Annotated in this window: 203 protein-coding genes, 2 tRNA genes and 1 other RNA gene (2 of these 206 only partly in view); 114 read left to right on the top strand and 92 right to left on the bottom strand. The window is 60.5% G+C overall.

Annotated features, from left to right (window positions below):
- A protein-coding gene (locus ACIROW_RS09725) for a LysR family transcriptional regulator (protein WP_402274644.1) crosses the window boundary here: on the bottom strand, positions 1-266 show its beginning. Its footprint begins 637 nt before the window's first position; only the first 266 of its 903 coding nucleotides appear in the window; it begins with the start codon at positions 264-266; its stop codon lies off the left edge, out of view.
- Between the two features lie 228 nt (positions 267-494).
- On the opposite strand from ACIROW_RS09725, the gene ACIROW_RS09720 reads away from it, so the two are divergent.
- The 8 genes from ACIROW_RS09720 to ACIROW_RS09685 all read left to right on the top strand — a co-directional run bounded on the left by ACIROW_RS09720 (position 495) and on the right by ACIROW_RS09685 (position 9,854).
- Positions 495-1,880 (top strand): MFS transporter, encoded by a 1,386-nt coding sequence (locus tag ACIROW_RS09720; RefSeq protein ID WP_402274642.1) that lies wholly within the window; start codon positions 495-497, stop codon positions 1,878-1,880.
- A complete protein-coding gene (locus ACIROW_RS09715; RefSeq protein ID WP_402274639.1) occupies positions 1,858-2,370 on the top strand; it encodes an ureidoglycolate lyase in 513 nt (170 codons plus the stop codon). Before ACIROW_RS09720 ends, ACIROW_RS09715 begins: the two co-directional genes overlap by 23 nt.
- Entirely contained in the window at positions 2,363-3,289 is a 927-nt protein-coding gene (locus ACIROW_RS09710; RefSeq protein ID WP_402274637.1) for an allantoinase PuuE, read from the top strand. The genes ACIROW_RS09715 and ACIROW_RS09710 overlap by 8 nt, the downstream gene beginning before the upstream one ends.
- A complete protein-coding gene (locus tag ACIROW_RS09705) occupies positions 3,286-4,587 on the top strand; it encodes an amidase (RefSeq protein ID WP_402274634.1) in 1,302 nt (433 codons plus the stop codon). Before ACIROW_RS09710 ends, ACIROW_RS09705 begins: the two co-directional genes overlap by 4 nt.
- Positions 4,588-4,878: 291 nt before the next feature.
- The gene (gene msbA, locus ACIROW_RS09700) at positions 4,879-6,615 is read left to right on the top strand and encodes a lipid A export permease/ATP-binding protein MsbA (RefSeq protein ID WP_402274632.1); all 1,737 of its coding nucleotides are present in this window, start codon (positions 4,879-4,881) and stop codon (positions 6,613-6,615) included.
- A 29-nt stretch (positions 6,616-6,644) separates the two neighbouring features.
- Positions 6,645-7,757 carry a glycosyltransferase family 9 protein gene (locus tag ACIROW_RS09695; RefSeq protein WP_402274630.1) on the top strand — a complete coding sequence of 371 codons (1,113 nt, stop codon included), beginning with the start codon at positions 6,645-6,647 and terminating at the stop codon, positions 7,755-7,757.
- On the top strand, positions 7,754-8,764 hold the full coding sequence (locus ACIROW_RS09690) for a glycosyltransferase family 8 protein (RefSeq protein ID WP_402274628.1): 1,011 nt from the start codon (positions 7,754-7,756) through the stop codon (positions 8,762-8,764). The genes ACIROW_RS09695 and ACIROW_RS09690 overlap by 4 nt, the downstream gene beginning before the upstream one ends.
- Before the next feature lie 46 nt (positions 8,765-8,810).
- Positions 8,811-9,854 carry a glycosyltransferase family 9 protein gene (locus ACIROW_RS09685; RefSeq protein ID WP_402274625.1) on the top strand — a complete coding sequence of 348 codons (1,044 nt, stop codon included), beginning with the start codon at positions 8,811-8,813 and terminating at the stop codon, positions 9,852-9,854.
- A gap of 33 nt (positions 9,855-9,887) precedes the next feature.
- Here ACIROW_RS09685 and ACIROW_RS09680 read toward each other — a convergent pair whose 3' ends face one another.
- The 3 genes from ACIROW_RS09680 to dnaE all read right to left on the bottom strand — a co-directional run bounded on the left by ACIROW_RS09680 (position 9,888) and on the right by dnaE (position 15,778).
- Complete coding sequence (locus tag ACIROW_RS09680) at positions 9,888-11,150, bottom strand: O-antigen ligase family protein (RefSeq protein ID WP_402274622.1); 1,263 nt, start codon at positions 11,148-11,150, stop codon at positions 9,888-9,890.
- Positions 11,151-11,255: 105 nt separating this feature from the next.
- A complete protein-coding gene (locus ACIROW_RS09675; RefSeq protein ID WP_402274620.1) occupies positions 11,256-12,257 on the bottom strand; it encodes a glycosyltransferase family 8 protein in 1,002 nt (333 codons plus the stop codon).
- 62 nt (positions 12,258-12,319) lie between these two features.
- Positions 12,320-15,778 (bottom strand): DNA polymerase III subunit alpha, encoded by a 3,459-nt coding sequence (gene dnaE / locus ACIROW_RS09670; protein WP_402274617.1) that lies wholly within the window; start codon positions 15,776-15,778, stop codon positions 12,320-12,322.
- A 215-nt stretch (positions 15,779-15,993) separates the two neighbouring features.
- Here dnaE and ACIROW_RS09665 point away from each other — a divergent pair, with 215 nt between their 5' ends.
- Positions 15,994-16,914 carry a sulfurtransferase gene (locus ACIROW_RS09665; protein WP_402274970.1) on the top strand — a complete coding sequence of 307 codons (921 nt, stop codon included), beginning with the start codon at positions 15,994-15,996 and terminating at the stop codon, positions 16,912-16,914.
- 80 nt (positions 16,915-16,994) lie between these two features.
- On the opposite strand, the gene ACIROW_RS09660 is transcribed toward ACIROW_RS09665, so the two are convergent.
- Positions 16,995-17,570, bottom strand: coding sequence for a flavodoxin family protein (locus tag ACIROW_RS09660; RefSeq protein WP_116436894.1), 576 nt, complete (start codon positions 17,568-17,570; stop codon positions 16,995-16,997).
- A 210-nt stretch (positions 17,571-17,780) separates the two neighbouring features.
- Here ACIROW_RS09660 and ACIROW_RS09655 point away from each other — a divergent pair, with 210 nt between their 5' ends.
- On the top strand, positions 17,781-18,713 hold the full coding sequence (locus ACIROW_RS09655; RefSeq protein WP_402274614.1) for a LysR family transcriptional regulator: 933 nt from the start codon (positions 17,781-17,783) through the stop codon (positions 18,711-18,713).
- Positions 18,706-19,599 (top strand): tRNA glutamyl-Q(34) synthetase GluQRS, encoded by an 894-nt coding sequence (gene gluQRS, locus ACIROW_RS09650; RefSeq protein ID WP_402274612.1) that lies wholly within the window; start codon positions 18,706-18,708, stop codon positions 19,597-19,599. Before ACIROW_RS09655 ends, gluQRS begins: the two co-directional genes overlap by 8 nt.
- Here gluQRS and ACIROW_RS09645 read toward each other — a convergent pair whose 3' ends face one another.
- Together ACIROW_RS09645 and ACIROW_RS09640 are read right to left on the bottom strand one after the other, a co-directional pair.
- Positions 19,600-21,150 carry a DEAD/DEAH box helicase gene (locus tag ACIROW_RS09645; RefSeq protein WP_402274610.1) on the bottom strand — a complete coding sequence of 517 codons (1,551 nt, stop codon included), beginning with the start codon at positions 21,148-21,150 and terminating at the stop codon, positions 19,600-19,602. It lies immediately after the preceding gene.
- Between the two features lie 344 nt (positions 21,151-21,494).
- Positions 21,495-22,178 carry a fumarylacetoacetate hydrolase family protein gene (locus ACIROW_RS09640; RefSeq protein ID WP_402274608.1) on the bottom strand — a complete coding sequence of 228 codons (684 nt, stop codon included), beginning with the start codon at positions 22,176-22,178 and terminating at the stop codon, positions 21,495-21,497.
- A gap of 243 nt (positions 22,179-22,421) precedes the next feature.
- Between ACIROW_RS09640 and ACIROW_RS09635 the strand changes: the two genes are divergently transcribed.
- Positions 22,422-24,266, top strand: coding sequence for a tetratricopeptide repeat protein (locus ACIROW_RS09635; RefSeq protein WP_402274606.1), 1,845 nt, complete (start codon positions 22,422-22,424; stop codon positions 24,264-24,266).
- A gap of 76 nt (positions 24,267-24,342) precedes the next feature.
- Here the strand turns inward: ACIROW_RS09635 and ACIROW_RS09630 are convergent, their stop codons facing one another.
- Positions 24,343-25,224: an SMP-30/gluconolactonase/LRE family protein gene (locus ACIROW_RS09630; protein ID WP_402274604.1), complete on the bottom strand. Its 882-nt coding sequence runs from the start codon at positions 25,222-25,224 to the stop codon at positions 24,343-24,345.
- Positions 25,225-25,393: 169 nt separating this feature from the next.
- The gene (locus tag ACIROW_RS09625) at positions 25,394-26,503 is read right to left on the bottom strand and encodes a porin (RefSeq protein WP_402274602.1); all 1,110 of its coding nucleotides are present in this window, start codon (positions 26,501-26,503) and stop codon (positions 25,394-25,396) included.
- A gap of 294 nt (positions 26,504-26,797) precedes the next feature.
- Here ACIROW_RS09625 and ACIROW_RS09620 point away from each other — a divergent pair, with 294 nt between their 5' ends.
- A complete protein-coding gene (locus tag ACIROW_RS09620; RefSeq protein ID WP_402274600.1) occupies positions 26,798-27,739 on the top strand; it encodes a LysR family transcriptional regulator in 942 nt (313 codons plus the stop codon).
- Between the two features lie 173 nt (positions 27,740-27,912).
- Here the strand turns inward: ACIROW_RS09620 and ACIROW_RS09615 are convergent, their stop codons facing one another.
- The 10 genes from ACIROW_RS09615 to ACIROW_RS09570 all read right to left on the bottom strand — a co-directional run bounded on the left by ACIROW_RS09615 (position 27,913) and on the right by ACIROW_RS09570 (position 40,794).
- Complete coding sequence (locus ACIROW_RS09615; RefSeq protein WP_402274597.1) at positions 27,913-28,689, bottom strand: SDR family NAD(P)-dependent oxidoreductase; 777 nt, start codon at positions 28,687-28,689, stop codon at positions 27,913-27,915.
- Between the two features lie 26 nt (positions 28,690-28,715).
- The gene (gene araD1 / locus ACIROW_RS09610; RefSeq protein ID WP_402274595.1) at positions 28,716-29,714 is read right to left on the bottom strand and encodes an AraD1 family protein; all 999 of its coding nucleotides are present in this window, start codon (positions 29,712-29,714) and stop codon (positions 28,716-28,718) included.
- A 12-nt stretch (positions 29,715-29,726) separates the two neighbouring features.
- Positions 29,727-31,475: an IlvD/Edd family dehydratase gene (locus ACIROW_RS09605; RefSeq protein ID WP_402274592.1), complete on the bottom strand. Its 1,749-nt coding sequence runs from the start codon at positions 31,473-31,475 to the stop codon at positions 29,727-29,729.
- A 115-nt stretch (positions 31,476-31,590) separates the two neighbouring features.
- Positions 31,591-32,790: a multiple monosaccharide ABC transporter permease gene (gene mmsB, locus ACIROW_RS09600; RefSeq protein WP_402274589.1), complete on the bottom strand. Its 1,200-nt coding sequence runs from the start codon at positions 32,788-32,790 to the stop codon at positions 31,591-31,593.
- Between the two features lies 1 nt (position 32,791).
- A complete protein-coding gene (gene mmsA, locus ACIROW_RS09595) occupies positions 32,792-34,339 on the bottom strand; it encodes a multiple monosaccharide ABC transporter ATP-binding protein (protein ID WP_402274587.1) in 1,548 nt (515 codons plus the stop codon).
- Positions 34,340-34,541: 202 nt separating this feature from the next.
- On the bottom strand, positions 34,542-35,615 hold the full coding sequence (chvE, locus tag ACIROW_RS09590; RefSeq protein ID WP_402274584.1) for a multiple monosaccharide ABC transporter substrate-binding protein: 1,074 nt from the start codon (positions 35,613-35,615) through the stop codon (positions 34,542-34,544).
- A 214-nt stretch (positions 35,616-35,829) separates the two neighbouring features.
- On the bottom strand, positions 35,830-36,861 hold the full coding sequence (gene yjfF, locus ACIROW_RS09585; protein WP_402274581.1) for a galactofuranose ABC transporter, permease protein YjfF: 1,032 nt from the start codon (positions 36,859-36,861) through the stop codon (positions 35,830-35,832).
- A 16-nt stretch (positions 36,862-36,877) separates the two neighbouring features.
- Positions 36,878-37,972: an ABC transporter permease gene (locus ACIROW_RS09580; RefSeq protein ID WP_402274578.1), complete on the bottom strand. Its 1,095-nt coding sequence runs from the start codon at positions 37,970-37,972 to the stop codon at positions 36,878-36,880.
- Complete coding sequence (locus ACIROW_RS09575) at positions 37,969-39,558, bottom strand: sugar ABC transporter ATP-binding protein (RefSeq protein WP_402274576.1); 1,590 nt, start codon at positions 39,556-39,558, stop codon at positions 37,969-37,971. Before ACIROW_RS09575 ends, ACIROW_RS09580 begins: the two co-directional genes overlap by 4 nt.
- Positions 39,559-39,822: 264 nt before the next feature.
- A complete protein-coding gene (locus ACIROW_RS09570; RefSeq protein WP_402274574.1) occupies positions 39,823-40,794 on the bottom strand; it encodes an ABC transporter substrate-binding protein in 972 nt (323 codons plus the stop codon).
- Between the two features lie 444 nt (positions 40,795-41,238).
- On the opposite strand from ACIROW_RS09570, the gene ACIROW_RS09565 reads away from it, so the two are divergent.
- From ACIROW_RS09565 to ACIROW_RS09525, 9 genes are all read left to right on the top strand, one after another.
- Positions 41,239-42,168: an aldose 1-epimerase gene (locus ACIROW_RS09565; protein WP_402274572.1), complete on the top strand. Its 930-nt coding sequence runs from the start codon at positions 41,239-41,241 to the stop codon at positions 42,166-42,168.
- A gap of 68 nt (positions 42,169-42,236) precedes the next feature.
- Complete coding sequence (locus ACIROW_RS09560) at positions 42,237-43,256, top strand: 2-dehydro-3-deoxygalactonokinase (RefSeq protein ID WP_402274570.1); 1,020 nt, start codon at positions 42,237-42,239, stop codon at positions 43,254-43,256.
- A gap of 4 nt (positions 43,257-43,260) precedes the next feature.
- Complete coding sequence (locus ACIROW_RS09555) at positions 43,261-43,914, top strand: 2-dehydro-3-deoxy-6-phosphogalactonate aldolase (RefSeq protein ID WP_402274568.1); 654 nt, start codon at positions 43,261-43,263, stop codon at positions 43,912-43,914.
- A gap of 104 nt (positions 43,915-44,018) precedes the next feature.
- Positions 44,019-45,167, top strand: coding sequence for a galactonate dehydratase (gene dgoD / locus ACIROW_RS09550; protein WP_016836730.1), 1,149 nt, complete (start codon positions 44,019-44,021; stop codon positions 45,165-45,167).
- A 272-nt stretch (positions 45,168-45,439) separates the two neighbouring features.
- Positions 45,440-46,600, top strand: coding sequence for an MFS transporter (locus ACIROW_RS09545; RefSeq protein WP_402274565.1), 1,161 nt, complete (start codon positions 45,440-45,442; stop codon positions 46,598-46,600).
- 40 nt (positions 46,601-46,640) lie between these two features.
- Positions 46,641-47,009, top strand: coding sequence for a cation efflux protein, CzcI family (gene czcI / locus ACIROW_RS09540; RefSeq protein WP_402274563.1), 369 nt, complete (start codon positions 46,641-46,643; stop codon positions 47,007-47,009).
- Positions 47,010-47,086: 77 nt separating this feature from the next.
- On the top strand, positions 47,087-48,319 hold the full coding sequence (locus ACIROW_RS09535; RefSeq protein ID WP_402274560.1) for a TolC family protein: 1,233 nt from the start codon (positions 47,087-47,089) through the stop codon (positions 48,317-48,319).
- Between the two features lie 12 nt (positions 48,320-48,331).
- Complete coding sequence (locus tag ACIROW_RS09530) at positions 48,332-49,612, top strand: efflux RND transporter periplasmic adaptor subunit (protein ID WP_402274558.1); 1,281 nt, start codon at positions 48,332-48,334, stop codon at positions 49,610-49,612.
- 53 nt (positions 49,613-49,665) lie between these two features.
- Positions 49,666-52,881 carry a CusA/CzcA family heavy metal efflux RND transporter gene (locus ACIROW_RS09525; RefSeq protein WP_402274555.1) on the top strand — a complete coding sequence of 1,072 codons (3,216 nt, stop codon included), beginning with the start codon at positions 49,666-49,668 and terminating at the stop codon, positions 52,879-52,881.
- A gap of 203 nt (positions 52,882-53,084) precedes the next feature.
- Here ACIROW_RS09525 and ACIROW_RS09520 read toward each other — a convergent pair whose 3' ends face one another.
- From ACIROW_RS09520 to ACIROW_RS09495, 6 genes are all read right to left on the bottom strand, one after another.
- Complete coding sequence (locus ACIROW_RS09520; RefSeq protein ID WP_402274553.1) at positions 53,085-53,777, bottom strand: hypothetical protein; 693 nt, start codon at positions 53,775-53,777, stop codon at positions 53,085-53,087.
- 163 nt (positions 53,778-53,940) lie between these two features.
- Entirely contained in the window at positions 53,941-54,510 is a 570-nt protein-coding gene (locus ACIROW_RS09515; protein ID WP_402274551.1) for a hypothetical protein, read from the bottom strand.
- A 159-nt stretch (positions 54,511-54,669) separates the two neighbouring features.
- Entirely contained in the window at positions 54,670-55,812 is a 1,143-nt protein-coding gene (locus ACIROW_RS09510; RefSeq protein ID WP_402274549.1) for an ABC transporter ATP-binding protein, read from the bottom strand.
- A 36-nt stretch (positions 55,813-55,848) separates the two neighbouring features.
- Complete coding sequence (locus tag ACIROW_RS09505) at positions 55,849-56,748, bottom strand: carbohydrate ABC transporter permease (protein WP_402274546.1); 900 nt, start codon at positions 56,746-56,748, stop codon at positions 55,849-55,851.
- A complete protein-coding gene (locus ACIROW_RS09500) occupies positions 56,738-57,700 on the bottom strand; it encodes a carbohydrate ABC transporter permease (RefSeq protein WP_402274543.1) in 963 nt (320 codons plus the stop codon). Before ACIROW_RS09500 ends, ACIROW_RS09505 begins: the two co-directional genes overlap by 11 nt.
- Before the next feature lie 175 nt (positions 57,701-57,875).
- Complete coding sequence (locus ACIROW_RS09495; RefSeq protein WP_402274541.1) at positions 57,876-59,129, bottom strand: ABC transporter substrate-binding protein; 1,254 nt, start codon at positions 59,127-59,129, stop codon at positions 57,876-57,878.
- 253 nt (positions 59,130-59,382) lie between these two features.
- Here ACIROW_RS09495 and zwf point away from each other — a divergent pair, with 253 nt between their 5' ends.
- Both zwf and ACIROW_RS09485 read left to right on the top strand, forming a co-directional pair.
- Entirely contained in the window at positions 59,383-60,858 is a 1,476-nt protein-coding gene (gene zwf / locus ACIROW_RS09490) for a glucose-6-phosphate dehydrogenase (protein ID WP_402274539.1), read from the top strand.
- Positions 60,859-60,980: 122 nt separating this feature from the next.
- Complete coding sequence (locus ACIROW_RS09485; protein ID WP_402274536.1) at positions 60,981-62,942, top strand: glucokinase; 1,962 nt, start codon at positions 60,981-60,983, stop codon at positions 62,940-62,942.
- Between the two features lie 144 nt (positions 62,943-63,086).
- Here the strand turns inward: ACIROW_RS09485 and ACIROW_RS09480 are convergent, their stop codons facing one another.
- The 5 genes from ACIROW_RS09480 to ACIROW_RS09460 all read right to left on the bottom strand — a co-directional run bounded on the left by ACIROW_RS09480 (position 63,087) and on the right by ACIROW_RS09460 (position 69,630).
- Positions 63,087-64,928, bottom strand: coding sequence for a DUF1566 domain-containing protein (locus ACIROW_RS09480; RefSeq protein ID WP_402274534.1), 1,842 nt, complete (start codon positions 64,926-64,928; stop codon positions 63,087-63,089).
- A 330-nt stretch (positions 64,929-65,258) separates the two neighbouring features.
- The gene (locus tag ACIROW_RS09475; protein WP_402274532.1) at positions 65,259-66,386 is read right to left on the bottom strand and encodes a porin; all 1,128 of its coding nucleotides are present in this window, start codon (positions 66,384-66,386) and stop codon (positions 65,259-65,261) included.
- 509 nt (positions 66,387-66,895) lie between these two features.
- The gene (locus ACIROW_RS09470; protein WP_402274529.1) at positions 66,896-67,930 is read right to left on the bottom strand and encodes an NADP-dependent oxidoreductase; all 1,035 of its coding nucleotides are present in this window, start codon (positions 67,928-67,930) and stop codon (positions 66,896-66,898) included.
- Positions 67,931-68,052: 122 nt separating this feature from the next.
- The gene (locus ACIROW_RS09465) at positions 68,053-68,658 is read right to left on the bottom strand and encodes a TetR/AcrR family transcriptional regulator (protein ID WP_402274527.1); all 606 of its coding nucleotides are present in this window, start codon (positions 68,656-68,658) and stop codon (positions 68,053-68,055) included.
- A gap of 93 nt (positions 68,659-68,751) precedes the next feature.
- Positions 68,752-69,630 carry a LysR family transcriptional regulator gene (locus ACIROW_RS09460; protein WP_402274524.1) on the bottom strand — a complete coding sequence of 293 codons (879 nt, stop codon included), beginning with the start codon at positions 69,628-69,630 and terminating at the stop codon, positions 68,752-68,754.
- A gap of 120 nt (positions 69,631-69,750) precedes the next feature.
- On the opposite strand from ACIROW_RS09460, the gene ACIROW_RS09455 reads away from it, so the two are divergent.
- The 3 genes from ACIROW_RS09455 to ACIROW_RS09445 all read left to right on the top strand — a co-directional run bounded on the left by ACIROW_RS09455 (position 69,751) and on the right by ACIROW_RS09445 (position 71,652).
- Positions 69,751-70,428 (top strand): peroxiredoxin-like family protein, encoded by a 678-nt coding sequence (locus ACIROW_RS09455; RefSeq protein ID WP_402274521.1) that lies wholly within the window; start codon positions 69,751-69,753, stop codon positions 70,426-70,428.
- Between the two features lie 110 nt (positions 70,429-70,538).
- Complete coding sequence (locus tag ACIROW_RS09450) at positions 70,539-71,288, top strand: SDR family NAD(P)-dependent oxidoreductase (RefSeq protein WP_402274518.1); 750 nt, start codon at positions 70,539-70,541, stop codon at positions 71,286-71,288.
- Positions 71,289-71,349: 61 nt separating this feature from the next.
- Positions 71,350-71,652, top strand: coding sequence for an ArsR/SmtB family transcription factor (locus ACIROW_RS09445; protein WP_402274515.1), 303 nt, complete (start codon positions 71,350-71,352; stop codon positions 71,650-71,652).
- Positions 71,653-71,798: 146 nt separating this feature from the next.
- On the opposite strand, the gene ACIROW_RS09440 is transcribed toward ACIROW_RS09445, so the two are convergent.
- Both ACIROW_RS09440 and rpoD read right to left on the bottom strand, forming a co-directional pair.
- Positions 71,799-71,877 (bottom strand) — tRNA-Ile (locus ACIROW_RS09440).
- Positions 71,878-71,910: 33 nt separating this feature from the next.
- The gene (gene rpoD / locus ACIROW_RS09435) at positions 71,911-74,136 is read right to left on the bottom strand and encodes an RNA polymerase sigma factor RpoD (RefSeq protein WP_402274512.1); all 2,226 of its coding nucleotides are present in this window, start codon (positions 74,134-74,136) and stop codon (positions 71,911-71,913) included.
- 88 nt (positions 74,137-74,224) lie between these two features.
- On the opposite strand from rpoD, the gene ACIROW_RS09430 reads away from it, so the two are divergent.
- Positions 74,225-74,533, top strand: coding sequence for a hypothetical protein (locus tag ACIROW_RS09430; RefSeq protein ID WP_402274509.1), 309 nt, complete (start codon positions 74,225-74,227; stop codon positions 74,531-74,533).
- 277 nt (positions 74,534-74,810) lie between these two features.
- Here the strand turns inward: ACIROW_RS09430 and dnaG are convergent, their stop codons facing one another.
- From dnaG to ACIROW_RS09390, 8 genes are all read right to left on the bottom strand, one after another.
- A complete protein-coding gene (gene dnaG / locus ACIROW_RS09425) occupies positions 74,811-76,625 on the bottom strand; it encodes a DNA primase (protein WP_402274507.1) in 1,815 nt (604 codons plus the stop codon).
- Positions 76,626-76,649: 24 nt separating this feature from the next.
- Positions 76,650-77,099, bottom strand: coding sequence for a GatB/YqeY domain-containing protein (locus tag ACIROW_RS09420; protein WP_402274504.1), 450 nt, complete (start codon positions 77,097-77,099; stop codon positions 76,650-76,652).
- A 296-nt stretch (positions 77,100-77,395) separates the two neighbouring features.
- Entirely contained in the window at positions 77,396-77,608 is a 213-nt protein-coding gene (rpsU, locus tag ACIROW_RS09415; protein WP_005665410.1) for a 30S ribosomal protein S21, read from the bottom strand.
- 175 nt (positions 77,609-77,783) lie between these two features.
- Positions 77,784-78,983 (bottom strand): NAD(P)/FAD-dependent oxidoreductase, encoded by a 1,200-nt coding sequence (locus ACIROW_RS09410; RefSeq protein WP_402274501.1) that lies wholly within the window; start codon positions 78,981-78,983, stop codon positions 77,784-77,786.
- A 42-nt stretch (positions 78,984-79,025) separates the two neighbouring features.
- On the bottom strand, positions 79,026-80,261 hold the full coding sequence (locus tag ACIROW_RS09405; protein ID WP_402274498.1) for a YbdK family carboxylate-amine ligase: 1,236 nt from the start codon (positions 80,259-80,261) through the stop codon (positions 79,026-79,028).
- Complete coding sequence (locus tag ACIROW_RS09400; RefSeq protein ID WP_402274496.1) at positions 80,258-81,466, bottom strand: cation:proton antiporter; 1,209 nt, start codon at positions 81,464-81,466, stop codon at positions 80,258-80,260. The genes ACIROW_RS09405 and ACIROW_RS09400 overlap by 4 nt, the downstream gene beginning before the upstream one ends.
- A gap of 225 nt (positions 81,467-81,691) precedes the next feature.
- A complete protein-coding gene (locus tag ACIROW_RS09395; protein ID WP_402274494.1) occupies positions 81,692-85,042 on the bottom strand; it encodes a UvrD-helicase domain-containing protein in 3,351 nt (1,116 codons plus the stop codon).
- Positions 85,039-87,771, bottom strand: a complete 2,733-nt coding sequence (locus ACIROW_RS09390; protein WP_402274492.1) for a PD-(D/E)XK nuclease family protein — start codon at positions 87,769-87,771, stop codon at positions 85,039-85,041. The genes ACIROW_RS09395 and ACIROW_RS09390 overlap by 4 nt, the downstream gene beginning before the upstream one ends.
- A 393-nt stretch (positions 87,772-88,164) precedes the next feature.
- Between ACIROW_RS09390 and trxA the strand changes: the two genes are divergently transcribed.
- The 6 genes from trxA (at position 88,165) to ACIROW_RS09360 (ending at position 95,525) form a co-directional block, all read left to right on the top strand.
- Positions 88,165-88,491, top strand: coding sequence for a thioredoxin TrxA (trxA, locus tag ACIROW_RS09385; RefSeq protein WP_116436841.1), 327 nt, complete (start codon positions 88,165-88,167; stop codon positions 88,489-88,491).
- A 148-nt stretch (positions 88,492-88,639) separates the two neighbouring features.
- Positions 88,640-89,908, top strand: a complete 1,269-nt coding sequence (rho, locus tag ACIROW_RS09380) for a transcription termination factor Rho (RefSeq protein ID WP_040503902.1) — start codon at positions 88,640-88,642, stop codon at positions 89,906-89,908.
- Positions 89,909-90,398: 490 nt separating this feature from the next.
- Positions 90,399-91,613, top strand: a complete 1,215-nt coding sequence (locus ACIROW_RS09375) for an ABC transporter substrate-binding protein (RefSeq protein ID WP_402274489.1) — start codon at positions 90,399-90,401, stop codon at positions 91,611-91,613.
- Positions 91,614-91,897: 284 nt separating this feature from the next.
- Positions 91,898-92,167, top strand: a complete 270-nt coding sequence (locus ACIROW_RS09370; RefSeq protein ID WP_053196114.1) for a type B 50S ribosomal protein L31 — start codon at positions 91,898-91,900, stop codon at positions 92,165-92,167.
- 198 nt (positions 92,168-92,365) lie between these two features.
- Positions 92,366-94,084 (top strand): ArnT family glycosyltransferase, encoded by a 1,719-nt coding sequence (locus ACIROW_RS09365; RefSeq protein WP_402274967.1) that lies wholly within the window; start codon positions 92,366-92,368, stop codon positions 94,082-94,084.
- Between the two features lie 52 nt (positions 94,085-94,136).
- Complete coding sequence (locus ACIROW_RS09360; protein WP_402274487.1) at positions 94,137-95,525, top strand: MATE family efflux transporter; 1,389 nt, start codon at positions 94,137-94,139, stop codon at positions 95,523-95,525.
- Here ACIROW_RS09360 and ACIROW_RS09355 read toward each other — a convergent pair.
- Positions 95,504-97,564 (bottom strand): putative bifunctional diguanylate cyclase/phosphodiesterase, encoded by a 2,061-nt coding sequence (locus tag ACIROW_RS09355; protein ID WP_402274484.1) that lies wholly within the window; start codon positions 97,562-97,564, stop codon positions 95,504-95,506. The two genes, ACIROW_RS09360 and ACIROW_RS09355, sit on opposite strands and share 22 nt — an antisense overlap.
- A 90-nt stretch (positions 97,565-97,654) precedes the next feature.
- On the opposite strand from ACIROW_RS09355, the gene ACIROW_RS09350 reads away from it, so the two are divergent.
- On the top strand, positions 97,655-98,074 hold the full coding sequence (locus tag ACIROW_RS09350) for a hypothetical protein (protein ID WP_402274482.1): 420 nt from the start codon (positions 97,655-97,657) through the stop codon (positions 98,072-98,074).
- 110 nt (positions 98,075-98,184) lie between these two features.
- On the top strand, positions 98,185-98,610 hold the full coding sequence (locus tag ACIROW_RS09345; protein ID WP_402274479.1) for an XRE family transcriptional regulator: 426 nt from the start codon (positions 98,185-98,187) through the stop codon (positions 98,608-98,610).
- Positions 98,611-98,664: 54 nt separating this feature from the next.
- Here ACIROW_RS09345 and ybiB read toward each other — a convergent pair whose 3' ends face one another.
- The gene (ybiB, locus tag ACIROW_RS09340) at positions 98,665-99,636 is read right to left on the bottom strand and encodes a DNA-binding protein YbiB (protein WP_402274477.1); all 972 of its coding nucleotides are present in this window, start codon (positions 99,634-99,636) and stop codon (positions 98,665-98,667) included.
- Between the two features lie 197 nt (positions 99,637-99,833).
- Between ybiB and tsaD the strand changes: the two genes are divergently transcribed.
- Positions 99,834-100,865, top strand: a complete 1,032-nt coding sequence (tsaD, locus tag ACIROW_RS09335; RefSeq protein ID WP_402274474.1) for a tRNA (adenosine(37)-N6)-threonylcarbamoyltransferase complex transferase subunit TsaD — start codon at positions 99,834-99,836, stop codon at positions 100,863-100,865.
- Between the two features lie 70 nt (positions 100,866-100,935).
- Here the strand turns inward: tsaD and plsY are convergent, their stop codons facing one another.
- From plsY to ACIROW_RS09315, 4 genes are read right to left on the bottom strand one after another with little or no spacing between them, the layout of a single operon-like run.
- Positions 100,936-101,544, bottom strand: coding sequence for a glycerol-3-phosphate 1-O-acyltransferase PlsY (plsY, locus tag ACIROW_RS09330; RefSeq protein WP_402274471.1), 609 nt, complete (start codon positions 101,542-101,544; stop codon positions 100,936-100,938).
- Positions 101,545-101,583: 39 nt separating this feature from the next.
- Positions 101,584-102,078 (bottom strand): Cys-tRNA(Pro) deacylase, encoded by a 495-nt coding sequence (gene ybaK / locus ACIROW_RS09325; protein WP_402274469.1) that lies wholly within the window; start codon positions 102,076-102,078, stop codon positions 101,584-101,586.
- A gap of 32 nt (positions 102,079-102,110) precedes the next feature.
- Positions 102,111-103,094 carry a site-specific tyrosine recombinase XerD gene (xerD, locus tag ACIROW_RS09320; RefSeq protein ID WP_402274466.1) on the bottom strand — a complete coding sequence of 328 codons (984 nt, stop codon included), beginning with the start codon at positions 103,092-103,094 and terminating at the stop codon, positions 102,111-102,113.
- The gene (locus ACIROW_RS09315; protein WP_402274463.1) at positions 103,084-103,581 is read right to left on the bottom strand and encodes a methylated-DNA--[protein]-cysteine S-methyltransferase; all 498 of its coding nucleotides are present in this window, start codon (positions 103,579-103,581) and stop codon (positions 103,084-103,086) included. The genes xerD and ACIROW_RS09315 overlap by 11 nt, the downstream gene beginning before the upstream one ends.
- A 95-nt stretch (positions 103,582-103,676) precedes the next feature.
- Between ACIROW_RS09315 and ACIROW_RS09310 the strand changes: the two genes are divergently transcribed.
- The gene (locus tag ACIROW_RS09310; RefSeq protein ID WP_402274461.1) at positions 103,677-104,336 is read left to right on the top strand and encodes a VOC family protein; all 660 of its coding nucleotides are present in this window, start codon (positions 103,677-103,679) and stop codon (positions 104,334-104,336) included.
- Between the two features lie 383 nt (positions 104,337-104,719).
- Here the strand turns inward: ACIROW_RS09310 and ACIROW_RS09305 are convergent, their stop codons facing one another.
- From ACIROW_RS09305 to ACIROW_RS09295, 3 genes are all read right to left on the bottom strand, one after another.
- Positions 104,720-106,000: a TRAP transporter large permease gene (locus ACIROW_RS09305; RefSeq protein ID WP_402274459.1), complete on the bottom strand. Its 1,281-nt coding sequence runs from the start codon at positions 105,998-106,000 to the stop codon at positions 104,720-104,722.
- Positions 105,997-106,560: a TRAP transporter small permease gene (locus tag ACIROW_RS09300; protein WP_402274458.1), complete on the bottom strand. Its 564-nt coding sequence runs from the start codon at positions 106,558-106,560 to the stop codon at positions 105,997-105,999. Before ACIROW_RS09300 ends, ACIROW_RS09305 begins: the two co-directional genes overlap by 4 nt.
- A gap of 148 nt (positions 106,561-106,708) precedes the next feature.
- On the bottom strand, positions 106,709-107,713 hold the full coding sequence (locus ACIROW_RS09295) for a TRAP transporter substrate-binding protein (RefSeq protein ID WP_402274456.1): 1,005 nt from the start codon (positions 107,711-107,713) through the stop codon (positions 106,709-106,711).
- A 214-nt stretch (positions 107,714-107,927) separates the two neighbouring features.
- On the opposite strand from ACIROW_RS09295, the gene ACIROW_RS09290 reads away from it, so the two are divergent.
- Genes ACIROW_RS09290 through ACIROW_RS09280 form a run of 3 tightly spaced genes read left to right on the top strand, consistent with a single transcriptional unit; the run spans position 107,928 to position 111,517 of the window.
- On the top strand, positions 107,928-109,952 hold the full coding sequence (locus ACIROW_RS09290; RefSeq protein ID WP_402274453.1) for a PAS domain S-box protein: 2,025 nt from the start codon (positions 107,928-107,930) through the stop codon (positions 109,950-109,952).
- Between the two features lie 54 nt (positions 109,953-110,006).
- Entirely contained in the window at positions 110,007-110,603 is a 597-nt protein-coding gene (locus tag ACIROW_RS09285; RefSeq protein WP_402274965.1) for a response regulator transcription factor, read from the top strand.
- Positions 110,604-110,626: 23 nt separating this feature from the next.
- Positions 110,627-111,517, top strand: coding sequence for an AEC family transporter (locus ACIROW_RS09280; protein ID WP_402274451.1), 891 nt, complete (start codon positions 110,627-110,629; stop codon positions 111,515-111,517).
- A gap of 50 nt (positions 111,518-111,567) precedes the next feature.
- Here the strand turns inward: ACIROW_RS09280 and ACIROW_RS09275 are convergent, their stop codons facing one another.
- Both ACIROW_RS09275 and queG read right to left on the bottom strand, forming a co-directional pair.
- Entirely contained in the window at positions 111,568-113,997 is a 2,430-nt protein-coding gene (locus tag ACIROW_RS09275) for a penicillin acylase family protein (RefSeq protein ID WP_402274449.1), read from the bottom strand.
- Positions 113,998-114,035: 38 nt separating this feature from the next.
- The gene (gene queG / locus ACIROW_RS09270) at positions 114,036-115,112 is read right to left on the bottom strand and encodes a tRNA epoxyqueuosine(34) reductase QueG (RefSeq protein WP_402274447.1); all 1,077 of its coding nucleotides are present in this window, start codon (positions 115,110-115,112) and stop codon (positions 114,036-114,038) included.
- A 47-nt stretch (positions 115,113-115,159) separates the two neighbouring features.
- On the opposite strand from queG, the gene tsaE reads away from it, so the two are divergent.
- The 3 genes from tsaE (at position 115,160) to ACIROW_RS09255 (ending at position 119,010) form a co-directional block, all read left to right on the top strand.
- Positions 115,160-115,648, top strand: coding sequence for a tRNA (adenosine(37)-N6)-threonylcarbamoyltransferase complex ATPase subunit type 1 TsaE (gene tsaE, locus ACIROW_RS09265; protein ID WP_402274444.1), 489 nt, complete (start codon positions 115,160-115,162; stop codon positions 115,646-115,648).
- Entirely contained in the window at positions 115,612-116,958 is a 1,347-nt protein-coding gene (locus ACIROW_RS09260; RefSeq protein WP_402274441.1) for an N-acetylmuramoyl-L-alanine amidase, read from the top strand. The genes tsaE and ACIROW_RS09260 overlap by 37 nt, the downstream gene beginning before the upstream one ends.
- Positions 116,959-117,327: 369 nt before the next feature.
- Positions 117,328-119,010 carry a methyl-accepting chemotaxis protein gene (locus ACIROW_RS09255; RefSeq protein WP_402274438.1) on the top strand — a complete coding sequence of 561 codons (1,683 nt, stop codon included), beginning with the start codon at positions 117,328-117,330 and terminating at the stop codon, positions 119,008-119,010.
- A gap of 45 nt (positions 119,011-119,055) precedes the next feature.
- Here the strand turns inward: ACIROW_RS09255 and ACIROW_RS09250 are convergent, their stop codons facing one another.
- Positions 119,056-119,706, bottom strand: coding sequence for a VTT domain-containing protein (locus ACIROW_RS09250; protein WP_402274436.1), 651 nt, complete (start codon positions 119,704-119,706; stop codon positions 119,056-119,058).
- A gap of 22 nt (positions 119,707-119,728) precedes the next feature.
- Here ACIROW_RS09250 and ACIROW_RS09245 point away from each other — a divergent pair, with 22 nt between their 5' ends.
- The 8 genes from ACIROW_RS09245 to ACIROW_RS09210 all read left to right on the top strand — a co-directional run bounded on the left by ACIROW_RS09245 (position 119,729) and on the right by ACIROW_RS09210 (position 131,143).
- Entirely contained in the window at positions 119,729-120,199 is a 471-nt protein-coding gene (locus tag ACIROW_RS09245) for a hypothetical protein (RefSeq protein ID WP_402274434.1), read from the top strand.
- The gene (locus tag ACIROW_RS09240) at positions 120,200-121,936 is read left to right on the top strand and encodes a methyl-accepting chemotaxis protein (protein ID WP_402274432.1); all 1,737 of its coding nucleotides are present in this window, start codon (positions 120,200-120,202) and stop codon (positions 121,934-121,936) included.
- Positions 121,937-122,104: 168 nt separating this feature from the next.
- Positions 122,105-125,071 (top strand): EAL domain-containing protein, encoded by a 2,967-nt coding sequence (locus ACIROW_RS09235; protein WP_402274962.1) that lies wholly within the window; start codon positions 122,105-122,107, stop codon positions 125,069-125,071.
- Between the two features lie 273 nt (positions 125,072-125,344).
- Positions 125,345-127,498, top strand: coding sequence for a Cache 3/Cache 2 fusion domain-containing protein (locus ACIROW_RS09230; RefSeq protein ID WP_402274430.1), 2,154 nt, complete (start codon positions 125,345-125,347; stop codon positions 127,496-127,498).
- Between the two features lie 71 nt (positions 127,499-127,569).
- Positions 127,570-129,468, top strand: a complete 1,899-nt coding sequence (gene mutL, locus ACIROW_RS09225) for a DNA mismatch repair endonuclease MutL (protein WP_402274428.1) — start codon at positions 127,570-127,572, stop codon at positions 129,466-129,468.
- 1 nt (position 129,469) lies between these two features.
- A complete protein-coding gene (gene miaA, locus ACIROW_RS09220) occupies positions 129,470-130,411 on the top strand; it encodes a tRNA (adenosine(37)-N6)-dimethylallyltransferase MiaA (protein WP_402274425.1) in 942 nt (313 codons plus the stop codon).
- A gap of 100 nt (positions 130,412-130,511) precedes the next feature.
- A tRNA-Met gene (locus ACIROW_RS09215) sits at positions 130,512-130,588 on the top strand.
- A 120-nt stretch (positions 130,589-130,708) separates the two neighbouring features.
- Complete coding sequence (locus ACIROW_RS09210) at positions 130,709-131,143, top strand: CBS domain-containing protein (RefSeq protein WP_402274423.1); 435 nt, start codon at positions 130,709-130,711, stop codon at positions 131,141-131,143.
- A 9-nt stretch (positions 131,144-131,152) separates the two neighbouring features.
- Here the strand turns inward: ACIROW_RS09210 and ACIROW_RS09205 are convergent, their stop codons facing one another.
- A complete protein-coding gene (locus ACIROW_RS09205; RefSeq protein WP_402274421.1) occupies positions 131,153-131,755 on the bottom strand; it encodes a cysteine hydrolase family protein in 603 nt (200 codons plus the stop codon).
- An 87-nt stretch (positions 131,756-131,842) separates the two neighbouring features.
- Here ACIROW_RS09205 and ACIROW_RS09200 point away from each other — a divergent pair, with 87 nt between their 5' ends.
- The 4 genes from ACIROW_RS09200 to ybeY all read left to right on the top strand — a co-directional run bounded on the left by ACIROW_RS09200 (position 131,843) and on the right by ybeY (position 135,967).
- Positions 131,843-132,742, top strand: a complete 900-nt coding sequence (locus tag ACIROW_RS09200; RefSeq protein ID WP_402274419.1) for a LysR family transcriptional regulator — start codon at positions 131,843-131,845, stop codon at positions 132,740-132,742.
- Positions 132,743-133,047: 305 nt separating this feature from the next.
- Positions 133,048-134,388, top strand: coding sequence for a tRNA (N6-isopentenyl adenosine(37)-C2)-methylthiotransferase MiaB (gene miaB / locus ACIROW_RS09195; RefSeq protein WP_402274417.1), 1,341 nt, complete (start codon positions 133,048-133,050; stop codon positions 134,386-134,388).
- Positions 134,389-134,436: 48 nt separating this feature from the next.
- Positions 134,437-135,522 carry a PhoH family protein gene (locus ACIROW_RS09190; protein WP_402274415.1) on the top strand — a complete coding sequence of 362 codons (1,086 nt, stop codon included), beginning with the start codon at positions 134,437-134,439 and terminating at the stop codon, positions 135,520-135,522.
- Complete coding sequence (gene ybeY, locus ACIROW_RS09185) at positions 135,509-135,967, top strand: rRNA maturation RNase YbeY (protein ID WP_402274413.1); 459 nt, start codon at positions 135,509-135,511, stop codon at positions 135,965-135,967. The genes ACIROW_RS09190 and ybeY overlap by 14 nt, the downstream gene beginning before the upstream one ends.
- 428 nt (positions 135,968-136,395) lie before the next feature.
- Here ybeY and ACIROW_RS09180 read toward each other — a convergent pair whose 3' ends face one another.
- Positions 136,396-136,557 carry a hypothetical protein gene (locus ACIROW_RS09180; protein ID WP_402274411.1) on the bottom strand — a complete coding sequence of 54 codons (162 nt, stop codon included), beginning with the start codon at positions 136,555-136,557 and terminating at the stop codon, positions 136,396-136,398.
- Here ACIROW_RS09180 and ACIROW_RS09175 point away from each other — a divergent pair.
- The 10 genes from ACIROW_RS09175 (at position 136,550) to ACIROW_RS09130 (ending at position 146,622) form a co-directional block, all read left to right on the top strand.
- On the top strand, positions 136,550-137,167 hold the full coding sequence (locus ACIROW_RS09175; protein WP_402274409.1) for a cytochrome b/b6 domain-containing protein: 618 nt from the start codon (positions 136,550-136,552) through the stop codon (positions 137,165-137,167). The two genes, ACIROW_RS09180 and ACIROW_RS09175, sit on opposite strands and share 8 nt — an antisense overlap.
- A 25-nt stretch (positions 137,168-137,192) precedes the next feature.
- The gene (locus ACIROW_RS09170; protein WP_402274407.1) at positions 137,193-137,978 is read left to right on the top strand and encodes a molybdopterin-dependent oxidoreductase; all 786 of its coding nucleotides are present in this window, start codon (positions 137,193-137,195) and stop codon (positions 137,976-137,978) included.
- A gap of 65 nt (positions 137,979-138,043) precedes the next feature.
- A complete protein-coding gene (locus ACIROW_RS09165) occupies positions 138,044-138,295 on the top strand; it encodes a pentapeptide MXKDX repeat protein (protein WP_402274403.1) in 252 nt (83 codons plus the stop codon).
- Between the two features lie 214 nt (positions 138,296-138,509).
- Positions 138,510-139,397, top strand: coding sequence for an HlyC/CorC family transporter (locus ACIROW_RS09160; protein WP_402274400.1), 888 nt, complete (start codon positions 138,510-138,512; stop codon positions 139,395-139,397).
- A gap of 9 nt (positions 139,398-139,406) precedes the next feature.
- Positions 139,407-141,002, top strand: coding sequence for an apolipoprotein N-acyltransferase (gene lnt / locus ACIROW_RS09155; RefSeq protein ID WP_402274398.1), 1,596 nt, complete (start codon positions 139,407-139,409; stop codon positions 141,000-141,002).
- A gap of 149 nt (positions 141,003-141,151) precedes the next feature.
- Positions 141,152-142,069: a glycine--tRNA ligase subunit alpha gene (gene glyQ / locus ACIROW_RS09150; RefSeq protein WP_402274395.1), complete on the top strand. Its 918-nt coding sequence runs from the start codon at positions 141,152-141,154 to the stop codon at positions 142,067-142,069.
- A gap of 80 nt (positions 142,070-142,149) precedes the next feature.
- On the top strand, positions 142,150-144,261 hold the full coding sequence (glyS, locus tag ACIROW_RS09145; RefSeq protein WP_402274393.1) for a glycine--tRNA ligase subunit beta: 2,112 nt from the start codon (positions 142,150-142,152) through the stop codon (positions 144,259-144,261).
- A gap of 36 nt (positions 144,262-144,297) precedes the next feature.
- Positions 144,298-144,855 (top strand): D-glycero-beta-D-manno-heptose 1,7-bisphosphate 7-phosphatase, encoded by a 558-nt coding sequence (gmhB, locus tag ACIROW_RS09140; RefSeq protein WP_402274390.1) that lies wholly within the window; start codon positions 144,298-144,300, stop codon positions 144,853-144,855.
- A gap of 74 nt (positions 144,856-144,929) precedes the next feature.
- On the top strand, positions 144,930-145,682 hold the full coding sequence (locus tag ACIROW_RS09135; RefSeq protein WP_402274388.1) for a lysophospholipid acyltransferase family protein: 753 nt from the start codon (positions 144,930-144,932) through the stop codon (positions 145,680-145,682).
- Positions 145,683-145,701: 19 nt separating this feature from the next.
- Positions 145,702-146,622 carry a M48 family metallopeptidase gene (locus tag ACIROW_RS09130; RefSeq protein ID WP_402274385.1) on the top strand — a complete coding sequence of 307 codons (921 nt, stop codon included), beginning with the start codon at positions 145,702-145,704 and terminating at the stop codon, positions 146,620-146,622.
- A gap of 81 nt (positions 146,623-146,703) precedes the next feature.
- Here ACIROW_RS09130 and gloA read toward each other — a convergent pair whose 3' ends face one another.
- Together gloA and ACIROW_RS09120 are read right to left on the bottom strand one after the other, a co-directional pair.
- Positions 146,704-147,090, bottom strand: a complete 387-nt coding sequence (gene gloA, locus ACIROW_RS09125; RefSeq protein WP_016832138.1) for a lactoylglutathione lyase — start codon at positions 147,088-147,090, stop codon at positions 146,704-146,706.
- Positions 147,091-147,252: 162 nt separating this feature from the next.
- On the bottom strand, positions 147,253-148,962 hold the full coding sequence (locus tag ACIROW_RS09120; protein WP_402274382.1) for a methyl-accepting chemotaxis protein: 1,710 nt from the start codon (positions 148,960-148,962) through the stop codon (positions 147,253-147,255).
- 568 nt (positions 148,963-149,530) lie between these two features.
- On the opposite strand from ACIROW_RS09120, the gene ACIROW_RS09115 reads away from it, so the two are divergent.
- On the top strand, positions 149,531-149,884 hold the full coding sequence (locus ACIROW_RS09115; protein ID WP_116433995.1) for a helix-turn-helix domain-containing protein: 354 nt from the start codon (positions 149,531-149,533) through the stop codon (positions 149,882-149,884).
- A 26-nt stretch (positions 149,885-149,910) separates the two neighbouring features.
- Here the strand turns inward: ACIROW_RS09115 and rsmA are convergent, their stop codons facing one another.
- Genes rsmA through ACIROW_RS09095 form a run of 4 tightly spaced genes read right to left on the bottom strand, consistent with a single transcriptional unit; the run spans position 149,911 to position 155,509 of the window.
- Positions 149,911-150,696, bottom strand: coding sequence for a 16S rRNA (adenine(1518)-N(6)/adenine(1519)-N(6))-dimethyltransferase RsmA (gene rsmA, locus ACIROW_RS09110; RefSeq protein ID WP_402274378.1), 786 nt, complete (start codon positions 150,694-150,696; stop codon positions 149,911-149,913).
- Entirely contained in the window at positions 150,693-151,751 is a 1,059-nt protein-coding gene (pdxA, locus tag ACIROW_RS09105) for a 4-hydroxythreonine-4-phosphate dehydrogenase PdxA (RefSeq protein WP_402274376.1), read from the bottom strand. Before pdxA ends, rsmA begins: the two co-directional genes overlap by 4 nt.
- 8 nt (positions 151,752-151,759) lie before the next feature.
- Positions 151,760-153,202: a peptidylprolyl isomerase gene (locus ACIROW_RS09100; protein ID WP_402274373.1), complete on the bottom strand. Its 1,443-nt coding sequence runs from the start codon at positions 153,200-153,202 to the stop codon at positions 151,760-151,762.
- A gap of 12 nt (positions 153,203-153,214) precedes the next feature.
- Positions 153,215-155,509, bottom strand: a complete 2,295-nt coding sequence (locus tag ACIROW_RS09095) for an LPS-assembly protein LptD (RefSeq protein ID WP_402274370.1) — start codon at positions 155,507-155,509, stop codon at positions 153,215-153,217.
- Positions 155,510-155,607: 98 nt separating this feature from the next.
- On the opposite strand from ACIROW_RS09095, the gene ACIROW_RS09090 reads away from it, so the two are divergent.
- From ACIROW_RS09090 to upp, 5 genes are all read left to right on the top strand, one after another.
- Positions 155,608-156,633 (top strand): aminoglycoside phosphotransferase family protein, encoded by a 1,026-nt coding sequence (locus ACIROW_RS09090; RefSeq protein WP_402274368.1) that lies wholly within the window; start codon positions 155,608-155,610, stop codon positions 156,631-156,633.
- A 13-nt stretch (positions 156,634-156,646) separates the two neighbouring features.
- Entirely contained in the window at positions 156,647-157,357 is a 711-nt protein-coding gene (gene murU / locus ACIROW_RS09085; RefSeq protein ID WP_402274365.1) for an N-acetylmuramate alpha-1-phosphate uridylyltransferase MurU, read from the top strand.
- A gap of 28 nt (positions 157,358-157,385) precedes the next feature.
- A complete protein-coding gene (gene pepP / locus ACIROW_RS09080) occupies positions 157,386-158,732 on the top strand; it encodes a Xaa-Pro aminopeptidase (RefSeq protein WP_402274363.1) in 1,347 nt (448 codons plus the stop codon).
- 29 nt (positions 158,733-158,761) lie between these two features.
- The gene (locus ACIROW_RS09075; RefSeq protein ID WP_402274361.1) at positions 158,762-159,937 is read left to right on the top strand and encodes an FAD-dependent monooxygenase; all 1,176 of its coding nucleotides are present in this window, start codon (positions 158,762-158,764) and stop codon (positions 159,935-159,937) included.
- A 99-nt stretch (positions 159,938-160,036) separates the two neighbouring features.
- The gene (gene upp, locus ACIROW_RS09070) at positions 160,037-160,684 is read left to right on the top strand and encodes a uracil phosphoribosyltransferase (RefSeq protein WP_094565282.1); all 648 of its coding nucleotides are present in this window, start codon (positions 160,037-160,039) and stop codon (positions 160,682-160,684) included.
- Between the two features lie 71 nt (positions 160,685-160,755).
- Here upp and ACIROW_RS09065 read toward each other — a convergent pair whose 3' ends face one another.
- The 4 genes from ACIROW_RS09065 to ACIROW_RS09050 all read right to left on the bottom strand — a co-directional run bounded on the left by ACIROW_RS09065 (position 160,756) and on the right by ACIROW_RS09050 (position 164,136).
- Positions 160,756-162,192, bottom strand: coding sequence for an NAD(P)(+) transhydrogenase (Re/Si-specific) subunit beta (locus tag ACIROW_RS09065; RefSeq protein WP_402274357.1), 1,437 nt, complete (start codon positions 162,190-162,192; stop codon positions 160,756-160,758).
- Positions 162,193-162,194: 2 nt separating this feature from the next.
- Positions 162,195-162,512, bottom strand: coding sequence for an NAD(P) transhydrogenase subunit alpha (locus ACIROW_RS09060; RefSeq protein ID WP_050477435.1), 318 nt, complete (start codon positions 162,510-162,512; stop codon positions 162,195-162,197).
- Between the two features lie 63 nt (positions 162,513-162,575).
- Positions 162,576-162,938: an aspartate 1-decarboxylase gene (panD, locus tag ACIROW_RS09055; protein WP_116434006.1), complete on the bottom strand. Its 363-nt coding sequence runs from the start codon at positions 162,936-162,938 to the stop codon at positions 162,576-162,578.
- Positions 162,939-163,020: 82 nt separating this feature from the next.
- Positions 163,021-164,136, bottom strand: a complete 1,116-nt coding sequence (locus ACIROW_RS09050; RefSeq protein ID WP_402274353.1) for a Re/Si-specific NAD(P)(+) transhydrogenase subunit alpha — start codon at positions 164,134-164,136, stop codon at positions 163,021-163,023.
- A 176-nt stretch (positions 164,137-164,312) separates the two neighbouring features.
- Here ACIROW_RS09050 and ACIROW_RS09045 point away from each other — a divergent pair, with 176 nt between their 5' ends.
- The 9 genes from ACIROW_RS09045 to bfr all read left to right on the top strand — a co-directional run bounded on the left by ACIROW_RS09045 (position 164,313) and on the right by bfr (position 169,643).
- Entirely contained in the window at positions 164,313-164,822 is a 510-nt protein-coding gene (locus tag ACIROW_RS09045) for an NUDIX hydrolase (protein WP_402274350.1), read from the top strand.
- Positions 164,815-165,909, top strand: a complete 1,095-nt coding sequence (mnmA, locus tag ACIROW_RS09040; RefSeq protein ID WP_402274347.1) for a tRNA 2-thiouridine(34) synthase MnmA — start codon at positions 164,815-164,817, stop codon at positions 165,907-165,909. Before ACIROW_RS09045 ends, mnmA begins: the two co-directional genes overlap by 8 nt.
- Positions 165,910-166,102: 193 nt before the next feature.
- Complete coding sequence (gene hemP, locus ACIROW_RS09035; protein ID WP_016832155.1) at positions 166,103-166,291, top strand: hemin uptake protein HemP; 189 nt, start codon at positions 166,103-166,105, stop codon at positions 166,289-166,291.
- Positions 166,292-166,406: 115 nt separating this feature from the next.
- On the top strand, positions 166,407-166,727 hold the full coding sequence (locus tag ACIROW_RS09030; protein WP_016832156.1) for a hypothetical protein: 321 nt from the start codon (positions 166,407-166,409) through the stop codon (positions 166,725-166,727).
- Between the two features lie 31 nt (positions 166,728-166,758).
- Positions 166,759-166,986, top strand: coding sequence for a bacterioferritin-associated ferredoxin (locus ACIROW_RS09025; protein WP_083830777.1), 228 nt, complete (start codon positions 166,759-166,761; stop codon positions 166,984-166,986).
- A 35-nt stretch (positions 166,987-167,021) separates the two neighbouring features.
- Positions 167,022-167,705, top strand: a complete 684-nt coding sequence (locus ACIROW_RS09020) for an energy transducer TonB (protein WP_402274343.1) — start codon at positions 167,022-167,024, stop codon at positions 167,703-167,705.
- A 68-nt stretch (positions 167,706-167,773) separates the two neighbouring features.
- Positions 167,774-168,508 (top strand): MotA/TolQ/ExbB proton channel family protein, encoded by a 735-nt coding sequence (locus ACIROW_RS09015; RefSeq protein WP_402274340.1) that lies wholly within the window; start codon positions 167,774-167,776, stop codon positions 168,506-168,508.
- Positions 168,508-168,924: a biopolymer transporter ExbD gene (locus ACIROW_RS09010; RefSeq protein WP_116434011.1), complete on the top strand. Its 417-nt coding sequence runs from the start codon at positions 168,508-168,510 to the stop codon at positions 168,922-168,924. Before ACIROW_RS09015 ends, ACIROW_RS09010 begins: the two co-directional genes overlap by 1 nt.
- A gap of 245 nt (positions 168,925-169,169) precedes the next feature.
- A complete protein-coding gene (gene bfr, locus ACIROW_RS09005) occupies positions 169,170-169,643 on the top strand; it encodes a bacterioferritin (protein WP_116434012.1) in 474 nt (157 codons plus the stop codon).
- Positions 169,644-169,768: 125 nt separating this feature from the next.
- Here bfr and ACIROW_RS09000 read toward each other — a convergent pair whose 3' ends face one another.
- The gene (locus ACIROW_RS09000; protein ID WP_402274337.1) at positions 169,769-170,374 is read right to left on the bottom strand and encodes a glutathione S-transferase N-terminal domain-containing protein; all 606 of its coding nucleotides are present in this window, start codon (positions 170,372-170,374) and stop codon (positions 169,769-169,771) included.
- Between the two features lie 220 nt (positions 170,375-170,594).
- Here ACIROW_RS09000 and purB point away from each other — a divergent pair, with 220 nt between their 5' ends.
- The 6 genes from purB (at position 170,595) to ACIROW_RS08970 (ending at position 176,122) form a co-directional block, all read left to right on the top strand.
- Positions 170,595-171,962: an adenylosuccinate lyase gene (gene purB, locus ACIROW_RS08995; protein WP_402274335.1), complete on the top strand. Its 1,368-nt coding sequence runs from the start codon at positions 170,595-170,597 to the stop codon at positions 171,960-171,962.
- Positions 171,963-172,220: 258 nt separating this feature from the next.
- Entirely contained in the window at positions 172,221-172,745 is a 525-nt protein-coding gene (locus tag ACIROW_RS08990; protein ID WP_402274333.1) for a cytochrome b, read from the top strand.
- A 52-nt stretch (positions 172,746-172,797) separates the two neighbouring features.
- Positions 172,798-173,355, top strand: coding sequence for a YceI family protein (locus ACIROW_RS08985; RefSeq protein ID WP_402274959.1), 558 nt, complete (start codon positions 172,798-172,800; stop codon positions 173,353-173,355).
- Between the two features lie 56 nt (positions 173,356-173,411).
- A complete protein-coding gene (locus tag ACIROW_RS08980) occupies positions 173,412-173,981 on the top strand; it encodes a YceI family protein (protein ID WP_402274331.1) in 570 nt (189 codons plus the stop codon).
- Between the two features lie 222 nt (positions 173,982-174,203).
- On the top strand, positions 174,204-174,839 hold the full coding sequence (gene pdxH / locus ACIROW_RS08975; RefSeq protein WP_402274328.1) for a pyridoxamine 5'-phosphate oxidase: 636 nt from the start codon (positions 174,204-174,206) through the stop codon (positions 174,837-174,839).
- Between the two features lie 71 nt (positions 174,840-174,910).
- Complete coding sequence (locus ACIROW_RS08970) at positions 174,911-176,122, top strand: class I SAM-dependent methyltransferase (protein ID WP_402274325.1); 1,212 nt, start codon at positions 174,911-174,913, stop codon at positions 176,120-176,122.
- An 85-nt stretch (positions 176,123-176,207) separates the two neighbouring features.
- Here the strand turns inward: ACIROW_RS08970 and msrA are convergent, their stop codons facing one another.
- On the bottom strand, positions 176,208-176,747 hold the full coding sequence (gene msrA / locus ACIROW_RS08965; protein WP_402274323.1) for a peptide-methionine (S)-S-oxide reductase MsrA: 540 nt from the start codon (positions 176,745-176,747) through the stop codon (positions 176,208-176,210).
- A 305-nt stretch (positions 176,748-177,052) separates the two neighbouring features.
- Between msrA and ACIROW_RS08960 the strand changes: the two genes are divergently transcribed.
- Positions 177,053-177,559, top strand: coding sequence for a flavin reductase family protein (locus tag ACIROW_RS08960; RefSeq protein WP_402274321.1), 507 nt, complete (start codon positions 177,053-177,055; stop codon positions 177,557-177,559).
- Between the two features lie 70 nt (positions 177,560-177,629).
- Here the strand turns inward: ACIROW_RS08960 and ACIROW_RS08955 are convergent, their stop codons facing one another.
- The 10 genes from ACIROW_RS08955 to ACIROW_RS08910 all read right to left on the bottom strand — a co-directional run bounded on the left by ACIROW_RS08955 (position 177,630) and on the right by ACIROW_RS08910 (position 187,462).
- Positions 177,630-178,373, bottom strand: coding sequence for an OmpW family protein (locus ACIROW_RS08955; protein ID WP_402274319.1), 744 nt, complete (start codon positions 178,371-178,373; stop codon positions 177,630-177,632).
- A gap of 277 nt (positions 178,374-178,650) precedes the next feature.
- Complete coding sequence (locus tag ACIROW_RS08950) at positions 178,651-179,667, bottom strand: L-threonylcarbamoyladenylate synthase (RefSeq protein ID WP_402274317.1); 1,017 nt, start codon at positions 179,665-179,667, stop codon at positions 178,651-178,653.
- A gap of 10 nt (positions 179,668-179,677) precedes the next feature.
- Positions 179,678-180,883, bottom strand: coding sequence for a 5-(carboxyamino)imidazole ribonucleotide synthase (locus tag ACIROW_RS08945; RefSeq protein ID WP_402274315.1), 1,206 nt, complete (start codon positions 180,881-180,883; stop codon positions 179,678-179,680).
- Positions 180,880-181,383, bottom strand: a complete 504-nt coding sequence (gene purE, locus ACIROW_RS08940; protein WP_402274313.1) for a 5-(carboxyamino)imidazole ribonucleotide mutase — start codon at positions 181,381-181,383, stop codon at positions 180,880-180,882. Before purE ends, ACIROW_RS08945 begins: the two co-directional genes overlap by 4 nt.
- Before the next feature lie 2 nt (positions 181,384-181,385).
- Complete coding sequence (locus ACIROW_RS08935; RefSeq protein ID WP_402274311.1) at positions 181,386-182,282, bottom strand: phosphoribosylaminoimidazolesuccinocarboxamide synthase; 897 nt, start codon at positions 182,280-182,282, stop codon at positions 181,386-181,388.
- 154 nt (positions 182,283-182,436) lie between these two features.
- On the bottom strand, positions 182,437-183,501 hold the full coding sequence (gene fba, locus ACIROW_RS08930; protein ID WP_116434025.1) for a class II fructose-bisphosphate aldolase: 1,065 nt from the start codon (positions 183,499-183,501) through the stop codon (positions 182,437-182,439).
- 24 nt (positions 183,502-183,525) lie between these two features.
- Entirely contained in the window at positions 183,526-184,959 is a 1,434-nt protein-coding gene (gene pyk / locus ACIROW_RS08925; protein ID WP_402274308.1) for a pyruvate kinase, read from the bottom strand.
- A gap of 39 nt (positions 184,960-184,998) precedes the next feature.
- Positions 184,999-186,189, bottom strand: coding sequence for a phosphoglycerate kinase (locus ACIROW_RS08920; protein WP_402274306.1), 1,191 nt, complete (start codon positions 186,187-186,189; stop codon positions 184,999-185,001).
- Positions 186,190-186,359: 170 nt separating this feature from the next.
- Positions 186,360-186,683 (bottom strand): AzlD domain-containing protein, encoded by a 324-nt coding sequence (locus tag ACIROW_RS08915; RefSeq protein ID WP_402274304.1) that lies wholly within the window; start codon positions 186,681-186,683, stop codon positions 186,360-186,362.
- Positions 186,680-187,462, bottom strand: coding sequence for an AzlC family ABC transporter permease (locus ACIROW_RS08910; RefSeq protein WP_402274301.1), 783 nt, complete (start codon positions 187,460-187,462; stop codon positions 186,680-186,682). Before ACIROW_RS08910 ends, ACIROW_RS08915 begins: the two co-directional genes overlap by 4 nt.
- 146 nt (positions 187,463-187,608) lie before the next feature.
- On the opposite strand from ACIROW_RS08910, the gene ACIROW_RS08905 reads away from it, so the two are divergent.
- From ACIROW_RS08905 to ACIROW_RS08885, 5 genes are all read left to right on the top strand, one after another.
- A complete protein-coding gene (locus ACIROW_RS08905) occupies positions 187,609-188,529 on the top strand; it encodes a branched-chain amino acid transaminase (RefSeq protein WP_402274298.1) in 921 nt (306 codons plus the stop codon).
- Between the two features lie 33 nt (positions 188,530-188,562).
- Positions 188,563-188,760: a zinc-finger domain-containing protein gene (locus ACIROW_RS08900; RefSeq protein ID WP_016832182.1), complete on the top strand. Its 198-nt coding sequence runs from the start codon at positions 188,563-188,565 to the stop codon at positions 188,758-188,760.
- A gap of 96 nt (positions 188,761-188,856) precedes the next feature.
- Positions 188,857-189,288 carry a YybH family protein gene (locus tag ACIROW_RS08895; RefSeq protein ID WP_402274295.1) on the top strand — a complete coding sequence of 144 codons (432 nt, stop codon included), beginning with the start codon at positions 188,857-188,859 and terminating at the stop codon, positions 189,286-189,288.
- A 64-nt stretch (positions 189,289-189,352) separates the two neighbouring features.
- Entirely contained in the window at positions 189,353-190,303 is a 951-nt protein-coding gene (locus ACIROW_RS08890; protein WP_402274293.1) for a YheT family hydrolase, read from the top strand.
- Positions 190,304-190,306: 3 nt separating this feature from the next.
- Positions 190,307-190,903: a DUF2946 family protein gene (locus tag ACIROW_RS08885; RefSeq protein WP_402274290.1), complete on the top strand. Its 597-nt coding sequence runs from the start codon at positions 190,307-190,309 to the stop codon at positions 190,901-190,903.
- A gap of 21 nt (positions 190,904-190,924) precedes the next feature.
- Here the strand turns inward: ACIROW_RS08885 and ACIROW_RS08880 are convergent, their stop codons facing one another.
- Positions 190,925-192,484, bottom strand: coding sequence for a M48 family metalloprotease (locus ACIROW_RS08880; RefSeq protein ID WP_402274288.1), 1,560 nt, complete (start codon positions 192,482-192,484; stop codon positions 190,925-190,927).
- 98 nt (positions 192,485-192,582) lie between these two features.
- Between ACIROW_RS08880 and moaC the strand changes: the two genes are divergently transcribed.
- Positions 192,583-193,098 carry a cyclic pyranopterin monophosphate synthase MoaC gene (moaC, locus tag ACIROW_RS08875; RefSeq protein WP_402274286.1) on the top strand — a complete coding sequence of 172 codons (516 nt, stop codon included), beginning with the start codon at positions 192,583-192,585 and terminating at the stop codon, positions 193,096-193,098.
- A 63-nt stretch (positions 193,099-193,161) separates the two neighbouring features.
- On the opposite strand, the gene ACIROW_RS08870 is transcribed toward moaC, so the two are convergent.
- The 6 genes from ACIROW_RS08870 to recA form a co-directional block, all read right to left on the bottom strand.
- Positions 193,162-193,674: a pilin gene (locus ACIROW_RS08870; protein WP_402274283.1), complete on the bottom strand. Its 513-nt coding sequence runs from the start codon at positions 193,672-193,674 to the stop codon at positions 193,162-193,164.
- Between the two features lie 198 nt (positions 193,675-193,872).
- On the bottom strand, positions 193,873-194,598 hold the full coding sequence (locus ACIROW_RS08865; protein WP_402274280.1) for a TerC family protein: 726 nt from the start codon (positions 194,596-194,598) through the stop codon (positions 193,873-193,875).
- 166 nt (positions 194,599-194,764) lie between these two features.
- Positions 194,765-195,646: a succinate--CoA ligase subunit alpha gene (gene sucD / locus ACIROW_RS08860; protein WP_053195940.1), complete on the bottom strand. Its 882-nt coding sequence runs from the start codon at positions 195,644-195,646 to the stop codon at positions 194,765-194,767.
- Between the two features lie 17 nt (positions 195,647-195,663).
- Entirely contained in the window at positions 195,664-196,830 is a 1,167-nt protein-coding gene (gene sucC, locus ACIROW_RS08855) for an ADP-forming succinate--CoA ligase subunit beta (RefSeq protein WP_144967216.1), read from the bottom strand.
- Positions 196,831-197,261: 431 nt separating this feature from the next.
- Complete coding sequence (gene recX, locus ACIROW_RS08850) at positions 197,262-197,732, bottom strand: recombination regulator RecX (RefSeq protein ID WP_402274276.1); 471 nt, start codon at positions 197,730-197,732, stop codon at positions 197,262-197,264.
- Between the two features lie 56 nt (positions 197,733-197,788).
- Positions 197,789-198,895, bottom strand: coding sequence for a recombinase RecA (gene recA / locus ACIROW_RS08845; protein WP_402274274.1), 1,107 nt, complete (start codon positions 198,893-198,895; stop codon positions 197,789-197,791).
- 412 nt (positions 198,896-199,307) lie between these two features.
- Here recA and ACIROW_RS08840 point away from each other — a divergent pair, with 412 nt between their 5' ends.
- The 6 genes from ACIROW_RS08840 (at position 199,308) to ACIROW_RS08815 (ending at position 204,861) form a co-directional block, all read left to right on the top strand.
- Entirely contained in the window at positions 199,308-200,939 is a 1,632-nt protein-coding gene (locus ACIROW_RS08840; protein ID WP_402274272.1) for a tetratricopeptide repeat protein, read from the top strand.
- 3 nt (positions 200,940-200,942) lie between these two features.
- Positions 200,943-201,548: a sensor histidine kinase gene (locus tag ACIROW_RS08835; protein ID WP_402274270.1), complete on the top strand. Its 606-nt coding sequence runs from the start codon at positions 200,943-200,945 to the stop codon at positions 201,546-201,548.
- 165 nt (positions 201,549-201,713) lie between these two features.
- A complete protein-coding gene (locus ACIROW_RS08830; protein ID WP_402274267.1) occupies positions 201,714-202,709 on the top strand; it encodes an aliphatic sulfonate ABC transporter substrate-binding protein in 996 nt (331 codons plus the stop codon).
- 4 nt (positions 202,710-202,713) lie between these two features.
- The gene (locus ACIROW_RS08825; protein WP_402274265.1) at positions 202,714-203,577 is read left to right on the top strand and encodes an ABC transporter permease; all 864 of its coding nucleotides are present in this window, start codon (positions 202,714-202,716) and stop codon (positions 203,575-203,577) included.
- A gap of 37 nt (positions 203,578-203,614) precedes the next feature.
- Positions 203,615-204,595 (top strand): aliphatic sulfonate ABC transporter substrate-binding protein, encoded by a 981-nt coding sequence (locus ACIROW_RS08820; RefSeq protein ID WP_402274263.1) that lies wholly within the window; start codon positions 203,615-203,617, stop codon positions 204,593-204,595.
- Positions 204,596-204,630: 35 nt separating this feature from the next.
- Complete coding sequence (locus tag ACIROW_RS08815; RefSeq protein ID WP_402274261.1) at positions 204,631-204,861, top strand: hypothetical protein; 231 nt, start codon at positions 204,631-204,633, stop codon at positions 204,859-204,861.
- A gap of 10 nt (positions 204,862-204,871) precedes the next feature.
- On the opposite strand, the gene ACIROW_RS08810 is transcribed toward ACIROW_RS08815, so the two are convergent.
- From ACIROW_RS08810 to ACIROW_RS08800, 3 genes are all read right to left on the bottom strand, one after another.
- On the bottom strand, positions 204,872-205,294 hold the full coding sequence (locus tag ACIROW_RS08810) for an OsmC family protein (protein ID WP_402274259.1): 423 nt from the start codon (positions 205,292-205,294) through the stop codon (positions 204,872-204,874).
- Between the two features lie 177 nt (positions 205,295-205,471).
- Positions 205,472-206,425 carry a Tim44 domain-containing protein gene (locus tag ACIROW_RS08805; RefSeq protein ID WP_402274257.1) on the bottom strand — a complete coding sequence of 318 codons (954 nt, stop codon included), beginning with the start codon at positions 206,423-206,425 and terminating at the stop codon, positions 205,472-205,474.
- A gap of 200 nt (positions 206,426-206,625) precedes the next feature.
- Complete coding sequence (locus ACIROW_RS08800; RefSeq protein WP_402274256.1) at positions 206,626-207,036, bottom strand: hypothetical protein; 411 nt, start codon at positions 207,034-207,036, stop codon at positions 206,626-206,628.
- Between the two features lie 231 nt (positions 207,037-207,267).
- On the opposite strand from ACIROW_RS08800, the gene ACIROW_RS08795 reads away from it, so the two are divergent.
- Genes ACIROW_RS08795 through ACIROW_RS08780 form a run of 4 tightly spaced genes read left to right on the top strand, consistent with a single transcriptional unit; the run spans position 207,268 to position 211,879 of the window.
- Positions 207,268-207,972: a response regulator gene (locus ACIROW_RS08795; protein WP_402274255.1), complete on the top strand. Its 705-nt coding sequence runs from the start codon at positions 207,268-207,270 to the stop codon at positions 207,970-207,972.
- Between the two features lie 47 nt (positions 207,973-208,019).
- Entirely contained in the window at positions 208,020-209,576 is a 1,557-nt protein-coding gene (locus ACIROW_RS08790) for a sensor histidine kinase N-terminal domain-containing protein (RefSeq protein ID WP_402274253.1), read from the top strand.
- Between the two features lies 1 nt (position 209,577).
- Positions 209,578-209,847 carry a DUF4212 domain-containing protein gene (locus tag ACIROW_RS08785; RefSeq protein WP_402274251.1) on the top strand — a complete coding sequence of 90 codons (270 nt, stop codon included), beginning with the start codon at positions 209,578-209,580 and terminating at the stop codon, positions 209,845-209,847.
- A complete protein-coding gene (locus ACIROW_RS08780) occupies positions 209,837-211,879 on the top strand; it encodes a sodium:solute symporter family protein (RefSeq protein ID WP_402274248.1) in 2,043 nt (680 codons plus the stop codon). Before ACIROW_RS08785 ends, ACIROW_RS08780 begins: the two co-directional genes overlap by 11 nt.
- Before the next feature lie 13 nt (positions 211,880-211,892).
- Here ACIROW_RS08780 and ACIROW_RS08775 read toward each other — a convergent pair whose 3' ends face one another.
- The 5 genes from ACIROW_RS08775 to ACIROW_RS08755 all read right to left on the bottom strand — a co-directional run bounded on the left by ACIROW_RS08775 (position 211,893) and on the right by ACIROW_RS08755 (position 220,458).
- Positions 211,893-212,834: a transglutaminase N-terminal domain-containing protein gene (locus ACIROW_RS08775; protein WP_402274246.1), complete on the bottom strand. Its 942-nt coding sequence runs from the start codon at positions 212,832-212,834 to the stop codon at positions 211,893-211,895.
- Positions 212,831-215,389: a circularly permuted type 2 ATP-grasp protein gene (locus ACIROW_RS08770; RefSeq protein ID WP_402274244.1), complete on the bottom strand. Its 2,559-nt coding sequence runs from the start codon at positions 215,387-215,389 to the stop codon at positions 212,831-212,833. The genes ACIROW_RS08775 and ACIROW_RS08770 overlap by 4 nt, the downstream gene beginning before the upstream one ends.
- Positions 215,390-215,469: 80 nt before the next feature.
- Complete coding sequence (locus ACIROW_RS08765; protein ID WP_402274242.1) at positions 215,470-218,856, bottom strand: DUF2126 domain-containing protein; 3,387 nt, start codon at positions 218,854-218,856, stop codon at positions 215,470-215,472.
- Positions 218,857-218,954: 98 nt separating this feature from the next.
- On the bottom strand, positions 218,955-220,181 hold the full coding sequence (locus tag ACIROW_RS08760) for a polyhydroxyalkanoate depolymerase (protein WP_402274240.1): 1,227 nt from the start codon (positions 220,179-220,181) through the stop codon (positions 218,955-218,957).
- A 203-nt stretch (positions 220,182-220,384) separates the two neighbouring features.
- Positions 220,385-220,458, bottom strand: a non-coding RNA gene (locus ACIROW_RS08755) — sX9 sRNA.
- A gap of 112 nt (positions 220,459-220,570) precedes the next feature.
- Here ACIROW_RS08755 and ACIROW_RS08750 point away from each other — a divergent pair.
- The 5 genes from ACIROW_RS08750 to ACIROW_RS08730 all read left to right on the top strand — a co-directional run bounded on the left by ACIROW_RS08750 (position 220,571) and on the right by ACIROW_RS08730 (position 225,461).
- Entirely contained in the window at positions 220,571-221,224 is a 654-nt protein-coding gene (locus ACIROW_RS08750) for a glutathione S-transferase family protein (RefSeq protein WP_402274237.1), read from the top strand.
- An 85-nt stretch (positions 221,225-221,309) separates the two neighbouring features.
- Positions 221,310-221,750 (top strand): cupin domain-containing protein, encoded by a 441-nt coding sequence (locus ACIROW_RS08745; RefSeq protein ID WP_402274234.1) that lies wholly within the window; start codon positions 221,310-221,312, stop codon positions 221,748-221,750.
- A 261-nt stretch (positions 221,751-222,011) separates the two neighbouring features.
- A complete protein-coding gene (locus tag ACIROW_RS08740; RefSeq protein WP_402274231.1) occupies positions 222,012-223,427 on the top strand; it encodes a circularly permuted type 2 ATP-grasp protein in 1,416 nt (471 codons plus the stop codon).
- A 3-nt stretch (positions 223,428-223,430) separates the two neighbouring features.
- Positions 223,431-224,423, top strand: coding sequence for an alpha-E domain-containing protein (locus ACIROW_RS08735; RefSeq protein ID WP_402274229.1), 993 nt, complete (start codon positions 223,431-223,433; stop codon positions 224,421-224,423).
- Positions 224,424-224,576: 153 nt separating this feature from the next.
- Positions 224,577-225,461, top strand: coding sequence for a peptidase (locus tag ACIROW_RS08730; protein WP_402274226.1), 885 nt, complete (start codon positions 224,577-224,579; stop codon positions 225,459-225,461).
- A 95-nt stretch (positions 225,462-225,556) separates the two neighbouring features.
- Here the strand turns inward: ACIROW_RS08730 and purM are convergent, their stop codons facing one another.
- Positions 225,557-226,600 (bottom strand): phosphoribosylformylglycinamidine cyclo-ligase, encoded by a 1,044-nt coding sequence (gene purM / locus ACIROW_RS08725; protein ID WP_402274224.1) that lies wholly within the window; start codon positions 226,598-226,600, stop codon positions 225,557-225,559.
- A 114-nt stretch (positions 226,601-226,714) separates the two neighbouring features.
- Here purM and ACIROW_RS08720 point away from each other — a divergent pair, with 114 nt between their 5' ends.
- The 5 genes in view from ACIROW_RS08720 to folK are tightly spaced (each overlapping or abutting the next) and all read left to right on the top strand, a layout consistent with a single transcriptional unit that may run on beyond the window.
- Positions 226,715-227,803 (top strand): AI-2E family transporter, encoded by a 1,089-nt coding sequence (locus ACIROW_RS08720; RefSeq protein ID WP_402274222.1) that lies wholly within the window; start codon positions 226,715-226,717, stop codon positions 227,801-227,803.
- Positions 227,800-228,495: a DnaA regulatory inactivator Hda gene (gene hda / locus ACIROW_RS08715; RefSeq protein WP_402274219.1), complete on the top strand. Its 696-nt coding sequence runs from the start codon at positions 227,800-227,802 to the stop codon at positions 228,493-228,495. The genes ACIROW_RS08720 and hda overlap by 4 nt, the downstream gene beginning before the upstream one ends.
- Positions 228,492-229,172 carry an HAD family hydrolase gene (locus ACIROW_RS08710; protein ID WP_402274216.1) on the top strand — a complete coding sequence of 227 codons (681 nt, stop codon included), beginning with the start codon at positions 228,492-228,494 and terminating at the stop codon, positions 229,170-229,172. Before hda ends, ACIROW_RS08710 begins: the two co-directional genes overlap by 4 nt.
- Positions 229,169-230,617: a polynucleotide adenylyltransferase PcnB gene (gene pcnB, locus ACIROW_RS08705; RefSeq protein WP_402274214.1), complete on the top strand. Its 1,449-nt coding sequence runs from the start codon at positions 229,169-229,171 to the stop codon at positions 230,615-230,617. Before ACIROW_RS08710 ends, pcnB begins: the two co-directional genes overlap by 4 nt.
- On the top strand, positions 230,614-230,686 hold the beginning of the coding sequence (folK, locus tag ACIROW_RS08700; RefSeq protein ID WP_402274212.1) for a 2-amino-4-hydroxy-6-hydroxymethyldihydropteridine diphosphokinase. Its footprint extends 431 nt past the window's final position; 73 of the gene's 504 nt are visible here — the first part of the coding sequence; its start codon is at positions 230,614-230,616; its stop codon lies off the right edge, out of view. The genes pcnB and folK overlap by 4 nt, the downstream gene beginning before the upstream one ends.

Here is a 230,686-nt window from a genome sequence, read left to right as displayed (position 1 = left end):
CGATTCTCCTTGAGATCTTCGGCGACGTCGTCAAGCTTGCGCGAAAACAGGAACATCGCATCCGACTCGGTCAGCAGCACCTTGGCCTCTTCGCGCGCGACCAGGCGGTTACCGACGCGGTTGAACAATTCGAAGCCGAGTTCTTCTTCCAGCTGGCGGATGGCGTTGCTGACCGCCGGCTGCGAAATGCCCAGGGTGCGCGCGGCGCCGACGGTGCTCTGGCTGGCCATGACGGCGCGGAAGATGCTCAACAGGCGCAAATTCATAATAACCAAACCTAATAGAAAGTGGATAAATATTAATAGTTGACTATTATATCCATGCCCCTAAAATTGGTCCCGGAACGATCACAAATCAATCCGCAGTGGATCCGTAATCAAGCCGAATACACCGCAGCTGCTCCGCTTTGCCTGCCGGCGATGGCCATCGCCGACATGTCGTCAATGTCATCGATCGTCACTTCGTCATCCATCGCCAATCCAAAGGGGAGCGCCATGCATCCGGCAACCACACACGAAGACAGCCACCACGATGCTGTCCTGATGAAAAAACTGATGTGGAAGATCATTCCCTTCCTCATGCTGCTGTACTTCATCGCCTTTCTCGACCGCGTCAACATTTCCTTCGCCTCGCTGCAGATGAACGCCGACCTCGGCCTGTCCAGCATCGCTTACGGCTTCGGCGCCAGCATGTTCTTCATCGGTTATTTCTTCTTTGAAGTGCCGAGCAATCTGATCCTTGCCAAGGTCGGCGCGCGCGTCTGGATCGCCCGCATCATGATCACCTGGGGCATCGTGTCGCTGTGCATGGCCTTCGTCAGCGGCGAAAAGAGTTTCTACGTGCTGCGCTTCCTGCTGGGCGCCTCGGAAGCCGGCTTCTTCCCCGGCATCATGGTGTACATCGGCCGCTGGTTCCCGACCAGCTACCGGGCCCGCGTCACCGGCATCTTCATGGTGGCGATTCCGCTGTCCGGCCTGATCGGCAGCCCGATCTCGGGCATCATCCTGGACGGCATGAACGGCGTGGCCGGACTGCGCGGCTGGCAATGGATGTTCATCATCGAAGCCGTCCCCGCCCTGCTGCTGGGCCTGGCCTGTCTGCGCATGCTGGCCGATCGCCCGTCCGAAGTGACATGGCTCAGCGCCGACGAAAAGCAACGACTGGAACTGATCATGACGCGTGAACGCCAGGCGCTGGACGCCGGCGGCCATTACAAACTGTCGGCGGCGTTCACCAATCCGGCGGTGCTGCTGCTCGCCGGGACGCTGTTCTGCATCGTGTTCGGCACCACCGGCATCGCCTTCTTCCTGCCGCAGATCATCAAGAGCTTCGGCTACACCGACAGCGTGGTCGGTTACCTGAGCGCCGTGCCTTACCTGTTCGGCGCGCTGGCGATGGTGTTCTGGGGCCGCCATTCGGACGCCAAGCGTGAACGCGTGTGGCATCTGATCGGTTCGTTCGCGCTGGCCGCGATCGGCTTCCTGGTGCTGTCGCGCATGCTGGATGTACACGCCGCTGCGATGTGCGGCCTGATCATTGCGGCCATGGGCGTGTACGCTTCCAACGTGGTGCTGTGGAGCCTGCCAACCTCGCTGCTGACCGGCGCCACCGCAGCGGCGGCGGTGGCCTTCATCAATTCGCTGGCCAACCTGTCCGGCGTGATTGCACCGAGCCTCCTGGGCTGGAGCCGCCAGACCACGGGCAGCTTCGCCGCCACCGGCTATATCTTCTTCGGCTTCATGGCCTGCGGCATCGTGCTGATGCTGATATTCCGCACCACCAAGCTGTACCGTTCGAGCCGTATCTCCGCCGCGGACGCTTCAACCGACAACACCAATACCAATGATGGAAAACTGCATGCACAGACAACTGGCCGCTGAACCGATCAGCGCGGAACGCTTCGCCGCTTTCGGCGAACTTCTGGAGAACAAGAGCGACCTGCGCCGGCAAGATTTCAGCCTGCAATTCGCCGACGACAACCGGCCGCAACTGTGGGTCAATCGACTGCCGCAGGTGACCGATCCGGTGGTGCTGGTGGACATGATGGAAAGCCATCCGCATTCGGCGCAGACCTTCGTGCCGATGCAAGCGGGCCGTTGCCTGGTGGTGGTGGCGCCCGGCGGCGCCGACGGCCGGCCCGACCTGGGCGCCCTGCGCGCCTTCCTGACGCAGGGCGGCCAGGGCGTGAGCTACCGGCCCAACGTGTGGCACTATACTTTTACCTCGGTGGACTGCCCCAACGAAGTGGTCGTGATGATGGGCCACACGGGCCGCGGCGACGACACCGTGATCGCGCATCTGGAACAACCGGTCGAGGTCACCATCGCCGATATTGGCACCGCCACCCCGCAAGGAGATCATCATGTCTGACGCAGGTTCCGATCAGCACTCCCATCTGGCGCGCGACTTCGTCGGCTACGGCGAACATCCGCCGCACGCGCGCTGGCCCGGCAACGCCAGGCTGGCGCTGAACATCGTCATCAATTACGAAGAAGGTTCGGAAATGTCCTTCGACGATGGCGACGGCGTCACCGAAACCGGCCTGATCGAAGGCGGCTCGGGGGGCTTCGAGGGACGCGACCTGGCGGCCGAATCGATGTACGAATACGGCAGCCGCGTCGGCATCTGGCGCGTGCTGCGCCTGCTGCAGGCGCGCGCCATGCCGGCCACGGTGTTCGCCACGGCGCTGGCGCTGGAACGCAATCCGGCGGTGGCGCGCGCGATCCGCACAGCCGGTTACGACGTCTGCAGCCATGGCCGACGCTGGGTGCGCGCCCAGCAATTCACGCCCGCACAGGAAGCCGAAGAAATCCGCGCCGCTTACGACTCCATTACGCGCAGCATCGGCACGCCGCCGCTGGGCTGGTATTGCCGCTATGCGCCGACGCTCGACACGCGCCGGCTGCTGGCCGAACACGGCGGTTTCCTGTACGACGCCGACGCCTACAACGACGAGTTGCCGTACTGGGTGCGCGTGCAGCAGCGCGACCATCTGGTGATCCCCTACAGCCTGGCCAACAACGACGGCAAATTCAGCCGCGGCTCGATGACCACGGCCAACGACTTTTTCGAGTTCCTGCGCGACAGCTTCGACATGCTTTACCAAGAAGGCGCGACTGCGCCGAAGATGATGTCGGTCGGCCTGCACCTGCGCCTGATCGGCCATCCGGGCCGGGCCGTCGGCTTGGCGCGTTTCCTCGACTACGTCGCCGCGCACAAGGATGTCTGGGTCTGCCGTCGCGCCGACATCGCCGCACACTGGAAAGCCGTTCATCCGCCACAACCATGACCCTGCCGCTCTGGAATTGCAGTGCGTCCGAACTGCACGCGCGCGTGCTGGCGGGCGCCTGCAGCGTTGAGCAGATCGTCGCCGCCACGCTTGAACGCATCGCGCAGCGCGAGCCGGATATCCATGCCTGGAGCTGGCTCGACGCCGAGGGCGCGCTCGCGGCAGCACGCAAACAAGACCATGACGGCGCGCGCGGCTCTTTATCGGGCGTGATCGTCGGCCTCAAGGACATCATCGACACCGCCGACATGCCGACCGCCTATGGCGCGGCGCTCTACCGCGATCATCGTCCGGCGCGCGACGCCGCACTGGTGACGCGCCTGCGCCGGGCCGGCGCAATCATTCTCGGCAAGACCGTCACCACCGAATTCGCCTACGCCGCGCCCGGACCGACGCGCAATCCGCATGACACGGCGCATACGCCGGGAGGATCGTCGAGCGGCTCGGCGGCGGCCGTTGCGGCCGGCACGGCCGGCCTTGCCATCAGCTCGCAAACCGGCGGCTCCACCATCCGGCCGGCGGCGTTTTGCGGGGTGGTCGGGTTCAAACCCACGCACGGGCTGATCGACAGCAGCGGCATGAAAGCGCTGGCGCCGTCCAGCGACACCGTGGGATTGCACGCGCGCAGCGTCGCCGATATTGCGCTGGCGTTCGACGTGCTGGCCGACGGCGCAGCGCCTTCGTCGGTCGGTACGCCGATCCGCATCGCCTGGTTTCCCGGCCCGCATGCCGCCGCGGCGTCATCCGCTGCCGTCGCCGCACTGGGACAGGTACGGCATGTGCTGGAGCAGTACGGCATGCTGTTCGGCATGCCCGACATTGCCCCCGCCGATGTGGCCGCGCTGGGTGAATGCAACAGCCTGATCATGGCGGTCGAAGGCGCGCACTCGCTTGAACCTGAATACCGCCTGCACCGCGAACGGCTGGCCACGCCCACGCAACGCCTGATCGAGACCGGTCGCGCCGTGCCGGCGGAGCGCTATCGTGAAGCCCTTGAATTCGTTGAACGGCATCGCATCATTTTTGACGCCGCCATGACAAACGGCGGTTTCGACGCCCTGCTCAGCTTCAGCGCCCCCGGCGTTGCGCCGCCGGCCGCCGACGGCACCGGCAACTCGCTGTTCAACCGCCCCTGGAGCATGCTGGGCACGCCCTGCCTGAGCCTGCCTTGCGGCTTTTCCGCAGGATTGCCGCTGGCCGTGCAACTGGTGGCGCGCCGCGGCGCCGACCTGGCGCTGCTGACGCTGGGCAGCGAGATAGAACGATGGTTGGCGCAGGATCAGTCCATCACGGGTTGAAACGCCACCTCAAGGCAAATAATTGCCTTTAATGCAACACCCCTCCCCTCCCCGCTTTACATGCCCCGCCGGTCAATTCGGCCTGCCGTTGCATTACAATGTGCGGTTTCTCCGGTTTGCGGCCTGAACAGGTCCATACGGGTGAAATCAGGCCAGCCAGAGGCAACAGTCGACCAGGCAACGAGCTCATGACCTCCCTTCTCTTGACGGTCATCCTCTGAGTCCCGTAAACGGCTGGCTGTGGCGTGATCGCCATCGTATTTTCATCTGCAGCAATCAGTAAGGAACAACATGCTTTTGTCGCACAACATGAAGAGGCTCGCCGCCTTGCACTGGCCCTACAAGAGACGCCTCGCCATCGCGTTCCTGGCCATGATCGTCACGGCGGCCACCGAACCGGTGGTGCCATACATCTTCCAGGTGTTGCTGGACAAGGGCTTCGTCGGCAAACCGGCGTTCTCGCTGTGGCTGGTGCCGGTGGCGGTGATCGGCATCTTCTTCATCCGCGGCATCGCGACGTTCACAAGCTCGTACATGATGACGTGGGTGTCGACGCGCATCCTCAATGAACTGCGGCGCCAGATGTTTGCGCGCATGCTGGATCTGCCGATCAACTTCTATGCCACCAACACGGTCGGCAAAGTGATCAACTCGATGATGTTCGAAGTGCAGCAGATCATCGACATGGTAACCAAGGTGTTCACCTCCATCGTGCGCTCCGCGCTGACGGTTCTGGGCCTGCTGGCATGGCTGCTGTACCTGAACTGGGTGCTGACCATCGTCACGCTGGTGCTGCTGCCGTTGGTGACCATCGTCGTGCGCACCACCGGCAAGCGCCTCAAGAAACTCAACCGCGATTCGCTCGCGGTCAACGCCGAACTGACCCAGGTCATCGAAGAAACCACCCGCGCCCAGCAAGTCATCAAGGTGTTCGGCGGCCATGAGTATGAGAAGGGCCGCTTCCACGAGCGCGCCGAAAATCTGCGCCGCTACACCATGCGCATGACCACGGCGTTCTCGGCGACAGTACCGATCACGCAGCTGATGACTGCCTGCGCGGTGGCGATCGTGATCGTGATGGCGCTGATCCAGTCGGGCAACGGCCAGATCACCGTCGGCGGCTTCGTTTCCTTCCTCACCGCGATGCTGATGCTGCTGGCGCCGCTCAAGCAATTGGCTGAAATCAACGGTCCGCTGCAACGCGGCATGGCGGCGGCCGAAGAGGTCTATATCCTGATCGACAAGCCGACCGAGCGCACCGGTGGCGAAACGCTGCACGCGCGCAGCACCGGCAAGCTCGACCTGATCGACGTCGAATTCTCGTATCCCGGCCATACCCAACTGGCGCTGCAAAAGATCAACCTCAACGTGCAGCCAGGCGAGACCATCGCTTTCGTCGGCATGTCCGGCGGCGGCAAGTCGACGCTGGTGAGTCTGATCCCCGGCTTCTATTCCGCCACCGGCGGCCAGATCCTGCTCGACGGCAAGCCGATCGAGTCGATTTCGCTGATCAGCCTGCGCAACCAGATCGCCATGGTCAGCCAGAACACCGTACTGTTTGACGATACCCTTGCCGCCAATATCTCGTACGGCGACGCCCAACCCGATCCGCAACGCGTGCAGGCGGCAGTGGTGGCGGCGCATCTGACCGATGTCGTCGAAGGGATGCCGGAAGGACTGGCAACCCGCATCGGCGACAACGGTTCGCGCCTCTCGGGCGGCCAGCGCCAACGTGTGGCAATCGCGCGCGCGATCTACAAGGACGCGCCGATCCTGATCCTCGACGAAGCCACCTCCGCGCTCGACACCGAGTCCGAACGCGCCGTGCAGGCTGCATTGGACCAGTTGATGGAAGGCCGCACCACCTTTGTCATCGCCCACCGCCTGTCGACCATCGAACGCGCCGACCGCATCGTGGTGCTGTCGCACGGCCAGATCGTCGAAGTCGGCAGCCATCAGCAATTGCTGGCCAATGAGAGCGTCTACGCCAATCTCTACCGCCTGCAATTCTCTCAACAAGCCGATTGACTCCGCCGAGAAAACAACAAACGTCAACCATGCCCCAGACACTGATCCCGCCAGCGCTGCTGAAGAAGTCGGACAAGATCCTGTTCATCGCCCACCTGGCGCTGGGCGACTTCACTTATCTGCAGAATTTCTTCCAGGCGTTCGCACGCGCCAACCCGCACCTGAAAGTCCATCTGTGGGTCGATGAAGTGCGTCGCACCAGCGATCCGGCGCAATGGAAGCATCTGGAAAAATATTCGCTCTACGACTGGGTCGCCGCTTGCCCGTTTTTCGACAAGATCTACACCCGCACGTACAGCCCGGCGCTGTATCAGGAATCGATCGAAGAAGCCCAGCGCGAGCACTATCCCATCGTCGTGTCGCTGGCGACGCTGCGGCCGCACCTGTACGCCGGCCTGGCCCGCAGCATCAGCCCGGACGGGCTGGTGATCGGCATGAAGAAGCGCGTCAAGTTCTACCAGCCGCATCACCAGTTGGCCTACCGCAAGCTCAATGCGTCGATCCCGCCGTACAGCGTCGACCGTGCCAATCCGCAGCACATCAGCGACGTCTACGCGCACTGGTTCAACCAGCTCAGCGGCCTGGAAGTCGGTGCAGCCGAGCGCTTCCCCTTCGTTGACATCCCGCAGCAGTGGCGCGACTACGCGCAAGACAAACTGGCGGCTTGGAGTTTCAAACCGGCGGATGGCAATACCGGCAAGCTGGTGTTCATCAATCCCTACGCCAAGACCAAAAAACGCTGTTGGCCGCTGGAGCATGTCGCAGAACTGATCATCGCGATGAAGAAGCTGGACACCTGGCGCGACAGCAGCTTCATCGTCAACGCCGTGCCGCAGGAACTGGCGCACGCGCGCTCCGTGATCAACAGCTACCAGCTGGAGCGCACCGAACTGTTCAGCGCCGAAGAGAATTTCTTCCAACTGCCGGCCATACTTGAACGCTGCGACCTGATCATTTCGGTGGAAACCGCCGTCATGCACCTGGCCAACGCCGTGCACGTACCGGTGATTGCGCTCATGCGCCAAAAGAATCCTGAATGGGTGCCGATCGATCGCGCCAACAGCACCGTCATCACCGCCCCCAACCGCCGCGACTGGGTCAAGGCCGTCACCGTTGAACAAGTATTGAAAGCCATCCAATGAATCAGCCCGTGAACCAGATCGCGAATCAACCAGAAAACCAGCAAACCGCACCTGTGGGCAGCAACGGCAAGCCGTCCTTCCACATCGCGTTCTGCGTCGACAACAATTATTTTCGTGCGATGGGCGGCACCATTTCGTCCATCATCGACAACAATCCGGGCCAGCATTTCACCTTCCATGTGCTGGCGTTCGAGGTTTCCGCTGACCACCAGCGCCGCCTCAAACAGCTGGAAGCGATGTATCCGGTCAGCACCCAATTACATCTGCTCGACCTGAGTTCATTTACGCAGTTTTCGCATTTCATCGGCCACTCGCATTACTCGCTGTCGATCTTCACGCGACTGGTGATCCCGACAGTACTGAAAGGCCAGACCGACCGCGTGCTGTATCTCGACGCCGACATCCTCTGCGTCAACAAGCTCGACGAAATGGTCGACATGGACATCAGCGGCGACATCGCCGTGGTGGTACCGGACGCGCCCGTCACGCTGCAGCGCCGTGTCGCAGCACTGAAGCTAAAGCACAACGAATACTTCAACGGCGGCGTGATCTTCATCAACATCGAAAAGTGGATCAGCGAGGACATCACCCAGCAAACGCTGGATGCGCTGCTCGACAGCAAGACCGACATGCGCTTCAACGACCAGGATGCGCTCAACATCGTGCTCAACGGCCGCGCCCGCTACATCTCGCCGCGCTGGAATTACCTGTACGACCTGATCCACGACCTCAACGTCAACAAGTTCGCGTTGCGCCCGGTCGGCAAGGCGGTGTTCGTCCATTTCGCCGGGGCCGTCAAACCCTGGACCGACTGGAGCGGCCACGATGCGCGTCACCTGTTCCGCAAATACCTGTCGCTGACGCCATGGGCCGACATGCCGCTCGACCCGGAACCGAAGAACACCAAAGAGATGCGCATGCATTCGCGCTTCATGTACCGCCAGGGACGGCCGCTGGAAAGCCTGAAGTGGTATATCCGGTATCTGCGCAAGCGCGCGGCTAAGTAAATATCACCCTCGTCCATAGAATAACGCTACCTGATCCGCCGATAGAATGCCCATCACCAGCAAACACATACTCATCAGTCGCCAAGACAACATCGGCGACGTCATTCTGACGCTGCCGATGGCCGCGCGCCTGAAGCAGCTCAATCCCGGCGTCAGGATCACCCTGCTGTGCCGCGCCTACGCGGCAGAAGTGGTACGTTATTGCAACGACATTGACGATATCGTCGAAATCGAGAATATCGAAAACGATCTAGTCGGTTATCTGAAACGTTCCGACATCGACACGGTGATCCTCGCACAACCGGATCGCCCTCTCGCCGTTGCCGCGTTTCGGGCCGGGATTAAACATCGCATCGGCAATGCCAGGCAAAAGATATATCAGCTGATTTATTGCAATCGTCGCGTGCGTTTCAGCAAAGGCCTGTCCGAGAACCATGAGGCGCAGATCAATTTTGAATTTCTGCGCCCTTACGGCGACAAGCATATACCCGAGCGCACGGAAATCCCGGACTACTATCACTTCACCATCCCCTACGACACCGCAAGTAACGCATTGCTTGCTCCCCATGCATTCAATCTGATCCTGCATGCAAAATCGAACGGCCACGGCCGGGAATGGCCGATTGAATCGTATCTGGCGCTGGCAAAGGAATTGAGCATGCAGCCGGATGTGCATGTATGGCTTACCGGCAGCAGTAAAGAAGGTGAGTGGTTAAAGGAAAATGCCGCTGAACTGGTCGCGTTACCGAACGTCGGCAACGTCTGCGGCACGCAAACCCTCGCACAATTGACAAGCTTCATCAATCAAGCTGACGGTCTTATCGCGAGTGGCACCGGTCCATTGCATCTGGCCGCAGCAATTGGACAACGCACACTTGGGCTGTTCCCACCCACTCGTCCGATGCACCCCGGTCGCTGGGCTGCCATCGGCAGACGCGCAAGCAATCTTTGCCTGGCTGAATCAGGATGCGTTGGTTGCAGCAGACGGGACAAGATTACCTGCGATTGCATGCGGGCAATCACGCCCGCTGCGGTAATGGAAGTCGTGCAGAGCTGGATAGCCGACAAACCAGCGACAGACCAGCGTTAGTATCGACAGAAAGTCTGGTCGGCACGATAGCGATCAGACCTGAACCTCGCTTGCAGGCACGTACTGTGCCAGCAATTTTTTTCGCTTGACGATATACGTCAGAAAAAAAGCGACGCTGATGACGTAGTACGGATAGCACTCCCACCACAAGAAAACCACGTCGAACAATCCCAGCGTAAAAAAACCCATCGACAACGCGGCGCCCATGGCAGCGACACATCTGATTTCGTTGTCGCGATGGCGAATCTCTCTGGCGAAGTAGTATAGCGGAACAAAATACACTGCAAGAATTGCGAACAATCCGAAAATTCCGAGCCGCACCATCATGAAAAGAATTTCGTTGTGTGAATGCGGGAGGCTCGCGGAAAAAGGACTGATAATTTTGCGTTCGGCCAACTCCGCAAGTGCAGCAGAATAACCTTCAATACCGACACCAAACACCGGATGTTCCTTGAACAGAATCCAGGATCCTCGCCACAATTGAAAGCGTATGCCAAGCGAAGTGTCCACCTGGGTATTGGTGGTGTACAGCTTGATGTCCGCTTCGGCAACGGCCACCCTCTCTTTGATAATGCTTCCATACTGAAAAGCACTGCCGACGCAAAGTGCAAACAACACTGCAAGGAAAATTTTGTGCGACAGTCGAATATTTCTCGCAGCGACACCTGCGATGACGGCAAAAACAGGGATCGTCGCCCATACACCTCGCGATTGCGACAAATAAGCCACGTAAATGCCGATAAGCAATATGACGATCTTCAAGATCGCAAACAACCGTTGACGACTCGTATCCCATGAAATCGAAAAAGCGACAAAAACGCTCATGAGTAAAACCAGTTCGGCAAAGATAATAATGGGAATAAAATCCGTGCCATAGCGTGTTTTCCCATCTCCGGTGAGGACGTAAATTTTCGCCGCTGACAGGATGACGCCCACTATCAGTCCCCATTGCACCTGCTTCATGTACTGGAATGGAATAAACTGCATTGCCCAAAAAATCAATGCAAACACCGCCAGTCGCGACTGAGTATCGTAGCTCCTGCCAGTGAAATTCCCTGTTGATAGCTGATTCGCCACGACGGCGAGCAATGGCGCCGCCATGGCAAGCATGAGGGGCCAATATTCCTTGAGAAGATAAAGGAAAGATTTTTCTTCTGGCTTAGCGCGAAGAACAATACCAACAAGCGCCAACAACAGTAGCAAGGAATAAAACACTCCTGCAGATCGATCCACGACCAAAGCGAGGGTATAAAACAATGTCACCAGAATAACGACTGGCAGCTTCAGATAATTCAATGGAAACTCCTAGAATGGCGATAAGACGTCGTGAGCACACAAACAAGTCGCCTATTCCAATTACAACGCTGCGACGGGTTTGCTGAACAAGAGGACAACTTCCTCTTATTTCTTCCTCAGCATCTTTTGGCTGACCGCAGAACGTTTCCAGAGATACTTCACATGCCAACCGATTCCCTCAAGGGTCCGGCCCTGCTTGATGAGAAACTTTGAGAACAACTTCAATTCTCGCGCGCTTCTGGGTTGATCCAATGGCATGTCATGCCATGCCGACAAATTCTGATAGCCGATGAAAATAGTTTTCGCTTCGTGCAGACACCAGTCATGCCATGGTTTTACAGGGCCAGTGAAATGCATGAACACGACTGGCGCGATCACGTCCAATGTCTTTTGTCCTCGACTCAAGAAATCCACCAGGTGATAGCGGTAATTCCATTTATTGTCGATGAATTTAATGTGTCCATTCAACGTGACATTTAGTGCATCCTGATCGGCAAACACCAATTCCCGGGTAGATAGAACTGTCAATGCTTTGACTTGCGTATCGTGGGCAATCCAATTCGCGACATTGATGTACATGACTCCGGCGTTGAAATACTCTGCCACCGGCAATCCGAGCGCCGCGATCTGCGTTCTGGAGGTAGTCTCAAGCTGATCGTGCACGGCAGCGGCTATGCATCCTTCGAGATCCATGCTTAGCAGTTCATCCATCGGTCCCAGACAAAGCAAATCGGCATCGAGGTAAAGAACGCGTTTTGCCACGCCCTGCAAAAGATCGGGAATCAACAAACGAATGAATGTCCCAAGATGATGCTGCGCGAAACAGGGAAATTCTCTGAATTCGTCAAGCACATCCGGATTCAGAACATGAATATTGATGTTGATGGCATAACGCGTTGCGAGTTGAGCGATGCGGCGACGACTGTCGTCCGAGACAGAAAATGCAAAAACGTGAAATACGCAACGCATCTCTGGGTTGTTCTTGATGACGGAAGCAATGGCAACCCCCATCCCCCGGAAATAGCTACTATCAACACCGAATGCAATATGTAATGCGTCGTCCCCCGACGTCACAGCGATATTTTGTATAGAGTTTTCTTGAGTCATATATTCTTGCCGGTAAAGCCGACTATCCTTTATTCTGGAATCGCTTACTTGTTCCGTATTTATTAATATTCAACCACGACCGCTTCCTGCCCGAACGACTCGCGCAGCGACACCTGCAGGCCATCGCTCGGCACCACACGCCATGCATCCCCAAGCATGACTTCGCAGCCGACTCCCGACTGCACGTATTTCATCACGAATGGTAAGCCCTGCGGCTGACGATAGGATGACAGTGCGTCGCGCAGGTGCGCCGGATCGACGCCCTTGTTGAGCGACACCACCACGCGCTGGCCGTACTGGATGCGGGCGGCGCCGATGTCCATGACTTTCTCCGCCGAGATGCGCAGGCCGCCGTTGAAGCGGTCTTCCGACACCTTGCCCTGCACGATCAACAGTTCGTCTTCCTTGAAGAAGGCCTTGTTCGGTTCGGCAAGTTCGCCGTAGACCGTGACGTCGACCGTGCCGCTGCCGTCGTCCAGCGAGACGATCAGCAGCTTGCCGCGCTGAGTCATTTGCACGCGGATGCCGGTGATGATGCCGGCCATCGAACGCGGATCGCGTGACGGCTCCAGGCTGGAAATCTTGGTGCGCACGAACTGGCGCACTTCCTTTTCGTAGGCGTCGAACAGATGGCCGGACAGATAGAAGCCGAGGGCGGTCTTTTCTTCGGTAAGGCGCTGCTTGTCGCTCCATGCACGCACCTGCACATACTCCAACGGCGTCTCGAGGTCGCTGTCGTCGCCGCCGAACAGGCTGACCTGGTTGGCCGATGCTTCCATCTGCTCGGCATTTTCCCAGGCCAGGCCGACCGAGGCCTGCAACACTGCGCGGTCGACGCCGAAGCAATCGAAGGCGCCGGCGCGGATCAGCGAATCGACCGTGCGGCGGTTGATCTGTTTCTTGTCGACGCGCTTGGCGAAGTCGAACAAGTCCTTGAACGGACCGTCCTGGCGCGCTGCAATGATGGCTTCGATCGCGCTCTGGCCGGAACCCTTGACGGCGCCCAGGCCGTATCGGATGTGCACGGCCTTCTTGCCCGGCTCGCCGACCGGGATGAAGCGGTAGTCGGACAGATTGATGTCGGGCGGCAGCAGGCTCAGGCCGCAGACGTCGAGCGAGTCTTCGACCAGGATCTTGATCTTTTCGGTGTCGTCCATGGCCAGCGACAAGTTGGCGGCCATGAACGCGGCGGGGTGATGCGCCTTGAGATAGGCGGTGTGGTACGACAGCAATGCGTAAGCGGCGGCGTGCGACTTGTTGAAGCCGTAGCCGGCGAACTTTTCCATCAAGTCGAAGATTTCGTCGGCCTTCTCCTGCGACAAACCGTCCTTGGCGGCGCCTTCGCGGAAGATGTTGCGATGCTCGGCCATCTCTTCAGCCTTCTTCTTGCCCATCGCGCGACGCAGCAAGTCGGCGCCGCCGAGCGAGTAGCCGCCCACGACCTGCGCCATCTGCATCACCTGCTCCTGATACACCATGATGCCGTAGGTTTCGGACAGGATGCCTTCGGTGCGGGGATCGGGATAGTCGAATTTTTCGCCGTGCTTGCGTTTGCAGAAGTCCGGGATCAGGTCCATCGGACCCGGACGGTACAGCGCCACCAGCGCAATGATGTCTTCGAAGCGGTCGGGCCGCGCGTCTTTCAGCATGCCTTGCATGCCGCGGCTTTCCAGCTGGAACACGGCGACGGTCTTGGCCTTGGTCAACAGGTCGTAGGAGGCGCGGTCAGTCAGCGGCAAGCGAGCCAGATCGAAATCGGCCATGTCCGGATCGAGCTGCTTGATGTAGCGTACCGCGCGATCGAGGATCGTCAGCGTGGTCAGGCCCAAGAAGTCGAACTTCACCAGGCCGACGGCTTCGACATCGTCCTTGTCGTACTGCGACACCACGCCGGCGTCGCCGCCCTGCGTGTACAGGGGACAGAAATCGGTCAGCTTGCCCGGCGCGATGAGCACGCCGCCGGCGTGCATGCCGATGTTGCGGGCGATGCCTTCAACCTGCTGGGCCAAGCCCATCAGCTGCTTCACTTCTTCTTCGTTTTCCAGCCGCTCCTTGAGCAACGGTTCTTCTTCGATGGCGTCGGCCAGCGTGACCAGCTTGCCCGGCTTGAACGGGATCAGCTTGGAGATGCCGTCGCAGAAGTTGTAGCCGAGGTCGAGCACGCGGCCGACGTCGCGCACCGCGCCCTTGGCCGCCATGGTGCCGAAGGTGGCGATCTGCGAGACCGCCTCCTTGCCGTAGCGATCCTTGACGTACTGGATGACGCGATCGCGCCCTTCCTGGCAAAAGTCGATGTCGAAGTCGGGCATCGATACCCGTTCAGGATTGAGGAAGCGTTCGAACAGCAGGTTGTACTCGAGCGGATCCAGATCGGTAATCGACAGCGCATACGCCACCAGCGAACCGGCGCCTGAACCCCGGCCCGGGCCGACCGGCACGCCGTTGTTCTTGGCCCACTGGATGAAGTCGGCCACGATCAGGAAGTAACCCGGGAATTTCATCTTGATGATGGTGTCGTTTTCGAACTTCAGGCGCGCCTCGTAACGAGGACGCTCCTTTTCGCGACGGGCTTCATCGGGATACAGATGCTTGAGGCGCGCTTCCAGGCCGACCTTGGTTTCGGCCACCAGGAAATCGTCGATGGTCATGCCGTCCGGCGTCGGGAAGTTCGGCAGCTGGGGCTTGCCCAGCGTCAGCATGAGGTTGCAGCGCTTGGCGATTTCAATCGTGTTCAGCACTGCGCCCGGCAGGTCGGCGAACAACTCCGCCATCTCGGCCTGGGTCTTGAAATTTTGCTGTTCGTTGAAGCGGCGCACGCGGCGCGCATTGGCCAGGATCTCGCCTTCGGCGATGCAGGTGCGCGCTTCGTGGGCGACGAATTCGTCCTGCGACAGGAACTGGATCGGATGGGTGGCCACCACCGGCAAGCCGAGGCGCGCCGCCAGGGCGACCGACTGGCGCACCTGGACTTCCATGTTGGGCTGGTTGGCGCGCTGGATTTCGACGTAGAACGCGCCAGGAAAAACCTCGCTCCAACGCTGGGCGGCACGCTCGGCTGCCGCCACGTTGCCGTTCTCGATGGCGATGCCGACCTCGCCAAAATGCGCGCCCGACAACGCGATCAGGCCGTTGCCGCCTTCATCGTGGCGCAATTGTTCCAGCCACTCGGGGCGCAGTTCGGCGCGGCCGCGATGCAGGTTGGTGAGCCAGGCGCGGCTGAGCAGGTCGCACAGTTGCAGGTAGCCGTGATGGTCCTTGACCAGCAGCAGCAGGCGCGAAGGCTTGTCGCGGTCGTCGTCGTTGCTGATCCAGACGTCGCAGCCGGCGATCGGCTTGACGCCCTTGCCGCGCGCGCCCTTGTAGAACTTGACCATGCCGAACAGGTTGGCCAGATCGGTGATCGCCAGCGCGGCCTGGCCATCCTTGGCGGCCGCCTTGACGACGTCGTCGATGCGGACCAGGCCGTCGACGATGGAGTACTCGGAATGGAGTCGAAGATGTACGAATTGCGGTGTAGTCATAGCCCGCTATTTTACCGTGCCATGACAGGGGACTCCCCCGAATTTGCGTTTTGAGGACTTGTCGACGCCCGTCATTTCCCCCTCGATTCCGCCGCCGGCTTGTTTGATCTGCATCATGGCGCGCGCAGATTGCGTCCGGCGGCCATCGCAGAACCGGCCCGGGGCGTTTATAATGCTGTCAATTCAAAGACTTAGGCAATACCATCATGCAAGAAATGCAAGAAATCCGGCAACCGCAACATTCTCAGCAGACGCAAGAACGCGAGAATTCGTACGTCAACATCGCCGCCTACAAGTTCATCACCTTCAGCGACACGGTGGAGCAACGCCCGGTGTTCCTGGCATTTTGTCAAAAACACCACTTACGCGGCACCGTCATCCTGAGCCCGGAAGGCATCAATCTGTTCCTGGCCGGCAAGCGCCCCGACATTGACGCCTTCCTGACCTGGCTGCGCGCCGATGTGCGCTTTGCCGATATTCAGGTCAAGGAAAGCTATTCCGAACACCAGCCGTTCAACCGCATGCTGGTCAAGCTCAAGGCCGAGATCATCACGATGAAGCATCCGCTGATCAAGCCGGAAGAAGGCCGTGCGCCCTTCGTCGACGCGGTGACGCTCAAGCGCTGGCTGGACCAGGGCCACGACGACAACGGCAAACCGGTGGTCATGGTCGACACGCGCAACGCCTTTGAAGTCGACGTCGGCACCTTCGAGAACACCATCGATTACCGCATCAGCAAATTTACCGAGTTTCCGCAAGTCATCGCCGACCACAAGGAAGAGCTCAACGACAAGACCGTGGTGACCTTCTGCACCGGCGGCATCCGCTGCGAAAAGGCTGCGATCCACATGCAGAACATCGGCTACGACAGCGTCTACCAGCTCGAAGGCGGCATCCTCAAGTACTTTGAAGAAGTCGGCGGCGCGCATTACGAGGGCGATTGCTTCGTCTTTGACTACCGCACCGCGCTCAATCCGCAATTGCAGGAAACCCAGACCGCGCAGTGTTTCGCCTGCCGTGCCGTGGTGACCCCGCGCGAGCAGTTGTCGCCGGCTTATGTGCCGGGTAAATCGTGTCCGCATTGCGCGCCGGAGGCCGCTACCGCAGCAGAAGCAGCGACTGCCTCCGCAGACTGATTCAGCCGGCTCCGGCACACAAAAAAGCCCACCTCACGGTGGGCTTTTTTGTGTGCCGGGTGCAACCTGAAACGGACTGCTTACTTCTTGAACTGCGCCGTGGTTTCCGCCACGCGCTTGCCGAACAGTTTGGCGGTTTCCAGATCGCCCGGCAGCGGACCTTCTTCCGGCGACGAGTCCGATGGGCTTTGCGCCATCAGGCCGGAGAAAGAACCGACGAAGTTGATGTCATTGCGCTGGGCCGCCTTGGAATTGGAAGGCATCAGGCCGGTACCGACCCAGATCATGCTCTGCTGCATGCCCAGCGTGAACAGGTAGTGCAGGGTCGACAACTTGTCGCCGTTCATCGTCGCCGAATTGGTGAAGCCGGCGCCGATCTTGTCTTTCCATTTTTGCGTAAACCATGGCTTGGAGGTGGCGTCGGCAAATTTCTTGAATTGCCAGGACACCGAGCCCATGTAGGTCGGCGAGCCGAAGATGATAGCGTCGGCGGCATCCAGCGTAGCCCAGTCGGCGTCGGTGATGTTGCCCTCGGCGTTGATGGCGATCAGGTCGACGGTGGTGCCTGCGGCCGCTGCAGCGCCGGCCTGGACGGCTTCAGCCTGTTTCTTGGTGTGACCGTAGCCGGAGTGGTAAACGATGGCGACTTTGCTCATGTTGATTTCCTTGTTGTGTGAGTAAAAACCGATGGAAAAACCAGCGAACGCTTGCTGCATCGGCGAGCATAACGCCCCGCAGAGCGTTTGTGCAGTACTTGCGTTGATTTCATACAAATTTTTTGGTGCTGATTTACACTATATCCAATGACGTGCCGCAGAATAAGCACCGTATTTTAGATATCTCATTCAAAAAATTTAAACAAGTGCATGAACCTGACGCTGGAATCCCTGCAGATCCTTGACATGATCGACCGCAAAGGCAGCTTTGCCGCCGCCGCGGTGACGCTCGACCGCGTGCCGTCGGCACTGACCTACAGCGTGCGCAAACTGGAAGACGACCTCGACGTACTGCTGTTCGACCGGCGCGGCCATCGCGCCAAGCTGACGCCGGCCGGGCGTGAATTGCTGACCGAAGGCCGCCACCTGCTGGCTGCAGCCGACGATCTCGAACAACGCGTCAAACGCACCGCCACCGGCCGCGAGACCGAGTTGCGCATTGTGCTCAACAGCATCATCCCGTTTGCCAACATGCTGCCGCTGGTTGCCGCGTTCGACCGCGAAGCCGGCGGCACGCGTCTGCGCTTTACGCCCGGCGTGCTGTCCGGCACCTGGGACGACATGCTGGACGGCCGCGCCGACCTGGTCATCGGCGCGACGCTGGACGGCCCTGAAATCGTGCGCACCAGCGGACGCTTCCAGACGCGCCAGCTGGGCACCATCGAATGGGTATTCGCGGTAGCACCGAGCCATCCGCTGGCCCATGCGCCGGAACCGCTGACGCCGGAGCTGGTGCGCCAACATCGCGCCGTCGCCGTCGGCGACAGCAGCCGCAACCATCCCGGCCTGACCATGGGTCTGCTGGCCGGACAGGAAACGCTGACCGTGCCGACGGTCTCGGCCAAACTGCAGGCGCAGCTGGCCGGCCTCGGTTGCGGCCATCTGCCGCGCTACTGGGCCGCACCTTACCTGGCCAGCGGTGCGCTGATCGAAAAGCAAACCCAGATGAGCAAACCGCACGAAAACTTCCTGATCGCCTGGCCCAAGGCCGAGCAGGGGAAATCGCTCAAATGGTTCTTGCAGCACCTGTCGCAACCCGAAGTCCAGCGCGCGCTGCTGAGCGGCTCCCCCCATCATGAATAATATCGAACACTACGTCGGCCGCTTCGCCCCCTCCCCTTCCGGCCCTTTGCATGCCGGCTCGCTGGCCGCCGCCATGGCCAGTTATCTCGACGCACGCGCCCACGATGGACGCTGGCTGCTGCGCATCGAAGACATCGACGAGACGCGCACCGTCGCCGACGCCGCACAGGAAATTGAAACCGCGCTGCATACGCTGGGCATGCGCTGGGATGGTCCGGTGCTGGTCCAAAGCGAACGCAAGCAACGCTATCTGGACGCCTGCACGCGACTCGCCGGGCATGTCTATCCCTGCGGCTGCACACGCAAGGAAATTGCCGATTCCAGCCTCGGCACCGGGACCGACGGCGCCGCCATTTATCCCGGCACCTGCCGCCACGGGCTGGGGCCCGGCAAGCAGGCACGCACGCTGCGTTTGCGCGTGCCTGATACGGATGAAGAAGGCGAAGAGATCAGCTTCACGGATCGCTGGCTGGGCCGGCAGAGCCAGCACCTGGCGACGGAAGCGGGAGATTTCGTGCTGAAACGCGCCGACGGTTTCTGGGCGTATCAGCTGGCGGTGGTGGTGGATGACGCTGAACAGGGCGTGACGCACATCGTGCGCGGCGCCGATCTGCTCGACTCAACCGCGCGCCAGATTTACCTGCAGCGTCTGCTCGGTTATCCGACGCCGGCATATCTGCATGTGCCGCTGGTGCTGCACAGCGACGGGGAGAAATTGTCGAAGCAGAACGGTGCCCAGGCGCTGGATCTGACTCGTCCGCTGGAGGAACTGCAGCGGACCGCCACATTCCTGGGGCTGGACGTGACAACGGCGACCGAAGTCGCCGCATTCTGGGAGCAGGCGCTGCCGGCATGGCAGCGTCGCCTGGCTGATCTGAAATTCTGATCAGCGCTTGGGCATGCCGCCCAATAGTGCCGCCACCTTGTGTTTCGATGGCTTGCTTGCAGGTTTGGCTGCATTGACAGAAGCGTCAACCGGCGCCGGTGCGGCAGTCGGTTCGTAGGGCTTCAGGAACCACGGATCGACCTTTTCGCGACGCGCGCCGCCACCGCCGCTGCGGCCGTAGGATTGCGTATCACGGCGCACGGTGGAACGTTCGCCATCACGTTCGACGCTGCTGCCGCTGCCTGTAGCGGCTGCACTGCTGCTCCGCTCACCACGATCGCCGCGTTCAGTACGCTCGCCGCGGCCGCTGCGCTCAGAGCGCTCGCCACGCTCACCACCGCGATCGCCGCGTTCACTGCGCTGCCGCGGCACGAAGCCGGTCAGTTCGGAACGCACGAACTTGATCTTGATCAGTTTCTCAATATCGACCAGCAGGCGTTCATCCTTGTCCGAGAACAAGGAAATTGCATCGCCCGATGCACCCGCACGACCGGTGCGGCCGATACGGTGGACGTAGTCTTCGGCGTTGTACGGCAAGTCGATATTGATCACGCACGGCAGGTCGGTGATGTCGAGACCGCGCGCGGCGACATCCGTCGCCACCAGCACTTCAACCTGGCCTTGCTTGAAGGCTTCCAGCGCAGCCATGCGCTCGCCCTGGGTTTTGTCGCCGTGAATCGCGGAGGCCTTGACGCCCTCGTTCTCAAGCTGGCGGGCCAGCTTGGAAGCGCCGATCTTGGTGTTCGAAAACACGATCACCTGCTTGAGCTGGCGCTCGCGGATGATGTGCGCAACGGCGTCGCCCTTGGCGTCTTCGTTGACTTTGTAAATGATCTGCGTCACGCGCTCGGCGGTGGCATTGCTACGCGCCACTTCGATGGTGACCGGATTGTTCAGGAAGCTGGACGCCAGCTTCTTGATTTCTTGCGAGAAGGTCGCCGAGAACATCAGGTTCTGGCGTTGCTTCGGGAGCAGGTTGATGATGCGCTGCAAGTCCGGCAGGAAGCCCATGTCGAGCATGCGATCAGCTTCGTCCATGACCAGGATCTGCGTCTGCGACAGGTTCACGGTCTTTTGCTGGACGTGATCGAGCAGGCGGCCCGGCGTGGCGATGACGATTTCAACGCCGGCGCGCAGGGTTGCGGTTTGCGGCGCCATGTCGACGCCACCGAAGACAACGGTGGAGCGCAGTGGTGTGAAACGGGAATAGGCTTTGACGTTGTCGGCGACCTGGTCGGCCAGTTCACGGGTCGGTGTCAGGATCAGCGCGCGCACCGGATGGCGCGCCGGCGACATGCTGGCGCTGGCGTGGGCCAGCAGCAACTGAATGATCGGCAATGAAAAGCCGGCGGTCTTGCCAGTGCCGGTTTGCGCGGCGCCCATGACGTCGCGGCCCTGCAACACGATCGGAATCGCTTGCTCCTGGATCGGCGTCGGATGGATATAGCCCTGCGCCGTCAGCGCCTTCAGGATATCAGGGGAGAGGCCAAAGTCCTCGAAGCGGACGGCAGGCGTTTCTGGTGTTGCGATTTCGGGCAATTGCTCAGGCATGTTTGGAGAGTGTCCTCAGGCGAACCCTGCGTGGAATCATGCAATGCGACACAATATTCTGCACAGAAGATTGCGGCGGATACATTCGCGAAGAGGCTCTGTAGCTTTCAGTAAAAACGGATGTTTGACATATCGCGCGACGCCGCTCATGCAAGATCACGCAGGAAAGACAGGAGGCTCGCGTCAAGAATTGCCGACAGGAAATCGCCCGGCAAACCGCTATTATACGCCGCCCGGCAATTTGGCTTCATGACAGTTTGATGTCGCTTCGTCTCCGCGATATCAAAACGACAATACGCAGCCGGCGCCGCCCCGGCGAACGGGGCGGCGCCCATAGGGGAAAATCAGGCGATCGTGATGTTCAGGTCGACCAGACCGTCGACGTGGCCGTGCAACTTGTCGCCCTTGACCACCGCGCCGACGCCTTCCGGCGTGCCGGTATAGATCAGGTCGCCAGGAAACAGCTCAACCAGTCCCGACAGGTAGGAAATGGTCTCGGCGACGTTCCAGATCAGGTCCGACAAGTCGCCCTGCTGGCGCACTTCGCCGTTGACCTTGAGCCAGATGGCGCCTTGGTCGGGATGGCCGATTTTGGACACCGGCAGCAGCGGCGCGCACGGCGCCGACTGGTCGAAGCCCTTGCCCATGTCCCACGGGCGCGCCAGTTTCTTGGCTTCGCCCTGCAGGTCGCGGCGCGTCATGTCGAGGCCGACGGCATAGCCAAACACCAAGTCCAGCGCCTGGTCGGCCGGCACGTCGCGGCCGCCCTTGCCCAGCGCGACGACCAGCTCGATCTCGTGCTGGTAATCATTGGTCTTGCTCGGATACGGCACGGCGCTGTCGGTCGGCACGATGGCATCGGTCGGCTTCATGAAGAAAAACGGCGCTTCACGGTTGGGATCGTGGCCCATTTCACGCGCATGGGCGGCATAATTGCGGCCGACGCAGTAAATGCGGCGCACCGGGAAAGGATCACCGCCGACCACGGGGACACTGGTGACGGCGGGAACGGGAATGGCGTAAGACATGCTGTAGCTCCGTAAGTATTCTGATGAAACGGGGATGCGGGGGCGCCCTTGAGGCTCTGCGAGTGTAAAAGAAAACGCCCTCCCGCGCTGGAGAACTGCGGCAAATTCCGACATGACAGAGGCTTTTTTGTGTAGCATCGTCAGACTTGACGCCTCGTTTGACGGCTTGCCACGCGAACCAGCAACCCAATTCAGTAACCGACCTCATCTATGCGCCCTAACCAAAATCCCGCAGCCGCCGCAGTGCAAATTCAGCAAGCAGTCGCATTGCATCAGAGCGGCGAGCTCGACAAAGCGGAAGCCCTGTATACCAAGGTGCTCTCCAAATTCCCCAGGCATTTTCAGGCGCTGTATCTGCTCGGCATGCTAGAACTGCATCGAAAGAACTTCAAGGAAGCGCTGGAACTGATCGACGCGGCGCTCAAGATCAACCCGACCCATATCGACGCCCTGTTTGACCGTTCCACCATCCTCGAAGATACGGAACGCCACATCGAAGCGCTGCGCAGTTATGACCTGGTGCTGGCGCTGAAATCCGACTTTACCGAAGCGCTGTACCGGCGCGGCAACGTACTGCGCGCCATGCAGCGCCACATGGAAGCGCTGGATTGCTACAAGCGCGTGTTGGCCGTCAAACCCGACCACGCGCAGGCCTGGCTCAAGCAGGGCAATTCGCTCAATGACCTGGGTCGCCTGCGCGAAGCGCTGACCTGCTACGAAAAAGCGGTCGAAGCCGCGCCCGAATATCCCGAAGCACTGTTCAACCTGGCCAATACGCTCAAGGAATTCGGCCGCCTTGACGAAGCCATGGCGACTTACGACAAAGTGCTGGAAATCGAGCCGGATTTCGCTGAAGCGATCGCCAACCGCGCTGTCCTGCTGAGCGGACAAAACCGGTCTGAAGAAGCGCTGGCCGATTATGACCGCGCGCTGCAACTGTTACCCGACTCCTCTGAGGCCCTGTACAACCGCGCCGCTGCAATGGAAGAACTGCTGCGATACGACGAAGCCATCGCAGCCTATGACCAAGTCCCCCCGGACGATCCGAACTACCAATCGGCGCGCTGGAACACAGCCCTGGCCAATCTGAAACTGGGCAAGCTCGAAGCCGGCTGGCGCCAGTATGAACAGCGCTGGCAAACCGAACAGATGCGCAAGACCCAGCGCCATTTCAGCCAGCCGCTGTGGCTGGGCCAGGAATCCCTGCAGGGAAAAACCATCCTGCTGCATTCCGAACAGGGCTTCGGCGACACGCTGCAGTTTGCGCGTTACGTTCCGCTGCTGGCCGAACGCGGTGCACGCATCATTCTGCAGGTGCAACCGGCGCTCAAGCCCCTGATGGCCAATATCAAAGGCGCCAGCGCCGTGCTGGCTACCGGCGAGCAGTTGCCGCCGTTCGACCTGCAGTGCCCGCTGATGAGCCTGCCGCTTGCCTGCCAGACGTTTTCTCTCGATGACATCCCTGCGGCGAATTACCTGCAACAAGATCCTGGAAAATCTGAAAGCTGGAAAGTACGTCTGGGCGAAAAGCGCAAGCCGCGTATCGGTATCGCCTGGTCCGGCAGCAATCCGCGCGTCAACAGCCCGGCCACCAAGCGACTCGATGCCGCACGTTCGATCCCCTTCACCGTACTGTCGCCGCTGCTGCAAAACGACCAGGTCGAATTCTTTGCCGTGCAACCGCAAAACAGCACCATTTCTCCGTTAGGCGGCATTTCTTCGCTAAGCCTCAGCCTCGGAGGGCAATCATCGGGTCTCAGCCTCGGGGGGCTGTCCTCAGGTCTCAACATCGGGGGCCAGCGCCTTGTCGACTACACGCGCGATCTTCGCGATTTCTCGGATACCGCAGCGCTGATCGATAATCTGGATCTGGTGATTTCAGTCGATACCGCCGTCGCGCATCTGGCAGGCTCGCTGGGCAAGCCGGTGTGGCTGCTCAACCGCTACAACACCGACTGGCGCTGGCTGCTGGGCCGCAACGATTCACCGTGGTATCCGAGCATGCAGATTTTCCGCCAGAGCAAGGCCGGCGACTGGAATGGCGTCATCTCCGAAGTGCAGCAGCAACTTCAACAGGCGCTACGATAAATCCCATCCCTCTGCAGGGACAAAAAAATGCCCGGCCATTGTGTGCCGGGCATTTTTACTTGCAAAACATTTCCCTCTATCCGCCGAAACGTACTTCCTGCAAGCCTCGCACGCCGTCCAGCGTCACCGCGAACAAGCCGCCGGCGGCCGGCTCGCGCGCCCGTGCTGCGTCATCCATGCCTTCATGCGCGGTCGTCACGAACAGCGTATCGAGATTGGCGCCGCCGAACGCCGGGCAGCTTGGCTGCGATACCGGCACCGCGACAATGCGATCAACCAGGCCGTCCGGTGCATAACGCACCACGCGTGCGCCGCCCCACTGGGCATTCCACAGAAAACCGCGGCTGTCGATGGCGGAACCGTCAGGGCTGCCTTTTTCACCCGACAGGTCAACGAACACTCTCTGCGTGCCGATCGCGCCGCTGACGGGGTCGTAGTCGCAAGACATGATCTTGTCCTGCATGGTGTCGCAGAAATACATGCGCGTCCCGTCAGGGCTGAAACAGATGCTGTTGGAAATCGCCACGCCCGGCAAGGGCAAACGCTCCAGGCTGAGATCGGCGTTGAGTCGGTAGAAGCTGCCGATCGGTGCGCGTCCCTTGTCTTCATTGAGCGTGCCGAATACGAAACGTCCCTGACGATCGCAGCGGCCGTCGTTCAGGCGCGTCGTCGGCAGGTCTTGTTCCACCGCCAGGATGTTGGTGATCTCGCCGCTGTCCAGGTTGAAGAATGCCAGCCGCGAAGCCAAACCAATCAGCAGGCGATCGGTCTGCGCAGTCAGCGCGAACACCGACAAACGCTCGGGCATGGGCCAGCTGCGCGTGGTGCCTTCCGCCGGATGGTGGTTCCAGAGTGTCGCCCCCTGGATGTCGGTCCAGAATAGCGATTGCGTCCTGTCGCACCAGATCGCACATTCGCCGAGCTCATTTTTGCCGTCTACGATCAGGCTTGCTTGCATGAGATGTCTGCTCCGTGATGGGAAATCCTGCCACTGATTTCCGGGTGATGAAGAATGATGAAGCGGGAATTCGAAACTTTAAACGAAAAGAGGCAAGCCGTGGCTTGCCTCCTTCCGCTGCTGCGTTTTACTGCGCTCTGCCGCTCGTTACGATCGGATCCTCATACGATCAGAACGAGTGGGCAATGCCGACGTAGCCGCCAGTTTGGCTTTGACCCGCCAATGGTGCACCGGCTTCGTCCGCTTCCAGCGAGAAGGTACCCGCGCCGCTGTTGCGAACCGTGCCTGCGCCGATGTACAGCAAAGTACGCTTGGACAGGTTGTAGTTCAGGCCGGCCATGTACAGGTTGGCGGAACCGCCGTTATTGTTGGCGTTGACGTGGAATACCGAACCGATCAGCGTCAAAGCCGGCGAGAGCTGATAGTTGGCGCCGACCCAGTAATGATTGACCTTGTCCGTCGAGCCAGGTGCAACATCCGGCGCTTTCAGGTTTTCATAACCCAGGTACAGCTTCAGTTTGTCGATGGTGTAAGTACCACCCAGGATCAGCTCCTTGGAGGAGTCATACACGTTGCCCGGCACTGTGGCGCCGCTCGCGTTCGTCGTGACGCTGCCGTACTTGCCGTTGGCGTCGCGCACCAGATCATAGATCGCGCGCAGTTCCAGGCCTTGATTCTGATAGACCAGCGAGACGCCGTCCTTGCGGCCCTTGGTGGTCGAACCGGCTTGTTCGCCGAGGCTGGTCTGGAACGTGGCGTTGAAGCCACCCCATGTCGGCGTCTGATATTCGATGATGTTGTTGGCACCGCCCCAGTTGCGGCCGTGCACCAGATTAGCGGTGCCGATCCATTGCTGACCGGTCGGGTCGAGGAACCAGACGTCATTGTCGATGAACAAATTCTTGCCGATCTTGATCGAACCGGCGCTGCCGTTCAGGCCGACATACGAACGACGATTGAACAGTGCTGTGCCGTTGGTAGCACCCTTGGTCGCGCCGAAACCCGATTCCAGCAGGAAGAAACTGTTCAGGCCGCCACCCAGATCTTCTTTACCTTTGAAGCCGATCATGCTCGTGCCCCACTGGTTGCTGGCTGCGCGCACTTGTGTGCCGGTGTTGCCGTTGGCCTGGTGCACGTTGCTCTGCACGTCGACGCCGGCGACGACGCGTCCGTAGATGGTGACGCTGTCTTCCGCCTGCGCGGATGCCAGGCATGCGCCGAACAGGGAGGCCGTGCCCAGGGCCTTGAGAAGGGTTTTGGTTGAGATGGACTGAGTCATCGTGAAGTCTCCGTAGATCTTTATAGTCAACAGGGTGGAGTCGATTGCTGCACCCTCACTTTTTTTGTATGAAACCCGCGTTGAATCAGCGCGCAAAAGTCCTCCTCGATACCGGCTTTTTCAACCGTTCGATCAGCATTTCGTCAGCTTCATTTCAACGTGGAGTCCAGAGCGTGAAACCGTCTGAACTGGGCTAGATACTAAGGATTAGTGACATATATTTCTAATGAATTATTTGCCTCAGTCGATACTTGATTTGATATCATCGAAAAATATAAAAAATGGCGGAGACAAATGAAGAACAGCGACCCGAACTGGTTCCTGCGTGCGCGTCTGAAAACACGGCAGCTCTTGCTGTTAATCGCACTAGATGATGAACGAAATATTCATCGCGCCGCCAATGAACTCAACATGACGCAGCCTGCGGCATCCAAGCAACTGAAGGATCTTGAGGACATGCTCGGCGTGACCTTGTTCGATCGCCTGCCGCGCGGCATGCGCCCGACCATCTACGGTGAAGCGATGATCCGCCACTCGCGCATGGCGCTCACCAGCTTGTCGAAGGCACATGAAGACATCGTCGCGCTGAAGTCCGGCCTGTCCGGCCAGGTCGACGTCGGCGTGATCCTGTCGCCGGGCATGTCACTGCTGCCGGCAGCGATTGCGCGCGTCAAGGAGCACTCGCCCATGCTGCGTATCGGCGTCGAAGTCGAGAGCAGCAACATCCTGCTGGCACGCCTGCTGCGCGGCGACCTGGACTTCCTGGTGGCGCGCATCCTCGATGAAGAAGTCAGCCACAACCTGCACTACGAAGAACTGTCCGACGAACCGATCTGCGCCGTCGCCCGCGTCGGCCATCCGCTGCACGCGCACAAGAACCTCCAACTCAAGGACATCGTCGACGACCCGTGGATCATGGCGCCCAAGGGCAGCATCTTGCGCAGCCGCGTTGACCTGATGTTCCGCAAGAGCGGCCTGACGCCGCCGGCCAATGTGGTCGACACCACCGCTATCCTCACCATCACCAGCCTGCTGCAACAGACCGACTTCCTGTACGCCATGCCGACCGAAGTGGCGCGCTATTATTCCCAGGCGCGCCTGATGGATCTGCTGCCGATAGAATTGCCGTGCAAGATGGACGGCTTCGGCATCATCACCCGCCGGGAACATTTGCTGTCGCCGGGCGCGGTGATTTTGCAACAGGCGATCAGGGATGTGGCGAAAACGATTTACTGAATTCCTGAATTCCAGCCACAAAAAAAAAGCGAGACATCAAGTCTCGCTTTTTTTATTTTCAGCTGCGCCTGCATAGATTGGCGAGAAAGTGCCGATAGCAAGGCGCGCCGACGCAGACAGTGCGTGAGCACGGCAAGGCGTCGCAACGCCGCTAGCGGTGCTTTATCACCAATCTACGCCCAGCCGGCGTCCACGATGAATTCTTGTGCAGTACACATGACGCTCTCATCCGACGCCAGGAACAACACCATGCGCGCCAGATGCCACGGCAGCAATTCGCCTTGCAGGCATTGGTTGCGCTTGATGTCTTCCTTGCCCTTCTCATCCAGCCACAATTCGATCTGGCGTTCGGTCATGACCCAGCCCGGCGTCACGGTATTGACGCGGATATTGTGCGCGCCGAGATCGCGTGCCAGGCCGCGTGTCAAACCGAGCACCGACGACTTGGCCGTGGTGTAGACCGGGAAGCCGCCGCTCGACGTGTGCCAGCTGATCGAGCTGAAGTTGATGATCGAGCCGCCCTTCTTCTTGATCATGCCCGGCGCCACCGCCTGCACGGCGAAGAACGACGGACGCTGATTGATGGCGATGCGGTTGTCCCAGTATTCCTGCGTCACGTCTTCCAGCTTGTGACGTTCGTCATTGGCGGCGTTGTTGACCAGTACATCGAAGTCGCCCAACTGGGCGGCCAGTTCCTTGATGGTGTTTTGCAGCGATGCGATGTCGCGCAGGTCGCAGTAGCGGAACGACGGCGCGGTGAAACCGGCGTCGGCGATCTGCTTGCACAGGGCTTCGCTGGCGTCTTTCGCAATGTCGACGAAAGCGACGATGGCGCCTTGTTCCGCCAGCGCGCTGACGATGGCCGCGCCGATGCCGGTGCCGCCGCCCGTGATGAAGACGCGCTTGCCCTTGAGGCTGGGGTAGCTCGCCAATTGATATGTTGCAGACATGTGTTCTCCAGAAATTGAGTGGCGCCTTACAGGACGGTGACGTGCGGATGCGGCACGTCGTCCAGGCTGAGGCGATTGCGCAATGCCGGACCGAAAGCAGCGACGTCGATCTCGAACGTCTCGCCCGGCGCGACCGTGATGTTGTCGGAGCAGCTCAGCGTTGCCGTGCCGAAGAAATGGATGTGCACGTCGCCGGGGCGGCGGAACAGCGGATACTTGAAATGGTGGTATTCCAGGTTCGACACCGTGTGCGACATGTTGTCCTCGCCGCTGACGAAAGGCTTCTCCCAGCGCACCTTGCCGTCTTGCGCGCGGATGCGCGACATGCCTTGCACGTGCGCAGGCAATTCGCCCACCAGCAATGCCGGGCCGACCGAACAGACACGCAACTTGGAATGCGCCAGGAACAGATAATTCTGACGCTCGGTCACGTGGTCCGAAAACTCGTTGCCGATGGCGAAACCGAGACGATACGGCTGGCCGTTGTCGCCGATGATATAGAGACCGGCGATCTCCGGCTCTTCACCGCCGTCGAGCGCGAAGTGCGGCATCGCCAGCGGTTCTTCCGCAGCGCGCACGATGGAACCGTCGCCCTTGTAGAACCACTCCGGCTGCACGCCGATCTTGCCGGCCGCAGGCTTGCCGCCTTCCAGACCCATGCGGAACATCTTCATGCTGTCGGTCAGGTTGTCGCCGGCGCCGTCGAGCTTCTTGTGCATGGCGTCGCGACCGTCGGCGCTGCCCAGGTGGGTCAGACCGGTGCCGGTGACGTAGCAATGCGCCGTGTCTTCATGATCCAGCGGGGCCAGCAAGCCGCCTCGCTCCGCAACCGATGCATAATCGACTACGGTCGCGCCGAGCGCGGCAGTGGCGAATTCCTGCAAGGAAGCCTTCTTCGCGATGGCGGCGCGCGCCAAGGCATACGTACTGCGATAACCGTCGACGACACGGATCTTCTTGCCGTCGTCTTCGAGGCTGCCGACCAGGCGCGAGCCGTCGGCTTGTTTGAATTGCACCAGCAACATGCTTGTTACTCCTTAGTGAGAATGCTTGGGAACGGCAGCGCCGCGGCAACCGACCAGGAAATCGAAATCGCAGCCTTCGTCGGCCTGCAATACGCGGTCGATGTACAGCGATTGATAGCCGCCCTGCATCGCCGGCTTGACCTGCGCCAGCTTCTCGGCGCGCGCAGTCTGGCGTTGCGCCATTTCCTCATCGCTGATGTCGAGATGCAAGCGACCGGCGGCACAATCCATTTCGATCCAGTCGCCGTCCTGCACGATGCCCAGCGGACCGCCGGCGGCAGCTTCCGGCGCCACGTGGAGAACCACGGTGCCGTAGGCGGTGCCGCTCATGCGTGCATCGGAAATGCGCACCATGTCCTTGACGCCTTGCGCCAGCAGCTTGGGCGGCAAGCCCATGTTGCCGACTTCGGCCATGCCGGGATAGCCCTTGGGGCCACAGTTTTTCATGACCAGCACCGAGCTGGCGTCGACGTCCAGATCGGGATCGTTGATGCGTTCCTTGTAATGCGCAAAGTCTTCGAACACCACCGCCTTGCCGCGATGCTTCATCAGTTCCGGCGAGGCTGCCGACGGCTTCAACACTGCGCCGCGCGGCGACAGGTTGCCGCGCAGGATGCAGATGCCGCCGTCATCGATCAATGGATTGTCGAGCTTGCGAATCACTTCGTCGTTGTACTGCGGCGCGTCCTGGTTGTTTTCCCACAGCGTCTTGCCGTTGACTGTCATCGCATCTTTATGCGGGATCAGGTCGGCTTCGCCGAGGCGGCGCAGCACTGCCGGCAAGCCACCGGCGTAGTAGAACTCTTCCATCAGGAAGCGGCCCGAGGGCTGCAGGTCGACAATCGTCGGCGTGCCGCGGCCGACGCGCGTCCAGTCTTCCAGTTCGAGGTCGACGCCGATGCGGCCGGCGATCGCCTTCAGATGGATCACGGCGTTGGTCGAGCCGCCGATGGCGGCGTTGACGCGAATGGCGTTCTCAAACGCTTCGCGGGTCAGGATCTTGGACAAGGTCAGGCCTTCCCAGACCATGTCGACGATGCGCATGCCGGACATGTGCGCGAGCACATAACGGCGCGCATCAACGGCGGGAATCGCAGCATTGTGCGGCAATGAAGTGCCCAGTGCTTCGGCCATGCAAGCCATCGTCGAGGCGGTGCCCATGGTGTTGCAGGTGCCGGCCGAGCGCGACATGCCGGCTTCGGCCGCCATGAATTCGTGGATGGAGATCTTGCCCGCCTTGACCTGTTCGCTCAATTGCCAGACCACCGTGCCGGAGCCGATGTCCTTGCCTTCGTGCTTGCCGTTCAACATCGGGCCGCCGGTGACGACGATCGCCGGCACGTCGCAGCTGGCCGCACCCATCAGCAGCGCCGGCGTGGTCTTGTCGCAGCCGACCAGCAGCACCACCGCATCGAGCGGATTGCCGCGGATCGATTCTTCGACGTCCATGCTGGCGAGATTGCGCGTCAGCATCGCGGTCGGGCGAAGATTGGATTCGCCGTTGGAGAACACCGGGAACTCGACCGGGAAACCACCCGCCTCGATGATGCCGCGCTTGACGTGTTCCGCGATCTTGCGGAAGTGCGCATTGCACGGCGTCAGTTCTGACCAGGTGTTGCAGATGCCGATGACCGGCTTGCCTTGGAATTCGTGATCGGGAATACCCTGATTCTTCATCCAGCTGCGATACATGAAACCGTTCTTGTCGGCCGTACCGAACCAGGCTGCGGAACGCAGTGTGCGCTTCTTGTCGATAGTCATTTACTCATCCGTTTGGAATAGTGCGGTCGCCACCTCCCGGTGTGGCGACGCTGATGAAAACGGCTGCAAGAAACTCCTCTTACAGCCACCCCTCTGGCAGAACTTATATTTCTTGTTATTTATTTTTGTTGTAGACATCAAAGAATACGGCAGCCAGCAATACCAGGCCCTTGATCACTTGCTGGTAATCGATGCCGATGCCCATGATGGACATGCCGTTGTTCATCACGCCCATCACGAAGGCGCCGATGACCGCGCCCATGACCTTGCCGACGCCGCCCGAAGCCGATGCGCCACCGATGAAACAGGCTGCGATCACGTCCAGCTCGAAGCCGGTGCCGGCCTTCGGCGTAGCCGTATTCAGGCGCGCCGCGAAGATCAGGCCGGCCAGCGCCGCCAGCATGCCCATGTTGACGAAGGTGTAGAAGCTCACGCGTTCGGTCTTGATGCCGGACAGCTTGGCGGCTTTTTCATTGCCGCCGACGGCGTAGACGCGGCGGCCGATGGTGGTGCGGTTGGTGACGAAGGTGTAGACCACCATCAGCGCAAACATGATGATCAGCACGTTCGGCATGCCCTTGTAGGAGGCCATCAGGTAGCTGAAGGCGATGATGGCTGCCGCAAACAGAATGTTCTTGAGCAGGAAGAACACCGCCGGTTCTTCTTCCATGCCGTGCTTGACCTGCTTGCTGCGGCCGTGGACTTTCACCGCCAGCAGAATCGCGGCGGCGGCCACGCCGACCAGCAGCGAGGTGATGCGAACGCTGCCGGTGTCGGCAAAGAATTCAGGAATGAACCCCGAGCTCAGCAGCTGGAAGCCGCGCGGAAAAGGACCGACCGACTGGCCTTCCAGCAGCGCCAGCGTCAGGCCCTTGAATACCAGCATGCCGGCCAGCGTGACGATGAAGGATGGGATGCGGAAGAACGCCACCCAGTAACCTTGCGCTGCGCCGATGGCGGCGCCGGCGATCAGGCAGATGACGGTGGTCAGGATGAAGTTGACTTCATAGTTGACCATCAGCACTGCCGCCAGCGCACCGATGAAACCGACCACCGAGCCCACCGACAAGTCGATGTGGCCGGCCACGATCACCATCAGCATGCCCAACGCCATGATCACCACATAGCTGTTTTGCAGCACCAGGTTGGTCAGGTTGAGCGGCTGCATCAGCGTGCCGTCGGTCATGACCTGGAAGAAGGCCATGATCGCCACCAGCGACAGCAGCATGCCGTATTCGCGCATGTTGTTCTTGAGGAAGCCGGCGTATTCCCGTTTGGCTTCGGGGACCGCGTCGAGCGTAGGTGTCTTGCTCATTTCATTGTTCTCCATTCTTCACAATCCTTTCGTTCCGTACTATGGAACGCATGATTTTTTCCTGCGATGCTTCCGCCGCCGTGTATTGGCCGACGAACTGTCCTTCGTTCATGACATAGATCCGGTCGCACATGCCGAGCAGTTCCGGCATTTCCGACGAGATCATGATGATGCACTTGCCTTCCGCAGCCAGCTGGTTGATCAGGGTGTAGATCTCGAACTTGGCGCCGACGTCGATGCCGCGCGTCGGCTCGTCGAGGATCAGCACTTCCGGATTCGAGAACAGCCACTTGCTGAGCACCACCTTCTGCTGGTTGCCGCCGGACAGGTTCACCACCTTTTGCAGCACGCTCGAGCAGCGGATCCGCATCTTGGTGCGGAAGTCGGCCGCCACCTTGAACTCGCGCGCCTCGTCGATCACCGACTTGTCAGAGATCGCGCCCAGGTTGGCCAGCGAGATGTTCTTCTTGATGTCTTCGTCCAGCACCAGGCCGTCGCCCTTGCGGTCTTCGGTGACGTAGGCGATGCCGTGGTTGATGGCTTTCTGGATGGTGCCGACGTCGATCTTCTTGCCGTGCAGATGGACCTCGCCGCTGATCTTGGTGCCATAGGCGCGGCCGAAGATGCTCTTGGCCAGTTCGGTGCGGCCGGCTCCCATCAGGCCGGCGATGCCGACGATCTCGCCCTTGCGCACGTTGAAGTCGATGTCCTTGATCACCACGCGATCAGGATGAATCGGATGGTGCACGCGCCACTGCCTGACTTCGAAAATGGTCTCGCCGATCTGCGGCTCGCGCTTGGGATAGCGGTCCGCCATCTCGCGCCCGACCATGTTCTGGATGATGCGGTCTTCGCTGATTTCTTCCTTGCGGCAGTCGAAGGTGTCGACCGTGGCGCCATCGCGCAGCACGGTGATCGAATCGGCGACCTTGGAAATCTCGTTGAGCTTGTGTGAAATCAGGATTGACGAAATGCCCTGCGCCTTGAGTTCCAGCAGCAGTTCGAGCAAGGCATCGCTGTCGCTTTCGTTCAGGCTGGCGGTTGGTTCGTCGAGGATCAGCAGCTTGACCTCTTTCGACAAGGCCTTGGCGATCTCGATCAGTTGTTGCTTGCCGACGCCAAGGTTGGTGATCAGCGTCGACGGCGGATCCTTCAGGCCGACCTTGGCCAGCAGTTCCTTGGCTTTGGCGTAGGACAGTTCCCAGTCGATCACGCCGCCGCTGGCCTGCTCGTTGCCGAGGAAAAGATTTTCGGTAATCGACAGCAGCGGCACCAATGCCAGCTCCTGGTGGATGATGATGATGCCGACGCTTTCGCTGTCGACGATATCCTTGAATTCGCGAGTCTGGCCCTGATAGATGATGTCGCCGGAATAGCTTCCGTGCGGATAGACGCCGCTCAGGACTTTCATCAGGGTGGATTTGCCGGCGCCATTCTCGCCGACCACGGCGTGGATCTCGCCGGTGCGCACTGCCAGGTTGACGTTGTTGAGCGCCTTGACACCCGGGAATGTCTTTTCAATTCCGCGCATTTCCAGAATTGTACTCATGTGTTCTGACCTCTTTTTTTGCTCCGGCCTCCCGTGGTGGTGGGATGCTGCGGGCCGCTATTCTGGCGTCCGATCAGAGTCGTTGCAAGCTGCGGCAACGTCGCCTCCGGAAACACCAACCCCGCGCGCGCGGCGCGGGGCTGCTTTTTTGTCCGGCCGACATTCATCGACCGGACCACACTCACTTAACCGAACCAGCGAATTACTTCACTTGGGCTTCGGTGTAGTAGCCGCTGCCGACCAGCACTTCTTTCCAGTTGCTGGCGTCGACGCTGACCGGCTTCAACAGGTAGGAAGGCACAACCTTGACGCCATTGTTATAGGTCTTGGTGTCGTTGATGGTTGGTGCTTTGCCCGACAACACGGCGTCCACCATGGAGACGGTGACCTTGGCCAGTTCACGTGTGTCCTTGAAGATGGTCGAACGCTGTTCGCCGCGGATGATGGACTTGACCGAAGGCACTTCCGCATCCTGACCGGTCACGACCGGCATTGGCAGCTTCGGCGTACCGTAGCCGACGCCCTTGAGCGAGGAGATGATGCCGATGCTGATGCCGTCATACGGCGACAGCACTGCGTCGACGTGGGCGTTGCCGTAGTAGGCGCTCAGCAGGTTGTCCATGCGGGCTTGCGCAGTCGCGCCGTCCCAACGCAGGGTTGCAACCTTGTCCATGCCCAGCTGCTTGCTGCGCACGACCAGCTTGCCCTTGTCGATGTAAGGCTTCAGGACCGACATGGCGCCGTTGTAGAAGAAGAAGGCGTTGTTGTCGTCAGCCGAACCACCGAACAGTTCGATGTTGAACGGCCCCTTGCCGCCCTTCAGGTCCAGCGCCTTTTCGATGTACGAAGCCTGCAGCACGCCGACCTGGTAGTTGTCGAAAGTCGCGTAGTAGTCGACGTTCTTGGAGTTGCGGATCAGGCGGTCATAAGCGATGACCTTGATGCCCTTGTCGGCGGCTTTTTGCAGCACATCGGACAGGGTGGTGCCGTCGATCGCGGCGATGACCAGAACCTTGACGCCCTTGGTCACCATGTTTTCAATCTGCGCCAGCTGGTTCGGGATGTCGTCTTCCGCGTATTGCAGGTCGGTCTGGTAGCCCTTTTCCTTGAATACCTTGACCATGTTGTTGCCGTCAGCGATCCAGCGCGCCGACGACTTGGTCGGCATGGAGATCCCGATCAGGCCCTTGGTCTGGGCGCTCACTTGTGCGCTCACTGCCATCAGACCCATGCTCAGGCCAAGCGTCAGCCCGGCCAATACCGATTTGAGTTTCATACTTCTCGTCTCCTAAATGTTTGTTGTTTTACTGGCAATGCAAAACATGCCTATCTGCGCGGGGGAACGCGACATATTTTGCAAGGCCTCTACGATAACCATTAGAGCAATACATTTCTAATGATTTTTTTGCTAAAACCCATATTGTTTTCAACATCAGTTTTGCGCAAACGGCAGGACTCGCGTCTGCCGCCTTTTGCCCTTGCCAGATGCCTCAAGCCGCCTGTGCGGACGGTTTGACGGCGACGGCTGCGCCATTCGCATCTGCCGCCTTGGCCGCGCCCAGCGACATGAGCCGCTGCGCCAGACAAAACACGAACAGCAGCACGCCGATCACGATCTTGGTCCACCAGGAGCTCAGCGTGCCGTCGAAGGCGATCAGCGTCTGGATCACGCCCAGGATCAGCACCCCGGTCAGGGTACCGGCCACATAACCGTAACCGCCCGTCAGCAAGGTGCCGCCGATGACCACCGCAGCGATGGCATCGAGCTCGGTGCCCTGCGCATGCAGGCCGTAACCGGACAGCATGTAGAACGAGAACAATACACCCGCCAGCGCCGCGCAGAAACCGCTGAATGCATAAATCGCCACCTTGGTGCGACCCACCGGCAAACCCATCAGCAGCGCCGACTGCTCGTTGCCGCCAACGGCATAGACCGCCCGGCCAAAGCGCGTGTAATGCGCCAGGTAGATCGCCAGCGCCAGCATCAGCACCGCTATGACCACGCTGGGCGAGACGAAGGCGTCGCCTAATCCGAACTCCAGCCGGGTCTGCGACATCGCCACAAACAACGGATCGTCGATGGTGATGGAATTGATGCTGATCAGATAACACAGGCCGCGGGCCAGGAACATCCCAGCCAGCGTGACGATGAACGGCTGCAGCTTGAAGAAATGGATCAGCACGCCCATCGCGGCGCCGAACAGGCCGCCCAGCGCCAGCACGCAGACGATCACCAGCAGCGGATGCCAATGCCACGATTGCAGCAGGTAGGCCGAAATCATGGTGGTCAGCGCCAGCACCGAACCGACCGACAGATCGATGCCGCCGGACAGGATCACGAAGGTCATGCCGATGCCGATCACCAGCAGGAAAGCGTTGTCGATCAGCAGATTCAGCACCACCTGCACCGAAAAGAAACCGTCGTAGGCGACCGAACCCATCGCGAACAGGACCACCAGCAAGGCGACGGTGACCAGCGAGGTGAAGTATGGCGTCGCCAACAGGGAGCGAAAATTCTTCATGATTTTTCCTGAATGCTTAGGCTTGGTTGCCGGATTTGAAAAAACGCAGACGACGAAACTCCGGCGACTGTGACAGGCAAACCAGGAACACCACCACCGACTTGACCACCATGTTGACTTCCGGCGGCACGCCCAATGAATAGATCGTGTACGTCAGCGCCTGGATGATCAGCGCGCCGATCACACTGCCGACCAGGCTGAACTTGCCGCCGGCCAGCGAGGTGCCGCCCAGCGTCACCGCCAGGATGGCGTCCAGCTCCAGCAACAGGCCGGCGTTGTTGGCGTCGGCGCTCTTGATGTTGGCGCTGATCATCAGCCCGGCCAGTCCGGCGCACAGGCTGCAGAAGATATAGACGAAAAAGATCAGCGCCGCCGTGCGGATGCCCGCCAGGCGCGACGCCACCGGATTGATGCCGACCGACTGGATGAACAGGCCCAGCGCGGTCTTGCGCATCAGCAGCGCCAGCACCACGAACATGCCGGCGACGATGAACAGCGAAAACGGCAGGCCCCACAGGTAACCGCTGCCAAGATAGAAGAACGGCTTGTAGTACACCGTGATGATCTGGCCATCGGTCAGCAATTGCGCCAGCCCGCGTCCGGCCACCATCAGGATCAGCGTGGCGATGATCGGTTGCAGCCCCAGCGTCGCCACCAGCAGGCCGTTCCACGCGCCGCACAGCAGCGCCACGCCGAGCGCGGCGGCCAGCGCCCAACCCATCGGGATGTTGCTGACGTATTCCGGTACGCCATTGTTGACGACCATGGTGCCGCCGATCAGCATCGCCGCAATCGTGCCCGAAATCGCCACCACCGCGCCGACCGAAATGTCGATGCCGCGCGTGGCGATCACCAGCGTCATGCCCAGCGCCGCCAGCATCAGCGGCGCCGCCCGGTTGACGATGTCGATCACGCTGCCGTACAGATGGCCGTCCTTCATTTCGATGCGGAAGAAGCCCGGGATCATGAAGAAGTCGATCAGCAGCAGCACCGCCAGCGCGCCCAGCGGCCGGCTCAGCGGATGAAACAAGGCGCGTCGCAGCCGGTTGGCAGCGGCGCCCGAAGAAGTATTGCGATTGGAGATCAGGTTGGAATTCATTGATGCGCTCATGTTGCTGTTCCTGCTGTCTGCCCTTTGGTCTCGCCCGCGATCACCTGCAGCACCGAGGCGTCGTCCAGTTCACCGCGCAGATATTCGCCGCAGCCGTGGCGATCGCGCAGCACCAGCATACGGTCGCTGCAGCGCAGGACTTCGGGGATTTCGGAAGAGATGAAAAGAATCGACATGCCCTTGCGGCACAAGGCCATGACGTAATCCATGATCTCCTGCTTGGCGCGCACGTCGATGCCGCGCGTCGGCTCGTCCAGGATCAGCATGTCGGGGTCGGTCGCCAGCCAGCGCGCCAGCAAGGCCTTCTGCTGGTTGCCGCCGGACAGCAGGCCGATCGGGGTTTCGACGTCGGCGGTCTTGATGCCCAGCCATTTGACGTAATCGGCCGCGATCTGCTGCTGGCGCTTGCGCGGGATCACGTGCAGCAGTCCGTTGCGCGCCTGCAGCGCGAGGATGATGTTTTCGCGCACCGACAGGTCGAGGATGGCGCCCTCCTTCTTGCGGTCTTCGGAGCAGAAGCCGATACCGGCGGCGATGGCGTCGCGCGGCGTGGAGAATTTCACCGGCTTGCCCTTGATGCTGATCTCGCCGCTGTCGGCCTTGTCGGCGCCGAACAGCAGCCGCGCGGTCTCGGTGCGGCCGGAACCGAGCAGGCCGCACAGGCCGAATACTTCACCGGCGCGCAGCTCGAAGTCCTGCGGCGTCAGCGCCCCCTTGCGACCAAGTCCGCGCGCCTGCAGGAAGACTTCGCCGTCGTTGGCGGCCGGCGTGATGTCGGCGTTGTCGGCCAATGCCTCGCCGGCGGCGGTGGCGTCGACCGGCACGCCCACCATCTTGTTGACCAGATCGAGGCGCGACAATTCGCTGGCGGCATATTCGCCTTCGCGCACGCCGTTGCGCAGCACCGTGATGCGGTCGGAAATTTCGTAAGTCTGGTCCAGGAAATGCGTCACGAAGAGAATCGCCATGCCTTCGTCGCGCAGGCTGCGCAAGACCTTGAACAGCAATTGCACTTCCGCCTCGTCAAGGCTGGAAGTCGGCTCGTCGAGGATCAGCACGCTGGCCGATACGCTCACGGCACGCGAGATCGCCACCATCTGCTGGATCGCCAGCGGATACGCAGACAGAGGTTTTTGCACATCGATGTGCAGGTCAAGTCTGGCCAGCAACTTGGTCGCGCGGCGCTGCATGGTGGCCCAGTCGATCGGACCGACGCCGCCCCATTTGCGCGGGTAGCGGCCGATGAAAATATTCTCGGCCACGGTCAGGTTCGGACACAGGTTGACTTCCTGGTAGACCGTGCTGATGCCGAGCTGCTGCGCTTCCAGCGTCGAGCCGGGACGGATGGCGCGGCCGCGCAGCAGGATGTGGCCGTCATCGGGTGTGTAGACGCCGGTGAGCACCTTGATCAGCGTCGACTTGCCGGCGCCGTTCTGGCCCATGAGGGTATGGACTTCGCCCGGGAACAGGCGCAGGCCGACGTCGCTCAATGCCTTGACGCCGGTGAATGACTTATGGATGCCGATGAGTTCCAGCGCCGGTTCGGCGCCGCTGGCGGGAGTGTGTTCTGAAGTTGCGTTCGACATGGCGTTACCGCAAGTGAAAAAACGGCGGGCCGAAGCCCGCCGCACAAAGCCTGTTGAGCAGATGCGCCGCAACACAGAGGGGCATTGCGGCACATCGTTCAAGGCCCAGGGGTTACTCCAGAGCAGAGGAGAAACAACACCGGGAAATTGCTTCCCCGGTCATACGATCGGAACCCGCATGCGCACATGGGTCACATGGCGCACATGCGGGCGGGAGACCGATCAATATCCGATATCAGGCATCAATGACGTATCAATAACGTATCAATACTTGCGGTTAGGGAATTCCTTGGCCGCGACTTCGGCCGGGAACACGCCTTCTTCAGTGGTGATGCGCTTCGGCACTTCCTTGCCGGCCTTGACGTCCTTGGCGATCGACATCAGTTGCGGTCCGAGCAGCGGGCTGCACTCGACGGTGACGTTGAGCTTGCCGGCCATCATGGCTTCGAACGCGCCCTTCACACCATCAATCGAAATCACCAGGATGTCCTTGCCCGGTTTCAGGCCGGCTTCTTCAATGGCCTGGATGGCGCCGATGGCCATGTCGTCGTTATGCGCGTAGAGCACGTTGATCTTCTTGCCGTCGGCCTTGAGGAAGGCTTCCATGACTTCCTTGCCCTTGGCGCGGGTAAAGTCGCCGGTCTGCGAGCGGATGATCTTCAGGTTCGGATTGGTCTTGATGGTTTCTTCGAAACCGGCCTTGCGGTCGATCGCCGGTGCGGAGCCCACAGTACCTTGCAGTTCAACGATGTTGATATCGCCGGCAGGCATGGTCTTGGCGCGGTCCAGCAACCAGCGTGCAGCGCGACGGCCTTCTTCGACGAAGTCGGAACCGATGAAGGTCACGTACAGCGACTTGTCGCTCACGTTGACGGCGCGGTCAGTCAGGATCACCGGGATCTTGGCGGCCTTGGCTTCGCGCAGGACGGTGTCCCAGCCCGATTCAACCACCGGCGAGAAGGCGATCACGTCGACCTTTTGTGCGATGAAGGAGCGGATGGCCTTGACCTGGTTCTCCTGCTTCTGCTGCGCATCGGCGAACTTCAGGTTGACGCCGGCCTTCTTGGCGGCATCCTTGATCGAGGCGGTGTTGGCGGTGCGCCATTCGCTTTCGGCGCCGACTTGCGAGAAGCCGATGGTCAGCGGTTTGTCGGCGGCAACAGCGCCGGACAGGACGCTCCAACCCAGGGTCATGCAAACGGCGGCGCCCAGCAGGGTTCTGCGAGTCATTTTCATTACTTGTCTCCAATGATGTTTATCAACACGAACTGTTTTTATTTGGTGTCCGGCGCTTGTCGTGGGGGGAACGGTAGCGCCGTCATGTGCGTCTTCGCTGTCACCTGGCGTGCAGCGAAATGTGCCGGTCAATAGTAGGAGACGGAGAAATATCTATCCAATGAATTTTTGGCGATATCCGATACCGAAACAGGCATGGCGCTTTAGCAAACTACATGGAGCAAAAAAACGCTGACAAAATACTGACGCGCCTCAACCTGACAGATCATTTTTGATATCAATGTCCATAAATTTTTCATTATTCCGCATCGGTAGCCGATGTTAGGATCGGCGCTGTTTTTGCCTCATCCAGCGACACAGACAGCAGTACAGCAGTACAGCAGGCCCAGGCGGAGCAGACCGCACAGCATCCGCCCAGATAATCGAGACCGCAACCGAGACGCCATGACCACATCCCCAGCAGCGCAGCGCAACGACGCTCCCGCCATTGAGACCGTGACCCTTCAGTCCGGACGTCAACGCCTGAGCGTGCTGCCCGGACTCGGCGCCAGCATCGCGGCCTGGGATCTGGAATGGCGCGGCGCCTGGACGCCGCTGTTTCGTCCCTGGTCCGGCGTTGACGATCTGTACACGACCGCCTGCTTTCCGCTGGTGCCATGGTCGAACCGCATCACCGAAGGCGGCTTCATGCACAAGGGCGCGCACTACCCGGTGCTGCAAAACCGCGCCGGCGAAAACTATCCTATCCACGGCGACGGCTGGCTGCAAAGCTGGCGGGTCGCCGGTCAAACCGACAACCGCATCGTGCTGGCGCTGGACTCGGCGCAATACGACGGCGATCCGTATACCTACAGCGCGACGCAGACGCTGACGCTGAACGACGACGGCCTGACCATCGATCTGCAAGTCACCAATCGCGGCGCCGAAGAACTGCCGTTCGGCCTCGGCCTGCATCCCTACTTCCCGCGCAACGCCGACACGCGCCTGCAATCGCGCGCCGACGGCGTCTGGCTGTGCGGCGCCGATCCGATTCCGACCGGGCATACGCGCGACTTTCCGGCCACCTTCGACTACAACCGGTTTGCGCCGGTGGAGTTCCCCGCCGATGGTCCGCTGATCGACAACTGCTTCACCGGCTGGGACGGCCTCTCGCACATCGACTACCCCGACCGCGGCCTGCGCCTGAGCATGCAAATGGAAAACTGCACCGGCTACAGCCTGATGTACCGCCCGCCCGGCCTCGACTATTTTTGCCTGGAGCCGATCACGCATCCGATCGACGCCTTCCACATGCCCGGCCGCGACGGCCTGGTCAACCTGGCGCCGGACGCGTCCATGCAATTACTCACGCATTTCATCGTGAGCGAGATTTGAATCTGTTTTGAATCTGTTTTGAATCCGCTTTGAATCTGCTCTGAATTTGTTTTAAAACCGAACACACAATGACGCAAGCAACTCCTTCCACCTCCTCCACCGGCCTGATCGCGCTCGACTGGGGCACCACCTCGCTGCGCGCCTACCGGTTCGACGCCGACGGCCGCGTGGCCGACAAGCGTGCGCTGCCGTGGGGGATCATGAACCTGCCGCCGGCGGAAGACGGCGCCGATACATCCGCAGCTTCTTCCCTCGCCGGTTTCCGTCGCGCGCTGCAAGCCGCTTGCGGCGACTGGCTGCGCGACTTCCCGGCCACGCCGCTGATCGCCGCCGGCATGGTCGGCAGCAAACAGGGCTGGCGGGAAGCGCCCTACCTCGACGTGCCGCTGGCCGTCAGCGACGTCGGCAACACCTTGACCGTGGTCGACACCGGCTTCGGCGTGCCGCTGCATATCGTGCCGGGACTGCTGCAACGCTCGGCGCTGCCCAATGTGATGCGCGGTGAGGAAACCCAGGTCGCCGGCATCCTCGACCAACTGCAGGTCGACGACATCCTGATCGGCCTGCCCGGCACGCACTCGAAATGGGTGCACGTGCGCGGCAAGCGCATCGAACATTTCGACACCTTCATGACCGGCGAGATGTACGCCGTACTGAGCAACCACAGCATCCTCGGCCGCACCATGCAACGCGACGGCGCAGCAGATGCAGAAGACGACGCGGCTTTCGTGCGCGGCGCGCTGGTGGCGAAGTCGCCCGACGGCCGCGCCGGCATGCTGTCCAACATCTTCGGCAGCCGCACCCTCGGCCTGACCGGCGAACTGTCGCCGCGCGCCCAGGCGCATTACCTGTCCGGCCTGCTGATCGGCCACGAAATCGCCGCGCTGGTGGCAACCACCGACGGCGTCCGGCAACAGCGTATCGCCCTCATCGGCGACGACGCGCTGTGCGAGCGTTACCGCCAGGCGCTGGCGCTGTACGACCTGACGAAAGTGGAAATCGCCGCTGCCGCCACCGAGCACGGCTTGTGGAAACTGGCCCTGCATGCGGGCCTGGTTTCGTCCTCACCAAGAACACCGAGAAAGTAGAACCATGCTAAAGAATCTTTTCCACCATGCCCTGCAGCACTGCGGCCTGATCGCCATCCTGCGCGGCGTGCGTCCCGACGAAGTCGAAGCCATCGGCAAGGCCTTGTATGACGCCGGCTTCCGCGTCATCGAGGTGCCGCTCAATTCGCCCGAGCCGCTGCAAAGCATCACCACGCTGCGCCGTACACTGCCGGCCGATTGCGTGATCGGCGCGGGCACCGTGCTCAGCCCCGAACAAGTCGCCCAGGTCAAGGCCGCCGGCGGCGAACTGATCGTCATGCCGCACAGCGACGCACGCGTCATCGGCGCCGCCAAGGATGCCGGCCTGTGCAGCGCCCCCGGCGTCGCCACCGTGACCGAAGCATTTGCCGCGCTGGCCGCCGGCGCCGACGTGCTCAAGATGTTCCCGGCCGAGCAGCTCGGCACCCACGTCGTCAAGGCCTGGCGCGCGGTGATCCCGGCCTCGGTCGCCTTGCTGCCGGTGGGCGGCATCATGCCCAGCAGCGTGTCGGTGTTCGTCGAAGCCGGCGCATCCGGCTTCGGCCTCGGTTCGGCGCTGTTCAAGCCGGGCATGTCCGCCGCCACCGTCGCCGAAAACGCCAAGGCCTTCGTCAGCGCCTGGCAAACCCGTCATGGTGCTTCCACACCGACCACTTAAAAAGAAGCCGGTCGCAGGGTCATGAACATGCCCATGACGACCGGCCGCTCCTCAACCAGCCCGCCGCAAGACTGGGCGCTTTTTCTCAGAACGGATCATTTCCGATGAAAATCACAAAACTGACCACCTTTATCGTGCCGCCGCGCTGGTGCTTCCTCAAGATCGAAACCGATGAAGGCATCGTCGGCTGGGGCGAACCCGTGGTCGAAGGCCGCGCGCACAGCGTCGCCGCCGCCGTCGAAGAACTGGCCGATTACCTGATCGGCAAAGACCCGCGCAACATCGAAGACCACTGGACCGTGCTCTACCGCGGCGGCTTCTATCGCGGCGGCGCCATCCACATGAGCGCACTGGCCGGCATCGACCAGGCGCTGTGGGACATCAAGGGCAAGGCGCTTGGCCTGCCGGTCAACCAGCTGCTCGGCGGCCCGGTGCGCGACAGCATCCGCGTGTATTCCTGGATCGGCGGCGATCGTCCGGCCGACACCGCGAAGGCGGCCAAGGATGCGGTGGCGCGCGGCTTCACCGCGGTCAAGATGAACGGCACCGAAGAACTGCAATTCATCGACACCTATGACAAGGTCGAGCTCACGCTGGCCAACGTCGCCGCCGTGCGCGAGGCCGTCGGCCCCAACGTCGGCATCGGCGTCGACTTCCACGGCCGCGTGCACAAGCCCATGGCCAAGGTGCTGGTCAAGGAACTCGAACAGTACAAGCTGATGTTCATCGAAGAACCGGTGCTCAGCGAAAACTACGAAGCCCTCAAGGAAATCGCCCACCTCACCGGCACGCCGATCGCGTTGGGCGAGCGCCTGTATTCGCGCTGGGACTTCAAGCGCATCCTCAGCGAAGGCTACGTCGACATCATCCAGCCCGACGTCTCGCACGCCGGCGGCATCACCGAGACGCGCAAGATCGCCACCATGGCCGAAGCCTACGACGTCGCACTGGCGCTGCACTGCCCGCTCGGACCGATCGCGCTGGCGGCCTGCCTGCAAGTCGACGCCGTGTCGTACAACGCCTTCATCCAGGAACAAAGCCTGGGCATCCACTACAACGAGAGCAACGACCTGCTCGACTACGTCACCGACGCCGACGTGTTCAGCTACAAGGATGGTTACGTCACCATCCCGAACGGCCCGGGCCTCGGGATCGAGATCAATGAGGAATACGTCAGGCAGCGCGCCGAAGTCGGCCATCGCTGGCGCAACCCAATCTGGCGGCACAAAGACGGCAGCTTCGCCGAATGGTAAAACCTGTCCGTGGTCCTACTGCGGAGCCATGATCCACCACCGTACGGTGCTCAGGATCCTCACGTACCTGAAGTACGTTCCGGTCCTTGCGCTCCGGTCGGCGGCGGCTCATGACTCCTCGCTACGGACCGCGAACAGGTTTCGATCTCTTTGAGTTCGCACGATTCTCTTCAATATATTTCACTCATGCGGCCCACATCTGCTCAGCAGGGCGGGCCGCAGCCACGTAAAATAGCGCTTTCCCCCGCAGTTCCCATACCAGGATTTTCATCATGCATTGGCCCCTCTTCGCCCTCGCCGTTGCCGCCTTCGGCATCGGCACTACAGAATTCGTGATCATGGGGCTGTTGCCTGATGTCGCGCGCGACCTCGGCGTCACTGCGCCGGCGGCAGGCATGCTGGTGTCCGGCTACGCCCTGGGCGTGGCGGCCGGTGCGCCGGTGCTGGCGATCGTCACCGCCAAGTGGCAGCGCAAGCGTGCGCTGGTCGGCCTGATGTGCCTGTTCATCCTCGGCAACGTGCTGTGCGCGATTGCGCCGAGCTACAACTTCCTGATGGTGGCGCGCGTGGTCACCGCGTTCTGCCACGCGGCGTTCTTCGGCATCGGTTCCGTGGTCGCCGCCGAACTGGTGCCGCGCGAGAAACGTGCACAGGCCGTGGCGCTGATGTTCACCGGTCTCACCGTCGCCAACATCCTCGGCGTGCCCTTCGGCACCGCACTCGGTCACGCCGCCGGCTGGCGCTCGACCTTCGGCGTCATCACGCTGATCGGCCTGGCCGCCGTCATCATGCTGTGGATCTGCCTGCCGAAAAAAATCGCCATGCAGGGCGGCAGCATCTTCAAGGAATTCCGCGCCATCGTTCATCCGCAAGTCCAGCTCGCGCTGCTGACCAGCACGCTGGCGTCGGTCAGCATGTTCAGCGTGCTGACCTACATCGCCTACATCCTGCTCGACGTCACCGGTTTCACCGCGCATCAGGAAAGCTGGGTGCTGCTGCTGTTCGGCGCCGGCATCACGGTCGGCGGCCTGATCGGCGGCCGCCTCGCGGACTGGCGACTGATGCCGGTGCTGTTCTCGATGTTCGTCTGCATCGCGCTGATCCTGGTGCAGTTCTCGTGGAGCAGCCACTATCCGCTGCCGACGCTGATCACCATGTTCGTCTGGGGCGCGTTCTCGTTTGCCGTTGTTCCCGCTGCGCAGATCCGCGTGCTGGATAAAGCCAAGGACGCGCCGAACCTGGCGTCGACGCTCAACCAGGGCGCGTTCAATGTCGGCAACGCCACCGGCGCGTGGCTGGGTGGACTGGCGATTTCGGCCGGCTGGCCGTTGACCGATCTGCCGCTGCTGGGCGCGGGCGTGTCGGTGCTGGGCTTCCTGACGGTGCTGACGTCGGCCTTGCTGGATCGGCGTGCAGCACGCGCTGCGGCGTGATTCGACTGGTCTTGAAAAAGTGCGGCTATAATGCCCTGCCATGAAACGCTACGTCCTCATTTTCCTGCTGTTGCTGCTGCCCTTCCAGTTTTCCTGGGCCGCGGTGGCGTCGTATTGCCAGCATGAAAGCAATCCTGCTGCACAGCACGTCGGCCATCACGCCTCCGCCGACAGCAAGCAAGAGCAGCAGGATCAGCTAGCGGACCAAAGCGACGACAGCAAGCTCAACACCGCCAGCGACGCCGATTGCAGCTTCTGCCATTTCTCCTGCAGCAAGCCGATGAACTCGTACACGTCATGGACGCCGCCTGCGCCGGAGAAGAACAGCTTCACTCCTTCACTACCCACGCTATATCTCTCCCATATCGGAGAATCCCCCGAAGAGCCCGACTGGAAACTCGCCGCCTAAACCGGCGAGTCGTCTTCCCCTTTCTTCCTTACTGCTGACCGCTCGCCGAATTCCTTCCCTCTTGTCCGGAGAATTCGATGTACACCCGTTTCTATCCGCTGGGACTGGCGCTTCTGCTCGCCTGCCCGGTCTACACGCATGCGCAGGAGGCGGCAACGCCCCTGACGCTGAGCAACGCCGTCGCGCTCGCGCTCGACAACAATCCTGAACTGTCCGCCGCAAGGCATGAACTTGAGGCGGTCGACGCCACCGTTACGCAGGCCGGCGCCCGCCCCAACCCCGAGCTGTCGACGCTGATGGAGGACACGCGCAAAAGCACGCGCACCACCACCATCCAACTCAACCAGCCCATCGAACTCGGCGGCAAGCGCGCCGCCCGCATCGGCGCCGCAGAACGTTCACGCGAAGCCGCCCGCATTGAGCTGGCCATCAGGCGCGATGACATCCGCATCGCCGCCACGTCGGCGTTCTTCACGGTGCTGACAGCGCAGGAACGCCGACGCCTGGCGCAAGAATCCGCCGACCTGGCCCACAGCGCCGCCAACGCCACCGGCCGTCGCGTCACCGCCGGCAAGATCTCGCCGGTGGAAGAAACCCGGGCGCGCGTCGCCGCTGCCTCTGCACGGCTCGAACTGAGCCAGGCCGACGGCGAACTGGATCTCGCGCGCCGCCGCCTCGCCGGCCTGTGGGGCAACGCGCAGCCGCGCTTCACGCTGGCTGAAGGCGCTGCCGGACAATTGCCGCCACTGCCGGCCATCGCCGACATCGCGGAGCGCAGCGCTGATGCGCCGCAACTGCGGCTAGCCCGGATCGAAGTCGAACGCCGCCAGGCATTGAGCAAGATCGAAAGCAGCAAGCGCATTCCCGACGCCACGCTGAGTCTGGGCCGGAAGCGCGATGAAGAAGCCGGCCGCAGCATGTGGGTGGTCGGCGTGTCGATGCCGCTGCCCTTCCTCGACAGCAATCGCGGCAACCTGGAAGAAGCCCTGCGCCGCACCGACAAGGCGCGCGACGAACTGGCCGCCGCGGAAACGCGCGTGCGCACCGACATCGCCCAGGCGTATGAAAAACTGCGCAACGCCCATGCCGAAGTCGCCGTCCTGCACAGCGACATCCTGCCCGGCGCGCAGAGCGCCTATGCCGCCGCCGGCAAGGGCTTCGAACTCGGCAAGTTCAATTTCCTGGAAGTGCTCGACGCCCAGCGCACCTTGTTCCAGGCGCGCTCGCAATACCTGCGCGCGATCTCCGACGCCCATCTTGCCTCGGCCGAACTGGAGCGCCTGCTCGGTTCCGCCGGCCCCAACCAATAACCGGACGCCATCATGACCAAGAAACAGAAACTCACCATCGCCGCGATCGCGGCCATCACCGCGCTGCTGGCTGCGCTGATCCTGCTTAGCGGCGCCAGCAAATCGGCACCGGCCGACGCCCATGCCGAAAGCGGCCATGACCATGCCGCAGAGAAAAGCACCAAGGACGATCACAAGGAAGCCAAAGATGAGCATGACGAGCACAAAGACCACGATGAGAAAGGCCACGACGAGAAAGATCACGATGAAAAGGGCCACGACGAAGACAGCAAGATCGCCTTCAGTGACCAGCAACTCAAAACCGCCGGCATCGTCCTCGACACCGCCGCACCCGGCCGCATCCGCACCAGCCTGCAACTGCCCGGCGAAATCCGCTTCAACCAGGATCGCACCGCACACGTGGTGCCCAAGGTCAACGGCGTGGTCGAATCGGTCAGCGCCAATCTCGGCCAGCACGTGAAGAAGGGACAAGTGCTCGCCGTCGTCAGCAGCAGCACGGTATCCGAGCAACGCAGCGAATTGCTGAACGCACAGCAGCGCCTCACGCTGGCGCAATCGACACATGCCCGTGAAAAGACCTTGTGGCAAGAAAAAATCTCCGCCGAACAGGATTACCTGCAAGCCGGACAGGCATTGAAGGAAGCCGAAATCGCCGTGCGCAATGCACAGCAAAAGCTGGCCGCCATCGGTGCAGGCGCCGGCGCTTCAGGACTGAACCGCTACGAGATCCGCGCCCCCTTCGACGGCATCGTCGTGGAGAAGCATCTCGCGCTCGGTGAAGCCGTGAAGGAAGACGCCAGCATCTTCACCATCTCCGACCTGTCCAGCGTCTGGGCCGAGATGACGGTCGCCGCGCGCGACATGAACGCCGTGCGCGTCGGCGAAAGCGTCACCGTCAACGCCACCGCATTCGCCTCCAGCGCCAGCGGCAAGATCGCCTACGTCGGCGCCTTGCTGGGCGAACAAACGCGCACCGCCAAGGCTCATGTGGTCCTGCCCAATCCCGGCAACGCCTGGCGTCCCGGCCTGTTCGTCAATGTCGACGTGCTGGCGCAGGAAACCGACGTCGCGCTCGCCGTCGCCGCCGACGCGGTGCAGTCGGTCGAGCAGAAACAGGTTGTCTTCGTGCGTGTTGCCGACGGCTTCCGCAAACAGGAAGTCACGCTCGGCCGCACCGACGGCAAACGCGTCGAAATCCTCAAGGGCCTCAGCGCGGGCGATGTCTATGCCGCCGCAGGCAGCTTCGTCATCAAGGCCGAACTGGGCAAGGGGAGCGCCGAACATGCGCATTAAGAATCTGCTGAACAGCGACCGCACCTCCCACTCCGAGCGAGAAGGACACACCCATGTTTGAACGCATCATCCGCTTCGCCATCGAGCACCGATGGCTGGTCATGTTGGCCGTCTTCGGCATGGCGGCCTATGGCGTCTACAGCTACCAGAAGCTGCCCATCGACGCCGTCCCCGACATCACCAACGTCCAGGTGCAGATCAACACCTCCGCGCCAGGCTACTCGCCGCTGGAGACCGAGCAGCGCATCAGCTTCCCGATCGAGACCGTCATGTCCGGCCTGCCCAATCTGGAGCAGACACGCTCGCTGTCGCGCTACGGCCTGTCGCAGGTGACGGTCATCTTCAAGGACGGCACGGATATCTACTTTGCGCGCCAGCTGGTCAATGAACGCATCCAGGAAACACGCAACAAGCTGCCGTCCGGCATCGATCCTGCCATGGGACCGATCTCGACCGGCCTCGGCGAAATCTACCTGTGGACCGTCGAAGCCAAGGAAGGCGCGAAGAACGCCGACGGCGTTCCCTACTCGCCCGCCGACCTGCGCGAAATCCAGGACTGGATCATCAAGCCGCAGCTGCGCAACGTGCCCGGCGTGACCGAGATCAATTCCATCGGCGGCTACGCCAAGGAATACCACGTCGCGCCCTCGCCGGCCAAACTGGCCTCCTACGGCCTGACGCTGCAAAACGTCGCCGCTGCGTTGGAACGCAACAACGCCAATGTCGGCGCCGGCTACATCGAGAAGCGCGGCGAGCAATACCTGATCCGCGCGCCCGGCCAGGTGGCCTTGCTCGACGACATCCGCAACATCATCCTCGGCAACGTGCAAGGCGTGGCGATCCGCATCCGCGACGTCGCCGAGGTCGGCATCGGCCGCGAACTGCGCACCGGCGCCGCCACCGAGAACGGTCGCGAAGTGGTGCTCGGCACCGTCTTCATGTTGATCGGCCAGAACAGCCGCACGGTCTCGCAGGCGGTCGACAAGAAGATGGCCGAGATCAACCGCTCGCTGCCCGAAGGCGTGCAGGCCGTCGCCGTGTACGACCGCACGGTGCTGGTCGACAAGGCCATCAACACCGTCAAGAAAAACCTCATCGAAGGCGCGGTGCTGGTGATCGCGGTGCTGTTCCTGTTCCTCGGCAACATCCGCGCGGCGGTGATTACGGCGATGGTGATTCCGCTGGCGATGCTGTTCACCTTCACCGGCATGGTGTCCAACCACGTCAGCGCCAACCTGCTGAGCCTGGGCGCGCTCGACTTCGGCATCATCATCGACGGCGCCGTCGTGATCGTGGAAAACTGCGTGCGCCGCCTGGCCCACGCGCAACAACATCACGGCCGGCCGCTGACGCGCAGCGAACGCTTCCACGAAGTTTTCGCCGCCTCGCGTGAAGCGCGCCGCCCGCTGCTGTTCGGCCAACTCATCATCATGATTGTCTACCTGCCGATGTTTGCGCTGACCGGCGTCGAAGGCAAGATGTTCCAGCCGATGGCCTTCACCGTGGTCGCAGCCCTGCTGGGCGCGATGATCCTGTCAGTCACCTTCATCCCGGCGGCGATTGCCCTGTTCATCGGCGACAAGGTCGACGAAAAGGAAAATGCCCTGATGCGCGCCGCCAAGCGCGCCTATGCGCCGCTGCTGCAAGCCTCAATGCGCAACAAGCCGGTGGTGCTGTCGCTGGCCGTGGCCGTGATTGTGCTGTGCACGCTGCTCGGGACAAAGCTCGGCAGCGAGTTCGTGCCCAGCCTCAACGAAGGCGACCTGGCGATCCAGGCCTTGCGCATTCCCGGCACCAGCCTGACGCAATCGGTGGAGATGCAGCAGCAGCTCGAACGCACGCTCAAGGACAGCTTCCCCGAGATCGAGCGCGTGTTCGCCCGCACCGGCACCGCCGAAGTGGCGTCCGACCCGATGCCGCCGAACATCTCCGACGGCTACATCATGCTCAAGCCGCAAGACCAGTGGCCCAAGCCGCGCAAGACCCGCGACGAACTGATCGCCGCCATCCAGGAAACCGTCGCCACCCTGCCCGGCAACAGCTACGAGTTCTCGCAGCCGATCCAGTTGCGTTTCAATGAACTGATCTCGGGCGTACGCAGCGACGTCGCGGTCAAGGTCTTCGGCGACGACATGGACGTGCTCAACGACACCGCCGCCAAGATCGCAACCACATTGGGCAAAGTCCCCGGCGCAACCGAAGTCAAGGTCGAGCAATCGACCGGCCTGCCGATGCTGACCGTCAAGATAGACCGCGAGAAGACCGCCCGCTACGGCCTCAACATAGGCGACGTGCAAGACACCGTCGCCATGGCCATCGGCGGCAAGGAAGCCGGCGCCTTGTTCCAGGGCGACCGTCGCTTCGACATCATCGTGCGGCTTCCGGAAAACGAGCGCAACGACCTCGACGCCATCAAGCGCCTGCCGATCCCGCTGCCGCATTCTGACGGCAAGATCAGCTACATCCCACTGGGAGAAGTGGCCGACTTCGACATCGCCCCCGGCCCCAACCAGGTCAGCCGCGAAAACGGCAAACGCCGCGTCGTCGTCAGCGCCAACGTGCGCGGACGCGATCTCGGTTCCTTCGTCGACGACGCAGCCGCCGGCATCGCCGCGCAAGTAAAAATCCCGGCCGGCTACTGGATCGCCTGGGGCGGCCAGTTCGAGAACCTGCAGTCGGCAACACAGCGCCTGCAAATCGTCGTGCCGGTCGCGCTGCTGCTGGTGTTCGTCCTGCTGTTCGCGATGTTCAACAACGTCAAGGACGGCCTGCTGGTCTTCACCGGCATCCCGTTCGCCCTGACCGGCGGCGTGCTGGCGCTGGCGATGCGCGGCATCCCGCTGTCGATCTCCGCCGCCGTCGGCTTCATCGCACTGTCAGGCGTGGCGGTGTTGAACGGGCTGGTGATGATCGCCTTCATCCGTACCCTGCGCGAAGAAGGCCGCTCCCTCGACGACGCCATCTTCGAAGGCGCCATGACGCGCCTGCGACCGGTGTTGATGACCGCGCTGGTAGCGTCGCTGGGATTCGTGCCGATGGCGCTGGCGACCGGCACCGGAGCGGAAGTGCAACGGCCGCTGGCGACCGTGGTCATAGGGGGGATTTTGTCGTCGACGTTGTTGACGTTGCTGGTGTTGCCGTTGTTGTATCGGTTGGTGCATGGGGGTGATGCTGAAGGGGGCGATGCGGTTCGCGCATCGTCGTCTTGGCATAGCCGATTGGGCGACTGGCTGCGTGGCAGAATACGTCGAAGGGCGTCAACAAATTAAATGAAAACGCCCGGCAACAAAGTCGTTGTGGGGCGTTTTTACGATATTTTTCTCGCCTTCTTCTGGCCGATTGTGGACGTCTTAATTCGTTAATTCCAACTATTTCGAAGAGATTTACATCATCCGGATCTTCAAGAAAGATTTTGGGGTGACTACGAAAAGGAACGCGGCCGCGAGAGCGCTCAATGAAAGATAAATATTTACTAATGTACGCCGCCTACAACAAACATTTTGAGAAATGGCCAAAAGACTAATTGATGCATGTATTCGTCTAATTTCATTGTTCTAAATACCCAAGATATTTGCTTTAAGAGGATATCGGTCAAAAGTGAAAAGCCGACGAGGTAGAAGACTGTACAGCACCATCGAAAAAACAGCATAGTGTTTTTCTGTAGTGAATATATACGCCAAAATTCTAACTTGGGCTCTGTGTATGGAGTGCTACGTCTACCTAAATTTGCCGCATTGAGAAGTCGGTTTTGCACATACAACGGCAGTTCATGCAGTGATTCTTCGTATTCTCTTAACTGTGTCATTGTCATCCCAGCGGCTTCGAACTCAGCGAAATTTTTGTTTTCAACAACGATCTTGGGACAGAGCATCGATACAAGTAAATTGCCGATTGAGAATGAAAGAGCAGCGAAGAACAATGTTTGCCAACTGAATGGAAGCGTCATGTGAAGTTTGATTTGCTGACCAGCGACGCTCAACCAAAGAATGTCATCTATCTCATATAGAAGCTTGGATAGAAGAGGAACTACTGCCAGCCAAATCCCCATAGAAGCAATTATTTTATTCTGTCTAATATCACGTAAAAATACCCAATTTGGGCCATTGAATGCCAAGAAGAGCTTGCGAAGAAGAAGATTTTTTTTAGATGGGATAGGCAGGGGCATTTTTTCTATTCTCTGTCTGGCGTATTCTTGTCAAGTTTCGCATGAAGTTAAAAGAGTTGCGATGTCGCTTGTTTAACGTCCCACTTTGGAGTCGGCGGCCATGCCATTCGATGCATTTTTGACGAATTCCCAAGGCGTTTTTCCCAGCGCTATTGCGTGGATGTCAGAAGGTCAAAAACGCTGTGTAGGCCCGGCAAAGCCCCCACGCAAATAGCCCGTAGCCAAAAAATCCGACCAAAATGCAGAGAATATTTACCCCAAATCCGAACTTTTTCGCCTTGGGTCGGGGAGACGCATACAGCCATTGAGACAAATAGGTAAGTCCCGAAAGCATTGCCCCTGACAGCACGCCAAAAGCGAATGGAGCTAGGACCAGCGAAAACAAATAGACCTTTGCTGGCACGTGTTGCGCAAGATGTCCGATAAAGGCCAACATCGCAATGGCAGCACCACCATTTAGTAAAAATCCTGTCTTGATGGCGGCCGGCCCCGATGCAATCACTGACCGGAACATTTCCAGCTGCCCGTCGTACATTCGTTTCGTGACTTCTAACTGCCCTTGCAACTGAGCCTTGAATTGCTCAAGCTGTAGTGGAGTTGCTTCGGAGGCGATGGTACTTTCGATGTTTGCCAAATATGTAATCAGGGCATCGCATTGAATTGTGTCATTGCCCTTGGCTTTGATTCCTTCAATGATTTCCTTTAGCTCTCGTGCAAAATCTTTAGCGCTCATCATTCCTCCCAGAAATATTTTTTTGTATCAATAGCTTAGCAAAAAAAACTCGTGAGGAGCAGATGACTACAGTTAGCCCCTTCTATGTGGATCAGCAATAAAAAAACCCCACAGTGGCGGAGCTGCGGGGTTTTATCATTTATCCATCTACTTGATGCTTCAAGCAATCCGCTGCTCCGAAGCCGGATCAAACAACAATGCCTTGGTCAGATCAAACGCCAATTTCAACGGCTCATTCGGCAAAGCACCTGCGCGCGGATGGGTACGGCAAGTCACCGGTGCATCGTTGAAACGCGCCACTACCAATGTGTCCGGGCCGGTCGGCTCGGTCAGTTCGATAACGCAGTCGACTTCGGTCGGACGGTAGCTGCCGGTGGTGCTGAGCGGATCGCCGTTGCGGGCGCTCATGGCGTCGGTGACGTGTTCCGGACGGATGCCGAGGACGATGTCGCGGCCTACCCATTTTGCTACTGCATCGGTATGGCCGTTCAATGGCAAGGTCAGCAAGGTCTTGCGACCGCCGTGGTCTAGTTCGAATGCTGGTGCCGAGCCGTCGGTGGTCAGTTTGCCGCGCAGGAAGTTCATCGACGGCGAGCCGATGAAGCCGGCCACGAAGAGGTTGCTCGGCGAGTCGTAGATCTCTTGCGGGCTGCCGAACTGCTGGACCACGCCGTCCTTCATGACGGCGATGCGGTCGCCCAGGGTCATCGCTTCGATCTGGTCGTGCGTGACGTAGACGATGGTGCTGCCGAGGCGCTGGTGCATGCGCTTGATTTCGGCGCGCATTTCGACGCGCAGCTTGGCGTCGAGGTTCGACAGTGGCTCGTCGAACAGGAACAGCGACGGATCGCGCGCAATCGCGCGGCCCATTGCGACACGTTGGCGCTGGCCGCCGGACAGCAGTGCCGGCTTGCGGTCCAGCAGATGGGTGATCTGCAGAATGTTGGCGACGCGCTCGACGATTTCCTTTTGTTCGGCCTTGGGGATCTTGCGGATGCCGAGGCCGAAGGAAATGTTTTCGCGCACGGTCATGGTCGGATACAGCGCATACGACTGGAACACCATGGCGATGTCGCGCTCTTTCGGAGCGACGTTGTTGACGACGCGGTCGCCGATCATGATCTCGCCTTCGGACACGCTTTCCAGTCCGGCGATCATGTTGAGCAGCGTCGACTTGCCGCAGCCGGAGCCGCCGACCAGGATCAGGAACTGGCCGTCTTCGATTTCGAGGTCGATGCCCTTGAGGACTTCGTTACCGTTCGGGTAGACCTTGCGTACGTTGCGAATTGATAAGCTTGCCATTCTCTTACTTCTCCATGAATTCTTGTCTTGAACTGCTTAACCCTTGACGGCGCCTGCTGTCAGGCCGCGGACAAAGTATTTACCAGCGAGGATATACACCAGCAGCGTCGGCAGCGCAGCGATGATCGCCGCCGCCATGTTGACGTTGTACTCGGTCACGCCGGTCGAGGTGTTGACCAGGTTGTTGAGCGCCACGGTGACCGGCTTTGCATCCGAGCCGCCGAACACCACGCCGAACAGGAAGTCGTTCCAGATCTGCGTGAACTGCCAGATGAAGCACACCATGAAAATCGGCAGCGACAGCGGGAAGATGATCTTGCGGTAGGTCAGGAAGAATCCTGCGCCGTCGATGCGCGCCGCCTTGACCAGCTCTTCCGGCACGGTCACGTAGTAGTTGCGGAAGAACAGCGTAGTGAACGCAATGCCGTAGACGATGTGGACGAAGATCAGGCCCGGCGTCGTATTGGCCAAGTCGAACATGCCCAGCAGGCGCGCCATCGGCAGGATCACCACCTGGAACGGAATGAAGCAGCCGACCATCAGTGCGGCGAACAACGCCTCCGATCCACGGAAGCGCCAGTGCGCCAGCACGTAGCCGTTGAGCGAGCCGATCAAGGTCGAGATCAGCACGGCCGGAATCGTCATCTTGATCGAGTTCCAGAAGAACGGCGCGAGGCCGCCGCAGTCGACGCCGGTGCAAGCTGTATCCCAGGCTTTGCCCCAGGCTGCAACCGTCGGCGCCATCGGCGGCGCCAGCAGGTTGCTGGTGCGGATTTCGTCAAGCGACTTGAGCGAGGTGGTGATCATCACGTACAGCGGCGCGAGGTAGTACAGCGCCACCAGCACCAGCAGGATGTAGATCAGCACGCGGCCGATGGTGAGCGGCTTGCGCTCCTGGTTCGGGCCCCCTTTGGGAGCGAAGGTATCAACGGCCATTGCGGGTTCCTTTCGTTTCCAGATACATCAAAGGCACCAGCACGGCCAGCACGGTCGCCAACATCATCACGGCGGACGCGGCGCCGAGGCCGAGCTGTCCGCGCGTAAAGGAGAACTGATACATGAAGATCGCCGGCAAGTCCGACGAGGTGCCGGGTCCGCCTGCGGTCAATGCCATGACCAGGTCGAAGCTCTTGATGGCGATGTGGCCGAGCACCAGCAGCACGCTGAAGAACACCGGGCGCAACGCCGGGATGACGATGCGGCGGTAGATGGTCGGCAAGCTGGCGCCGTCGACCATTGCGGCCTTGATGATGGCGTCGTCGATGCCGCGCAGGCCGGCCAGGAACAGCGCCATCACAAACCCGGACGACTGCCACACGCCGGCGATGACGACGGTGTAGATCGCCATGTCGGAGTTGACCAGCCAGTCGAAGGTGAAGTTGGCGAAGCCCCAGTCATGCATCATTTTTTCCAGGCCGAGGCCGGGATTGAGAATCCATTTCCAGGCGGCGCCGGTGACGATGAAGGACAGCGCCATCGGATACAGGTAGACGGCGCGCAATGCGCCTTCGGCACGGATCTTCTGGTCCAGCAGGATCGCCATGAACAGGCCGATGGCCAGGCACAGCAGGATGAACAGGCCGCCGAAGATGCCGAGGTTGCTGGCGGCGGTCCACCAGCGGTCGAGCGCGAACAGTCGGGTGTATTGATCGAAGCCGGCGAATTCGTAATTGGGCATCAGGCGCGAATTGGTCAGCGACAGATAGCCGGTGAGTGCGATGAAGCCGTAGACAAACACCAGCGACAAAACGATGGTCGGTGATAAGACCAGGCGCGGCAGCCAGTTGTCGGCCAGCGCGGCGAATTTTCCACTGCGGCCGTTTCTACGCGCGGGCTTGCCGGCAGCGTTCGAACTGGTCGACGACAGGGAAACTGTTGAATTGGACATGCATGTCTCCTGAACCCGGGGAACTATCGCGAAACCGGTCGAACAATCCTGCCGGCCTTTCACGATGATGGGCGCCCGACCGCTGCGCCCGCCCCGTAAATACCCTGTCCGCAAACACGCCGGAGCGTGCTGCGGAACAGGCCTTATTACACTGCTTCTGGTTACTTCTTATTGCTTACTGAGTTTTAGCTGCTTTGGCCAGCGCTTGCACGGCGGCTTGTGAAGTCATGTTGGAGTTCATGAACTTGGCAATCACGTCGAACATCGCGCCTTGCGCTGCCGAGCTGACGGCCATGCCGTGGGCCATGCTTGGCTCCAGGGTGTTGGCCTTGCTCGATGTCGCGAAGTCGTCCATCGACTTGGTGGCGCAGCTGTCGAACTTGCCGCGTGGGATATCAGGACGGACCGGGATCGAACCCTTGTTCAGGTTGAAGACTTCCTGGAACTCTGGGCTCATGATGGCGGTTGCCAAAGTCAGCTGGGCCTTTTGCGAATCAGGATTCTTGACCTTGAACATGGCGATCGAGTCGATGTTGAAGGTATAGGACTTGTCAGTGCCAGGTGCTGCTACGCACAGATAGTCCTTGCCTGGTTGCTTGCCGGCGGTGGTGAACTCGCCCTTGGCCCAGTCGCCCATGAATTGCATGCCGGCCTTGCCGTTGATGACCATGGCGGTTGCCAGGTTCCAGTCACGGCCTGCGGAATCCTTGTCGATGTAGGTCTTGATCTTGCCCAGTGTGTCGAAAGTCTTGACCATGTTGGCGCTGGTCAGGGCTGTCTGGTCCAGTTTCACCAGCGCCTTCTGATAGAAGTCGGCGCCGCCGACGCCCAGGGCGACGGTTTCAAAGACGGTGGCGTCCTGCCATGGCTGACCGCCATGGGCAACGGCGACGAAGCCGGCCTTCTTGATCTTTTCTGCAGCGTCGAAGAATTCATCCCAGGTCGTTGGAGTCTTGGCGCCGGCTTTCTTCAGCACTTCAGGGTTGATCCACAGCCAGTTCACACGGTGCACGTTGACCGGTGCGGCGACATAGTGGCCTTGATACTTCATCACGCTGGAGACCGACTTCGGCAGCAGGGAATCCCACTTGCCGGCAGTTGCTGCGGCGTCGATGTTGGCCAGTACGCCTTCCTGACCCCATTCTTGAATTGCAGGGCCTTTGATCTGGGCGGCTGTCGGAGGGCTGCCGGCGATGACGCGCGCCTTCAGCGCTGTCGTCGCGTTTTCACCTGCGCCGCCGGCGACCGCGAAGTCTTTCCAGGTCACGCCCTTGGCTTCCATGATTTTTTTGAGTTCGGCAACCGATTTTGCTTCACCGCCGGAAGTCCAGTAATGCAGCACTTCCACTTCCGCGGCATACGCTACGGTGGAAGCTGCGATCAGGGTGGTGGCGATCAGACTTTTTTTAATGGCGTGCTTCAACATCATTTTTTATCTCCTGTGTTTTAAAAATTGCCGTCGGCTTGCACCGCGGCAAGGTCTTGGTTCCCCGGGGAAGAGAACTTGCTGTTGGTACGGCGGGTGCTTTCAAGAGCACTCTTTTCTACTTCACTTTACTAAAACTACAAAAATTGCCTCAATAAACTTAATTATTAGGACGAACTCCCGTCGCTCGCTTGTAATTGTAGTAATGCTACAGTAACATTGCAATATAAGTTTTGTTTAATTACATAGAAATCTCATGCAAGTCATTCAAGAAGAAGCGTGCTTGTTCAATTTCGTCCTGTTTGGAGCGACAGGCGACCTGGCGATGCGGAAAATCCTTCCCGCGCTGTTCTCCGCGCATCTTGACGGCAAATTACATCAAGATGGCCGCATCATCTGCGTCGCCAAGCAGGAGTTGAATCAGGAGTCGTATCTTGACTGGGTTCACACCCAATCCGGCCTGTATGTCAGCGAAGGCATTGCCAATCAGAACGCCGACAAATGGCAAAGTTTTCTGCGCCGCATTACTTATGTCGCGCTGGACGCGACCAGCGCCGCCGACTACGCGTTGCTCGGCGAACAACTGAACGGCCAGGCCGTCACTGTCTATTACCTGGCGACGTCGCCGAAGCTGTTCGAACCGATCTGCAACCACCTGGCCGCCAGCAGCATTGCGCTGGACAACGCCCGCGTGGTGCTGGAGAAGCCCCTCGGCCACGATCTCGAGTCCTCGCGCGCGATCAATGACGCCGTGGCGCGGGTGTTCGCCGAAGACCAGATCTATCGCATTGACCACTATCTGGGCAAGGAGTCGGTACAGAACTTGCTGGCTTTACGTTTTGCCAACAGCCTGTTTGAACCGCTGTGGCGGCGCGAGTCGATCGAGCACGTGCAGCTGACCATCGCCGAACAGCTCGGCGTGGAAGGCCGCGGCGAGTTCTACGACGGCACCGGCGCCTTGCGCGACATGGTGCAAAACCATTTGCTGCAGCTGTTGTGCATGGTGGCGATGGAACCTCCGACTTCGCTTGATGCCAATGCTATACGGGATGAAAAAGTACGCGTGCTGCGCGCCCTTAAACCGTTCAGCCGCGACGACCTGGAAACCCGCGCTGTGCGCGGCCAATATGCCGCCGGTGCGGTGCGCGGCCAGGCCGTCGGCGGCTATCACCAGGAAGCCGGCATTGCGCCGCAGTCGAAGACCGAGAGCTTCATCGCGTTGCATGCCGAGATCAATAACTGGCGCTGGGCCGGCGTGCCGTTTTTCCTGCGCACGGGCAAGCGCCTGGCGGAGCGCACTGCGGAGATCGTGATCACCTTCAAGCCGATCCCGCACGCGATCCTGCCGATGCCGCAAGGCGTGGAGAGCAGTAACCGGCTGGTGATCCGGCTGCAGCCGGAAGAATCGATACAGTTGCACTGCTTCGCCAAGCAACCCGGCGACAGCATGACGATACAGCCGGTGGCGCTGGACCTGGCCTTCGACCAGGCTTTCAAGCAAAAGCGAGCAGATGCTTACGAGCGGCTGCTGCTCGATGTAATTCGCGGCAACCTCGCGCTGTTCGTGCGGCGCGATGAGCAGGAAGCGGCATGGCGCTGGGTGGAACCGTTGTTGAACCATTGGCAGAGCACTGCTGCGCTGCCGAAATCTTATCTTGCTGGAAGTTGGGGACCCAGTGCTTCGTCGGCGATGATGTCGCGCGCCGGCGCGCACTGGCCAGAAGACCGGTGATGGCCACGGATTTGCGCAAAGCGAGCTAATATACGCCCACTTAAAATAAAAGCACCGCAGAGCAAGCCCGCGCACAGCCTCACCGATACGCATAACAGTTTTTTTTCGGAAAGTTTCACTACATGTCTTCAGCATCGCTCATACATGGCAGCTACAACGCGTCGAACACCTTCATGGATGGTCCGCGTTTGTTGGCAGACATCGGCGGCACCAATGCGCGCTTCGCGCTGGAACGTGCTCCCGGACAGATAGATACGATCCAGACCTTGCGTTGCGCCGACTATGCGGAGTTTTCGCAGGCGGCCAAGGCTTACCTGGAAACCAACGAACATCCGGCCATTCACCATGCGGCGATCGCGATCGCCAATCCGGTGCAAGGCGACCAGATCAAGATGACCAATCATCACTGGGCGTTTTCGATTGAAGAGACGCGCAAGCTGCTCGGTCTCGATACGCTGCTGGTGGTCAACGATTTCACCGCGCTGTCGATGGCATTGCCGCATCTGGAGCAGTCGCATTGCATACAGATCGGCGGCGGCCAGGGACTGGAAGGCGGCGTGATCGGCCTGGTCGGCGCCGGCACCGGTCTCGGCGTGGGCGGCTTGATCCCGAGCGAAGGTCGCTGGATCGCGCTGGGCAGCGAAGGCGGCCACGTGTCGTTCTCGCCGGCCGACGAAAAGGAAGCGGCTATCCTGCAATATTGCTGGCGCACTTATAAACACGTCTCGGCCGAACGCCTGATCTCCGGCCCCGGCCTGGAAATGATTTACAAGGCGCTGTGCGAGATCAACAAGATCAAGAACCCGGAAGAATTGGCGGCGCCGCAGATCGTCGACCGCGCGCTGAATCAGAAAGACCCGCTGTGCCTGGAAGTGGTGGACGTCTTCTGCGGCATGCTCGGCACGCTGGCGTCCAACGTCGCGGTGACGCTCGGCACGCTGGGCGGCATCTACATCGGCGGCGGCGTGGTGCCGCATCTGGGCGACTACTTTGCACGCTCAGCCTTCCGCGCGCGCTTTGAAAGCAAGGGGCGTTTTGACGCCTACATGCAAAAGATCCCGACCTTCGTCATCACCGCGCCCTACCCGGCTTTCGTCGGCGTCGCCGCGATCCTGGCCGAACGCCTGGGCGGCGGCAATGCCGTGCCTTTCCTGGAACGAATCCGCAAGGCGCGCTCGCAATTCTCGCCGGCCGAAGAACGCGTCGCCGGCCTGATCCTGGCGCACCCGCGCGCGGTCATGAGCGAACCGATCTCGGAAATCGCGCGCCGCGCCAACGTCAGCCAGCCGACCGTGATCCGCTTCTGCCGCACCATGGGCTGCCAGGGTCTGGCCGATTTCAAACTGAAACTCGCCTCGGGCGTCACCGGCACCGTGCCTGTCGCACACAGCCAGGTCCACGTCGGCGACTCCTCGCTGGACGTTGGCGTCAAGGTGGTGGACAACACCATCGCGGCGATGATGGAAGTGCGCGACAGCCTCAACGCGGACACGCTGAGCAAGGTCATCGAAGTGCTGAGCCATGCCACGCGCGTGGAGTTCTACGGCTTCGGCAGCTGCGGCCTGGTGGCGGAAGACGCGCAACAGAAATTCTTCCGCCTCGGCATTCCGTCGACCGCCTACACCGATCCGCAACTGCAGGAAGTCTCGGCCTCGCTGCTGAAGAATACCGACGTCGCGGTCATCATCTCCAACTCGGGCCGCCTGCGTCACCTGGCGACCACGGTCGAGGTCGCGGTGAACTCCGGCGCCACCATCATCGCGCTGGCGCCGAGCAATTCGCAGCTGGCCAAGCGCGCCGACTTCACGCTGGCGGTCGAGCACGACGAAGGCAGCATGATGCACATCCCGATGGTGTCGCGCATCCTGCTGCTGTTGCTGGTGGACGTGCTGGCAGTGGGCGTGTCGCTGAACCGCTCGAGCCCGTTCGCGGAGCTACAGCGCCAGGCCAAGCGCGGCATCCTGGCCCACATCGCCTCGACGCACGACGTCCTCGGCGACAAGGTCTCGGCAGCCGACGATCATCCGGTGGAAAAGCATGGTGACGAAGGCAACAAGCCCAATCTGATCTCGCACACCAAATAGCACCGGGCAATACCACGTAATACCAGTTAAGCGGCGGAGACAGGAAGGCCGGCAGCAGATGCAGCGCAGGCCCTCCACATAAAAATAAACCGGCAAGGCCTGCAAGGCTTGCCGGCTTTTCTTTGAATAGCACCACCGCCTGCTTCAACGGCGCGGCACTGCCTTGGCGTGAGGAATTGTGCAATGGTCCCGATCGCTACATGCAGTTTTGCATTCCGGCGCAGGATCATTGTCGGTAATGGTGACGCCGCCGGGAAAATGCCCGCTGTTCCAGGTCCGCAAGAGAATGCGATCAAGCACCGTGCGAGCGCACAACTTGCGATTATATTGCGCCACCAAATCGGTGCCGATACGATCTATCCTTTCCTGAACATCCTTGAGCTCGGGATTTCCACGTACGGAGAAACCTGCAACGATGGTTTTCAGCGACGCGAAGTCCACTGACGCCAATCGCATGTTCGACAGTATCTCGAGACTGCCGCAGTCGCCGCTACCAGGTCCGCACGACTGACCGATCGAAGCCAGCGAAGTCATCCGGATCGTCCGCAGTTGCGGATTATCCCCAATGCTCACACTTTTCCCGACCGCTATCGGAGAGGTGATCGAGAGCATCTTGAGTTGCTGGTGAGCTTGAATACTGACGTCCCCCCCGATTGTTTTCAATGAACGAAAATCGAGAGGCTCGACAATGTCGTCGGCCAGGGGGATCTGCTCTTGCTTGCTGCCGAGATTGGCATTCTTGCTCAACGTCAGACTACCGCCAATTCCAGAAAGTCCAGGAAACACGAGACGCTCCAGAGCGGCATTGCCAACGGCGCCGAGCTCCCCGCCGAGCGTAGTCAGGAAAGGTATCGCGACAGTATGAACTTTCACACTTCGGTCGATGCTTATGCTCCCGGTCACCTCTTCCAGATAAGGCAGGATGACAGCCGCAACCGGCCCGTGAATGTACAGGTCTCCGTGGATTTTTCGATAGTGCCCCGTCTCGAACAATTGCAGCTGACGGTTTGCGTCATCGACGTTGGGCGCATCGATGAACACGCTCCCCTCGTAGGTGCGCCCTGTCAACTTGTTGTCGGGCCACTGGGAAACACAGCGCGTGTGCATGCCATCGCCCGTGACGGTCACTCCGCGCCGGAAGTCCACGCCATAAAAATCCGAACCGACGCGATGCAAGTCCGCCGTACTGCTGCTCAGCGACAGCTCGCCCGAAAAGAGCGGATCGAGGTAAGGATGGCTTTGCCCTGCACTCACCAGGCTCAGGAGTTCATGCTGCGCAGGAACGCGCCAGCGCTTGCCACCCAAGCCCGATCCAAGGCAGGCATCCGCCAAGGCACTGGCGTCGTTGGCCTGTACCGTCTGCTTTTGCCATCCCAGTCCGGTGGCATTGTCTTCGACCCAGCTTCCCCGGTCGGTGTAATGACTGTCTGGTTTGGCCTCGTGAAAGTCCGCGACGCACAGAACACCAGCCAGATTGCCCTTTGCGCTTCTGGAAAAACTTCTCCCATCAAGGAAGTCGATGAGCCAATACGAATCCTTGTCGGCGCCGTTGATATCGGATGGTGTCGAGGTCCAATAGGGAATTGAACGGATACCCGGCAGACGGTCATGATCAACGACCGGGTTGGCGTATTTGTAGTTAACGAGCGTCTGTAATTGCTGCCTCGTGGGGATCTGCATCGCTGGCCAGCCCAAGCTTTCACAATAACTTCGGGCGTCTTCGAGAGTTTTGTCGGCCGGTAGCGCGAACGATCTCTTGCTCCACAGCAAACCGGTTGCATCGTCCAACAGGGTGAGTTCATTCTCGGACGACCATTTCGGTGCATCCATCACCGGTTGCCTTACCCCGTTGACGGTACGGGTAGTACGCCACTCTGCACCGGGCAGCGACGGTTTGTCACTTTCCGGACGTGTCGTCGCACACGCCGTCAGCAGAACAGCCGCCAAAAGCAGGAATGCAAATCCGATCTTGTGATAACTTTTCAACACAGCATCTCCCCCGAGTATGTCGCCTTGTCATATGCCGGCTCCGGCTGTTGCCGTGCGCTGAATATACGGCATAGGGTGCAGGAAAGGTAGTGCCGGTAAACTTGCGGAAGAAAATAAAAAAGCCCGCTCAACATCGAACGGGCCAAGAGGGGGAGTTCCTCAGGATGTCACTACACCTACGACTACTCTGCGTTACGTGTGCCGCCCGACTAAAGTACAGCACGTTTGCTGCAGACCTGCGCGGGATGATTCCATCGCGACTATTAACGATGGAATCATGCCCGCGAGGACGGTGCCGGGATCACGCGATCCCGGGCTTGTCTTGCATCAGAACGAGTGGCTGACGCCGAAGTACAGCGCGTTCATGTTCTGACCCACGGCGCCGCCATTGGTGCCGTACTCGACCGAGAAGTCCGAAGTCGAGCTGTTGCGGATTGTGCCGACGGTTGCGTACAACAGTGTGCGCTTGGACAGGCTGTAGTTACCACCGAGGACGAACAGGTTGGCGCTACCCACGCCGCCGTTGACGTTGACGTGGTAAGCCGCGCCAATCAGTGTCAGAGCTGGTGTGATCTGGTAGTTCGCGCCCAGCCAGTAATGGTTGGCGCGGTCAGGCGAACCTGCTGCTGCCGAAGGCGCGCGCAGGTTTTCGTAACCGGCGAACAACTTCAGTTTGTCGATGGTGACGGTGCCGCCCAGTGTGAGCTCTTTGGAAGAAGCAAACAATGTGGAGAACTGACCGTTGGTGTCGCGTTGCACGTCATAGATGGCGCGCAGTTCATAGGTCGGCTGCACGAAAGCCAGCGAGATGCCGTCGCGGCTGCCGTTGTTGATATTGGTTGGGCCGGTTGTCGGGGCTACGCCCTTGGTGAACGAACCTGCAGCTTCGCCGAAGCCGTGCATGACAGTTGCCGTGAAGCCGCCGAAGTTTGGCGTTTCATAGCTGACCATGTTGTTGGTTTGCGGCCAGTTGCGTTCCTTGACCAGTGTCGCGGTGCTCAGCGCTTGTTGGCCGGTCGGATCCAGTGCCCAGATCGGATCGCTTTGGATCGCCAGGTCCTTACCCATTTTCAGAGTACCGGCCGAGCCGCTCAGACCGACGAACGAGCGACGTGTCCACAAACCCGAACCGCCGTTGACCTGGCCGTTGGAAGCGTCAAAACCGCTTTCCAGTGTGAAGATCGCCTTAAGACCGCCGCCCAGATCTTCATTGCCCTTGAAGCCGAACATGCTGGTGCCCCACTCATTGCCGTCAACGCCCCATTTGCCGCCGCGGGAAACGACTGCGCCGGTGGAATCGCGTTGGGTGAAGTTGCTTTGATAATTGATACCGGCGTCGATACGGCCGTAGATGGTGACGTTAGTCTGAGCCTGAGCGCTTGCGCATGCGCCGGCCATGACGGCAGCAATAGCGAGCGGCTTCGCAATGAATGCGACCTTTGATGCTTTTTTCATTTCATCTCCTAAATTTGCTGTGGGGACTTCCACTATTTTTCGAGCATTGCACTCGAATTCTTTTTTTTGGGCATTGTTTCCACGCAGCCATGTGACGGTTGCGCTTCTTTTTGCCTCTCTACATTTTATGTAGTTTTACTAAAAATTTTATTTAATTCTACACATTAAAAATTTATTTTCCACGCTTTTTTTACCGCAACTACATAGATTTTATAGATTTATTGGGAATTACAACAGTTAAGAGCCATAGAAACGAAGAATATGTGTACTAATGTTACAAGTAGCTTTGCTACTTATTGCTAGTTTTAAAACTACATTTTGGTTTAAATATGTTGCTGATACGAACTTAAACTTCAGCGGGGGTGATTTGAGCAAGGAGGATCATGCCTGCCGACAACAGAGAGGCACCACCCGATATTTCTCCGGACAGCGCAAAAAGCAAAGGCCTGGCGCACCGCCAGGCCTTCTATATATAGAGAGAGTGCAAACGAAGCTGCGTCGCCGCGTGATCAATCGGCGACGCGCACCACCACCTTGCCGAAATTGCGACCGTCGAGCAAACCGATCAACGCAGCTGGCGCATGCTCCAGTCCTGCGACGATGTCCTCGCGCAACTTGACCCGCCCGGCGGCGACCCAGGCGCGCATGTCGCGCTGGAATTCAGCATAGCCGTCGGCATAGTGGTCGAGGATGATGAATCCTTGCATGCGGATACGCCGGAACACCAGCGCGCTCAATAGCTGCGGCAAACGATCCGGGCCAGCCGGCAGACCCTTTTCGTTGTAATGCGCAATCGACCCCGATACCGGTATGCGCGCGTGGTCGTTGAGCAGCGGCAGCACCGCGTCGAACACCGGACCGCCGACGCTTTCGTGATAGATGTCGATGCCATCCGGACAGGTCGCAGCAAGCTGGCGAGCGAACTCCGGATCGCGCCGGTCCAGACAGGCGTCAAATCCCAGCTCATCGACGACATAGCGGCATTTGTCCGCGCCGCCGGCGATGCCGACTACGCGCGCGCCCTTGATCTTCGCGATCTGCCCAAGCACCGAACCGACAGCACCACTGGCTGCCGCCACCACCACGGTTTCACCAGCCTTCGGGCGGCCGATCTCGAGCAGCGCGTGATAGGCGGTGAAGCCGGGCATGCCCAGCGCACTCAGCGCGTAAGAAGGATGTGCGGCATCGCCCAGCGGTGTCAGGTCGCTGCCCTCGGACAAGGCGTATTCCTGCCAGCCGTCGAAACCCAGCACCAGATCGCCTTCATTGAATTGCGGATGCCTCGACGCCACGACGCGACTGACTGTGCCGCCCACGATCACATCGCCTAAGGCCAGCGGCGGCGCATAGGACGCAGCATCACTCATGCGGCCGCGCATGTAGGGGTCGAGCGACAGGAACATGGTCTGCAGCAGCAATTGCCCCTCCGCTGGTTCGGGCATGGCGACTTGCTCCAGGCGGAAATCTGCGGGAACCGGTGCGCCGTGAGGACGTTGCGCCAGGACGATGCGACGATTGACGAGGGGATATTGGTGTAGCGGCATGTTTTCTCCTTTTCGATTTACCTGATAGGCTTTGATATTAATAGACCGGTCGTCTAGTAACGAGTGAAATAAAAAGGCCGCCAAAACACATCTGCATCTTGGCGGCCACCGTCAATGAAGAGTCAGGCCGGCGAATCCGCCAGTCCCAGCAATTGGCGCGTGCTCGCCATGGTCGTATCAAGCGGACCGCGATGGCGGCTGATCTTGGCCATCAGGCTGCCGCCCAGCCACAGCTGGTACAGCGTGGCGGCCAACTCGGCCGGCTCCTGCGTCACCTGCAGCGATTGATCGGCCTGCCCCTCCGCCAGGCAGCGCGTCACGCGCTCAATGATGCCGCGCGTACCCCACTCCAGCGTCGCCCGCATGCTTTCGGACAGATCCGAGACTTCAGCACTGAGCTTGACCGCCAGGCAGCGCTGATCGGGATCGCCGCCGGTCTGGGTATCGAGCCAGTACTGCCAGTAACGCATCAGCCGCTGCGCAGCCGGATCGCGCCCGCCCAGCAAGATGTCGAGCTGTGCGTGGTGACCGGTGAAATACCAGGTCAGCAAGGCGTCGCCGAAAGCTTCCTTGGACGCGAAGTAGTGATAGAACGAGCCTTTGGGAATCTTGGCGGCCGCCAGCAACTCGGTCAGCCCGACCGCCGTGAAGCCCTTTTCCAGCATCAGGGACTTGGCGACGTCGAGCATGTGCTGACGCAGATCGGGAGGAGCAATGGCAGTAGTCATGGGCGCATCATGTCACAGATTAGACCGGTCGTCTAGCTAACCTTGAAACAGATATTTCGTCGTGCTGCCTGGCCCGCATGAGCGCGAACGTGCCTAAGCAGCGAAATGCTGCATCAGATGTTCAATAAAACTGCGCGCCGACGGCTTGGCGGCATGTCCGGCGGGGAAGACCGCATGCAGTTCGAGTTGCCCTGCGTCCCAATCCGGCAGCACGCGCGTCAATGCGCCGCCATCGAGTTCGGCGCGGCAGCCCCAGCGACTGGTCTGGACGATGCCGAGACCGGCGACTGCGGCGGCGATCGCCGCTTCATTGAGCGACACCAGCAACCGTCCGTCGACGCGCACGGAAGCGCTGCGCCCGCCCTGACGGAATTCCCAGGTGCGTCCGCCCGTGGGACCCAGGATCATCGCATGCTCGGACAGGTCGGCAGGCGTGCTGGGCGTGCCATGTTTGACCAGATAGGCTGGCGCCGCCACCAGCATGCGCGGAGAGACGGCAACCCTGCGCGCGGTAGCGCTCGAGTCGGGCAGGACGCCGAACCGCAACGCCAGGTCCGCGCCCTCCTGCACCAGATCCTGGCGCTGGTCGCTCATCATCAACTCCACGCGCAGCGCGGGATAGCGCTCCATGAAGAGCGGCAACTGCGGCACGATCTCGCGCACCGCGAGGCTGGACGATACCGCGACGCGCAGCAGGCCGCGCAGCGCTCCCGTGCCTCTCACTGCGTGGTCGGCCTCTTCCAATGCCGCCAGGATCGGCTCAATGCGCGCCAGATAATCCTGGCCGGCCTCCGTCAGCGACACTGCCCGGGTGGTGCGGGTAAATAGCGCGGCGCCGACCTCTTTTTCCAGTTCGGCGGCGATGCGGGACACCGAAGGTTGGGACAGGCCTAGTTCCTGCCCCGTCTTGGAAAAACTGCCGCTGCGCGCGATCCGGACAAACACACGCAACGCAAAAAGGCGATCACTCATGACTATCCATTCATTTGAAATTTGGATATATCTTAGTCGATTTACCCACCTTCTCGCTCATCGACAAATGAAAGATAGTTCTCCTCACGCCACATGGCGCAACCAACTGAGGAAACTGTAATGAAACTACCTGAACAACTCGCCGAATTCCGCCGCAACTTCGAAGCCGGCGGCCCGCCGTTCAACGCCCCTGCCTGGATCCACGAACCCATGCACCGTGCCACGGCAGAGCTGGTGGCGTCTCGCATCGCGGACCGCGCCCTGAAGGCCGGCGACGTCGCTCCCGACTTTGCCTTGCCGGACGTCGACGGAACACCCCTTTCGCTCGCCGAACTGCTGAAATCCGGTCCGCTGGTGCTGAGCTTTTACCGCGGCGTCTGGTGCCCCTACTGCAACCTGGATCTGCAGGCCCTGCAAAAGGCCTTGCCGCAGATAGAAGGCCTCGGCGCGCAACTCATTGCGGTATCGCCGCAAACGGCGGCCAATACACGCCGCTCGGTGCGCGAGAACAACGTCAGCTTTCCGATCCTGTCCGATTCCGGCAATGAAGTTGCAGCGCAATTCGGCCTGCGTTTTACGCTGCCCGAGTATCTGCAGGATCTCTACAAGAACACGTTCAAGAACGATCTTGCCATCAACAACGGCGAACCAAGCTGGTCCCTGCCGATGCCCGCGCGCTACGTCATCGGCCAGGACGGCGTGATCGCCTATGCGGAAGTCAATCCTGACTATACGCAGCGTCCCGATCCTTCAGAGCTGCTGCCGGTGCTGCAACAACTCAAGAACGAAGCCGCCTGATTTCAAACGCCATCGCTGATGCGGGCCCATCCGGGCCTGCATTGTGCAATCCATTGCGCGTCCATGACAGTCGCCGCTGGATGAACGCACTACATTTAAAGGAAATGAACATGTCCAAGTTACAAGGAAAAATCGCCGTCGTCACCGGTGGCAACAGCGGTATCGGCTTGGCCACGGCCAAGCGCTTCGTCGAAGAAGGCGCCTATGTGTTCATCATCGGACGCCGGCAAGCAGAGCTCGACAAGGCCGTGAAGGAAATCGGCCGTAACGTCACCGCTGTCCAGGGCGACGTCACCAACCTGAACGACCTTGATCGTCTGTATGCGACGGTCAAGGAAACCAAAGGCGTCATCGACGTGTTGTTCGCGAACGCCGGTTTCGTCGAGTTGAAGACGATCGATCAGATCAGCCCGGCGCATTTCGACAAGACCTTCGACATCAACACGAAGGGCTTGCTGTTCACTGTACAGAAAGCCCTTCCGCTGATGCGCCAAGGCGGCTCGATCATCCTCGTCTCGTCGATCGCCAACAGCAAGGCGATGCCGTCCTATACGGCTTACAGCGCATCGAAAGCGGCGATCCGCTCATTCGCCCGGACCTGGACGCTGGAACTCAAGGATCGCGGCATCCGCGTCAACACGCTCAGCCCGGGACCGGTGGATACGCCCATCATCGACTTGCAGTTTCCGACCAGGGAAGAAACCGACAAGCTGCGCGAGACCTTCGCGCAGGCGATTCCGCTGGGTCGCCTTGGACGCCCTGAAGAACTGGCGTCCGCAGCCTTGTTCCTGGCGTCGGACGACAGCAGCTTTGTCGCGGGAATCGATTTGCCGGTAGACGGCGGCATGGCGCAGATCTAGGAATGGTTGGCGGCGCGCCCGGTTGTGGGCACGCCGCAGATTGACGATGCCTGGACATTCAATGATGAACGAAGAAGCGACGATGCTCGCCCTGAGTGCAATCGCACACAGATCCCGGCTGGCGATTTTCAAGGCGCTGGCCGCCGCTGGACCGCGGGGACTTTCCGCCGGCGAGATTTCTGCGCAATTGCAGATCGTTCCCTCCAGCCTGTCGTTCCATCTCAAGGAGATGACGAGGGCTGCGCTGCTGTCGGCGCGGCGCGAGGGGACTTATATTTATTATTCAACGGAAGAGAGTGTCGTTGTCGGCGTGATTGATTTTCTGATTGAAACCTGTCTTGTTGAGAAGAAGTGCCTGGAATAAATCCTAACGAAATCATCGGGTACGAAAGTACACGTCGAAAAATCATCCGATGAGCAAGAACGATGAGCTGACTTTTTCTCTGACAAGCCGAAATCCCCCAGCAAAAGAAAAAGGGCTTACGTTTTACCGTAAGCCCTTGATATTGCTGGTGGCCCCCCCGTGAGTCGAACACGGCACCAACGGATTATGAGTCCGCTGCTCTAACCAAGCATGAGCTAGGGGGCCTGAGTCTGGCCGGGACCGAAGTCCCGATCTGACTTAGTTACCTTCCAGGAAGCTCTTCAGCTTGTCGGAGCGCGACGGATGGCGCAGCTTGCGCAGCGCTTTTGCCTCTATTTGACGGATGCGCTCGCGCGTGACGTCGAATTGCTTGCCGACTTCTTCCAGCGTGTGGTCGGTCGACATTTCGATGCCGAAACGCATGCGCAGCACCTTGGCTTCGCGTGGCGTCAGGGAGTCGAGGATGTCCTTGACCACACCGCGCATCGAAGCGTGCAACGCGGCATCGGCCGGGGCCAATGTGTTGTTGTCTTCGATGAAGTCGCCCAGGTGCGAATCGTCGTCGTCGCCGATCGGCGTTTCCATGGAGATCGGTTCTTTGGCGATCTTCATGATCTTGCGGATCTTGTCTTCCGGCATTTCCATCTTGATGGCCAGCGTCGCCGGATCAGGTTCTGCACCGGTTTCCTGCAGGATCTGACGCGAGATGCGGTTCATCTTGTTGATGGTTTCGATCATGTGCACCGGAATACGGATGGTGCGCGCCTGGTCGGCGATCGAACGGGTAATTGCCTGGCGAATCCACCATGTCGCATAGGTCGAGAACTTGTAGCCGCGACGGTATTCGAACTTGTCCACCGCCTTCATCAGGCCGATATTGCCTTCCTGGATCAGATCGAGGAACTGCAGGCCGCGGTTGGTGTACTTCTTGGCGATCGAGATCACGAGACGCAGGTTGGCCTCGGTCATTTCACGCTTGGCCATGCGCGCCTTCTTCTCGCCGGCGCCCATCTTCTTGTTGATGCCGCGCAGGTCTGGAAGCGGCAGCACGACGCGCGCTTGCAGGTCGATCAGCTTCTGTTGCAGTTCCTTGATGGCCGGCACGTTACGCGCCAGCACGACGCTGTAGGCGTGGTTGCCGCTGACTTCGCCGTCAACCCAGTCCAGGTTGCTTTCGTTGCCCGGGAAGACCTTGATGAAATGCGCGCGCGGCATGTTGCATTTGTTGACGGCGACGTCGAGGATCTGACGCTCGATCTGGCGCACTTCGTCGACTTGCGCACGCAACGTGTCGCACAGCTTTTCAACGACCTTGGCGGTGAAGCGGATGCCCAGCAACTCGTTGGAAATGATTTCCTGCGCCTTGACGTACGGCTTCGAGTTGTAGCCTTCTTTTTCGAAGGCCTTGCGCATGTTGTCGAACTGGGTCGAGATGGTGGCGAACTTGCCCAGCGCATCGCGCTTGAGCTGTTCCAGCTGCTCGGCGGAGAAACCTGCGGCGCCGCCGGTGTTGCTGCTTTCGCCTTCTTCTTCCTCTTCCTCGTCGTCCTCTTCGTCGTCCTCTTCGTCTTCTTCATCCGAAGCGGCGGCGACAACGACTTCGCCTTCACTCATGTCAACCAGGCCGTCGACGATTTCGTCGACCTTGATTTCGTCTTTCGAGATCTTGTCGGCGGCGACCAGGATTTCAGCGATCGTGGTCGGGCAAGCCGAGATCGCCTGGATCATGTCCTTGAGGCCGTCTTCGATGCGCTTGGCGATTTCGATTTCGCCTTCGCGGGTCAGCAGTTCGACCGAGCCCATTTCACGCATGTACATGCGGACCGGGTCGGTGGTGCGGCCGAAATCGGAGTCGACGGTCGACAGCGCAGCTTCGGCGGCGGCTTCGGCGTCGTCGTCGCTGGCGACGTTGGCGACGTTGTCGGACAGCAGCAATGTTTCAGCATCCGGCGCGTGTTCGTACACGGAGATGCCCATGTCGTTGAACGTGCCGATGATGCCTTCGATGGCTTCCGGATCGACGATGTTTTCGGGCAGGTGATCGTTGATTTCGGAGAAGGTCAGGTAGCCGCGCTCCTTACCCTGTTTGATCAGGGTCTTGAGCTTTTGGCGGCGACGCTCGAGTTCTTCTTCGGTGGCTTCGGTGTCGGACGAGAACGCGTCTTTCAGCAGCGCCTTTTCCTTGGCCTTGCGGTCCTTGGCCTTGGCCTTGTCGACGGCCTTGAGTTCGGCGCGCTCAACCGCATTCAGTGCGGCGATTTCGTCGTTCTCGGGCTGGAATTCCTTCGGCTTGCGGCCACGGCGGCCCGGCACCTTGACGGACGGCAAAATGTAGCCGGACGTGTCGATGGCTGCCAGTGCGGCGGCGTCGGTGGTCTGGCTGACGCCAGGCGCGATCATGACGCTGACGTCTTTGACTTCGCTCTTGACTGCTGCTTTCGCGGCAGGCTTGGCGGTTTTCGGTTCAGGTTTCTTGATTGTCACAGAAGCTTTCGATTGCACAGAAGCCGGCTTGACGCTGGCTTGAGATAAGTTCTTCTTCGTTGGCGTTGCAGCCGCTTTGGTAGTCGCCTTGGCAATTACCGGCGCTGCAGCGCGAACCGCCGTAGAAGCAGGTTTGGCACTGGTTTTTTTCGCCGAGGCTGTCAATGCAGCTTTCGCCGGCGAGCTTGTTGCCCTTACTGCCGTCGCCGTTGCTTTGCCGGTGGGCTTTGCAGCAGCTGTTTTCTTCGGGACCGATCGTGTTACAGGGGTCGACTTGCTTGCCGGCTTGACGGCCGGCTTGGTGTTTTTAGCGGAAGGTGTCGGAGTTTTTGCGGTTTTCTTCATTGCATCTGCCATAGAATCAAAGCCAAGTGAGTCAAACTCATTGCGCCAATAAAACCATGCTCTTCTTGCATCTCATACCAATTGGATACGATTTGCCCGCGCAACGTTCCTAAATCTTTCGTCCCCTGCATTTCTTGTCCAATGCGATGGCTTATTTGCCTTCATTCGCTCTATGGACCGATGGTTCAATGAATCTTTGCCGCATCACGAATTATGTTTCGCCGCGGAATTAAAGCCCTAGATTATAACATATATAGGGTGTTTTTCCCGGAGATCAAGGCAATCCTGCGTAAGATCCCGCCCCGATCGTCCCTCAACACCTCTCAAAATCATCCGAAATCAGCTCCCGTGAGACGTTTCAGATGCTCCTTCCTTTGCATCAATTCCCGGTACCTGCTTTGGGCAACTTCATCCCTCAGGCCGGTAATCGACAATTGCTTCATTTCGTCCTCGACCTGGCGCATTTTCATCTGGCGCACGGCGCCGGCCATTTCTTGCCGGACGACATCGAATTCGGATTCGACCTCGGTCTCGGCTGCGATTTCAGCGATCAGGCTTTCAAAATCCGCCCCGCCGTCACGCAGCAGCTCGACCAGCGTCGCGAAATTGGCTTGCTCACCCATGCTGCGGCACGCTTCAACCAGTTGCGTCACCATCTGCGCGTGATCCGGTGCGTGATGGCCGACCACCACCAGGGTGTCGTCGTCCAGATCCGCGGACAAGGCCGGATGCGCCACCAGCAGCCGCACGATCTGGCGCTCCAGTCCGATCGGCGCCATGCGCTTGCTGCGCGGCGGCGGTGCCCGGCGCGCGGCAGTCTGCACCACCGGATTGGACAGCTCGAACAAGGCCTCGATTTCAGCCGGCGAGGTCTGCGTGACCTGTGCCAGGCTGCGCACGATCTGCAGGCGCAAGGACGACGGCGGCAGCGCCTGCAACATCGGCTTGGCGTCAAACTGCGCGCGGGCGCGGCCTTCCGGCGTGGTCATGTCGTTCTCGCCGACCACTTCCTTGATCAGAAATTGCGACAGCGGCATCGCTTCTTTAATCTGCTGCTCGAACGCTTCTGCGCCTTTTTCGCGCACGTAACTGTCGGGGTCGTGTTCCTTCGGCAGGAACAGGAACTTGATGATCTTATTGTCCGAAGCGTGGATCAGGCACGCGTCCAGCGCACGCCGTGCGGCGCGTCGTCCGGCCGAGTCGCCGTCGAAGCTGAACACGACTTCGTCGGTCTGACGCAATAATTTCTGCACGTGGATCGGCGTACACGCCGTACCCAGCGTCGCCACCGCCTGCGGGAAACCCAGCTGCGCCAGCGCCACTACATCCATGTAACCTTCGGTCACCAGCACATAGCCCGCTTCGCGGATCGCCTGGCGCGCTTCGAACAAACCGTACAGCTCGCTACCCTTTTGAAATAGCGGCGTTTCCGGGGAGTTCAAGTACTTCGGCTCGCCGCCGTCCATGACGCGGCCGCCGAAGCCGATGACCTGGCCCTTGGTATTGCGGATCGGAAACATGACGCGATGACGGAAGCGGTCGTAACGCTTGCGGCCCATGCGCTGGCCGCCGTCCTCGTCGCTCTTGTCGATCACCAGACCGGCTTCGACCAGCGCCGGCACTTCGTAATCCGGGAACACCTTGCGCAGGCTGTCCCATTCATCAGGCGAATAACCGAGACCGAACTTGGCGGCGATTTCGCCGGTCAGGCCGCGGCCCTTCAAATATTCAACGGCGTTCGGCGCGGCACGCAGCTGCTGGCGATAAAAATCGCAAGCAGCCGACATCGCATCCGACAAGGCCATGCTCTTGGCCTGCTGCTCGGCGCGCTGCGCCGGGGGGATGCGGTCGTCGTTGTCGGGCACCGTCATGCCGACGCCCTGGGCCAGATCCTTGACCGCCTCGACAAAGCCAAGGCCGGAATATTCGATCAGGAAACTGATGGCCGTTCCATGCGCGCCGCAGCCGAAGCAGTGATAGAACTGCTTGGTCGGACTGACCGTGAAGCTTGGCGATTTTTCGTTATGGAACGGGCACAGGCCCATGAAGTTGGCGCCGCCCTTTTTGAGCTGCACATACTTGCCAACCACATCGACTATATCGACGCGGTTGAGCAAATCCTGAATGAACGACTGTGGAATCACAGGGAGTTAGCGTCCTGACAAGATTCAAGCCTTGGTCAAGGCGGCCTTGACCAGAGCGGACACGGCAGTCATGTCGGCGCGACCGGCCAGCTTCGGCTTGAGCACGCCCATGACCTTGCCCATGTCCTGCGGACCGGCGGCGCCGGTGGCGGCCACGGCGGCTTGCACTTCAGCCTTGATCTCGTCATCGGACAGGCCGGCAGGCATGTAAGTGGTCAGAATGGCCAGTTCGGCCTTCTCGATATCGGCCAGGTCCTGGCGACCGCCGGCTTCGAACTGGCTGATGGAATCCTTGCGCTGCTTGACCATCTTGTCGATGATCGCCAGCACCATGGCGTCGTCGAGCTCAACGCGCTCATCGACTTCCTTCTGCTTCATCGCCGCGGTGATCAGGCGAATCGTACCCAGCTTGGCCGCCTCTTTGGCGCGCATCGCCGCCTTCATGTCTTCGGTGATTTGCTCTTTCAGACCCATTGCATTCTCCAGAGATAAGCGATTGATTCAATCTAGCACAAGCCTCAAATCCCGGTCGCTGAAGTGCGTCGCAAAGGACTTATATGAGACCACGTAGGCCGTCGATAAGCGTAGCGAGCAGGACCGACATGTGGATCGAGGAGCGGAATCGTACGAATGTACGATGAGCACCGCAGACCGCATGCCGGTTCGCGCAGCAGCTTAGCGACGGCCTACGAATGCGAAAACCCGCTGTGGTTTGAGCCAGAGCGGGTTTAACGTGGTCGCGCGCACCAAGGCGGCGCGACGGGAAATTCTTAGTACAGCTTCTTAGGCAGTTGCTGGCTGCGGATGCGCTTGTAGTGGCGCTTCACTGCGGCTGCCAGCTTGCGCTTGCGTTCTGCTGTCGGCTTTTCGTAAAACTCGCGCGCGCGCAACTCGGTCAACAGACCGGTTTTTTCAATAGTGCGCTTGAAGCGGCGCATGGCGACTTCGAACGGCTCGTTTTCTTTAAGACGAATAGTGGTCATGTAGATTCAAACCAAAGAGGTTAGGTTGGATACGGAAAGAACGCGATTTTAGCAGACCGAAGCGGCAAATGGAAGCTTTACCGTGGCTTTTTTCCAACCGGACGGCAAAAAATCCAAATAAATCAATGATCTGGGATGCGTGCCGGAAACATACACTCCCGCATTCACGCCAACTCTATTCAATCGCCTGCCCCGCCGCCACGCCCGACGCCCAAGCCCACTGGAAGTTGTAGCCGCCCAGCCAGCCGGTCACGTCGACCGCCTCACCGATAAAATGCAGGCCCGGCACCTTGTTGACCATCATGCTCTGCTGCGACAGCTCGCGCGTGTCGACACCGCCCATGGTGACTTCGGCCTTGCGGTAGCCTTCCGAACCATTCGGCTTGATGGTCCAGCGGTTGAGCGCTTCGCCCACCTGGCGCAGTTGCTTGTCCGGCATGTCGGCAATGCGCGCCGTGCCGTCGAATCCGTTGGCTTTGAGCAAGCCGTCAGCCAGGCGCGCCGGCAGCCATTGCCCCAGCTGGTTGCCGAGATTCTTCTTGAGCGTGGTCTTGCCTTCGATCAAGACCTCGGCGACATCGATCTGCGGCAGCAGGTTCAACGTCAGCGAGGCGCCCTGCTGCCAGAAGCTCGAAATCTGCAGGATAGCCGGACCGGACAAGCCGCGATGGGTAAACAACAAGTCTTCGAGGAAGTAACCGCGCTCCTTCTTGACGCCGGTCTCCACCTCGACTTCCAGCGCGATGCCGGCCAGGTCGACGAAAGGCTGCCAGCCGGCGCCGTCAAAAGTCAGCGGTACCAGGCCCGGGCGCGTCTCGACCATCTTGATGTCGAACTGTTTGGCGATGCGATAGGCGAAATCGGTGGCGCCGATCTTGGGAATCGACAGGCCGCCCGTGGCGATCACCACATGACGCGCCAGGATTTCGCCGGAATCGGTCTCCAGCCGGAACAGCTCGCCGTCCTTGCCGACCGAGGCCACGCCGCACGGCATGCGCCACTCGACATTGCCTGAGTCGCACTCGGCCTTGAGCATGGCGATGATCTCTTCAGACGAGTCGTTGCAGAACAACTGGCCCTTGTGCTTCTCATGGAAGCTGATCTGGTAGCGCTTGACCAGCGCAAGGAAGTCCTGTGGCGTGTAGCGCGACAAGGCGCTTTTGCAGAAATGGGGATTTTGCGAAAGGAAATTCTGCGGCGTCGCGCTGATGTTGGTGAAGTTGCAACGACCGCCGCCGGAGATGCGGATCTTCTCGGCCAGCTTGGATGCGTGATCGATCAGCACCACCGACTTGCCGCGCTGCCCTGCCACGGCCGCGCACATCATGCCGGCGGCGCCGGCGCCGATTACTGCTACATCGAATGGTGTTGTCATGTTTGCTTTCGCCAGCCTGCTTCGCTGGCGAAGGCAGGGGCATCATTGGAAATAAGAAGGCGGCGACCGGTCCATCCACAGTTCGGACGACAGACGCATCATATCGTTGAGCGAACCGCGCTGGGCAAATGCCTGGCGCAGCCAGCCGGCGTCGCTGAGCCGGTTGTGCGCCATGTGGCGCAGGCGTTTCAGGGTCAGTTCCTCGACCTCGTTTTGCACATACGGTTGCAGCAACTGCAATTGCAACAGCAAATGCTCGAAGATCGGCAGTTTACTCGAAGTCGCCGGCGTTTCGCCATGCAACGCCAGCATGCCGTTCAATCCGAAGCGGCTGGCCTCGAACCGGTTGTACTGATACAGCAGGTAAAAATCGTCGCGCATCACGAACGGCCGCTCGGTCAGGATCCAGCGCGCCAGCAGCTGCGCGTAGGCGCCCAGGTGGGCGGCGTGCTCGATGGTCAGCGGGGTGTCGCAGACACGGATTTCAACGGTGCCGTATTCGGGCTTGGGGCGGATGTCCCAGTAGAAATCCTTCATGCTGGCGACGATGCCCATCTGCAGCAGCTCGTCGTAGTAGGTCTCGAACTCGGCCCACTTGGTCTGCACCGGCGCCGTGCCCGACAGCGGGAACGCACGCACCACGTTGCTGCGCGACGAGTCGAATTTGGTGTCGGCGCCCTGATAGAACGGCGACGCCGCCGACAGCGCGATGAAATGCGGCACGAAGCGAGAGAACGCATGCGTCAGATACAGCGCATCGTCGCCGTTGGCCACGCCGATGTGGATGTGCTGGCCGAACACGGTGAAGGTCTTGGCGAGATAGCCGTACTTCTCGTGCAGGTGATAGAAGCGCTCGCTCGGCGTGATGCGCTGCTCGTTCCAGTGCTGGAACGGATGCGCGCCGCCGCCGGAGACATCGATGTTGAGATATTGGGCGCCGTTGTTGAGGGCGCCACGCAAGTCCTTCAACTCTTCGATCAGCTCGTCGACGCGGGTGTGGATGCCCGAGTTGAGTTCGATCATGCCCTGCGTCATTTCCAGCTTGATCTGCTTTTGCAGCTCGCGCGGCTCAATCCAGGTCAGCAGGTCGACGGCGTCGCTGGCGAGATTGTAGTTGCGGCGATTGACCAGCTGCAGCTCAAGCTCGATGCCCATCGTGAACGGCGTGGACGAAGTGAACGGCAGGATGCCGGCGCTGGACGTCGGAAAATGCGTCAGTCCTTCTTCCTGCACCGGCGCAGCGGCAGGGATAGAGGCAGAGGTAGTGGTAGTAGTCATTCGCGTCCGCTTTCACCAGATTTGATCAGGGCGAATTGGGTGGCGACAGGGCCAAACAATTCCAGCACGATCAGACATCCCGCCAGCAAGGGCACGACGTCGGACGTGGTATGCGGGTACAGGTTGGAAATCGTCTGCATCAGCCCGAGTCCCGCCTCGGTCATCGGCAAGGTGCCCAGCGTGAGTAGTCCGGCCTGCTTCCAGTTCATGCGCGCAAAGCGGGCGAACAGGAACACGCCGCAGCCCATCGCCACGAAACGCGCGGCGATCAGAATCAGCACCGACAAGCCGACCATGCTCAGGTCCGCCAGGCGCATCGAGGCGCCCACGGTGACGAACAGCATCACCACGAACAATTCGTTGGCGACGCCGAATTCCAGCTCCATCAGGTCGTACTGGCGATCCAGGTTCTTCGACATGATGGCGAAGATCAGCATCGTCAGCATCACCGGCAAATGCAGCGCGTGCGCCACGCCGATGGCCAGCGCGATGACCGAAATCACCAGCACGAACTGGCGGCTGCCCTGGCGACCAAGCAGGCGCGCCAGCGGCATCATCAGCCAGTAAGTCAGGTAAGCCAGCACGGCCGAACCGATCAGCGAATACGCGGTGTGCTCGACCAGCGTCAGCAGCGGCGTGCCTGACTCATGCGCAATCACCGGCAGCAAGGCGTAGGCGGCCAGGATCGCGACGAAGTTATTGAGCGCGGTCATGGTCGCCAGGCGACGCGTGACCTGGCCTTCAGCCTTGAGGTCGCGCAGCACCACCAGCACCACGGCCGGGGCGGTAGCGATGGCCCAGACGCCGCCCAGCAGGGCCAGTACGTTGGAGGTGCCGAACCACAGCAAGGCCAGGCTGACGAAAGTGAAGCACAGTACAGCCGAGGTGACGACGGTGGCCAGCAGCCACTTCTCGCGGCGCAGCCAGCCGATGTCGACGTAGCGACCAAGTTGGTATACCACCAGCGCGACGGCAATGTCGGCGAAGATATTGGTCACGCTCAGCACATCGCCCGACAGCCAGTTCAGGCCGCCGCCGCCGAGGATGAAACCAACAATCAGATAACCCGTGATGCGCGGCACCCATGGCGACTTCGACACGATATGACCGGCTATCAGCCCGAACAGCAACAAGCTGCCGAACAGCAGCAACGCGTTCCACTGGATCGGTTGTGCAAGGGCGAAAGACGGAAGAGTCCACTGCATAGCTCCTCCTGACGTATTTATTTTGACGGTGCGCGCGCTTCGCCTGTTCCTTGGCGATGCTGTTGGAGACGCACTGATGATTGATATGAAGCGATGCTGCTTGAAAGCTTCCTGAACATTAACCGCGGTAGGGAACCCGAGGTTAAACCATTTTTATATTAAACGAAATTTTTTCCTATGATCTGATCGTCTTTTGTTTGCGGTTAAGTGGCGAATGCGTTGCCATTATTCCCAAAGCCGACCATCGGCAGTAATCAGCGCAGACCTTATTTGCTTGTCAGAAAACACCGACAACAGCGCCGTGCGATAACGCGTCAATTGCGCTTGATAAGCGGCGCGCTCGCTATCGAGCAGATTGCGCTTGTAATCAAGCACCCAGACTTCGTCGTCGAACACCACCACGCGGTCGCATCGCAATACGCCGTCGGTTGTAACGATCTCCATTTCGTCACGCGCGTAGCGATGCAGGGCGGGATTGAAGAAACGCTCCAGCGCCGGTTGCGCCAACATATTGACGGCCTGGGCCCGGATCACCGCCGCCAGCGGACGCGGGCACGGCAACCAGCGTGCGATGGCCGCTTCGTCGGGCAAATTCACCGGCCAGGTGCGCGCATGCAGCGCACGTTCGAGCAGCGCGTGCAAGGCCACGCCTTCGTCGATGGCGTCATTGCTGTAATTCTCCGGCGCATCGACCACCGGCGCCGGCAGCGGCGTCGGAATGAACAGCGGCAGTTCGAATCGTTCTTCGCGCTGTTGCCCGGCGTCGTTGATCTGCGCAGGCGGCGCTACCAATTCCACGCCCTGCTCCTCGCCGGCGCGGTCGAACAACCGGCTGTACCAGCTGCCTTCCTGGATGCCGCCCTCCAATGCTCCCTTGGTGCCGGCCACGCCGCTGACGATCAGCAATTGCTTGGCGCGGGTGAGTGCGACGTAGAGCAGATTCCAGTCCTCCTGCATCTTGAAATGCTCTTCGGCGTCGAACCAGCGGTCGCGCGCCGTGCCGCGCTCGCTCTTGCGGCCGAAGGCGGAGAAATGTGTTGGTGCGTCTTCGTCCTGTGGCCAGTCGCACAGGACGCCGATGTTGTCGTTGGCGGGATCGCTGTGGTTGGTGTCCATCATCACGACCACCGGCGCTTCCAGGCCCTTGGCGCTGTGCACGGTGAGGATGCGCACGGCGTCGGCGGCGGCATCAATGCTGGCCTCGTCGGGCGCATCGCTTTCGGCGTGGCGCTGCAAGACGCGCAGCGCATCGATGAATTTCGGCAGGCTGGGATAACGGCCGGCGTCGAGGTTGAGCGCCAGTTCGACAAAGGCCTCGATGTTGCCGAGCGCCTGGCTGCGCATGGATGGCGCGACGGACTGGGCATAGCGCGCGGCCAACTGGCCTTCGTGCAGGATAAGATCAAGCAGATCGTGCACCGGATAATGCGGCGCGGCGTCCAGCCATTGCGCCAGCAAGTGCGCGGCGCGGGCGATGGCGGCCGATGCCGATCCTGCGCCGGATTGCTGCGTGGCCAGCACGCGATTCCACCAGTCGGATTCGCTGCGTTGCGCCAGCGCGATCAGGTCGGTGTCGGAAGCGCCGATGATCGGGCTCTTCAGCACGTGAGCCAGCGCACGCGTGTCGTTGGGCGTGATCAGGAAAGTCAGCAGCGCGATCAGGTCGGCGATCTCGAGCGAATCGAGCAAGCCGCCGCGCTTGTCGGAGACAAACGGAATGCCGGCCTCGCGCAATGCGCTTTCATATGCGATCAGGTGACGGCGCTTCTTCACCAGCAGCATGACGTCGCCCCATTTAAGCGCGCGGCCGCCGACTTGGATGCGTTGACGCGCCAGCAGGATCGCCTGCGCCACCTGACGGCCTTCGTCGCGCCGGCGCGCATCGTCTTCTTCCTCGCGCGGGGTGATCAGCGGATTGCGCAGCGCTGATGGCGCAGCGTCGGTCTTGTCCTCTTCGGCCGCCTCGGGAGCCTGCACCAGCGGCAAGCGCCACACGGCGCCGCCGTCCATGCCCAGCGTAGTTTGCGGTGCGAACAAGGCATTGCGCCCGCTGAAACTGGTGTTGAGCACGTCGACGATGGCGCTGGCGTTGCGGCGCGTCTGGTTGGCGCGCAAGACCGCCGCACCTTGCTGTTCCAGCAAGGTGCGCGCGGCGGCGAACACACGCGGCTCGGCGCGGCGGAAGCGGTAAATCGATTGCTTGGGATCACCCACCACGAACACGCTCGGCTGCGCCGCATCGCCGCCGTAGGCACGCAGCCAGGCGCGCACGATGCTCCATTGCAGCGGGTTGGTGTCCTGGAATTCGTCCAGCAGGATGTGCTTGTAGCGCGCGTCGAGGCGGCTTTGCAGATAGGCAGCACTCTCTTCGTTGGTGAGCAGGCGGTAGGCGTGCCATTCGAGATCGGCAAAATCGAACACACGCTGCTCAGCCTTCACCTCCTGATAGGCGTCGAGATAGGCGCGACCCGCTGTGAACAGGGCGCGATTAAGCCTGAGCACAATGCCTTCGGCGCTGCGTCGCTGCAACAGCCGGAGTTCGTTGCCGGTCAGCTCGAACACTTCATCGAACAGCGACACGGCGACCTCTTCGTCGACGCCGTAGTGCTTGCTCAACGCCGCCTTCAAGTCCTTGGTCTTGGTGTTGCCGCGCGGTTTGCCGTTGTCGTCATAAAACTGCGTCGCCAAGGCGGCGAACTGCTCCACCGACGCTTCGCCGCTCACCAGCGTTTCGATGGCGACCGCGCGTTTCTGGTTGGTTGCCGTGCCTTTGCCGAGCAGTGAAGAAATTTCATACAGCCGCGCCTTCAAGGCCTCGTCGGTCCAGACCGTCAGTCGCGCGTCGCGAGCGGCGTCGGGTCCGCACAACTCTTCCAGCCATTGCAGCGGCGCGTCCTCCGACGACAACGGCGGCATGGTTGCAGCCCACCATTCGGCACGCTTGTCGAGGAAGGCATCGAGCAGGTTGCGCGCACCGCTGTCGCCGGCCAGCTCGTACAGTTCCAGCAAGGCCAGCTTGATCGCTTGCTGCGCCGGCTTTTGCACCGCCTGCATGAAGCGGCGGTAAGCCTCGTTCATGATCTCGCCGTTTTTCTCGGTCAGCGCATAGCCATGCGGCACGCCCGACGCCAGCGGCGCGATCTGCAGCAGACGCGCAAACCAGCTGTGAAAAGTGTCGATCGACAAACCCTGCTGGCCCGCCAGAATCTGTTCGTACAGCGAACGCGCCAGCGGCATCAAGCGCGGCAGCTCGTCGGCGTCGACGCCGCGCTCCAGCAGCAACTGGCGTGCCTGTTCGGCCGGCGCCAGCGTCAGTTCGTGCAGCAACTCCATCAGGCGCTCGCGCATTTCCTGCGCGGCCTTGCGGGTGAAGGTGATCGCCAGCAGTTCGGCCGGCTGTGCGCCCGCGAGCAGCAATCGCAACATGCGCGCCACCAGCAGCCAGGTCTTGCCGCTGCCGGCGCAGGCTTCCACCACCACCGACTGGCGCGGGTCGCAGGCAGCTGCGGTGAATGCCGCCGCTTCTGCAGGACGGCCGTTGATTTCGTAGGCGGCGATTAAATTTTTGTCGCTCATTGCCAGACTCCCTTGCGGCACAACCCGCGTACATCGCAATACTGGCAAACCGATTCGATGCCGTTGGCCGGCAGCGGCGCATCGTTGCCGATGGCCTGCACGACCGTGATGATCTGCTGCTGCAAGGCCTGCTGCTGCTTCTCGAAATCGGGGGCGGCGACGTCGCCGGTTTTGTCCCGGGACGGCTCCAGGGCGACGTAGTGCGCAGCCGCCATCGTCTGGCCCGACAGCAATCCGTAGAACGGCAGCTGGTGATCTTCGGCATTCTTCAACTTGGCGACCAGCGACGGCAGCGAGCTGGTCTTGTAGTCGAGCACCGCGCGTTCGCCCCCCGCGTTTTCATCAACGCGATCAAGGCGACCGTACAGCTCGATACCGCCGTCCGGCCAGGCCAGTGCGTGCTGCAAGGGCAATTCGCCGAGCACAAAATGCCAGCCCTGCGCTTCGCGCTCGTTGGCCCAGACCAGGTACGCCGGCATCACCTTGCGCCAGCGCGCTTCATAACCGAGCGCGGTGGGATGTTCGCGGATCGCCTTGCTGAAGACGTCATCCGAGACGGTCGCCAGCAAGGCCGCACGCTGCTCGACAGGCGTCTTCGCGTCGCGCTGCGCTTCGTGGTATTTCATCAGAATTTCATGCAGCCAGCCGCCGTAGTCGCGCTTCTCCGGCATGTCGGACAGTTCGTCCATGACGTTCACGCGCAGCATGTGCTGAGCGAAGAATTGATACGGGCAGGCCACCAGCCGGTTGTAGGCGCTGGCCGACAAGCGCGCCGGCGTCAGCTCAGCGGCCGACGGCGCTGGCATGACGGAGGGTGCGGCAAGCAATTCATGCAGCGGCAAATCGTGGCGCAGTTCGCGCAGCGGCGCCATGCCGGCTTTTGCCAGGCACAGTTCGAGACGTTCCAGCCACGGGCTCTTGGGATTCGGTTCGCCGTCCTTGTGGGTCTGCCAGCACAGCACCACTTCGCGATTGGCGCACAGCAGTTCGGTCAGGTCGCGCAATTGCTGGTGCTGGCGCGACAGCCGTGTGGGCAATCCAAGCTCGTGGCGTACGGCGTTCGAGAAGAACAGCGTTTCCTGCGGTTGCGACGGCAGGTGTTCGGCGTCGGCGCCGATCACAAGAACGGCGTCGAAATTGCGCAGGCGCGCGCCGTTGAGCGGCAGCATGACGATGCGACGATCGGTGATCGGCGGCATGAACGTGACGGCGTCGAGCTGCAGGTTCAGCAATGCGCGCCATTCCGAGAAGGAGAACAATTCGCCGCCGTCGGTATCCGATTGCCGGGCGCCGAGGTCGTCCAGCAATTGCAGCACCTGCTGGCCGGCGATGTCCTGCGTGAACGCGGCGCGCATGTCGAGCGCATCGAGCAAGTGTTGCGCGCACGCGCTCCAGTCGATCAGGTTCTTGCGTCCCTCGAACAGCGCGGCCTGCGCAGCCACTGCCTGCAAAACCTCTGCGGCAAGCGACCCGCTCTTGAACGCCGCTTGCACGCTGCGCCATTCGCCGGAAATATTCTCGCGCCGCAATTGCCACTCGATCTGCATTACCGCCGCGCTCTTGTCGGCCATGCCGGCGAAGATGAACGGCGACTTCAGCAGGTCGAGCAGTGCAGTGGTTTCGCCGCGCGAGGTGACGACGTCGCACCACGCCGCCATCGCTGCGGCGGCGCGGGTGGTCGACAGCTTCCAGCCGGTTTCGTCGGCCACCGAAACTTGCGCACGCTCCAGCAGGGCGCGCAGGCGGCGCGCGCTGACACGGTCCTGGGCGACGATGGCGATGTCGTCCTTGCCTTGCCGCAGCCAGTCGAGCACGATCTGCGCGCTCTGCAGCGAAGCGTCTTCCAGACTGGCGGCCGGGCACAACGCCAGCGTCGGCGCGTCCATCTGCGGCGCGAACAGATCATCCGGCGCGGGGGCCAGCGGTGCGTCGCACAATTCCGGCCAGGCGGTCTGGTACAGCAAGGGGATATCCGGGCCGCGCCAGTCGATCTGCACCGGCTGCACTTCGGCGTGTTCGCCGTAGGCCTCGAGGAAGGCCAGTTCCATCGGTTCGGGGGCGACCGGGCTGATCCACATCAGCGGCGCCAGGGGCGCGTGGGCGCTTGGTTTGGCCAGCGCCAGCATGCGCGCGTAGCGCTGCGCGGTCTTGTCGTTGCCGTCGAGCTGACTCTGCCAGATCGACCAGACCAGTTGCGCCTCGTCCGAGAGCATGCTGCGCGCCGACGGCGACAGCTGCGCCAGCGCGGCTTGCCAGCGTTCGTCCGCATCCCCGGGAGTGCGCTCCATGGCCGGCAACAACGCCTGGGTCAGTTCATCCGACAGCGACAGCAGCGTCTGCGCCAGCGGCAGCAGGTCGGTGTTGCGGCGCGCCGTAAACATCTTCTTGAGCCAGGCGTGCTGGCGCAATTGCGCGTACAGCTGCATCAGGCGCTCGCTGTCGTCCTGCTGCGGCTGCGGCGCCTGCATGGCCAGCCAGCCGGCCATGGTGTTGATGCGCGGCGGGATGAAGCCGGCCTGTTGCGGCGACCGGCGCTGCAGCACCTGGGCCAACGCCGCGCGCCAGTGCACCGCATGCGAAAACGCCGGCACCACCACCTGATAACCGGAAAAGTCACGCGACCCCGCTCCAAATGCAGCGCCCAGCATGTGATCGGCCTCCAGCAAGGCGGCCGCGGTCTGCGGCCAGAAGTCGATGGAGGGGCTGATCAGCAGGGGCGAATGCAACATTAAAGGGGGCCGCAGAGAAAAATATATTTATCGAAATGATTGCCGGAATCTATCGACCCGGCATGTCTTTGCCGCATTGTATGCGACCGGCCGGGTCAATTGGCAACCTTGGCAACCGCCCTGCAACAGGCTTTGCCGGATGGCGGCCTATCGGCGGCGGCAAGGCGCACTTTTCCCGAAAATGGGTTATGATTGCCTCCGTACCCCGCCGAATACCCGTTGCCGCGTTTCAAAATACTTGAATCAGGGCACAACGACTCCATCTGCTTTAAGCAAAGTTACGCAATGAAGCAACTCCGGAAGCGTTGATGGCATACGCCAAGCAAATGGTATGTTCCCCCGGCGCTATTTGACCACTTACTTATATATATTCCCTCAGATCGAGGATCTACCATGAGCGAAAACATCAAACACATCTCCGACGCCTCTTTTGAAGCAGACGTCCTGAAATCCGACAAGCCGGTCCTGGTGGACTTCTGGGCTGAATGGTGCGGTCCTTGCAAAGCGATCGCCCCGATTCTGGAAGAAGTCGCCAAGGAATACGAAGGCAAGCTGCAGATCGCCAAGCTGGACGTCGATGCAAACCAGGCAATTCCAGCAAAGTTCGGCATCCGCGGCATTCCGACGCTGATCCTGTTCAAGAACGGCGCAGCAGCAGCGCAAAAAGTCGGCGCTCTGGCAAAAGGCCAGCTGACCTCGTTCATCGACAGCAACATCTAAGAAGATTCACAGCGGCGGTACGCTCGTATCGCCGCTTGTTATGCTTACCGGTAGCCTGAACAATCGATACACGTAAGCTAGTTTTTTAATTTACACGCCACGCAATTCCCTCCCCCACCTTTTACGATTCCCATCCCGGGACACTCTTATGCACTTATCAGAATTAAAGGCGTTACACGTCTCCGCATTGCTTGAAATGGCAATTGGCCTGGACATCGATAACGCGGCGCGCCTGCGCAAACAAGAACTGATGTTCGCGATCCTCAAGAAACGCGCGAAATCGGGAGAACAAATTTTCGGCGACGGCGCCCTTGAAGTGTTGCCTGACGGCTTCGGCTTCCTGCGCTCGCCTGACGCCAGCTACATGGCGTCCACTGACGACATTTACATTTCGCCCTCGCAAATCCGCCGCTTCAACCTGCACACCGGCGATTCCATCGAAGGCGAAGTGCGCACACCGAAAGACGGCGAGCGCTACTTTGCGCTGGTCAAGGTCGACAAGGTCAACGGCGAAGCGCCGGAAGCCTCCAAGCACCGCATCCTGTTTGAAAACCTCACGCCGCTGCATCCGAACAAGATCATGCAGCTCGAGCGCGAAATGCGCGGCGAGGAAAACATCACCGGCCGCATCATCGACCTGATCGCGCCGATCGGCCGCGGCCAGCGCGGCCTGCTGGTGGCGTCGCCGAAGTCCGGCAAATCGGTCATGCTGCAACACATCGCCCACGCCATCACCACCAACCATCCCGACACCGTGATGATCGTCCTGCTGATCGACGAACGTCCGGAAGAAGTGACCGAAATGCAGCGCTCGGTGCGCGGCGAAGTCGTTGCATCGACTTTCGACGAACCGGCAACGCGTCACGTCCAGGTCGCCGAAATGGTGCTGGAAAAAGCCAAGCGCCTGGTTGAAATGAAGAAGGACGTGGTCATCCTGCTGGACTCGATCACCCGTCTGGCGCGCGCCTACAACACCGTGATCCCGGCGTCCGGCAAGGTCCTGACCGGCGGTGTCGACGCCAACGCGCTGCAACGTCCGAAGCGCTTCTTCGGCGCCGCCCGCAACATCGAAGAAGGCGGTTCGCTGACCATCATCGCCACCGCCCTGATCGAAACCGGCAGCCGCATGGATGACGTGATCTACGAAGAATTCAAGGGTACCGGCAACATGGAAGTCCACCTGGAACGCCGCCTCGCCGAGAAGCGCGTCTACCCGGCCATCAACCTCAGCAAGTCCGGCACCCGCCGCGAAGAACTGCTGATCAAGCCGGACCAGCTGCAAAAGATCTGGGTCCTGCGCAAGCTGATGTACGACATGGACGAAATCGAAGCGATGGAATTCATCCTCGACAAGATGAAGTCGACCAAGAACAATGCAGAGTTCTTCGACATGATGCGTCGCGGCAGCGAACGGTGACTAACACAACGCCGCTGGCTGCGTTGCAACTCCTTGCCGCACATTCGTGCTGTCTGCGTCGTTGCGCCTTGCCAGTGACGCCGTGTTAGCCCCCGTTTAGGGCTATCAATCAGAAAAATCCGCCCGGGCGACCAGGCGGATTTTTTTATGCCCGCGAGGCCTTGGTTGGATTTCGCCGGTTTGGAAATACCGCTTGACCGCAATTTTCTTCCTACACTACTATTTCAGCCACGCCGCGCTCTGCGCAAAGACAGACCCGGCAATAAAAATTAAATACAGAGACAGCATCGAACCGACAGGTTCAGACCGTTCAGATCATTTACCGGCATCGTTCCCGCTGCCGGGCATTCATCCGCAAGCGCAGCACCGTTGTACGTTGTAGAGCACCGCAGTACTGCCGGTCATGGATCCATGCCGGGGTTTCACCTTTCCGTCCACCAGACGGCATAAAAACAGCAACGCAGACACAACCAATCAGGAGGAGCAAAAGATGAAAGTCAAAATGACAGCCATCGCGGCGACCGTGGTCGCCGCATGTGCAGCAGGATTTGCCGGACCGGCGGCAGCGCAGATTTCGGGAGATGTGGTGAAGATCGGCCTGATCACCGACTTGTCGGGCGTCTACATCGACATCGACGGCCAGGGCGGCATCGAAGCGATCAAGATGGCGATCGCCGACTTCGGCGGCAGCGTCAACGGCAAGAAGATCGAACTGGTCACCGCCGATCACCAGAACAAGGCCGACATCGCCGCCTCCAAGGCGCGTGAATGGTTCGACCAGCAAGGCGTGGACATGCTGATCGGCGGCACCAATTCCGGCACCAGCCTGGCCATGGCCAAGGTTGCCGGCGAAAAGAAAAAGACCTTCATCGCCGTCGGCGGCGCCACCGCACGCCTGACCAATGAAGAATGCACGCCCTACACCATCCACTATGCCTACGACACGGTCGCGCTGGCCAAGGGCACCGGCTCGGCCATCGTCAAGAACGGCGGCAAAAGCTGGTACTTCCTGACCGCCGACTATGCCTTTGGCGCCTCGCTGGAGAAGGACACCTCCGACATCGTCAAGGCCAACGGCGGCACGGTGGTGGGCGCAGTCAAGCACCCGCTGGGAGCGTCGGACTTCTCGTCCTTCATGCTGCAGGCACAGGCATCGAAGGCGCAGATCCTGGGCTTGGCCAATGCGGGCGGCGACACCATCAACTCGATCAAGGCGGCCAATGAGTTCGGCATCAACAAAACCATGAAGCTGGCCGGCCTGCTGATGTTCATCAACGACGTGCATGCGCTGACCTTGCAGGTGACCCAGGGCATGTACCTGACCGACGGCTGGTACTGGGACATGAACCAGGAAACCCGCGACTGGTCCAAACGTTACTTCGCCAAGATGAAGCGCATGCCGTCGATGCTGCAGGCGGCGGACTATTCGGCGACGATGCAGTACCTGAACGCGGTGAAAGCCAGCGGCACCGACGATCCGGACAAGGTCATCGCGCAGATGCACAAGACCAAGATCAACGACTTCTTCGCCAAGAACGGCTACATCCGTCCCGACGGCCGCATGGTGCATGACATGTACCTGATGGAAGTGAAGAAACCGTCGGAATCGAAGTATCCGTGGGACTATTACAAGGTGGTGCAGACCATTCCTGCCGAACAGGCATGGACCACCAAGGCTGAATCCAAGTGTTCCCTGTGGAAATAAGCCTGCGTTGACACTGCATGAGCCGCCGGCGGGTGTGACCTCGCCCGGCGGCGGACTCAGCCGACCCAAAACGAGCAATCTGGCGTCCTCCAGACCGGAAAACACCTCCAAATCGGCAAAAAACAACAGCTGCCCACCGGCTCCGGCGGGTTAGACTTGGTGCAAACCCCTGATTTCATTGTATAATTTCGGACTTTTCACCGGCAAGTGATCGACAATCGGGTCAAGAAGCAAGGCGACCGACGAAGTGACGATTGGCTACCACTACTTTTCAAGGCAAAAAAATGAAACAAGGCATTCACCCGGATTACCGCGAAGTTCTGTTCCACGACGTTTCGAACGACTTCAAGTTCATCACCCGTTCGACTATCGGCACACGCGAAAAGGCCGAATTCGAAGGCAAGGAATACCCACTCGTGAAGATTGAAGTTTCTTCCGAATCGCATCCGTTCTACACCGGCAAGCACAAGATCGTCGACACCGCAGGTCGCGTCGAGAAATTCCGCCAAAAGTTCGGCACAGTCGGTTCCAAGACTGCAATCGCAGCAGAATAATCTCTGCACGATGTCAAAAAAGGCAGCTAAGGCTGCCTTTTTTGTTTTTTGCGGAACGGGGTGCAGCTTTACCGCTGCAGGATTGCCCCGCCGTTACCATCCAATACATCCTTTAACGGAATTTTGCTGCACAATATCGGCTACCCGATAATTGCACCCGCACAGTGCAGCAACACGTACAAGAGCAATAACACCTTGATGAAGCCAGTCCGCCTCCCTGCCGCCGCGACCAATGCTCTGCCTCGCTGGGGCCTGCTCGCGCTCGGCTTGCTGTATATCCTGCCCGGCCTGATCGGCCGCGACCCGTGGAAGAACGATGACGCCGCCAGCTTCGGCATCATGTGGACCATGGCGCATGGTAACCTGATGGACTGGCTGGCGCCGAATATCGCCGGCATGGCGATGCCCGCCGAGAGTCCGTTGGCCTATTGGTTCGGCGCCATCTGCATCAAGCTGTTCGGCTGGCTGCTGGGCGATCCGCTGGCGGCGCGCATCTCGACCGTGGGCTGCTTCCTGATCGGCTCGCTGTCGATCTGGTACGCCACCTACCTGCTCGGCCGCCGCAGCGAGGCGCAGCCGCTCAAGCTGGCCTTCGGCGGCCAGCCGGAGCCGCGCGATTTCGGCCGCACCCTGGCTGACGGCGCCTTCCTGATCTACCTCGGTTTCCTGGGCTTGCTGCTGCACAGCCACGAGACCAGCGCCAAAACCCTGCAAATCGCGCTGGTGGCCTACGCCATGTACAGCGCGGCACGCGTGTTCGACACCAACAAGCCGCATCAGGCGCTGTCGCTGGGCGCGGTGCTGGGCTTGCTGGTGCTCACGCACGGCTGGCTGCTGCCGGCCGGCGTGCTGCTGGGACTGCTGGTGTTGTCGGGCCTGCATTACCGTCCGGTGTTCAAGTCGCTGGTGGGATTGACGCTGCCGGCGGCGCTGGCGATCTGCCTGGTCTGGGTCTTTTCGATCCGGGCTTTGCTGCCTGAGGCCAGCGCACAATTCTCGACCTGGCTCAGCTGGAACATCTATCAGATCAACTGGCCGACCATGGCCTCGCTGAAATTCTTCGGCAAGTACGGCGTCTGGTTCGCTTGGCCGGCCTGGCCGTTCGCCGGCTGGGCCGTGTACGCCTGGCGCCGCCAGTTGCAATCGCTGCATATTTCGCTGCCGCTGGCATTCTTCATCCCGCTCACGCTGCTGGTGCTGCTCAATGTGCACAGTGAAGAAGGCATCCTGTTGCCGCTGCTGCCGGCGCTGGCGATACTGGCGGCCTTCGGTCTGCCGACCATGAAGCGCGGCGCCATCAATGCGGTGGACTGGTTCTCGGTAATGACGCTGACCACCTGCGCGGCCTTCATCTGGATCGGCTGGATCGCCAAGGAAACCGGCTGGCCGGCGCAGATCGCCAAGAACGCCTTCAAGCTCGCTCCCGGCTACAAACCCGGCTTCAATGCCATTGCGCTGGCGATCGCGGTGTTGACCACGATTTTCTGGATCATGCTGGTGCACTGGCGCATTTCGCGCCGGCCTTCGGTGCTGTGGCGCGCGGTGGTGCTGTCGTCCGGCGGCGTGGTGCTGTGCTGGGTGCTGCTGATGACCTTGTGGCTGCCATGGGTCAACTACGGCAAGAGCTATGCCGGCGTGGCGCAACAGATCGAAGAACGCATGTCGGCCGTCAAGCAATGCGTGGAGTCCAACGTCGGCCCGGCGCAACGCGCCTCGTTCGCCTACTTCGGCCACGTGCATTTCGAAGACCGTCCGGACATGCGCTGCGACTTCCTGCTGCTGCAGGACAGTATCGACAACCAGAACGCCGAACAGATGCTGCGCCAGTATGAAGGCCGCTGGCAACTGCTGTGGGAGGGCCGGCGTCCCTCCGACCGCGACGAGCGCTTCCGCCTATATCGCCGCATCGGCAACTGAAGCGATGCCGGCATCCTGATCCAGGCCGGACCGGCGTCGACTTTTCAACAGCATGACATCACGCATCCATACTTTCCGCATTGCTTCGCTGGCCTGGCCGATCCTGATCGGCCAGCTGGCGCTGATCGCCAATGGCGTGATCGACACGGCGATGGTGTCGCGCTTCTCGGCGATGGATCTGGCGGCGCTGTCGCTGGGGGTATCGATTTACGTGAGCGTGTTCGTCGGCTTGTCGGGCGTGCTGCAGGCGCTGTTGCCGACCATCGGCCAGTTGTACGGTGCGCGCCGCTTCGGCGACATCGGCAGAGAAGTGAAACAGGGATTGTGGCTGGCCTTCTTCCTCAGCTGCCTCGGCTGCCTGGTGTTGCTGTTCTCGCCGGTGCTCCTGTCGTTCGCACAAGCCTCGCCGGAACTGGCTGAAAAAGCCACCCTCTACCTGCGCATCGAAGCGCTGGCGCTGCCGGCGACGCTGGGTTTCCGCGTCTATGCCGCGCTCAACAACGCCATCTCGCGCCCCAAGATGGTCATGGCGATCCAGATCGGCGCCCTGCTGCTCAAGATTCCGCTCAACGCCTGGTTCATCTTCGGCGGCCTCGGCTTGCCTGCCTTCGGCGGTCCGGGTTGCGCCATCGCCACCAGCCTGATTGCCTGGCTGATGCTGCTGACCGGCTGGATGCTGGTACGCGGCGCGCCGATCTACCGCGAACTGCGCGTGTTCGGCAGCGGCTTCGTCGCGCCGCAATGGAAGGCGCAACGCAGCCTGCTGAAACTAGGCATCCCGATGGGCCTGAGCTATTTCATCGAAGTCACGGCGTTCACGCTGATGGCGATTTTCATCGCGCGCCTCGGCGCGGTGGCGGTGGCCGGACATCAGATCACCGCCAACGTCGGCACCGTGCTGTACATGCTGCCCCTGTCGCTGGCCAACGCCACCGGCACACTGGTGGCGCAAGCCATCGGCGCACGCGACTGGCAGACCGCCAAGAAGATTTCCCGTGCAGGCATCCGCCTGTCGGCGATCCTGTCGGTGCTGATCGGCGTGGCGGTGTGGTTCGCGCGAGAGCTGATCATCCGCGCCTATACGCCCGACGAAGTCATCATCGCCTCGGCCTTGCCGCTGTTCCTGTTCATCGCGTTCTACCAGCTGTTCGACTCGCTGCAGGTGACCACGGCCTTCGTGCTGCGTGCGTACAAGGTGGCGGTGGTCCCGACTGTGATTTACGCGGTGGCGCTGTGGGGTGTCGGACTCGGCGGCGGCTATATCCTCGGCCTCGATCCGTTCGGCGTATCGCCGGCGTGGCTGCACGGCGCCGCCGGCTTCTGGCTCGGCAACAGCGCCAGCCTGGGGCTGGTGGCGTTCTTCCTGATCTGGTATTTGCGCATCATCCAGCGACGCGCTGCTTCAAGCGCTTCAGGACCTCAGGCGAACGCCCTGCCCTGACCCAGGAAATGCTGGACATCCCCGGCTGCTGCCGGCCGCGCCAGCAGGAATCCCTGTACCTGGTCGCAGTTGAGTTTTTGCAACGCGGCGAGCTGCGCTTCGGTCTCCACGCCTTCGGCCACCACTTCCATGTTCAGCGCATGGGCCAGCGCAATGATGGCCGAGACGATGGCCGGTCCGGAGTCGCCGCCCTGATCCAGGCGCGACGTGAAGAACTTGTCGATCTTGATCTGGCGGCAGTGGAACTGCTGCAGATACGCCAGGCTGGAATAACCGGCGCCGAAATCGTCGATGGCGATGTCGTAGCCGAGCTCCTGCAGGTCGGTGATGATGCGCGCGCTCTTTTCGACGTTCTTCATCGCAGCGGTTTCGGTGATCTCAAACATCAGGCGCTGCGGCGTAATGCCAGCCTGGCTGACGATCGCGGTGACGCTGTCGACCAGGTCCGGACGCATCTGCAGCGGCGACAAATTGAGCGCCACCTTGACCGGCGGCATGCCGGCCGCATCCCAGCGCACTATCTGCGCACACACTTCGCGCAACACCCAATCGCCGATCGGAATGATCTGGCCCGAGCGCTCGGCGATGGGGATGAATTCAGTCGGGCTCATGCTACCCAGTTCCGGATGATCCCAGCGCAGCAAGGCCTCGACACCGGTCAGCGTCCGCTGGCGGCCTTCGAACTTGGGCTGGAAATGCAGCGACAGCTGGTTGTGCTCCACCGCCATCTGCAGCGCGTGGCGCACCGTCAGGTGGCGCATCGCGCTGGCGTGCATGGCCGGCTCGAAGAAACGGTAGGTGTTGCGACCGTTCTGCTTGGCTTCATACATCGCCGCGTCGGCGTTCTTCATCAACGCATCTACAGTGTCGCCGCTGTTGGGATACACCGCGATGCCGATGCTCGACGTCACGCGCAAGGTCGCCTCGTCGACGCGAAAATCCTGGCGCAGCACGCTCAGGATGTTTTCCGCCAGGTTCTCGACCACTTCGGGCGAGGCCAGGTTGCCCATCACCGCCACGAACTCGTCGCCGCCGATGCGCGACACCATGTCTTCACTGCGGATGCAGGCGCGGATACGCTGCCCGACGGCGATCAGCAAACCGTCGCCGACCGAGTGGCCGAGCGAGTCGTTGATTCCTTTGAAGCCGTCCAGGTCCATGAACAGCACCGCAAACGACAATCCGCTGCGCTTAGAGACATGGATCGCATGCTGGATGCGCTCGGCCAGCAAAGCGCGATTGGGCAGGCCGGTAAGCACGTCGTGGGTGGCGAAATGCAGCAGCTTGTCATTGGTGCGGCCGACGATCTTGCGCAGCAGTTTGGTCTTTTGTGCGCCGCTGAAAATCAATGCGGCGATCAGCACAAACAGGGTACCGAGCACCACCGCGCTCATCAGGTTGTCGCTGTCGATACTGGCGTAGGTGCTACTGATGCTATCCGCCGAAAAATTGGCCGCCGCCATGTTCAGGCAATGCATGAAGAAGATGCCAAGGCCCAGCACGCCCGCAAAAATCACACGGCGCCAGAAATGATCGCTCTTGCGCGCATTGAGGGTGTAGATGATCCAGATGTTGAGCACTGCGACGGCCATCGTCGCCAGCACCGACAGAATCTCCAGCCATGGCGTATAACGCACCGCCGGGAGGATTTGCATCGAATGCAGGCCGAGCCAGTGCACCACTGCCATGCCGCCGCCGAGTGCGACGCCGTCGGCCAGCATGCGCGGCCAGCGCAGCCGGCGTTGGGTGGAACGATGCAGGAGATAAAACGACAGGCCAATGCACAGCAGCAGCGAGATGCCGGTGAAGAACGCGTTGTAGCCGACGTTGATCGGCAGCTGGAACGCCAGCATGCCGGTGAAATGGGTGGACCAGATGCCGACGCCGAACACCAGCGCGCCGCCGGCCAGCCACATGCGGCGGTAACGCGCGGTTTCCTGCGATGAGATGCGTTCAGCGATTTCCAATACTGTGTACGAAGCGAGCGTCGCAACAAATAGAGAAAAGCAAATCAGCAAAAGGTTATAGGAGCCAGCCATGATCTGAGAAATCCGTCTGCATCTTCCGTTCGAACTGCGTGTTACGAAAATGAATCCCGTGAATCCACGACAACAAACAAAGCTTCCCCGATGCGTGACGACGCATCGATGTTCACAAACAAAATCAGGAGAAAAAAGCGTCTCAAACGCTCGGTTTTTTGTATGCGCAGCCGCTTGTCGTTTGCTCTTTATTCATTAGCGACAATCGGTGCCATCCGGCGCAATCCCTTTATCCGCGCCTATTCTAGCTGGTTTGCACCAAAAAATCCCAGCTTCTTCCGCGGCGTTTTCACCCTGCGAAAAGAACGGGCTGTGCTGACGAAATCACAGCTTCCGCACGCGGCTCCGGAATGTGACCGCCAAGGCAACTTTTTTGCCTTGGGGCAGGCGGCGAACGAGGTTCGCGCAAACACCGTTACCGGCCTGAAAGTCTTGCTGGGCGTCATGTTGGGAGATTCCCACACGTTACAATTGTTATCTATCAGTCAAGTTGAAAATAAGACAAGATAGCTACAACTTGGTGACGTTAAGCGGCGTTGATTATAAGTCACATCCTCCGCGTAATTATTCCGAAAACCAAAAGTACCCAATCCTCACCCACTAGGCAGTAAGTTCCAGTCATGGAAAACGCGAACGAAAAATTTGCAAAACGACTGCGCGCCTCGATGGAAAAAGCGGGATATGAACCAAAGCCCGCTGTTCTGGAACGCGAGTTCAATTTGCGCTATTGGGGTAAACCGATGACGTTGCACGGCGTGCGACGCTGGCTTCTCGGCGAGTCCATGCCGAATCAGGACAAGCTCGAGACGCTCGCAGAATGGCTCATTGTCACGCCGCAACATCTGCGCTTCGGCGAAGAAATCGGCAAGCGCATCGACAAGCGCCGCGCGCGCTGGGAAGAAGCCATCGGCTATCGCGAACGCGAGGCCTTCGAAGCCTTCATCAACCTGCCTGCGCCACAACGCAAGATCGTCAAGGAAGTCATCTTCGCCTTCGCACAAGTCGCTGCAGCGCTACCCCCAAAGGTCGTCAAACCCAAAGCCTGAGAATACATCTAGAGACAATACGCCGCGATGACGCTCACGTATCAATGAGCACCTTCAGAGCCCGCGCGCCTTGATCGCTTTGGATACCGTCATGCAATGCTCGACCTGTTCGGTGATCGCAATCGGTACGGTTTTTTCGCCGCGCAGTACCGCCTCAATCCAGCGCGCCGTCACGGCGGCGTCCCTGCCCTCCGGCAAGTCCGGAATCTCTTCCGCCACTTTCTGTTTTTCCACCAGCAAGGTACGTTCGCCGCCATGGAACCAGTCGATCTGCTGTGCACGCCGCGCATTGGCGACGGTCTCGCCTTCGGTGCCGCGCATCAGGAACGCGTCGCCGCGCTGAGGCGGCGCGGCGTCGACAAAATACTTGCCGAGCATTTCCAGGTATTCGGGATGAGTGTACGAAGTCAGGCGCAAGGCCGGCGCCGCAAACGGCTGCATGATCTTCACCAGCGTATGGGTTGAGTTGCGCACCCCGAGCACCCGGCGCATCGCCAGCAGGCGCGCCATTTTGGGCGCCAGCACCTGGATCGGAATGAATGCCGGTTGCCGGTTGGCCAGGGCAGCCTCCGCTTCGTGCGGACCCATCGCGTGATGGATGCCAAGCGCTTCAAAAATCTCTGCGCTGGTGACGCGTTGCGGATCCTGGGTCACCCCATGCATCAGAACCGGCACGCCTTCGCGCGCCAGCAGCAAGGCCAGCAAGGGTGTCAGGTTGGCCATGTGGCGGGAGCCGTTGTAGCTCGGAATCACCACCGGCGCATAGTCGCCCAGCGGCGCCTGCAATGGCGTGAACGATGCCTCGGCGGCGTCGAGGAAGCCGGCGATTTCTTCCACCGATTCGCCCTTGACGCGCATGGCCAGCAGGATCGCGCCAAGTTCGAGATCGCTGACGCGGCCATCCAGCATCGCCCCGTAAAGCAGTTGCGCATCGTCGCGCGACAGACTGCGCGCGCCATCCTTGCCGCGTCCGATTTCCTTGATGAAGCGGGCCGCAGCCAGCATGTCCTTGTTTGATTCCGTCATGATCCTGCTCTCGTATTGGTGCCGATGTTGTTGCCGTTATTGTTGCCGTTATTGCTGCCGTTTTTGATGTGCGCAAGAGTACACCATGCGACGCTTCTTGTGCGCCGCCGGGCGCTTGACATTCTCCTGTGCGCCTTTCCTTTACAATAGCGCCTTCGGATGCACCCGCGTCCTCATTGTTTTCCCTGCTGCAATCCATGATAGTTCTCGGCGTCGAATCCTCCTGCGATGAAACCGGTCTTGCGTTATACGACACGCAAAAAGGTCTGCTCGCCCATGCCCTGCATTCGCAAATCGCAATGCACCAGGAATACGGCGGCGTCGTTCCAGAACTGGCGTCGCGCGACCACGTCCGCCGTGCGATTCCCCTGCTCAGGCAAGTCTTTGAACAAAGCGGCATCGTCCACGACGACATCGACGCCATCGCCTACACGCAAGGTCCCGGCCTGGCCGGCGCGCTGCTGGTCGGCGCATCGGTGGCCTGCGGGCTCGGCCTCTCGCTCGACAAGCCGGTGCTCGGCGTGCATCACCTGGAAGGCCACCTGCTGTCGCCGCTGCTGTCGTCCAACCCGCCGCAGTTTCCGTTCGTGGCGCTGCTGGTGTCGGGCGGCCATACGCAGTTGATGCGCGTGGACGGCGTCGGCCAATACGAGCTGCTCGGCGAAACCCTCGACGACGCTGCCGGCGAAGCCTTCGACAAGTCGGCCAAGCTGCTCGGCCTCGGCTATCCGGGCGGCCCGGCGATTTCGCGCCTGGCCGAGTTCGGCGACCCGGGAGTGTATCAATTGCCGCGCCCGATGCTGCATTCCAAGAATTTCGACTTCAGTTTTTCCGGCCTGAAGACTGCCGTGCTGACCGTGGTCAAGAACCAGACCACCAACATCTGCGAACAGGACAAGGCCAACATCGCACGTTCCTTCGTCGACGCCATCGTCGACGTGCTGGTGGCGAAATGCATGAACGCGCTCAAGCACACCGGCATGAAGCGCCTGGTCATCGCCGGCGGCGTCGGCGCCAACAAGCAGCTGCGCGAAGGCCTCAACGCCGCCGCGGCCAAACGGCGCTACCAGGTGTTTTATCCGGAACTGGAATTCTGCACCGACAACGGCGCCATGATCGCCTTCGCCGGCGCCATGCGGCTGCAGCAGCATCCCGAAGCGGCCAAGCGCGAGTATGCCTTCAGCGTGCGGCCGCGCTGGCCGCTGGACGAATTGCGCACGACAGCGTGACCCATGAAAAAGCCCGGTGCAAACCGGGCTTTTTTAGTTTCGCGAATCCTGCTTGTTTCTTCTATTTTTTCTATTTCTTCTTAGCGCCGATCTTGCTTTCCTTGCCCGCCAGCAGGTTGGCGATGTTCTTGCGGTGGCGGAAGATCAGCAGCGCGCTCATCGCCAGCACTGCCAGCAGGATGCCGTCTGCGCTGCCGAACAGCAGGCCGTAGTAGAACGGTGCGAACACGCTGGCAATCAGCGCCGCCAGCGAGGAATAACGGAAGGCATAGGCAATCACCAGCCAGGTGACCAGTGTCGCTACGCCGAGCCAGACGTTCAGCGCCAGCAGGATGCCGAGCGCGGTCGCCACGCCCTTGCCGCCGACGAAGCGGAAGAACACCGGCCACAGGTGACCGAGGAAGACGGCGATGGTCGCCAGCGCGACGCCGGTGTCGCCGACGCCGAATTGCGGACCCAGTTTAATCGTCAGCCACACCGCCAGCCAACCCTTGAAACCGTCACCCAGCAAGGTCAGCGCCGCGGCCTTCTTGTTGCCGCTGCGCAGGACGTTGGTGGCGCCGGGGTTTTTCGAGCCATAAGTACGCGGGTCCGACAGGCCAAAGGCCTTGCTCACCACCACGGCGAATGAAATGGAGCCGATCAGGTAGGCGGCGATCGCAAACAATACTGTATTCATTGAATCCTTCTTTCTTGACGCTGTTTTGCAGCAGCTTGTTTATTCTTCCAGCGCGCAGTGTACAGGCTTGCCGGGCAAGACTTTGACAATGACGTCCGGGGCGATCCCGATCAGGAAACCACGGCGGCCGCCGTTGATGTAAATCTTCGGAATCGCCAGGATGCTTTCTTCGACGTAGACCGGCATGGCCTTGCGCGTGCCGAACGGCGAGGTGCCGCCGATCAGGAAGCCGGAATGGCGATTGGCCACTTCCGGCTTGCACGGCTCCACCGACTTGCAGCCGATCTGCCGCGCCAGATTCTTGGTCGATACCTTGCGGTCGCCGTGCATCAGCACCAGCATCGGCTTGGCCGCCTCATCCTGCATCACCAGCGTCTTGACGACATGATGCTCATCCACACCCAGTTCGCGCGCCGACACGCTGGTGCCGCCGTGCTCTTCGTAGGGATAAGGGTGTTCGGTGAAGGAAACGCCATGCTTGCGCAGGAATTGCGTGGCCTGGGTTTCGGAAATATGGTCTTTTCTGGAGCTCATTTGGCGCACATTATGCCGCAACTTGAAGCGTGTTATCCACGCGGATGATGTTCCGCATGCAATTTCTTCAGGCGCTCGCGCGCCACGTGGGTGTAAATCTGCGTGGTTGAAATATCTGCATGCCCGAGCAGCAACTGCACCACCCGCAGGTCGGCGCCGTGGTTGAGCAGATGCGTGGCGAAGGCGTGGCGTAGCGTGTGCGGCGACAGCGGCGCCCGGATGTCGCCTTGCAGCGCGTATTTCTTGATCAGCGTCCAGAACATCTGGCGCGTCATGGCGCCGCCGCGTGCGGTGACGAACAGGGCGTCATCGACCTGGCCTTCGAGGATCAGCAGACGGGCTTCGCGCAGGTAGCGCTCGATCCAGCTGCGCGCCTCTTCTCCGAACGGCACCAGGCGCGTCTTGTTGCCCTTGCCGGTGATGCGCAGCACGCCCTCGTTCATGCCGACTTCCACCGACTTGAGCAACACCAGTTCGGACACGCGCAAGCCGCTGGCGTACATCAGTTCAAGCATGGTGCGGTCGCGCAGGCCCAGCGGCGTCGTCACGTCAGGCGCGGCGAGCAAGGCTTCGACCTGGCCTTCCGACAAGACCTTGGGAAAGCGCGGCGGCTGCTTGGCCGAGCGCAGGCGCAGACAGGGATCTTCGCTGATGCGGTTCTGCCGCAGCGCCAACAGGAAAAAGCGCTTGAGCACCGCCAGCCGGCGATTGGAGGAACTCGCCTTGGTGTCAGCGTGGCGTGCGGCAAAATAGGCGTTAAGGTCCTCCGCATGCGTCGCCAGCAGATCCTTTTGGCGCTCGGTCTGCAGCCAATGTGCGAACAGCGTCATGTCGCGCCGGTAGGCTTCCAGCGAATTCTTGGCGAGCCCGTCTTCCAGCCACAGCGTGTCGCAAAACTCGTCGATAGCGGCCAGGCTGGCGCCGGTGGCTTCGACCTTGGGCGCGCGGCCGGTGACGCTTTTCCTGACGGGCTTGGCGGCGTCAATAGACACGTCAGCAGATACGTCAGTAGCCATCGACACCTTCGTGCACCAGCAGCCAGCGCTTCACGCTGAGCGGGAAACCGTCTTCGTCGTCGCGATGCGAATAGCCGCCCAGCCCGCCCGCCGCCGTGACGCGATGGCAGGGAATGACCAGCGAAAACCAGTTGGCGCCGCAAGCCTGTCCCACCGCGCGCGGCGCCGACCGGATGAACTTGGCGATCTGGCCGTAGGTGCGCACTTCGCCGCGTGGAATCGAGGCGATTGCATCCCACACGCGGCGCTGGAAGTCCGAGCCGACTTCGGCCAGCGGCAGCTTGAAGCGGAAGTCCGGCTTGTCGATGTAGCGCAGAATCTGTTTCGCGGCCTTGTCGGCCACGGCGTCGGTCGCGTCCTTTTCACGAAAGTGTTTGGGCAGGGTAACCATCTCCAGGATCAGGCCGGCAGAAGTGCGAATACCGATGCCGCCGAACGGTACGTGTACGATGGCGGAAAAAATGTCGCCCGCTTGTGTATTCTTCATGACTCGGAAACATTGAGGGAATACGCTATTTAAGCACATCGCCGCAAACCTCTGCCACCCGCCTTCAACCCCGCTGCAACTCAGGAACCGGATACATGACAACACCTACCAGCCACGCCGACCACCTCGTCGTCACCGCTCCCTCGCTGGCCGAAGGCATTGCCTACATCGAGCAAACCCTCGGCGTGACGCCGCAAGCCGGTGGCGAACATGTGCGGCTCGGCACGCATAACGCCCTGCTCAAGCTGGGCCGGGGATTTTATCTGGAAGTCATCGCGATCAATCCAGCTGCGCCAGCTCCTGCGCCACAACGCGCGCGCTGGTTCGGGCTTGACTACATGGCCGCGGGCAGCAAGCCGCGCCTGGCGACCTGGGTGGTGCGCACCGACGATATCGAAGCCGCAGCGGCAGCGTCTGCCATCTCGCCCGGCATCGTTGAAGAAATGAGCCGTGGCGCGCTGCAATGGCGCATCACCATTCCCGCCGACGGCAAGCTGGTCCTGGATGGCGTGATGCCCAGCCTGATCCAGTGGAACAGTTCCAGCCACCCGACCGACAACATGGCCGATCTCGGTTGCAGCCTGGTCAAACTGGAGGGATGCCATCCGCAAGCCGAGGCAATCGCCGCCAGTCTGGCGCAGATGGGCTTGCAAAGCCACGTCGACATGCACCAGCCGGCGCCCGGGCAAAAGCCGCACCTGTTGGCGCTGATCCAGACGCCAACCGGCCTGCATCCGCTGGGGTTGGCGGAGTAACAACGCGCCTGCAGGCAGCGAAATCCGCGCAGAAAATAAAAAAGGCGCATCTTGCGATGCGCCTTGAAATTACCCTTGTGCGTCCCGGCCGTTTAAACAGCTTCTTGAACCCACGTCTCCTCAGTATCCTCGGTATCAATACCGTTTGTTATGTGCATCACCCACTTTAAATCTTGTTTTTAAAGCCATGAACTACCGACAATACTGCGGCTGAAATTCTGTTGTCCTTGCAGACGAGGTCGCACTTTAACAGTACTTGCTCCGCATTAAAAGTACTTTTTGCGCAAATTTAAAACATGTTTTTTGACAATATTTCAACCGGGAAATATTACCGTCGCCGCCGCTTCCAGCCTGCGGCGACGGCCTGCTGCATTACCCTTTGATCAGTCAAAAACCAGGTTCGGCAACCACAGCGAAATCTGCGGCACGTACGTCACCAGCGCCAGGAATGCCAGCATCGTCAGCAACCACGGCATCACTGCAATAGTCAGCTCGGTAATCCCCATCTTGGTAATGCCCGAGGCCACGTACAGGTTCAGGCCGACCGGCGGATGGCACATGCCGACTTCCATGTTGACCACGATCAGGATGCCGAAGTGGACCGGGTCGATGCCCAGCTTCATCGCCACCGGGAACAGGATAGGCGCCATGATCAGCACGATCGACGACGGCTCCATCACATTGCCCGCCAACAGCAGCAGCACGTTGACCACCAGCAGGAAGGTGATCGGACCAAGGCCGCTGTCGGTGATCATCGCCGCCATCGCCTGCGGAATGTTTTCGCTGGTCACCAGGAACGAGAACAGCACCGCGTTGGTGATGATGTACAGCAGCATGGCCGACATCGAGGCGGAGTCCAGCAAGACCTTGGGTACTTGTTTCAGGCCCATGTCCTTGTACACGAACACCGCAATGATGAAGGCGTACACCGCCGCCATCGCCGCCGCCTCCGTCGGCGTGAAGATCCCGGTATAGATGCCGCCCATCACGATCACGATCAGGAACAGGCCCCAGCCGCTCTTGCGAAAAGCCGCACCGCGCTCCGCCCAGCTTGCCTTCGGCAGGCGCGGATAGTTGTGCTTGCGCGCCAGGTACCAGGTGGTCAGGCCGAGCAGGAAGGCCAGCATCAGGCCCGGCACCACGCCGGCCATGAACAGCTTGCCCACCGAGGTGTTGGTCGAGACCGAGTACATCACCATCACGATCGACGGCGGAATCAGGATACCCAACGCGCCCGAGGTCGTGATGACGCCCGCGCCGAATTTGTTGGGGAAACCCTGGCGCACCATCGCCGGCAGGATGATCGAACCGATCGCCACCACGGTCGCCGGCGAAGAACCGGACACCGCTGCGAACAAGGCGCATGCCATCACGCCCGCCAGTGCAAGGCCGCCGTGCCAGTGACCGACCATCGCCGTGGCGAAGTTGATCATGCGCCGGGCAACGCCGCCGTGCGTGAGGAAGTTGCCCGCCAGGATGAAGAACGGGATCGCCATGATCTCGAACTTCTCGATGCCGGTGAACAGCTTCAGCGCGACCGACTGGATCGGTACATCGGTCATGGTGAACAGGAAGGTCAATACCGTCAGGCCGAGCGAGATCGAGATCGGCATGCCGGTCAGCATCAGGCCGAACAGCAGGACGAAGATAATGGCTGCGTTCATACTTTTCCTCCTGCGATTTCTTCGTCGAGGCCTTCGACGTAGGCGTGGTCGTGTTTAGGCAATTCACCGGTCTTGATGAAGGCCCAGCAGACCTGCAGGAAACGGAAACACATCAGGTAGGAACCGAGCGGCACGGCCATGTAGACCATCCACATCGGTATTTCCAGAACTTCGGAAGTGCTCGAGTGCTGTGAGATTTCCCAGACGAACTGTGCACCCAGCGTACCGACGATGCCGGTAAACAGCGCGCCGGCCAGCAGTCCCAGCACCACGAACTTGTTGCGCCATGGCGTGTTCATGCGATTGATCAGCACATCGACGCCGACGTGGATGCCGGTGCGCACGCCGTACGCGGCGCCGAACTTGGCCATCCACACGAACATGAAAATACACAGCTCCTGCGCCCAGCTGGTGTTGATTTGTATCAGCTGGTCCTGCAACCAGGGAATCGGCAGGCCGGAGGCATAGCGGTGCAACACCGCCACGAAGATGATGACGGTCGCACCCGCCATCAGGAAGGCGATAAGCCACTCTTCCAGGTGGTCCAGAAATTTAAGCATTGTTTCTCCTCGTTGGATGTAAGTGCGGGAATGGGGATAGACGGATCAAACCGAACGAACCGCTATCGAACGTTGCCCCATCCCTGTCAGATCTTTTTTCTCAGGCGACACCTTGTGCCGCCTGAGCTCGTCTTATTTTTCTGACTGCTTACTTCTGACCCAACGCGGCGGCTTCCTTGTTGACCGCGGCGATCAGATCCTTGCCGATGCGGTCGGCCATTTGTGTCTGCACCGGCAGCAGCGCCTTGCGCCATTCAGCCTTTTCCTTGTCGTTGAGGCGATAAATGGTGGTCTTGCCGGTCTTTTGCACGGCGGCCAGCGCGGCATCGTTCTCTTGCTGCGCGATGGCGTTGGCGTACTTGGTGGCATCCTTCATCGCGCCTTCCAGCGCGGTGCGGATGTCAGCAGGCAAGCCGTCCCAGAACTTCTTGTTGACGATCACGGCGTAGCCCAGGTAGCCGTGGTCGGAGACCGTCACGTGCTTCTGCACTTCATGCATTTTCTGGGTGTACAGGTTCGATGGCGGATTCTCGGTGCCGTCGACCACGCCGGTCTGCAGTGCCTGGTAGACCTCAGAGAAGGCCAGTACTTGCGGATTGGCGCCGAGCGCGCGCATCTGCGCATCGAGTACCTTGGACGACTGGATGCGCATCTTCAGGCCGCGGAAGTCAGCCGGCACGTGCAGTGGTTTGTTGGCCGACATGCCCTTGAAACCGTTATCCCAATAGGCCAGACCGGTGATACCCTTTGGCTCCAGCTTCTTGAACAGGTCCTTGCCGATCGGACCTTCGGTCACGCGGTACAGCACTTCCTTGCTCGGGAAAATATACGGCAGGTCGAAGACCTCGAATTCCTTCACGCCCAGCGGACCAAACTTGGCCAGCGACGGCGCCAGCATCTGCACCGCGCCCAGTTGCAGCGCTTCCAGTTCTTCCTTGTCCTTGTACAGCGTGCTGTTCGGATAGACCTCGACCTTCACGCGCCCCTTGGTGGCTTTTTCGGCCAGCTCCTTGAAACGCTCGGCGGCCTTGCCCTTGGGCGTGTCATTGGCGACGACGTGGCTGAACTTGATGACGATAGGCGCCTGGGCGAAGGCGTTGCCTGCGATGATCGTTGCGGCGGTGAGCGCAAAAACTAATGACTTGAGCTTCATGGTTGTCCCCTTTTTTGGTTTAGAAAATAGTGTAAAGGTGTGGTCACAATTCTGACTGAGCGCATTTTGACATGACAAAAAGCTGACACAACTGTGGATAACCACAATTTGCATGACGCATTGCAACATCTGACGTACGTCCGACGAACATCGTCCACCGTAAGTCTGCTCGCGATAAACTACGCGCATCGAGCCATCGCCCACTTCCGAGTCCATGAAGCCGCAGCACATCTCCTCTCCCTCCCACCTGTTGTCGCCGGGGCGCCGCCACCTGCTGCGCTGGGTCATGCCCATCCTGCTGGTGCTGCTGTTCCTGATGACGCTGATCTGGCTGCCGCGCCAGGCGCAACAGATGGAGTCGAGCGAACGCCAGGAACAGCTCATCGCCGATTCGCTGTGGGTCGAGCAGGCGATCCGTTTCCAGCTCAGCCGCGACGATGAGAGCATGCGCCTGATCGCGCGCGAGATCGTCAACGAGCACCTGAAAAAAGACCAGTTCCGCAGCCGCCTCAACGCGCTGCTGCGCAACAACCGCGAGTTCTATCGCGTCACCTGGTTCAGCGCCGACGGCAAGCCGCTCGCTTCCACCGACGATTTCCCGGTCGCGCGCCACGAATTGTCGACGCCGTCGCAACAGGCCGAAGAGCAGGCGCGCACGATTCGCCGACCGATCTACAGCGCCCCCGCCGTGCCGCCCGGGATCGCCGAGCCGGTGGTGATGGATTACCACATCCCGCTGTTCCGCGAGAATCATTACCTCGGCAGCGTCGTCGCCAGCTATTCGGTGGCGCGCGTGCTCAATGAAATGGTGCCGTGGTGGTTCGCCCAGGACAACGAGATCGTCCTCACCGACACCGACGACAAGGTGGTCGCACGGCGCACGGCCGGCGGCCCGGGCCTGAACGTCTACACCCATCGGCGCGAACTGGAGCTGCCCGGGCTGACGCTGCGACTGCACACCAACAGCACCAAGAGCGCGCCGAAGCTGCTACCCAATCTGCTGGTCGGCTCGGTCATCGTGCTGTCGCTGGGCCTGCTGTGGAGCCTGTGGGCGCTGTGGCGCGACATCAATCGCCGCATGACGGCGGAAGAAGCGCTGGTGCATGAAGTGTCGTTCCGCAGCGCGATGGAAAACTCGCTGGTCACCGGCATGCGCGCACGCGACCTCGAAGGTCGCATCACCTACGTCAATCCGGCCTTTTGCAAGATGGTCGGCATCCCCGCCGACGAGCTGGTCGGCAAGATCCCGCCGATGCCCTACTGGGCGCCGGAAGCGATGGACGAATACCAGGAGCGCTTCTCCAACGTGCTGGCCGGCCGGATTACGCCGCAATTCGAAACCATCTTCCAGCGCAAGGACGGCGAGCGTTTTCCGGTGCTGATTTTCGAATCGCCGCTGGTCGATCAGAACGGCAAGCAGACCGGCTGGATGGGATCGATCCTCGACGTGACCGACCGCAAGCGCGCCGAGGACCTGAGTCGCATGCAGGAAGAAAAGCTGCAGACTGGCGCACGCCTGGCCAGCATGGGCGAAATTGCCTCGACCCTGGCGCATGAGCTGAACCAGCCGCTGGCGGCGATTTCCAGCTACACCACGGGTGCACTCAACATGATGCAGAACGGCGCACTCGATCCAGCCTCGCTGCAACCTGCGCTCGAGAAAATCAATACCCAGGCGCAGCGCGCCGGCAACGTCATCCGCAGCGTGCACCAGTTCGTCAAGAAGCGCGAGCCGACGCGCCAGCCGGTGTCGATCAAGGGCATCGTCGACAACATTGCACCGCTGGTGGAACTGCAGGCGCAGCAATTCCTGGTGGTGGTGCAGACCGCGATTCCCGCCAACCTGCCCAATGTGCTGGGGGATGCGGTACTGCTTGAGCAGGTGCTGCTCAACCTGACCCGCAATGCCATCCAGGCGATGGCGGCGATCGCGCCGGAGCGCCGCATCCTGCGGATTGCCGCCGCACTCGACCGGCAGACGTCGTCGCAGCAATCGACCCAGCAATCCGTGGTGGTGTCTGTGACCGACCAGGGCCACGGCATCCCGCCCGAAGTCGCCGCCGCCCTGTTCTCGCCGTTCTTCTCGACCAAGGCCGAGGGCATGGGGATGGGGCTCAACATCTGCCGCACCACCATCGAATTCCATGGCGGCACGCTGACCTATGCCAACAACCCTGCCGGGGGTACAATCTTCCGGTTTTCCTTGCCTTCCCTGCCCGGGCAGGACTCTGCGGTTTGAACCAGAACAAAAACGCGCGCCTTCGGCCAAGCGTCACTATTTCACATGGCATCGATGCTGCACATTGTTGACGACGAAGAGATCATCCGTGATTCGCTCACGTGGCTGGCGCAATCGCGCGCCATTCCCGCCATCGCCTACGCCGGCGCCGCAGCCTTTCTGGCGGCAATGGAGCAGGCCGGCCCAGACAGTTTCGACGTCGACGGCGAATGCATCCTGCTCGATGTTCGCATGCCGGATCAAAGCGGCGTGGCATTGTTCGACACGCTCAAGAGCCGCGGCGTCACACGGCGGCGTCCGGTGATTTTCCTGACCGGCCATGGCGATGTGCCGATGGCGGTCGACATGCTCAAGAACGGCGCCTTCGATTTTTTTGAAAAGCCGTTCAACGACAACCAGCTCATGGACCGCGTGCTGGAGGCTTTGCAGGCCTCGCGCGAAGCCGGCGAACAGGACGCCGTGCGCACGCGCCTGGACTCGCTGTCGACACGCGAACGCGAAGTGCTGAACCTGATCCTGGCCGGCAAAATGAACAAGGTCATCGCCGACGAGCTCGGCATCAGCATGCGCACGGTGGAAGTGCACCGCGCCCACATCTTCGACAAAATGAACGTCAAGACCGCCGTCGAACTTGCGCGCCTGCTCAAGTAACAACCAACGCAAGCCGAATACCCATGCAAGTCATCTCACTGTTGCTGCCCGATTTCATCCTGATCCTGATGGGCGTGATCATCTTTCGCATCACCAACTGGGGTGAAGCGTTCTGGGCCGGCATGGAAAAGATGGTCTATTACCTGCTGTTCCCGGCACTGCTGTTCTATTCCACCGCGCGCCTGCAACTCAATCTGGAGACCACCGGCAAGTTTGTCGAAGTCGGCGTGCTGGCGCTGCTGGCCGGCGTAGCGCTGACCTGGATCGGCAAGCCCTTCATCAAGGCCGGTCCGATGACCTACGAGTCGGGCATGCAGACCGCCTTCCGTTTCAACTCCTACATTGCGCTGGCGCTGGCGTCACGCCTGGCGGGCGAAAAAGGCGTGGGATTGATGGCGCTGCTGATCGGCTTCGGCGTCCCCTTGTGCAACATGGCCGCAGTGCATGCGCTGGCCCATCGCAGCGGTAACCTGGGAAGCGAGCTGGCGCGCAATCCCCTGCTGATCGCAACCGGTTCCGGCCTGCTGTTCGCGCTGTGCGGGTTCACCTTGCCGGAAGTTGCCGGCGCGGTCTTGTCGCGTCTCGGCAGCGCCTCGATTGCGCTGGGTCTGCTGATGGTCGGCGCGGGTCTGCGCCTGGCGGGAATACGTGAAGACAAACTGATGACGACCTACTTCACTGCCATCAAATTACTGGCGGTGCCGGCCGTCGCTTATGTGCTGGGACGCTGGCTCGAACTGCCGCAGCTGCAGCTGCAGATCGTCGTGCTGTTCTGCTCGCTGCCGACGGCGTCGAGCTGCTACATCCTCGCTGCGCGCATGGGCGGCAACGGCCCCATGACGGCCTTCCTGATTTCACTCGGCACGCTGGTGTCGGCAGTGACGATTCCGTTCTGGTTGATGCTGGTGCATTGAGAGGCATCGTCGCCCCGGCTCTCACCAGGACGACGGTTTTACCGTGGAGCTTACTTAACTTGCCCGGCCGGCTCCAGCACAATCCGATGCACCGTCGCCTCCTCCACCGCCTTGCGTGAATACAGCAGCGGGAAGTATTCCCCGTTCAGCCATTTGTCGGCCAGGTCGCGATAATGCGGGCTGTCCGGGTCGCCCGATTGGCCCGGCGAATTGACCGCTTTGGAGTTATCCCAGTTACCGACGTCGACCACCACCCGGAACGACGGGCCGTTGGTCTGGCGGAAGTCGCTGGGGCGATAGGTCGACTGGTTCGGCGAATAGGCGCCGCCGTGTTTCGGCAGTGGTCCGACGTTCAGTTTCGCGCGCGTCGCCTCGTCCACCACACCGGCCAGCGGATGTTCCATCAAGTTGTGATGCAGCTTGCCCCATTGCCATTTGCTGGCGTCATCGCCCTGCAACTTCACCATCTCGGCAAAGGCGCCAGCCAGACTCGTCAGCAAGACGTCATCGCGCTTCTTCGCCGCGTCGGCGCCAAACCGGGCCTGCGGCTGCTCCAGCGTGTCCAGCATCACGGCGACATCGGGCGCGCCCATCGCCGCTGCCGCTTCCTTGCTCAGCACGGCTTCCTTGAAGGCCTTGCCCAGGTGGCGTGTGAGCCAGACTTCATACAGCGCGGCCTGCGGTGAATCGACGCGTTCGACATAATCCCAGCTGTTGAAAATATTTAACGCCGCTTGCGTCTGCGCATCGCCCGACGTCAACGGCTTGAGCAGCGCGCCAAGCCGGCGTGCGGGAATCGCCAGGTCGTCGTTCTGCAGGCGCATCGAATCTTCCAGCGACACCTTCGGCAATGAGGCCAGCACTTCGCTGATGCGCGAGAAGCGCGAATTGTTGGTCCACTCGAAGCCGAGCTTGCGCTCGCGGTAAGGATAGTCGTCCGGCAGGTTCATCTGGTTGGCCGACGCGAACCAGCCCTGCTTGGGGTTGTAGGTTGACGGCAGCTGATCGCCGGTCCAGAATCCGGCCCACTCATAGCGACCGTCGCCCGGCACCGGCAGCAAGCCGTCCCAGTTCGGACGCTTCGGCGCGAGACCGCCCGGCACCCAGCCGATGTTGCCCTTGACGTCGGCGTAGACCTGGTTCTCGGTCGGCGCGCCCCAGTTCAGCATGGCGCGCTTGAAGGATTTGAAATTCTTGGCGCGCATGTAATCGATGCTGCCGAAGTACGGCGACATGCCCGGCTCCAGCCAGCCGGAGCGCACGGCGAAGGCGCGGTTCTTTTCCTGCTCGACGAAGATCACCGGACCGTGCCGCGTGAACTTCAGCTCGGCAGTTGTCGATGTGCCGCCCTTGACCTTGATCGCTTCGCGCAGGACCTTGAAGCGCTCCCACTTGCCCTGGTATTTGTACTCGTCGGGATTGTCGGGATTGAGCTCGTAGACATAGAGGTCTTCCTGGTCGATGTTGAAGATCGTCAGGCCGAATGCAATGGTGCCGTTGTGGCCGATCGACACACCCGGCAAGGCCGGCTCGCCGGCGCCGATGACGTTCAGGCCCGGCGCGCTCAGATGCGTGATGTAACGCAGCGACGGTGCAGAGTAAGCGCGATGCGGATCATTGGCCATGATGGCGCGACCGGTGGCGGATTTTCCCGGCGAGACCACCCAGTTATTACTGCCTTCCATGGTCTCTTCGGGGTTCTCGGCGGCGGCAATGCGGATAGTCGCGCCTTGATCATCGGCTGCGGTGCTCAGACTTTCCTTGGTTATCTTGACGTTTTGCGTGGCCAGCCCGAATACCTTGAGCAAGTCCTTGGGCAGGCAAGGATCAAGGCCCTGCGGCATGATCGCCTCCCATTGCGGCGTCAGGCCGGAGCGAATTTCATCGGACTTGAGATCGGCCTTGCAGGCGACGTTGGCGCGCGCGACTTCGCTGGTGAGGTTGCGCGTGAGGCCGTGGCTGCGGATGCGCACCACGTCCTCGGCCTGCCAGCGAGCCGGCAGGTAAGCCAGTTGCTTGAACTCATACGGCAGCCGCTCGGGATGCGCCGTGACATAGTCGACATAGGCGTTGATGCCGGCGACGAAGGCGGTCGCCACGTGTTCGGAATGCTTGCCGTAGGATTTCCACTCGCGCTGCATATCTCCGCGATAGAGGAACAGGCGCGTCGCCTGGTCTTGCGCGACGTAGGCCGGACCGAACACTTCGGACAATTGGCCCAGTCCACGGCGACGCCACAAATCAATCTGGAACAGACGATCACGCGCGGCGTTGAAACCCTGCACGAAGAAGGCGTCGTCCTGGCTGGCGGCATAGATGTGCGGCACGCCCCATTTGTCGACGAGGATCTCGGCCTTCTTGTGCAGGCCGGGGACGCGCAGGGTTTCGGATTCGCCTGCCGCATGGGCCGTCATGGACAGCGCCATCGCGGCGCAACCGGACAGCAGCAGCGCAGCGGATAAAGGTTTCAGTTTTGTCATCAGGTGTCTCCATCTATATTTTTTATGGAGACAACACTTTACAAGGAATGTTGCGCCAGCGCCCACTCAACGTGTTCGCGCACCAGTTCGGAAGGATGCTCGAGACGCGCGTGCAGCGCCGCGACGATGTCCGCATCGCCCTTGTGCGTGCCGGCGGCGTTGCCGAGGCCGACCGCCATGTTGCGCAGCCAGCGTTCGTGGCCGATGCGGCGGATTGCGCTGCCTTCGGTGTTGCGGTTGAAATCGTCTTCGCTCCAGTTCAGCAACTCGACCAGCGAAGCGCTGCCGAGACCATGGCGCGCGTCGAAGTCAGGCAAGGTCGAGGTCTGGGCGAACTTGTTCCACGGGCAGTACAGCTGGCAGTCGTCGCAACCATAGACGCGGTTGCCGATCAGGCTGCGCAGCTCGACCGGGATGCTGCCCTTGAGCTCGATGGTGAGGTAGGAAATGCAACGGCGCGCATCGAGCTCGTACGGCGCGACGATGGCCTGGGTCGGACAGACGTCGATGCAGGCGCTGCACTGGCCGCAATGCGGCGTAATCGGTTCGTCGACCGGCAGCGCCAGGTCGGTGAACAGTTCGCCGAGGAAAAACATGGAGCCGGCTTCGCGGTTGAGCAGCAGCGTGTGTTTGCCGCGCCAGCCGAGGCCGGATTTTTCTGCCAGTGCGACTTCCATCACGGGCGCCGAATCGGTGAAGACGCGATAGCCGAAGGCGCCGATCTCCTTCTCGATGCGGCCGGCCAGTTGCTGCAGCCGCGCGCGCAAAACTTTGTGGTAATCGCGGCCGCGGGCATACAGCGAGACCACCGCTGCGCTGCCGTCGGCGCCGCGCCCTTCTTCGCGCTCGCGCCAGTCGGGGGCGGTGTCGCGCGGCAGGTAAGGCATCCGCGCGGTGATCACGCGCACCGTGCCGGGCACCAATTCGGCGGGCCGGGCGCGCTTCATGCCGTGGCTTGCCATATAATCCATCTCGCCGTGGTAGCCCTTGTCCAGCCACGCCTGAAAACCCGCCTCCCGATGCGACAGATCGACGTCGGCAATGCGCAGGTCGGCGAACCCGAGTTCGCGCCCCCAGGCTTTGATGGTGTCGGCAAGTGCTACAAGGTCAGTCATCGATCGTTTTCACTACGTCGCTTAAAACAAGAATCAAACAAGAATTTATGCAGCCATCGCGTCACACCCATTTGCAGGATGAAGCCGGCACCGCAGCCCTGGGCGCATCGCTGGCCCAGGTGCTGGAACCCGGCATGGCGATCTACCTGCACGGCGACCTCGGCGCCGGCAAGACCGCGCTCACGCGGGCGCTGCTGCATGCCGCCGGCTACGCGGGACGCGTCAAAAGCCCGACTTACACGCTGGCCGAACCGTATGAGGTGAAGCTGGCAGACCGCATGGTAACCGTAATCCACTTCGACCTCTACCGCATGGCCAGCCCGGAAGAGTTCCTGGATGCGGGTTTTCGTGAACATTTCAACGAAAACAGCATCTGCATCATCGAATGGCCGGAAAAGGGCGACCCCGTGTTGCCTGCTCCGGATATCAATATCTCGCTAACGGTTGCAGGACACGGACGTGATGTAGAATTACGAGCGTTGTCTGACAAGGGTCATCAATGCCTCGCTCGACTGAAATTCGCTCCAAATCTGTGACATCCAAGACTCGCCGCACCATCCTCAAGGCAGGCGGCACGCTCCTCGTCTCCGTATTGACTCCCCTGCCGGCGCTGGCCTCGCAAATCCTCGCGGTGCGCGTGTGGCCGTCCGACGACTATACCCGCGTCACGCTGGAAAACGACAGCAACCTCAAGGTAACCCACTTCATCGTCAAGAATCCGGAACGCCTGGTGGTCGATATCGAAGGCATCGACCTCAATTCGACGCTGAAAGACCTGGTCGCCAAGATCCAGCCCAACGATCCCTATATCAAGCAGGTCCGCGTCGGCCAGAACCGCCCCAGCGTAGTGCGGCTGGTGTTCGACCTGAAGGACGAGATCAAGCCGCAGGTGTTCACGCTGGAGCCGGTCGGCGAATACAAGTACCGTTTCGTCATCGACCTCTACCCGGCCAACCCGCCCGACCCCATCGCCGCGCTGATCCAGAAGGGCAACTGGCCCAAGGATCAGCAGGCCGAAGTCAGGCCGCCGCTGGCCGAAGCCAAACCTGATCCCAAAGCTGCGCCGCAAGTACAGGATGAAGATCCGCCGTTCGCCGCCAAGGCCAGACCGCAGGACGACACCAAGCTGCAATTGACGCGCATGATCACCATCGCGCTCGACCCCGGCCACGGTGGCGAAGATCCCGGCGCCATCGGCAGCCGCGGCAACCGCGAAAAAGACGTGGTGCTGTCGATCGCCAAGCGCCTCAAGAAGAAGATCGAAGAACAGCCGAACATGCGCGTCATGCTGACCCGCGACGCCGACTTCTTCGTGCCGCTGGGCATGCGCGTGCAAAAGGCGCGCAAGGTGCAGGCAGACCTGTTCATCTCGATCCACGCCGACGCCTTCGTGCAACCGACCGCGCGCGGCTCCTCGGTGTTCGCCCTGTCGGAAAAAGGCGCCAGTTCAACCGCGGCGCGTTGGCTTGCCAACAAGGAAAATTCGGCCGACATGATCGGCGGCGTCAACATCAAGACCCACGACAAACAATTGGCGAGCGTCCTGCTCGACTTGTCGACCACCGCCCAGATCAATGACAGCCTGCGCATTGGCAATGCCGTGCTCAAGGAAATCGGCGGTATCAACAAGCTGCACAAGGGCGCCGTCGAGCAAGCCGGCTTTGCCGTGCTGAAGGCGCCGGACATCCCCAGCATCCTTATCGAGACGGCTTTCATCTCCAATCCGGAAGAAGAAGCCAAGCTCACCGACAACAGTTATCAGGATGACATGGCCGACGCCATCATGACCGGCATCAAGAAGTATTTCTCGAAAAATCCGCCGCTGGCCAAGAACAAGCTGACCTGAGTTGATCGGGGTCTGCCCCGTCTGCGCCACTGTCTCTTCCACTCCCGGCCATCGCGCCGGGAGTTTTCATTTGGACCGCTTTTTTTTGCCGGGCGGCATCGTAACCGGCCTCCAAGGCCGAACAGAACTGTATTCCCGCCTCATTTCCGCCCATCGCAGCAGCCCCGCGCGGCCGTATGATGAATTGTCTCGCGAGGCATCGGAGTTGCTCTCTTGCGTCCGGGGACAATCATAAAGAGCAAACTGGCGTCCGTTGCTGTCACCGGCCTCCGGTTGCTCAAAAAACACAGCGTCATCTTCCACTGCCATACCCAAGGTATTTTCCGACAGCAATATCCGCATTGCGTGTTTTACAACTGGGAGGAACAAGTGAAGATTGCCAACATCACCATCAGCCGTCGTCTTTGGCTGGGCTTTGGATTGCTGACACTGTTGATGATCGCCATGGCGGTCGTCGGCGTGAACCGGCTTGCTCAGCTCAACCACCAGATGAACGACGTCATCCACGACAAATATCCCAAGACCGTGGCCGCCGGCGACATCGTCGACCAGATCAACCTGGTTGCGCGCTCGCTGCGCAACATCCTGCTGCTCAAGGACCCCGCGCAGATCAAGAGCGAAAACGACCGCATCGTCGGCGCCGACAAAGCCATTCAGGAACGCCTGGCCGAACTCGACAAGCGGCTGGCCGACGATCAGAGCCGTGCGCTGCTGGCCGATCTGATCAAGGCGCAAACGAATTACGTCGACAAACGCGACAAGGTACGCCAGATGGTGGCCGACGGCACCAAGGACGGCGCCATCGACATGCTCATCGGCGAAGTACGGCCGGTCCAGAGCGCATACATGACTGCTGTCGACAAGCTGATCAGACAGCAAAACGAGATGATGGTGACATCCGGCGACGAAGTGGAGCGCAACTATGAACACGCCAGAAACATGCTCATCGTGCTGGCCGCCCTCGGCCTCGTGATGGCGGGCAGCATCGCCTGGGGCATCACGCGCAGCATCACCATACCGCTCAACCGCGCTGTCGCAGTCGCCAGGACGGTGGCGTCCGGCGACCTCACCTCCGAGATCGACAGCAGCGGCAAGGACGAAACCGCGCAATTGCTGGAGGCGCTGAAAACCATGAACGACAATCTGCTGAAGATCGTCAGCCAGGTCCGCAGCGGCACCGACACCATCGCCACCGCCTCCGGCGAAATCGCCAGCGGCAATCTCGACCTTTCGAGCCGCACCGAACAGCAGGCCGGCTCGCTGGAAGAAACCGCCTCGGCCATGGAAGAACTGACTTCGACCGTCAGGCAGAACGCCGACAACGCGCGCCAGGCCAATGAGCTGGCGGCGTCGGCCTCGGAAGTTGCGACCCAGGGCGGCAACGTGGTCGGTCAGGTGGTCACGACCATGGAGTCCATCAACGAGTCGTCCCGCAAGATCGTCGACATCATCAGCGTGATCGACGGCATTGCCTTCCAGACCAATATCCTGGCGTTGAACGCCGCAGTCGAAGCCGCGCGCGCCGGCGAGCAGGGACGCGGCTTTGCCGTGGTGGCGTCGGAAGTGCGCAGCCTGGCGCAACGCAGCGCATCGGCCGCGAAGGAGATCAAGACGCTGATCAACGACTCCGTGGAAAAAGTCGGCAACGGCAGCAAACTGGTGGCCCAGGCCGGCAACACCATGAGCGAGGTGGTGCAAAGCGTCAGGCGCGTGACCGAGATCGTCGGCGAAATCACCGTCGCCGGCCAGGAGCAAAGCGAGGGCATCGAACAAATCAATCAGGCCGTCACGCAGATGGACGAGACCACGCAGCAGAACGCCGCGCTGGTCGAACAGGCGGCCGCAGCGGCGCAGTCCTTGCAAGACCAGGCCGATCGCCTGGCGCAGGTGGTCGGAATATTCAAGCTCGGCGGGTACCAGCTGCTCGGTGACGACGGTCTGGTGCAACGCAAGACCAGGCCGGCGGTCGCCGCGAAAGCCCCGCCGATGCGGCTTGGCCGCGCTGCTCAACCGGTGGCGCTCGGCAGCGACAAACAGTGGAAGGAATTCTGATGAGACGCAGCCGGGCAATCGATCAGACCGGCTGCACCTTGTCGATTATTGACGTTTCGAAAAGAACTTGCGGTAGAACTGCCACAGCGCGCCAAGCACGATCGGCAGGATCGCGGCGGCGATGCCGATCAGGACCAGCGTGTTGAGATTCTGGCGCACCCACGGCAAGTTGCCGAACAGGTAACCGAATACCAGCAGTCCGACCACCCATAACAGGGCGCCGATGATGTTGAAGAACTGGAACTTGATGAAGGTCATCGCCGACACGCCGGCGATGAACGGCGCGAAGGTGCGCACGATGGGCGTGAAGCGCGCCAGGATGATGGTCTTGCCGCCGTGTTTTTCGTAGAAGGCGTGGGTCTTGGCAAGCGCGGCGGGATTGAGCCAGCGGTAGTTGTGCGTGAAGACGCGGTGCCCGATGGCGCTGCCGATCCAATAGTTGAGGGTGTTGCCGGTCACGGCCGCGACCACAAGCAGGAACATCAGCAGCCAGATGTTCATGGCGCCGGTGGCGCAAAAGGTGCCGGCAATGAATAGCAGCGAGTCGCCGGGAAGAAAGGGCAACACCACCAGACCGGTTTCGCAGAAGATGATCAGGAACAGCACCACATAAATCATCGTGCCGTATTGTTCTATCAGGATGCCGAGGGACTTGTCGACGTGCAACAGCACGTCCAGTAACTGCAAGTAATCCATGGAACTCATTTCATAAATAGCCGTGAGTGCGAACGATCCTGTTTGGGAGGTAGTGCAAGGCGCGTCGCGCAGCCAAGGGTGGCTCCCTTGGCAAGCGGCGCAACGCAGCAATACGCCCAAACAGGACGTTCCCGAAGGGTTTGCCCCAGAAAGGGCGCTGGCCGCGTTGCGCTCCTTGCCAGCGCCCTTTCTGGGGCAAACGCATCTCGCGGCTATTCATGAAATGAGTTCCGCACTCATTTCGTTTTTGACGCCGCTCAGGCTGCGCCGGAATCATACACTACTCGACCCGGCGGGCCGTCGCCGGATAGCAGGGCTGGTTAGGCAGGAACAATGTCAAGAGGCGACTCAACAGGTAAATCGTTTTAAAGAAAAAACTTATTTGATCTGCATGCTCAAGAACAACAACTATGTTTCCGATAACAACGGATATGCCGACCGCTGCACTTCCCCAATAAAAGCGACGGCATGTCTTATCAACGGGAGACTCTGAATGCGCATCACAAATTTGAAAATCGGCGTTCGGCTGGGACTTGGCTTTGCCATTCTGGTTATGCTGCTCATCGCCACCGGCTTTCTCGGCGGCAACCGCCTGGCATCACTGAACGGCGAGATGTCGATGGTCGTGAATGAGACCTACCCCAAGACCGTCTATGCCAACGACATCATCATCCAGGAAAACCTGATCATCCGCGCCACCCGCAATCTGCTGCTGATGTCCGACCCGGAACAGCTCAAGGCGCAGAACGCGATTTTCTCTCCGGCCTTCCAGACCGTGGCGGCCGACATGGACAAGCTGGACAAGGGCATCAGGAGTGAACGCGGCCGTGAGCTGTTCAAGGAAATCCAGCGCAGCCGCAGCGAATACGTCGCCGCCAGCGACCAGGTGCTCAAGAACATCGCCGCCGGCGAAAAAGACAAGGCGGTGGCGCTGCTGTTCGCCGGCGGCACCTTCGACCTGCAGCAGAAGTACCTGAAATCCCTGACCGAGTTGATCAAATACCAAGACAAGCTGATGAAGGACGCCGGCGCATTGGTGGAGCAACAATACCGCAGCGCACTCAACCTGATCATCCTGCTGACCGCGACGGCGTTGCTGGTGGCAGTGGCGATTGCCTATTTCACAACGCGCAGCATCACGCGTCCACTCAACCGCGCCGTCGGCCTGGCCGAAACGGTGGCGGCGGGCGACCTGACCTCGCGCATCGACAGCGACAGCAAGGACGAAACCGGCAAACTGCTGTCCGCCCTCAAGGTCATGAACGCACGCCTGCTGCAGATCGTCGGCGAAGTGCGCGTCAGCACCGACACCATTGCCACCGCCTCGAGCGAAATCGCCACCGGCAATCTCGACCTCTCCTCACGCACCGAGCAGCAAGCCGGCGCACTGGAAGAAACCGCGTCCGCGATGGAAGAACTGACCTCGACCGTCCGCCAGAACGCCGACAATGCGCGCCAGGCCAACCAGCTGGCGGCAACCGCATCGCAAGTGGCGGAGCAAGGCGGCACGGTGGTCAGCCAGGTGGTCGACACCATGAACAACATCAATGATTCGTCGAAGAAAATCGTCGACATCATCAGTGTGATCGATGGCATCGCCTTCCAGACCAACATCCTCGCGTTGAACGCCGCAGTCGAAGCTGCGCGCGCAGGCGAACAGGGCCGCGGCTTTGCCGTGGTGGCTTCCGAAGTACGCAGCCTGGCGCAACGTTCGGCATCGGCTGCCAAGGAAATCAAGGAACTGATCGCCGACTCGGTGCAAAAGGTCGGTGAAGGCAGCAAGCTGGTGGCGCAAGCCGGCACGACCATGGACGAGGTGGTCGCCAGCGTCAAACGCGTCACCGACGTTGTCAGCGAAATCAGCGCAGCCAGTCAGGAACAAAGCCAGGGCATTGAGCAGATCAACCAGGCCATCACGCAGATGGACCAGACCACGCAGCAGAACGCCGCGCTGGTGGAAGAAGCCGCCGCTGCTGCGCAATCGATGCAGGAACAGGCCGGTCGGCTGACGCAGGCGGTCAGCGTGTTCAGGATTTCGGGTAACGACGCCGCTCAGGCGCCGGCTGCAGTCAAGGTTGCAACGGTGGTGCGCAAAGCGGCGCCGGCGATTGCCAAAGCCGTGAAGCCCGCCGCCGCGCCGGCCAGGAAAGTACCGGCAGCATTGCCGGCAGTCAAGCCCATCACCGCCAAAGCTGACGGCGGCGGCGACGATCAGTGGGAACAGTTTTAAGAAATAGTTGTAAGACGCCGTTTTAACAAATTCGGTGCAACCCGCCCGAGAGCGGGACCGGATGCAAGGCAGATGCTGGTCAGATTCAAACCGGACGCAACATAAATCATACCGAGCGGAGAATTGACGCGTATGAGTGCAGTCAAGGAACGGGAGGGGAACGACTCCATGATGGACGCCGAACGCATCGGCCTCGAGCTTGAACAATGCCGCAGCTCCCTTGCAGAAAAAGAGGCGCTGCTGGCGGCGTTTTCTCGCTCGATGGCAATCCTTGAACTGGCGCCGGATGGCACCATCCTGTCGGCCAATGAGAATTTCCTCACGCTGATGGCGTACCGGCGCAGCGACATCGTCGGCCACCATCACCGCATGCTGTGCAATCCGGTGCACGCTGAATCACCCGAATACGCCGAGTTCTGGCGACGCCTGCACCAGGGAGAAGTCGTGTCCGGCACCTTGCAGCGCATGCGCAGCGACGGCTCGCGGCTGTGGCTGGAAGCCACCTGCAATCCGGTGTTCGACGCCGAGGGACGCTTGCTGCGGGTGGTTTCAATTGCCGCCGACATCACCGCCCATATCGACGACTCGCAGGAAAAGCACAGCGTGCTGCGTGCGCTCAACCGCTCACTCGGCGTGATTGAATTTTCTGCCGATGGCATCATCGTCGGCGCCAACGGCAACTATCTCAAGACCATGGGCTACCTGCCCGAAGAGATCGTCGGCAAGCATCACCGCTTCCTGTGCGAACCGGATTACGTCGGCAGCCAGGAGTACGAAAATTTCTGGCGCGACGTCAACCAGGGCCGCTTCTTCTCCGGCCGTTTCAAACGCATCGCGCGCGACGGCCGACCGGTGTGGTGGGAAGCCACCTATACGCCGGTGTTCGATCTCGAAGGCAAGCCGATCAAGATCATCAGCATCGGCTCGGACGTGTCGTACCGCATGGTGCGCGAGCAGCGCGACCGCGAGTATCAACACTTGCTGTCGCTGGGCATCAATGAAACCGACAATGCGGTGTTCATCACCAACGACGCCAATCACATCGTCTTCCACAACACCGGGTTCAGCCGCATGCTCGGCTTCACCGCGGAGGAAGTCATCGGCCGTCGGCCGCGCGAGTTGTTCGAGGGGCAGACCGCCATCCTCAAGCTGATCGAGGACTGCTATGCGGTAATCGCCGAGGGCCGCAGTTTCCACGGCGAAGAAATGATGGTCGACAAACAGGGCCATCCGCTGTGGGTATCGACCGTGGTCAACCCGATCCTCGACGGCGACGGCAAGCTGATCAATGCGGTCTGCATCCTGACCGACATCACCAACACCAAGATGCACGAAGTTCTGCAATACAAGGCGCTCAATGCCATGGTGCGTGAGGCCAGCCTGCAGGAAGTGCTGACCATGGTGTGCGTGGAACTGGAACGCATGGCGCCCGACGTGGCGGCGTCGATCCTGCGCGTGGACGAACAGGGCTTGCTGCATCCGGTGGCCGGCCCCAGTCTTCCGGAAGAATACAGCCGCGCACTCGAGGGTGTGGCGATCGGCCCGAGCGTCGGCTCCTGCGGCACCGCGGCGTTCCGCGCCGAGCCGGTGGAGGTGACGGACATTGCCACCGATCCGCTATGGGCCGAATATCGCCACCTGGTGCTGCCCACGGGTTTGCAGTCGTGCTGGTCGACGCCGATCAAGTCGGCCGATGGCCGCGTGATCGGCACGTTTGCGTTCTACTATCACAGCAAACGCCGCCCCGATCCCTTCCATCACCGCCTGGTGGATGTCAGCCTGCACTTGTGCGCGCTGGCGCTGGAGCGCGAAGAGGCGCGCTCGCGCATCCACCGGCTGGCGTTCTACGATTCGCTGACCGGGTTGCCCAATCGCAGCCTGCTGCTGGTCAACGCCAACCAGGCCATCGCCAATGCGGCGCGCACCAAGATTCCGCTGGCGGTGCTGTTCATCGACCTCGACCGTTTCAAGCAGATCAACGACTCACTGGGGCATCAGGCCGGTGACGAACTGCTGCGCACGGTCGCCAGCCGCCTGCAGATCGAGGCGCGCAAGTCGGACATTGTCGGCCGCTTGTCCGGCGACGAGTTTGTCATCGTGCTGGCGCAATGCGACCTGAACCGCGTCACGGACGTCGTCAAGCGCATCCAGGCCAGCCTGTCGCTGCCCTGCCATATTGCCGGCGTGGCGATCACGCCCTCGGCCAGCATCGGCATCAGCCTGTTTCCCGACAACGGTGAGACCATAGAGATCCTGCTGCATCGCGCCGACATGGCGATGTACCAGACCAAGGCCAACAACCGCGGCCGCTTCAGCTTCTTCAGCGAAGAGATGAATTCCCAGGCGCAGGAACGCCTGGCGCTGGAGGGCGCGCTACGCGACGCGCTGCGTGGCGGCGATTTCGAGTTGCATTACCAGCCGCAGGTCAATTTCCACACCGGCCTGTTGCACGGCGTGGAGGCGTTGGCGCGCTGGCATCACGACCAGCTTGGCCAGGTCTCGCCGGCGCGCTTCATCCCGATCGCGGAAGAATGCGGCCTGATCGGCGAGCTCGGCAAATGGGCGCTGGAAGAAGCCTGCTTCCAACTGCACGACTGGCGCCGACGCGGCATCAACGTGCCGTCGGTATCGGTCAATCTGTCGTCCACCAACTTCCATGATCTGGAACTACCGCAGTTCATCGCCGGCCTGCTGCAACGCTTCGAACTGGCGCCAGGCGACCTGACGCTGGAAATCACCGAAACCGTGATGATGGACACCAATCCCAGCACCACGCGCACCATCCGCGAAGTGCATGCGCAAGGCGTGAAGCTGGCGATGGACGATTTCGGCACCGGTTATTCAAGTCTCGGCTACCTGCGCAACCTGCCGGTGTGCGAGCTCAAGCTGGACCAGAGTTTTGTGCGCGACATGGACCGCGACCAGACGGTGCTGGCGCTGACCAACGCAGTCATCCGCATCGGTGAAAGCCTCGACCTGATCGTGGTGGCCGAAGGCGTCGAAGACAAGCGGCAATACGATTTGCTGAAACAACAGGGCTGCGATGTGGCGCAAGGCTACCTGTTTTCGCGACCGATGCTGGCCACGGTCTTTGAACATTGGCTGAAAAATTTCAAAATCGACAATTTTCTCTAAAAGTTTTATCAGGGAAACAATATTACGTAGCATTATTACATCGCTTTTCATTGGTCTTACCGCTAAAACTGGTTCATAAACAACGACTTACGTTGTTTTTTGGCTCAAATGAGACCGCATGAAAAGCGAAGTTGGCTATACTTGCTCGCGTTCAAAAAACCGAAGTCTTTCGATCCAGCCGCGCACGCGCAAACGTTTGCTGAAAATTCAGCCCCACAACGTTTGCTCGCGGTTCCCGGGCGTCTTGCGCCCAAACAAAAAGAAAACCACACCATGCAAACTTCTGCCTTCCACTATCGCAGCTGGGCCGTCGGCACCAAGCTCACTTCCCTTACTCTCGCGCTGGTCGGCGCGCTGTTCGTCGCGGCCATCCTGCTGATCGACCTCACCACGTCGGCCATGCTGGAACAGCGTTCGATGAACCAGATCAGCGGCGAGACGCGCGGCGTGGTCAACATGGTCGAGATGTTTGACCGTTCGGTGAACAGCCAGGTGGAACGCTTCTCCAACATGTTCTCCAACTCTTTCCCGGGCAAGTTCACGCTGGACGCCGGCCACACCGTGCAGATCGGCGACAAGGCCACGCCAGTGCTGCGTAACGGCGACACCGACCTCAACCTCGACTTCACGATTCCCGACCGCTTCACCGCGCAGACCGGCGTGACCGCGACGATCTTCGCCAAGACCGGTGATGATTTCGTACGCGTCTCGACCTCGGTCAAGAAAGAAGACGGCGAACGCGCGGTTGGCACGCTGCTCGACCGTGCGCATCCCGGCTACGCGGCATTGAAGGCGGACAAGTCCTACAGCGGCATCGCCACGCTGTTCGGCAAGCAATACATCACCAAGTACGTGCCGATCAAGGATGCCGCCGGCCAGCTCATCGGTGTGCTGTATGTTGGCGTCGACATCTCCGGCGACATCAAGGCATTGAAAGACAAGATCAAGGCGCTGAAGATCGGCGAGACCGGCTTTTTCTATGTGCTCAACGCCAAGGAAGGCAAGGATTTCGGCGCGCTGCTGGCCGGTCCGAAGGATGAAGGCAAGAACCTGCTGGGACTGAAAGACGTCGACGGCAAGGAATTCATCAAGGACATGCTCACCAAGAAGCAAGGCGTGATGCGCTATATGTGGGACAACCCGGACACCGCCGGCCACGCCGGCGAAGAAAAGATCGTCGCCTTCTCGCAATTCCCGGCCTGGAACTGGGTCATCGTCGGCGAGACCTACGCCGAAGAAGTCACCAAGGAAATCGCCGCCATGCGCAACCGCTTCATGCTGTTCGGCGCAATCTTCCTGCTGCTGGTCGGCGTGGTGCTGACCATGGTGATCAAGCGGGTCGTGACGCGTCCGCTGGCGCGCGCCCGTGCCGCCGCCGATTTGCTGGCGAGCGGCGACCTGACTGCGCGCGTGCGCGTCAGCGACGGCCAGCAGGATGAAATCGGGCAGTTGATGCGCGCCGTCAACGGCATCAGCGAAGGCCTCGCGCACGTGGTCGCCGACGTCCGTCAGGGCACTGAGCAGATCACCACGGCCTCGAGCGAAATCGCCACCGGCAACCTCGACCTGTCGAGCCGCACCGAACAGCAGGCCGGCTCGCTGGAAGAGACCGCCTCGGCGATGGAAGAATTGACCTCCACCGTGAAGCAGAACGCCGACAACGCCGGCCAGGCCAACCAGCTTGCACTGTCCGCATCGGAAGTGGCCTCGCAAGGCGGCGCCGTGGTCGGCAAGGTGATCGACACGATGGGCTCGATCAACGAATCCTCGCGCAAGATCGTCGACATCATCAGTGTGATCGACGGCATCGCCTTCCAGACCAACATCCTCGCCCTGAACGCAGCGGTGGAAGCTGCCCGCGCCGGCGAACAGGGCCGCGGCTTTGCCGTGGTCGCATCGGAAGTGCGCAGCCTGGCGCAACGCTCGGCATCGGCGGCGAAGGAAATCAAGGGCCTCATCGACGACTCGGTCGACAAGGTCGAGGCCGGCAGCAAGCTGGTGGAACAAGCCGGCGCCACCATGGGCGAAGTGGTCGCCAGCGTCAAGCGCGTGACCGACATCGTCGGCGAAATCAGCTCGGCCAGCCAGGAACAGCGCGCCGGCATCGAGCAGGTCAACCACGCCATCGTGCAGATGGAACAAACCACGCAGCAAAACGCCGCACTGGTCGAACAAGCCGCCGCCGCCGCGCAATCGCTGCAGGACCAGGCACACAAGCTGACCGCCTCGGTCAGCACCTTCAAGCTGGACGAAACGCATGCCATGGCGTTCGGCTCCACAGCGGTACCAGTGCACAAAGTCATCGCCAAGGCTGCGCCGCTCGTCAAACCGGCGGCTGCACCGAAAGCCGCTCCCATCGCCAAACTCCCGGCTGCAAAAAAATCCCTGTCGGCGCCATCCAAAGACGAGGACTGGGAGCAGTTCTAAACACAATCGACACAGCAGGCCAAGGGTGATCCGTGAGCGATCCCTGAGCCTGCTGGCGGTATAATCGCCGGATGAACGCACCAGATCGCCCGCCCCGTCCAATTCGCCCCATCCAGGCCCTGCCCGACCAGCTGATTTCCCAAATCGCTGCCGGCGAAGTCATCGAACGTCCTTCCGCCGTCGTCAAGGAATTGCTGGAGAACGCGCTCGATGCCGGCGCCACGCACATCACCGTGCGGCTGGAACAGGGCGGCGTCAAACGCATCGCCATCACCGACAACGGCCGCGGCATTCCGCCGGAGCAGATGCCGCTGGCGCTGGCGCGTCATGCGACCTCCAAGATTGCTTCGCTGACTGATCTGGAAAACGTCGGCACACTGGGTTTTCGCGGTGAAGCGCTGGCCTCGATCGCCTCGGTCGCCCAGCTCACGCTGACCACCCGCACCGCCGACGCCGCCCACGCCTGGGAAATCACCGGCTCGCAGGAAGGCACAGTCGTGCCTGCCTCGGGTGCGCCCGGCACCACCATCGACGTGCAGGATCTGTATTTCAACACGCCGGCGCGGCGCAAGTTCCTGAAGTCCGAACAGACCGAATACGGCCACTGCGCCGAAGTCGTGCGCCGCATTGCGCTGGCGCGTCCGGACGTGACGTTTTCGCTGACCCACAACGGCAAGACCGTCGATCACTGGAACACCGGCGAATTCGCCAAGCGCAGCGCCCACATCCTAGGCGACGAGTTCGCCAACGCCCGCCTGCCGCTCGACGAGAGCGCCGGCCCGCTGCGCCTGCACGGCTTTGTCGGTTTGCCGACCGCCTCCAAGGCGCGCGCCGACGGCCAGTATTTTTACGTCAACGGCCGCTTCGTGCGCGACAAATTGCTGGTGCACGCGGTGCGCGCCGCCTACCAGGACGTGCTGCACGGCGACCGCTATCCGTCGTACGCGCTGTCGCTCGACCTCGATCCGGCGCTGGTCGACGTCAACGTCCATCCGTCCAAGATCGAAGTGCGCTTCCGCGACAGCCGCAGCGTGCATCAATTCGTTTTCCACGCGGTCAGCCGCGCATTGGCGGCGACGTCGGCCACCTCCTTCGGCAACGCGCCGGCGCCGCAAGCCGCAGGCAACGGTCCGCTGCCGTGGATGCGCGATCAGCAAGCGCAGCCTCAGCCGCAGTATCAGAACGAATTCGGCGCGCAGCTGAGACCGAATTTCTCCGCCGGCAATTTCGGCGTGGCGCAGAACACGGCGGAATACGGCGCAATGTTCCAGCCCGGCGTGCAGACCAATCTGGACATGGCTGCGGCCTATGGTGGCGACACAACGCCAGGCGCTTTCGCCATGCCGGTTTCTGCCCATGCCAATCCGCAGACGCTGCCGTCCGACGACTTCCCGCTCGGCTTCGCGCTGGCGCAGTTGCACGGCATCTACGTGCTGGCGCAAAACAGCAAGGGCCTGGTGGTGGTCGACATGCACGCCGCGCACGAACGCATCCTGTATGAGCAATTGAAGAACGCGCTCGACGACAATTCCATGTTCGTGCAGCCGCTGCTGATCCCGGTGACCTTCTACGCCGACGCCGTCGAAGTCGGCACCGTCGAAGAACATCAGGAAACCTTGAGCGCACTCGGCTTCGACATCGCCGCGATGTCGCCGACCACGCTGGCCGTGCGCGCGGTGCCGGCGCTGCTCAAGAACGCCGACGCCCAGACCCTGGCGCGCGATGTCTTGCGCGACGTGCGCGAATTCGGCGGCTCGCGCGTGCTGCTTGAGCGTCGCAATGAACTGCTCGGCACGCTGGCCTGCCACACCGCGGTGCGCGCCAACCGCAGCCTGACCGTGCCGGAAATGAACGCCCTGCTGCGCCAGATGGAAGCCACCGAGCGCGCAGACCAGTGCAACCACGGCCGTCCGACCTGGAGCCAGCTGGCCCTGTCCGACATGGACAAACTCTTCCTGCGCGGTCAATAAAATGGCGTCAGCACCATTGGCGGTCGCCATCATGGGACCGACCGCTTCCGGCAAGACTGCCGCGGCGCTTGAAATTGCCAAACACATTCCCTGCGAAATCATCTCGGTCGACTCGGCGCTGGTGTATCGCGAGATGGACATCGGCACCGCCAAGCCCAACGCCGACGAACTCGCCAGCGTGCCGCATCACCTGATCGACATCATCGATCCGACTGAAGCCTACTCCGCCATGCAGTTCCGCAACGACGCGCTGCGCCTGGCGCAGGACATCCGTGCGCGCGGCAAGCTGCCGCTGCTGGTGGGCGGCACGATGCTGTATTTCAAGGTCTTGCGTGACGGCCTCGACGACCTGCCTGAAGCCGATCCCGAAGTACGCGCGCGCCTGGACGAAGAAGCTGCACGCGATGGCGTACCTGCCCTGCACGCACGCCTCGCCACGCTCGATCCGGAAACCGCCGCCCGCCTCAAACCCAACGACAGCCAGCGCATCCAGCGCGCGCTCGAGATCATCGAGCTGACCGGCAGGCCGATGTCGGCCTTGCTGACGCAGAAGACCGCAGCAGCCCTGCCCTTCACGCTGCTGCCGCTGGCGCTGGAGCCGTCCGACCGCGCCGTGCTGCACGAACGCATCGCGCGCCGCTTCGGCCTCATGCTGGAAAACGACGGCCTGCTGGCCGAAGTCCGCAAGCTGCGCGCCCGCGGCGACCTCCACCTGGGCCTGCCGTCAATGCGCTGCGTCGGCTACCGCCAGGCCTGGGAACATCTCGACGGCCAGTACGACCGCGCCGAAATGCGCGAACGCGGCATCATTGCCACGCGACAACTGGCCAAGCGCCAGATCACTTGGCTGCGCTCGACACCGGACCGCATCGTGATCGACTGCAATGCGCCCGACGCGACGCAGGCGGTGATGGCGTACGTGCGCAAGGCGCTGGAACATTGATTGGATAAGGCCGGCAAGCGCGGGTTAATGAAACAGCAATCTTAGGCTTAAATCTCTTGACACAAGCAAGAACGGACAGCATAATCACGGGCTTGCTTTTGGTGATATAGCTCAGTTGGTTAGAGCACAGCACTCATAATGCTGGGGTCGGTGGTTCAAGTCCACCTATCACCACCAAAGACATCTGAAGGCCCGTGTTCGCACGGGCCTTTTTTGTTTTTTACGGTCAACTTGACCTGCGTCAATTGCCTGCCCTGCCTGGCTTGGAGGACAATCCGACATATCAACGGAGGAGCAATGGCTGGAGTCAGCATCAAGAAGATCATGACCGCGAAGCTCGTCACCGTCACCCTGGACGACAAGCTGGAAACGGTCAAAGAGATTTTCGACAACCTGAAATTCCATCACCTGCTGGTGGTGGAAGAGCGCAAGCTGCTGGGCGTGGTGTCCGATCGCGACCTGCTCAAGGCGCTGAGTCCGAACATCGGCTCGGCCCGGGAAACCTACCAGGACACCGCCAGTCTGAACAAGCGCGTGCACCAGATCATGACGCGGCGGCCGATCGTGCTGCAGGAAAGCGCCACGGTCGATGACGCGATCCAGTCCTTCAATACCCACGGCATTTCCTGCCTGCCGGTGGTCGATCTGAACTTCAGGCCGGTCGGCATCGTCACGTGGCGCGACATTCTCAAGAACCTGCGGATCAATCCAACCAATCCGACCGTCGCGTAAACATCGCCGTTAATTCAGTGCAGCCGCATCCGGCACGATCGTCGCAAAACGATCACCCAACGCCGCCAGCGTCGCACGCTGCACCTCCGCCGCCGGCACCACGCCCTTGCCCAGCGCATCCGGCAGATCGCGCGTGGCGCACGCCGCCGCCACCACCGTCGACACATAGCCATGATCCAGCGCCGAGCGTGTGGTGGCACTGATGCACATGTGGGTGGCGAAGCCAGCGATGATCAGCTCCTTTTTCCCCGCCTTCTTCAGCTCGGCGTCCAGCGTGGTGCCGGCGAAGGAATTCGGCAGCGCCTTGACCACCGTGACTTCGCCGTCCTGCGGCTGCAGGCCGTCGATGATGCCGACGAATTCGCGCTGCGGATCGAATAGCGCCGCACCCGGCTTGGCGTGGTGCACCACGTGGAATACCGGTGCCCCGGCGGCGCGCGCCTGCTTGAGCAAGGCGGCGATCTCGCCGACGGCGGCGTCGATGCCGGCCAGCGGCACACCACCGACGGTGTATTCGGTCTGGTGATCGATCAGCACCAGTGCGGCGTCTTGCCACTTTGGCGAACGCGGTGCGGCGCCGGCGATTTGCAGCAGGGTTTTTGGTGTGGACATGGTTTTTCTCCTTGAGGGTGGTGAACGATGGGATCATCCTAGACGGTTAAAATACGTTCATCAATTCACAAAAACAGGTAGCCATCCGTGAATAAATTCACATCCGCATCCGACTCGTCTGCACTCCTCGCCGCCGACTGGGAAGGCTTGCGCACCTTTGCCGCGTTTATCGAATCAGGCAGCTTTTCCGGTGCCGCGCGCATGCTGGGCGTGACCCATGCCACTGTCAGCCGGCGCCTGCAAACGCTGGAGCATGCCTTGCACGGCCCGTTGTTTACACGACGCGGCGACGACACCGAACTGACGCGGCTGGGCGAAACGGTGCTGGCCGCCGCGCGCGAAATGCAGGCGCAGACCGCGCAGCTGGCGCGCCGCCTGGCCGGCGAAGACATCCGCATGGAAGGCAAGCTGCGCATCGCCAGCACCGACGCCATGGGCACCATGTTCCTGGCGCCGCGCCTGCCGGCGCTGCTGGAGCGCTGGCCGCAGCTCGACATCGAGTTCAGCATGAGTCACCAGACCGTGAGCCTGGCGCGCCGCGACGCCGACCTGGCGATCCGCTTCGCGCGGCCGCAGGACGGCGACCTGATTGCGCGCAAGCTGGGCAAGATCAGCTACTTCCTGTGCGGCAGCCGCGCACGCGTGGCCGAATGGCGCGCCGCGCCGGCTTCTGCGCCGTTCATCGGCTTCGACGACGGTGTGCCGGATATTCCCGAGACGCAATGGCTGGCGGATCATGCCGGCGGCAATCCGGTGCGCTTCCGCAGCACCAGCCTGGTGACGCAATGCATGGCGGCGCGCGCCGGCGTGGGCATGGCCTTGTTGCCACATTACCTGCTGGCGCCTGAGCTGGAACTGGCAGAGGCTGCGCCACAGTTGCAGCGCGAGGCCTGGGCGGTGTACCACCGCGATCTGCGGGCACTGCCGCGTCTGCGGGCGGTGCTGGATTGGCTGGAAGGCTGCTTCGCCGACGGATCGCCCGCCTGAATCTGGCGGAAGAGTCGCCGGGAAGTTGCCTTGATGACATTGTTGACATTTTCAACGCCTTTTCCGGCCTCCCCGGATCCGCGCCCGCCTGCGGCTCCGCGCGGTATCCGGTGCTATAATCGCGGACCTTGGAAGCACCGACTGCAGGCGCCCCGGATCGCGCCGCACAAGCCGCCTTTCCGGCTGCCGCGACTGTAGTTTGCCCATGCTCAGCTTCCCCTTGCCGGCGCCTGGCCGATGCGCCCCACAAGCCAACGTGCGCAGGACCCAGCCTCCCGCCGCGCGCTCATGCCTGAATGACATTTATGCAGAAAAAAGTATTCATCAAAACCTTCGGCTGCCAGATGAACGAGTACGACTCGGACAAGATGGCCGACGTGCTGAACCTGTCCGACGGTCTGATCAAGACCGACCGTCCGGAAGACGCCGACGTGATCCTGCTCAACACCTGTTCGGTGCGCGAAAAGGCGCAGGAAAAAGTGTTCTCGGATCTCGGCCGCCTGCGCGAACTGAAGAAAATCAATCCTGACCTGCTGATCGGCGTCGGCGGTTGCGTGGCCTCCCAGGAAGGTGAAGCCATCGTCAAGCGCGCGCCCTTCGTCGACATGGTATTCGGTCCGCAAACCCTGCATCGCCTGCCGCAGATGATCAGCGAGCGCCGCTTTACCGGCCGCCCGCAGGTCGACATCAGCTTCCCTGAAATCGAAAAGTTCGATCACATGCCGCCGGCCCGCGTTGAAGGCGCGACGGCGTACGTGTCGATCATGGAAGGTTGCAGCAAGTACTGCAGCTACTGTGTGGTGCCGTACACGCGCGGCGAGGAAGTGTCGCGCCGTTTCGAGGACGTACTGACAGAGGTGGCCGGACTGGCCGCACAAGGCGTCAAGGAAATCACGCTGCTGGGCCAGAACGTCAATGCCTTCCGCGGCGTCATGGAAGACGGCGAGATCGCCGACTTCGCGCTGCTGATCGAATACATCGCCGAGATGCCCGGCATCCAGCGCATTCGTTTCGTCACCAGCCATCCCAAGGAATTCACCCAGCGCCTGATCGACACCTACGCCAAGGTGCCCAAGCTGGTCGATCACCTGTACCTGCCGGCGCAGCACGGTTCCGACCGCATCCTGTCGGCCATGAAGCGCGGCTATACGGCGCTGGAATACAAATCGGTGCTGCGCCGCCTGCGCGAAGTGCGGCCCAACATCACGATTTCGAGCGACTTCATCGTCGGCTTCCCCGGCGAGACAGATGAAGACTTCAACGCGCTGATGAAGCTGATTACCGATATCGGCTTCGACAGCAGCTTCAGCTTTGTCTTCAGCCCGCGGCCCGGTACACCGGCGGCCAACCTGGCCGACGACACGCCTGCCGAGGTCAAACTGAAGCGCCTGCAACATCTGCAAGCGGTGGTGCAGGACAATGCCAGCAAGATCAGCCAGGCCATGCTCGGCACGGTCCAGCGCATTCTGGTCGAAGGCCCTTCAAAGAAAGATGCCAACGAATTGCAAGGCCGCACGGAAAACAACCGCGTGGTGAATTTCGACGCCGGCCCGAACGGCGCCCGCCTGATCGGCGAAATGATCGACGTCACCATCGTCCAGACTTTCGCGTTTTCGCTGCGCGGCGAGATCATCGTCAAGCAATGACGCCATCGCCATCCGCTATTTAAATCCACCTGACGACAACGAGCCAGATTGAAAAAATCACCCAACCAGCCTCATTACTTCATCCCGCAACCGCTCGACAACAAGCGCCTGGCGCATCTGTGCGGTCCGCTCGATGAAAACCTGAGGCAGATCTCGTCCGCCCTCGACGTGACGATTTTCCGTCGCGGCGAGAAGTTCATCGTCAGCGGCACCAACGCCGAACGCGCGGTCGCCGTCCTTGATCGTTTCTACACGCGGGCCGACAAGCAGGTATCGGTGGAAGACATTCAGTTGGCGCTGGTCGAACAACGCGCCACCGCGACCATCGACGCCGAACTCGACGATGCGGATATCGCGGTTGACAAGAAAGACAAGACCGAGATCGAAAGCCCGATCCTGAAAACGCGCAAGCACGATCTGCGCGGCCGCACGCCGCACCAGAGCCAGTACCTGCACGCCATCCTCGAGCACGACATCACCTTCGGCGTGGGCCCGGCCGGCACCGGCAAGACCTACCTGGCGGTGGCCTGCGCCGTCGATGCGCTGGAGCGCGACGCCGTGCAGCGCATCGTGCTGACGCGCCCGGCTGTCGAAGCCGGCGAACGCCTGGGCTTCCTGCCCGGCGACCTGGCGCAGAAGGTTGATCCGTATCTGCGCCCACTGTACGACGCGCTGTATGACCTGCTCGGTTTCGACCGCACGCAAAAGCTGTTCGAGAAACAGGCGATCGAAATCGCGCCGCTGGCCTACATGCGCGGCCGCACGCTGAACCACGCCTTCATCATCCTCGACGAGGCGCAGAACACCACGCCGGAACAGATGAAGATGTTCCTCACCCGCATCGGCTTCGGCAGCAAGGCCGTGGTCACCGGCGACGTCACCCAGATCGACTTGCACCACGGCCAGAAGAGCGGCCTGGTCGACGCGCTCAATGTGCTCAATGAGGTGCGCGGCATCGCCTTCTCGCGCTTCACCAGCAGCGACGTGGTGCGCCATCCCATGGTCGCGCGCATTGTCGACGCCTATGAAGCGGTATCGACCGTCAGCAATTCACATGTCACTTCCAACACCGCCGTCAAACGCCTCAGCCAGGGCCTGACCCAGTCAGCCAAGCCACGCCATGCAAAAAAATAAACTGACCCTGTCCGTCCAGTACGCCGATACACGCCTGAAGGACAGCGTGCCGCGTCCGCAGATCCGCCGCTGGATCCAGGCCGCGCTGTTCGCGCCGGCGGAACTGACGATCCGCTTCGTCGACACCGAAGAAGGCCGCACGCTGAACCGCGAATACCGCGAAAAGGATTACGCCACCAACGTGCTGACCTTTGCCTACACGGAAGAGGAAGACGCCGAAGTGACGCAGGCCGACATCATCCTGTGCACCGACGTGCTGGAAAAGGAAGCGTTGGAGCAGAAGAAGCCGCTGCTGGATCACGCGGCGCATCTGATCGTGCACGGCGTGCTGCATGCGCAAGGCTACGATCACGAAGACGAAGAAGAAGCGACCGAAATGGAAACGCTGGAAACTGAAATTCTGGCAGGCCTGGGTTTCGCCGATCCTTACGCGGACCGCCGGTAACACTACCAACATCTGCATCAACATCTGCAACATCGGCAACATCGGCAGCACTGAACATTGCCGGCCGCAGCCTTGCGCTGCGACGGCATTGTGTTCCCTGCCCTATTTTCCTGCCCTACTTCCCACCTTACTTCCATCCCCGCCGTCGCGGTAACGCCGCACCGCCCTGCGCATGAAATCCAGCTGACGGCCGAAGCGCGTGCAATGGTCGCAGATAGCCAGATGCCAGCGCAACGTCAGCCGCCGGGCGAAAGATAATTTGCTGTCTTGCGCCTCGCACAAGACGCGATGTGCTTCCTTGCAGTTCATGTCATTGCTCCTGTCGCACTCCGTCTGGCATTGTAAATCAGCCAACCCGCCGTCGCGCTTTCAGCGCCGTTCTCCGGCTCCCTGCATGTTGGTCGTGGCCGGACGTCATTTCTTACAATTCACTGACGATTATTTTTCGCAGTGGCTACTGATGCCTTTGCGAGCCCTGCCATGCCGTGATTTTCACTTTTTTCAAATTCCTTGTAAGAAACCGCCAACTCGTCCGACCAAGCTGCATGAAACACATATTCGCCATGTATTGAGGAGACGAACTTGAACATCCATGCGCCCACGCTTCCGACGACGTCCGCGACCATCCATCCACTGTGGCTGCGCGTCACGCATTGGACCAACGCGCTCGCCGTCGTGCTCATGATCCTGAGCGGCTGGCGCATCTATAACGCGTCGCCGATTTTTCCCTTCTCGTTTCCCAAGGAATGGACCTTGGGCGGCTGGCTGGGCGGTGCGCTGCAATGGCATTTCGCGGCGATGTGGCTGCTGGCAATCAACGGCGTGATTTACCTGGCGCTCAATCTGCTGAGCGGACGTGCACGGCGCAAGTTCTTTCCGCTGCGCCCGAAGGAAGTCTTCCACGACTTTGTGCAGGCGCTCAAGGGCAAGTTGCAGCACGCGTCTCTGGACCATTACAACGCCGTGCAAAAGTTGGCGTATCTGTCGGTAATCGCCGACCTGTTGCTGATCGTGGTCTCGGGACTGGCGATCTGGAAATCGGTGCAGCTGCCTTTGCTGCGCGACTTGATGGGCGGTTATGACAGCGCGCGCATCGTGCACTTTTTTGCCATGAGTTTCCTGGTGCTGTTCATTGTCGTGCATGTCGCGATGGTGGCGCTGGTGCCGCGCACCTTGCTGGCCATGCTGCGCGGACGCTGAACGCCACTAAACAGAGACCCTTACCATGATCAAGAAACCAAATCGCCTGCCGTCTAACCTCGACGGCGAACTGATCCTCAAGGATGCGCGCCGCGAACTCGAATTGTCGATGCCGTCGCGACGCCTGTTCGGCAAGCGCGCACTGACGCTGGGCGGCCTGTCGCTGCTGAGCGGCTGCAATCTCACCGAGCAGGAATCCGTGAACCGCATGCTGACGAAGATTTCACGCATGAACGATGGTGTGCAGGGCTGGCTGTTCGATCCGAACAAACTGGCGCCGACGTATCCGGCGTCGATGATCACGCGGCCATTTCCGTTCAACGCGTTTTATGGCGAGGATGAAATCACCGAAGTCGACGGCGATGCCTATCGCCTTGAGCTCAAAGGCCTGATTGCCATCCGCCGCACCTGGTCCCTGGCCGAGCTGCGCCGCCTGCCGCAGGTGGAACAGATCACTCGCCACATCTGCGTCGAAGGCTGGAGCGCCATCGGCCGCTGGGGCGGCGTGCCGTTCGCCGGTTTCCTCAAGCATATCGGCGCCGACCTGAGCGCGAAGTACATCGCCTTCCGCTGCGCCGACGACTATTACACCAGCATCGACATGGCCACGGCGCTGCACGCGCAGACGCAGCTGACGCTGACGTATGACGGCGACATACTGCCGCCGAAATACGGCTTCCCGATGAAGCTGCGCATGCCCACCAAGCTGGGCTACAAGAATCCGAAGCACATCGTTTCGATCGAAGTAACCAACACTTACCCCGGCGGTTACTGGGAAGACCAGGGGTACAACTGGTTCGGCGGCGCTTAGCAATCTGCCAAGCATCTGCCGTAGTCATGGCGCTTTTGCCAATTTTCAACATCTAGGAGATTCACATGAAAAAAGCACTCTCGACCCTGTTCGCCTGTCTGATGATGGCTGCCGTATCTGGCGCCTACGCTGCCGATACGATGGCCAAGGACGACATGTCCAAGGATTCCATGTCGAAGGACGGCATGAAAAAAGACGGCATGAAGAAGGATGGCATGAAAAAAGACAAGATGAAGAAGGACTCCATGGGCAAGGACGCCATGGCTAAAGACGGCATGGGCAAGGATGAAATGAAGAAAGATGAAATGAAGAAGTAATCTTCGTTTCTTTCGACATGTCTGCGGCATCCCCTCGCCGTGGACATGTCCGTCAGTGCACATGTCCGCCGGGAAACTGTTGCCATTTGATCCAGCCTGCTGCTTGCGTTCGTTGCGCGTCTCAGTCGTGAAAATCGGGTTTTAGTAGATTTGTCATATATTTGTTGTATCCTATGGCTCATCGAAACAACGTCGGACCCACGGCTCACGCCATATGCAAGATCACTCTAGTAGCGTCAAATCTCTTGACGCTAAACCACACCGTTCCCTGTTCGAACGTCTCACCGCCCTCATCTCCCCCGAACCAGAAAACCGAGCAGAGTTGCTCGAGGTCCTGCAAGACGCCCATGAACGCAACCTGATCGACGCCGATGCGCTGTCGATGATCGAAGGTGTATTCCAGGTATCCGATCTCGCCGTGCGCGACATCATGGTGCCGCGTTCGCAGATGGACACCATCGATATCAGCAAGCCGATCGAAACCTGGATGCCCGACGTGCTGTCGACCTCGCATTCGCGCTTCCCTGCGGTTGAAGGCGAGCGCGACAAGGTGGTCGGCGTGCTGCTGGCGAAAGACCTGCTGCGCTATTACGCTGAAGAATCCTTCGACGTGCGCGACATGCTGCGTCCGGCCGTGTTCATTCCCGAATCCAAACGCCTCAATGTGCTGCTGCGCGACTTCCGCGCCAACCGCAACCACATGGCCATCGTGGTCGACGAATACGGCGGTGTCGCCGGGCTGATCACGATTGAAGACGTGCTCGAGCAAATTGTCGGCGACATCGAAGACGAATACGATTTCGACGAGGAAGAAGACAACATCCTCGCCATCAAGGACGGCGCCCACGGGCCGCGCTGGCGCATCAAGGGACTGACCGAGATCACCCAGTTCAACGAGACGCTGGAAACCACCTTCTCCGATGAAGACGCCGACACCATCGGCGGCCTGGTCGCCAACCACCTCGGCCGCGTGCCGCGCAAGGGCGACGAATTCGACATCGGCGGCATGCGCTTCGAAGTGTTGCGCGCCGACGCCCGCCAGGCGCATGTGCTGCTGGTGGAAAAACTGCCGGACACGCCGGCAGCCGAGGAAGAACACTAGTTTTTCCGCGTGAATTCTTCTTCGCCCATCCCTGCTGACTCTACCGATGCTGCGGCTGCCGCCAACAGTTCGACGGTATCGCGCCTTGCACGCTGGACGCCGCTGTTCGCCTTGCTGGCCGGCGTCGCCAACGTGCTGGCGTTCGCGCCGTTCAACATCTGGCCGATACAGATCGTCACGCTGGCCTGGCTGTTCCGCCAGATCTCCCGCACTGCCTCTTTCCGCCGCAATGCCCTGACCGGCTGGCTGTACGGCTTCGGCTGGGCGGCCGCCGGCGTGCACTGGCTCTACATCAGCATGCACGACTACGGCGGCATGGCGGGATGGATGGCGGCGCTGGCGGTGGGCTTGCTGGCGGCTTACCTGGGTCTCTATGCCGCGTTGACCGCAACACTGGCGCGCTGGCTGCAGCAGCGCTGGGCGACCTCGCAAATGGTGCTGTTGCTGCTGCTGTTGCCGACGCTGTGGGCCTTGTCGGAATGGCTGCGCGGCTGGCTGTTCACCGGTTTCCCATGGCTGACCTCGGGCTATGCACACAACGTCGGTCCGCTGGCCGGCTTCGCGCCCGTGGTCGGCGTCTATGGCTTGGCCTGGATTGCCGCCATCGTCGCCGGCAGTCTCGCCATGCTGAGCTTGCGCACCGGGCCGCGCGTCCTGCCCGCCGCGCTGACGCTGCTGCTCGCCGGCGCCGGCGTAGCGCTGCACACGGTCGACTGGACACAGGCTGCAGGACAGCCGATCAGCGTACGTTTGCTGCAGGGAAATATTCCGCAAGAGATGAAATTCTCCAACGAAGCGCTGCTGTCGTCGCTGATGATGTACGACGATATGATCCGCAGCGCGCCGGCCGACCTGATCGCCACACCCGAAACCGCTGTGCCGCTGCTGCCGCAGCAACTGCCGCCGGACTATCTGGCGCGCCTGGCGCGCTTTGTACAGACTTCGGGCAGCCATCTGGCGCTGGGGATTCCCTTGTCCGACGGACCCGGCCAGTACGCCAACAGCATGGTCGGTTTTTCTCCTGATCCGGCCAGCGAGCGCACACCGTATCGCTACGACAAACATCATCTGGTGCCTTTCGGCGAATTCATCCCGCTCGGTTTCCGCTGGTTCGTCGACATGATGAGCATTCCGCTGGGTGACATGACGCGCGGCAAACCCTTGCAGCTTCCATTCCAGGTCAAGCAGCAATGGATCATGCCCAACATCTGCTACGAGGATCTGTTCGGTGAAGAGATCGCCGCCCAGCTCGGCGGCGCCTACTACACCGGGCAGCCGCAGGCCAGCATGCTGCTGAACCTGTCCAACATCGCCTGGTTCGGCAATTCGATCGCGCTGCCGCAGCACTTGCAGATCTCCCAGATGCGCGCGCTGGAAACCGGCCGCCCGATGCTGCGCGCGACCAACACCGGCGCGACCGCCGTGATCGGCCCCAAAGGCCAGTTGGTGTCGGAACTGCAGCCTTACACGCGCAACATGCTGAGCGCCTCGGTGCAAGGTTTCCAGGGCCAGACGCCCTACATCCTGCTCGGCAACAAGCTGATGCTGGCGCTGGCGATCGCCGCGCTGGCGGCGGCCTGGCTGCTGTCGCGCCGCAAACGCTAGTCGCCACCGCGTTTTTCTTTGTTCGTTCCCGGGCCTGTCTTCGTTATTTCCGGCCTGTTCCTGCGTTTGGGCCGCATGGCCCCCTCAAAAACCGCTAAAATTCAGGGTTTTAGCAATTCCTTGCCCGCCATCACCGGCAACATAAAAAGATGCTTACATTTCAACAGATCATTCTCAAGCTGCAAGAATATTGGGATGCGCAAGGATGCGCATTGCTCCAGCCCTACGACATGGAAGTCGGTGCCGGCACTTCGCACACCGCGACCTTCCTGCGCGCCATCGGGCCTGAGCCATGGCGCGCCGCCTACGTGCAACCGTCGCGCCGCCCCAAGGACGGCCGCTACGGCGAAAACCCCAACCGCATGCAGCACTACTACCAATACCAGGTGGTGCTGAAGCCGGCGCCTGAGAACATCCTCGACCTGTACCTCGGTTCGCTCGAAGCGCTGGGCCTGGACCTGAAGCAAAACGACGTGCGTTTCGTCGAAGACGACTGGGAAAACCCGACGCTGGGCGCCTGGGGCCTGGGCTGGGAAGTCTGGCTCAACGGCATGGAAGTGACGCAATTCACCTACTTCCAGCAAGTCGGCGGCCTCGACTGCAAACCGGTGCTGGGAGAAATCACCTATGGCATCGAGCGCCTGGCGATGTACCTGCAAAACGTGGAAAACGTCTACGACCTGATCTGGACCGAATGGGTCGAGAACGGCGTCAAGAAGAAGCTGACCTACGGCGACGTGTTCCACCAGAACGAAGTCGAGCAATCGACTTTCAACTTCGAATATTCGAATACCGACTTCCTGTTCTCGCTGTTCGGCAACTACGAAGCCGAAGCCAAGCGCCTGCTGGAAGTGCCGCTGGCGCTGCCGGCCTACGAAATGATCCTGAAGGCGGCGCATACCTTCAACCTGCTGGATGCACGCGGCGCCATCTCGGTCACCGAGCGCGCAGCCTACATCGGCCGCATCCGCAATCTGTCGCGCGCCGTGGCGCAGGCATATTACGAATCGCGCGAGCGCCTCGGCTTCCCGATGGCGGATGCCGATGTTTCGCGCCAGGCGGCTTGAATAAAGCATTGATCGGATCGCGCTGCGGCTGACACCCGCTGTAGCGCCAAATAAGCAAGAAATCGGCAAGAAAACAGAAAATGACTCAAACACTTTTAGTAGAACTCCTGACCGAAGAACTGCCTCCCAAGGTGCTCGCCAAACTGGGCGACGCTTTTGCCAACGGGATTTTCAACGGACTGAAATCGCGCGACTTCCTTGAAGAAGGCGCGGTCGCCACCGCTTACGCGACACCGCGTCGCCTGGCGGTTTCCATCACTAAAGTACGCGCCACCTCGCTCGACAAGGCTATCCGCGAAAAGGTATTGCCGGTCAGCGTCGCTCTCGACGCCGAAGGTCGCCCTGCGGCGCCGCTGGTCAAGAAACTGGCGGCACTGGCGGTGCAAGTCGGCGCCACCGTGATCACCCCGGACCAGCTGGAACGCGCTCAGGACGGCAAGGCCGAAAGCTTCTTCTACAACTACACCGCCAAGGGCGGCGCGCTGCAATCCGGTCTGCAAGCGGCACTGGAAGAATCGGTCGCCAAGCTGCCGATTCCGAAGGTGATGAGCTACCAGCGCCAGCACGGCCGTGACGCAGGCAATACCGTGCATTTCGTGCGTCCGGCACACCGCCTGATCGCTCTGCACGGCGCCGCCGTGGTGCCGCTGAACATCCTCGGCCTCGACGCCGACAAGATCACCCAAGGCCATCGTTTCCTGTCACAGGGCGCGATCGCGATCGACTCGCCCGAGACCTATGTCGAAACGCTGATCAGCAAGGGCAAAGTCATTCCCGGCTTCACAGAACGCAAGGAAAAGATCCGCCTCGACCTGCTCGGCAAGGCCGGCGACGACAAGGTCCTGATGCCGGAAGCGCTGCTCGATGAAGTCACGGCGCTGGTCGAATGGCCGGTGGTCTACGAATGCAAGTTCGACGACCAGTTCCTGGCAGTGCCGCAGGAATGCCTGATCCTGACCATGCAGACCAACCAGAAATATTTTGCGCTGACGGATGCGAACGGCAAGCTGCGCTCGCGCTTCCTGATCGTTTCGAATCTGGAAACCGCCAACCCGCAGCACATCATCCAGGGCAACGAACGCGTGGTGCGTCCGCGCCTGTCGGATGCGAAGTTCTTCTTCGAGCAAGACAAGAAGAAGACGCTGGCCGACCGCGTCCCGCAACTGGCTAACGTCGTGTATCACAACAAGCTGGGCAACCAGTTGCAACGTACCGAGCGCGTCCAGGCGCTGGCCGGTGCGATTGCCAAATTGCTGGGCAATGATGTGGCGCTGGCCGAACGCGGCGCGCTGCTGGCCAAGACCGATCTGCTGACCGACATGGTGGGCGAGTTCCCTGAGCTGCAAGGCATCATGGGCACCTACTACGCGCGTCACGACGGCGAGCCGGATGAAGTCGCGCTGGCCGCTTCCGAACACTATCAGCCGCGCTTCGCCGGCGACGCCCTGCCGTCGTCCGCGACCGGCACCGCCGTGGCGCTGGCCGACAAACTGGAAACCCTGGTCGGCATCTGGGGCATCGGCCTGCAGCCGACCGGCGACAAGGATCCGTTCGCGCTGCGCCGCCATGCGCTGGGCGTATTGCGCATGCTGGTTGAAAAGCGTCTGCCGCTGGCGATTCCTGCCTTGCTGCAGGCCGCCGTGGCGCAATTTGCCGGCAACAGCAATTTCAAGGACCCGAGCGCCGACGTCAGCGCCTTCCTGTTTGATCGCCTGCGCGGCTTGCTGCGCGAGCGCAATTACTCGCCCAACGAGATCGAAGCGGTGGTGGCGCAGCAGCCGGCAGTACTCGACAACATCACCGAACGCCTGGATGCGGTGCAAGCCTTCGCCGCGCTGCCGGAAGCCGAAGCGCTGGCCGCCGCCAACAAGCGCATCACCAATATCCTCAAGAAGATCGAGGGTGGAGTGAGTGGCACCGTGCAGAACGGCTTGCTGCGCGAAGCCGCCGAGCAGGCGCTGTATTCGGCCATGCTGCTGCTCAAGCCGCAAGTCGATGCCGCGTATGCGCAAGGCAATTTCAGCGGCGCGTTGAAGGCGCTGGCGCAACTGCGCCAGAACGTCGATGCCTTCTTCAACGACGTCATGGTCAATGCAGAGGACGAACAGCTGCGCAAGAATCGCCAGGCCTTGCTGGCCGAATTGCATCAGATGCTCAACCAGGTCGCCGACATTTCCAAGCTGGCGGCATAAGGTCCATCAAGTTCTCAGGGATAGGGTAAGAAGAACATGAAGCTGATCATTCTGGATCGCGATGGCGTGATCAACCAGGACTCGGACGCCTTTATCAAGTCGCCCGCGGAATGGATTCCGATCAAGGGTTCGCTGGAAGCGATCGCCCGCCTCAACCAGGCCGGTTATCGCGTCGTCGTCGCGACCAATCAGTCGGGCGTAGGCCGCGGACTGTTTGACATGATGACGCTCAACGCCATCCATCAGAAGATGCACAATGCCGCGCAGCAGGTCGGCGCCGATATCGACGCCGTGTTCTTTTGCCCGCATGCGGCCGACGACAACTGCGATTGCCGCAAGCCCAAGCCGGGCATGTTCAACGAAATTTCCAAGCGCTTCGGCGTCAGCCTGCGCGGCGGCGTGGTGACCGTAGGGGATTCGCTACGCGACCTGCAGGCCGGTTTCGTGGCCGGTTGTGCGCCGTTCCTGGTGCTCACCGGCAAGGGCGAGAAGACCCGCGAAAAAGGCGGCCTGCCGCCCGGTACGCTGATCTATCCGGACCTCGCCGGCGTAGTCGACTTCATATTGAAAGCACCGGTAGAAATGTCGGTTTAGTGGATAAGTGAGAAGGCAGCGGGCCGCCGCATTGCGGACACGGCCGCACCGGCTCTGAAAAGGGAGACTGTATTTTGCGTATCAACCTGTTTTTGCGTTCCGTGCTGTTCACGCTGGTGATGACCGTGACCACCGTAGTGTGGTCGATGGCGTGCATCCTGTTCGCGCCGTTCCCGTACGCGCAGCGCTATTACCTGACTTCGCGCTGGAACGTCATCGTGATCTGGGCAGCGCGCGTGATCTGTGGCATCCGCTATCAGGTCAAGGGCATGGAAAACCTGCCCGACGCGCCGGTGATCCTGCTATCCAAGCACCAATCGGCGTGGGAAACGATTTTCTACCTGATCATCATGCCGCGTCCGCTGGTGTTCGTGTTCAAGAAGGAGCTGACCTACATCCCGTTCTTCGGCTGGGGCATCGCCTTGTTGCGCATGATCCCGATCGACCGCAGCAAGGGCCGCGACGCCTTCGCGCAAGTCGTGGTGCAGGGACGCAAGCGCCTGGCCGACGGCCAGTGGGTAATCATGTTCCCGGAAGGCACGCGCATTCCGGTCGGCCAGACCGGCAAGTACAAGCACGGCGGCTCGCGCCTGGCGGTGGAAACCAACACCGTGGTCGTGCCTGTCGCCGTCAACGCCGGCGAGTGCTGGCCGAAGGGCTCATTCATCAAAACTCCGGGTATGATCACGGTATCGATCGGCAAACCCATCTCGCCGGAAGGCCTGGATCCTGCACAGTTAAGCCAACGCGTCGAAAATTGGATAGAATCTGAAATGCGCGTGATTTCCCCGGCGGTTTATGCCGCCGTCGACAAAACAAGAAACTGACACCATCGGCCCCACTACATTGAAACTGCTTCGTCACTCTCAGCCGGATCCTAACCAGCTTACGCTGCAACTGGATTTCTTCACACCGACGCCTCTTGAGACGACGCAGGACAGCCCACCGCCACCGCTTTTGCAGCAGGACCTCGCACCGGCGCCCGAACTGAAACAGCAGACGCCGTTGCCGCCGATGTCGCCGCCGATCGGCCGTCCCGCCGATGGCATGCGGCGCATCCAGCTGGGCGAACATCATCTCGACTATGCGCTGCTGCGTTCGAAGCGCCGCTCGATCGGCTTCCTGATCAGCGATGAAGGCTTGCGCGTGACTGCGCCGAAATGGGTGACCCTGGGCGAGATCGAAAACGCCATCCGCGAAAAGCAGCGCTGGATCTTCACAAAACTCAATGAACGCCGCGAACGCTCGGCGCGCCGCCTTCAACCGCAGATGCAATGGCTAGACGGCGCCACCCTGCCCTATCTTGGACAGGACATCACCTTGCGTATCCGCGCCCATCAGGCGGCCGGCATTGCTTACGATGAAGACACGCTGGAGTTGACGGTAGGCTTGCCTGCCGACGCCGGCGAACAGCAGTTGAAAGACCGCGTGCAAGGTTGGCTGCAAGCGCGCGCCAAGGAAACCTTTGCAGCGCGCCTGCCGATCTACGCCGAGAAACTGGGCGTGACTTACCAGTCGTTCGCGCTATCGTCGGCCACCACGCAATGGGGTTCCTGTACTGCCGACGGTCGCATCCGCCTGAACTGGCGCCTGATGCATTTTTCCCTGCCGCTGATCGATTACGTGATCGCGCACGAGTTGTCGCACCTGCGCGAAATGAACCACAGCCCACGCTTCTGGGCCACGGTACAATCGATCTTCCCTGAATTCGAAACCGCCAAGCGCGCCCTGCGCGACAGCGCACCCGAGACTTTGCCGATTTTCTGACCGGCAATTCCGTTCGACAAAAAAATCGGCCTGCCGCATGTCTCCATGCAGCAGGCCGAATCGTTTATACGTCGGTTTACCTTAGTCTTTGCGTTCGATGAACTCGATCTTGTAGCCGTCGGGGTCCGTCACGAAGGCGATCACGGTGCTGCCGCCCTTGACCGGGCCGGCTTCGCGCGTCACGTTGCCGCCCGAAGAGCGTGCGGCGTCACAGGCCTTGTAGGCATCGTCGACCGAGATCGCGATATGGCCGTAGGCGGTGCCCATTTCATACTTGTCGACGCCGTGGTTGTAGGTCAGCTCGAGTTCGGCGTGATCCGGATTGCTGCCGTAACCGAGGAAAGCCAGGGTGTATTTGTATTCTGTGTTTTCGCTGGTGCGCAGCAATTTCATGCCGAGCACCTTGGTGTAGAAATCGATGGAGCGTTGCAGGTCGCCAACCCGGAGCATGGTGTGCAGGATGCGCATAGTGAGCCTTTGCCTAAGAACTTATCGGAGTGCAGGATTGTAGCGCTGTTCGCGTCGGCTTGCCGGCGTGCATTATTAACGTCGCCTTCCAGATCGGGAAAATGCCGCGCGCCTGCGGTCAGATGACGGCAGGCGCGCAGTGATGGCGATAACGTCAAACGATCAGAACTGCTCCCAGTCGTCGTCCTTGGTGGTGACAGGCGTGCGTGCGGCAGCCGGCAGACGCGGCGTTTCCTGCTTGCGCGCCAGCGATGGCGTCTTTGGCGTCACGTCATGCGAACGCTGCTGGACGGACGACGCGGCGCCGGCATTATTCGGCAGGCGATTGCTATCGATCTTGAACACGCCGACGATCTGCGACAAGCTGGTGGCCTGATCCTGCAGTGATTGTGCGGCAGCGGCGGCTTCTTCCACCAAGGCGGCGTTCTGCTGCGTCACCTGATCCATCTGCGTGACAGCTTGGTTGACCTGCTCGATGCCCTCGCTTTGTTCGCGGCTGGCTTCGGTGATTTCACCGACGATATCGGTCACGCGACGCACGCTGCTGACCACCTCGTTCATGGTCTGGCCAGCCTGCTCGACGAGCTTGCTGCCGGAATCCACTTTCTCCACCGAGTCGTCGATCAGCGATTTGATTTCTTTGGCGGCAGCGGCGCTGCGCTGCGCCAGCGTGCGTACTTCGCTGGCCACCACTGCGAACCCGCGGCCCTGCTCACCGGCGCGGGCGGCTTCCACCGCAGCGTTCAAGGCCAGGATATTGGTCTGGAAGGCGATGCCGTCGATCACGCTGATGATGTCGACGATCTTGCGCGAGGACGCATTGATCGATTCCATCGTATGCACCACCTTGCCGACCACGTTGCCGCCTTCGACCGCGACGGCCGACGCCGACACGGCCAGCTTGTTTGCTTCGCGTGCGTTTTCGGCGTTCTGCTTGACGGTGGAAGTCAGCTCCTCCATTGACGAGGCGGTTTCTTCAAGCGAACTGGCCTGCTGCTCGGTGCGGCTGGACAGGTCCAGGTTACCGGCGGCGATCTGGGTCGATGCGGTGGCGATGGTGTCGGTGCCGTGGCGAACCCGGCTGACGATATCGAGCAGGTTGTCGTTCATGGAGCGCAAGGCGCGCAGCAACTGGCCGGTTTCATCCTTGCCGGACGCATCGAATTGCGAGGTCAGATCACCTGCTGCAACGGTCTCCGCGACCTTGACGGCGCGACTCAAGGGCGATGTAATGCTCCGCGTGACCAGCCAGGCGATCAGGCCTGCGAACACCAGCGCGATGGCGCTTAGTGCAATCACCAGATTGCGCGCTTCTAGATATTCTTCTTCGACTTCCTTGCTGGCAACATGCATCAATTCATTCTGATGCGCGATCAGGGTTTCCACTGCCGACATATAGGTCAGTTGCAGCGGCCGCACCGTCTGCAGCAGCAATACCGTCGCTTCGTTCTTCGCACCGGACACGACCAGGCGCAGCACTTCGTCGCGACCGGCGTTGTATTGCGTGCGTGCATCCATGATCGATTTCATGAGCGCACGACCCTTGTCGCCGGTGATCAGGCTGTCGAGCTTTTCAAGCGTGGTTTTGGTGTTGTCGCTGGCGGTCCGGATGGTCTGCATTTCCTTGCCGACCTCGTCGGCATCGGTCATCAACAGCACGTTGCGCGAAGATCGCGCGATCACATTGACGTTCTTGATGATGTCGTTGGCCAGCACCGTCTTCGGATACTTGTCGTTGATGACTTCGTCCATCTGTTCATTGAGCCCGGACAGGCGTGTCACCCCGAGCACTGCCATGGCGACCAGCAACAGCACCAGGAAGCCGAATCCTAAACCCAGACGTGCCCCGATCTTGAAATTCGCTATGCGCATACATTTCCCCTTGTCATGTAAAAGTGCAATTGAACGTATTGGCTGACGGCTGACGCGACGCGTCCCGGTTACTCCGATCCGGATGAGTCGATACTACGCGCCGGGAGATCACGCTTCAACAAGCATTTGTCGAAGGCGTCGCTGATGCAATGACGCAATATTGAAGTGCGGAAAATTTCCGCAAGACTAATCCGCAACGCGTCGCGCTGCCATCGGGAAATTCCTGATGACCATGTGCGACGTTCCCCCGTCAGATGACAGCATGCGCAAATACAGGTTTCATCTCACGGTCGGCGAACTATGATGAAAGAAAGGACGATCATCCGCGCAGCTGTCATAAGCGAGCCGCTGCGCGAGAGAACCTGCTGATCTCTTCGCCTGCCTGCCGTTTGCCGCCTTTCGTGGTGCGGTTCCGACAGGGTTGAATCGTCAATGCCGTAAAGCAAGATTTATTTTTGCTTGCAGGCCTTGGTTTGGCGTCGATTATTTGCGTAATACGCAATATTTTAGCAAAAAATTTGTCCGCACGACTTTGCGCCTCACGCAATGTTGGCAGGAGAATTGATAAATGAATATTGGCCAAGTCCTACGCAAGATTCGCAAGGAAAGAAAAGCGAGCCTGGAAGAAATTGCATTGGTCGCCGGCACCGATGCCGCCAATCTGTCGCGCGTCGAACGCGACAAGCAACGCCTCACACCTGACATGCTGGAAAACGTCGCCAAGGCGCTCGACGTCCCGGTGTCGTCGCTCTATCTCATCGCCGAGCAGAACAGCCAGTCAGGAAAAAACGCCAGCGACGCCGGCAAGGCGGCGGCGGCACGTCTGGAAAACGCGCTGGGACGCTTCATCCTGCTGGGACCGCAGGATCAGCAATTGGCGGTGGACTTCATGGAATTGCTGCTGAAATCGATGCGTAAATAATTTACGACCGCACAGCGGTCACAGATTTAGTCGGCGCGATGTTGCCGCAACACATTGGCCAGCGCGACGAACTGCTCCATCGGCACGGCTTCAGGGCGCGCCTGCGGATCGATGCCGGCGGCGATCAGGTCGGCTTCAACGAGCAAACCGGCGACACAATTGCGGATTACCTTGCGGCGTTGGGAGAACGCCTTGGTGACGACTTCTTCGAGCAGGGACTGATCGCATTCAAGCGGCTGCGCAATCGGGATCATGCGCACAATCGCGGACTCCACGCGCGGCGGCGGATCGAAGGCAGTCGGCGGCACCACGAACATGAGCTGCATGTGATAGCGCCACTGCAGCATCACCGAAAGACGTCCGAAAGCCTTGCTGCCGGGATCGGCGACCATGCGTTCGACTACTTCCTTCTGTAGCATGAAATGCTGGTCCTGAACCAGCGGAGCCAGCTCGGCCAGACGGAACATCAGCGGACTGGAGATGTTGTAAGGCAGGTTGCCGACCACGCGCAGCTTGCGCCCGGCAGGCACCGGAATCGACGTGAAATCGAATTTGAGCGCATCGGCGGAATGCACATGCAGACGCCTCGGATCAAATTGCTTCTGCAGGCGCGCCACCAGGTCGCGGTCGAGTTCAACCACGTGCATCTCATCAAGCGATTCGAGCAACAGGCTGGTCATCGCTGCCAGGCCTGGACCGATCTCAACCATGACGTCGTCCTTCTTCGGCGCAATGGCGCTGATGATGTCGTACAGGACGGTCTGGTCGGTCAGGAAATTCTGGCCGAAGCGTTTGCGGGCGATATGTTTCATGGGGAATTCTTGGCGCGGGCCATGAGCGCCGCCGTCCTGATGGCTTCGACCATGCTGCCGTGGTCGGCGCGACCCAAGCCTTGGGCGGCGAGGTCGAGCGCGGTGCCGTGGTCAACGGAGGTGCGGATGATGGGCAGGCCCAGCGTGATGTTGACGCCCTGGCCGAAGCTGGCGAATTTCAACACCGGCAGGCCCTGGTCGTGGTACATGGCGAGCACGCAATCGGCGTGCTCGAGATATTTGTGTTGGAACAGCGTGTCGGCCGGATAAGGACCGGCGACATCGATTCCGCGTGCTTTGGCCGCTGCCAGCGCAGGGCTGATGACGTCGATTTCTTCACGCCCCAGGTAACCGTTCTCGCCGGCGTGCGGGTTGAGGCCGGTGACAAGAATGCGCGGCCGGGGGATGCCGAATTTGTCGCGCAGATCCGCATGGATGATGTCGAGCGTACGACCCAGTCCGTCGAACGAGATCGCCGCCGATACGTCCTTCAGCGCGAGATGCGTGGTCGCCAGCGCCACCCGTAAATGCGGCGCATCGCCGCCGGCCAGCATCATCACCACCTGCGGTGTGGAAGTACGTTCAGCAAGGTATTCAGTATGGCCGGTGAAAGGCACGCCGGCGTCATTGATCGTGCTCTTTTGCAGCGGCGCAGTGACGATGGCGTCGAATCGCCGTTGCAACGCCCACTCGACAGCGACGTCGAGCGTCTGCAGGACGGCGCGGCCATTGCGCGCATCGAGCACGCCCGGGACGACCGGTTCGCTGGTGGGGCAGTCAATGACGATCAAGCGATCTTGCGGGAAGTTGGGCAGTCCGCTGTTGCGAAAGGCCTGCAACGACAAGGCCGACAAGGCGATGGAGGGGTCCAGCGCCTGCGCCGTCTGTGCCAGGAAGGCGGCGTCGCCGAGCAGCACGCTGCGTACTTCTGCACGCAGCTGCCAGGCGGCGCGAATGGAAATTTCCGGGCCGATGCCGGCCGGCTCTCCGCAGGTGATCGCCAGCGTGGGACGCCGGCGTTGATCTTCAGGGACTGCGGGCAGGGCTTCGGACATCAGTGGAATCAGTTATCGTCGGTGCGGAATTCGACGTAGGCGCGATCACGCAATTGACGCAACCAGTCTTCGCTCGCTTCTTCGATCTTGCGCTCGCGAATGGCTTGGCGTGCGGCCAGGCGCGCACGTTCCTTGGAGCCGTCGTCGGTCTTGCGTTCAACCACCTGGATCAGGTGAAAACCGAACGGCGATTCAATCGGCTGGCTGACTTCGCCCGGCTTCAATTCGTTCATGGCGCGCTCGAATTCCGGCACAGTGTCGCCCGGATAGATCCAGCCCAGATCCCCGCCCTTGGATGCAGACAAGTCGTTCGAATACAGTTTGGCCAATTCTTCGAAGGTCGCTGCCTTGTGGTCCAGGCGCTCTTTCAGCTCCAGCAGTTTGCGACGCGCTTCGGCGGCTGAGACCACCTGATTGACCTTGATCAGGATATGGCGTGCATGGGTTTGCTCGACGGCCGGTGCTCCTGCCTTGTCGGCGACGCTGGCGTTGCGGCGATCAACCAGTTTGATGATGTGGAAGCCGTTGCCGCTCTTGACGATGGCGGAGACTTCGCCCGGTTTCAGGCTTGCCACCGCATCGAGGAACAACTGCGGCAAACGGTCTTGCGCGCGCCAACCCAGGTCGCCGCCGTTGAGCGCATCACTGCTGTCGGAATAGGTTGCTGCGGTCTTGGCGAAATCAGCGCCTGTCTTGAGTTGGCGCAACACTTCTTCAGCGCGTTGGCGGCGTGCGGCAACTTGCTCAGGGGAGGCATTTTCCGGAACCCGCACAAGAATCTGCGCCAGGTTCAGGTCTTCGTGCTTGACGGCGGTGTTGTTCTCCGCTGCCAGATAGTTGTCCACTTCGGATTCCGACACCAGCACCTTGTTGTCGACTTCGCGTTCGCGCAAGCGCTGCATGATGATTTCGCGACGGATGTCTTCGCGGAAGGCAGGATAGGCCATTCCTTCGCGCTCGAGCTGAACGCGGAAATCGGCGAGCGACATCTTGTTTTGTTCGGCAATGCGCAGGATCGCGCGATCCAGCATGACGTCATCCACAACAATGCCGTTTTCTTTCGCCATTTGCGTCTGCGCACGCTCGACGATCATGCGTTCCAACAGTTGGCTTTGCAGCTGGTTGCGCGGCGGCAGGGCGACGCCCTGAGCGGTCAGACGCTTCTGCACCGATGCCAGGCGTTCGGCCAGTTCCTGACGCGTGATCACGTCGTTGTTGACGACGACGATGATGGAATCAACTGGACGCGGTGCACGCGAAGACGCCGCAGCCGGCGCGGGAGCTGCCGGCGCCGCAGAAGGCGGCAGCTGCAGTCCCGGAACCGCCGGCGTCGCGGTGGCGGCGAACTGCGCCTGGGCGCTGCCGGCCATGCCCAGCGACATGCTCAACAGGACGATGCCGGAAGTGATGCGGGCGAAAGGATAACGGCGCAGGGAGAAGGAAGCGTTCATATGATTATCGGTTTAATAACGTGTGAGATCGTCTGGCTTGTTGATGATCTGATAGCCGGGAATACTGGCGCTGAGCGCATCCAGCGGGTTCGAGCCAATCTTGGAGAAACCATTCAGCTCAAGCTGAATGAAGAACGAAGTGGACGCCTTGCTCGACGAAGTCGGAATGCGCTGCGCCACCAGGCGGAACACCCAGCAATCGGCCTTGTATTCCATGCCCAGCAAACCTTCGGCCACGGTCTTGTCGGGGATCGAATAATTGATGCGGCTGACAGCATACCAGCGTTGCGACACCGGCCATTGACCGGAAATGTCCATCTGCTTGAGGATACCGGTCGCGTTGGTGCGATCGAGGCGGTAGGTCAGGTTCAGCACTTTCTTCGGCGCCGGTTGCCAGCGCGCGCCGAAATTGGAACGCACCATCTGCCGCAGCGTTTCGCTGTACTGGACTGTATTGTCGAGCGACAGCTGTTTGGTAATCTGGCCGCCCAATGACAACAACAGGTCGGACTTGCTACCGTTGACGGTAGCCGAAGTGCCATCCAATGTCACCTTTGGATCTGCAAAGTAGAAACGCTGGCCAATCGCCGCACGCAAACGTTCAAGACCGTTCTCTTCGATGAAACGAGACACCAGCGCACCGGTAATCTGATTTGCATCGCTGATGCGGTCATGGCCGACAAAACGGTTTTCGCTGAAAATCTGCGCGTAGTTGAAGTCCGCCAGACCAGAGTCGAAATTCGGATACTGGCTTTGGTCGCGATAAGGAGTACGGACGTAGAACAGACGCGGCTCCAGAGTTTGCGTCATGTCGCGTCCGAATAAGCTGGTATCGCGCTCGAACGTCATCCCGGCGTCGAGCGAATACGTCGGCACGACGCGCGTCAGGTTGGTCGGTGCTCCGACGCCGACATTGTTCAGGCGGTACGTGGTCGCATCCAGAGATGCCTTGGGAGTGATGAAATAGCCTGGCCGGATGATCGGGTAGGAGACCGACTGGTTGGCGTACATGCGGTCGCCGCTGACCATTTCGGCTCCGGCGGAAGTCCCTGTGGTGAAGGTGTTGGAGAACCGCGCAAATTCAGAGGCGAAATTGAGATCAAAACCACCGACATCCTGACGTGCGGCGGTCAATGTCAATTGCGGGACTCGATCATACGGCTTCTGGATAGGATTATTGACATCCTGCAGCAGCTGGTACTTGGTCATGCGGCCTACCGCATTCCAATAGGTCCCGGCATAATTCAGGCTGACCTCGCGGGTCAGCAGGCGCTGCGTACTGGCCGTCACCGAATGCGAAAAATCGCTCGGGTAGTCGTTGTCCGATGCCTTGTTCACATTCCAGCCGAACACCAGATTGGGCGCCAGCGTTTGCGAATGCATGGACGAAAGGGAATAGCGCCCGGTACCTGTCACACGATCCTGAATGCCTTCAACTCTGGTCGTCCCGGAATAGCCCTCACCGAGATAGCGACCTTCCACGCCCAACTGCAAACCACGCCGTGCGATATAACGAGGATAAAGAGTCAGATCGCGATTCGGGGCGATATTGAAATAATAAGGCACCGTCAGCTCTGCACCACCCGTGCTGGTAACGCCGAAGGTCGGCGGCAGCACGCCCGACTTGCGCTCACCGGACAAGGGGAAGGACATCAGCGGCGCGCCGAGGATAGGTACGCCCTTGAAATACACGATGCCGCTATGCATGGTGCCGACGTCGCGACCGCTGTCGAGATCCATCGTGGACGCCTGGATGTACCAGTCGGGATCGAGCGCTTCGCAGGTGCTGTAGGTGCCTTCTGTAACTTTGGCCTGGTCATCGGACAGGAAGTCGATCTTCTCGGCTTTGCCGCGACCGCCGTTCTTGCCGAACAGGTAAGTCGGATTGGTGACGTAACCCTTGCCCGAATCCATGTTCATGAGCGCCTTGTCGCCCGTGTAGCGATCCTGCAGACGCTTCATCCAAACGTGTCCGGTCGCTTCGACCTCGTCCTTGATGATGCGGTATTCGGCCTTGTCCGCTTTGATAACGGTTTCGCCGCGCACGACTTCGACGTCGCGATCGAGGTTGATCTGACGATCAGGCCGGCCGGTCATCTGTTCGGCGCTGACGTTGACGGGTGCATCCTTGTCATCGGCCTTGGCATTGGGCTTGGCCGGCGTATTCTGGGTGGTCTGCGCCTGCGCGGAGAGCGGCAAAACGGTCGTTGCCGACGCCGCGACGGCAAGAGAAGCCAGGGACGTAAAGAACCGCGACATCCGCAAGTCGGCACTACGACCAAATGGAAACTTGAAAAAGCGGATCATGTAAAGAAGCGTTCAAACACCATGGCAGGCGATTTTTTGGATTTAATCCCTTATTATATGGGAACTCAACATCATCAAACGAATTCCTCTGATTGTTCATGTCTTTAAATAATTCCCCTGCCGATCCGCGCCTGTCCCAGTTGCAAGAATGGCTGCCCACCCTCGCAGTCCCCACCAAGGTCGAGACGCTGCGTCCCGCTTCGGCCGACGCCAGCTTCCGCCGTTATTTCCGCGTGGACACGCCGGACGGTAAAACGCTGATCGCCATGGATGCGCCGCCGCCGCAAGAAAACGTGCGCCCGTTCATCCACGTCGCCGAGGTCTTCGGAAAAACCGGCGTGTCGGTGCCGACGGTGCTGGCGCAGGATGTCGAACGCGGCTTCCTGCTGCTGTCGGACCTGGGCACGACCACTTACCTGAACCAGCTCAATAACGACACCGCCCACAAGCTCTACATCGACGCCATCGACGCGCTGGTGCTGCTGCAGACCCAGAGCAAGCCGGATGTGCTGCCGGAATATGATCGCGCCCTGCTGTCGCGTGAGCTGCAACTGTTTCCCGATTGGTACATCGCCAAGCACCTGAACGTGACGCTGACCGACGATCAGAAGAACACGCTGACCAAGGTGTTCGACTCCCTGCTCGCCAATAACCTGGCGCAGACGCAGGTGTTCGTTCATCGCGACTACCACTCGCGCAACCTGATGGTCCTGCCGACCGGCAATCCGGGCATTATCGATTTCCAGGATGCGGTGTACGGGCCGATCACGTACGACCTGGTTTCACTGCTGCGCGACGCCTACATCCAGTGGGACGAAGAAATGGTGCTTGACTGGGTCATCCGCTATTGGGAACGCGCCAGGCGCGCCGGTTTGCCTGTGGCGCCGGATATCGATACCTTCTACCGCGATTTCGAATTCATGGGCCTGCAGCGCCATCTGAAAGTGCTCGGCATATTTGCACGCCTTTACCATCGCGACGGCAAGGATGCCTATCTGAAGGACATGCCGCTGGTCATGGAATACACGCTCAAGGCCGCGCGCCGCTACAACGCGCTGATCCCGCTGGTCAGACTGATCGAGAAGCTGGAAGACAAAGCGCCGCAAGTCGGCTATACATTCTGAGGCCGGATACGCCATGAAAGCGATGATTTTTGCCGCCGGCCGCGGCGAGCGCATGCGCCCCCTGACCGACACCTGTCCCAAACCCCTGCTGAAAGTACGCGGCCGTCCGCTGATCGTCTGGCAGATCCTGAACCTGGTGCGCGCCGGCATCACCGAGATCGTGATCAACCACGCGCATCTTGGCCACCTGTTTGAAGAAACCTTGGGCGACGGCACGCAGTTCGGCGCCCGGATTCACTACTCCTCCGAAGGCACTGCGCTGGAAACCGCCGGCGGCATCGCCAAGGCACGCCACCTGCTCGGCGAAGAAGCATTCGTCGCCATCTCCGGCGACATCTATATCCCCCATTTTGATTTCGAACAGGTCAAGACCGTTCTCGAAGACAACGACCTGTGGGGAAATCCGATACCATTGGACAAGCGCGACGTCGCCTGGATTTATCTGGTGAAAAACCCGCCGCATCACCCCACCGGCGATTTTGCGCTGAACAGTTTTTCGATCGCCAACGAAGGCTCGCCCTTGTTCACCTTCGCCAATATCGGCGTGTACCGGCCGCAAATGTTCGACGCCATCACCCCGGGTGAACACGCCAAGCTCGGACCGCTGCTGCGCGAATACGCAGCGCGCGGCCAGGTCGGCGGAGAAATTTACCGCGGCGAATGGATCAACGTCGGCACCGTCGAACAGCTGGAAGAATTGAATACGCCCCTCGCCGGCAGATAATCCGGATCATCCGGAAGAAAGCACCAAGATGACCACAGCTTCCTTTACCGCCCGCCGCGCCCAGTTGATCGCGCAGATGCAAGCAAAAGGCGGCGGCGTCGCCGTCATCCCGACCGCGCACGAAGTCATGCGCAACCGCGACGCCGACTATCCTTATCGCCACGACAGTTATTTCTACTATCTGTCCGGCTTCACGGAACCGGAAGCGGTCATCATCCTGATTGCTGCGCCCGGCAAGGACAGCCGCAGCATCCTGTTCTGCCGCGACAAAAACCTTGAACGCGAAATCTGGGATGGCTATCGCTACGGCCCCGATGCCGCGCGCCAGGAATTCGGTTTCGACGAAGCCTTCGCCGTCGATACGCTGGACAAGGAAATGCCGCAATTGCTGGCCGATGCACCGGCCGTCTTTTATGCGCTGGGCCACGACGTCAAGCGCGACGCGCAATTGCAGGGATGGCTGCAAAGCGTGCGTGCGTTGGGTCGCTCGGGCATCACCGCGCCATCGTCCATCGTCGACGTCAATGTGCTGCTGGACGAGATGCGCCTGTTCAAGGACGCGAGCGAAATCGCAGTGATGAAACGTGCCGGCATCATTTCTGCCGAAGCGCATTGCCGCGCCATGCGCCTGTCGCGTCCCGGCCTGCGTGAATATCACCTGGAAGCCGAGCTGCTGCACGAATTCCGCAACAACGGTTCGCAATATCCTGCCTACGGCTCCATCGTCGCCACCGGCGCCAACGCCTGCGTGCTGCACTACCGTGCCGGCGACGCCGAGCTCAAGGACGGCGACCTGGTGCTGATCGACGCCGGCTGCGAGCTCGACAGCTATGCGTCCGACATCACGCGCACCTTCCCGGCCAACGGCAAGTTCTCCGGCCCGCAAAAGGAGTTGTACGAAATCGTCCTGGCCGCACAAGACGCCGCCATCGCCGACACCCGCCCCGGCAAGCGCTTCATGGACGGCCACGACGCGGCCGTGCGCGTGCTGGCGCAAGGCATGCTCGACACCGGCCTGCTCGACAAGAACAAGGTCGGCTCGCTTGACGACGTGATCGCCAAAGGCGACTACCGCCAGTTCTACATGCACCGCACCGGCCACTGGCTGGGCATGGACGTGCATGACGTCGGCGAATACCGCGACCCGGCCACCGCCGACGGCGACAAGCCGTGGCGCACGCTGCAACCGGGCATGGTTCTGACGGTCGAGCCGGGCATTTACGTGCGTCCTGGCGAAGGCGTGCCGGAAAAATACTGGCACATCGGCATCCGCATCGAAGACGACGCTCATGTCACGCCGGACGGTTGTGAAATCCTGACCACGGCGGTGCCCAACAAAGTGGCCGACATCGAAGCGCTGATGCGCTCGGCGTGAATCGTGACGGCCATGTTTCCACGCCTGCCATGAGTTCTTCCGACACCGCCACTCCAGTCCGGCCGGATTACGACGTCATCATCTGCGGCGCCGGCCCGGTCGGCCTCAGCGTCGCCACGCTGCTGTACAAGCGCGGCATGCCGGCGCACCGCATCGCGCTGATCGACGCCAAGTCGGGCGAACAGGCGGAGCAAGATCCGCGCACGATTGCGCTCTCGCACGGCAGCCAGCAAATCCTGCATGAAATCGGCGCCTGGTCCCTGATGGCGCCGTCGGTGACGTCCATCAACCAGATCCACGTGTCGCGACGCAAGCATTTCGGTCGCACGCTGATCAATCGCGAAGACTATGACCTGCCCGCGCTCGGCTACGTGGTGCGGTATGGCGCGCTGGTGAAGGCCTTGTCGGCAGCACTCACTCCGAACGGAGTGACCGTGCTGCGTCCGGCACAGGTGTCCGCCATCGACGAGCAAGGTTTGCAGGCCAGCGTACAACTGGCCGACGGCCGCAGTTTCAGCGCCGGCATCGTGGTGCAGGCCGAAGGCGGCGTGTTCTCGGAACAAACCGCCAAGGCGGTGCAACGCGACTACGATCAGGTCGCCATCGTCGCCCACGTCACCGCCACGGCCACGATCGCCCATCGCGCCTTCGAACGCTTTACTGCGCAAGGGCCGCTGGCTTTGCTGCCGCAGGATGACGGATATGCGTTGGTGTGGTGTGTGCGTCCGGACACGGCGAAGCATCTGTTGGCGCTTGATGACAACGCTTTCTTGCATGAACTCGGCGAAGTCTTCGGCGGACGCGTCGGACGTTTTTCTTCCAGCAGCGCCCGCCATAGCTATCCGCTGGGCCTGAATGCCGCCCCTGGCGCCTCCGCCCGCACCGTTGCCATCGGCAACGCCGCGCAAACCCTGCACCCGGTCGCCGGCCAGGGACTCAATCTCGGCTTGCGCGACGCCGTGGTATTGGCCAGCGCGCTGACGCGCACAAGCTCCGGGCCGGCCGCACTCGAACACTTCGCGGCGCAACGGCGTCGCGACCGCAATGCCACGATCAAGCTCACCGATGTGATGGCGCGGGTTTTTGCCAGCGCGCCGGATGGTGCGCCGTCACAAGCCTTGCTTGGTTTGTCATTGGGACTGATCGACGTGGCAGCGCCGGCGAAACGGGTGCTGGCGGAGCAGATGATGTTCGGCTGGCGTTAATAGTCGGCCCTGAATCCCTTGCCCGCAGCGCCCGGCATGAGACAATGCAGCATTGCCGCACGCTTGCGGTCCCGACCGATAAGACCATGAAATAAGATCATGAAACAAGATCCCCGCTTCCCCAATCTGTTCATCCTCAACCACCCGCTGATCCAGCACAAGCTCTCACACATGCGCGACAAGCGCACCTCGACGCGCACCTTCCGCGACTTGCTGCGCGAGATCACCTTGCTGATGGGCTACGAAATCACGCGCGATCTGCCGCTGACCACCGAGTCGATCGAAACGCCTCTGGTCACTTATGATGCACCCGTCATCGCCGGCAAGAAGCTGGCCGTGGTTCCCGTGCTGCGCGCCGGCATCGGCATGAGCGACGGCTTGCTGGAGCTGATCCCGTCGGCGCGCGTCGGCCATATCGGAGTCTATCGCAACGACCAGCATCAGCCGGTGGAATACCTGGTGCGCCTGCCCGACCTGCAAGACCGCACCATGATCTTGTGCGATCCGATGGTGGCGACCGGCAACTCCGCCGTGTATGCCGTCGATGTCCTGAAGAAACGCGGCGTGACGGCGGAGAACATCATTTTCGTCGCGCTGGTGGCGGCGCCCGAAGGAGTACAGGTATTCCATGATGCGCATCCGGACGTGAAGCTGTACGTCGCTTCGCTCGATTCGCACCTCGACAGCCATGCCTACATCGTGCCGGGCCTGGGTGACGCCGGCGACCGGATTTTCGGCACCAAGTAAATCTCTGCATCATGAAAAAAAGCCGCCGGGTTTTGAATCCGGCGGCTTTTTTTATCTCATCCGATCACAGCTTACTCAACAGCCTTGACCATATCTTCGATGACCTTCTTGGCGTCGCCGAAGACCATCATGGTCTTGTCCATGTAGAACAGTTCATTGTCCAGACCGGCGTAACCGGCGGCCATCGAACGCTTGTTGACGATGACCGTCTTGGCCTTGTACGCCTCCAGGATCGGCATGCCGGCGATCGACGACTTCGGATCCTTCGCAGCCGGGTTCACCACGTCGTTGGCGCCCAGCACCAGCACCACGTCGGCCTGGCCGAACTCGCTGTTGATGTCTTCCATTTCGAAGACCTGGTCGTAAGGCACTTCCGCTTCGGCCAGCAGCACGTTCATGTGACCCGGCATACGACCGGCCACAGGATGGATTGCATACTTCACGATCACGCCCTTGTGGGTCAGCTTCTCGGTCAGCTCTTTCAGTGCATGCTGCGCACGCGCTACCGCCAGGCCGTAGCCCGGGACAATAATCACGGTTTCCGCATTGCCCATCAGGAAGGCCGCATCGTCAGCCGAGCCCGACTTGACGTTACGCTGCGCCTGACCGCCAACCGCCGCGGCAGCCGCCGGATCTCCGCCAAAACCACCGAGGATCACGTTGAAGAACGAACGGTTCATCGCCTTGCACATGATGTACGAGAGGATCGCGCCGCTTGATCCGACCAGCGAACCGGCAATGATCAGCATCGAATTGTTCAGAGAGAAACCGATGCCCGCCGCCGCCCAGCCGGAGTAGCTGTTCAGCATCGACACCACCACCGGCATGTCGGCGCCGCCGATCGGGATGATGATCAATACGCCGAGCACGAAGGCGATGGCCGCCATGACGATGAACGGCAGCCAGTTCTGCGTCAGCACGAAGATCACGCCGAAGCCGATCATCGCCACCGCCAGCAACAGGTTCAGCATGTGCTGGCCGGAGAAGCTGACCGGCGCGCCTTGGAACAGGCGGAACTTGTACTTGCCCGACAGCTTGCCGAACGCAATCACCGAACCGGAGAACGTGATCGCGCCGACGAAGGTCCCGATAAACAATTCAACGCGATTGCCCAGCGGGATCGCTTCGCCGTGCGCGGCGATGTTGAAGGCCCAGGGTTCGGCCACGGCCGCAACGGCAATACAGACTGCCGCCAGACCGATCAGCGAGTGCATCGCCGCGACCAGTTCCGGCATCTTGGTCATTTCGACGCTCTTGGCCAGATAGGCGCCGATGCCGCCGCCGACCACGACACCGCCGGCCACCAGCCAGAGGCCGATGCCCGACGTCGGCATGTCGCCCTTGAGCTTGATGATCAGCGCCAGCGTAGTGACCACCGCAATGGCCATGCCGGCGATGCCGAAGGCGTTGCCGCGACGCGCCGTCGATGGATGCGACAGACCTTTCAGCGCCTGGATGAAGAACACCGAGGCCACCAGGTACAGCAGGGTTACCAGATTCATGCTCATGCTTATGCCCCCGCCTTGTCTGTCTTGGTTTTAGGTTCTTTTTTCTTGAACATCTCCAGCATGCGCTGCGTGACCATGAAACCGCCGAAGACGTTGACCGCCGCCAGCGCCACGGCCAGCGTGCCGGCGATGCGGCCGACCGGTCCTTCGGTCAGGCCCGCAGCCAGCATGGCGCCGATGATGATGATCGCCGAGATGGCGTTGGTGACTGCCATCAGCGGCGTGTGCAAGGCCGGCGTAACGGTCCAGACCACGTGGTAGCCGACGTAGATCGCCAGTACGAAGATGATCAGGTTGATGATGGTGTGACTGACTTCCATGGTGTCATTCCTTTCTGTGGCTGCGGCATGAATTTAAATATCCATGCCGCGACCTGTTTGGTTTTATATGGCTTTCAGGCTGGTGATGTGATTCTTGTCGTCGACGAAGACGATCTTCGGTACATAGCTGGCGATTTCTGCGTCCGTCATGGGTGCATAGGTGCAGATGATCAGCAGATCGCCCAGGTGCGCGCGGCGGGCTGCCGCGCCGTTCAGGGAGATCTCGCCGCTGCCACGCTTGCCGCGGATAGCGTAGGTGGAGAAGCGTTCGCCGTTGTTGACGTTGTACAGCTCGATCTTTTCAAATTCACGGATATCGGCGGCGTCCAGCAGGTCTTCGTCGATACCGCAGGAACCTTCGTAGTTCAGGTCACATTCGGTCACAGTCGCGCGGTGAATCTTCGCGCGCAGCATGATTCGTTGCATAAGGCTTTACTCTTTAATTCTTGGTTCTGCTCCGGCGCGCTTGCGCGAACCGGCATGGATAAGATGTTGCATTGATGCTGCTTTATTTGCGCAGCACTTCGCCGCCGCTGCACAGCAAGGTCGCCGCGACGATGTCGTCTTCGCGGTTGATGACCAGCTTGCCTTCGGCGTCGACGATCAGCTTGAGGAAATCGAGCACGTTGCGCGAATACAGGGCCGAAGCGTCAGCCGCCACCAGCGCCGCCAGATTGCCTTCGCCGATGATGTGCACGCCGTGCTTGATCACGGTCTTGCCCGGCTCTGACAACGGACAGTTGCCGCCCTGGTCGACCGCCATGTCGAGGATGACCGAACCCGGCTTCATGGCCTTGACGGTTTCTTCGCTGATCAGCACCGGCGCCTTGCGGCCGGGAATCAGCGCAGTGGTGATGATGATGTCGGCCTGCTTGGCGCGTTCGTGCACCAGTTCAGCCTGGCGGCGCATCCAGTCGGCCGGCATCGGACGGGCATAGCCGCCGACGCCCTGGGCGATTTCCTTTTCTTCCTCGGTGATGAAGGGGACGTCGAGGAATTTGGCGCCCAGGGATTCAATCTGTTCCTTGACGGCTGGACGCACGTCGGATGCTTCGATCACCGCGCCGAGGCGCTTGGCGGTTGCGATTGCCTGCAGGCCGGCCACACCGGCGCCCATGATCAGCATGCGCGCGGCCTTGACGGTGCCGGCGGCGGTCATCAGCATCGGCATGAAGCGCTGATAGGTATTGGCAGCCATCAGCACGGCCTTGTAGCCGGCAATGTTGGCCTGTGAGGACAGCACGTCCATCGACTGTGCACGAGTGGTGCGCGGCGCGGCTTCCAGCGCGAAAGCGGTCAGTCCGGCGGCAGCCATCGCTGCGAGGTTGTCGGCATCGAATGGATTCAGGATGCCGACCACGACGGTGCCCGACTTCAGGCGCGCACGTTCATCTGCACTCGGTGCACGCACCTTGAGCAATGCTTCAGCACCATAAACGTCGGCCTTGGCTGCGATGACCGCACCGGCAGCGACATAGGCTTCGTCCGTAATGCTGGATTTGATGCCGGCCCCCGACTCCACCAGCACTTCATGTTTGGCGGCGACCAGCTTCTTGACCGTTTCCGGGGTTGCCGCAACGCGTGTTTCTCCGTCCCGACTTTCGACGGGGATGCCTAGCCTCATTCAGAGCTCCTGTAGTTGTAAATTCTTACCGGAATCTTACACGTAAAATTTAAAGATCAACAACTTTGCGCAAAAGCTTTACAGGAGCCGGTACTCGCATATGCGATGCGTTCCGGGCCGCCGCGCTGAAGCCTTTGCTCAGCCACGGTAAAATGTCGGCTCTTGTAAGGAATATTATGTCTGAAGTCTGGAAGCCCTCCGTCACAGTCGCCGCGATTATTGAGCGCGAGGGCCGTTTTTTGATGATAGAAGAGGAAGCCGGCGACGGCTTGCGCCTGAACCAGCCGGCCGGCCACCTGGAGCAGGGCGAGATGCTGACGCAAGCGGTGGTGCGCGAGGCACTGGAAGAATCCGCCCACGATTTCGAACCAACCGCGCTGATCGGCATGTATATGTCGCGCAACGTCTCGTCCTCGCGCGGCGGTGCCGACACGACCTATTTGCGTTTCGCCTTTGCTGGAAAATTGGGCGCGCAGCACGACCGTCCGCTCGATGACGGCATCGTGCGCACACTCTGGATGACACGCGACGAAATCGCCGCCAGCCGCGAACGCCATCGAAGCCCGCTGGTGCTGCGCTGCGTGGACGATTACCTCAGCGGCCAGCGCGGTCCGCTGTCGCTGCTGTATACCGACGCGAGTGTGACGGCAGCAGTCGGGATTGATGCAGGAGTTGCCCATGGCTAAGAAAAAAGTGGTGATCGGCATGTCCGGCGGCGTCGACTCGTCGGTCTCGGCCTGGCTGCTGAAAGAACAGGGTTATGAAGTCATTGGCCTGTTCATGAAGAACTGGGAAGACGACGACGATTCCGAATACTGTTCGACGCGCCAGGACTGGATCGATGCAGTCAGCGTCGCCGACGTGGTTGGCGTCGACATCGAAGCGGTCAACTTTGCCTCCGAATACAAGGACCGCGTGTTCGCCGAATTTCTGCGCGAATACCAGGCCGGCCGTACCCCCAACCCGGACGTGCTGTGCAACGCCGAGATCAAGTTCAAGGCCTTCCTCGACCACGCCATGCACCTGGGCGCGGATCTGATCGCCACCGGCCACTACGCGCGCGTGCGCGAGAATCCGGCCGGCAAGTTCGAACTGATGAAAGCGGTCGACGCCAGCAAGGACCAGAGCTATTTCCTGCACCGGCTTAACCAGGCGCAATTGTCGAAGACGCTGTTTCCGCTTGGAGAAATCCACAAGACCGAAGTGCGCAAGATCGCCGAGCAGCTGAAACTGCCGAATGCGGCCAAGAAGGACTCGACCGGCATTTGCTTCATCGGCGAGCGGCCGTTCCGGGAATTCCTTAATCGCTACCTGTCCTACGAACCCGGCCCGATGAAGACGCCCGAGGGCGACATCGTGGGCGAACACGTCGGCCTGAGCTTCTACACGCTGGGCCAGCGCAAGGGCATCGGACTGGGCGGCATCAAGGCGCACCAGAACGCCGACGGCAACAGCGACGCCTGGTACGTCGCCCGCAAGGACGTCGAAACCAACACGCTCTATATCGTGCAGGGTCATGACCATCCGTGGCTGCTGTCGGCGCAGCTCGGCGCCAGCCAGATCAGCTGGGTGGCCGGAGCAGCCCCCGACATGGCCGAACTGAGCGCCAAGACGCGCTACCGTCAAGCTGACGTACCCTGCTCGTTCAGCGATGCCGGCGGCCGCTTTGACCTGCGCTTCGCCGACCCGCAATGGGCCGTGACGCCGGGCCAGTCGGCAGTTCTGTACCAGGGCGATGTTTGCCTCGGTGGCGGCATTATCGAGTCCGTGTAAGCGCTTCTTCTCCTTCAGAAACGCCCCGCTTGCCTTGCGCAGCGGGGCGTTTTTGCTTTTTCGGCAACGGAAATTCCACTTGCCGGTTTCCCTGCGGCAAGAAACTCGCAACAAATCATAAAAGAGCTTGCAATCTGGGATCAAATGACGAATAATCTAAATAAGAATTGTTCGCATTTAATAGGAGGTCGTGATGAACCAACTGATCGAGCACGGAACCGAGCGTCGCAACAAGCCAGCCACTGCAGCAAATGGCTCCCCCATTACTCGCATCAAGAGCCAGGATTTGTTCCGGCAAATGCGCGAGCTGGAAATCGACCACGGCGGTCGTATTTACAAACTGCGTCTGACACAACTGAACAAATTGATTCTGACGGCGTAACCATATTAACGAGTCGCTTCAGGATTCGTAGTGAAGCGATGTAAAACCAGCCAGCCAACGGTGATGCCATGCGTTACGCGTTAGCCAGCCAAGCTAGCCGATTAAGGAGAGTTTGATGGTTACCGACAAAATGGATTCCGCGTTCGTGGAACCAAATAACGCACCGGCACAGCCAGAGCTGCTGGTCTCAGCAGTGCTGCATTTGATGTCTCATTACACTGCCAGTAATCAGGAAACCAAAAGCTGCGTCAAATTGGCGTCAGTGATTGAACGACACCTGAAGGCGCTGGCGGATTTGCCGAATCTGGCGCCGGTATTGCGGGCAACTTGCCAACAATTATCGGAACAGTGGGGAACCGTAGTGGAACGGACAATGCCGCAACCCGAGAAATTTAATCTGTTCGCTCGCATCGTTTCAGGAGCGAGATCCATTTAAGAGCCTACATACCCGGGCGGCAAGGCGTACAATGATCGTATGTGTTTGTAACAACATTTCCGAAGGCAAGATTCACCAGGCAGTGAACGCAGGCATGACTACCATGTCCGAGCTTCGCAAGGAGCTCGGTATTGGCACTTCCTGCGGAAAATGCCACACCTGCGCCAAGCATGTCCTCCGCGAATGTCTGAGCAACTCCAATCAAACACGCAACACAGTGCAGACTCTGGTATTCCGTGCGAATACCATGATTGCCTAAAGATCATTTCATTCATGAACGCTTCATCGCCTACTATGAGTAGCAGCTCGTCCAATCCCGTTGGTCTCGCTTGGCGCCAGGTCAAGAAAATCGGCCCGCTCGGCTTCATCATCCTGCTGCACATCGCCTTCTTCTATGCATTGCAAAGCGGCCTGATCCATCAGGTCGCCAGCGCGATCCCGAAGGAAGTGATCGCCACTTTCATCACGCCTGAGCGTGCGCCCGAACCGGCGCCGCCAAAAGCGCCACCGGCGCCGCCCAAGGTCGTTCCCGTGGTCAGGAAGTCAGTGACGCCACCGCCGCCAATCCCGGTTACGCAAGCACCGGCGCCAACCGCCATCAGCGCACCGCCAACGCCGCCCCAACCGGCTGAACCATCGCCGCCAGCCGCCGCTCCAGCGCAGGCCCCTGCATCGCCGCCAGGTCCGCCGCCGATCAAACAGATTACCTCCGGCATCGAATACATTGAACCCCCGCGCGTCAGCTACCCTGCCGCTTCCAAGCGTATGGGCGAAGAAGGCGTCGTCCAATTCCGGGTACTGGTCAATACCGGAGGCAGAGCCGAAAAAGTCGACATCATCAAAGGCTCGGGCTCATCCCGCCTGGATGATGAAGCGCGACGCGCAGTCATGCGCGCGGTATTCAAACCCTATATCGAAGACGGCAAGGCAATTGTCGTGTCCGCCACCGGCGTCATCAATTTCAAGCTCGATCGCTAATTTATTCGCTCATTCGTTCATTTATTCATTCGTCTGTTCATTCAAGTCAATAAGCAAAGGAAGTCATCATGGAAGTAAGTCCGTACGGATTGGAAAGCCTGTGGGCGCAAGGGGATTTCGTCACTAAAGGCGTCGCAGTGCTGCTGGTCGCCATGTCGATCGCATCCTGGTATGTCATCGTCACCAAGGCGCTGCAACTGCTGCGCTTCCGTCGCGCATCCGATGCGGCCGGCCATGCATTCTGGGATACCACCAGCCTGCCGGAAGGCGTCGCCACACTGGGCAACGACAACCCATTCGCCGAAGTCGCCAAAGCAGGCGTCACATCGATGAGCCACCATACTGCCCACAAGGGCCACCTGCATGACCAACTCTCGGTCAGCGACTGGGTGACACTGTCGCTGCGTCAGGCCATCGACGAAGCATCGGGCAAGCTGCAAACCGGCATGGCCGTGCTGGCGTCGGTCGGCTCGACCGCGCCGTTCGTCGGTCTGTTCGGCACCGTCTGGGGCATTTACCACGCACTGGTGTCGATCGGCACTTCCGGCCAAGCCAGTATCGACAAGGTCGCAGGCCCTGTCGGCGAAGCGCTGATCATGACTGCGCTGGGTCTGGCAGTGGCGATTCCTGCAACCTTCGGCTACAACGCCCTGGTGCGCGGTAACAAGACCACGATCGCCAAGCTGAACAAATTCGGTTTCGACCTGCACGCGTTGTTTGTCACCGGCGCCCGCTCTGCCAACGAGGACGCCGAAACAGGCGCCACCAAAAGCGCCAAGCTGACGGCTGTCGGGAGAGCGTAATGGCGATGGGTTCCCTGTCCGATTCGGACGACGACTTCAACCCGGAGATCAACACCACGCCGCTGGTCGACGTGATGCTGGTGCTGCTGATTATTTTCATCATCACCATCCCGGTCATGAATCATGCGGTGAAGATCGATTTGCCGCGCGCCACCAACCAGCCGGATGAGCCGAAACCGCAAAACATCAGCCTGTCGATCGATGCTTCCGGCAAGGTGTTCTGGAATGAAGAAGCGATCGACAGCGAGCAATTGACTGCACGTATCGCCGAAGCCGCCAAGAAGCAACCGCAACCCGAATTGCATCTGCGCGCTGAACGCACAACGCAATACGAAAAAGTCGCGCAAGTGATGGCGGCGGCCCAGTCGGGCGGCCTGTCCAAGATCGGCTTCGTCACCGACCCGCAAGCGAAATAAGTCTCTGCCGTTTCGCTGCCAGCAAAGCCCCCACCCTCGCCGGCGGGGGCTTTGTTTTTGCAGGCCAGGAACAAATCTCATTGCGCGATAGAAATAAAGTAAGAATGATTCGCGCTAATTTAAGGTGAAGTCTGTAACCCGCTGCGCTATGATGCGTCCGTTCACACGGCTGAGCTTCATGTGCGCCGGATTGCTTATCCACCCCGCCAGCCGATCTTCTTCCCACCCTATTCTCAGAGGTACCTATGAAAGGCGATCCAGCGGTCATCAAACTGCTCAATGCTCAGTTAACCAACGAACTGACAGCGATCAACCAGTATTTTTTGCATGCCCGCATGTACAAGCATTGGGGCTTTGAAAAAATTGCAAAGAAAGAATACGCAGAATCCATCGGTGAAATGAAACACGCCGACAAGCTGATCGACCGCATCCTGATGCTGGACGGTTTGCCGAACCTGCAGGCCTTGCACAAGCTGATGATCGGCGAGAATACGCCCGAGATGCTGCAATGTGACCTGAACCTGGAAAAAGCTGCGCACAAGACCGTCAAGGAAGGCATTGCCACTTGCGAACAGCATGGCGATTATGTCTCGCGAGAACTGTTCCAGATGATTCTCGACGATACCGAAGAACATATTGACTGGCTCGAAACCCAGCTCGATATCATCGACAAGATCGGCATCCAGAACTACCTGCAAACGCAGATCATCGCAGAGTAAAGAACCAATCCTGCTTCGAGAGCCGACGCTCTCGGGCGAGGGCGTAAAAAAAGCGCAACCTTCCGGGGTTGCGCTTTTTTTTCCTGAGACGCCGTGATCTGCATTGACACGCAGAGACACCACTCTTACTGCGGGAAGGTATCCCTGAACGACTGACGTTCCGACAGCTTCTCGTACAGGCGCAGCAATTCCGGATAGTTGTCTTTCCATTTGGTTTCCGGGAAACGAAACTCCAGCCATCCCAACGCACAGCCGACGGAGACGTCCGCCAGAGTGTAGTGATTGCCGACGCAATAATTCTTTTCACCCAGACCCACCGACATTGCCTTCAGGCCGGCTTCGACCTTGCTCCATTGCCGCTTGATCCATTCCGGACTTTGCTGGCGTGTCGGGCGCTTCTTTTCAAGACGAACCAGGATGGCGGCTTCGAGCAAGCCATCGGCCAACGCCTCCCAGCATTTGACTTCGGCGCGCTCGCGACCGCTGGTCGGCATCAACTTGCCAACCGGCGTCAGAATATCGAGGTATTCGGAAATCACGCGCGAATCGAACATGGCACCACCATCGTCCATCATCAGACACGGTACTTTGCCGAGGGGATTGAATTGCTGGATCGTGGTGGTCTCACTCCATACGTCTTCCAGCACCAATTCGAAATCGATCTTTTTTTCCGCCATGACAATGCGGACTTTGCGAGCGTAAGGGCTTACCAGCGAGGCGATCAGTTTCATAACATTTCTTGTAATAATCCGGCCCGATTATAGCATCGGGGATTGACCATCAACGCCTGAGACGGCCGTCCGGAGGACAAGCGGCAACGTTCCGGATTACGGGCCCGGGCAATGGTAAAATCGCGAGTCAACGCAGGTCCGCAGCGCCGCCGGACCAAGACAGCACGCATTGCGAGCCCTGCGCATCTTATTTTCAACGTCTTTTCATCCGCATATCATCATGTCCCTTTCCGCACTTTCCGCCCTCTCCCCGCTCGACGGCCGTTACGCCGCAAAAACCGACAAGCTTCGTCCCATCCTGTCCGAAGCAGGTTTCATGCATCATCGGGTGAAAGTGGAAATTGCCTGGCTGCAAGCTTTGTCGGCTGCCGGTTTTGCCGAGATCAAGCCTTTCTCCGCCAACGCCACCGCGCTGCTGGACAAGCTGGCCGCCGACTTCACCGAAGCAGACGCCGCCCGCATCAAGGAGATCGAAGCCGTCACCAACCATGACGTCAAGGCGGTCGAATACTGGCTCAAGGAAAAGGTCAAGGACGTGCCGGAGCTGGTCGCCGCCTCCGAATTCATCCATTTCGCCTGCACCTCCGAAGACATCAACAACACCTCGCACGGCATGATGCTCAAGTCCGCGCGCGACACCGTCGTGTTGCCGGCATTGCAAGGCCTGATCGCCAAGCTGACCGAACTGGCGCATGAACACGCCGCCGTGCCGATGATGTCGCGCACCCACGGCCAGCCGGCGAGCCCGACCACGCTGGGCAAAGAAATCGCCAACGTCGTCGCCCGCCTGCAGCGCGCCGTCAAACGCATCGCCGCCGTCGAGATCCTTGGCAAGATGAACGGTGCTGTCGGCAATTACAACGCCCACCTGTCCGCCTATCCGGAAACCGACTGGGCGGCGTTCTCCAAGAACGTCATCGAACAGCGCCTGGGCCTGGTGTTCAATCCGTACACCATCCAGATCGAACCGCACGACTACATGGCCGAACTGTTCGACGCCGTGGCGCGCGCCAACACCATCCTGCTGGATCTGAACCGTGACATCTGGGGCTACATCTCGCTGGGTTATTTCAAGCAGCGCACCAAGGCCGGTGAAATCGGCTCTTCGACCATGCCGCACAAGGTCAATCCGATCGACTTCGAGAATTCCGAAGGCAACCTCGGCATGGCCAACGCCGTGCTCAAGCACCTGTCGGAAAAACTGCCGGTCTCGCGCTGGCAGCGCGACCTGACCGACTCGACCGTGCTGCGCAACATCGGCGTGGCATTCGGCTATGCGGTGCTGGCCTATGACAGCTGCCTGCGCGGCCTCAACAAGCTGGAAGTCAATCCGACACGCCTGGCTGCCGATCTGGACACCACCTGGGAAGTACTGGCCGAGCCGGTGCAAACCGTGATGCGCCGTTACGGCATCGAAAATCCGTACGAGCAGTTGAAAGAGCTGACCCGCGGCAAAGGCATTTCCAAGGATGCGCTGCGCGACTTCATCAACGGCCTGGCCATTCCGCAAAACGCCAAGGACCATTTGCTGGCGATGACGCCGGCGAATTACATCGGCGAAGCGATCGCACTGGCCAAAAATATTTGATCATTGCAACGATCGGGCGGAAACCAAAGCCGCCCGGTCCACTCAAATTGCGCGGTAATCAGCTTCATTCACAACATCAATGGATGAGTGAAATCAAATCTGCCTATCTATTGCCGCCGATGAAAACACCTTATTCTGTTGAGTTACCCTACCGGCACCTCCCGACTGCGCGAGATCAGACTCGGCACGCGGTCGCGCCAATGCCGGTACGATGCAGAACAACCCGCTGCACAACCTGATACTCCACCAGCAATCGCCATGGAACGCTACACAAAACCCGCCATCCTGTTGCACTGGCTCATTGCTCTGCTGATCATTGCCGCCTTCGCGCTCGGCGTGACGATGACCGACATTCCCGGCCTGACGCCGACCAAGCTCAAATATTTTTCCTGGCATAAGTGGCTGGGCGTGACCGTACTCGCTCTGGCTTGCCTGCGCCTGCTCTGGCGCCTGACGCATGCAGCGCCGGCATATCCGGCGCAGATACCGCGCTGGCAGCAAGGCGCCGCGCATGCGCTGCATTTCCTGCTGTATATCCTGATTTTCGCGATTCCGGTTTCCGGCTATCTGTACAGCCTTGCCGCCGGCATTCCCGTGGTCTATCTCGGCGTGCTGCCGCTGCCGGTGATCATCGATCCGAATCCCGAACTCAAACCCTTGCTCAAGCTGGTGCATTACTGGCTGAACATGACTTTGCTAGCCGCTTTCTGCCTGCATGTGCTGGCCGCACTGAAGCATCAATTCATCGATCGCGACGGTGTGCTCAGACGTATCCTGCCCTGATCATCTTTCCCGAGGAAATTTCATGACTCTGCGTACTACATTGGTCCATGCCATGCTCGGCGGCATCGCCGTCTTCGGCCTGGCCGCCTCCTCCGCTGCCATTGCAGCCCCGCTCAAAGTCGACACTGCCAAAAGCACGGTCGGCGCCGTCTTCAAGCAACTGAACGTGCCGGTCGAAGCAAAATTCAAGAAATTCGTCGCCCAGATCGATTTCGACAGCGCCAAACCCGACGCCGCCAAAGCCAGCGTGGACATCGACATCGCCAGCTTCGACCTGGGCGAGGCTGAGTACAACAAGGAAGTGCTGAAGAAGGAATGGTTCAACGCCGCGCAATTCCCCAAGGCCACCTTCGTCGCCAGCTCGATCAAGCCGACTGCGGGCGCACCGGCCGGCACCAAGTATGACGTCGCCGGCAAACTGACCATCAAGGGCAAGACTGCGGACGTGCACTTCCCGCTGACGGTCAAGAAAGAAGGCAGCGGCCAGACTTTTGACGGCGCCTTGCCGATCAAGCGCCTGGCGTTCAACATCGGCGAAGGCGAATGGAAAGACACCGGCATGGTCGCCGACGAAGTGACGATCAAGTTCCACGTCGTCACCACACCTTAAGACTTACTTATAACAAAGCGTTTCGACACCCCACTGCTCATTGAAAAGGATTCACCATGAAACTGAAATTCGCCCTGATTTCCCTGCTGGCGGCAACATCCGTCACGGCTTTCGCCGCCGATACCTACACCATCGATCCAAGCCATACCTATCCAAGCTTTGAAGCGGATCACATGGGCATTTCCGTATGGCGCGGCAAGTTCACCAAGACTTCCGGCACCGTGACGTTGGATCGCGCGGCCAAGACCGGCTCGCTGGACATCACCATCGACGCATCGTCAGTCGACTTCGGTCACGCCAAGCTCAATGACCACGTCAAGAGCGCCGATGTGTTCGACGTGCAGAAATTCCCGACCGCCACGTACAAGGGCACGTCGATCAAGTTCGACGGCGACAAGCCGGTTGCCGTCGACGGCGAGCTGACTTTGCATGGCGTGACCAAGCCGGTGCAACTGAAGATCAACAAGTTCACTTGCATCCAGCATCCGATGCTCAAGCGTGAAGTCTGCGGCGCCGACGCATCGGGAACCTTCAACCGCACCGACTTCGGCATCAACTACGCCGTGCCGCCGTTCGCACCGGAAGTCAAGCTGGCGATCCAGGTCGAAGCGATCAAGTCCAACTGATCCGCCCCCCTTCCGGAAAGGCCGATGCGTGTCATGCGCATCGGCCTTTTTTTGTTCCATATCATAGGTTGCATCCGCACTCCCGCGCATAATGGGCACAGGCCTGAAAACGCCCTTCCGCCCGCCTCGCGGGGTGATGGAAGGCGCTGCCCAAGTGCAAGTTTTTTGAAAACGCGCTACTCTAGCGCAGTTCCCGCGGTACCTATTTAGGATAAAGCAACGATGTCGATAGCAGATCTTCGCAAGGATTACAGCCGCGCCAGTTTGTCGGAAAACGACGTCGCCACCGATCCTGTTGTTCAATTTTCAACATGGTTCGATGAGGCGCTGAAAGCGGAACTCCCCGAGCCCAATGCCATGAGCGTAGCCACCGTCGGTGCCGACGGTCGGCCGTCATCGCGCATTGTGCTGCTCAAGCAGGTCGACGCCGCCGGTTTTACCTGGTTCACCAACTATCACAGCCGCAAGGGACGCGACATTGAGGAACATCCTTATGTCGCCTTATTGTTCCATTGGGTAGAACTAGAACGCCAGGTTCGTATCGAAGGAAGGATAGAGCAGGTCGCCGCGGCCGAAAGCGACGCCTATTTTTTCAGCCGTCCGCTACGCAGCCAACTGGGCGCCATCGCTTCCGAGCAAAGCGCGCCGGTCGACAAGCGCGAAACGCTGGAAACGCAGTTCACTGCAGTGGAACAAAAATACGGAGCGCATCCGGTTCGCCCCGTGCATTGGGGCGGTTACCGCGTGATACCGGAAAAAATCGAATTCTGGCAAGGTCGGCCGTCTCGCCTGCATGACCGCGTTGTCTATACGCGCGGAGCAGACGGTACGTGGAGCCGGCAACGCCTGCAGCCCTAGCCTGTCTTTGTTGACGACGCCATCGGAAAGGGCCGCGCTACAGCATCATTACTCGCACGGAGGGAATTATCGTGTTTTGGGAAAAGAAGCTAGCAGCTTGGGTCGACAACGTACGACACGCAACGGCATTGCCGTTGCGCCTTGAGTTATGGAACGGCAGCCAATTCGATTTCAGCGACAACGCACCGCAAGTCACCTTGCGCGTGCCGCACGTGTCCGCCCTGCCTTACCTGTTCCGCCCTTCGCTCTCCAATCTGGGAGAAGCCTACGTCGAAGGCAAGATTGACGTTGACGGCCCCGTCGCCAGCATCATCAATGTCGCCAATCTGCTCGCCGCCAAAACCCTGAAAGCCGAAGGCAAGCTTGCCCGTATCGTCCGCACGGTGCGCCACAGCAAGGAAAAGGACGCCGAAGCGATTCGCTACCACTATGACGTCTCGAACGAGTTCTACAAACTCTTTCTGGACGAAAACATGGTGTACTCCTGCGCCTACTTCGAGAACGGCGATGAAGACCTGGCGACCGCCCAGATCAAGAAGATCGATCACATCCTGACCAAAATCAAGGTACGTCCCGGCGACCGGCTGCTCGACATCGGCTGCGGCTGGGGAGCGCTGGTGCTGCGCGCGGCGCAGAAATTCGGCGCGCGCTGCGTCGGCGTCACCTTGTCCGAAAACCAATATGCGCTGGCCAAGGAGCGTGTCGAAAAAGCCGGCCTGAGCGATCGCATCGAAATCCGGCTGCAGGATTATCGCGACGTCACCGGCACCTTCGACCGCATCACCAGTGTAGGCATGTTCGAACACGTCGGCCTGAAGAACCTGCCGATGTACTTTGCACATGTGAACTCGCTGCTCGCCGATGACGGCCTGGTGATGAACCACGGCATCACCAGCACGGACATCGAGAATGGCGAGTCCCCGTATGGCGGTGGTGAATTCGTCGACAAATATGTGTTCCCCGCCGGGGAATTGCCGCATGTCAGCCTGGTGCTGAAGACCATGCAACAAGGCGGGCTGGAAGTTTTCGACGTTGAAAACCTGCGCCGTCACTATGCCAGGACCTGCGCCATCTGGGCCGACAACTTTGAAGCGCGCGCAGAGGAAATCAAGAAGCTGACCGACGAAAAACGCTACCGCATCTGGCGCGTGTATCTCGCCGGCAGTGCGCATTGCTTCGACAAGGACTGGATCTCTCTCTATCAGGTCGTGTGCGGCAAAGCGAATCGCCCTGCCGACGCATTACCGCAATCGCGACGTTATATCTACGACGCTCAGCCGTAGCGACGCAATTGTTCCAATGAAAACAGCCGGCGCTAAGGCCGGCTGTTTTTTTGCTGCGTATCCTTGGCCAATTCCCGGCCAGGATTTATTCGCCCTTGCTCTTCTCTGCGAACACCTGCCGAAATTTTGCCAGCTTCGGCGCCACCACAAAAGCACAATATCCCTGAAAAGGATGCTGCTGGAAGTAATTCTGGTGGTAGTCCTCGGCCTTGTAATATTTTTCCACCGGACTCAGTTCTGTCACGAGCGGTGCATCCCATACCAGCGCCATCTCTGCAATGATGTGCTTGGCAGTATCCTGCTGCTCCGGCGAATCGTAGTAAATCACCGAGCGATACTGCGTACCGACGTCGTTGCCCTGTCGATTCAACGTAGTGGGGTCGTGGATGGTAAAGAAGACTTCCAGAATTTCCCGGAAGCTGATGAGCGCCGGATCGAAGCTCAGCTTCACCACCTCTGCATGGCCGGTATCACCATTGCAGACCTGCTCATAAGTCGGATTCTCTACGTGGCCGCCGGTGTAGCCGGACTCCACGTGCTGCACGCCCTTGAGCTGCTGGTACACGGCTTCAAGGCACCAAAAACACCCGCCGCCAAGAACTGCTGTTTCAGTTGAAGTACTCACGATCGCTCCTGCGTCTGGATTCAAATGGATCTTGCGGCACGTGCTTTGCAATTCATGCCCGCATAGCTACGTTTATACCATTGCTCGCGGACAAAAACCTAGCGTCGGCGAAATGGGCGCTGACGCCGGGGCTTCCAGCCAGACATTTTTCAGCATCTGCAGATGCATCAAAATTCAACAATTTAACGTACCTAAAAGTTACATTCAGAAAATACCCCAGGCTTGTCCCAAGGAGGCCTTGGGTTACGTCCGGTGTTTTTTTGGGCATAATGTCCTACTTGTCAGAACGTTTCCACAGGCCTTAGATGCATTCTCGCTCCCCGCGCGCCACCACGCGCGCTTTTGACGCCGCTCATTTCCGCAAGGCATTGTCCCAGTTCGCAACCGGCGTCACCGTCATCACCACGCGCCTGGACGATGGCACCTTGCTGGGACTGACCGCGAGCTCGTTCAATTCCGTGTCGCTGTCGCCGCCACTGGTGCTGTGGAGCCTGTCCGAACAAGCCAGCAGCATGCCGGTTTTCTCCGGTAATTCGCATTACGTGATCAATATCCTGGGCGCTGAGCAAACTGCGCTGGCGGAACAGTTTTCGCGCAAGTCAGTAGACCGTTTTGACGGCGTTGAATATACCTTGTCGCGCACCGGCCAGCCTGTGCTCAAAGGTGTCTCTGCCTGGTTCGAATGCCATAACCGCAGCCGCTATCCGGAAGGCGATCATGTCATTTTCGTGGGCGAGGTGGAACATTGCGAAGTGATGCCACAAGCTGCACTGGTGTTTCATGATGGCCGGTTCATCAAAACCGCGTCGTGACGAACGAGAGATAGCGAAAAAATAAAAAAGCGCCACGAGGGCGCTTTTTTATTTTGCAGTGGTACGAGAATCAGAACTTGTAACCAACCGACAGGAAGGTAACGATCGGGTTCAGAGTCAGACTGGTCGACGACTTGACTTGTGTGCCGCTTGGCAAAGTAGTGGTGATATCAGCCTTGGTCTTCAAAGGAATATACGCCACCGAGAAACCCAAAGACCAGTTCTTGTTGAAGTTATAAGTTGCGCCGACATTCAGGACCGGTGCCCACGAGGAGCTCAGATCTGCGGTCGATTTGGCAGCTGTTGCACTGCCGGTAAACTTGGTCGACAAGAGACCTTGGAACTGGTTGCTCAACTCAACGTCCGAGTACCAGACATAAGAAACACCGGCGCCGACGAATGGACGGAACTGGCTGTTGCCGTCGCCAAAATACCATTTCGCGATAACCGCGGGACTCCATTGTTTCGCCTTGCCGACTTCTCCTGCACTTGCGATCGTACCAGTGCCGGTCAGTTTGAATGTCGGAGGAATACCAACGTCAGTCGTGATTGCGACGTTGTCAGTGAAGAAGTGCGTGAACGCAACACCCAGAGTATCTGCATTGCCAACAGTTGCGCCACTGCCAGCAACGGGGCCGGCGACTGCTGCAGGGCTGTTGATCCGCAGAGTTTCGCTAGAATCCTGCGGCGCCAGATGGAACCATCCCAGATTGACGATGTTGCTGCCGGCGGTTTGTGCCATTGCTGGCGCAGCGAAAGCGGCAGCGATGGACAGCGCAGCGATTTTGGGCAAAAGGGAAAATTGTTGCTTCATGTGTCGTCTCCAAATGTGAAGGGCTGCGCCCTGTTTTATAAGTTATTCCGACTATGGTTCGGAAGTGTCGGCAACGTTGTTCGTCGCCTGTTCTTGTTGAATGCACATTGGGAACGATTGCCCTCCCGCCTTACACTCATCTGACAAAAAGAACGCGCGTGCTATTCTTTTGCGATACTATGCCAGCTTTAATTCGCTTTGTATAGACGTGTATTTTTTTGGCAACTGGAAATAATTTCCGGGCCCAAAACAGTGCGGAAGAAGAGAAAAAAGAACGTCAGGTCGCCAATAAACGCGACAGAATTCCGCTCGAATCGAAGGCTGCGCGACGCAGCCGATCATTGATGCCTTGCCATTCCGCAGCCTGCGGCAACGACTCCACCACGATGACGTCAGCGGCTTCGTGGTCCATATCTCGCAGCGCAGCATAAAGATCATGAGCATAGCGATCAGCATCCGCCGGCATGGCCACCGAAGCGTGCGCCGACATTGCGGCGGTGCGATAAATCAACGCTGTTTTGTAACCGCCCGCAGCGAGCTGTTGCAGCACGCCGGCGAGTTGTTCCGGCGCCACCTGGGCGACCGGCGTATGTGGCGCGTAGTGCGCATCGAGCGTACCCGAGGCGCGCGGCGCAGCTGCATCGGGAGCGCGTGGCGCGACACCCAGCACTGCAGCAATCTGGTCGACGCTGATCTGGCCGGGGCGCAGCAAGACGGCGCCATGTGTTTCCACACGCGACAGATCGACGATGGTTGATTCGATGCCGACTTCACTTTGGCCGCCGTCCAGGACGTAATCAAGCAGGCTGTCAGCTTCGCTGAATTCTTCGCGCACATGTTGCGCCGTGGTCGGACTCACGTGACCAAATTTGTTGGCTGAGGGACCTGCGACGCCGCCCTTGCCGCCCTTGAATTCACGCAACAGAGCCTGCGCAACCGGATGCGACGGACAGCGTACACCGATCGAATCCTGACCGCCGGAAGCGGCTGCCGGAACATGCGCGGCGCGCTTGAGAATCAGCGTCAGCGGACCGGGCCAGAATGCCTCGATCAATGCGTGGGCCTGCGTTGGCACGTCGGCGGCCCAGTACGAAATGTCTGCTTCAGGCGCGACGTGAACAATGACCGGATGATTGGCAGGACGACCTTTGGCGGCATAGATGTCGGCAATCGCCGCGGCATTCTCTGCGTCGCCGCCGAGACCGTAGACCGTCTCGGTAGGAAATGCCACCAGCTTGCCGGCCTCCAGCTTGCGTGCGGCGAGCCGCACCGCATCCATGTCGATCGTCATCATTGCAAAGTCCTTACAGCGCGATGCCGAGAATGACGCAGGCGGCAACCAGTTGCGCCTGCGCCTGTTCCATGGTTGGCGCGACAAAGGTGACGTGTCCCATCTTGCGTGCGCGGCGCGCATGCGCTTTGCCATACAGATGCAAATGCGCACCCGGCAGCGCAAGGATCTTGTCCCAAGCCGGTTCCCGCATGCTGTCGCTGTCGCCTTCGTACCAGACATCGCCGAGGATGTTCAACATGACCGCCGGAGAATGCTGGCGCACGTCGCCCAGCGGCAAACGCGCCATAGCGCGCGCCTGTTGTTCGAACTGGCTGGTGATGCAGGCGTCAATGGTGTAATGACCGCTGTTGTGCGGGCGCGGCGCCATCTCGTTGACGACCAGCGAACCGTCCGTCAGCACGAAAAATTCTATGCACAGCACGCCGACATAATCGAGCTTGGCAATGATCGCCAATGCGGCGTCCTGCGCCTTCTTTGCAACAGCGTCAGAGACATGATCCGATGGCACAGTGGTGGTAAACAAAATGCCGTCGCGATGAACGTTCTCGGCAATCGGATACACCACGGCAGCGCCGTCGGCGCCGCGCGCCACCAATACCGAGACCTCGTAGGCCAGCGGCAGCATTTTTTCCAGCAGGCAGGTCACGCCCTTCATGTCGGCGAACGCTGCCTTGACATCGGCGATGCTGCGCACGCGCACCTGGCCCTTGCCGTCATACCCCATGCGTACGGTCTTCAGAATCCCCGGCAGCAAATCGGCGGGGATCGCATCGATATCCGCTTCGGAAGCGATCACCTTGTGCGGCGCAGGCTGCACGCCGGAACTGGCGCTGCAGTCGACGAAGAAACGTTTTTCGGCGATGCGGTCCTGCGCAATCGACACACCGGCTGCAGATGGCGCGACATAGGTTTTTGCGGCCAACGCGGCAAGGCTGTCGGCGGAGACGTTTTCAAATTCGGTCGTGACCGCGCCGCACAGCGACGCCAGTTCTTCCAAACCCTTGGGATCGATATACGAGGTACGGATCAGGCGATCGGCAACTTGTCCGGCCGGACAATCTTCCTCCTGCTCCAGAACGGCGACCTTGAAGCCCATTGCCTGTGCGGCGTGGGCAAACATGCGGCCGAGCTGGCCGCCGCCCATCACGCCCAGCCAGGTCGCCGGGGTCGTGGTGGGGATCGAAACGGTATTCAACGGGGACTGCTTCTGACTCATAACGGCAACTTCATATCCAGGGCAACTTGCGTTTGCTTGACGCGGAAGGCTTCCAGCTTCGCAGCCAGGGCATCGTCGGTGGTCGCCAGCATGGCGATGGCCGACAAGGCGGCATTGGCGGCGCCGGCTTCGCCGATGGCATACGTTGCGACCGGAATGCCCTTGGGCATTTGCACGATGGACAGCAGCGAATCTTCGCCGCGCAGATACTTCGACGGCACCGGCACGCCCAGCACCGGCACGATGGTCTTGGCGGCGATCATGCCCGGCAAATGCGCGGCGCCGCCGGCGCCGGCGATGATGGCGCGCAAGCCGCGCGCACGCGCTTTCTCAGCGTAATCGAACATCTGGTCCGGCATGCGATGCGCGGAGACGACTTGCGCCTCGTGCGCGATGCCGAATTCCTTCAGGATGGCCACGGCGTGCTGCATCACGTCCCAGTCGGACGACGATCCCATGACCACGCCGACGACCGGCGCTTGTGCGTTGTTCTCGCTCATCATCAGTCCTTCAGGGCATTGCCGGTCAGGCGTTCCAGCGCTTCACGGTACTTGGCGCCGGTCTTCTCAATCACTTCGGCAGGCAGCGCAGGCGCAGGTGGCGTCTTCTTCCAGCCGTCGACGGTTTCCAGATAGTCGCGCACAAACTGCTTGTCGAACGATGGTGGCGAGATGCCGACCTTGTAGCTGTCGGCAGGCCAGAAGCGCGACGAGTCGGCGGTCAGCACTTCGTCCATCAGGTGCAGCACGCCGTTGTCGTCGAGACCAAATTCAAACTTGGTGTCGGCGATGATGATGCCGCGCGTCGCTGCATAGTCGGCGGCTGTCTTGTACAGCTTGATGCTGATGTCGCGCATCTTGTTGGCCAGTTCGCTGCCGATGCGTTGTTCCATGTCGGCGAAGCTGATGTTTTCGTCGTGCTCGCCGAGGTCGGCCTTGGCGGCCGGCGTGAAGATCGGCTCGGCCAGCTTGGCGGCCTGCTGCAGGCCTTCCGGCAATTTGATGCCGCAGATCGAACCGGTATCCTGATAATCCTTCCAGCCGGACCCGATGATGTAGCCGCGCACCACGGCTTCCACCAGGATCGGTTTCAAGCGTTTGGCGACGACGGCGCGGCCGCGCACCTGTTCGACCTCATTGGCGGCAACCACGGTTTCGGGAGCGATGCCGGTCAGGTGATTCGGCACGATGTCGCCCAGCTTCTCGAACCAGAAATCCGACATCTGGTTCAACACTTTGCCCTTGCCCGGAATCGGTTCGTTCATGATGACGTCGAAAGCCGACAGGCGGTCGGTCGTCACGATCAGCAACTTGTCGTCGCCGACGGCGTAGTTGTCGCGCACCTTGCCGTTGCCCAGCAGGGGCAGTGAAGTGATGGAAGTTTTGTAGAGGCTGGTCATGTTGATTCCGGTCATTCCGTGGGTTGAAGCTCTGGGATTCGGGGTTACCCTGGAACGGCGAAAACGCCGTTTTTCTACCCACCTTTAAAGTCAAAAAACCGGGACTGCTGTTGCCAGTCCCGGTCGCTTGGTTCGCTCGCTGATCGCTTGCTGCTTATTGCACGATCTGGGAGAGCTCGCCCTTCTTGTATTTCTCTGCAATCTTTTCCAGCGGGATCGCCTTGATCTTGCCGGCCTGGCCTTCGCAGCCGAACGACAGGTAGCGCGCCTTGCACACCAGCTTGGCTGCTTCACGTGCAGGCTTGAGGTAATCGCGTGGATCGAACTTGCCTGGGTTTTCCATCAGGTAGCGACGGATCGCGCCGGTCATCGCCAGACGGATGTCGGTGTCGATGTTGATCTTGCGCACGCCGTGCTTGATGCCTTCCTGGATCTCTTCCACCGGCACGCCATAGGTTTCCTTCATGTCGCCGCCGAACTCGCGGATTTCAGCCAGCAGTTCTTGCGGAACCGAAGACGAACCGTGCATCACCAGATGGGTGTTCGGAATGCGCGCGTGGATTTCCTTGATGCGGTCGATGGCGAGGATGTCGCCGGTCGGCTTGCGCGAAAACTTGTAAGCGCCGTGCGAGGTGCCGATGGCGATGGCCAGTGCGTCGCATTGCGTTTGCTTGACGAAGTCGGCGGCTTGCGCGACGTCGGTCAGCAACTGTTCACGCGTCATCTTGCCGTCGGCGCCGTGACCGTCTTCCTTGTCGCCCATCATGGTTTCCAGCGAACCGAGCACGCCCAGTTCGGCTTCCACCGTGACGCCGATGGCGTGCGAGAACTCGACCACCTTGCGCGACACTTCGACGTTGTATTCGTAGCTGGCGACGGACTTGCCGTCTTCCATCAGCGAACCGTCCATCATCACCGAAGTGAAGCCCGACTTGATCGCGGCCATGCAGACCGCCGGCGACTGGCCGTGATCCTGGTGCATGACGACGGGGATGTGCGGATAGGCTTCGACTGCGGCTTCGATCAGGTGGCGCAGGAACGCCTCACCGGCGTATTTACGTGCACCGGCGGAGGCTTGCATGATGACTGGCGCGCCAACTTCGTCGGCAGCCTGCATGATCGCAGTGACTTGCTCCAGATTGTTGACGTTGAACGCTGGCAGACCGTAGCCGTTTTCGGCGGCGTGGTCCAGCAATTGACGCATGGATACGAGAGGCATGATAAAACTCCAGAACGATAAAAATCAGTACTCGCCGACCCTGAGAATCTTCAGGGCATTGGTGCCGCCGACTTGTCCAATCGGCTCACCCCAGGTCACGACGATCAAATCACCCTTTTGCACGACGCCTTGCTCCAGCAGCAAGTCCTGCACGGCCTTCAACACCACTTCGGTGTCGGTGGACTGCGCCAGTTCGAACGTACGCACGTTGCGGAACAGCGCAGCCTTCTGGCGCGTCGCGACGTTGGGGGTGATGGCAAAAATAGGGACATCAATGTTGTGCCGGCTCATCCACAAGGCGGTGGAACCGGACTCGGTCAGCGCGGCAATCGCCTTCACGCGCAGATGATGCGCGGTGAACAGCGCGCCGTACGCGATCGACTGGTCGACGCGAGTGAATTGCAGATTCAGGAAGTCGGCGTCGAGCTTGCAGTCTTCAGATTTTTCCGCGGCCAGGCAGATGGCCGACATGGCTTCGACGGTTTCCACCGGATACTTGCCCGACGCGGTTTCGGCCGAGGTCATCACGGCGTCGGTACCGTCCAGGACGGCGTTGGCGACGTCGGACACTTCCGCGCGCGTCGGCACGGCGTTGACGATCATCGACTCCATCATCTGGGTGGCGGTGATGGTCAGCTTGTTGGAGGCGCGCGCCATCTTGATCATGCGCTTTTGCAGGCCCGGTACGGCGGCGTTGCCGACTTCCACGGCCAGGTCGCCGCGCGCCACCATGATGCCGTCGGAGGCGTCGAGGATTTCCTGCAGCAATGGGATCGCTTCAGCGCGTTCGATCTTGGCGATCATCAGCGGCTTGTGGCCGAACGGCTCGCCGGCGACGTTGCCGAGCTGGCGCGCCATTTCCATGTCGGTGGCATTCTTGGGGAACGACACGGCGACGTAATCGGCCTGGAAGCTCATCGCCGTCTTGATGTCGTCCATGTCCTTGGCCGTCAGCGCCGGTGCCGACAAACCGCCACCCTGGCGATTGATGCCCTTGTTGTTGGACAGCTCGCCGCCGATCTTGACGACGGTGTGGATCTCATTGCCGAGCACGCGCTCGACCACCAGCACGATCAGACCGTCGTTGAGCAGCAGCACGTCGTCGCCCCTGAGGTCACGCGGCAATGCTTTGTAGTCGAGGCCGACACGCTCCTGGTTGCCCATGGCGCAGTCGGCGTCGAGGATGAACTTGTCGCCGTTTTCGAGATTGATTTTGCCGTTTTCAAACTTGCCGACGCGGATCTTCGGACCTTGCAGGTCGGCCATGATGGCGACCTTGACGCCACAGGCGTCGGCCACTTCGCGCACCAGCACCGCGCGGTCGATATGGTCCTGCGCCTTGCCGTGAGAGAAGTTCAGGCGCACCACGTTCACGCCCGCCTTGATCATGCGCGTCAGCGTGTCTCTGTCGCTGGAAGCGGGGCCGATGGTGGCAACAATCTTGGTGGCTCTTTGCATGAAAATCTTTCTCTGACGTTGTGGTAAGGCTGTTGTTTTTTACTGGGCGCGCTGCATCAGGATTTCCACGGCCGGCAAGGTCTTGCCTTCAAGGAATTCCAGGAAAGCGCCGCCGCCGGTCGAAATATAGCCGACCTTGTCGGTAATGCCGTACTTGGCGATCGCCGCCAGCGTGTCTCCGCCGCCCGCAATCGAGAAACCATCGGAGTCCGCAATCGCCTGCGCCAATGCTTTGGTGCCGCCGCCGAACTGGTCGAATTCAAACACGCCGACCGGGCCGTTCCAGACGATGGTGCCGGCCTTGGCCAGTTGCGCCGCCAGCGTCGCCGCGGTCTTGGGACCGATGTCGAAAATCATGTCGTCGTCGGCTACATCCTTGGCATCCTTGACGGTGGCCACTGCAGTCGGTGAAAACTCCTTGCCGCACACCACGTCGACCGGGATCGGCACCGATGCGCCGCGTTTGGCCATCATGTCGATGATGGCCTTGGCTTCGTCGACCAGATCGGCTTCGACCAGCGACTTGCCGATCTTCAGACCGGACGCCAGCATGAAAGTGTTGGCGATGCCGCCGCCGACGATCAGGTTGTCGACCTTGTCGGCCAGTGCTTTCAGGATAGTCAATTTACTGGAGACTTTCGAGCCGGCGACAATCGCCACCAGCGGACGGGCCGGCTGGTTCAGCGCCTTGCCCAGCGCATCGAGTTCGGCGGCCAACAGCGGGCCGGCGCAAGCGACCGGCGCAAATTTGGCGATGCCGTAAGTAGTGGCTTCAGCGCGGTGCGCCGTACCGAAAGCGTCGTTGACGTAGATGTCGCACAGCTTGGCGATCTTTTGCGCCAGCTCGTCGCTGTTCTTCTTTTCGCCCTTGTTGAGGCGGCAGTTTTCCAACAGCACGACCTGGCCGGGCGCAACGTCGACACCTTCGGTCCAGTTCGAGACCAGTTTGACTTCTGCGCCCAGCAGTTCCGACAGGCGCTTGGCGACCGGCGCCAGCGAATCTTCCGGCTTGAATTCGCCCTCGACCGGACGGCCCAGGTGCGAAGTCACCATCACTGCCGCGCCGGCGTCACGCGCCTGGCGGATCGCCGGGACCGACGCGCGGATACGCGTATCTTCGGTGATATTGCCGGCATCATCCTGCGGCACGTTCAGATCGGCGCGGATGAAAACGCGCTTGCCTTGCAGTTGGTTGGCGGAGATGAGGTCGCTGAGTCGGTTGAATTTCATTTTTCGCGGAATCTAAGGTGGGGCAAAAAGGCGTTATTTTACTCTACCCGCCCTGCTCCCAGCATGGTTTTCAGACAGGAATGCGGCATTCGGCAGCATTCGACAATATTTGGCGTCGCACTCCCGCAGTAATCGGCCCAAGGGAGCAGGCAAGGCCTCCCAGGAAGGGCTTACAGCGCCAAGCGCAGCACGGTAAACAGTGTCATTCCGGCAATAATCGTCCCTAAAAGGTGTCTAGTTACCAAGAAAAACACGCCGCCGCCGATGCCGGCCAGCAATTTGGGATTGGCCCAGTTGATGTCAATCGCACCACCTGTCGTCACCAGGTCCGGCAAGATGATCGCCGCCATCGCCGCCGCAGGTGCATAACCGAGCGCGTGCTGGAGCTTGGGCGGCAACTTGACGGCATGGCCGAACAGGAAAAAACCGCTGCGCGTGATCAATGTCGACACAACCAACAAGACTATAGAAACCCAAACGTCGAAGGCGTTCATTCTTTTTCCTTGTCGATGAATTTGTCGGCCACCATTGCCGCGGCCATGCCGATCACCACCGCCAGCAACAGGCCCAGCCGGTAAGGCAGGCTGATTGCCGCCACCGCGACAGCACCGGAGACCACCACACCCGCCAGCGCCGCGCGGTTGATGATCATCGGAATCGTGATGGCGATCAGCGCCAGCGTGCCGGCGAAACCGATGTTCCAGCTTTCCGGGATCTGGCTGGCCAGCAGGATGCCGACGATCGCGCCGATCTGCCACGCAAACCAGCCCGGATAGCAGATCGCCTCGAAAAAGCCGATTTTGCCGGCCGGCTGATGCACCGTGTGCGCGGGAAAGCGGCGAGGAAAAAATCCCATCGAGATGTCGCCGTTGAAGTAGCCGTACCAGACCCGCCGGTACCAAGGCAGATGAGCAAAATGAGGCGCAACAGCGGCGGAGAAAATGACGAAACGGAGATTGACGATCATGGCCGTCAGGAAGATCACGATCAGCGGCGTATGCGCCGCCAGCAAGGGCAGCACCGCGAACTGGGCGGAACCGGCGTAGACCGTCAGCGTCATCGCCAGCGATTGCCAGAGGGTCATGCCGGACTTGACCATGGCCATGCCCGAGACCACGCCCCAGGCGGCCACGGCCGGAATGGTCGAGGCGCTCGCGCGCCAGCCCTCCTGAAACGCTTCCTTTTCGATGCGCCGCGCCGCGAGTGCGGCCGCAGTTGCTACATTGACTGCCGGGTCAGGTCGACTGTCCCCGGCGTCTGTCTCCTTATTCATTCTTGCCCTGGTCCGCTTTTATTGAATGCGATGAACTTGCAATACGGCATTTTTACGCAGTCCAGACATTTTACAGATGAAACTTTTTACGCGCTTGTTCCGTTAAAATGTGGTCTTTGCCTCTTGAACCCCTTCGGAGACCTCCCATGTCCATGGATGACCGCGACGGAAAAATCTGGAAAGACGGTGCACTGATCGACTGGCGCGATGCGACCATCCACGTGCTGACCCATACGCTGCATTACGGCATGGGCGTGTTCGAGGGCGTGCGCGCCTACAAGACGCCGCAGGGCACGGCGATTTTTCGCCTGAAGGAACACACCCAGCGCCTGTTCAATTCGGCCAAGATTTTCCAGATGGAGGTGCCGTTCGACCAGGCCACCATCTTCGAAGCGCAACGCCAGGTGGTGCGCGAAAATAAACTCGAGTCCGGCTACATCCGCCCGCTGATCTGGATCGGCTCGGAGAAGCTCGGCGTCTCCGCCAAGGGCAACAAGATCCACGTCGCCATCGCCGCCTGGACCTGGGGCGCGTATCTGGGCGAAGACGGCATCAACAAGGGCATCCGCGTCAAGACCTCGTCGTTCAGCCGCCACCACGTCAACGTCTCGCTGGTGCGCGCCAAGGCTTCCGGCTATTACATCAATTCGATCCTGGCCAACCAGGAAGCGCTGGCCGACGGTTACGACGAAGCGCTGTTGCTGGATACCGACGGTTACGTCTCGGAAGGCTCCGGCGAAAACGTCTTCATCGTCAAGAACGGCAAACTCTACACGCCCGACCTCGCCTCATGCCTCGACGGCATCACGCGCGATGCGGTGCTGACGATGGCGCGCGACCTCGGCATCGAGGTCATTGAAAAGCGCATCACGCGCGACGAAATGTATTGCTGCGACGAGGCCTTCTTCACCGGCACCGCCGCGGAAATCACCCCCATCCGCGAACTCGACAACCGCACCATCGGCAACGGTGGCCGCGGTCCGATCACGGAAAAACTGCAAACCTTGTTCTTCGACGTCGTGTCGGGCAAGGCGCCCCAATATCAGCATTGGCTGACACTGGTTTAATTTAAATAAGCAATATCGCACCGGAGAAACACCATGAGCCAAGTCCAACAAACCCAGCCAGTTCAACTCGACGGCAAAGACCTGCCGGCCCACTGCCCCAACCCGAACATGCCGCACTGGTCGTCGCACCCGCGCGTGTTCCTGGAACTCGACGACCACGGCGCCGCCAAGTGTCCGTACTGCGGCACGCAATACCAGCTCAAGCCGGGCGCCGTCGTCAAGGCGCACTGAGGCCTGAGATCGCCGCCTGCCCAGCAGTAGCAACACCAATAAAGAGGACCACCAGGAAACGATTGGTCCTTTTTGCTTTTTCCTCCTGGAGAAGACATGCCGCGCGCCAAACTGTTACATGGTTCACCCGATGAAATCGAAGCAGCGTATTACGATGCGCTGTCCCGCGCCGACCTCGATGCGCTGATGGCGCTGTGGGCCGACGACGAGGAAATCGTCTGTATCCATCCCGGCGCAGCACGCCTGGTCGGCCATGTCGCCATCCGCAACAGCTGGGAAGAAATCCTCGCGCGCGGCGGCCTGCACATCCAGCCGCGCCAGCTGCATGCGGCACACACCATCACCACCGCCGTGCACAACGTGATCGAGGACATCCACCATCCCGACAACAGCCAGCCGGACGTGCACGTCATCGCCACCAATGTCTACATGAAGACCGCACAAGGCTGGCGCATCGTCACGCACCACGCCTCGGTCGCACCGGGACCGGCGCCGTCGGAGCCGATCGCCGAGACCATGCTGCACTGATATTTTTTCTGCGCCGCCCGCTTGGCATCCCGTCCTGCGGCGGCGCATCCACTGTTCTCCATCCATGCACTACATCGCGCCTCGCTGGCTTCCCGGCGGCAACCTCCAAACGATTTATCCGTCGACCTTCATCGCCAAGCCGCCGGTGCATTTCCGGCGTGAACGCTGGAACACGCCCGACGACGACTTTATCGATGTCGACTTCGTCGACGGCCAGCCAGGGCAACCGCTGGTGGTACTGTTCCATGGACTGGAAGGTTCCTCCGACAGCCACTATTGCCGCGCCCTGATGGCGGCAGTGGCTGCGCGCGGCTGGACCGGCGTGGTGCCGCATTTCCGCGGCTGCTCGGGTGAAATCAATCTGGCGCCGCGCTTTTACCATTCCGGCGACAGCGGCGAACTTGACTGGATATTGCGCCGCCTGGTCACGCATCGGGCGACCATCGGCGCCGGCAAGTTCTACGCCACCGGCGTCTCGCTTGGCGCCAACGCTCTGCTGCGCTGGCTCGGCGAATCGCAGCACCAGGCCGAGTTCATCGACGCCGCGTGCGCGGTGTCGGCGCCGCTCGACCTGGCCGGCGGCGGCGCGGCGCTGGCGCATGGTTTCAACCGGATTTATTCACATGTGTTCCTGCGCACCATGCGTCCCAAATGCCTGGTCAAGCTGGATCAATTCCCCGGCCTGTTCAGCCGCGACGCGCTGCTGCAGGCCCGCGACCTCTACACCTTCGACAACATCGTCACGGCGCCGCTCCATGGCTACCGCAATACCGAAGACTATTGGGACCGCGCCAGCGCCAAGCACATCCTCCACGACATCACGGTGCCGACACTGGTGCTCAACGCCAAAAACGATCCATTCCTGCCGCCGCAGTATTTGCCGGAAAGCGCTGCCGCCTGCGTCAAACTGGAATATCCTGATGAAGGCGGCCATGTCGGCTTCCCCACCGGCGCACCGCCGGGCGAGCTGGGCTGGCTGCCGCAACGCATGCTGCATTTTCTGGAAGGCAAATAAGCAATGGATGACGTCGTCAGGCAAGCGATGGCCAAGTGGCCGAATGTGCCACACTGCTTCGGCTGGCTGAAGCTAGATGCGCGCGGACACTGGCGCATGCGCGACGAACGCGCCCAGCATCTTGATCTTCCCGGCGACAAGATCGCGCATCCGGCGCTGCTCGGCTTCATCAACCGCAATTACACCCACGATGAGGAAGGCCGCTGGTATTTTCAGAACGGTCCGCAGCGCGTCTACGTTGATCTTGAGTTGACGCCGCATATCGTGCGCACCGATCCGGTCGCGGGATTCATCACCCAGACCGGCGCCACACTGGAAGCGATTTCACATGCCTGGCTGACGCGGGAAGGCCAACTGGTGCTGGCATCGAGCACTATCGTCGCTGCGCTGGACGACCGCGACGCCGCCGCCGTGCTGGCGACACTGACGGTTGGGGGCCGGGCGGCCGGTGATGAGGAAATCATGGAGTGGCTGGACGGAAGCGATGCAGCCGGACTCGTTTTCTCCCATGACGGCAACGACCTCCCTTTGCAACGAATCGGTGCGGACGAGCTGGCCGGACAATTCGGTTTCGTCACGCACCCTCGCGCGACTTCCTGACAAGGTCTTGAGTCGTGACGATTATCCGCGCCCCTTGGTTTCCTTCATCTCGTCTTTCCACTGCTCCTTGAGATCGCGCTCACGCGCATCAATCATGGCCTGATCGTAGAAGGTGGCATCCGGCGCCTTGCGTGCGATGCCGAGCTGCTCCAGCGCCGCCGGCAAACTGCCTTGCAGTACATAGGATTCCGCCAGCGCCATGTGTTGCAGCGCTTGCTTGCCCTGCGCCGCATAGGCCTTGGCGAGCAGATCCTGCACCGCGACTTCCTGGCGATACAGCTGCGCCTGGTCGCGCAAATAGGTAACGGCGACGTCGTAGCGCTGCCCCTCGATCAACGCATCCGCGTACTGATGCGCCACCACGCGCGACAACGGGAATTGCTTGCGCGCAGCGTCGGCTTCCTTGAGCGCTTGGGCGCCTTGTTTTTTAGCCAGCTTGATGTCAATGTCGAGATTGGTGAACAGAATGCTCGGCACCATCGGCTGCGACGCCGCGCGCGCTTCCTGCAACAGGCTCTCGGCCTTGTCGTAGGAACGCTGCAGATAAGCCGCGTACGCCAGACCGTACTTCGACACCATGATCTGCATCTTGGTATTCTGGCGCAGCTGCGATTCAAAGTACGCCTGGGCATCGCGGGTACCTTGCGCCGTATTGTTCTGCAACAGACGTACGCGCGCGCGAATCAGCTGAAAATCGGGATTGTCGGCGCGCTGCCTGTAACGCTGGTCGCGTATGCGCGCCTGGATGTCGGCGATACGTTCGGTGGTCAGCGGGTGGGTCAGCAGGTAGGGGGGCACTGCGTCGCCGAGCCCGCGCGACGCGCTTTGCAGACGACCGAAAAACGCCACCATGCCAGAGGTGTCGAAGCCGCCGTCGCGCAGGATTTGCAAACCGACGCGATCGGCCTCGCGCTCGGCGTCGCGGCTGAAATTAAGTTGCCGTTGCATCGCAAGGCCGGTGCCGCCCATCATCGTCGCCATGGCGGCGTCGCCGCCGACTCTGGAGACGCCGGCCAGCGCACCGAGCACGATGGAAGCAAGCTGGATCATGGAATTCTGCTTTTGCTGGCCGATCATGCGCGCGATGTGGCGCTGGGCGACGTGACCGATTTCATGCGCCAGCACCGAGGCCAATTCGGACTCGCTCTGCGCTGCCAGCATCAGGCCGGAGTGTACTGCGATGAAGCCGCCCGGCAAAGCGAAGGCGTTCAACACCGGATCGCGCACCGCGAAGAAAAAGAAATCGTAGCCTGCTTCACCGCGCACGTCCGGCCGCACGGACACCAGGTTGGAGCCGAAGTTGTTGAGGTATTCCAGCACCGGGCCGTCATCGAGGTAGTCGGGATCGCGCCGGATATCGCGCATGATCTGCTCACCGAGTTTGCGCTCCACCAGCGGCGACAATCCCTCGCGTTCGGTATCTCCCAGCGTCGGCAACGTCTGCGCAACACCTGTGGTCGGCGCGACGGCCAGCGGCAGCGTCGCAGCAGTCAGCGCGAGCGCGGCGAACAGGGAACGCAAAGCTGGACGCAACAGCGAACGACGACGATGTGTTTGTTCAGAAGATACAGACTGACGCATAGACGGGCACTGAGTAAGGGGTGGCTTGGAGCGTGAGTGGCTCTTTCAATGCCTGCTATGATACCTGCAGTAATGACCGATTTTCACTTTCCGCCGCCATGACCGATTCCAACACGCCAAATTCACCGGCCGACGCCAACCAGGGCCTGACCCATTTCGATCAGGGCGGACAAGCGCACATGGTCGACGTCGGCGCCAAGCAGGACACTCATCGCATCGCCGTCGCCAGCGGCGTCATTTCCATGAAACCCGAAACGCTGGCCGTGATCCAGTCTGGCACCGCGAAGAAAGGCGACGTCCTCGGCATCGCCCGCATCGCCGCCATCATGGCATCCAAGCGTACCAGCGACCTGATTCCGCTATGCCATCCGCTGGCGCTGACGCATGTGTCGGTGGATTTTTCCATTGATGCAGTCTTGTCGCGCATCAGTTGCACGGTGCGCGTGGAAACCAACGGCAAGACCGGCGTCGAGATGGAAGCACTGACTGCCGTGCAGGTCGGACTGCTGACGATTTACGACATGTCCAAGGCGATTGACCGCGGCATGGTGATGTCCGATATTCGGGTCCAGGAGAAACATGGCGGAAAATCGGGATCGTGGTCGCAGGCCTGAGACGTTTGCTGTGGGCGTAAAAAAAGCGTGCTGATGCACGCTTTTTTATTACCGCTGAACGGATTAACCGCGGCAGACTTCTGGGGCGTATTTTGCAGGCAGCGTCGGCAAGTCTGCAGCCGGTGTGGTTGCCGTAGCCGGTGTGGTCGCCGTAGTTGATGTTCCGGGCGCGGTCTGACACAACCAGGTAATCGCGCTTGGATTGCTCGCCGACGGCACCAGCTTCAGGGTCTTTCCATTGGCTTCGCCACCAATCTCGCCAAAGGTGATAGTGATAATGCCGCCTTGCGCGATCTTGATGTCGGAAATCGACTTGATATCGGTCGACGGCGTAAATGTATAACCGGTCGCGTTCTGGTCAAAGCCGGTGCCATTCTTGGAGGCGATCGTCTCCGATACCGCCATCTTTGCCGGGGTCGCCAGATTTAGCCCTTCCGCCACTTTCGTGCGGACCAGGTAATCCCGGTATTGCGGAATCGCCACCATCGCGAGGACACCTACGATGGCGATAACGATCATCAATTCAATCAGGGTGAAACCGGTGGGTGAGTAACGTGCGGACCGCTTCGCTTGCATATTGTTTTCCTATTACAAAAAAATCGAGTTTCGGGAGCGTTGCCTGGCCATCTGTCCACGGCCGTCGTTTTCTCTCGGGCAACGCCAGACTCCCCGCATGGATCATATTCGCCCACGGCGAATTTGTGAACATCTTTATAACCGCACGGGCGAGGCGGAATTTATCATCCGGCCTCGCCCGGTTGCTTCAGACCTTCTTTATGCCGCGTGCTTTTGCGCCCTGCGTGCCAGCCAGCTGCCGACCATCACGACGCCGATGGCACCGACCACGCCGGGCAGGCTCAGATGCAGTTGCAGGCCGGGCACCTCGAACTCATGGTGCGGCAGATAGGTCTGCACCCAGCCCTTGATCGCCACGTCGGAGATGATCATGCCGCCCGCAAGATAGCCGAGCAAAGCCGCGCCCAGCGTGATGATGAGCGGCGCCTTTTCCATCAGCTTGAGCACCAGCGTGCTACCCCAGACAATGATGGGGATGCTGACCAGAATGCCGAACACCACCAACAGCAACTGATGTTCGCCGGCTGCCTGTTCGGCAGCGCTGGCAATCGCGATGACGTTGTCCAGGCTCATCACCAGGTCGGCCACGACGATGGTTTTGATCGCCGACAACAGCTTGTCGCTGCCATTGATTTCACCATGGCCGTCGTCTTCGCTGAGCAGCTTGGTGCCGATCCAGAACAGCAGGACGCCCCCCACCAGCTTGATGAACGGCATTTGCAGCAAGGTCACCGCGAAGGCGATCAGCACGATACGAATGGCGATGGCGCCGAACGTGCCCCACAGGATGCCGCGCAAGCGCAGGTTGGCCGGCAGGTTGCGGCACGCCAGCGCAATCACGATGGCGTTGTCGCCACCGAGCAAAATATCGATCAGGATGATCTGGCCGACCGCCAGCCAGTTCAGTTCCGTCAAAAAATCCATACAACCCCCAAAATATTCGTGAACACTAAAGCAATATGGGGAGCCGGAGCTCCCCATATTGGTATGTCACCGGTCAGGCCGGGAAGTTCTGCCGAGTTTGCAACGATCGCAACAACGTCGACAAATCAATCCAGCCTGCCGTTCGCTTGCCAGTGCGGCAAATGAATTACAGCACCGACTTCAGCAGACGCGCCATTTCCGACGGATTGCGTGTTGCCTTGATGCCGCACTCTTCCATGATCGCCAGCTTCGCTTCGGCAGTATCAGCACCACCCGAGATCAGCGCGCCGGCATGGCCCATGCGCTTGCCTGGAGGCGCAGTCACGCCGGCGATGAAGCCGATGACTGGCTTCTTCATGTTGTCCTTGACCCAGTACGAAGCGTTGGCTTCGTCAGGACCGCCGATTTCACCGATCATGATGACGGCATCGGTGTCCGGATCGTCATTGAAGGCCTTCATGATGTCGATGTGCTTCAGACCGTTGATCGGGTCGCCGCCGATACCGACTGCGGACGATTGACCGAGACCCAGTGCGGTCAGTTGACCGACGGCTTCATAGGTCAATGTGCCCGAACGGGAAACCACGCCGATGCGGCCCTTCTTGTGGATGTGACCCGGCATGATGCCGATCTTGATTTCGTCCGGTGTGATCAGGCCTGGGCAGTTAGGACCGAGCAGCAATGTCTTGCTGCCGGCCTTGGCCATGCGGTTTTTCAGTTCCAGCATGTCGCGCACAGGAATGCCTTCAGTGATACAGATGGCCAGGTCCAGGTCGGCTTCGACAGCTTCCCAGATCGCAGCTGCTGCGCCTGCAGGTGGAACGTAGATCACCGAAACGGTCGCGCCGGTAGCCTTCTTGGCTTCGGACACATTCGCGAAAATTGGAATGCCTTCGAAATCTTCGCCGGCCTTCTTCGGGTTCACGCCTGCAACGAAAGCGTTCTTGCCGTTCGCGTAATCGCGGCACATGCGGGTGTGGAATTGACCGGTTTTGCCGGTGATACCTTGGGTGATGACTTTGGTGTCTTTATTGATCAGAATCGACATAGCTATTCCTTGTCCTATTATTTACCGTTGGCTGCAGCAACAACTTTTTGCGCAGCTTCTTCCATGCTGTCTGCCGAGATGATCGGCAGGCCGGAGTCGGCCAGCAGCTTCTTGCCGATTTCTTCGTTGGTGCCCTTCATGCGCACAACCAGCGGCACTTTCAGGGAAACGGCCTTGGACGCAGCGATCACGCCTTCGGCGATCACGTCACAGCGCATGATGCCGCCGAAGATGTTGACCAGGATGGCTTTCAGTTCTGGGTTCTTCAGCATGATCTTGAATGCTTCGGTAACCTTCTCTGTAGTTGCGCCGCCGCCGACGTCCAGGAAGTTGGCTGGCTCGCCGCCGAACAGCTTGATGGTGTCCATGGTGGCCATGGCCAGACCGGCGCCGTTGACCAGGCAGCCGATGTTGCCGTCGAGGGAAATGTAGGCCAGGTCGAACTTGGAAGCTTCGACTTCAGCTGGATCTTCTTCGTCCAGATCGCGGTAAGCGACGATTTCAGGATGACGGAACAGCGCGTTGGAGTCGAAGTTGAACTTGGCGTCCAGAGCGATGACCTTGCCGTCGCCGGTCAGGATCAGCGGGTTGATTTCGGCCAGCGACGCATCGGTTTCCCAGTATGCCTTGTACAGACCTTGCAATTGCTTGCGCGCGTCGACCACGGACGCGGCTGGAACGCCGATCTTGGTGGCGATGCTGTCAGCGTCGGCATCGGTCAGGCCGGTCGACGGATCGATGGCGATCTGGTGGATCAGTTCAGGGTGGCTTTCTGCAACTTCTTCGATGTCCATGCCGCCTTCGCTGGAAGCCATCAGGACCACACGTTGGCTGACGCGGTCGGTGACCATGGAAACGTACAGTTCCTTCTTGATGTCCGCGCCTTCTTCGATCAGCAGGCGACGCACTTTTTGGCCTTCAGGGCCAGTCTGGTGCGTGATCAATTGCATGCCGAGGATCTGGCCGGCGTATTCCTTGACTTGTTCCAGGGACTTGGCGACTTTCACGCCGCCGCCCTTGCCGCGGCCACCCGCGTGGATTTGCGCCTTGACGACCCACACCGGACCGCCCAGCGTTTCAGCTGCCTTGACGGCATCTTCAACGGATTGGCATGGAATGCCGCGTGGAACGGTCACGCCGAATTGGCGGAGGATTTCTTTGCCCTGATACTCATGGATTTTCATGGGAGCTTCCCTTTAAGACACTATTAAATAAAACTTACTGGATTGAAATCCGGCTGGCGGCAACACCGCGCGGCGCGAATGGAGGCAAGAATCCGCGCTGGCGCGTTTTCCCCGAACGAGGAGACGCGTGGCTGATGCAGCCGGGCGGATTGCTTAGTAGAAGGTGCAGACAGTGCATTGGGCATAGAGAATGCCATTTGATCAACATTAGTCGTTGTCGCATTGCGTGTCGTCATCGCAAAGATTGCCATGACAGCCGCTAATGCGGCGCAGCAAAAACCCGGAGATTTTAGCACAGCTCGCCCCGCCTAGGCAGCAGGATGGGCTTATGGAGACTATTTTTGCGGGATTGCCGTACGGACAAAAGTCCACGCTACAGCAGGGGTATTGACGAACTACCGAAGGGAAACCTTGATTAATCGACCGATCGGTCAATCAAAATCGTCATGCTCACCGTCGCTCCACGCAGTTTTGACCGCCGCTTGAATCGCCCGATGCGAAAAACCACGCTGCTGTAGAAAACGCATGCACTTGGCGCGCGCCACGCCGTCGGTCGGCGCTTCGTCGAATTTGCGCCGCAAAACTTCGCGCGCCCGCTCGTTTTCACCCTGGGTGAGCCCAATTTTGGCTTCCCCCAGCGCTTCGCCGGTGATGCCGTGGCTTTTCAATTCGGAAAGGATGCGGTTGTTGCCGTAACGGCCAACGCGACGATTCACCAAGGATTCGGAGAAACGCTCTTGAGAAAGGAATTTGGATTCTTGCAGCCAGTTCAGCAGAGCTTCGATATCGTCGTCATCTTGCGCGTAAGGAGTTAGCTTACGCGCAAGTTCCAGACGACTATGCTCACGTGAAGAGAGATATTTGAGCGCTCGCGCCTTCAGGCTGATTTGCGGCCTGGGCATCGGTCACACCGTCGCGATCGTTGCGACCGACAAGACACGAGCGAAGTACAACGACATCAGGATTCTTCGGCAGCGACGTTCTTTGCAGAACCTTTGCCAGTTGGTGCCGGTGTTGCAGCAGCAGGAGTACCTGCACCACCTGCAGCCAATTCAGGAACGCCCAACGAAACGCGTACCTTGTTTTCGATTTCGCGCGCCAGTTCCGGACGTTCTTTCAGGAAATTGCGTGCATTGTCCTTACCCTGGCCGATACGTTCGCCGTTATAGCTGTACCAGGCGCCGGACTTTTCCACGATCTTGGCGTCTGAGCCCAGATCGAGAATTTCACCTTCGCGCGATGTGCCTTCGCCATAAAGAATGTCGAAGTGAGCTTCGCGGAATGGCGGCGCCACCTTGTTCTTGACGACTTTGACCTTGGTTTCGCTGCCGATGACTTCGTCACCAGACTTGATCGAGCCGGTGCGGCGGATATCCAGGCGCACGGAGGCGTAAAACTTCAGCGCGTTGCCGCCGGTGGTTGTTTCGGGGTTGCCGAACATGACGCCGATCTTCATGCGGATCTGATTGATGAAGATCACGGTGGTGCTGGTGCGGTTGATGCTGCCGGTCAGCTTGCGCAGCGCTTGCGACATCAGGCGTGCTTGCAGGCCCGGCAGGGAGTCACCCATGTCGCCTTCGATTTCGGCACGTGGCGTCAGGGCAGCAACCGAGTCGATGACGATCAGGTCAACGCCGCCGGAGCGCACCAGCGCATCGGTGATTTCCAACGCTTGTTCACCGGTATCGGGCTGCGAAATCAGCAGTTCGGATAAATTGACGCCCAGTTTCTGCGCGTAAGTCACGTCCAGTGCATGTTCCGCGTCGATAAAGGCGCAGGTGCCGCCGATTTTTTGCATTTCAGCAATGGCTTGCAGTGTCAGCGTGGTCTTACCGGAGGATTCCGGACCGTAGATTTCAATCACGCGGCCGCGCGGCAGACCGCCGACGCCCAGCGCGATGTCCAAGCCAAGGGAGCCGGTCGAGACGACCTGGATTTCCTCGAGGACTGCGCCGTCTTCCATACGCATGACCGAGCCCTTGCCGAATTGCTTCTCGATCTGTGCAAGGGCAGCGGCCAGCGCTTTGCCCTTCTCAGAGTTGTTCGCGGATTTTTTATCGTCCATAGGGTTCTTTCAACAAAGTGTTCGTTCGGATCAGTCAGAGATCAACTAAGCAGCACTGTATAAAAAAACAGTTGTTTGTGCAAGTTCTTTTTCTGCTGTTGCAATCCGGAATAGCGGAATGGGCCGAAATGGCGCGACAGCGCAAGGAATACGATTGCGATCGAAAAAAAATTCGATAGTCTGTTAGTATGCCGCCGATTCCCCGGCTCCCGAGATTCCGATTATAACGGCCCTGCCGGTACGGTTCATGCATGCACAACGTCTGTTCCTCGTTTTTCGGAAGCGACGGCTGTAGCGTCTTTCAGCGATAATGCAGATGATTTCAAGGAATATCCCAGATTTATTGCGGATATTCGACGTATTTGATATACATTTCTAGCTAGTAATATTACGAGTTTCCTGCTTTCCCCCTATGACCCTGGTTCCATTCAGCCGCATTTCCAGCCTGCGCTCGCTCATCATCGACGACATGCCGGCCATGCGCCAAAACATTCGCATGCATCTGGGCCAGCTCGGCATCACCAAAGTCGACCAGGCCGGCACGCCCGACGAAGCGATTCGCGCCGTCCAGGGCGGCAGTACGTACGACCTCATCGTCTGCGACTACAACCTGAACAAGGAAACCAACGGTCAGCAGTTGCTGGAATTCTTCCGCACCCAGCATATGCTGTCGCCCACCACCATGTTCATCATGGTCACGGCCGAAAGCGGTTACAACCTGGTTGCCAGCGCCGCCGAATTCCAGCCTGACGCCTACATGCTCAAGCCGCTGACGGCGTCCAAGCTGGCCGACCGGATCGACCGCCTGCTGGAAAAGCAGAACGCGCTGCTGCCGATCAATGAAAAGCTCAAGCGCAAGGACCAGGCCGGCGCCATCGTTGAATGCGACAACGTGCTGAAGGTCGCGCCCAAATGGATCGTCGACATCCTCAAGACCAAGGGCAGCCTGCTGATCGAACTGCGCCGCATCGAAGAAGCGCGCGCGGTCTACGCGCAGGCGCTGGAAATGCGCGACGACCTGGTATGGGCCAAGGTCGGCATGGCGCGCTGCAATATCGTGGCCGGCCAATTCGACGACGCCAAGGTGCTGGTGCAAGCCGTGCTGGCGCAGAATTCGCAATACATTGAAGCCTACGACCTGCTGGCGCAGATTGAAGAGGCGCAAGGCAATCAGCAACAGGCGCTGGACGCCCTCGCGCGTTCGTCCGAAATCATCCCGTCGGCGCGCCGCAGCCGCCTGGTCGGCGACGCCGCCTACCGCGTCGGCGACCTGGACCAGGCCAAGGAAGCGTTCGACAAGGTGCTCAAGCACACCAAGGGTTCGCTGACCGCGCAGCCGAGCGACCTGCTGACGCTGGCACAGGTGCACGTCGACACCGGCGACGGAGATGCGGCGCTGGCGCTGCTGGCCAATGCGCCCAAGCGCTACGCTGAATCGAAGATGTTCATCTCGACGCAATCGGCAGTGGCGGCGCAGGCGTATGTTCAGCTGGGCGACATGATTTCCGCCGAAATGGCGTTCGAAGCGGCACGCAATGCCGCCGAAGGTACCCCATCTGAAATGGGGACGTTGGCGCTGGCCAAGGCTGCGTTCTCGGTCGGTCGCGACGAAGAAGGCGCGCAGCTGATTTCACAGGCCGTCAAGTCCGACCACGAAAACAAGACGCTGCTGACGCTGGCGCGCAAAGTCCTGGCTGATTGCGGCAAGGAAAGCATGACCGACGAACTGGTCGACGGCGCCGTCAAGCAATGCATGGGCATCATTGCCGAAGCGAACGCCTTGATGCGCAGCGCCAAGCCGGATGAATCGCTGGCCAAACTGGAAGAAGCGCTGCACAGCATGCCGGAAAACACCGGCGTGCTGATGGCAGCCGCCCAGCTGCATCTGCTGTGGATGAGCCAGCGCGGGATCAATCAGGATTACGTCAAGCGCGTCAACCGCTACCTCAATACGCTGGACCGCCTGATCCCGGGCAACGACCGCGTCAGCAAGATGCATAAATTCCTACGAGACGCGGTTGCCAAAGCTGCGCAGAAGAGCTGATCCATGGACGCAAAACTGGCCGCCATTATTGTTCACGACATCAAGAATTCGCTCGGCGTACTGGAGGGTGAATTGCGCGTGCTTGCCGCCGAGTCGCCCGACGAGCGCGCCGGCCACGCGCACCTGACCTGCCTCACGCTGCAGGAAAAGCTGATCGGCTTCCTGACGCTGTATAAAGCGTCTTCGCAAGGACTGACGGCGCAGATCGAAGCGCTGTCGCCGCAGGATTTCCTTGAAGGCCTGCTACGCCACCTGACCATCAGTCAATCTGGCCTCGAGGTCGCGATCAATAGCGCAGGCATGCCGCTGGTCGCCTTCTTCGATGAAAATCTGGTCGGCCTGGCGCTCGAAGCCGCGTTGCAGAACGCCACCCGCTTCGCCCGCTCGCACATCGAACTGTCCTGCCGCAAGGATGGCAACGGCGTGGTATTCAGTATCCGCGACGACGGCCCCGGCATCGGCACGCACGAAATCAAACCGTCCACCGGTCTCGGCATGGATTTGTGCAAGGCCATCGCCGCCGCCCACCAAAAGGGCGACAAGAAAGGCGAAGCATTGCTGAGCAACCATCCCGACGGCGGCGCCCAGTTCGAACTGCATTTACCCTGACATCGTGCTGATTCTCTGCGCGCCCGGCATGCGTTGAACGCATAAGCAAGCGCGAAAAAAATCGTTCTTTTCCCTGGACTTCGTCCGTAGAGTCATCCCGACAGGGACAGGCTGGCCTCGTTTGCAACGAGGCGGCCTGACAGACTCGAACAAGAAAAGGACATCATGCAACGCCGCCACTTCCTCCAGTTGAGCACTGCCACGGCAGCAACCTTCGGCTCTGCCGCATTGGGCCTGCCGCTGATCGGCCGCGCCGCCGACGCGCCCAAGACCATCCGCCTCGACTATGCAACGTATTCACCACCCAGCCTGGTGCTGAAGAAATTCGGCTGGCTGGAAGAAGACCTGAAGTCCTCCGGAGGTTCGGTGAAATGGGTGCTGAGCCAGGGCAGCAATCGCGCGCTCGAATACCTCAACAGCGACAGCGTCGACTTCGGCAGCACAGCCGGTCTGGCCGCCCTGCTTGCGCGCGCCAACGGCAATCCGGCCAAGGCGGTGTATGTATTTTCGCGTCCCGAGTGGACCGCGCTGGCAGTACAGAAAGACTCCACCATCAAATCGGTAAAGGAACTCAAGGGCAAGAAAATCGCCGCCACCAAGGGCACCGATCCTTATCTGTTCCTGCTGCGTGCGCTGCATGAAAACGGTCTCTCCAAGAGCGACGTGGAAATCCTCCACCTGCAACATCCCGACGGTCGCGTCGCGCTGGAACAAAAGCGCGTCGACGCCTGGGCCGGACTCGATCCGCATCTGGCGGCCAGCGAGCTGGAAGCCGGCTCGAAGCTGATCTATCGCAACGTCAATTTCAATACCTACGGTTTCCTCAACGTCAGCGACAGCTTCGCCGCCAGATATCCGGACGAGGTCAAGCGCGTGATTCGCGCCTACGAACGTGCGCGCCTGTGGATCATCAAGAACCCGGACGAGACCGCCAGGCTGATCGCCGAAGAAGCCAAGCTGTCGCTGCCGGTGGCGCAACTGCAACTCAAACGCAATGATTTTTCCAACCCGCAGATCGGCAAGGAACATATCGACGCGCTGCGCGCCGCTGCGCCCATCCTGCTCGACGAAGAACTGGTCAAGGGCGGCACCGACCTCTCCAGAACGATCACCACGCTGATCGATCCTGCTTACTCGCAAGGCCTGATCCGCCAGGCATGAAGCCATGAAAGAGTCGCACTCGCTGCTGTCGCTGGAAGCGCATCAAGCTGGTTTTTTGCACGATGCGCAAGACCGTGCCACGGAGGTCGCCCGCGCGCCGAAGAAGCCCATCAACTGGCCATGGGGAGCCCTGCTGCCCGTGTTTTTTTTGGGCGCGCTGGAAATCGGCTCAGCGCTGGACCTGATCCCGTCACGGCTGCTGCCGCCGCCGAGTGAGATTGCGCAGACCATCTACGCACTGGCCAAGCGCGACCTGTTCGCCCACATCGCCGTCAGCGTGGCGCGCGTAGCCGCAGGCTTCTCCATCGGCGCGCTGCTGGCGGTCGCCTTCGGCGTCTTGGTCGGCATGCATAGACGCGCCGAGTCGCTGCTGGAGCCGTCCTTTCAGGCGCTGCGTGCAATCCCCAGCCTGGCCTGGATTCCCTTGCTGCTGCTGTGGCTGGGCATCGACGAGACGCCCAAGATTGTATTGATCGCCATCGGCGCGTTCTTCCCGGTCTATATCAATCTGGTGGCCGGCATCCACAATGTCGATCGCAAACTGCTCGAAGTCGGCGAAATCCATGGTCTTTCATCACGCGACCTGATTCGCCGCATCCTGCTGCCGGCGGCTTTGCCGAACCTGTTCACGGGATTACGCACCGGACTCAGCCTGTCCTGGATGTTCCTGGTCGCGGCCGAGCTGATCGCCGCCACCAAGGGCGTCGGCTACCTGTTGTCCGACGGCCGCGAAAGCAGCCGTCCCGACATCGTACTGGCCGCCATCATCATCCTGGCCACGCTGGGGAAACTTTCCGACAGCCTGCTCAAGCATATCGAGACGCGCAAATTGCGCTGGCGCGACGTGCTGGCTTCTCGGCCAGACTGACCCGGCTGACCATCTTTCGACTTTACCTTTTCTCCTCATGACAACTCAATTGCAACGCCGCCGCCTGCTCCACGCTATCGCCACACTGACCTCCGCCGCTGCAGCCGGCAGCTTCGCCCTGCCCGCCTTCGCACAGACCGGTAAGCCGGTACTGGCGCGCATCGGCTATCAGAAATCCTCGACGCTGCTGACCGTGCTCAAGGCCAACGGCACGCTGGAAAAACTGCTGGCACCGCTCAACGTCAAGATCAGCTGGCACGAATTCTCCAGCGGCCTGCCGCTGCTGGAAGCGCTTAACGTCGGCGGTGTCGACCTCAGCGCCGACGTTGCCGATACCGTGCCGGTGTTCGCCCAGGCGGCCGGCGCAAAGCTGACCTACGTGGCGCAGGAGGCGCCGTCGCCATCGGCGCAAGCGATCGTCGTGCGCGCCGATTCGCCGATCAAGACCGTGGCCGATCTCAAGCGCAAGAAGATTGCCGTGACCAAGGCGGCCGGCGTGCATTACCTGTTGATTGCAACATTGGAAAAGGCCGGCCTGAAATTCAGCGACATCGATGCCGCCTATCTCACCCCGGCCGACGGCCGCGCCGCCTTCGAACGCGGCAGCGTGGACGCCTGGGTGACCTGGGATCCGTTCCTCGCGGGCGTGCAGAAACAAACGCAGGTGCGCATCTTGTCGGATGGCCGCAATGTGGCTGACTACCAGCGCTATTACCTGGCCTCGACGCCGTTCGCTGCAGCGCATCCGGACGTGCTGGCGATCGTGTTTGATGAATTGAAAAGGACTGGATTGTGGGTACGCCAGAATCCGAAGGAAGCGGCCGCTTTCCTGGCGCCGATCTGGGGCCTGGATGCGCCGACCATTGAATTGGCAAACAGCCGCCGCAGCTATGACGTGCGCGCGGTGGTGGTGAATGCGCTGGGTGAACAGCAGCGCATCGCCGATGCCTTCTTCGCGGCAGGCTTGCTGCCGAAGAAGGTCAACGCCACCGACGTGTCGATCTGGAAGCCGGCGTAAGCCGGCCGTTCAGATCGGGATAAATCAGGATAAGCATGGACTGGCTCGACGCAACGACAGCGGCACTGGCGATCATCGCCGTACCGCTGGCTTTGCGTTATTCCTTCCGTACAAATAAAGATTCAGGCGCCGAGACGGCGGCCTGCGATTGCGCAGCAGCTACGAAGACCAAAGCGGCCGAGTCAGTCAACCGTCAAGACTTTCCTCAGAAAGAAGAGCCGACGCAAGAGCGGCAACCCGATTCTCTTTCGTCGTCTCGACGATAGGGCTTCACTCTTAAACCAGGCTGGTGCGCACGCTGATGTCGGCTTTCAGTACCTTCGACACCGGACAGCCCTTCTTGGCAGCATCGACCGCTTCGTCGAACTTGGCTTGATCCGGATTCTGCAATTTCGCCTTCACATCCAGCACGATGGTGGTGATGGAGAAGCCGTCTTCCACTTTTTCCAGCGTCAGTGTGGCGTTGGTGTCGATGCGTTCCACGCCGAGTCCCGCCTTGCCGAGACGGCTGGACAAGTCCATCGAAAAGCAACCTGCATGTGCGGCGGCGATCAGTTCTTCGGGATTGGTGCCGACGCCGTTTTCAAAGCGCGTGGAAAACGAATACTGCGTCGAGTCCAGTGTCTTGCTTTCGGTGGTCAGCGCGCCCTTGCCATCCCTCAGGCTGCCGTTCCAGACGGCGGAAGCTTGTCGTTGCATGGTGTTCTCCTTTGCATCATTGGACTAAAGGGTCATCATGCGACGTCTGCTGAGACGGCGACATAGGACAAGCGCGCAAGCAGGCGTAGGAGTTGACGACGTCGGTACTGACGCCAGCATCGCGATCAAAAAAAAAGCCGCTCCAAAGAGCGGCTTTCCAGTCCGATCAAACGTCGATCAGGACAGTTGCTGAATACCAGCCAATACCCAGCCGCCGTTGCCGGAGACCGGCTTGGACAGGTTCCAGATTTCATTGAACTGGGTAGGCGAAGCGTTCTGGTCTTCCTTGATGAAGCCGAAGAATTTCACGCTTGCCAGATAGTCGTTGCCGACCGTCTCGACGCCCAGCATGTCCGCATCCAGCGACACCACGTCGGTGTGATTGGCCGAGGCGCCGCGCTCGGTCAATTGCATCTTCAGTTCACCGAACATTTCAGGCGTCGTGAATTCGCGGATGTCATTGGCGTCGCCCTTGTCCCAGGCGGCTTGCAGACGGATGAAGTAAGTCTTGGCATTGCGCACAAAACCGACCGTATCGAAGTCCGCGGGAACGCCGTAAGACGATGGCTCAAACGCCGCAGCACCGGCGCCGCCGACAGCAGCAGCACCGCTGCCGAAGGTGTTGCCTTGCAGCGCCTTCGGTTGCTCGGCTTCCAGTTGCGAGCCGATGGCCGGCGTCTGGTTGCTGAAGTCGCCCTGATTGGCGGCGTAGGCCGGACGCTCATTGCTGTTGCTGTTGGCTTCCGATTTGCGGCGGAACATGCGGTAGATGAACATGGCGGCGAAAGCCAGCAGGGCGACCATCAGAATGGTGCTGATCATGCTTGCCATGGCGCCGCCAAGGCCGAAGTGCGACAACAGCGCGCCCAGGCCGAGACCCAGCAAGGCGCCGCCGAGGATGCCCTTCCATGGGCTAGGCTTCGGCGCCGCTGCTGCAGGGGCTGCGGCGGGCGCAGCCGGCTTGGCCGCTGCGGCCTGGTTCTGCTGCATAGGGCTTTGCGCCTGGCGGCTGGCGCCCGACGATTGCTTGCCGATCGAACCACCGCCGCCGAGGCGCTTGGCCTCAACGCTGGTGACGCCGATGGCGAGGGTCATCGCAGCCACTATCAGCGCGACAAATACTTTTTTCATGCTATCTCCTGAGATGGAATGTGATGCGAAGGCGGTCGCATCGGCCGTAAAACAATAGAAACTGGTTGGTGCGTGTACCGGTTCAAGTCGGATGCAGCAGATGACAGGGTCGCAACGCAAGACAATGCAAGATGCGCGCAATCAGCTATCGCCGCACGAGGGACGAAAACCGGTGTTTGCCGCGAACGGCAAAGGGGGACTTAAACGCGCGGCGGACGGCCGGCGAGAGGGAGGAAAGGCGGTTGGCGCGCATCGTCGCTGCGCAGAGCAGGCGCCAACGTGGCCGAGTCTGAGACAAAGGCCATGGCCGGATTGAGCACGGTTTCGTCGCCCACGCCGGCATGGCTGGAAAAATCTTCGGTATCGGCATACGACAGATCGTCGTCGCCATCGGCGGAGTCGGCCAGCGCCTGCTGTTGTGCAGCGGCATCATCGGCATTCACCTCGCCACCGGATGCGGCGGCAAGTTCCAGTGCCTGGCGCAATTGCTCCTGTTGCTGCACTTGCTGCTCAAGCGCCACCGAGTCGATGGCCGTCTTGTACGTGAGCATCCCTGCAAAGACTTGCACGGGCAGCAAACAGATCAGCAAAATGGCAAACAGACGCTTCATCGCAGTTTTAAGACAATCAACTCGAAAATTATACCAAGAGTAAGCTCAAATGCGGGCGTTAAGCTGATTTATCAAGGGCTTACAGAAAAATAGCGCGCCTTTGCGCCAGCGCAAGAGCAGGCCTGATTATGCATTGCAATAGGCCTCGATTTAGTAGAATATGCAGAAAAATATAGCAATACTCCTAAATATAACTCGAGACAACGGCCGCCACCTGCGCGGATCACTACCATGCGTATCCTGCTTGCAGAAGATGACAGTGTTCTGGCCGACGGTTTGACGCGCTCGCTGCGCCATTCCGGTTATGCCGCTGATTGCGTCAAGAACGGCATCGAAGCCGACTCTGCGCTGTCGACCCAGGATTTCGACTTGCTGATCCTCGACCTCGGCCTGCCCAAGATGTCCGGCCTGGAAGTGCTACGACGCCTGCGCGCGCGCAACTCGCGCTTGCCGGTATTGATCCTCACCGCCGCCGACTCGGTCGAGCAGCGCGTGCAGGGCCTCGATCTGGGCGCCGACGATTACATGGCCAAGCCGTTTGCCCTGTCCGAACTGGAAGCACGCGTACGCGCCCTGACCCGGCGCGGCGCCGGCGGTGGCCCGACCGTCATCCGCCACGGCTCGCTCAGCTACGACCAGGTTGGCCGCATCGCCTACATCGGCGAGCAAATGCTTGATCTTTCCGCACGCGAACTGGGACTGCTCGAAGTATTATTGCAGCGTACCGGCCGGCTGGTCTCCAAGGAACAGCTGGTGGATCATCTATGCGAATGGGGCGAGGAAGTCAGCAATAATGCGATCGAAGTCTATGTCCACCGCTTGCGCAAGAAAATCGAAGTCGGCGGCATCCGCATCGCCACCGTGCGCGGCCTCGGCTATTGCCTGGAAAAACTGCCCGAGTCCATCGCGAGCGCCGGCGTTGCCAGCAACGCCTGAGCACACCGCGTCTCCAACCTCCAACTCACCTAGCGCAGGCCTGAGCCATGCCTGACGCCCGCCACATTGATCCGCAACCCGTCGTTGCCGCAGTCCCTCCCAAGGGCAAGCGCCGCGCCACTATCGAGACGCAGCCGGAAGAGCGCATCCAGCGCTCGCTGTTCGGCGAAATCCTCGACTGGATGCTGGCGCCGCTGCTGCTGCTGTGGCCGATGAGCATCGCCATCACCTACCTGATCGCACAATCGATCGCCAACCAGCCGTTCGACCGCGCGCTGGAAGACAGCGTCACCGTGCTGGCCCAGCAAGTCTCGGAAGTCAACGGCAAGACCGTGGCGCGCCTGCCGGTCTCGGCGCGCGACCTGCTGCGCGCCGACGACATCGACAACATCTATTTCCAGATCACCGGCCCGCGCGGTGAATTCGTCGAAGGCGACCGCGACATGCCGCAGCCGCCTGTCGACGAAGACAAGACCATCGGCTCTGTGCAGTTCCGCAACGACATCCTGCACGGCAACGACGTGCGCATCGCTTACACGCAAGTCGACCTGCGCCGCACTTCTGAACAACGCGCCGCGTCGTCGAAGGAGCCGCGCCTGGCCACGGTGCAAGTCGGCGAAACACTGGAGAAACGCGCCCAGCTCGCCAATGAAATCATCAAGGGCGTGATCCTGCCGCAGTTCGTGATCCTGCCGGTGGCGCTGGCGCTGGTGTGGTTCGCGTTGTCGCGCGGACTGTCGCCGCTGTCGGAATTGCAGCAGCGCATCCGCGCGCGCCGTCCCGATGATCTGAGCCCGATCGACTCGGGCCAAGTACCGGAAGAAATCTCGCCGCTGGTGCGCTCGCTCAACGACATGCTGGCGCGATTGTCGCAAACCATCGCGCTGCAAAAACGTTTCATCGCCGACGCCGCGCATCAGATGAAAACGCCGCTGGCCGGCATGCGCATGCAGTCCGAACTTGCCCTGCGCCAGACCGACCAGGCCGACATCCACCGCTCGCTGGAACAACTGGCCAAGAGCTCGGAATCGGCCACGCGCCTGGTCAATCAATTGCTGTCGCTGGCCCGCGCCGAAAACCAGACGCCCGCGACCGCACCATTCGAACCGATCGAATTGTCGGAGCTGGCGCGCAACGTCGTGCAGGACTGGGTGCCGATGTCGTTCACGCAGCGCATCGATCTCGGCTTCGAGCAGCCCGGCCATCCCATCATGATCTCGGGCAACTCCATCATGCTGCGCGAGCTGCTCAGCAACCTGCTCGACAACGCCCTCCACTACACCCCGGCGCTCGGCAGCGTCACGGTGCGCGCGCGTGCCGACGAAGACAGCGGGCAGGCCTTCCTGGAAGTGGAAGACACCGGTCCCGGCATCGCTCCGACCGAACGCGGTCACGTATTCGAACGCTTCTACCGCATCCTTGGCACCCACACCGCCGGCAGCGGCCTGGGACTTGCCATTGTGCGCGAGATCGCGCAGCAGCACGAAGCGACCGTCGACATCTCCAACAACCCGCGCAGCACCGATCCCAAAGCACCCGGCTGCCTGTTCCGCGTGACGCTGCGCATGACGCCGCGCCAGACCTACATGGACGACATCGGCTGATATGGAAAACAAGACTGCATCCAATTTCTGGGACAAGACGCGTCGCCTGACCATGACACTGCTGGGGCTGTGGTTCGTGGTCACCTTCGGTGCCGTGTTCTTTGCGCGCGAGCTGGACCGCGTCAACCTGTTCGGCTGGCCGCTGTCGTTCTACATGGCGGCGCAGGGCATCATGCTGGTCTATCTGGCGATCGTGGTGGTCTATACGATCCGGATGGGCCGTGCGGAACGACAACTACAACAAACCGGCGAGCACACGCATGGAGAGTGACAAGAGTTTTTTCTGGCGGCTGACGCGCTACTACTCGTGGTACACGGTCGGCTTCATCCTGTTCCTGCTGGTATTGGCGGTGCTGGAACACGAAGGCATGCCGCGCGCCTGGATCGGCTACCTGTTCATGTTCGTGACGATCGCGCTGTACGCCGGCATCGGCGTGGTCAGCCGCACCTCCGACGTACCCGAATACTACGTCGCCGGGAGGCGCGTGCCGGCGCTGTTCAACGGCATGGCGACGGCGGCCGACTGGATCTCGGCGGCGACCTTCATCAGCCTGGCCGGCGGCCTCTATTTGCAAGGCTTCGACGGCCTCGCCTACATCATGGGCTGGACCGGCGGCTATTGCCTGGTGGCGCTGCTGATCGCACCTTACCTGCGCAAGTTCGGCCAATACACCATTCCCGACTTCCTGGCCGAACGCTATCCGGGCCGCTACAGCGGCAACCTGGTGCGCATCCTCGCGGTGATCGCCACCATCATCATTTCGTTCACCTATGTGGTGGCGCAGATCTATGGCGTCGGCCTGATCACCTCGCGCTTCACCGGCATCGATTTTTCGATCGGCATCTTCCTCGGGCTGGCCAGCATCCTGGTGTGCTCCTTCCTCGGCGGCATGCGCGCGATCACCTGGACCCAGGTGGCGCAATACATCATCATCCTGTTCGCTTACCTGATCCCGGTAATCTGGTTGTCGGCCAAGCACACCAGCGTGCCGGTGCCGCAGGTGGCCTACGGGTCGGTGCTGCCGAAACTGAATGCAGCCGAGAAACGCATCGCCGACGATCCCAAAGAAAAAGAAGTCAGCGCGATCTTCCAGGCGCGCGCCGACGACTACGAAAAGAAGCTGCGCACCCTGCCGCGCTCATGGGAAGAAGGCCGCATCGACGCCCAGCATCACATCGAGGAAGTCAAACGCAACAGCCATGCCTCGCTGGCCGAGATCAAGAGCGCCAGCCGCGCGCTGACGGCCTACCCCAAGAGCGCCGAGGAGGCCGAACGCAAGTGGACCGACGCCAAGGCCTACAACATCGCACGCGCACAACCGCCGGTGTCGCAGACCGAGCCCTTCCCCGGCAAGGATGAGGACGCAGCCAACATCAAGCGCAACAATTTCCTGGCGCTGGTGTTTTGCCTGATGGTCGGCACCGCGGCACTACCGCATATCCTGATGCGCTACTACACCACGCCCTCGGTGCACGAGGCGCGCAAGTCAGTGTTCTGGACGTTGTTCTTCATCATGCTGATCTATATCACGGTGCCGGCGCTGGCGATCCTGGTGAAGTACGACATCTACACCTCGCTGGTCGGCAGTACCTATTCGCACCTGCCCGACTGGGTCTACTACTGGGCAAATATCGACAAGGTCAATCCGCTGGTCAGCATCACCGATCTCAACCACGACAGTGTGGTGCAGCTCGGCGAGATCGCGCTCGACGGCGACATCATCGTGCTGGCCACGCCGGAGATCGCCGGCCTGCCGTATTTCATTTCGGGGCTGGTGGCGGCGGGCGGTCTGGCGGCAGCGCTGTCGACTGCTGACGGCCTGTTGCTGACCATTTCCAATGCGCTGTCGCACGATGTGTATTACAAGGTCATCGATCCGGCCGCCTCGACGCAAAAACGCGTGACGATTTCCAAGCTGCTGTTGCTGGTGGTGGCGTTGCTGGCCGCCTATGCGGCGTCGCTCAAACCGGGCGACATCCTGTCGATGGTGGGGGTGGCATTTTCACTGGCAGCGTCGACGCTGTTCCCGGCGCTGGTGTTCGGGATTTTCTGGAAGCGCGCCAATCAGCCTGGCGCCGTCGCCGGCATCGTCGCCGGCTTCGTGATGTGCGTGTACTACATGCTGACCACGCATCCGGCCTTTGGCGGCAATGCCGCCAACCAGTGGTTCCACATCGCGCCAATTTCGGCCGGGCTGTTCGGCGTGCCGGTCGGCATCGCCGCGCTGGTGATTGTCAGCTTGCTGACGCCGCCACCCGATGAACGAACGATTGCGCTGATCGATCACATTCGCACGCCGTAGTCGTCAACATGCGTCAACGCGCGAACGGTAATCCCGGCACTTCCTGCGCCGGCATCACCGTCACGGCCACCTGCATGGTCTGCTGACCGCCGCCGATCAACACGCCGCGCAACGGCGAGATGTCGAGGAAATCGCGTCCCCATCCCAACGTGATGTGGCTGACATTGGGGAAGATGCCGTTGGTCGGATCGGCATCGATCCAGCAATCCGGCTGGCCGTCCTGGCCCGGGCAATACACCGATACCCATGCGTGCGACGCATCGGCGCCGATCAGGCGCGGCTGGCCCGGCGGCGGCTGCGTCAGCAGATAGCCGCTGACGTAGCGCGCCGATAACCCCAGCGAGCGCAGGCAGGACAGCATGAAGTGGGCATAGTCCTGGCACACGCCGCGCTTGCTGACGAAGACGTCGGTCACTGGCGTCGACACCGTGGTCGCTTCGGGATCGAACGTGAATTCATTGAAGATGCGTTTCATCAGCGTCTCAACGCCGTGCAGCAACGGCAATCCGGGTGTGAAGCACTCTGCAGCGTAATGTGCGAATTCGCGTTTGATCCGGACATGCGAGGATTCGAACAGAAACCGCGACGCCTCTAGCCTGTCGACAGAAAGGCTGCGACCGGCGTGATACGACAGCGTCTCGGCTACCGTCTCCCAGGCCGGCGTGGCGGTAGGCAACTGGCGTGATGAGATCTCCACCCATGACTCTGCATAGACATCGAGGCTGGCATGATCCTGATCCAGCGAGAACGACTGCAGCGCATTGCCGAAGCTGTCCGTGTAGAGATTGATCAGGTTAGTCGGTCCCGGCAGGATGTTGATGAAATGCGAGGTGCAGGTCTGCCACGGCAGCGAGCGCGGGGTCAGGCGCAGCACCTGATGCGACAGCCGTACCGGCGCCGCATATTGATAATTGGTCTCGTGCACGATGTGATAGATAGCGTCGCTCATCGTCATACCCCCTGGCTCACCGGCGCACTGAGCGGCGTGAAGAAATGCCGCGACAGATCATCGGTCAGTGAGAAGCCTGCGCCGCGCGCTTCGCGCATCAGCTGGATCAGGCGTTCGCCGGCGGCTTCCGAGGTCGCCGCATCGCGCGCAAAATCAGGCAGCGCAAAACTGTTGAGCTGCTCGCTCAGATGCGCCGGGATGTTCATGCTGAGGATGCCGAGCTGCTGCGCGATGTCGGTCAGGTAGTGCTGCAGCATGCGGAACTGGTAGGCGATGCTGTGCGGATTGCTGACGTCGAACACCAGCAGGTGCAGCACCTGCAGCCATTCCGGTGTGCGCCGATAGCGTACGCGATACGTGACGATGCTGCTCGAGGACTCCAGCAGCCAGGTCAGCGCCGCGTTCTGGCGCGCCGGCTCGAGTTGCATGAACTGATCGAACAAGGCCGCCAGGTGCACCATGCGTTCGATGTGGCGCCCGATCATCAGGAACTGCCAGCCTTCATCGCGTGTCATGTCGTCCAGCGCATGGCCGGCCAGACCGGAGCAAGCCTGGACGACGTTGTTGAGGACGTGCAGCATGGCGGTCGGCGAGTTGATTTTTTCCTGCACCATCGGCGGCATGCGATTGAGCGCGTGCCAGTTGTCCAGCGACAGATGCTCGCGCACCTGGTAACCGGAATGATGCAGGTGACGCACGTGCGTAGAGATGCTGACCGTGGCGCTGGGGTCCGCGATCGCCGCTTGCAGACTCTGCTGAAGGGCGGTGATGGTGGGATGCGCCTGCTCCGATTTGGGCATCAGGATGCCGAGGCGGATGCAAATCTCGCTGACGCTGCGCAGGATCACACGGTTGTCGGATTGCGGTTCGATCGTGCATTGCAGGGTCGTGCGCAACAAACGTGCGAGATTGTCGGTGCGTTCGGCGTAGCGGCCCATCCAGAACAAGTTTTCCCCGGCATGCGAGGAGACGTCTACGGTGGTGCGAATCAGTTCCGAAGTGCGCGACACCGGATCGGTCATCGCGCCGGGGCCGACGGCGACACTGGTCTCTGCGGCGGCCATGGCGCTGGCAACGCCGGCGGCATCGTCCGCATCAGTTTTTTCGCCAAGAACCCAGACGTCCTTGCTGGTGCCGCCCTGCTGCATGGAGACGACGTCGCGGCGCTGACGCGGGGCCACGCGCGTGAGGCCGCCCGGCATCACGTGATAGCCGCCTTCGCCGTCGGCGGCGGCAAACACACGCAGGCTGACGGTGCGGTTGGTCAGGTGATACTCACCGCCGCGCGACAGTACCGGCGCTTGCGACAGCCGCACCCACTCCTGCGCGACGTAAGCGTGCGGCTGCAATTGCAGGCTTTCAATCAGGCGACGGCGCGCGGTCGCATTCAGCGTATGACCGAACACCGGCTGCATGCGCATCGACGGGAAGGCCGGCATGATCACCAGTTCTTCCAGATGCGCCAGCGTATAGTCCAGCGCCGGCTTTTCGCCGCACCACCATGACGCCACGGCCGGCAAGGCGAGTTCTTCGCCGAGCAGGCGTTGGCTGATCGCCGGCAGGAAACCATGCAGCGCAGTCGACTCCAGCACGCCGCTGCCGAGCGCGTTGGCGATCAGCACGTTGCCGGAGCGCGCAGCCTGCGTCAGGCCGGGAATGCCGAGCGCGGAATCCGAGCGCAATTCAAGCGGATCGCAGTAGTCATCGTCGAGGCGGCGCATGATCGCATGCACGCGGCGCAGGCCGGTCAGCGTCTTGAGATAAACCATGTCGCCGCGCACAGTGAGATCCACGCCTTCGACCAGCGGGAAGCCCAGCGTGTGCGCCAGGAAGGCGTGCTCGGAATAAGTTTCGTTGTATGGTCCCGGCGTCAGCAGCACCACCATCGGCGGTTCACTGCTTTTGGGCGCGAGTCGCGTCAGGCATTGATGCAGCGCGTGGAAATAATTCAGCAGCGGCTGCACGTGCATGTCGCGCATCGCTTCGGGCAAGGCGCGCGTCATGATCTGACGGTTCTGCAAGGCGTAGCCTGTGCCCGAAGGGCCTTGCGTCCGATCAGCGATTACCCACCAGTTGCCGTCGGCCGAGCGCGCCAGGTCGATGGCGTACAGATGCAAGTGCACGCCGCCCGGCGGACGCACATCCCGGCATGGCCACAAATAGCCATGCTGGCCGAACACCAGCGCCGGCGGCAACAAACCTTCGGCCAGCAGATGCTGTTCGCCGTAGAGATCGTCGAGCACGGCGTTGAGCAGGCGCGCACGTTGTGCGACGGCGGCGGACAGCTGCTGCCATTCGTCGGCGGCGACGATCTGCGGCAGCAGGTCCAGTTCCCACGGACGGCTGACGCCTTGCGGATCGGCATAGACGTTGTAGGTCATGCCGTCGGAGGCGATGGCGTCGCGCACTTCGTCGGCGCGGCGGCGCATCATCTCGGGCGAAAGATTTTCCAGCTGATCGATCAGCGTGCGCCAGTGCGGCCGTAAGCGACCGTCGGCAGCCAGCATCTCGTCGTAACGATCGGCGTCGGCGGTGTAGCTTTGCAGGAGGCGCTGATACATAGATTTTCGAGGGCGCCGTTGCCGCAATCACCCGGGATGGCGATGATCTGCGGCAACGGCAGAACGGCCTGCGTTGTTAATTAGTAATGTCGCAAGTCTAACGTAAATGGGAACTCGATTGATGGTCGCGCAGCGCTTACTTCCATCTTTCCCGGCGTGTGATTGAGACGCAGATAGCGTGTCAGACGCCGGCTTTCCGCTTCGAAGGCATTTACCGGGAAGGTCTCGTAGCCGCGTCCGCCCGGATGCACCACGTGATACTGGCATCCGCCCAGGCTACGGCCGTTCCAGGTATCGACCAGGTCGAAGGTCAGCGGCGAATCGATGCCGATGGTCGGATGCAGCGCCGACGGCGGTTGCCAGGCGCGATAACGCACGCCGGTGACGAACTCGCCGACCACGCCGGTCGGTTGCAGCGGCACGGCGACACCGTTGCAGGTGAGCACATAGCGGTCCTTGGCCATGCCGTTGACCTTGACCTCGAGCCGCTCCACCGATGAGTCGACATAACGCGCGGTGCCGGTCGAGCTACCCTCTTCGCCCAGGACGTGCCATGGCTCCAGCGCGGTGCGCAATTCCAGTTGCATGCCCTTGACCGCAAAGTCGCCGATCTTGGGGAAGCGGAATTCGAAATGCGGCGCGAACCACTCGGCCTGCATCGGATAGCCGGCTTCCTGCATGTCGTCCATGATGTCGTTGAAATCCTGCCAGATGAAATGCGGCAACAGGAAACGGTCATGCAGCTCGGTGCCCCAGCGCACCAGACGCTGCGGCTTGTACGGCGTCTTCCAGAAACGCGCCACCAGCGCGCGCAGCAGCAACTGCTGGGTCAGGCTCATGCGCGCGTGCGGCGGCATTTCGAAGGCACGCAATTCCAGCAGGCCGAGGCGGCCGGTGGCGCTGTCGGGCGAATACAGCTTGTCGATGCAGAACTCGGCGCGGTGCGTGTTGCCGGTGACGTCGATCAACAAATTGCGCAGCAAACGGTCGACCAGCCACGGTGCACAACCGCCCTGGGCAATCTGCTTTTCCATTTCGGCAAAGGCCAGTTCGATTTCCACGGTGGAATCGTTACGCGCTTCATCAATGCGCGGCGCCTGCGAAGTCGGACCGATGAACATGCCTGAGAACAAATAGGACAGCGACGGATGGTTGTGCCAGTAGCTGATCAGGCTGCGCAGCAGATCGGGCCGGCGCAGGAACGGCGAATCCGCCGTCGTGGCGCCGCCCATCACCATGTGGTTGCCGCCGCCGGTGCCTGAATGATGGCCGTCGAGCATGAACTTCTCTGTGGTCAGGCGCGACTCGCGGCCGGCTTCGTACAGGTGCGTGGTCTGGTCGACCAGCTCGCGCCAGTTGTAGGCCGGCTGGATGTTGACTTCGATCACGCCGGGATCCGGTGTGACGCTGAACTTGCGCACGCGCGGATCATTGGGCGGCTCGTAACCTTCCATCAGGACCGGCTGGCCGAGTTCTTCGGCGGTGGCTTCGATGGCCGCTACCAATTCAAGATAATTGTCGAGCTCGGCAAGCGGCGGCATGAACAGGTACAGCACGCCGTTACGCACTTCGGCGCACAGCGCGGTGCGGGTGATCCAGTCGGCCGACTGGAACAGCGCCGGCGCGCCGCCGGCGAATCCCTGTGCACCGGGCACGCCCTTGCCGGGGCCCGTCACCGGACTGCCGCGACGCGTGTTGTAGTGATTCGGCTGGAACGCCACCGACGTCGCACCGTTGAGCGCAGGCCGCTGGACGAACTTGAGGCGCACATCGTTCGCCGGCGACAAAGGCGCAAACTGTTGTGTCGGATCGGCTGCATGCACATAAGGATAGTCGGTCGACTTGACCCATGGCTGCGAATCCAGCGGCAGGCGATAGCCCAGCGGCGAATCGCCCGGATACAGGTAGCAACGCTCGCTGCGCAGGAACCAGTCGCCGCTTTGCCAACCAAGGTTGTCGGGGCGGCGCGCCACCGGCAGCACGTAGCCGGCGACCTTGTCGAGGCCTTGCGAAAAGACGCGCATGAGGCGCGCGCGTTCCTGCTTGTCGTCGAGCTTGGAATCGAAAGGATCGACGTTGCCCGGCAGGCGGCGCTCGCGCCACATGTAGTAGAACACGTCCTCATAGGCCGGGAAGATGTGCTTGCCGTCGAGCGCCAGGCGTGCAGCCACGCCCTTGAGGAAACGCTCCGGGATGTCGTCGTCCTTGACGTTGGGTGTGGTTTCGTCGCCGATCAGATCACGGTTGTGCCAGATCGGCTGGCCGTCGCGGCGCCAGTAGCAGTTGAGCGCCCAGCGCGGCAATTGTTCGCCCGGATACCACTTGCCCTGGCCGAAATGCGGCAGGCCCTGCACCGCGTATTTTTCGCGCATGCGGTGGTACAGATCGGCTGCCAGCGGCTTCTTGGTGGCACCCAATGCGGCGGTGGCCCATTCAGGTTCGTCGGGATAATCGAGCGACACGAAAGTCGGTTCGCCGCCCATGGTCAGACGCACGTCGAGCGCGTCGAGGTCGTCGTCGATGGCGTGGCCGAGTTCTTCGATTTCGCTCCATTGTGCTTCGGTGTACGGCTTGGTGACGCGCGGCGCTTCCCAGAAGCGCGACACGCTCATCGAATGTTCGAATTCCACTTCGCAGGGATCGACCATGCCGCTGACCGGCGCCGCCGACGACGGCTCGGGCGTGCACGACAGCGGGATATGGCCTTCGCCGGCGAACAGGCCCGAGGTCGGATCGAGGCCGACCCAGCCGGCGCCCGGCAGATAGACTTCGCACCAGGCGTGCAGGTCGGTGAAATCGGCTTCCGGTCCGGATGGGCCGTCGAGTGATTTCTGGTCGGCGGTGAGCTGGATCAGGTAACCGGAGACGAAGCGCGCCGCCAGGCCGAGGTGGCGCAGCACCTGCACCAGCAGCCAGGACGAATCGCGGCAGGAACCGGAACCGATCTCGAGCGTCTCCTCCGGCGTCTGCACGCCCGGCTCCATGCGGATGGTGTAGGCGACGGCGTCGGCCAGCTTCTGGTTCAACGCAACCAGGAAGTCGGCGCTGTTCATCTTCTCGCGCGAAATGCCATCGAGGAATTTCTGGAAGCGCGGTGTCAGCGGCAGTGTCTTGCGATACGGCGACAACTCGTTGAGCAGCTCCTCGGCGTACTTGAACGGAATTTGTTCGGCATACGGCTCAAGGAAAAAGTCGAAAGGGTTGATGACCGACATTTCGGCCACCAGATCGACTTCGATGCGGAATTCTTCGGTCTTCTCGGGGAATACCAGCCGCGCCATGTAATTGGCCTGCGGGTCCTGCTGCCAGTTGATGAAATGCGGCTCGGGAAGGATGCGCAGCGAATAGCTCAGGATCCGCGTACGGCAATGCGGCGCCGGGCGCAGGCGCACGACTTGAGGTCCCAGATTGATAGCACGGTCATAACGGTAAGACGTGACATGGTTCAGCGCCACATGAATTGACATGAAGATCCTTTACTACAAACAAGTTGAGCTGATGGACTGCTGTGATGGACTGCTGTGATGTCCTATTGTTGCTTGGGTTGCACCAGATCAGGAAACGTTCACCTGTGGTGCATATTAATGAAATCCCTCAGGCGTGGATAGATTTCATTTTCCCAGCGGCGTCCGTTGAAGACGCCATAGTGGCCCACCGCCGTCTGCACATGGTGCAGGCGCATGTACGGGCGGATGCTGCTGCACATATCCTGTGCAGCGACAGTCTGGCCGACGGCGCAGATGTCATCCTTCTCACCTTCCACGGTGAACAGTGCGGTGCGCCGGATCGCCTTGAGGTTGACCGGACGCCCCTGGAACTGCAGCAAACCGAGCGGCAAGGCGTGTTCCTGGAACACCACCCGCACCGTTTCCAGGTAAAACTCGGCCGGCAGGTCCGACATGGCGAAGTATTCTTCGTAGAACACCTTGATCGCTTCGGCCTTGTCGTGTTCGTCCTCGATCAGGTAGGTGTACAGGTTGCGGAAGGCGTCCACGTGGCGATTCAGGTTCATGTTCATGAACGCCGCCAGCTGCATGAAACCCGGGTAGACCTTGCGGCCGCCGCCGGGATGGCGCGCCGGCACCGTGCTGACCAGATTCTTCTCGAACCATTCGATTGGCTTGCTCTTGGCCAGCTCGTTGACTGTGGTCGGATTGACGCGCGTGTCGAGCGGCCCGGCCATCAGTGTCATGGTGCGCGGCTGGGCCGGGTCGTCGCTCTCGGCCATCACGGCGGCGGCGGTGATGGCCGCCACGGTCGGCTGACACACCGCGACCAGATGCGCGCCGGGGCCGATGACCTGCAGAAAACGGATCAGGTGACCGACGTATTCGTCGAGGCCGAAGCGGCCGTGTTCGAGCGCAATGTCGCGCGCATTGTGCCAGTCGGTGATGTAGACGTCGTGGTCGCGCAGCAGGGTCTTGACGGTGCCGCGCAGCAGCGTCGCGAAGTGGCCCGACATCGGCGCCACCAGCAACACCGCCGGTTGCTCGGCCGCTGTTTCCTTGCGGAAACGCAGGAGCGTGCAAAACGGTGTGCGGTCGATGACCTCTTCACGCACCGCAACGGTGCGCCCACCGTCCAGAACGCTGTCGATAGCGAAGGGAGGGCGCACATGCGTCAATTGTGTGCGTGCAAATACCTCGTAGGCTGCGGCCATTTTGCGCAGCATGGGGCTGGACGGCAAACCCGGCCAGCTATGCCCCAGAAACGGCGCTGCCGCCCGGGCCGAAGCGCGCAGCGGATCGGTGGCGTCGGCGTATTGCTGGTAGGCCTGGTAAATATTTGTCATATACAACCCACTCCCTCGGTTTCACCAGTCCCTCCTTCGATGCAATATGCATGCCATTGACCTTCGGGAGCGTATGAGCCGCGACCGACATCATGGACGTCGCTGGCACGCCCTTTGCAAGTAGAGGACTCGCAACATCCGCAGGCCGAAAAATGGCGGTCTGCCGCTACGGACGCGTCCACGCAAACTGCGCGTCTGAACGCGCCTGAGATCTGTAGCGAGAGGCCATCAGCCGGTGGCGGACGGAGCGCAGGAACCGGAGTGTGCTTGAGCACATGAGGATCCCGAGCACCGCCCGACGCCGGATCATGGCCTCGCAGTAAGATCGCAGGCACGTTCAATAAATGACGCGCCAAAGTCAAAAGCACCCATACACATAAAGGACTGACATGCCTAAAACGACTTTGCGCATCACCAGCAAGAATTACTCGTCCTGGTCCATGCGTGGCTGGCTGCTCGCAAAATTTGCCGGGTTGCCGTTTCAGGAAGACATCGTGTCGCCGGACGATCCCGATGCGCGCGCAGAAATCCTGCTGCTGTCGTCGTCGATCCTGGTGCCCAGCCTCAAGCACGGCGAGATCTTTGTCTGGGATACGCTGGCGATCGCCGAGTATCTCAACGAAATCCGCCCGACCGCCAAGCTGCTGCCGGCCGACCAGGCGGCGCGCGCGCATTGCCGCGCGATCTGCGGCGAAATGCATTCCGGCTTCAGCGCCCTGCGCTCGGCATTGCCGATGAACCTCAAGGCGCACTTCCCCAATTTCAAAGTCTGGTCGCGCGCGCAGGCCGACATCCAGCGCATCACCACCATCTGGAAGGAGTGCCTGGCCACCTATGGTGGCCCCTTCCTGTTCGGCGAACGCACCATGGCCGACGCCATGTATGCGCCGGTGATCACGCGTTTCATCACCTATGACGTCAAGCTGGAGCCGATCTGCGCGGCTTACAGCAAGCGCATCATGGCGATGCCGGAGATGAAGGAATGGATCGCCGCCGCACAGAAGGAACCTGAGGATATCGACGAACTGGACGTGGAATTCTAAGAAAAACAAGAGTGGATCAGGAGACGCAAGCCAAGGTATTTCATCAGCCAACCGAATGCGGCCCGCCGCAGAAAGGACCAGTGTCATGAATACGATAGCCGAAACAAAGCCGACCTCCCTGAATGTGTTCTCCCACGTCAGCGAAGGCGACACACAGTATGAACAAGGTGGCCTGCGCGACTTCTTCCTGTACCGCGACCTCGGCATCGCCGCAGCCACCGGAGGCCAGGTCGTGGCTCAGCTGGTCAAGGCCAACATGGCGCCGGAAGCCGGTACCGGCTGGCACCGGCACGAAGCGAACTTTCATATCGTCATCATGCTCAAGGGCTGGGCGCGCTTCATGTACGAGGACCAGGTCACGCTGGTGAAAACCGGCGATTGCGTGCACCAGCGTCCGGGCATCGTGCACTTCCTGTTCGACTACTCGCCGGACATGGAGTACCTGGAAATCGTCAGCCCGGCCGACTTCACCACCATCGACATGCCCGCGCCGGCCGCGGTTCCCGCGCCGACGCCGTGGGCCTGAATCAGGAGGAACAAATCATTTTCAATCCGCATCATCAAAGCGCTCATCAAACCGGAGCGGCCATCGCTGGCGCAATTGAGGACCAGAACCGCATGCAATTTTCGCTGTCCAAAAGCGGAAATGGCGTGATAGTCTGTGCCTACCTTCACCAGCGATGAGGATGCCGGCAACTACCAATGAACAAATAATATTCGCCCAGTCTCAAGCTAAAGCCCCAAGCTAAAAATCCCCCGCATCAGCACCAGAAAATGAAGCAAATTTATGGCAAATTTTTTCGATGAGATGTACTCCGACGGCACCGTTTCGGTCCGCAAGCACTACGATGAATTCGCGGCGTGGCTGTCGTCCCAAACTGCTGAGACCATCGTTCGCAAACGCGCTGAGTCGGACCTGATTTTCCGCCGCGTCGGCATCACCTTCGCGGTCTACGGCAACGATGCCGGCACCGAGCGGCTGATCCCCTTCGACATCATTCCGCGCATCATTCATGCCGCCGAATGGGCCAAGCTGGAAGCAGGCCTGGTGCAGCGCGTCAAAGCGCTCAACATGTTCATCCATGATATTTATCACGGCCAGAAGATCATCAAGGCCGGCGTCATCCCGGCTGAGCAGATCCTGAAGAACGCGCAATACCGTCCCGAGATGCAGGACGTCGACGTCGCCTCCGACATCTACGCCCACATCGCCGGTGTCGATATCGTGCGCGCCGGCGAGGGCGAGTTCTACGTGCTGGAAGATAACCTGCGCGTACCGTCCGGCGTGTCCTACATGCTGGAAAACCGCAAGATGATGATGCGGCTGTTCCCCGAACTGTTTACGCGTCACAAGATCGCGCCGGTCGATCACTATCCCGACATGCTGCTCGATAATCTGCGCTCGGTCGCGCCGGTCGGCGTGGTCGATCCGACCGTGGTGGTAATGACGCCGGGCATGTACAACTCGGCATATTTCGAACACGCGTTCCTGGCGCAGCAGATGGGCGTCGAACTGGTCGAGGGACAGGACTTGTTCGTCAAGGACAACACCGTCTACATGCGCACCACGCGCGGACCGAAACGTGTCGACGTCATCTACCGCCGCATCGACGATGACTACCTTGATCCGCTGGCGTTCCGTGCTGATTCCTCGCTGGGGGTGCCGGGTCTGCTGGCCGCCTATCGCGCCGGCAAGGTCACGCTGACCAATGCCATCGGCACTGGCGTCGCCGACGACAAGTCGATCTATCCGTACGTGCCGGACATGATCAAGTTCTACCTTTCCGAAGAACCCATCCTCAACAACGTCCCGACTTATCAGTGCCGCAAGAAGGAAGACCTTTCCTATACGCTGGCCAATCTCGACAAGCTGGTGGTCAAGGAAGTGCACGGCGCCGGCGGCTACGGCATGCTGGTCGGTCCGGCGTCGACCAGGCAGGAGATCGAGGATTTCCGTCAGCGCGTGATCGCAAAACCCGATGGCTATATCGCCCAGCCGACGCTGGCGCTGTCCGTTTGCCCGACCTATGTCGACTCAGGCATCGCGCCGCGCCATCTCGATCTGCGTCCCTTCGTGTTGTCCGGCAAGACCGTCTCGATGGTCAAGGGCGGCCTCACGCGCGTGGCGCTCAAGGAAGGCTCGCTGGTGGTGAATTCGTCGCAAGGCGGCGGCACCAAGGACACCTGGATTCTGGAGAAATAAATCATGTTGAGCCGCACCGCTGACCACCTGTTCTGGATGGCGCGCTACACCGAACGCGCCGAAAATACCGCCCGCATGCTCGACGTGCACGTGCAGACCGCCCTGCTGCCGCAATCAACCGACGACGCCGAGCAAGGCTGGCGCGCGCTGCTCGGCATTTCCGAGCTGCAGTATGGCTATAACAAGAAGTACGATGCGCTGACGCAAAAGGATGTCATCGATTTCATGGTGCGCGACCCCAGCAATTCGTCGTCGATCGCGTCCTGCCTCAAGCAGGCGCGCGAGAACGCCCGCGCAGTGCGCGGCGCGCTGACCACCGAAGCCTGGGAAATCCAGAACGCCACCTGGATCAAGATGCAGGGTTATCTGCAGACCAATGCGCTGGAACAGAACCCGAGCGACTTCTTTGAATGGGTCAAGCATCGCTCGCATCTGTCGCGCGGCGTCACCATCGGCACCATGCTCAAGGATGAAGCCTTCCACTTCATCCGCCTCGGCACCTTCCTCGAGCGCGCCGACAACACCGCGCGCATCATCGACGTCAAATTCCACGGCGCCAAGGAAACCGTCAAGTCGGGCCAAAGCCAGCAGCAAGGCCTGTTGAGCAAGGAAACCAAAGGCCAGGACAGCCAGATCGACTTCTACTACTGGGCGGCGATCCTGCGCTCGGTGTCGGGCTTCGAGATTTACCGCAAGGTCTATCGCGACGTCATCACGCCGGAACGCGTTGCCGAATTGCTGATCCTGCGCGCCGACATGCCGCGTTCATTGGCGGCCTGCATGGACCATGTGCTAAGCAACCTGAAACACGTCCGCAACGACGTCTCGGCCGATACCGAACGCTTCGCCGGCAAGCTGGACGCCGATCTCAAGTTCAGCCGCATCGAGGAAGTCTTCGATGCCGGCCTGCACGATTACCTGACGGTGTTTTTGGAGCGCATCTTTGAGCTCGGCAATCGTATCAGCAAGGATTTTCTTGTTCCTTTGGCAGCATAAATCGTAAAAAATTTATTAATTGCCAACCTGACGGTTAAGAATTGTCTGGAATTTGCCGATAATGTGTCAGGTCCACGACATTTGGGCCCCGCCCGCACTCAGTGCCGGCGGGGCTTCCTGTAAAATCCGGCTTTTACATTTTTAGCTCACATCATGACTTATTGCGTCGCCATGCGCCTGAACGAAGGCCTGGTCTTTTTATCCGACTCGAGAACCAATGCGGGCGTCGATCATATCGGCACGTTCCGCAAAATGAACGTCTACGAGAATCCGGGCGAACGCGTCATGGTGATGATGACGGCGGGCAATCTTTCCATTTCGCAATCGATCCGCCAGATCGTGTCGGAGAAGACCAACGCCGAAGGCCGCACCATCTGGACCGCGACCTCGATGTACGAAGCCGCGCAGATTCTCGGCGACGCGATCCGCACTGTGCATCAGCGCGATGCGGAAGAATTGGCCAAGTTCGGTATCGACTTCAATGTGAGCATCATCTTCGGCGGCCAGATCAAGGGCGAGCGCTGCCGCCTGTTCCAGATGTATTCGGCGGGCAACTTCATTGAATCGCACGACGAGAACACCTATTTCCAGATCGGCGAAGCCAAGTACGGCAAACCGATCATCGACCGCGTCGTCACGCCCCACACCTCGCTGGACGAGGCTGCCAAGTGTGCGCTGATCTCGATGGACTCGACGCTGAAGTCGAACATCTCGGTCGGTCTGCCGCTGGACCTGCTGGTCTACAACAGCAATGACCTGGCGGTGACGCGCTTCGTCACCATTGACGAGCACAACCAGTATTTCCAGATGATCCGCCGCAGCTGGGGCTCGCAATTGAAGCGCGTGTTCGAGGCGATCGACGATCCGGTCTGGGACGCCGCCCCTGAAGCGACGCTCAATGTATTGTCGTCATCGGTCGACCACAGCCAGCCGGTGCGCGTGCAGCCGCCGGAAGCCGTGGCCCGCGATGTGCCGCCGGTCACCCGGCAGACCCTGGCCGGCGACGGCGAAGCGGAAGTGGCGCAGCAACCGAACTGATCGCGCGCTGCAGATCATCCAAACAAAAACGGCTGCAATTTCTTGCAGCCGTTTTTTATTGCCCGGCGTCAACCGGGCGGCAATGTCCGAAAGACTCAAACAACGATCGTCTGAGCTTCTCCTTCGGCGCGGGCGCGGATTTCGCCGATGCGGAACACGGTCTCGCCGGCCGCCTTCAACTGCGCTTCGGCGGCGGCGGCGTTTTCCTTGGAGACAATCACGGTCATGCCGATGCCGCAGTTGAAGACGCGGTGCATTTCGGCGTCAGCCACGCCGCCGTGCTCCTGCAGCCAGGTAAACAGCGGCGGCATGGTCCAGGCCTTGCTGTCGAGCACGGCAGTCAGATTGTCTTGCAGGACGCGTGGGATGTTTTCGACCAGGCCGCCGCCGGTGATGTGGACCATGCCTTTCACTTCCATAGCCTCCATCAGCGCCAGCAATGGCTTGACGTAGATACGGGTTGGTTCCAGCAGCACGTCGGCCAGCTTGCGGCCGTGGAAATCGGCGTTCAGGTCAGGCTTGGCGACTTCCAGGATCTTGCGGACCAGCGAATAACCGTTGGAGTGGGCGCCCGAGGAGGCCAGACCCAAGACGACGTCGCCCGGGATGATCTTGGTGCCGTCGATCAGCTTGGATTTTTCCACCGCGCCGACGGCGAAGCCGGCCAGGTCGTATTCGCCGTCCGGATACATGCTCGGCATTTCAGCGGTTTCGCCGCCGATCAGCGCGCAACCGGCTTGTTCACAGCCCTTGGCGATGCCCTTGATGACATCGGTGGCGCTGGCCACGTCCAACTTGCCGCAGGCAAAGTAATCAAGGAAGAACAACGGCTCGGCGCCTTGCACCAGGATGTCGTTGACGCTCATGGCGACCAGATCGATGCCGACCGTGTCATGCCTGTTCAGGTGAAAAGCCAGTTTCAGCTTGGTGCCGACGCCGTCGGTACCGGACACCAGCACCGGCTCCTTGAATTTCTTGCTGATTTCAAACAACGCGCCGAAACCGCCGATGCCGCCCAGCACGCCTTCGCGGGTCGTACGCTTGGCAAACGGCTTGATAGCCTCGACTAAAGCGTCGCCCGCATCGATGTCGACGCCCGCGTCGCGGTAAGAGAGGGAAACATTGGATGATGAAGTCATGATGATATTGGCACTGGAGGCGGTAAAATAGAGGAGTATCTGCGGCAACAAGGCCGCTGAAACCTGAAGTAAACCGTGATTTTAACAAACCGATTCATCTAAAGCCCTATTTCCATGCCTTTTTCTTTAACGGATGAGCAAAAACAAAGCTTGTTGTGGCTCACCTTAGGGCTGTTGTTGGTAGGCCTCCTGATATTGCTGGGGCCGATGCTGACCCCGTTTGTCACCGCCGCCATCCTGGCCTACGCCCTCAATCCGGGTGTCGACTGGCTGGCGCGCCGCCGCATCGGGCCGTTTTTGCTGCCGCGTGTGGTGGCGGTGCTGATCGTCGTCCTGCTGCTGTTGCTGGCCGGGCTGGCACTGGTCCTGATCGTGGTGCCGGTGCTGGTGAAGGAAATTCCGCTGCTGCAGCAGCAGATCCCGAATTTCCTCGACAAGCTCAATGCCAAGGTGGCGCCGCGCCTGAGCGAATTCGGCATCCACGTGCGCCTCGACATCACCGGCATCAAGCGCATCCTGACCCAGCAGCTGGCCACCAGCGGCGATGAAATCTGGGCCTCGGTGCTGGCGTCGGCCAAGATCGGCGGCACCGCGCTGCTGACCTGGGCCGCCAACCTGCTGTTCATCCCGATGGTGCTGTTCTACCTGTTGCAAGACTGGCATCCCTTCATCAAGCGCCTGCGCGGCATGATCCCGCGCCGCTGGGTCGGCAAGATCAGCGCCATGACGGAAGAAGTCGACGACCTGCTGGCGCAATACCTGCGCGGCCAATTACTGGTCATGTTGATCCTGGCGACCTATTATTCCGTAGCGCTGGCGATCGCCGGCTTCGACATCGCCTTGCCGGTCGGCATCCTGACCGGTTTGCTGGTGTTCATCCCCTACGTCGGTTTCGGCCTCGGCCTGGTGCTGGCGCTGATCGCCGCCGTGCTGCAATTCACCGGCCTGTATGGCCTGGTGGCCGTGGCCATCATCTATGGCATCGGTCAGGTGCTGGAAAGCTTCATCCTGACGCCGCAACTGGTGGGCGAACGCATCGGCCTGCATCCGCTGATGGTGATCTTCGCGCTGCTGGCGTTCGGTCAGTTGTTCGGTTTTGTCGGCGTGCTGGTGGCCCTGCCCGCCTCGGCGATCATGTCGGTGGTGGTGCGCCACCTGCGCCAGCATTACCTGAGCAGCAGTTTCTACAATAGCGAGACATGAGACAACTTCTGCTGGATTTGAGCGCGCAGCAGCCGCCGACTTTCGACACGTTTGTGACAGGCCAGAATGCAGAATTGCTGCAACGCCTGCAAGACATCGCCGCGGCGCACGCGCAACCGACCTTGAGCGATCGCTTCATCTATCTCTGGGGCGAAACCGGTGCGGGCAAAACACATCTGCTGCATTCGCTGGCGCAGAAGATCCCGACCGGTTCCCGCCTGATTTCCGCCGATGCCGACGACGGCGCCTTCGACTACGACCCGGCCATCCAATGCTACCTGCTCGACGACTGCGAGCAGTTGCCGCCGGCGTCGCAGATCGCTGCCTTCGCCCTGTTCAACCAGATCCGCGAACTGGGTGGCTACCTGGTCAGCGCAGGCGCACAGCCGCCGGCACAGCTGCAGGTGCGCGAAGACTTGCGTACGCGCCTCGGCTGGGGCCTGATCTATCAAGTAAACGGTCTCACCGACGACGAGAAGATCGCCGCGTTGACGCAATCGGCGCAGGCGCGCGGCATGACCGTGTCGCCCGGCATCCTGTCCTATCTGCTCACCCATTACCGGCGCGACATGCCTTCACTGTCGCGCATGCTCGACGCGCTCGACCGCTATTCGCTCGAAACCAAGCGCCCCATCACCCTGCCGCTGCTACGCGACCTTCTTCAACAGGAAGCTGAAAACGAAACGCCATGAATCTCGCCTTATTTGACCTCGACCATACGCTGATCCCGATCGACTCCGACCATGAGTGGGGCGAGTTCCTGGCGCGTACCGGCGCCATCGACGCCGCTGCTTTCCGCAAGGCCAACGACGAGTGGTTCGCACATTACCAGGCTGGTACGCTGGACCCGGTGAAGTATCTCGAGTTCGCCTTCGGCACGCTGTCCAAATTCCCGCGCGCCCAGCTGGACGCCTGGCATGTGCAGTTCATGGACGAAGTCATCAAGCCTGCTATGGCGCCAGCCGCCCTCGCACTGGTGCAAAAGCACCTCGACGCCGGCGACCTGGTGGCCATCATCACCGCCACCAACAGCTTCGTCACCGAACCGATCGCCAAGCTGTTCAAGGTGCATCACCTGATCGCCGCACTGCCGGAGTTCGATGCGGAAGGCAACATCACCGGCCGCCTTCTGGGAACACCGACCTTCGGCCCGGGCAAGATCGTGCACACCCAGGCCTGGCTGCGAGAGCAAGGCAAGAGCATTGCCGACTTCCCGCAAAGCCATTTCTACAGCGATTCACAAAACGACATCCCGCTGCTGGCCGCCGTCACCCACCCGGTCGCCACCAATCCGAACGACAAGCTCAAGGCACATGCGATTGCCCAAGGCTGGCCCATCCTGAATCTCTTCGACGCCCACGCGCAATGATCAAAAAATTCATCCGCTCCTTCCTGGGCAAGAAAAAAGAGCTCGACACCACCGAGCCCACCATCCTCAGCCAGAAGCAGCACGGCATCGATCTGCAGCTGGTCTCGCCGAACGCGATCCGCGTCACGCAGACCTTGCAGGAAGCCGGCTTCAAGGCCTTCATCGTCGGCGGCGCGGTGCGCGACCTGCTGCTGTCGGTCAAGCCCAAGGACTTCGACGTCGCCACCAACGCCACGCCCGAAGAGATCAAGCAATTGTTCCGGCGCGCCTTCATCATCGGTCGCCGCTTCCAGATCGTGCACGTGATGTTCGGCCAGGAGCTGATCGAAGTCACCACCTTCCGCGGCAGTTCGGCGGACGCCGCCCCCAAGGACGAACACGGCCGAGTCCTGCGCGACAACACCTTCGGCGAACAGCATGAAGACGCGGTGCGCCGCGACTTCACCATCAACGCCATGTATTACGATCCGGCGGCGCAAACGGTGCTCGACTACCATGGCGGCATCGCCGACATCCGCGCCAAGACCTTGCGCATCATCGGCGTGCCGGAAGCGCGCTATCGCGAAGACCCGGTGCGCATGCTGCGCGTGGTGCGCTTCGCCGCCAAGCTCAAGTTCAGCATTGACGCCGCCACCAGCGCGCCGATTCCGGTCATGGCGCCGCTCATCAACAACGTGCCGGCCGCGCGCGTGTTCGATGAAATGCTCAAGCTGCTCATGAGCGGCCACGCGCTGGCCTGCCTGCAACAGCTGCGCAAGGAAGGCCTGCATCACGGCCTGCTGCCGCTGCTGGACGTCGTGCTGGAACAGCCGCTCGGCGAAAAATTCGTCACCCTGGCGCTGGCCAATACCGATGCGCGCATCAAGCAGGGCAAGCCGGTCTCGCCGGGCTTCCTGTTCGCTTCGCTGCTGTGGCATCAGGTGCTTGAGAAATGGCGCGCCTACCAGGCTTCCGGCGAGTACCCGATCCCGGCGCTGCATCTGGCTGCCGACGACGTCCTCAACGCGCAGACCGAGAAGCTCGCCCTGCAGCGCAAGATCGCTTCCGACATGCGCGACATCTGGGCCATGCAACCGCGCTTCGAACGCCGCACCGGCAAGGCGCCATATAAATTGCTGGAACATCTGCGCCTGCGCGCCGGTTACGACTTCCTGCTCCTGCGTTGTGCCTCCGGCGAAATCGATGCAGAGCTGGGCGACTGGTGGACCGACTTCATGGAAGCCGACAATTCCGGCCGCGAATCACTGCTGGCGCGCAAGCCCACGACAAGCAGCGCCGGCGGTGCAGCGTCGGCAGGTTCCGCTGGTACGGGTGCTGGTGCTGGCCCTGCTCCGGCAGCGCGCAAACGCAAGCGTCGCGGCGGCCGCAATCGCAGCAAGAGCGGTGGCGGAGAAGGCAGCGGCAGTGGCAGTGGCGGCAACTCCTCGTCTGACGGCGACGCATGACGCCTGCGGCAACAGCCGTAACGGCGGTGCGCGCCTTCATCGGCATCGGCGGCAACCTGGGCGACGCCC

It is taken from the genome of Herbaspirillum sp. NPDC101397 (assembly GCF_044767325.1).
Taxonomy (GTDB): Bacteria; Pseudomonadota; Gammaproteobacteria; order Burkholderiales; family Burkholderiaceae_D; genus Herbaspirillum.
Note: the sequence above shows the minus strand (reverse complement) of the source record. Positions and strands in the feature narration are given on the sequence as shown.

Excerpts from the sequence above, each read along its gene's own strand:
- ACIROW_RS09720 (WP_402274642.1), top strand. The coding sequence starts at position 495 with ATGCATCCGGCAACCACACACGAAGACAGCCACCACGATGCTGTCCTG.
- ACIROW_RS09715 (WP_402274639.1), top strand. The coding sequence starts at position 1,858 with ATGCACAGACAACTGGCCGCTGAACCGATCAGCGCGGAACGCTTCGCC.
- ACIROW_RS09710 (WP_402274637.1), top strand. The coding sequence starts at position 2,363 with ATGTCTGACGCAGGTTCCGATCAGCACTCCCATCTGGCGCGCGACTTC.
- ACIROW_RS09705 (WP_402274634.1), top strand. The coding sequence starts at position 3,286 with ATGACCCTGCCGCTCTGGAATTGCAGTGCGTCCGAACTGCACGCGCGC.
- msbA (WP_402274632.1), top strand. The coding sequence starts at position 4,879 with ATGCTTTTGTCGCACAACATGAAGAGGCTCGCCGCCTTGCACTGGCCC.
- ACIROW_RS09695 (WP_402274630.1), top strand. The coding sequence starts at position 6,645 with ATGCCCCAGACACTGATCCCGCCAGCGCTGCTGAAGAAGTCGGACAAG.
- ACIROW_RS09690 (WP_402274628.1), top strand. The coding sequence starts at position 7,754 with ATGAATCAGCCCGTGAACCAGATCGCGAATCAACCAGAAAACCAGCAA.
- ACIROW_RS09685 (WP_402274625.1), top strand. The coding sequence starts at position 8,811 with ATGCCCATCACCAGCAAACACATACTCATCAGTCGCCAAGACAACATC.
- ACIROW_RS09675 (WP_402274620.1), bottom strand. The coding sequence starts at position 12,257 with ATGACTCAAGAAAACTCTATACAAAATATCGCTGTGACGTCGGGGGAC.
- dnaE (WP_402274617.1), bottom strand. The coding sequence starts at position 15,778 with ATGACTACACCGCAATTCGTACATCTTCGACTCCATTCCGAGTACTCC.
- ACIROW_RS09665 (WP_402274970.1), top strand. The coding sequence starts at position 15,994 with ATGCAAGAAATCCGGCAACCGCAACATTCTCAGCAGACGCAAGAACGC.
- ACIROW_RS09660 (WP_116436894.1), bottom strand. The coding sequence starts at position 17,570 with ATGAGCAAAGTCGCCATCGTTTACCACTCCGGCTACGGTCACACCAAG.
- ACIROW_RS09655 (WP_402274614.1), top strand. The coding sequence starts at position 17,781 with ATGAACCTGACGCTGGAATCCCTGCAGATCCTTGACATGATCGACCGC.
- gluQRS (WP_402274612.1), top strand. The coding sequence starts at position 18,706 with ATGAATAATATCGAACACTACGTCGGCCGCTTCGCCCCCTCCCCTTCC.
- ACIROW_RS09645 (WP_402274610.1), bottom strand. The coding sequence starts at position 21,150 with ATGCCTGAGCAATTGCCCGAAATCGCAACACCAGAAACGCCTGCCGTC.
- ACIROW_RS09640 (WP_402274608.1), bottom strand. The coding sequence starts at position 22,178 with ATGTCTTACGCCATTCCCGTTCCCGCCGTCACCAGTGTCCCCGTGGTC.
- ACIROW_RS09630 (WP_402274604.1), bottom strand. The coding sequence starts at position 25,224 with ATGCAAGCAAGCCTGATCGTAGACGGCAAAAATGAGCTCGGCGAATGT.
- ACIROW_RS09625 (WP_402274602.1), bottom strand. The coding sequence starts at position 26,503 with ATGACTCAGTCCATCTCAACCAAAACCCTTCTCAAGGCCCTGGGCACG.
- ACIROW_RS09620 (WP_402274600.1), top strand. The coding sequence starts at position 26,798 with ATGAAGAACAGCGACCCGAACTGGTTCCTGCGTGCGCGTCTGAAAACA.
- ACIROW_RS09615 (WP_402274597.1), bottom strand. The coding sequence starts at position 28,689 with ATGTCTGCAACATATCAATTGGCGAGCTACCCCAGCCTCAAGGGCAAG.
- araD1 (WP_402274595.1), bottom strand. The coding sequence starts at position 29,714 with ATGTTGCTGGTGCAATTCAAACAAGCCGACGGCTCGCGCCTGGTCGGC.
- ACIROW_RS09605 (WP_402274592.1), bottom strand. The coding sequence starts at position 31,475 with ATGACTATCGACAAGAAGCGCACACTGCGTTCCGCAGCCTGGTTCGGT.
- mmsB (WP_402274589.1), bottom strand. The coding sequence starts at position 32,790 with ATGAGCAAGACACCTACGCTCGACGCGGTCCCCGAAGCCAAACGGGAA.
- mmsA (WP_402274587.1), bottom strand. The coding sequence starts at position 34,339 with ATGAGTACAATTCTGGAAATGCGCGGAATTGAAAAGACATTCCCGGGT.
- chvE (WP_402274584.1), bottom strand. The coding sequence starts at position 35,615 with ATGAAACTCAAATCGGTATTGGCCGGGCTGACGCTTGGCCTGAGCATG.
- yjfF (WP_402274581.1), bottom strand. The coding sequence starts at position 36,861 with ATGAAGAATTTTCGCTCCCTGTTGGCGACGCCATACTTCACCTCGCTG.
- ACIROW_RS09580 (WP_402274578.1), bottom strand. The coding sequence starts at position 37,972 with ATGAGCGCATCAATGAATTCCAACCTGATCTCCAATCGCAATACTTCT.
- ACIROW_RS09575 (WP_402274576.1), bottom strand. The coding sequence starts at position 39,558 with ATGTCGAACGCAACTTCAGAACACACTCCCGCCAGCGGCGCCGAACCG.
- ACIROW_RS09570 (WP_402274574.1), bottom strand. The coding sequence starts at position 40,794 with ATGAAAATGACTCGCAGAACCCTGCTGGGCGCCGCCGTTTGCATGACC.
- ACIROW_RS09565 (WP_402274572.1), top strand. The coding sequence starts at position 41,239 with ATGACCACATCCCCAGCAGCGCAGCGCAACGACGCTCCCGCCATTGAG.
- ACIROW_RS09560 (WP_402274570.1), top strand. The coding sequence starts at position 42,237 with ATGACGCAAGCAACTCCTTCCACCTCCTCCACCGGCCTGATCGCGCTC.
- ACIROW_RS09555 (WP_402274568.1), top strand. The coding sequence starts at position 43,261 with ATGCTAAAGAATCTTTTCCACCATGCCCTGCAGCACTGCGGCCTGATC.
- dgoD (WP_016836730.1), top strand. The coding sequence starts at position 44,019 with ATGAAAATCACAAAACTGACCACCTTTATCGTGCCGCCGCGCTGGTGC.
- ACIROW_RS09545 (WP_402274565.1), top strand. The coding sequence starts at position 45,440 with ATGCATTGGCCCCTCTTCGCCCTCGCCGTTGCCGCCTTCGGCATCGGC.
- czcI (WP_402274563.1), top strand. The coding sequence starts at position 46,641 with ATGAAACGCTACGTCCTCATTTTCCTGCTGTTGCTGCTGCCCTTCCAG.
- ACIROW_RS09535 (WP_402274560.1), top strand. The coding sequence starts at position 47,087 with ATGTACACCCGTTTCTATCCGCTGGGACTGGCGCTTCTGCTCGCCTGC.
- ACIROW_RS09530 (WP_402274558.1), top strand. The coding sequence starts at position 48,332 with ATGACCAAGAAACAGAAACTCACCATCGCCGCGATCGCGGCCATCACC.
- ACIROW_RS09525 (WP_402274555.1), top strand. The coding sequence starts at position 49,666 with ATGTTTGAACGCATCATCCGCTTCGCCATCGAGCACCGATGGCTGGTC.
- ACIROW_RS09520 (WP_402274553.1), bottom strand. The coding sequence starts at position 53,777 with ATGCCCCTGCCTATCCCATCTAAAAAAAATCTTCTTCTTCGCAAGCTC.
- ACIROW_RS09515 (WP_402274551.1), bottom strand. The coding sequence starts at position 54,510 with ATGAGCGCTAAAGATTTTGCACGAGAGCTAAAGGAAATCATTGAAGGA.
- ACIROW_RS09510 (WP_402274549.1), bottom strand. The coding sequence starts at position 55,812 with ATGGCAAGCTTATCAATTCGCAACGTACGCAAGGTCTACCCGAACGGT.
- ACIROW_RS09505 (WP_402274546.1), bottom strand. The coding sequence starts at position 56,748 with ATGGCCGTTGATACCTTCGCTCCCAAAGGGGGCCCGAACCAGGAGCGC.
- ACIROW_RS09500 (WP_402274543.1), bottom strand. The coding sequence starts at position 57,700 with ATGTCCAATTCAACAGTTTCCCTGTCGTCGACCAGTTCGAACGCTGCC.
- ACIROW_RS09495 (WP_402274541.1), bottom strand. The coding sequence starts at position 59,129 with ATGATGTTGAAGCACGCCATTAAAAAAAGTCTGATCGCCACCACCCTG.
- zwf (WP_402274539.1), top strand. The coding sequence starts at position 59,383 with ATGCAAGTCATTCAAGAAGAAGCGTGCTTGTTCAATTTCGTCCTGTTT.
- ACIROW_RS09485 (WP_402274536.1), top strand. The coding sequence starts at position 60,981 with ATGTCTTCAGCATCGCTCATACATGGCAGCTACAACGCGTCGAACACC.
- ACIROW_RS09475 (WP_402274532.1), bottom strand. The coding sequence starts at position 66,386 with ATGAAAAAAGCATCAAAGGTCGCATTCATTGCGAAGCCGCTCGCTATT.
- ACIROW_RS09470 (WP_402274529.1), bottom strand. The coding sequence starts at position 67,930 with ATGCCGCTACACCAATATCCCCTCGTCAATCGTCGCATCGTCCTGGCG.
- ACIROW_RS09465 (WP_402274527.1), bottom strand. The coding sequence starts at position 68,658 with ATGACTACTGCCATTGCTCCTCCCGATCTGCGTCAGCACATGCTCGAC.
- ACIROW_RS09460 (WP_402274524.1), bottom strand. The coding sequence starts at position 69,630 with ATGAGTGATCGCCTTTTTGCGTTGCGTGTGTTTGTCCGGATCGCGCGC.
- ACIROW_RS09455 (WP_402274521.1), top strand. The coding sequence starts at position 69,751 with ATGAAACTACCTGAACAACTCGCCGAATTCCGCCGCAACTTCGAAGCC.
- ACIROW_RS09450 (WP_402274518.1), top strand. The coding sequence starts at position 70,539 with ATGTCCAAGTTACAAGGAAAAATCGCCGTCGTCACCGGTGGCAACAGC.
- ACIROW_RS09445 (WP_402274515.1), top strand. The coding sequence starts at position 71,350 with ATGATGAACGAAGAAGCGACGATGCTCGCCCTGAGTGCAATCGCACAC.
- ACIROW_RS09420 (WP_402274504.1), bottom strand. The coding sequence starts at position 77,099 with ATGGGTCTGAAAGAGCAAATCACCGAAGACATGAAGGCGGCGATGCGC.
- rpsU (WP_005665410.1), bottom strand. The coding sequence starts at position 77,608 with ATGACCACTATTCGTCTTAAAGAAAACGAGCCGTTCGAAGTCGCCATG.
- ACIROW_RS09410 (WP_402274501.1), bottom strand. The coding sequence starts at position 78,983 with ATGACAACACCATTCGATGTAGCAGTAATCGGCGCCGGCGCCGCCGGC.
- ACIROW_RS09405 (WP_402274498.1), bottom strand. The coding sequence starts at position 80,261 with ATGACTACTACCACTACCTCTGCCTCTATCCCTGCCGCTGCGCCGGTG.
- ACIROW_RS09400 (WP_402274496.1), bottom strand. The coding sequence starts at position 81,466 with ATGCAGTGGACTCTTCCGTCTTTCGCCCTTGCACAACCGATCCAGTGG.
- ACIROW_RS09395 (WP_402274494.1), bottom strand. The coding sequence starts at position 85,042 with ATGAGCGACAAAAATTTAATCGCCGCCTACGAAATCAACGGCCGTCCT.
- ACIROW_RS09390 (WP_402274492.1), bottom strand. The coding sequence starts at position 87,771 with ATGTTGCATTCGCCCCTGCTGATCAGCCCCTCCATCGACTTCTGGCCG.
- trxA (WP_116436841.1), top strand. The coding sequence starts at position 88,165 with ATGAGCGAAAACATCAAACACATCTCCGACGCCTCTTTTGAAGCAGAC.
- rho (WP_040503902.1), top strand. The coding sequence starts at position 88,640 with ATGCACTTATCAGAATTAAAGGCGTTACACGTCTCCGCATTGCTTGAA.
- ACIROW_RS09375 (WP_402274489.1), top strand. The coding sequence starts at position 90,399 with ATGAAAGTCAAAATGACAGCCATCGCGGCGACCGTGGTCGCCGCATGT.
- ACIROW_RS09370 (WP_053196114.1), top strand. The coding sequence starts at position 91,898 with ATGAAACAAGGCATTCACCCGGATTACCGCGAAGTTCTGTTCCACGAC.
- ACIROW_RS09365 (WP_402274967.1), top strand. The coding sequence starts at position 92,366 with ATGAAGCCAGTCCGCCTCCCTGCCGCCGCGACCAATGCTCTGCCTCGC.
- ACIROW_RS09360 (WP_402274487.1), top strand. The coding sequence starts at position 94,137 with ATGACATCACGCATCCATACTTTCCGCATTGCTTCGCTGGCCTGGCCG.
- ACIROW_RS09355 (WP_402274484.1), bottom strand. The coding sequence starts at position 97,564 with ATGGCTGGCTCCTATAACCTTTTGCTGATTTGCTTTTCTCTATTTGTT.
- ACIROW_RS09350 (WP_402274482.1), top strand. The coding sequence starts at position 97,655 with ATGCGTGACGACGCATCGATGTTCACAAACAAAATCAGGAGAAAAAAG.
- ACIROW_RS09345 (WP_402274479.1), top strand. The coding sequence starts at position 98,185 with ATGGAAAACGCGAACGAAAAATTTGCAAAACGACTGCGCGCCTCGATG.
- ybiB (WP_402274477.1), bottom strand. The coding sequence starts at position 99,636 with ATGACGGAATCAAACAAGGACATGCTGGCTGCGGCCCGCTTCATCAAG.
- tsaD (WP_402274474.1), top strand. The coding sequence starts at position 99,834 with ATGATAGTTCTCGGCGTCGAATCCTCCTGCGATGAAACCGGTCTTGCG.
- plsY (WP_402274471.1), bottom strand. The coding sequence starts at position 101,544 with ATGAATACAGTATTGTTTGCGATCGCCGCCTACCTGATCGGCTCCATT.
- ybaK (WP_402274469.1), bottom strand. The coding sequence starts at position 102,078 with ATGAGCTCCAGAAAAGACCATATTTCCGAAACCCAGGCCACGCAATTC.
- xerD (WP_402274466.1), bottom strand. The coding sequence starts at position 103,094 with ATGGCTACTGACGTATCTGCTGACGTGTCTATTGACGCCGCCAAGCCC.
- ACIROW_RS09315 (WP_402274463.1), bottom strand. The coding sequence starts at position 103,581 with ATGAAGAATACACAAGCGGGCGACATTTTTTCCGCCATCGTACACGTA.
- ACIROW_RS09310 (WP_402274461.1), top strand. The coding sequence starts at position 103,677 with ATGACAACACCTACCAGCCACGCCGACCACCTCGTCGTCACCGCTCCC.
- ACIROW_RS09305 (WP_402274459.1), bottom strand. The coding sequence starts at position 106,000 with ATGAACGCAGCCATTATCTTCGTCCTGCTGTTCGGCCTGATGCTGACC.
- ACIROW_RS09300 (WP_402274458.1), bottom strand. The coding sequence starts at position 106,560 with ATGCTTAAATTTCTGGACCACCTGGAAGAGTGGCTTATCGCCTTCCTG.
- ACIROW_RS09295 (WP_402274456.1), bottom strand. The coding sequence starts at position 107,713 with ATGAAGCTCAAGTCATTAGTTTTTGCGCTCACCGCCGCAACGATCATC.
- ACIROW_RS09290 (WP_402274453.1), top strand. The coding sequence starts at position 107,928 with ATGAAGCCGCAGCACATCTCCTCTCCCTCCCACCTGTTGTCGCCGGGG.
- ACIROW_RS09285 (WP_402274965.1), top strand. The coding sequence starts at position 110,007 with ATGCTGCACATTGTTGACGACGAAGAGATCATCCGTGATTCGCTCACG.
- ACIROW_RS09280 (WP_402274451.1), top strand. The coding sequence starts at position 110,627 with ATGCAAGTCATCTCACTGTTGCTGCCCGATTTCATCCTGATCCTGATG.
- ACIROW_RS09275 (WP_402274449.1), bottom strand. The coding sequence starts at position 113,997 with ATGACAAAACTGAAACCTTTATCCGCTGCGCTGCTGCTGTCCGGTTGC.
- queG (WP_402274447.1), bottom strand. The coding sequence starts at position 115,112 with ATGACTGACCTTGTAGCACTTGCCGACACCATCAAAGCCTGGGGGCGC.
- tsaE (WP_402274444.1), top strand. The coding sequence starts at position 115,160 with ATGCAGCCATCGCGTCACACCCATTTGCAGGATGAAGCCGGCACCGCA.
- ACIROW_RS09260 (WP_402274441.1), top strand. The coding sequence starts at position 115,612 with ATGCCTCGCTCGACTGAAATTCGCTCCAAATCTGTGACATCCAAGACT.
- ACIROW_RS09250 (WP_402274436.1), bottom strand. The coding sequence starts at position 119,706 with ATGGATTACTTGCAGTTACTGGACGTGCTGTTGCACGTCGACAAGTCC.
- ACIROW_RS09240 (WP_402274432.1), top strand. The coding sequence starts at position 120,200 with ATGCGCATCACAAATTTGAAAATCGGCGTTCGGCTGGGACTTGGCTTT.
- ACIROW_RS09235 (WP_402274962.1), top strand. The coding sequence starts at position 122,105 with ATGATGGACGCCGAACGCATCGGCCTCGAGCTTGAACAATGCCGCAGC.
- ACIROW_RS09230 (WP_402274430.1), top strand. The coding sequence starts at position 125,345 with ATGCAAACTTCTGCCTTCCACTATCGCAGCTGGGCCGTCGGCACCAAG.
- mutL (WP_402274428.1), top strand. The coding sequence starts at position 127,570 with ATGAACGCACCAGATCGCCCGCCCCGTCCAATTCGCCCCATCCAGGCC.
- miaA (WP_402274425.1), top strand. The coding sequence starts at position 129,470 with ATGGCGTCAGCACCATTGGCGGTCGCCATCATGGGACCGACCGCTTCC.
- ACIROW_RS09210 (WP_402274423.1), top strand. The coding sequence starts at position 130,709 with ATGGCTGGAGTCAGCATCAAGAAGATCATGACCGCGAAGCTCGTCACC.
- ACIROW_RS09205 (WP_402274421.1), bottom strand. The coding sequence starts at position 131,755 with ATGTCCACACCAAAAACCCTGCTGCAAATCGCCGGCGCCGCACCGCGT.
- miaB (WP_402274417.1), top strand. The coding sequence starts at position 133,048 with ATGCAGAAAAAAGTATTCATCAAAACCTTCGGCTGCCAGATGAACGAG.
- ybeY (WP_402274413.1), top strand. The coding sequence starts at position 135,509 with ATGCAAAAAAATAAACTGACCCTGTCCGTCCAGTACGCCGATACACGC.
- ACIROW_RS09180 (WP_402274411.1), bottom strand. The coding sequence starts at position 136,557 with ATGTTCAAGTTCGTCTCCTCAATACATGGCGAATATGTGTTTCATGCA.
- ACIROW_RS09170 (WP_402274407.1), top strand. The coding sequence starts at position 137,193 with ATGATCAAGAAACCAAATCGCCTGCCGTCTAACCTCGACGGCGAACTG.
- ACIROW_RS09165 (WP_402274403.1), top strand. The coding sequence starts at position 138,044 with ATGAAAAAAGCACTCTCGACCCTGTTCGCCTGTCTGATGATGGCTGCC.
- ACIROW_RS09160 (WP_402274400.1), top strand. The coding sequence starts at position 138,510 with ATGCAAGATCACTCTAGTAGCGTCAAATCTCTTGACGCTAAACCACAC.
- glyQ (WP_402274395.1), top strand. The coding sequence starts at position 141,152 with ATGCTTACATTTCAACAGATCATTCTCAAGCTGCAAGAATATTGGGAT.
- glyS (WP_402274393.1), top strand. The coding sequence starts at position 142,150 with ATGACTCAAACACTTTTAGTAGAACTCCTGACCGAAGAACTGCCTCCC.
- gmhB (WP_402274390.1), top strand. The coding sequence starts at position 144,298 with ATGAAGCTGATCATTCTGGATCGCGATGGCGTGATCAACCAGGACTCG.
- gloA (WP_016832138.1), bottom strand. The coding sequence starts at position 147,090 with ATGCGCATCCTGCACACCATGCTCCGGGTTGGCGACCTGCAACGCTCC.
- ACIROW_RS09120 (WP_402274382.1), bottom strand. The coding sequence starts at position 148,962 with ATGCGCATAGCGAATTTCAAGATCGGGGCACGTCTGGGTTTAGGATTC.
- ACIROW_RS09115 (WP_116433995.1), top strand. The coding sequence starts at position 149,531 with ATGAATATTGGCCAAGTCCTACGCAAGATTCGCAAGGAAAGAAAAGCG.
- rsmA (WP_402274378.1), bottom strand. The coding sequence starts at position 150,696 with ATGAAACATATCGCCCGCAAACGCTTCGGCCAGAATTTCCTGACCGAC.
- pdxA (WP_402274376.1), bottom strand. The coding sequence starts at position 151,751 with ATGTCCGAAGCCCTGCCCGCAGTCCCTGAAGATCAACGCCGGCGTCCC.
- ACIROW_RS09100 (WP_402274373.1), bottom strand. The coding sequence starts at position 153,202 with ATGAACGCTTCCTTCTCCCTGCGCCGTTATCCTTTCGCCCGCATCACT.
- ACIROW_RS09095 (WP_402274370.1), bottom strand. The coding sequence starts at position 155,509 with ATGATCCGCTTTTTCAAGTTTCCATTTGGTCGTAGTGCCGACTTGCGG.
- ACIROW_RS09090 (WP_402274368.1), top strand. The coding sequence starts at position 155,608 with ATGTCTTTAAATAATTCCCCTGCCGATCCGCGCCTGTCCCAGTTGCAA.
- murU (WP_402274365.1), top strand. The coding sequence starts at position 156,647 with ATGAAAGCGATGATTTTTGCCGCCGGCCGCGGCGAGCGCATGCGCCCC.
- pepP (WP_402274363.1), top strand. The coding sequence starts at position 157,386 with ATGACCACAGCTTCCTTTACCGCCCGCCGCGCCCAGTTGATCGCGCAG.
- ACIROW_RS09075 (WP_402274361.1), top strand. The coding sequence starts at position 158,762 with ATGAGTTCTTCCGACACCGCCACTCCAGTCCGGCCGGATTACGACGTC.
- upp (WP_094565282.1), top strand. The coding sequence starts at position 160,037 with ATGAAACAAGATCCCCGCTTCCCCAATCTGTTCATCCTCAACCACCCG.
- ACIROW_RS09065 (WP_402274357.1), bottom strand. The coding sequence starts at position 162,192 with ATGAGCATGAATCTGGTAACCCTGCTGTACCTGGTGGCCTCGGTGTTC.
- ACIROW_RS09060 (WP_050477435.1), bottom strand. The coding sequence starts at position 162,512 with ATGGAAGTCAGTCACACCATCATCAACCTGATCATCTTCGTACTGGCG.
- panD (WP_116434006.1), bottom strand. The coding sequence starts at position 162,938 with ATGCAACGAATCATGCTGCGCGCGAAGATTCACCGCGCGACTGTGACC.
- ACIROW_RS09050 (WP_402274353.1), bottom strand. The coding sequence starts at position 164,136 with ATGAGGCTAGGCATCCCCGTCGAAAGTCGGGACGGAGAAACACGCGTT.
- ACIROW_RS09045 (WP_402274350.1), top strand. The coding sequence starts at position 164,313 with ATGTCTGAAGTCTGGAAGCCCTCCGTCACAGTCGCCGCGATTATTGAG.
- mnmA (WP_402274347.1), top strand. The coding sequence starts at position 164,815 with ATGGCTAAGAAAAAAGTGGTGATCGGCATGTCCGGCGGCGTCGACTCG.
- hemP (WP_016832155.1), top strand. The coding sequence starts at position 166,103 with ATGAACCAACTGATCGAGCACGGAACCGAGCGTCGCAACAAGCCAGCC.
- ACIROW_RS09030 (WP_016832156.1), top strand. The coding sequence starts at position 166,407 with ATGGTTACCGACAAAATGGATTCCGCGTTCGTGGAACCAAATAACGCA.
- ACIROW_RS09025 (WP_083830777.1), top strand. The coding sequence starts at position 166,759 with ATGATCGTATGTGTTTGTAACAACATTTCCGAAGGCAAGATTCACCAG.
- ACIROW_RS09020 (WP_402274343.1), top strand. The coding sequence starts at position 167,022 with ATGAGTAGCAGCTCGTCCAATCCCGTTGGTCTCGCTTGGCGCCAGGTC.
- ACIROW_RS09015 (WP_402274340.1), top strand. The coding sequence starts at position 167,774 with ATGGAAGTAAGTCCGTACGGATTGGAAAGCCTGTGGGCGCAAGGGGAT.
- ACIROW_RS09010 (WP_116434011.1), top strand. The coding sequence starts at position 168,508 with ATGGCGATGGGTTCCCTGTCCGATTCGGACGACGACTTCAACCCGGAG.
- bfr (WP_116434012.1), top strand. The coding sequence starts at position 169,170 with ATGAAAGGCGATCCAGCGGTCATCAAACTGCTCAATGCTCAGTTAACC.
- ACIROW_RS09000 (WP_402274337.1), bottom strand. The coding sequence starts at position 170,374 with ATGAAACTGATCGCCTCGCTGGTAAGCCCTTACGCTCGCAAAGTCCGC.
- purB (WP_402274335.1), top strand. The coding sequence starts at position 170,595 with ATGTCCCTTTCCGCACTTTCCGCCCTCTCCCCGCTCGACGGCCGTTAC.
- ACIROW_RS08990 (WP_402274333.1), top strand. The coding sequence starts at position 172,221 with ATGGAACGCTACACAAAACCCGCCATCCTGTTGCACTGGCTCATTGCT.
- ACIROW_RS08985 (WP_402274959.1), top strand. The coding sequence starts at position 172,798 with ATGCTCGGCGGCATCGCCGTCTTCGGCCTGGCCGCCTCCTCCGCTGCC.
- ACIROW_RS08980 (WP_402274331.1), top strand. The coding sequence starts at position 173,412 with ATGAAACTGAAATTCGCCCTGATTTCCCTGCTGGCGGCAACATCCGTC.
- pdxH (WP_402274328.1), top strand. The coding sequence starts at position 174,204 with ATGTCGATAGCAGATCTTCGCAAGGATTACAGCCGCGCCAGTTTGTCG.
- ACIROW_RS08960 (WP_402274321.1), top strand. The coding sequence starts at position 177,053 with ATGCATTCTCGCTCCCCGCGCGCCACCACGCGCGCTTTTGACGCCGCT.
- ACIROW_RS08955 (WP_402274319.1), bottom strand. The coding sequence starts at position 178,373 with ATGAAGCAACAATTTTCCCTTTTGCCCAAAATCGCTGCGCTGTCCATC.
- ACIROW_RS08950 (WP_402274317.1), bottom strand. The coding sequence starts at position 179,667 with ATGATGACGATCGACATGGATGCGGTGCGGCTCGCCGCACGCAAGCTG.
- ACIROW_RS08945 (WP_402274315.1), bottom strand. The coding sequence starts at position 180,883 with ATGAGTCAGAAGCAGTCCCCGTTGAATACCGTTTCGATCCCCACCACG.
- purE (WP_402274313.1), bottom strand. The coding sequence starts at position 181,383 with ATGAGCGAGAACAACGCACAAGCGCCGGTCGTCGGCGTGGTCATGGGA.
- ACIROW_RS08935 (WP_402274311.1), bottom strand. The coding sequence starts at position 182,282 with ATGACCAGCCTCTACAAAACTTCCATCACTTCACTGCCCCTGCTGGGC.
- fba (WP_116434025.1), bottom strand. The coding sequence starts at position 183,501 with ATGCCTCTCGTATCCATGCGTCAATTGCTGGACCACGCCGCCGAAAAC.
- pyk (WP_402274308.1), bottom strand. The coding sequence starts at position 184,959 with ATGCAAAGAGCCACCAAGATTGTTGCCACCATCGGCCCCGCTTCCAGC.
- ACIROW_RS08920 (WP_402274306.1), bottom strand. The coding sequence starts at position 186,189 with ATGAAATTCAACCGACTCAGCGACCTCATCTCCGCCAACCAACTGCAA.
- ACIROW_RS08915 (WP_402274304.1), bottom strand. The coding sequence starts at position 186,683 with ATGAACGCCTTCGACGTTTGGGTTTCTATAGTCTTGTTGGTTGTGTCG.
- ACIROW_RS08910 (WP_402274301.1), bottom strand. The coding sequence starts at position 187,462 with ATGAATAAGGAGACAGACGCCGGGGACAGTCGACCTGACCCGGCAGTC.
- ACIROW_RS08905 (WP_402274298.1), top strand. The coding sequence starts at position 187,609 with ATGTCCATGGATGACCGCGACGGAAAAATCTGGAAAGACGGTGCACTG.
- ACIROW_RS08900 (WP_016832182.1), top strand. The coding sequence starts at position 188,563 with ATGAGCCAAGTCCAACAAACCCAGCCAGTTCAACTCGACGGCAAAGAC.
- ACIROW_RS08895 (WP_402274295.1), top strand. The coding sequence starts at position 188,857 with ATGCCGCGCGCCAAACTGTTACATGGTTCACCCGATGAAATCGAAGCA.
- ACIROW_RS08890 (WP_402274293.1), top strand. The coding sequence starts at position 189,353 with ATGCACTACATCGCGCCTCGCTGGCTTCCCGGCGGCAACCTCCAAACG.
- ACIROW_RS08885 (WP_402274290.1), top strand. The coding sequence starts at position 190,307 with ATGGATGACGTCGTCAGGCAAGCGATGGCCAAGTGGCCGAATGTGCCA.
- ACIROW_RS08880 (WP_402274288.1), bottom strand. The coding sequence starts at position 192,484 with ATGCGTCAGTCTGTATCTTCTGAACAAACACATCGTCGTCGTTCGCTG.
- moaC (WP_402274286.1), top strand. The coding sequence starts at position 192,583 with ATGACCGATTCCAACACGCCAAATTCACCGGCCGACGCCAACCAGGGC.
- ACIROW_RS08870 (WP_402274283.1), bottom strand. The coding sequence starts at position 193,674 with ATGCAAGCGAAGCGGTCCGCACGTTACTCACCCACCGGTTTCACCCTG.
- ACIROW_RS08865 (WP_402274280.1), bottom strand. The coding sequence starts at position 194,598 with ATGGATTTTTTGACGGAACTGAACTGGCTGGCGGTCGGCCAGATCATC.
- sucD (WP_053195940.1), bottom strand. The coding sequence starts at position 195,646 with ATGTCGATTCTGATCAATAAAGACACCAAAGTCATCACCCAAGGTATC.
- sucC (WP_144967216.1), bottom strand. The coding sequence starts at position 196,830 with ATGAAAATCCATGAGTATCAGGGCAAAGAAATCCTCCGCCAATTCGGC.
- recX (WP_402274276.1), bottom strand. The coding sequence starts at position 197,732 with ATGCCCAGGCCGCAAATCAGCCTGAAGGCGCGAGCGCTCAAATATCTC.
- recA (WP_402274274.1), bottom strand. The coding sequence starts at position 198,895 with ATGGACGATAAAAAATCCGCGAACAACTCTGAGAAGGGCAAAGCGCTG.
- ACIROW_RS08840 (WP_402274272.1), top strand. The coding sequence starts at position 199,308 with ATGACCCTGGTTCCATTCAGCCGCATTTCCAGCCTGCGCTCGCTCATC.
- ACIROW_RS08835 (WP_402274270.1), top strand. The coding sequence starts at position 200,943 with ATGGACGCAAAACTGGCCGCCATTATTGTTCACGACATCAAGAATTCG.
- ACIROW_RS08830 (WP_402274267.1), top strand. The coding sequence starts at position 201,714 with ATGCAACGCCGCCACTTCCTCCAGTTGAGCACTGCCACGGCAGCAACC.
- ACIROW_RS08825 (WP_402274265.1), top strand. The coding sequence starts at position 202,714 with ATGAAAGAGTCGCACTCGCTGCTGTCGCTGGAAGCGCATCAAGCTGGT.
- ACIROW_RS08820 (WP_402274263.1), top strand. The coding sequence starts at position 203,615 with ATGACAACTCAATTGCAACGCCGCCGCCTGCTCCACGCTATCGCCACA.
- ACIROW_RS08815 (WP_402274261.1), top strand. The coding sequence starts at position 204,631 with ATGGACTGGCTCGACGCAACGACAGCGGCACTGGCGATCATCGCCGTA.
- ACIROW_RS08810 (WP_402274259.1), bottom strand. The coding sequence starts at position 205,294 with ATGCAACGACAAGCTTCCGCCGTCTGGAACGGCAGCCTGAGGGATGGC.
- ACIROW_RS08805 (WP_402274257.1), bottom strand. The coding sequence starts at position 206,425 with ATGAAAAAAGTATTTGTCGCGCTGATAGTGGCTGCGATGACCCTCGCC.
- ACIROW_RS08800 (WP_402274256.1), bottom strand. The coding sequence starts at position 207,036 with ATGAAGCGTCTGTTTGCCATTTTGCTGATCTGTTTGCTGCCCGTGCAA.
- ACIROW_RS08795 (WP_402274255.1), top strand. The coding sequence starts at position 207,268 with ATGCGTATCCTGCTTGCAGAAGATGACAGTGTTCTGGCCGACGGTTTG.
- ACIROW_RS08790 (WP_402274253.1), top strand. The coding sequence starts at position 208,020 with ATGCCTGACGCCCGCCACATTGATCCGCAACCCGTCGTTGCCGCAGTC.
- ACIROW_RS08785 (WP_402274251.1), top strand. The coding sequence starts at position 209,578 with ATGGAAAACAAGACTGCATCCAATTTCTGGGACAAGACGCGTCGCCTG.
- ACIROW_RS08780 (WP_402274248.1), top strand. The coding sequence starts at position 209,837 with ATGGAGAGTGACAAGAGTTTTTTCTGGCGGCTGACGCGCTACTACTCG.
- ACIROW_RS08775 (WP_402274246.1), bottom strand. The coding sequence starts at position 212,834 with ATGACGATGAGCGACGCTATCTATCACATCGTGCACGAGACCAATTAT.
- ACIROW_RS08770 (WP_402274244.1), bottom strand. The coding sequence starts at position 215,389 with ATGTATCAGCGCCTCCTGCAAAGCTACACCGCCGACGCCGATCGTTAC.
- ACIROW_RS08765 (WP_402274242.1), bottom strand. The coding sequence starts at position 218,856 with ATGTCAATTCATGTGGCGCTGAACCATGTCACGTCTTACCGTTATGAC.
- ACIROW_RS08760 (WP_402274240.1), bottom strand. The coding sequence starts at position 220,181 with ATGACAAATATTTACCAGGCCTACCAGCAATACGCCGACGCCACCGAT.
- ACIROW_RS08750 (WP_402274237.1), top strand. The coding sequence starts at position 220,571 with ATGCCTAAAACGACTTTGCGCATCACCAGCAAGAATTACTCGTCCTGG.
- ACIROW_RS08745 (WP_402274234.1), top strand. The coding sequence starts at position 221,310 with ATGAATACGATAGCCGAAACAAAGCCGACCTCCCTGAATGTGTTCTCC.
- ACIROW_RS08740 (WP_402274231.1), top strand. The coding sequence starts at position 222,012 with ATGGCAAATTTTTTCGATGAGATGTACTCCGACGGCACCGTTTCGGTC.
- ACIROW_RS08735 (WP_402274229.1), top strand. The coding sequence starts at position 223,431 with ATGTTGAGCCGCACCGCTGACCACCTGTTCTGGATGGCGCGCTACACC.
- ACIROW_RS08730 (WP_402274226.1), top strand. The coding sequence starts at position 224,577 with ATGACTTATTGCGTCGCCATGCGCCTGAACGAAGGCCTGGTCTTTTTA.
- purM (WP_402274224.1), bottom strand. The coding sequence starts at position 226,600 with ATGACTTCATCATCCAATGTTTCCCTCTCTTACCGCGACGCGGGCGTC.
- ACIROW_RS08720 (WP_402274222.1), top strand. The coding sequence starts at position 226,715 with ATGCCTTTTTCTTTAACGGATGAGCAAAAACAAAGCTTGTTGTGGCTC.
- hda (WP_402274219.1), top strand. The coding sequence starts at position 227,800 with ATGAGACAACTTCTGCTGGATTTGAGCGCGCAGCAGCCGCCGACTTTC.
- ACIROW_RS08710 (WP_402274216.1), top strand. The coding sequence starts at position 228,492 with ATGAATCTCGCCTTATTTGACCTCGACCATACGCTGATCCCGATCGAC.
- pcnB (WP_402274214.1), top strand. The coding sequence starts at position 229,169 with ATGATCAAAAAATTCATCCGCTCCTTCCTGGGCAAGAAAAAAGAGCTC.